Annotated in this window: 229 protein-coding genes, 3 tRNA genes and 1 pseudogene (1 of these 233 cut by a window edge); 132 read left to right on the forward strand and 101 right to left on the reverse strand. The window is 62.0% G+C overall.

What is annotated here, in order from left to right; all coding sequences use genetic code 11:
* Positions 1–46 precede the first annotated feature (46 nt).
* The 8 genes from P0Y65_06025 to P0Y65_06060 all read right to left on the reverse strand — a co-directional run bounded on the left by P0Y65_06025 (position 47) and on the right by P0Y65_06060 (position 7,749).
* Positions 47–2,290, reverse strand: a complete 2,244-nt coding sequence (locus tag P0Y65_06025) for a Wzz/FepE/Etk N-terminal domain-containing protein (protein ID WEK05812.1) — start codon at positions 2,288–2,290, stop codon at positions 47–49.
* A 34-nt stretch (positions 2,291–2,324) separates the two neighbouring features.
* Positions 2,325–3,215, reverse strand: a complete 891-nt coding sequence (locus P0Y65_06030) for a glycosyltransferase family 2 protein (GenBank protein ID WEK05813.1) — start codon at positions 3,213–3,215, stop codon at positions 2,325–2,327.
* Positions 3,216–3,219: 4 nt separating this feature from the next.
* The gene (locus tag P0Y65_06035; protein WEK05814.1) at positions 3,220–4,212 is read right to left on the reverse strand and encodes a glycosyltransferase family 2 protein; all 993 of its coding nucleotides are present in this window, start codon (positions 4,210–4,212) and stop codon (positions 3,220–3,222) included.
* Complete coding sequence (locus P0Y65_06040; protein ID WEK05815.1) at positions 4,209–5,360, reverse strand: glycosyl transferase family 1; 1,152 nt, start codon at positions 5,358–5,360, stop codon at positions 4,209–4,211. The genes P0Y65_06035 and P0Y65_06040 overlap by 4 nt, the downstream gene beginning before the upstream one ends.
* A 149-nt stretch (positions 5,361–5,509) precedes the next feature.
* Positions 5,510–6,010 carry a GAF domain-containing protein gene (locus P0Y65_06045; GenBank protein ID WEK05816.1) on the reverse strand — a complete coding sequence of 167 codons (501 nt, stop codon included), beginning with the start codon at positions 6,008–6,010 and terminating at the stop codon, positions 5,510–5,512.
* Positions 6,011–6,096: 86 nt separating this feature from the next.
* Positions 6,097–6,750 (reverse strand): acyltransferase, encoded by a 654-nt coding sequence (locus tag P0Y65_06050; GenBank protein WEK05817.1) that lies wholly within the window; start codon positions 6,748–6,750, stop codon positions 6,097–6,099.
* A 237-nt stretch (positions 6,751–6,987) separates the two neighbouring features.
* A tRNA-Gly gene (locus P0Y65_06055) sits at positions 6,988–7,061 on the reverse strand.
* A 100-nt stretch (positions 7,062–7,161) separates the two neighbouring features.
* Positions 7,162–7,749 (reverse strand): HupE/UreJ family protein, encoded by a 588-nt coding sequence (locus P0Y65_06060; protein WEK05818.1) that lies wholly within the window; start codon positions 7,747–7,749, stop codon positions 7,162–7,164.
* 172 nt (positions 7,750–7,921) lie between these two features.
* On the opposite strand from P0Y65_06060, the gene P0Y65_06065 reads away from it, so the two are divergent.
* On the forward strand, positions 7,922–8,314 hold the full coding sequence (locus P0Y65_06065; GenBank protein WEK05819.1) for an MAPEG family protein: 393 nt from the start codon (positions 7,922–7,924) through the stop codon (positions 8,312–8,314).
* A gap of 57 nt (positions 8,315–8,371) precedes the next feature.
* Positions 8,372–8,447 (forward strand) — tRNA-Trp (locus tag P0Y65_06070).
* A 237-nt stretch (positions 8,448–8,684) separates the two neighbouring features.
* On the opposite strand, the gene P0Y65_06075 is transcribed toward P0Y65_06070, so the two are convergent.
* Positions 8,685–8,855, reverse strand: coding sequence for a hypothetical protein (locus P0Y65_06075; protein ID WEK05820.1), 171 nt, complete (start codon positions 8,853–8,855; stop codon positions 8,685–8,687).
* A gap of 453 nt (positions 8,856–9,308) precedes the next feature.
* Positions 9,309–9,512 (reverse strand): hypothetical protein, encoded by a 204-nt coding sequence (locus P0Y65_06080; protein WEK05821.1) that lies wholly within the window; start codon positions 9,510–9,512, stop codon positions 9,309–9,311.
* Between the two features lie 296 nt (positions 9,513–9,808).
* Here P0Y65_06080 and P0Y65_06085 point away from each other — a divergent pair, with 296 nt between their 5' ends.
* On the forward strand, positions 9,809–10,480 hold the full coding sequence (locus P0Y65_06085; GenBank protein ID WEK06740.1) for a porin family protein: 672 nt from the start codon (positions 9,809–9,811) through the stop codon (positions 10,478–10,480).
* Between the two features lie 70 nt (positions 10,481–10,550).
* Here P0Y65_06085 and P0Y65_06090 read toward each other — a convergent pair whose 3' ends face one another.
* Positions 10,551–10,895 carry a PilZ domain-containing protein gene (locus P0Y65_06090; GenBank protein ID WEK05822.1) on the reverse strand — a complete coding sequence of 115 codons (345 nt, stop codon included), beginning with the start codon at positions 10,893–10,895 and terminating at the stop codon, positions 10,551–10,553.
* A 245-nt stretch (positions 10,896–11,140) separates the two neighbouring features.
* On the reverse strand, positions 11,141–11,422 hold the full coding sequence (locus P0Y65_06095; GenBank protein ID WEK05823.1) for a hypothetical protein: 282 nt from the start codon (positions 11,420–11,422) through the stop codon (positions 11,141–11,143).
* A 251-nt stretch (positions 11,423–11,673) separates the two neighbouring features.
* Between P0Y65_06095 and secE the strand changes: the two genes are divergently transcribed.
* From secE to P0Y65_06145, 10 genes are all read left to right on the forward strand, one after another.
* Positions 11,674–11,871 carry a preprotein translocase subunit SecE gene (gene secE / locus P0Y65_06100; GenBank protein ID WEK06741.1) on the forward strand — a complete coding sequence of 66 codons (198 nt, stop codon included), beginning with the start codon at positions 11,674–11,676 and terminating at the stop codon, positions 11,869–11,871.
* 37 nt (positions 11,872–11,908) lie between these two features.
* Positions 11,909–12,439, forward strand: coding sequence for a transcription termination/antitermination protein NusG (gene nusG, locus P0Y65_06105; protein WEK05824.1), 531 nt, complete (start codon positions 11,909–11,911; stop codon positions 12,437–12,439).
* 184 nt (positions 12,440–12,623) lie between these two features.
* Positions 12,624–13,052 (forward strand): 50S ribosomal protein L11, encoded by a 429-nt coding sequence (gene rplK, locus P0Y65_06110; protein WEK05825.1) that lies wholly within the window; start codon positions 12,624–12,626, stop codon positions 13,050–13,052.
* 3 nt (positions 13,053–13,055) lie between these two features.
* On the forward strand, positions 13,056–13,742 hold the full coding sequence (gene rplA, locus P0Y65_06115; GenBank protein WEK05826.1) for a 50S ribosomal protein L1: 687 nt from the start codon (positions 13,056–13,058) through the stop codon (positions 13,740–13,742).
* A 332-nt stretch (positions 13,743–14,074) separates the two neighbouring features.
* Complete coding sequence (gene rplJ / locus P0Y65_06120) at positions 14,075–14,596, forward strand: 50S ribosomal protein L10 (GenBank protein ID WEK05827.1); 522 nt, start codon at positions 14,075–14,077, stop codon at positions 14,594–14,596.
* Positions 14,597–14,665: 69 nt separating this feature from the next.
* Positions 14,666–15,040, forward strand: a complete 375-nt coding sequence (rplL, locus tag P0Y65_06125; GenBank protein ID WEK05828.1) for a 50S ribosomal protein L7/L12 — start codon at positions 14,666–14,668, stop codon at positions 15,038–15,040.
* Between the two features lie 349 nt (positions 15,041–15,389).
* Complete coding sequence (gene rpoB / locus P0Y65_06130; GenBank protein ID WEK05829.1) at positions 15,390–19,532, forward strand: DNA-directed RNA polymerase subunit beta; 4,143 nt, start codon at positions 15,390–15,392, stop codon at positions 19,530–19,532.
* A 77-nt stretch (positions 19,533–19,609) separates the two neighbouring features.
* Positions 19,610–23,794: a DNA-directed RNA polymerase subunit beta' gene (gene rpoC / locus P0Y65_06135; GenBank protein WEK05830.1), complete on the forward strand. Its 4,185-nt coding sequence runs from the start codon at positions 19,610–19,612 to the stop codon at positions 23,792–23,794.
* Positions 23,795–23,953: 159 nt separating this feature from the next.
* Entirely contained in the window at positions 23,954–25,273 is a 1,320-nt protein-coding gene (locus tag P0Y65_06140) for an esterase-like activity of phytase family protein (GenBank protein ID WEK05831.1), read from the forward strand.
* Positions 25,274–25,327: 54 nt separating this feature from the next.
* Positions 25,328–26,401, forward strand: coding sequence for an esterase-like activity of phytase family protein (locus tag P0Y65_06145; protein WEK05832.1), 1,074 nt, complete (start codon positions 25,328–25,330; stop codon positions 26,399–26,401).
* A gap of 72 nt (positions 26,402–26,473) precedes the next feature.
* Here P0Y65_06145 and P0Y65_06150 read toward each other — a convergent pair whose 3' ends face one another.
* On the reverse strand, positions 26,474–26,941 hold the full coding sequence (locus P0Y65_06150) for a YbjN domain-containing protein (protein WEK05833.1): 468 nt from the start codon (positions 26,939–26,941) through the stop codon (positions 26,474–26,476).
* Positions 26,942–27,175: 234 nt separating this feature from the next.
* On the opposite strand from P0Y65_06150, the gene P0Y65_06155 reads away from it, so the two are divergent.
* From P0Y65_06155 to P0Y65_06315, 33 genes are all read left to right on the forward strand, one after another.
* Positions 27,176–28,744 (forward strand): methyl-accepting chemotaxis protein, encoded by a 1,569-nt coding sequence (locus P0Y65_06155; GenBank protein WEK05834.1) that lies wholly within the window; start codon positions 27,176–27,178, stop codon positions 28,742–28,744.
* Positions 28,745–29,189: 445 nt separating this feature from the next.
* Positions 29,190–29,561: a 30S ribosomal protein S12 gene (gene rpsL, locus P0Y65_06160; protein ID WEK05835.1), complete on the forward strand. Its 372-nt coding sequence runs from the start codon at positions 29,190–29,192 to the stop codon at positions 29,559–29,561.
* Between the two features lie 12 nt (positions 29,562–29,573).
* Positions 29,574–30,044: a 30S ribosomal protein S7 gene (rpsG, locus tag P0Y65_06165; protein WEK05836.1), complete on the forward strand. Its 471-nt coding sequence runs from the start codon at positions 29,574–29,576 to the stop codon at positions 30,042–30,044.
* Positions 30,045–30,056: 12 nt separating this feature from the next.
* Complete coding sequence (fusA, locus tag P0Y65_06170; protein WEK05837.1) at positions 30,057–32,147, forward strand: elongation factor G; 2,091 nt, start codon at positions 30,057–30,059, stop codon at positions 32,145–32,147.
* A gap of 71 nt (positions 32,148–32,218) precedes the next feature.
* Positions 32,219–33,409: an elongation factor Tu gene (gene tuf / locus P0Y65_06175; protein ID WEK05838.1), complete on the forward strand. Its 1,191-nt coding sequence runs from the start codon at positions 32,219–32,221 to the stop codon at positions 33,407–33,409.
* A 69-nt stretch (positions 33,410–33,478) separates the two neighbouring features.
* Positions 33,479–33,787 carry a 30S ribosomal protein S10 gene (rpsJ, locus tag P0Y65_06180; GenBank protein WEK05839.1) on the forward strand — a complete coding sequence of 103 codons (309 nt, stop codon included), beginning with the start codon at positions 33,479–33,481 and terminating at the stop codon, positions 33,785–33,787.
* A gap of 86 nt (positions 33,788–33,873) precedes the next feature.
* Positions 33,874–34,575, forward strand: a complete 702-nt coding sequence (rplC, locus tag P0Y65_06185; protein WEK05840.1) for a 50S ribosomal protein L3 — start codon at positions 33,874–33,876, stop codon at positions 34,573–34,575.
* Positions 34,576–35,196, forward strand: a complete 621-nt coding sequence (gene rplD / locus P0Y65_06190; protein WEK05841.1) for a 50S ribosomal protein L4 — start codon at positions 34,576–34,578, stop codon at positions 35,194–35,196. It begins immediately after the preceding gene.
* Positions 35,193–35,486, forward strand: coding sequence for a 50S ribosomal protein L23 (locus P0Y65_06195; protein ID WEK05842.1), 294 nt, complete (start codon positions 35,193–35,195; stop codon positions 35,484–35,486). The genes rplD and P0Y65_06195 overlap by 4 nt, the downstream gene beginning before the upstream one ends.
* 18 nt (positions 35,487–35,504) lie before the next feature.
* Positions 35,505–36,344 (forward strand): 50S ribosomal protein L2, encoded by an 840-nt coding sequence (rplB, locus tag P0Y65_06200; GenBank protein WEK05843.1) that lies wholly within the window; start codon positions 35,505–35,507, stop codon positions 36,342–36,344.
* A 3-nt stretch (positions 36,345–36,347) separates the two neighbouring features.
* A complete protein-coding gene (rpsS, locus tag P0Y65_06205) occupies positions 36,348–36,626 on the forward strand; it encodes a 30S ribosomal protein S19 (protein ID WEK05844.1) in 279 nt (92 codons plus the stop codon).
* Position 36,627: 1 nt separating this feature from the next.
* Positions 36,628–37,008 (forward strand): 50S ribosomal protein L22, encoded by a 381-nt coding sequence (rplV, locus tag P0Y65_06210; GenBank protein ID WEK05845.1) that lies wholly within the window; start codon positions 36,628–36,630, stop codon positions 37,006–37,008.
* Positions 37,008–37,748, forward strand: coding sequence for a 30S ribosomal protein S3 (rpsC, locus tag P0Y65_06215; GenBank protein WEK05846.1), 741 nt, complete (start codon positions 37,008–37,010; stop codon positions 37,746–37,748). Before rplV ends, rpsC begins: the two co-directional genes overlap by 1 nt.
* Before the next feature lie 15 nt (positions 37,749–37,763).
* On the forward strand, positions 37,764–38,177 hold the full coding sequence (gene rplP, locus P0Y65_06220) for a 50S ribosomal protein L16 (protein WEK05847.1): 414 nt from the start codon (positions 37,764–37,766) through the stop codon (positions 38,175–38,177).
* 11 nt (positions 38,178–38,188) lie between these two features.
* Positions 38,189–38,383, forward strand: a complete 195-nt coding sequence (gene rpmC, locus P0Y65_06225) for a 50S ribosomal protein L29 (protein WEK05848.1) — start codon at positions 38,189–38,191, stop codon at positions 38,381–38,383.
* A 12-nt stretch (positions 38,384–38,395) separates the two neighbouring features.
* The gene (gene rpsQ / locus P0Y65_06230) at positions 38,396–38,650 is read left to right on the forward strand and encodes a 30S ribosomal protein S17 (protein WEK05849.1); all 255 of its coding nucleotides are present in this window, start codon (positions 38,396–38,398) and stop codon (positions 38,648–38,650) included.
* A complete protein-coding gene (rplN, locus tag P0Y65_06235) occupies positions 38,647–39,015 on the forward strand; it encodes a 50S ribosomal protein L14 (GenBank protein WEK05850.1) in 369 nt (122 codons plus the stop codon). The genes rpsQ and rplN overlap by 4 nt, the downstream gene beginning before the upstream one ends.
* Entirely contained in the window at positions 39,015–39,326 is a 312-nt protein-coding gene (gene rplX / locus P0Y65_06240; GenBank protein WEK05851.1) for a 50S ribosomal protein L24, read from the forward strand. The genes rplN and rplX overlap by 1 nt, the downstream gene beginning before the upstream one ends.
* A complete protein-coding gene (gene rplE, locus P0Y65_06245; protein WEK05852.1) occupies positions 39,319–39,876 on the forward strand; it encodes a 50S ribosomal protein L5 in 558 nt (185 codons plus the stop codon). The genes rplX and rplE overlap by 8 nt, the downstream gene beginning before the upstream one ends.
* A gap of 30 nt (positions 39,877–39,906) precedes the next feature.
* The gene (gene rpsN, locus P0Y65_06250) at positions 39,907–40,212 is read left to right on the forward strand and encodes a 30S ribosomal protein S14 (GenBank protein ID WEK05853.1); all 306 of its coding nucleotides are present in this window, start codon (positions 39,907–39,909) and stop codon (positions 40,210–40,212) included.
* Between the two features lie 12 nt (positions 40,213–40,224).
* Complete coding sequence (gene rpsH / locus P0Y65_06255) at positions 40,225–40,623, forward strand: 30S ribosomal protein S8 (protein ID WEK05854.1); 399 nt, start codon at positions 40,225–40,227, stop codon at positions 40,621–40,623.
* A gap of 52 nt (positions 40,624–40,675) precedes the next feature.
* On the forward strand, positions 40,676–41,209 hold the full coding sequence (gene rplF, locus P0Y65_06260) for a 50S ribosomal protein L6 (GenBank protein ID WEK05855.1): 534 nt from the start codon (positions 40,676–40,678) through the stop codon (positions 41,207–41,209).
* A 12-nt stretch (positions 41,210–41,221) separates the two neighbouring features.
* On the forward strand, positions 41,222–41,584 hold the full coding sequence (rplR, locus tag P0Y65_06265; protein WEK05856.1) for a 50S ribosomal protein L18: 363 nt from the start codon (positions 41,222–41,224) through the stop codon (positions 41,582–41,584).
* A gap of 23 nt (positions 41,585–41,607) precedes the next feature.
* The gene (gene rpsE, locus P0Y65_06270) at positions 41,608–42,141 is read left to right on the forward strand and encodes a 30S ribosomal protein S5 (GenBank protein ID WEK05857.1); all 534 of its coding nucleotides are present in this window, start codon (positions 41,608–41,610) and stop codon (positions 42,139–42,141) included.
* A 13-nt stretch (positions 42,142–42,154) separates the two neighbouring features.
* Positions 42,155–42,343, forward strand: a complete 189-nt coding sequence (gene rpmD, locus P0Y65_06275) for a 50S ribosomal protein L30 (GenBank protein ID WEK05858.1) — start codon at positions 42,155–42,157, stop codon at positions 42,341–42,343.
* A gap of 16 nt (positions 42,344–42,359) precedes the next feature.
* The gene (gene rplO, locus P0Y65_06280; protein ID WEK05859.1) at positions 42,360–42,860 is read left to right on the forward strand and encodes a 50S ribosomal protein L15; all 501 of its coding nucleotides are present in this window, start codon (positions 42,360–42,362) and stop codon (positions 42,858–42,860) included.
* Positions 42,861–43,084: 224 nt separating this feature from the next.
* On the forward strand, positions 43,085–44,425 hold the full coding sequence (gene secY, locus P0Y65_06285) for a preprotein translocase subunit SecY (protein WEK05860.1): 1,341 nt from the start codon (positions 43,085–43,087) through the stop codon (positions 44,423–44,425).
* Positions 44,422–44,985 (forward strand): adenylate kinase, encoded by a 564-nt coding sequence (locus P0Y65_06290; protein ID WEK05861.1) that lies wholly within the window; start codon positions 44,422–44,424, stop codon positions 44,983–44,985. The genes secY and P0Y65_06290 overlap by 4 nt, the downstream gene beginning before the upstream one ends.
* 173 nt (positions 44,986–45,158) lie before the next feature.
* Positions 45,159–45,527, forward strand: coding sequence for a 30S ribosomal protein S13 (gene rpsM / locus P0Y65_06295; protein WEK05862.1), 369 nt, complete (start codon positions 45,159–45,161; stop codon positions 45,525–45,527).
* An 82-nt stretch (positions 45,528–45,609) separates the two neighbouring features.
* Positions 45,610–46,002: a 30S ribosomal protein S11 gene (gene rpsK, locus P0Y65_06300; protein WEK05863.1), complete on the forward strand. Its 393-nt coding sequence runs from the start codon at positions 45,610–45,612 to the stop codon at positions 46,000–46,002.
* Between the two features lie 100 nt (positions 46,003–46,102).
* Positions 46,103–47,128, forward strand: a complete 1,026-nt coding sequence (locus tag P0Y65_06305) for a DNA-directed RNA polymerase subunit alpha (protein WEK06742.1) — start codon at positions 46,103–46,105, stop codon at positions 47,126–47,128.
* A gap of 34 nt (positions 47,129–47,162) precedes the next feature.
* On the forward strand, positions 47,163–47,588 hold the full coding sequence (rplQ, locus tag P0Y65_06310) for a 50S ribosomal protein L17 (GenBank protein ID WEK05864.1): 426 nt from the start codon (positions 47,163–47,165) through the stop codon (positions 47,586–47,588).
* A gap of 291 nt (positions 47,589–47,879) precedes the next feature.
* Entirely contained in the window at positions 47,880–48,317 is a 438-nt protein-coding gene (locus P0Y65_06315; GenBank protein WEK05865.1) for a VOC family protein, read from the forward strand.
* Positions 48,318–48,320: 3 nt separating this feature from the next.
* On the opposite strand, the gene P0Y65_06320 is transcribed toward P0Y65_06315, so the two are convergent.
* A complete protein-coding gene (locus P0Y65_06320; protein WEK05866.1) occupies positions 48,321–48,857 on the reverse strand; it encodes an AAA family ATPase in 537 nt (178 codons plus the stop codon).
* Positions 48,858–48,977: 120 nt separating this feature from the next.
* The gene (locus P0Y65_06325) at positions 48,978–50,159 is read right to left on the reverse strand and encodes a hypothetical protein (GenBank protein ID WEK05867.1); all 1,182 of its coding nucleotides are present in this window, start codon (positions 50,157–50,159) and stop codon (positions 48,978–48,980) included.
* A 299-nt stretch (positions 50,160–50,458) separates the two neighbouring features.
* Between P0Y65_06325 and P0Y65_06330 the strand changes: the two genes are divergently transcribed.
* From P0Y65_06330 to P0Y65_06355, 6 genes are all read left to right on the forward strand, one after another.
* Positions 50,459–51,928 carry a DegQ family serine endoprotease gene (locus P0Y65_06330; GenBank protein ID WEK05868.1) on the forward strand — a complete coding sequence of 490 codons (1,470 nt, stop codon included), beginning with the start codon at positions 50,459–50,461 and terminating at the stop codon, positions 51,926–51,928.
* A 163-nt stretch (positions 51,929–52,091) separates the two neighbouring features.
* Positions 52,092–53,405: a replication-associated recombination protein A gene (locus tag P0Y65_06335; GenBank protein WEK05869.1), complete on the forward strand. Its 1,314-nt coding sequence runs from the start codon at positions 52,092–52,094 to the stop codon at positions 53,403–53,405.
* A complete protein-coding gene (gene crcB / locus P0Y65_06340; GenBank protein WEK05870.1) occupies positions 53,406–53,786 on the forward strand; it encodes a fluoride efflux transporter CrcB in 381 nt (126 codons plus the stop codon).
* A complete protein-coding gene (locus P0Y65_06345) occupies positions 53,783–54,769 on the forward strand; it encodes an RluA family pseudouridine synthase (GenBank protein WEK05871.1) in 987 nt (328 codons plus the stop codon). The genes crcB and P0Y65_06345 overlap by 4 nt, the downstream gene beginning before the upstream one ends.
* A complete protein-coding gene (locus tag P0Y65_06350; GenBank protein WEK05872.1) occupies positions 54,766–55,428 on the forward strand; it encodes an HAD-IA family hydrolase in 663 nt (220 codons plus the stop codon). The genes P0Y65_06345 and P0Y65_06350 overlap by 4 nt, the downstream gene beginning before the upstream one ends.
* Positions 55,429–55,437: 9 nt before the next feature.
* On the forward strand, positions 55,438–56,214 hold the full coding sequence (locus tag P0Y65_06355) for an ATPase (GenBank protein ID WEK05873.1): 777 nt from the start codon (positions 55,438–55,440) through the stop codon (positions 56,212–56,214).
* 7 nt (positions 56,215–56,221) lie between these two features.
* Here the strand turns inward: P0Y65_06355 and folK are convergent, their stop codons facing one another.
* The 4 genes from folK to P0Y65_06375 form a co-directional block, all read right to left on the reverse strand.
* Positions 56,222–56,671, reverse strand: coding sequence for a 2-amino-4-hydroxy-6-hydroxymethyldihydropteridine diphosphokinase (gene folK, locus P0Y65_06360; GenBank protein WEK05874.1), 450 nt, complete (start codon positions 56,669–56,671; stop codon positions 56,222–56,224).
* Complete coding sequence (gene folB / locus P0Y65_06365) at positions 56,668–57,054, reverse strand: dihydroneopterin aldolase (GenBank protein ID WEK05875.1); 387 nt, start codon at positions 57,052–57,054, stop codon at positions 56,668–56,670. The genes folK and folB overlap by 4 nt, the downstream gene beginning before the upstream one ends.
* On the reverse strand, positions 57,051–57,902 hold the full coding sequence (gene folP / locus P0Y65_06370) for a dihydropteroate synthase (GenBank protein WEK05876.1): 852 nt from the start codon (positions 57,900–57,902) through the stop codon (positions 57,051–57,053). Before folP ends, folB begins: the two co-directional genes overlap by 4 nt.
* 84 nt (positions 57,903–57,986) lie before the next feature.
* Positions 57,987–59,750, reverse strand: coding sequence for an SLC13 family permease (locus tag P0Y65_06375; protein ID WEK05877.1), 1,764 nt, complete (start codon positions 59,748–59,750; stop codon positions 57,987–57,989).
* A gap of 558 nt (positions 59,751–60,308) precedes the next feature.
* Here P0Y65_06375 and P0Y65_06380 point away from each other — a divergent pair.
* A complete protein-coding gene (locus P0Y65_06380) occupies positions 60,309–60,965 on the forward strand; it encodes a ferritin-like domain-containing protein (protein WEK05878.1) in 657 nt (218 codons plus the stop codon).
* 12 nt (positions 60,966–60,977) lie between these two features.
* Positions 60,978–61,634 (forward strand): ferritin-like domain-containing protein, encoded by a 657-nt coding sequence (locus P0Y65_06385; protein WEK05879.1) that lies wholly within the window; start codon positions 60,978–60,980, stop codon positions 61,632–61,634.
* A 60-nt stretch (positions 61,635–61,694) separates the two neighbouring features.
* Here P0Y65_06385 and P0Y65_06390 read toward each other — a convergent pair whose 3' ends face one another.
* The 3 genes from P0Y65_06390 to P0Y65_06400 form a co-directional block, all read right to left on the reverse strand.
* The gene (locus P0Y65_06390) at positions 61,695–61,871 is read right to left on the reverse strand and encodes a hypothetical protein (GenBank protein ID WEK05880.1); all 177 of its coding nucleotides are present in this window, start codon (positions 61,869–61,871) and stop codon (positions 61,695–61,697) included.
* Positions 61,872–61,944: 73 nt separating this feature from the next.
* Positions 61,945–62,505, reverse strand: coding sequence for a GNAT family N-acetyltransferase (locus P0Y65_06395; GenBank protein WEK05881.1), 561 nt, complete (start codon positions 62,503–62,505; stop codon positions 61,945–61,947).
* 123 nt (positions 62,506–62,628) lie between these two features.
* Positions 62,629–63,486, reverse strand: a complete 858-nt coding sequence (locus P0Y65_06400; GenBank protein WEK05882.1) for an AraC family transcriptional regulator — start codon at positions 63,484–63,486, stop codon at positions 62,629–62,631.
* A gap of 132 nt (positions 63,487–63,618) precedes the next feature.
* Between P0Y65_06400 and P0Y65_06405 the strand changes: the two genes are divergently transcribed.
* Positions 63,619–64,557: a phytanoyl-CoA dioxygenase family protein gene (locus P0Y65_06405; protein WEK05883.1), complete on the forward strand. Its 939-nt coding sequence runs from the start codon at positions 63,619–63,621 to the stop codon at positions 64,555–64,557.
* Positions 64,558–64,575: 18 nt separating this feature from the next.
* Here P0Y65_06405 and cysW read toward each other — a convergent pair whose 3' ends face one another.
* The 4 genes from cysW to rimO all read right to left on the reverse strand — a co-directional run bounded on the left by cysW (position 64,576) and on the right by rimO (position 69,053).
* Positions 64,576–65,391 carry a sulfate ABC transporter permease subunit CysW gene (gene cysW / locus P0Y65_06410; protein ID WEK05884.1) on the reverse strand — a complete coding sequence of 272 codons (816 nt, stop codon included), beginning with the start codon at positions 65,389–65,391 and terminating at the stop codon, positions 64,576–64,578.
* Complete coding sequence (cysT, locus tag P0Y65_06415) at positions 65,391–66,242, reverse strand: sulfate ABC transporter permease subunit CysT (protein WEK05885.1); 852 nt, start codon at positions 66,240–66,242, stop codon at positions 65,391–65,393. Before cysT ends, cysW begins: the two co-directional genes overlap by 1 nt.
* Before the next feature lie 119 nt (positions 66,243–66,361).
* The gene (locus P0Y65_06420; protein WEK05886.1) at positions 66,362–67,345 is read right to left on the reverse strand and encodes a sulfate ABC transporter substrate-binding protein; all 984 of its coding nucleotides are present in this window, start codon (positions 67,343–67,345) and stop codon (positions 66,362–66,364) included.
* A gap of 376 nt (positions 67,346–67,721) precedes the next feature.
* Positions 67,722–69,053, reverse strand: a complete 1,332-nt coding sequence (rimO, locus tag P0Y65_06425) for a 30S ribosomal protein S12 methylthiotransferase RimO (GenBank protein WEK05887.1) — start codon at positions 69,051–69,053, stop codon at positions 67,722–67,724.
* A gap of 258 nt (positions 69,054–69,311) precedes the next feature.
* On the opposite strand from rimO, the gene P0Y65_06430 reads away from it, so the two are divergent.
* On the forward strand, positions 69,312–69,686 hold the full coding sequence (locus tag P0Y65_06430) for a DoxX family protein (protein WEK05888.1): 375 nt from the start codon (positions 69,312–69,314) through the stop codon (positions 69,684–69,686).
* Between the two features lie 74 nt (positions 69,687–69,760).
* Here P0Y65_06430 and P0Y65_06435 read toward each other — a convergent pair whose 3' ends face one another.
* Positions 69,761–70,312, reverse strand: coding sequence for a DUF4282 domain-containing protein (locus P0Y65_06435; GenBank protein ID WEK05889.1), 552 nt, complete (start codon positions 70,310–70,312; stop codon positions 69,761–69,763).
* A 27-nt stretch (positions 70,313–70,339) separates the two neighbouring features.
* Positions 70,340–71,098 (reverse strand): lipoyl(octanoyl) transferase LipB, encoded by a 759-nt coding sequence (lipB, locus tag P0Y65_06440; protein ID WEK05890.1) that lies wholly within the window; start codon positions 71,096–71,098, stop codon positions 70,340–70,342.
* 79 nt (positions 71,099–71,177) lie between these two features.
* Between lipB and P0Y65_06445 the strand changes: the two genes are divergently transcribed.
* The 3 genes from P0Y65_06445 (at position 71,178) to P0Y65_06455 (ending at position 72,450) form a co-directional block, all read left to right on the forward strand.
* Complete coding sequence (locus tag P0Y65_06445; protein ID WEK05891.1) at positions 71,178–71,411, forward strand: FliM/FliN family flagellar motor switch protein; 234 nt, start codon at positions 71,178–71,180, stop codon at positions 71,409–71,411.
* A gap of 205 nt (positions 71,412–71,616) precedes the next feature.
* Positions 71,617–71,703 (forward strand) — tRNA-Leu (locus P0Y65_06450).
* Between the two features lie 117 nt (positions 71,704–71,820).
* Positions 71,821–72,450 carry an FMN-binding negative transcriptional regulator gene (locus P0Y65_06455; GenBank protein WEK05892.1) on the forward strand — a complete coding sequence of 210 codons (630 nt, stop codon included), beginning with the start codon at positions 71,821–71,823 and terminating at the stop codon, positions 72,448–72,450.
* 51 nt (positions 72,451–72,501) lie between these two features.
* On the opposite strand, the gene P0Y65_06460 is transcribed toward P0Y65_06455, so the two are convergent.
* The gene (locus P0Y65_06460) at positions 72,502–72,684 is read right to left on the reverse strand and encodes a hypothetical protein (protein WEK05893.1); all 183 of its coding nucleotides are present in this window, start codon (positions 72,682–72,684) and stop codon (positions 72,502–72,504) included.
* A gap of 91 nt (positions 72,685–72,775) precedes the next feature.
* Positions 72,776–73,147 carry an MmcQ/YjbR family DNA-binding protein gene (locus tag P0Y65_06465; protein ID WEK05894.1) on the reverse strand — a complete coding sequence of 124 codons (372 nt, stop codon included), beginning with the start codon at positions 73,145–73,147 and terminating at the stop codon, positions 72,776–72,778.
* Between the two features lie 102 nt (positions 73,148–73,249).
* Between P0Y65_06465 and mgtE the strand changes: the two genes are divergently transcribed.
* From mgtE to P0Y65_06480, 3 genes are all read left to right on the forward strand, one after another.
* Entirely contained in the window at positions 73,250–74,665 is a 1,416-nt protein-coding gene (gene mgtE / locus P0Y65_06470; GenBank protein ID WEK05895.1) for a magnesium transporter, read from the forward strand.
* A gap of 376 nt (positions 74,666–75,041) precedes the next feature.
* Positions 75,042–75,719, forward strand: coding sequence for a glutathione S-transferase family protein (locus P0Y65_06475; GenBank protein ID WEK05896.1), 678 nt, complete (start codon positions 75,042–75,044; stop codon positions 75,717–75,719).
* Positions 75,716–76,141, forward strand: coding sequence for a DUF1489 domain-containing protein (locus P0Y65_06480; GenBank protein WEK05897.1), 426 nt, complete (start codon positions 75,716–75,718; stop codon positions 76,139–76,141). The genes P0Y65_06475 and P0Y65_06480 overlap by 4 nt, the downstream gene beginning before the upstream one ends.
* Here the strand turns inward: P0Y65_06480 and P0Y65_06485 are convergent.
* Positions 76,138–77,319 (reverse strand): GGDEF domain-containing protein, encoded by a 1,182-nt coding sequence (locus tag P0Y65_06485; protein ID WEK05898.1) that lies wholly within the window; start codon positions 77,317–77,319, stop codon positions 76,138–76,140. The genes P0Y65_06480 and P0Y65_06485 overlap by 4 nt on opposite strands.
* 164 nt (positions 77,320–77,483) lie before the next feature.
* On the opposite strand from P0Y65_06485, the gene P0Y65_06490 reads away from it, so the two are divergent.
* Entirely contained in the window at positions 77,484–77,909 is a 426-nt protein-coding gene (locus P0Y65_06490; protein WEK05899.1) for a nitroreductase/quinone reductase family protein, read from the forward strand.
* A 1-nt stretch (position 77,910) separates the two neighbouring features.
* Here P0Y65_06490 and P0Y65_06495 read toward each other — a convergent pair whose 3' ends face one another.
* Entirely contained in the window at positions 77,911–78,690 is a 780-nt protein-coding gene (locus P0Y65_06495; protein WEK05900.1) for a murein L,D-transpeptidase, read from the reverse strand.
* Positions 78,691–78,837: 147 nt separating this feature from the next.
* On the opposite strand from P0Y65_06495, the gene P0Y65_06500 reads away from it, so the two are divergent.
* From P0Y65_06500 to P0Y65_06515, 4 genes are all read left to right on the forward strand, one after another.
* Entirely contained in the window at positions 78,838–79,557 is a 720-nt protein-coding gene (locus P0Y65_06500) for a VWA domain-containing protein (GenBank protein WEK05901.1), read from the forward strand.
* Entirely contained in the window at positions 79,554–80,249 is a 696-nt protein-coding gene (locus P0Y65_06505; protein ID WEK05902.1) for a DnaJ domain-containing protein, read from the forward strand. The genes P0Y65_06500 and P0Y65_06505 overlap by 4 nt, the downstream gene beginning before the upstream one ends.
* Positions 80,250–80,344: 95 nt before the next feature.
* Positions 80,345–81,184, forward strand: a complete 840-nt coding sequence (locus P0Y65_06510) for a division plane positioning ATPase MipZ (protein WEK05903.1) — start codon at positions 80,345–80,347, stop codon at positions 81,182–81,184.
* 101 nt (positions 81,185–81,285) lie between these two features.
* Positions 81,286–82,122, forward strand: coding sequence for a division plane positioning ATPase MipZ (locus P0Y65_06515; protein ID WEK05904.1), 837 nt, complete (start codon positions 81,286–81,288; stop codon positions 82,120–82,122).
* 12 nt (positions 82,123–82,134) lie between these two features.
* Here the strand turns inward: P0Y65_06515 and P0Y65_06520 are convergent, their stop codons facing one another.
* Both P0Y65_06520 and P0Y65_06525 read right to left on the reverse strand, forming a co-directional pair.
* Entirely contained in the window at positions 82,135–82,404 is a 270-nt protein-coding gene (locus tag P0Y65_06520; protein WEK05905.1) for a hypothetical protein, read from the reverse strand.
* 188 nt (positions 82,405–82,592) lie between these two features.
* Positions 82,593–84,176 (reverse strand): SPOR domain-containing protein, encoded by a 1,584-nt coding sequence (locus P0Y65_06525; protein WEK05906.1) that lies wholly within the window; start codon positions 84,174–84,176, stop codon positions 82,593–82,595.
* Between the two features lie 403 nt (positions 84,177–84,579).
* Here P0Y65_06525 and clpS point away from each other — a divergent pair, with 403 nt between their 5' ends.
* The 4 genes from clpS to P0Y65_06545 all read left to right on the forward strand — a co-directional run bounded on the left by clpS (position 84,580) and on the right by P0Y65_06545 (position 88,390).
* Complete coding sequence (clpS, locus tag P0Y65_06530; GenBank protein WEK06743.1) at positions 84,580–84,927, forward strand: ATP-dependent Clp protease adapter ClpS; 348 nt, start codon at positions 84,580–84,582, stop codon at positions 84,925–84,927.
* 9 nt (positions 84,928–84,936) lie between these two features.
* Complete coding sequence (gene clpA, locus P0Y65_06535) at positions 84,937–87,276, forward strand: ATP-dependent Clp protease ATP-binding subunit ClpA (GenBank protein WEK05907.1); 2,340 nt, start codon at positions 84,937–84,939, stop codon at positions 87,274–87,276.
* A 305-nt stretch (positions 87,277–87,581) separates the two neighbouring features.
* Positions 87,582–87,803 (forward strand): DUF2798 domain-containing protein, encoded by a 222-nt coding sequence (locus P0Y65_06540; protein WEK05908.1) that lies wholly within the window; start codon positions 87,582–87,584, stop codon positions 87,801–87,803.
* 98 nt (positions 87,804–87,901) lie between these two features.
* On the forward strand, positions 87,902–88,390 hold the full coding sequence (locus P0Y65_06545) for a copper chaperone PCu(A)C (protein WEK05909.1): 489 nt from the start codon (positions 87,902–87,904) through the stop codon (positions 88,388–88,390).
* Between the two features lie 87 nt (positions 88,391–88,477).
* On the opposite strand, the gene P0Y65_06550 is transcribed toward P0Y65_06545, so the two are convergent.
* From P0Y65_06550 to P0Y65_06570, 5 genes are all read right to left on the reverse strand, one after another.
* Positions 88,478–89,725, reverse strand: a complete 1,248-nt coding sequence (locus tag P0Y65_06550; GenBank protein ID WEK05910.1) for an ABC transporter permease — start codon at positions 89,723–89,725, stop codon at positions 88,478–88,480.
* Positions 89,722–90,399, reverse strand: coding sequence for an ATP-binding cassette domain-containing protein (locus tag P0Y65_06555; GenBank protein ID WEK05911.1), 678 nt, complete (start codon positions 90,397–90,399; stop codon positions 89,722–89,724). Before P0Y65_06555 ends, P0Y65_06550 begins: the two co-directional genes overlap by 4 nt.
* A gap of 9 nt (positions 90,400–90,408) precedes the next feature.
* On the reverse strand, positions 90,409–90,840 hold the full coding sequence (locus tag P0Y65_06560; protein WEK05912.1) for a hypothetical protein: 432 nt from the start codon (positions 90,838–90,840) through the stop codon (positions 90,409–90,411).
* Positions 90,841–90,967: 127 nt separating this feature from the next.
* Positions 90,968–92,443, reverse strand: coding sequence for an alkaline phosphatase (locus P0Y65_06565; GenBank protein WEK05913.1), 1,476 nt, complete (start codon positions 92,441–92,443; stop codon positions 90,968–90,970).
* 226 nt (positions 92,444–92,669) lie between these two features.
* Positions 92,670–93,158 carry a hypothetical protein gene (locus P0Y65_06570; GenBank protein WEK05914.1) on the reverse strand — a complete coding sequence of 163 codons (489 nt, stop codon included), beginning with the start codon at positions 93,156–93,158 and terminating at the stop codon, positions 92,670–92,672.
* Between the two features lie 384 nt (positions 93,159–93,542).
* Here P0Y65_06570 and dnaE point away from each other — a divergent pair, with 384 nt between their 5' ends.
* From dnaE to P0Y65_06645, 15 genes are all read left to right on the forward strand, one after another.
* Positions 93,543–97,004 (forward strand): DNA polymerase III subunit alpha, encoded by a 3,462-nt coding sequence (gene dnaE, locus P0Y65_06575; GenBank protein ID WEK05915.1) that lies wholly within the window; start codon positions 93,543–93,545, stop codon positions 97,002–97,004.
* Positions 97,005–97,195: 191 nt separating this feature from the next.
* The gene (locus tag P0Y65_06580; protein ID WEK05916.1) at positions 97,196–97,942 is read left to right on the forward strand and encodes an NYN domain-containing protein; all 747 of its coding nucleotides are present in this window, start codon (positions 97,196–97,198) and stop codon (positions 97,940–97,942) included.
* 653 nt (positions 97,943–98,595) lie between these two features.
* Positions 98,596–99,114, forward strand: a complete 519-nt coding sequence (locus tag P0Y65_06585; protein WEK05917.1) for a GNAT family N-acetyltransferase — start codon at positions 98,596–98,598, stop codon at positions 99,112–99,114.
* Between the two features lie 186 nt (positions 99,115–99,300).
* Positions 99,301–100,074 carry a 30S ribosomal protein S2 gene (rpsB, locus tag P0Y65_06590; GenBank protein WEK05918.1) on the forward strand — a complete coding sequence of 258 codons (774 nt, stop codon included), beginning with the start codon at positions 99,301–99,303 and terminating at the stop codon, positions 100,072–100,074.
* Between the two features lie 73 nt (positions 100,075–100,147).
* Complete coding sequence (gene tsf / locus P0Y65_06595) at positions 100,148–101,080, forward strand: translation elongation factor Ts (GenBank protein ID WEK05919.1); 933 nt, start codon at positions 100,148–100,150, stop codon at positions 101,078–101,080.
* Positions 101,081–101,276: 196 nt separating this feature from the next.
* Positions 101,277–102,002 carry a UMP kinase gene (gene pyrH / locus P0Y65_06600; GenBank protein WEK06744.1) on the forward strand — a complete coding sequence of 242 codons (726 nt, stop codon included), beginning with the start codon at positions 101,277–101,279 and terminating at the stop codon, positions 102,000–102,002.
* Between the two features lie 18 nt (positions 102,003–102,020).
* Complete coding sequence (gene frr / locus P0Y65_06605; protein ID WEK05920.1) at positions 102,021–102,572, forward strand: ribosome recycling factor; 552 nt, start codon at positions 102,021–102,023, stop codon at positions 102,570–102,572.
* 29 nt (positions 102,573–102,601) lie between these two features.
* Positions 102,602–103,360, forward strand: a complete 759-nt coding sequence (locus P0Y65_06610; protein WEK05921.1) for an isoprenyl transferase — start codon at positions 102,602–102,604, stop codon at positions 103,358–103,360.
* The gene (locus tag P0Y65_06615; protein ID WEK05922.1) at positions 103,357–104,229 is read left to right on the forward strand and encodes a phosphatidate cytidylyltransferase; all 873 of its coding nucleotides are present in this window, start codon (positions 103,357–103,359) and stop codon (positions 104,227–104,229) included. The genes P0Y65_06610 and P0Y65_06615 overlap by 4 nt, the downstream gene beginning before the upstream one ends.
* Positions 104,230–104,260: 31 nt before the next feature.
* Positions 104,261–105,397 carry an RIP metalloprotease RseP gene (rseP, locus tag P0Y65_06620; GenBank protein WEK05923.1) on the forward strand — a complete coding sequence of 379 codons (1,137 nt, stop codon included), beginning with the start codon at positions 104,261–104,263 and terminating at the stop codon, positions 105,395–105,397.
* Positions 105,398–105,581: 184 nt separating this feature from the next.
* Positions 105,582–107,708, forward strand: a complete 2,127-nt coding sequence (gene bamA / locus P0Y65_06625; GenBank protein WEK05924.1) for an outer membrane protein assembly factor BamA — start codon at positions 105,582–105,584, stop codon at positions 107,706–107,708.
* A gap of 72 nt (positions 107,709–107,780) precedes the next feature.
* Positions 107,781–108,809 carry a UDP-3-O-(3-hydroxymyristoyl)glucosamine N-acyltransferase gene (gene lpxD / locus P0Y65_06630; protein ID WEK05925.1) on the forward strand — a complete coding sequence of 343 codons (1,029 nt, stop codon included), beginning with the start codon at positions 107,781–107,783 and terminating at the stop codon, positions 108,807–108,809.
* A complete protein-coding gene (fabZ, locus tag P0Y65_06635; GenBank protein WEK05926.1) occupies positions 108,806–109,282 on the forward strand; it encodes a 3-hydroxyacyl-ACP dehydratase FabZ in 477 nt (158 codons plus the stop codon). Before lpxD ends, fabZ begins: the two co-directional genes overlap by 4 nt.
* Positions 109,279–110,094 (forward strand): acyl-ACP--UDP-N-acetylglucosamine O-acyltransferase, encoded by an 816-nt coding sequence (gene lpxA, locus P0Y65_06640; protein ID WEK05927.1) that lies wholly within the window; start codon positions 109,279–109,281, stop codon positions 110,092–110,094. Before fabZ ends, lpxA begins: the two co-directional genes overlap by 4 nt.
* A complete protein-coding gene (locus P0Y65_06645; GenBank protein WEK05928.1) occupies positions 110,091–111,239 on the forward strand; it encodes a lipid-A-disaccharide synthase in 1,149 nt (382 codons plus the stop codon). The genes lpxA and P0Y65_06645 overlap by 4 nt, the downstream gene beginning before the upstream one ends.
* Here P0Y65_06645 and gltA read toward each other — a convergent pair.
* Both gltA and gltX read right to left on the reverse strand, forming a co-directional pair.
* Complete coding sequence (gltA, locus tag P0Y65_06650) at positions 111,215–112,504, reverse strand: citrate synthase (protein ID WEK05929.1); 1,290 nt, start codon at positions 112,502–112,504, stop codon at positions 111,215–111,217. The two genes, P0Y65_06645 and gltA, sit on opposite strands and share 25 nt — an antisense overlap.
* A 147-nt stretch (positions 112,505–112,651) precedes the next feature.
* Positions 112,652–114,073 carry a glutamate--tRNA ligase gene (gene gltX, locus P0Y65_06655; GenBank protein WEK06745.1) on the reverse strand — a complete coding sequence of 474 codons (1,422 nt, stop codon included), beginning with the start codon at positions 114,071–114,073 and terminating at the stop codon, positions 112,652–112,654.
* A gap of 218 nt (positions 114,074–114,291) precedes the next feature.
* Here gltX and P0Y65_06660 point away from each other — a divergent pair, with 218 nt between their 5' ends.
* Entirely contained in the window at positions 114,292–116,262 is a 1,971-nt protein-coding gene (locus P0Y65_06660) for a ComEC/Rec2 family competence protein (protein ID WEK05930.1), read from the forward strand.
* On the opposite strand, the gene P0Y65_06665 is transcribed toward P0Y65_06660, so the two are convergent.
* The 4 genes from P0Y65_06665 to P0Y65_06680 are packed head-to-tail and all read right to left on the reverse strand — an operon-like array spanning position 116,231 to position 120,618.
* Positions 116,231–118,189: a beta-galactosidase gene (locus tag P0Y65_06665; GenBank protein ID WEK05931.1), complete on the reverse strand. Its 1,959-nt coding sequence runs from the start codon at positions 118,187–118,189 to the stop codon at positions 116,231–116,233. The genes P0Y65_06660 and P0Y65_06665 overlap by 32 nt on opposite strands.
* Before the next feature lie 11 nt (positions 118,190–118,200).
* Complete coding sequence (locus tag P0Y65_06670; GenBank protein ID WEK05932.1) at positions 118,201–119,079, reverse strand: SMP-30/gluconolactonase/LRE family protein; 879 nt, start codon at positions 119,077–119,079, stop codon at positions 118,201–118,203.
* The gene (locus P0Y65_06675; GenBank protein ID WEK05933.1) at positions 119,076–119,687 is read right to left on the reverse strand and encodes a 2-dehydro-3-deoxy-6-phosphogalactonate aldolase; all 612 of its coding nucleotides are present in this window, start codon (positions 119,685–119,687) and stop codon (positions 119,076–119,078) included. The genes P0Y65_06670 and P0Y65_06675 overlap by 4 nt, the downstream gene beginning before the upstream one ends.
* A gap of 13 nt (positions 119,688–119,700) precedes the next feature.
* Positions 119,701–120,618, reverse strand: a complete 918-nt coding sequence (locus P0Y65_06680; protein ID WEK05934.1) for a 2-dehydro-3-deoxygalactonokinase — start codon at positions 120,616–120,618, stop codon at positions 119,701–119,703.
* A 287-nt stretch (positions 120,619–120,905) separates the two neighbouring features.
* On the opposite strand from P0Y65_06680, the gene P0Y65_06685 reads away from it, so the two are divergent.
* Both P0Y65_06685 and P0Y65_06690 read left to right on the forward strand, forming a co-directional pair.
* Entirely contained in the window at positions 120,906–122,714 is a 1,809-nt protein-coding gene (locus tag P0Y65_06685) for a dihydroxy-acid dehydratase family protein (GenBank protein WEK05935.1), read from the forward strand.
* A gap of 65 nt (positions 122,715–122,779) precedes the next feature.
* Complete coding sequence (locus P0Y65_06690) at positions 122,780–123,145, forward strand: GFA family protein (protein ID WEK05936.1); 366 nt, start codon at positions 122,780–122,782, stop codon at positions 123,143–123,145.
* A gap of 96 nt (positions 123,146–123,241) precedes the next feature.
* On the opposite strand, the gene P0Y65_06695 is transcribed toward P0Y65_06690, so the two are convergent.
* From P0Y65_06695 to P0Y65_06735, 9 genes are all read right to left on the reverse strand, one after another.
* Positions 123,242–123,448, reverse strand: a complete 207-nt coding sequence (locus tag P0Y65_06695) for a cold-shock protein (protein ID WEK06746.1) — start codon at positions 123,446–123,448, stop codon at positions 123,242–123,244.
* A gap of 380 nt (positions 123,449–123,828) precedes the next feature.
* Positions 123,829–124,545 carry a transcriptional repressor LexA gene (lexA, locus tag P0Y65_06700; protein ID WEK05937.1) on the reverse strand — a complete coding sequence of 239 codons (717 nt, stop codon included), beginning with the start codon at positions 124,543–124,545 and terminating at the stop codon, positions 123,829–123,831.
* Between the two features lie 107 nt (positions 124,546–124,652).
* Positions 124,653–125,855, reverse strand: coding sequence for a molybdopterin molybdotransferase MoeA (locus P0Y65_06705; GenBank protein WEK05938.1), 1,203 nt, complete (start codon positions 125,853–125,855; stop codon positions 124,653–124,655).
* On the reverse strand, positions 125,852–126,328 hold the full coding sequence (gene moaC / locus P0Y65_06710; protein ID WEK05939.1) for a cyclic pyranopterin monophosphate synthase MoaC: 477 nt from the start codon (positions 126,326–126,328) through the stop codon (positions 125,852–125,854). Before moaC ends, P0Y65_06705 begins: the two co-directional genes overlap by 4 nt.
* On the reverse strand, positions 126,328–127,140 hold the full coding sequence (gene trpC / locus P0Y65_06715) for an indole-3-glycerol phosphate synthase TrpC (protein WEK05940.1): 813 nt from the start codon (positions 127,138–127,140) through the stop codon (positions 126,328–126,330). The genes moaC and trpC overlap by 1 nt, the downstream gene beginning before the upstream one ends.
* Entirely contained in the window at positions 127,137–128,156 is a 1,020-nt protein-coding gene (trpD, locus tag P0Y65_06720) for an anthranilate phosphoribosyltransferase (protein WEK05941.1), read from the reverse strand. The genes trpC and trpD overlap by 4 nt, the downstream gene beginning before the upstream one ends.
* The gene (locus P0Y65_06725) at positions 128,156–128,755 is read right to left on the reverse strand and encodes an aminodeoxychorismate/anthranilate synthase component II (protein WEK05942.1); all 600 of its coding nucleotides are present in this window, start codon (positions 128,753–128,755) and stop codon (positions 128,156–128,158) included. The genes trpD and P0Y65_06725 overlap by 1 nt, the downstream gene beginning before the upstream one ends.
* 81 nt (positions 128,756–128,836) lie before the next feature.
* A complete protein-coding gene (gene trpE / locus P0Y65_06730) occupies positions 128,837–130,345 on the reverse strand; it encodes an anthranilate synthase component I (protein ID WEK05943.1) in 1,509 nt (502 codons plus the stop codon).
* Positions 130,346–130,383: 38 nt separating this feature from the next.
* Positions 130,384–132,261 carry a peptidylprolyl isomerase gene (locus P0Y65_06735; protein ID WEK05944.1) on the reverse strand — a complete coding sequence of 626 codons (1,878 nt, stop codon included), beginning with the start codon at positions 132,259–132,261 and terminating at the stop codon, positions 130,384–130,386.
* A 125-nt stretch (positions 132,262–132,386) separates the two neighbouring features.
* Between P0Y65_06735 and tpiA the strand changes: the two genes are divergently transcribed.
* From tpiA to P0Y65_06765, 6 genes are all read left to right on the forward strand, one after another.
* Positions 132,387–133,142, forward strand: coding sequence for a triose-phosphate isomerase (tpiA, locus tag P0Y65_06740; GenBank protein WEK05945.1), 756 nt, complete (start codon positions 132,387–132,389; stop codon positions 133,140–133,142).
* A 110-nt stretch (positions 133,143–133,252) separates the two neighbouring features.
* Positions 133,253–133,786, forward strand: a complete 534-nt coding sequence (secG, locus tag P0Y65_06745) for a preprotein translocase subunit SecG (GenBank protein ID WEK05946.1) — start codon at positions 133,253–133,255, stop codon at positions 133,784–133,786.
* A 109-nt stretch (positions 133,787–133,895) separates the two neighbouring features.
* Positions 133,896–135,524, forward strand: a complete 1,629-nt coding sequence (locus tag P0Y65_06750) for a CTP synthase (protein ID WEK05947.1) — start codon at positions 133,896–133,898, stop codon at positions 135,522–135,524.
* Between the two features lie 11 nt (positions 135,525–135,535).
* Positions 135,536–136,066, forward strand: coding sequence for a hypothetical protein (locus P0Y65_06755; protein WEK05948.1), 531 nt, complete (start codon positions 135,536–135,538; stop codon positions 136,064–136,066).
* A 2-nt stretch (positions 136,067–136,068) separates the two neighbouring features.
* A complete protein-coding gene (locus P0Y65_06760; protein ID WEK05949.1) occupies positions 136,069–136,245 on the forward strand; it encodes a DUF4169 family protein in 177 nt (58 codons plus the stop codon).
* Positions 136,246–136,396: 151 nt separating this feature from the next.
* Positions 136,397–137,464 carry a Gfo/Idh/MocA family oxidoreductase gene (locus P0Y65_06765; GenBank protein WEK05950.1) on the forward strand — a complete coding sequence of 356 codons (1,068 nt, stop codon included), beginning with the start codon at positions 136,397–136,399 and terminating at the stop codon, positions 137,462–137,464.
* Between the two features lie 116 nt (positions 137,465–137,580).
* Here the strand turns inward: P0Y65_06765 and P0Y65_06770 are convergent, their stop codons facing one another.
* A complete protein-coding gene (locus P0Y65_06770; protein ID WEK05951.1) occupies positions 137,581–138,600 on the reverse strand; it encodes a serine hydrolase in 1,020 nt (339 codons plus the stop codon).
* Positions 138,601–138,793: 193 nt separating this feature from the next.
* On the opposite strand from P0Y65_06770, the gene P0Y65_06775 reads away from it, so the two are divergent.
* Entirely contained in the window at positions 138,794–140,083 is a 1,290-nt protein-coding gene (locus P0Y65_06775) for an MFS transporter (GenBank protein WEK05952.1), read from the forward strand.
* Between the two features lie 141 nt (positions 140,084–140,224).
* Entirely contained in the window at positions 140,225–141,502 is a 1,278-nt protein-coding gene (gene eno / locus P0Y65_06780) for a phosphopyruvate hydratase (protein ID WEK05953.1), read from the forward strand.
* 54 nt (positions 141,503–141,556) lie between these two features.
* On the opposite strand, the gene P0Y65_06785 is transcribed toward eno, so the two are convergent.
* The 3 genes from P0Y65_06785 to P0Y65_06795 all read right to left on the reverse strand — a co-directional run bounded on the left by P0Y65_06785 (position 141,557) and on the right by P0Y65_06795 (position 143,719).
* Positions 141,557–141,967 carry a type II toxin-antitoxin system HicB family antitoxin gene (locus P0Y65_06785; protein WEK05954.1) on the reverse strand — a complete coding sequence of 137 codons (411 nt, stop codon included), beginning with the start codon at positions 141,965–141,967 and terminating at the stop codon, positions 141,557–141,559.
* 10 nt (positions 141,968–141,977) lie between these two features.
* The gene (locus tag P0Y65_06790) at positions 141,978–142,166 is read right to left on the reverse strand and encodes a type II toxin-antitoxin system HicA family toxin (GenBank protein WEK05955.1); all 189 of its coding nucleotides are present in this window, start codon (positions 142,164–142,166) and stop codon (positions 141,978–141,980) included.
* Between the two features lie 77 nt (positions 142,167–142,243).
* Positions 142,244–143,719, reverse strand: a complete 1,476-nt coding sequence (locus P0Y65_06795) for an AMP nucleosidase (protein WEK05956.1) — start codon at positions 143,717–143,719, stop codon at positions 142,244–142,246.
* Positions 143,720–144,311: 592 nt separating this feature from the next.
* Here P0Y65_06795 and P0Y65_06800 point away from each other — a divergent pair.
* Complete coding sequence (locus tag P0Y65_06800; protein ID WEK05957.1) at positions 144,312–144,851, forward strand: SMI1/KNR4 family protein; 540 nt, start codon at positions 144,312–144,314, stop codon at positions 144,849–144,851.
* Between the two features lie 154 nt (positions 144,852–145,005).
* Here the strand turns inward: P0Y65_06800 and P0Y65_06805 are convergent, their stop codons facing one another.
* The 3 genes from P0Y65_06805 to P0Y65_06815 all read right to left on the reverse strand — a co-directional run bounded on the left by P0Y65_06805 (position 145,006) and on the right by P0Y65_06815 (position 146,568).
* On the reverse strand, positions 145,006–145,314 hold the full coding sequence (locus P0Y65_06805) for a hypothetical protein (protein ID WEK05958.1): 309 nt from the start codon (positions 145,312–145,314) through the stop codon (positions 145,006–145,008).
* 145 nt (positions 145,315–145,459) lie between these two features.
* Positions 145,460–146,239, reverse strand: a complete 780-nt coding sequence (locus tag P0Y65_06810) for an SDR family oxidoreductase (GenBank protein ID WEK05959.1) — start codon at positions 146,237–146,239, stop codon at positions 145,460–145,462.
* Complete coding sequence (locus tag P0Y65_06815) at positions 146,236–146,568, reverse strand: nuclear transport factor 2 family protein (protein WEK05960.1); 333 nt, start codon at positions 146,566–146,568, stop codon at positions 146,236–146,238. Before P0Y65_06815 ends, P0Y65_06810 begins: the two co-directional genes overlap by 4 nt.
* A gap of 135 nt (positions 146,569–146,703) precedes the next feature.
* Here P0Y65_06815 and P0Y65_06820 point away from each other — a divergent pair, with 135 nt between their 5' ends.
* Positions 146,704–147,618, forward strand: coding sequence for a LysR substrate-binding domain-containing protein (locus P0Y65_06820; protein ID WEK05961.1), 915 nt, complete (start codon positions 146,704–146,706; stop codon positions 147,616–147,618).
* 211 nt (positions 147,619–147,829) lie between these two features.
* Here P0Y65_06820 and P0Y65_06825 read toward each other — a convergent pair whose 3' ends face one another.
* Entirely contained in the window at positions 147,830–148,522 is a 693-nt protein-coding gene (locus tag P0Y65_06825) for a hypothetical protein (protein WEK05962.1), read from the reverse strand.
* A gap of 11 nt (positions 148,523–148,533) precedes the next feature.
* Positions 148,534–149,034, reverse strand: a complete 501-nt coding sequence (locus tag P0Y65_06830; protein ID WEK05963.1) for an RNA polymerase sigma factor — start codon at positions 149,032–149,034, stop codon at positions 148,534–148,536.
* Between the two features lie 123 nt (positions 149,035–149,157).
* Here P0Y65_06830 and P0Y65_06835 point away from each other — a divergent pair, with 123 nt between their 5' ends.
* Entirely contained in the window at positions 149,158–150,495 is a 1,338-nt protein-coding gene (locus tag P0Y65_06835; protein WEK05964.1) for a S8 family serine peptidase, read from the forward strand.
* A 63-nt stretch (positions 150,496–150,558) separates the two neighbouring features.
* Here the strand turns inward: P0Y65_06835 and P0Y65_06840 are convergent, their stop codons facing one another.
* Positions 150,559–151,263: a hypothetical protein gene (locus tag P0Y65_06840; GenBank protein WEK05965.1), complete on the reverse strand. Its 705-nt coding sequence runs from the start codon at positions 151,261–151,263 to the stop codon at positions 150,559–150,561.
* A 315-nt stretch (positions 151,264–151,578) separates the two neighbouring features.
* A complete protein-coding gene (locus tag P0Y65_06845) occupies positions 151,579–151,836 on the reverse strand; it encodes a hypothetical protein (protein ID WEK05966.1) in 258 nt (85 codons plus the stop codon).
* A gap of 47 nt (positions 151,837–151,883) precedes the next feature.
* Between P0Y65_06845 and P0Y65_06850 the strand changes: the two genes are divergently transcribed.
* Positions 151,884–152,225, forward strand: a complete 342-nt coding sequence (locus P0Y65_06850; protein WEK05967.1) for a hypothetical protein — start codon at positions 151,884–151,886, stop codon at positions 152,223–152,225.
* A 34-nt stretch (positions 152,226–152,259) separates the two neighbouring features.
* On the opposite strand, the gene P0Y65_06855 is transcribed toward P0Y65_06850, so the two are convergent.
* The 13 genes from P0Y65_06855 to P0Y65_06915 form a co-directional block, all read right to left on the reverse strand.
* A complete protein-coding gene (locus P0Y65_06855; protein ID WEK05968.1) occupies positions 152,260–152,859 on the reverse strand; it encodes a histidine phosphatase family protein in 600 nt (199 codons plus the stop codon).
* Positions 152,856–153,899, reverse strand: coding sequence for an ABC transporter ATP-binding protein (locus tag P0Y65_06860; protein WEK05969.1), 1,044 nt, complete (start codon positions 153,897–153,899; stop codon positions 152,856–152,858). The genes P0Y65_06855 and P0Y65_06860 overlap by 4 nt, the downstream gene beginning before the upstream one ends.
* Positions 153,900–153,908: 9 nt before the next feature.
* Positions 153,909–155,645, reverse strand: coding sequence for an iron ABC transporter permease (locus P0Y65_06865; protein ID WEK05970.1), 1,737 nt, complete (start codon positions 155,643–155,645; stop codon positions 153,909–153,911).
* Between the two features lie 61 nt (positions 155,646–155,706).
* Positions 155,707–156,819: an ABC transporter substrate-binding protein gene (locus tag P0Y65_06870; GenBank protein ID WEK05971.1), complete on the reverse strand. Its 1,113-nt coding sequence runs from the start codon at positions 156,817–156,819 to the stop codon at positions 155,707–155,709.
* A gap of 80 nt (positions 156,820–156,899) precedes the next feature.
* Entirely contained in the window at positions 156,900–157,736 is an 837-nt protein-coding gene (locus tag P0Y65_06875; GenBank protein ID WEK05972.1) for a MurR/RpiR family transcriptional regulator, read from the reverse strand.
* Between the two features lie 217 nt (positions 157,737–157,953).
* Positions 157,954–158,850: a biopolymer transporter Tol gene (locus P0Y65_06880; GenBank protein ID WEK05973.1), complete on the reverse strand. Its 897-nt coding sequence runs from the start codon at positions 158,848–158,850 to the stop codon at positions 157,954–157,956.
* Positions 158,851–158,885: 35 nt separating this feature from the next.
* Positions 158,886–159,014: a hypothetical protein gene (locus tag P0Y65_06885; GenBank protein ID WEK05974.1), complete on the reverse strand. Its 129-nt coding sequence runs from the start codon at positions 159,012–159,014 to the stop codon at positions 158,886–158,888.
* 79 nt (positions 159,015–159,093) lie between these two features.
* On the reverse strand, positions 159,094–159,852 hold the full coding sequence (locus P0Y65_06890) for a sugar phosphate isomerase/epimerase (GenBank protein WEK05975.1): 759 nt from the start codon (positions 159,850–159,852) through the stop codon (positions 159,094–159,096).
* 21 nt (positions 159,853–159,873) lie between these two features.
* Positions 159,874–160,353, reverse strand: a complete 480-nt coding sequence (locus P0Y65_06895) for a VOC family protein (protein WEK05976.1) — start codon at positions 160,351–160,353, stop codon at positions 159,874–159,876.
* A 68-nt stretch (positions 160,354–160,421) separates the two neighbouring features.
* A complete protein-coding gene (locus P0Y65_06900; GenBank protein WEK05977.1) occupies positions 160,422–161,669 on the reverse strand; it encodes an ABC transporter substrate-binding protein in 1,248 nt (415 codons plus the stop codon).
* Between the two features lie 25 nt (positions 161,670–161,694).
* Positions 161,695–162,789 (reverse strand): ABC transporter ATP-binding protein, encoded by a 1,095-nt coding sequence (locus tag P0Y65_06905; GenBank protein WEK05978.1) that lies wholly within the window; start codon positions 162,787–162,789, stop codon positions 161,695–161,697.
* A gap of 5 nt (positions 162,790–162,794) precedes the next feature.
* A complete protein-coding gene (locus P0Y65_06910; protein ID WEK05979.1) occupies positions 162,795–163,727 on the reverse strand; it encodes a carbohydrate ABC transporter permease in 933 nt (310 codons plus the stop codon).
* A complete protein-coding gene (locus tag P0Y65_06915; protein WEK05980.1) occupies positions 163,724–164,617 on the reverse strand; it encodes a sugar ABC transporter permease in 894 nt (297 codons plus the stop codon). Before P0Y65_06915 ends, P0Y65_06910 begins: the two co-directional genes overlap by 4 nt.
* Positions 164,618–164,810: 193 nt before the next feature.
* Here P0Y65_06915 and P0Y65_06920 point away from each other — a divergent pair, with 193 nt between their 5' ends.
* The 3 genes from P0Y65_06920 (at position 164,811) to P0Y65_06930 (ending at position 167,360) form a co-directional block, all read left to right on the forward strand.
* On the forward strand, positions 164,811–165,623 hold the full coding sequence (locus P0Y65_06920) for an aldo/keto reductase (GenBank protein ID WEK05981.1): 813 nt from the start codon (positions 164,811–164,813) through the stop codon (positions 165,621–165,623).
* A gap of 151 nt (positions 165,624–165,774) precedes the next feature.
* Complete coding sequence (locus P0Y65_06925; protein WEK05982.1) at positions 165,775–166,218, forward strand: VOC family protein; 444 nt, start codon at positions 165,775–165,777, stop codon at positions 166,216–166,218.
* Between the two features lie 119 nt (positions 166,219–166,337).
* Entirely contained in the window at positions 166,338–167,360 is a 1,023-nt protein-coding gene (locus P0Y65_06930; GenBank protein ID WEK05983.1) for a LacI family DNA-binding transcriptional regulator, read from the forward strand.
* A 415-nt stretch (positions 167,361–167,775) separates the two neighbouring features.
* On the opposite strand, the gene ugpC is transcribed toward P0Y65_06930, so the two are convergent.
* The 6 genes from ugpC to P0Y65_06960 all read right to left on the reverse strand — a co-directional run bounded on the left by ugpC (position 167,776) and on the right by P0Y65_06960 (position 173,898).
* Positions 167,776–168,858, reverse strand: coding sequence for a sn-glycerol-3-phosphate ABC transporter ATP-binding protein UgpC (gene ugpC, locus P0Y65_06935; protein WEK05984.1), 1,083 nt, complete (start codon positions 168,856–168,858; stop codon positions 167,776–167,778).
* A complete protein-coding gene (locus P0Y65_06940) occupies positions 168,855–169,682 on the reverse strand; it encodes a carbohydrate ABC transporter permease (protein ID WEK05985.1) in 828 nt (275 codons plus the stop codon). The genes ugpC and P0Y65_06940 overlap by 4 nt, the downstream gene beginning before the upstream one ends.
* Entirely contained in the window at positions 169,679–170,581 is a 903-nt protein-coding gene (locus P0Y65_06945; GenBank protein ID WEK05986.1) for a sugar ABC transporter permease, read from the reverse strand. The genes P0Y65_06940 and P0Y65_06945 overlap by 4 nt, the downstream gene beginning before the upstream one ends.
* 68 nt (positions 170,582–170,649) lie before the next feature.
* Positions 170,650–171,876: a sugar ABC transporter substrate-binding protein gene (locus P0Y65_06950; protein ID WEK05987.1), complete on the reverse strand. Its 1,227-nt coding sequence runs from the start codon at positions 171,874–171,876 to the stop codon at positions 170,650–170,652.
* A 74-nt stretch (positions 171,877–171,950) separates the two neighbouring features.
* On the reverse strand, positions 171,951–172,853 hold the full coding sequence (locus P0Y65_06955) for a sugar phosphate isomerase/epimerase (protein ID WEK05988.1): 903 nt from the start codon (positions 172,851–172,853) through the stop codon (positions 171,951–171,953).
* A gap of 10 nt (positions 172,854–172,863) precedes the next feature.
* Entirely contained in the window at positions 172,864–173,898 is a 1,035-nt protein-coding gene (locus tag P0Y65_06960; protein ID WEK05989.1) for a Gfo/Idh/MocA family oxidoreductase, read from the reverse strand.
* Between the two features lie 162 nt (positions 173,899–174,060).
* Between P0Y65_06960 and P0Y65_06965 the strand changes: the two genes are divergently transcribed.
* Entirely contained in the window at positions 174,061–175,095 is a 1,035-nt protein-coding gene (locus P0Y65_06965) for a LacI family DNA-binding transcriptional regulator (protein WEK05990.1), read from the forward strand.
* A 599-nt stretch (positions 175,096–175,694) separates the two neighbouring features.
* On the opposite strand, the gene P0Y65_06970 is transcribed toward P0Y65_06965, so the two are convergent.
* Genes P0Y65_06970 through P0Y65_07005 form a run of 8 tightly spaced genes read right to left on the reverse strand, consistent with a single transcriptional unit; the run spans position 175,695 to position 183,514 of the window.
* Entirely contained in the window at positions 175,695–176,192 is a 498-nt protein-coding gene (locus tag P0Y65_06970) for a flavin reductase family protein (GenBank protein ID WEK05991.1), read from the reverse strand.
* Positions 176,192–176,785 (reverse strand): alkylhydroperoxidase domain protein, encoded by a 594-nt coding sequence (locus tag P0Y65_06975; protein ID WEK05992.1) that lies wholly within the window; start codon positions 176,783–176,785, stop codon positions 176,192–176,194. The genes P0Y65_06970 and P0Y65_06975 overlap by 1 nt, the downstream gene beginning before the upstream one ends.
* Positions 176,786–176,794: 9 nt before the next feature.
* Complete coding sequence (locus P0Y65_06980) at positions 176,795–177,436, reverse strand: CMD domain protein (GenBank protein ID WEK05993.1); 642 nt, start codon at positions 177,434–177,436, stop codon at positions 176,795–176,797.
* 12 nt (positions 177,437–177,448) lie between these two features.
* Complete coding sequence (locus P0Y65_06985) at positions 177,449–178,471, reverse strand: putative FMN-dependent luciferase-like monooxygenase (GenBank protein WEK05994.1); 1,023 nt, start codon at positions 178,469–178,471, stop codon at positions 177,449–177,451.
* Positions 178,468–180,114, reverse strand: coding sequence for an ABC transporter ATP-binding protein (locus tag P0Y65_06990; GenBank protein ID WEK06747.1), 1,647 nt, complete (start codon positions 180,112–180,114; stop codon positions 178,468–178,470). The genes P0Y65_06985 and P0Y65_06990 overlap by 4 nt, the downstream gene beginning before the upstream one ends.
* Before the next feature lie 2 nt (positions 180,115–180,116).
* Positions 180,117–180,956, reverse strand: coding sequence for an ABC transporter permease (locus P0Y65_06995; protein ID WEK05995.1), 840 nt, complete (start codon positions 180,954–180,956; stop codon positions 180,117–180,119).
* On the reverse strand, positions 180,953–181,897 hold the full coding sequence (locus P0Y65_07000) for an ABC transporter permease (GenBank protein ID WEK05996.1): 945 nt from the start codon (positions 181,895–181,897) through the stop codon (positions 180,953–180,955). The genes P0Y65_06995 and P0Y65_07000 overlap by 4 nt, the downstream gene beginning before the upstream one ends.
* Positions 181,898–181,957: 60 nt before the next feature.
* A complete protein-coding gene (locus P0Y65_07005; protein ID WEK06748.1) occupies positions 181,958–183,514 on the reverse strand; it encodes a TIGR04028 family ABC transporter substrate-binding protein in 1,557 nt (518 codons plus the stop codon).
* A 449-nt stretch (positions 183,515–183,963) separates the two neighbouring features.
* Here P0Y65_07005 and folD point away from each other — a divergent pair, with 449 nt between their 5' ends.
* From folD to P0Y65_07020, 3 genes are all read left to right on the forward strand, one after another.
* Positions 183,964–184,866 carry a bifunctional methylenetetrahydrofolate dehydrogenase/methenyltetrahydrofolate cyclohydrolase FolD gene (gene folD / locus P0Y65_07010; GenBank protein WEK05997.1) on the forward strand — a complete coding sequence of 301 codons (903 nt, stop codon included), beginning with the start codon at positions 183,964–183,966 and terminating at the stop codon, positions 184,864–184,866.
* Positions 184,863–185,411 carry a DUF1643 domain-containing protein gene (locus P0Y65_07015; GenBank protein WEK05998.1) on the forward strand — a complete coding sequence of 183 codons (549 nt, stop codon included), beginning with the start codon at positions 184,863–184,865 and terminating at the stop codon, positions 185,409–185,411. The genes folD and P0Y65_07015 overlap by 4 nt, the downstream gene beginning before the upstream one ends.
* 183 nt (positions 185,412–185,594) lie before the next feature.
* Positions 185,595–186,221 (forward strand): hypothetical protein, encoded by a 627-nt coding sequence (locus P0Y65_07020; protein WEK05999.1) that lies wholly within the window; start codon positions 185,595–185,597, stop codon positions 186,219–186,221.
* Between the two features lie 29 nt (positions 186,222–186,250).
* On the opposite strand, the gene P0Y65_07025 is transcribed toward P0Y65_07020, so the two are convergent.
* Both P0Y65_07025 and metH read right to left on the reverse strand, forming a co-directional pair.
* Positions 186,251–186,598, reverse strand: a complete 348-nt coding sequence (locus P0Y65_07025; protein ID WEK06000.1) for a hypothetical protein — start codon at positions 186,596–186,598, stop codon at positions 186,251–186,253.
* 144 nt (positions 186,599–186,742) lie between these two features.
* Positions 186,743–190,495: a methionine synthase gene (metH, locus tag P0Y65_07030; GenBank protein WEK06001.1), complete on the reverse strand. Its 3,753-nt coding sequence runs from the start codon at positions 190,493–190,495 to the stop codon at positions 186,743–186,745.
* Positions 190,496–190,801: 306 nt separating this feature from the next.
* Here metH and P0Y65_07035 point away from each other — a divergent pair, with 306 nt between their 5' ends.
* From P0Y65_07035 to P0Y65_07065, 7 genes and pseudogenes are all read left to right on the forward strand, one after another.
* Positions 190,802–191,839, forward strand: a complete 1,038-nt coding sequence (locus P0Y65_07035) for a septal ring lytic transglycosylase RlpA family protein (protein ID WEK06002.1) — start codon at positions 190,802–190,804, stop codon at positions 191,837–191,839.
* 38 nt (positions 191,840–191,877) lie between these two features.
* Positions 191,878–193,023, forward strand: a complete 1,146-nt coding sequence (locus tag P0Y65_07040; GenBank protein ID WEK06003.1) for a D-alanyl-D-alanine carboxypeptidase — start codon at positions 191,878–191,880, stop codon at positions 193,021–193,023.
* A gap of 159 nt (positions 193,024–193,182) precedes the next feature.
* Positions 193,183–193,863: a dTMP kinase gene (gene tmk / locus P0Y65_07045; protein ID WEK06004.1), complete on the forward strand. Its 681-nt coding sequence runs from the start codon at positions 193,183–193,185 to the stop codon at positions 193,861–193,863.
* The gene (locus P0Y65_07050; protein WEK06005.1) at positions 193,860–194,882 is read left to right on the forward strand and encodes an AAA family ATPase; all 1,023 of its coding nucleotides are present in this window, start codon (positions 193,860–193,862) and stop codon (positions 194,880–194,882) included. Before tmk ends, P0Y65_07050 begins: the two co-directional genes overlap by 4 nt.
* Positions 194,879–196,432, forward strand: a pseudogene (gene metG, locus P0Y65_07055) (methionine--tRNA ligase). Before P0Y65_07050 ends, metG begins: the two are co-directional and overlap by 4 nt.
* Positions 196,433–196,435: 3 nt before the next feature.
* Positions 196,436–197,215 carry a TatD family hydrolase gene (locus P0Y65_07060; protein ID WEK06006.1) on the forward strand — a complete coding sequence of 260 codons (780 nt, stop codon included), beginning with the start codon at positions 196,436–196,438 and terminating at the stop codon, positions 197,213–197,215.
* A gap of 3 nt (positions 197,216–197,218) precedes the next feature.
* Positions 197,219–198,055, forward strand: a complete 837-nt coding sequence (locus P0Y65_07065; GenBank protein ID WEK06007.1) for an MBL fold metallo-hydrolase — start codon at positions 197,219–197,221, stop codon at positions 198,053–198,055.
* On the opposite strand, the gene P0Y65_07070 is transcribed toward P0Y65_07065, so the two are convergent.
* Both P0Y65_07070 and rnr read right to left on the reverse strand, forming a co-directional pair.
* On the reverse strand, positions 198,052–198,450 hold the full coding sequence (locus P0Y65_07070; GenBank protein WEK06008.1) for a DUF983 domain-containing protein: 399 nt from the start codon (positions 198,448–198,450) through the stop codon (positions 198,052–198,054). The two genes, P0Y65_07065 and P0Y65_07070, sit on opposite strands and share 4 nt — an antisense overlap.
* Before the next feature lie 2 nt (positions 198,451–198,452).
* Positions 198,453–200,663 carry a ribonuclease R gene (gene rnr / locus P0Y65_07075; GenBank protein WEK06009.1) on the reverse strand — a complete coding sequence of 737 codons (2,211 nt, stop codon included), beginning with the start codon at positions 200,661–200,663 and terminating at the stop codon, positions 198,453–198,455.
* A 164-nt stretch (positions 200,664–200,827) separates the two neighbouring features.
* On the opposite strand from rnr, the gene P0Y65_07080 reads away from it, so the two are divergent.
* From P0Y65_07080 to P0Y65_07125, 10 genes are all read left to right on the forward strand, one after another.
* Positions 200,828–201,871, forward strand: a complete 1,044-nt coding sequence (locus P0Y65_07080) for a dipeptidase (GenBank protein ID WEK06010.1) — start codon at positions 200,828–200,830, stop codon at positions 201,869–201,871.
* Positions 201,872–201,907: 36 nt separating this feature from the next.
* Positions 201,908–202,312, forward strand: coding sequence for a nuclear transport factor 2 family protein (locus tag P0Y65_07085; protein WEK06011.1), 405 nt, complete (start codon positions 201,908–201,910; stop codon positions 202,310–202,312).
* A gap of 496 nt (positions 202,313–202,808) precedes the next feature.
* On the forward strand, positions 202,809–204,740 hold the full coding sequence (locus tag P0Y65_07090; protein WEK06012.1) for an ABC transporter substrate-binding protein: 1,932 nt from the start codon (positions 202,809–202,811) through the stop codon (positions 204,738–204,740).
* A 79-nt stretch (positions 204,741–204,819) separates the two neighbouring features.
* Positions 204,820–206,928, forward strand: coding sequence for a family 10 glycosylhydrolase (locus P0Y65_07095; GenBank protein ID WEK06013.1), 2,109 nt, complete (start codon positions 204,820–204,822; stop codon positions 206,926–206,928).
* Between the two features lie 22 nt (positions 206,929–206,950).
* Positions 206,951–207,937, forward strand: coding sequence for an ABC transporter permease (locus P0Y65_07100; GenBank protein WEK06014.1), 987 nt, complete (start codon positions 206,951–206,953; stop codon positions 207,935–207,937).
* On the forward strand, positions 207,937–209,112 hold the full coding sequence (locus P0Y65_07105) for an ABC transporter permease (GenBank protein WEK06015.1): 1,176 nt from the start codon (positions 207,937–207,939) through the stop codon (positions 209,110–209,112). Before P0Y65_07100 ends, P0Y65_07105 begins: the two co-directional genes overlap by 1 nt.
* A gap of 4 nt (positions 209,113–209,116) precedes the next feature.
* Entirely contained in the window at positions 209,117–210,850 is a 1,734-nt protein-coding gene (locus tag P0Y65_07110) for an ABC transporter ATP-binding protein (GenBank protein ID WEK06016.1), read from the forward strand.
* An 11-nt stretch (positions 210,851–210,861) separates the two neighbouring features.
* Positions 210,862–211,647, forward strand: coding sequence for a hydroxypyruvate isomerase (gene hyi / locus P0Y65_07115; protein WEK06017.1), 786 nt, complete (start codon positions 210,862–210,864; stop codon positions 211,645–211,647).
* A 3-nt stretch (positions 211,648–211,650) separates the two neighbouring features.
* Positions 211,651–212,526: a 2-hydroxy-3-oxopropionate reductase gene (locus P0Y65_07120; GenBank protein ID WEK06018.1), complete on the forward strand. Its 876-nt coding sequence runs from the start codon at positions 211,651–211,653 to the stop codon at positions 212,524–212,526.
* A 73-nt stretch (positions 212,527–212,599) separates the two neighbouring features.
* Positions 212,600–214,702: a beta-galactosidase gene (locus P0Y65_07125; GenBank protein WEK06019.1), complete on the forward strand. Its 2,103-nt coding sequence runs from the start codon at positions 212,600–212,602 to the stop codon at positions 214,700–214,702.
* Between the two features lie 51 nt (positions 214,703–214,753).
* Here P0Y65_07125 and P0Y65_07130 read toward each other — a convergent pair whose 3' ends face one another.
* Together P0Y65_07130 and P0Y65_07135 are read right to left on the reverse strand one after the other, a co-directional pair.
* Positions 214,754–215,221: an FCD domain-containing protein gene (locus tag P0Y65_07130; protein WEK06020.1), complete on the reverse strand. Its 468-nt coding sequence runs from the start codon at positions 215,219–215,221 to the stop codon at positions 214,754–214,756.
* A 95-nt stretch (positions 215,222–215,316) separates the two neighbouring features.
* The gene (locus tag P0Y65_07135; GenBank protein ID WEK06021.1) at positions 215,317–216,054 is read right to left on the reverse strand and encodes a FadR/GntR family transcriptional regulator; all 738 of its coding nucleotides are present in this window, start codon (positions 216,052–216,054) and stop codon (positions 215,317–215,319) included.
* A 117-nt stretch (positions 216,055–216,171) separates the two neighbouring features.
* On the opposite strand from P0Y65_07135, the gene P0Y65_07140 reads away from it, so the two are divergent.
* The 3 genes from P0Y65_07140 to P0Y65_07150 all read left to right on the forward strand — a co-directional run bounded on the left by P0Y65_07140 (position 216,172) and on the right by P0Y65_07150 (position 219,954).
* On the forward strand, positions 216,172–217,053 hold the full coding sequence (locus P0Y65_07140) for a DMT family transporter (protein ID WEK06022.1): 882 nt from the start codon (positions 216,172–216,174) through the stop codon (positions 217,051–217,053).
* A 73-nt stretch (positions 217,054–217,126) separates the two neighbouring features.
* Positions 217,127–219,181 (forward strand): family 10 glycosylhydrolase, encoded by a 2,055-nt coding sequence (locus tag P0Y65_07145; protein WEK06023.1) that lies wholly within the window; start codon positions 217,127–217,129, stop codon positions 219,179–219,181.
* 26 nt (positions 219,182–219,207) lie between these two features.
* Entirely contained in the window at positions 219,208–219,954 is a 747-nt protein-coding gene (locus P0Y65_07150) for a hypothetical protein (protein WEK06024.1), read from the forward strand.
* Positions 219,955–220,147: 193 nt separating this feature from the next.
* On the opposite strand, the gene P0Y65_07155 is transcribed toward P0Y65_07150, so the two are convergent.
* The 3 genes from P0Y65_07155 to P0Y65_07165 form a co-directional block, all read right to left on the reverse strand.
* Positions 220,148–223,405: a TonB-dependent receptor gene (locus P0Y65_07155; GenBank protein ID WEK06025.1), complete on the reverse strand. Its 3,258-nt coding sequence runs from the start codon at positions 223,403–223,405 to the stop codon at positions 220,148–220,150.
* 231 nt (positions 223,406–223,636) lie between these two features.
* Complete coding sequence (locus P0Y65_07160; protein ID WEK06026.1) at positions 223,637–224,569, reverse strand: FecR family protein; 933 nt, start codon at positions 224,567–224,569, stop codon at positions 223,637–223,639.
* A 105-nt stretch (positions 224,570–224,674) separates the two neighbouring features.
* The gene (locus tag P0Y65_07165; GenBank protein WEK06027.1) at positions 224,675–225,217 is read right to left on the reverse strand and encodes an RNA polymerase sigma factor; all 543 of its coding nucleotides are present in this window, start codon (positions 225,215–225,217) and stop codon (positions 224,675–224,677) included.
* 310 nt (positions 225,218–225,527) lie between these two features.
* On the opposite strand from P0Y65_07165, the gene P0Y65_07170 reads away from it, so the two are divergent.
* The 4 genes from P0Y65_07170 to P0Y65_07185 form a co-directional block, all read left to right on the forward strand.
* Positions 225,528–226,160, forward strand: a complete 633-nt coding sequence (locus P0Y65_07170) for a biliverdin-producing heme oxygenase (GenBank protein ID WEK06028.1) — start codon at positions 225,528–225,530, stop codon at positions 226,158–226,160.
* A gap of 155 nt (positions 226,161–226,315) precedes the next feature.
* Positions 226,316–227,197, forward strand: coding sequence for a tonB-system energizer ExbB (gene exbB / locus P0Y65_07175; protein ID WEK06029.1), 882 nt, complete (start codon positions 226,316–226,318; stop codon positions 227,195–227,197).
* Complete coding sequence (exbD, locus tag P0Y65_07180) at positions 227,197–227,646, forward strand: TonB system transport protein ExbD (GenBank protein WEK06030.1); 450 nt, start codon at positions 227,197–227,199, stop codon at positions 227,644–227,646. Before exbB ends, exbD begins: the two co-directional genes overlap by 1 nt.
* Before the next feature lie 2 nt (positions 227,647–227,648).
* Positions 227,649–227,677: the 5' portion of an energy transducer TonB gene (locus P0Y65_07185; protein ID WEK06031.1), read on the forward strand. 964 nt of this gene lie beyond the right edge of the window; only the first 29 of its 993 coding nucleotides appear in the window; it begins with the start codon at positions 227,649–227,651; its stop codon lies off the right edge, out of view.

Raw genomic sequence — 227,677 nt, forward strand, 5'->3', positions numbered from 1 at the left:
GGTTTCCCGGGTGGCCTTTTTGCTGGGCGGTCCTTGGTGGCAACGCCTAGTTGGGCGTCGCGTCCACCACATGGGGCAGGGACTTCTGGTCGCGATAGGCGAAGTGTTCCAGGCCGCCCATGTCGGTAAACTTGGGCAGGGCGCCGAGGTCGACCTTGTTGAGCACGACGCCAGTGATGTGATCGGCCAGCTCGGGCTCACGTTCCAGCACGCTGCGCAGCAGGCGGCGAGGGGTGCGGCCCCATTCGGTGACGAGTACGCTGGCGTCAGTAAAGGGCAGGACTGAAAGCGCATCAATATCCGGACCGAGCGGGGGCAGGTCGATGATGACATAGTCGAATTGGCCGCGGGCCTCGGCCAGCACGCGCTGCATGGCAATGCTGGAGAGATCGCCACCGCCGGCTTCGGGCGCGGCGGCCGAAAGCGTCACCATGCCGGTTTCGTGGTCGGCCACGGCTGCCTGGCGCCAGTCGCCCTGCTGGGAAGGGAGGATGCGTTGCGGCATGCCGGGACGGCCGCCGTTGACGTCGCCGTCGATCAGCAGCACCCGCGAGCCGATTGCGGTCAGCATCTCGGCCAGCGAAATGGCATAGGTCGACTTGCCCTCATCGGGAAGAATGGACAAGATCCCCACGACGGCCGTGCTACGGTCTGCGATCGGCTGCAACACCAGGCGTGTCGATTTGAGCGTTTCCATGAAGGGCGCGCCCCAGCGACGGCCGATGCGCGAGCCAAGGGCACCGCGTACCAGCGGGCGTATGGCCTTCTGGCGTTCAATGAGCGTGCCGCGGCCATCGATCTGCAGGCGCGGCATATAGCCGAGGAAGCGCAGGCCGAGCTGCTGGCGCACCTGTGCACCGGTGCGGAAACCGCGTTCGCGCAACTCGTTGAGCATGCCCAGAACGGCGCCGAGGAAGCTGCCGGCAATGATGGCGGCAGCCAGGATCACCACAGTGCGCGGGCTGGACGGATCGCTCGGCAGCAGGGCGTCGGTGACGATACGGACCGAGGGAATGGGGAAGCTCTGACGCTGCACGGCTTCCTCGTAGGACGTGAGATAGCTGTTGTAGAGCGCGCGCAGGGCGTCGGAACGCTGCTGCAGCTCGTTGAGGCGCACGGCTTCCTGGCTGACGGCGCCAGCGCTTTGGCCTTCGGCATCGATGTCGGCGCGCATGCCGCTTTCCTGCTGCTGGGCGATGCTGAGCTGGGTCTGATACTGCTGGTTGAGGTTTTGCAGCAGCGCGTAGATGCGGCCGTCGAGAGCGGTCTTCTCGGCACGCAGCGTCACCAGTTGCGGGTGATCGGGACCGTAGGTGGTCTCGATTTCGCCGATGCGACTGGTCAGCGTTGCCACCTGATTGCGCAAGGTCGCCACTTCTGTCGGATCGGTCTGTGAGCCACTGAGCAGGGCGAGATAGTTGGATGCCGATTCCGGCCCGGCCGCGATGACGCTTTCGAGCTGACCGGACAGGGCGCGGAGGCGCGCGGTTTCGGCCTGCGCTTCGGCAAGCTGGGTCGACATGGTCTGGATACGCTGGGTGGTCAGCGTCTGGTCCTGGCCGACGGAAAGGCCGGATTCCTGGCGATATTGCTCGATGGCAAGGCTCGCCTGGCGCTGGCTTTCGCCGATTTCGGCGAGGCGCTGCTGCAACCAGTCGGCCGCGGCACTGGTGGCTTCGAGTTCGGCGTTGAGCTGGTCCTGCACCAGGGCCTGGGCATAGGCGCTGGCAATGCGCTGGGCGAGAGCGGGGTCAGCGGCTTCATAGCCGACACGGATAATCGAGCTGCGGCCCATTCGTTCGACCTGCACATTGGCGCGCAGCATGCCGACCACTTCGTCAAGGCTGGCTTCGAGCTGATCGGGTGCATCACCGCCGCCCAAACCGACCAGGCCCTTGACGCGTTGGCTGAAGGACGGCGGGGGATTGAGGAAGTCCTGATCGGTCATCAGATTTTCCGTTTCCGCCACGGTCTTGGCGACACGGCTGGACCGCAGCACCTCGATCTGGTTGAGCACCTGCGCTTCAAGATCGGTGGCGCTGACGGCCTGGGTCTGGCCGTTCTGGGCGACCTGCTCAAGATTTTTGTCGATCAGCAATTGGCCGGCGGACATATAGCTGCGTGGCGCCAGCGTCAGGTAGAAGATGGCAAGTGCCAGCGCAACGGCGATGCAGAGACCGACGACCAGTGCCTGCCGCCGCAGCAGCGAGAAGATGTGATCCAAGTCGATCGTCTTGAGATCGGATGGCTGGGGCGCCAGGGCCTCCGGGTATCCGGCTTTTTCCAGCATGATCAATACTCCGCTTTGAAAGGATGCGCGCCGTTCACGATGCGCTGGTCTGCCCGTAATGCTCGGCCTGGCGCTGGCCCAGAAGGCCGCCGGCAACACCGATATGGAGGGTGGCGCGCAACCAATTGCGGCGGCGCTTGATGGGCGAGAAGGCTGTTAGCCCGGTCATGAGGCAGCAATAGACTATCTTTGCGGCAACAGGAGGAATGCTGCGCAGACGTGGCCCGGTCAGCAGCATGCCATGGGTCTGGCCGGAGCGAAGGCGTCGCGCCACAAGCCAGGACATGGTGGCCCGCTGCGGCGGAACGGGTTCTTCCACCAGCGCGTCGGGCGCATAGTCGATGGTGCCGCCGAGATCGGTGAGGCGGTAGAAGAAATCGGTGTCCTCGCCGCCCGACTTGCCCAGCTTGAGATCGAAACGCAGTGCGTTGAAGGGCGCGGTCCAGGGGATCAGCACGTTGCAGGTGTAGCCGGTGCGGATTTCGCCCCAGACATGGACGGGCAGGGTCGAGTGGAAGTCGCCGCGCACCATCCAGCCGGGAGCCTCGGGCGCATAAAGGGCCTTCACCGGACCAAGCACTGCCGTCGCCTTGCCGGCTTCTGCTTTGTCCAACAGCGCAAGCAGCCAGCCTTCGGTCACCAGTTCATCGTCGTCGATGAAGGCGATGAAATCGCCCTTGGCAGCATCGAGGCAGGCGTTCCGGGCGATGCAGATATTGGCAGCCGGGGCGTGCAGATATTCGATCGGAAAGGGAAAGTCGCCGGCGAGTGCGATGACGCGGGCCTTGGCGGATGGGGTGTCGTCATTGTCAGCGATGATGACGCGGATCTCGTGGCCGCCTGTCGCGAGATTGGCAACCGAGCGCAGCGTCTCGGCGAGGAAGGGGCGGCGGAAGGTACAGATGCAGATGTCGATTCTGGCCATGAGGTCAGACCACCTTGCGCTGGAAGGGCTGCTGCAACACATGCAGCCAGAAGCCGGATGACCACGCGAAATGCATGATCATTGCCGCCCAGCCCACCAGCGGGGATAGGCTCATGGGCATGCCATATTCGGGATAGTGCTTCTTGGCCGCCTGCATGCCGAGGGTGATGCAGACCACGCCCCAGAAGGCGAGGGGGATGAGGAAGACCCAATGCCAGACCGAAAGCGCTGCCAGCAGCACGACCGGGAGGATGGCCAGCGGCACCATCTGGCGGATGCGTGGGCGCATGCGGTGTTTGAGAATATTGCGGGCGCGTCCGCCGCCATAGCCGAAATACTGGCGGAACAAGCCGGACATGGTCGAGCGCGGATAGTAGGTCATCCCGGTGCGGTCGGTCAGCCAGATGCTATGCCCGGCCTGACGCAGGCGGAAATCGAGTTCGGCATCCTCATTGCAGCGGAAGGTTTCGTCATAGCCTCCGACGGCGCGGAAGGCGTCGACGTGCATCAGCGCGTGATGGCCATGATCGACCGGGCCGGCATGCTTGCCGGTGCGATGTGCCGAGCCGCCCGTGCCGATGGAGGAGTTCTGTGCCGTCGCCACGGCGCGCTGGAACGAGTCGTGGCCAACGGTGGTCATGGGCACAACGACGCTGGCGACATTGCGTTCGTCGGCCTCCGCCACGAGCTGCTGGCAATAGCCGGCCGGATAGGCGCCGTGGGCATCGATGCGGATGAGATAGTCCGCACCGTCACCGAATTCGGCCACGGCCAGATTGATCGCCGCTGACTGGATTCGATGCGGATTGTGCATCAGCGAAATGCGCGGGCCCGATTTTTCGGTAGCGATGTCCTGCGTGCCGTCGGTGCTGCCACCGTCGGCGACGACGATGTGGGCGTCGAGCGCTTCGGCTTCCACCAGTAGCAGGTCGAGCAGGGACCCGAGATGTCTGGCTTCGTTGAGGGTCGGGACGATGATGATTGTGCGGGGGCTCATGCGGCCACCTCCAGCTGATCTTGGGCAAGGGGGCGTCCGGCGAGGCGATCGACCAGCGTCCGGCATTCTTCGGTTTCACAGAGGAAGTGGGATCGGTCCTGCGCGGCAACAGCCTCGGCGAGGATCCGGATGCGCTCCGGCGTCATGGAGTGGAACAGGTCGTGCAAGGTTTGCTGCTCGATATCGGGAATCACCACGCCAATGCCGAGGCGTGTGATGAAGGCAGCAGTTTCCGTGTCGGCCAAAGCGATCGGGATGGCGCCATTGAGGCAGCCTTCGTAGATGCGGTTGGGCAATAGCCAGGACGAATTCTGGCCTTCTTCGAAAAAGTCGATAGCCCAGACGAAATGCACGGCGGAATAAATGTCCGGCAGGTCGTCGGGATAGCAGTAAACGCCCGCGTAGTTGAGATGCGGCGCGGCTTCGGTGGTGGCGTCGAAGTCGGAGAATTCGGTACGGGCCGGGCGGCCGCGAAGCGTAACATCCAGCTTGCCATTTATGCTGCGCGACACAGCGTCCAGCGCCGTAAGCGACTTGTGGCAGCGCAGGGCGCCGAACCAGCCGAGGCGGATAATGTCGGGCTCCTGATCGAGCGCCGGATTGCTGCCGGTGTCCTTGAGGCCAAACACCTTGTTTTCAACCAGGAGCGCGGGGGGCGCGCCATGCAGGTCGAAGTGATTGGCCATGAAGGCGGGAGAGCTGGTCAGCAGCAGGTCGGCGGCACGCATCAGCCGCTGCTCCATACCCCGCATGCCCTTTCCCAGGCCATCCTGCCGCAGCATCAGGCGATGGATGTCGAGGCATTCATAGACGACGCGCGGCGGATCGGGCCACAATGCGCGCAGCCGGTTGGCAATGGCCAGCATTTCAAGATTGCGGGCGACAATGACATCGGGCCGGCTGAACGCCTTGCCCCAGACGCGCGTGGTGTAGCTGGCGCGCGCCGTCGCGAAGACGCGGTGCAGCATGCGGCCGTCATGAGTGATATCGAGCTCGATTGCCGTGTCGAGGCCGAGATCTGGCAAGGTCGCGTCCGAACGGCGGAAGCCAGCGATTTCCACGCTGGCACCCCCGAGTTGGAACATGGCTATCCGGCGCGCTACGGCCGGGTCGGCAAGGTTGAAGACCAGGTAGAGTATCCTGAGCAACAGCGCATCTCCTGTCCCAGCGCGAACCGGCTGGCTTGGGTTGCAGCGAACCCCAAGAGGAAAATGATGCGAAGATGCGGTCAACCATATGAAAGTGACGCTGCAATGCGCGTTGCGCATGCCGTAAAGCAGCCTCAATCTCAGTGGGTTCAGGCGGCCTTCCGATCGCGGAAGGTGAAGACCAGGGCAGCGATGGTCAACAGGCGGGACACTTCGGCGAGCGTTTCCGGTGTCAGCGCACCGGCATCGCCCAGAATGTTCACGGTGCCACGCGTTTCCCCATCAATGATCATGGGCGCCGACAGGTTGCAGGTAAAACCCATGTCGATCAAGACCTGAGCCTCGCCCGGAAGGAAATCGAACATTTCGGTGGGCGAGTTGCAGACGACAGGCCGTTTTTCGCCGAGAATGCGCATGCACCACGGGTCGTCGTCCCTGATGATATCGAAGCCGCCGATGGGAAAGACTTTTGGATCAGACGTGCCAATTCGGTCAGTGCGCGAGCGGTCGGGCAGGATGGCTAGCCAAGTTGCGGTGCGCAGGCCGGGCAGGGCGAGGAACTGGGCCGTGAGCAGAGTAATGAACTCCTGCCGTCCAGCGGCAAGCGCAATGGACAGCCGGTCGGCGAAGGCGGGGTCTAGGATAGGCATGGAGTCTCAAGTAGCAGTTGTCGGTGCGCGGGCAGACAAACAGCATGGTTGTCGGCTTGGCAAGGGTTAGCGCTGAGCCCGCAGCCTCATGGGGCTGCAGTGCTGGGTCGGGTCCCCGGTCTCCTGGCCGATTTGGCCTGCCACGGATGGGGGCCGAACCAGTGCTGCTTGCGCAGCCTCTGCAATTCGGGTTCGAGCGCAGGATCGTGTTCGCCGACACGTTGCTCGATCAGCCCGCGCCAGGGATAGTCCAGGTTTCGCGCCCTCAGCTTCTCGATATAGTCGTCGAGCGAGGCGACGACCTTGGCCGGGCTACCCACGGCAACCGAATTTTCGGGAACGTCGCGGCTGACCACGGCGCCTGCGCCGATGACGGCCCGCGGGCCGATCGAGACGCCCGGCAAGATGATCGTGTGCGCGCCGATGAAAACATCATCGTGGATACGGATCGGGGCCACTGAGTCCAGCTTCGTGCCCAGGGCCAGGTTGATCATGTTCACGCTGCCGTCGTGACAGGTGAAAAACCCTCCGGCGATATGCACATTGTTGCCGATACAGGTGCTGACAGGGTCGGCAAAAAAAGCTGCCGGATTGATCCAATTGCCTTCGCCGAAACTGTGAAAGTTGCCGTGCCGCTTGAGGTATTCGCCCCAGTCCTGGATCGAGGGCGATCCGAACTTGCGCCACAAACGAACGCTCTTGCCCTCGTTCAGCGCGCGGTCCCTGAGTAATCTGATCAAGTACTGTCGCAACTTGAACTCCCTCACTAGGTGTTCTTATTCAAGCGCGGAAACTTATATTGGTCGAGTCTTAATTTATTGACTGACAGAGGATTGGCTTGGCCGGCCGATGTGTTGCGGTATTGTCTTTTGGATTTGGGGCGACTTGCCAGATCGCAAAAATTGCCTGAGAGCCGCCATCGAGTATTGCGCGGAGACTCATGGGCTACGCGGTCAATCGATTGTTTATGAGGGGATTGGAGCGGGTAGCGGGAATCGAACCCGCATATTCAGCTTGGAAGGCTGCTGCTCTACCACTGAGCTATACCCGCAAGGTCGCGAAGCGACGGGAAAGCCAATAGCGCGGTGTGGAGGCCGCTGACAACCCCTCCCGATGCGAGAAAGGCTGTCAGTCCACGGTGTTGTGGCGAGTTAGAGCCAGCCGGCCAGCACGCCGATGCCACCCAGGGCAAAGAGGCCGCCGGCGAGCTGCGCCGCAAGCTTGCCATAGCGGCCAATGATGCGGGCAACGCCGGCGGAGGCGGCAATACCAGCGAGGTGGAGCAGGGCAGTGGCGAGAACGAAGCCGGCAGCATAGGCCAGGCCGCTGGTGTCGCCTGGCATTTCAGAGCCGTGAGCATGGCCGTGAAAGATGGCGAATACGCCAACCAGTGCGGCGGCCAAGGCCACTGGCATCGGGCGACCAAGGGCAGCTGCTGCGCCGATGATGACGCTGGAGAGCGCAATGCCGAGCTCGACAAAAGGCACGTCCACCTGCGCTACACCCAGAGCGAAGCCTGCGACCATCATCGCCACAAAGCTGATTGGCACCACGATCAATGCCCGGCCTCCCAGCACGAAAGCGAAAACGCCGACGGCGACCATGGCCAGCACGTGGTCGATGCCGCCGATCGGGTGCTCCATACCATGGATGAAGCCGACCTCATGACCGACGCCGGTATGGGCAAAGGCCATGGCAGGGGTGAGCAGGAACATGGCCAGGGCCAGAATAAGACGCATCGTCAATCCTTTCGGGGCCGTGGCCCGCGACGTTAAATCGGTGCCCGCCGACGCTTCCTGAATCTCGCGCCTTAGTTATTCGTCGCGAAGGCGCGCTTGTAAATGGTGATCGTATTGGTCCTTTGATGCGTTAGGGACACGGGCAAGTCGCCCGTCATTTGAGGTCTAGGTCATGCTTTTGTTGATTTTTCTGGTGCTTCTCCTGCTGCTGTTTCAGGTGATGCAGCCGGGTCGCTACCTGTCGCTGCAGGTGGGCAATGATGCCCAGATGGGGCCGCGCGACGATCTGCCCGAGCCGAGCCGCGAGCTGGCGCGTTCGCGGCGTGCGCTGGCGAATCTGCAGGAGACCTTGCCGGTTTTTCTAACGCTGGCCGTGCTTTCGCTAGTGCTGGGTGAAGCGGGGTGGCTGTCCATCGTGGGCGGCGCGCTCTATCTGTTTGGGCGCGTGGCGCACTATCCCTGCTACATGAATGCCCTGGCACCGTGGCGATCCATCGCTTTTCTCGTGGCGCTGATCGGTTGTGTGGTGATGGCCATTCCGCTGGTTCCCCATATCTGGAGCTAGAGGTGCAAAGGGGTCTTGCGAAACGCGAGCATTGCCATTAGACGGTAGCTCGCCTGAAGGGGTTTAGCTCAGTTGGTAGAGCATCGGTCTCCAAAACCGAGGGTCGTGGGTTCGAGTCCCCCAGCCCCTGCCAGGCATTTTTCCAACATCGTCGACAGTCCAGCCGGCAGCAAGCATGCTGGACGACTTCTTGCCGTTGTCCGGTGTGGCGCGCGTCGCCCGCTGGAACAGGCTGTGGAAGTCGCAATCTTATCGAACATGGCGGGCATTCGGTAACGCGGCTCCTCGATCAAACGATCGAGGGAGAAGCGTCATGCCGCGCCATTTGATTCTGTATCTCGCCGTTGCGGCCTGGCTGGTCGCGGTCGCACTAGCCTGGCTCGTCTTCGCGTGGAACTTCGCCTAACGGCCAATTGCGCGTGCGGCCATTGCTCAGCACATCGGCCATGCCCAGGAACAAGATCAGCGGAGCGAGGAAGAGCCACATCGCGGCGATGCGCAGGCGCTGCCACGTGGGTGTTGAGGCGTAGTTTGACGGCATGACGACCTCTGGCGTTGTCAGGAACCGGATCGCGCTCCTCGGCGATCTCGTGGGCGTTCCAGGCATTCGCCAGGCTCGAGCGGAACCTGCCATGGCAGGCGGTCGTCCGCCATCTACACCATCAGTTAACCTTACTACTTCAGGTTTGTTTGATTGTTCATTTCTACCGAGTTGAAGATTTCATCTTACCTGAGCGAGCAAAAGCTGATGGCCAGATACAGAACTCCTTCTGTAATTCAACAGGCGCGAAAGGCTATACCGCGCCCTATTGCTTTGATTTCGCTCGCCATTGCGTCCTGGGCTCTGGTGATCTGGGTTGGCTGGCGTATCTGGCTAAGCTTTATCTGACTCACTGGTTTCCGCTATTGCAGAGGCAATTCGGCGAGTGTTGTTTTTGCTGACAAAAAAGCCCCAGCCAAACGGCTGGGGCTGATTGTTGGGCCAACGCCGGCCTTAGTTGTTGGCAATCAGGGCGCCCGCCGCAGCGCCGCCTGCGCCGCCGACGATCGCGCCGCCATAGCCGCCCAGAGCGCCGCCCACCAAGGCACCACCAGCGCCGCCGATGGCCGCGCCGCTGACCGTACGCTGGGTCGATGTGCAGGCCGAGAGGGTGAGGGCCGCCAGCATGACGACGGCAATCGGTGCGAACTTCTTCATTGTCTTCCTCTGTGTTGGTAACGCCCCGAAAGCCTACACGGGCCCGTGATCGAAATGGTTAAGGCCGCTGTGACGTCGGCACCGTCGAATGCGGCACACCTCAAACAAAGCAGTTTGCGCCCAAATACACTGCTCTCATCACGCGTCCGTGATGCAATTTCATGCATTCATTCGGAGTCCGAGTGATGCCAAGGCCACATGTGGGGCAATAATGTGGCGCGCCTGCCATTCTTTAGTGTGTTGAAGATTTATTGCCGATACTTCTCCGGTCGTTACCTTTTGGGGAATCTTTGCATATGAATAAGTTTGTACTTGCCGCTATTGCCGGCGTTCTTTCGACATCGACCGCTTTCTCCGCTGATCTGCTCATTCTCGATCAGCCCGCGGTCACGGCTCAGACCAGTGCCTATGACTGGTCCGGCTTTTATGCCGGCGTGAATCTTGGCTATGGCTGGTCGGAATATGAGCTGGGTGACGTTGCCGGCACAGTTGTGATCGACGATATCGACGGCGTCCTGGGCGGTGCTCAGGTTGGTTACAACCACGATTTCGGCGGCTTTGTGCTCGGCGCTGAAGCCGACTTCCAGTTTTCTGATCTGAGCCGCGAACTCGCAGTTGCCGGTATCGGTAGCTTCGATGTCGGTATCGAATCGTTCGGCACTGTTCGTGCTCGCGCCGGCGTAGCCGTTGACCGCTTCCTCCCTTACGTAACGGGCGGTGTTGCCTGGGCCAATGGTTCGGCAACTGTCGTCGACGCGCTTGCTGGCACCATCCTTGATGAAGACGAGACTTACGTCGGCTACGCCATTGGCGCCGGTCTTGAATACGCCGTCACCGACAACATCACCGTGAAGGGTGAATACCTGTACGCTGACTTCGGCAGCAAGGATTTTGCTGTTGTCGGCGGCACGCTCGATACCGACCTGACCGCCCACGTTGCGCGCGTTGGCCTGAACTACAAGTTCTAGGTTCAGACAGCTCTCCAAAGCAGTCACTGGCCCCGGCACCTCGTGTCGGGGCCTTTTTGTGTCTACGCAGTCAGTGGCCGCGGGGGACTTGCCGGACGGGTTCGTCCTGTACAACGTCAACGATTTGACTCGAGTCAAAGTGGGATTGCTGCTCGTCGGTCATCACGTGCGAAAACTGCACGCCGGCGAACTGGGCCTGGCGCCAAACGACGTGGCAGGGCTCCAGCGAGTGGTTGAACAGCAGGGTGAAGTCATCAGACAGGTCGATCGACTCACAGAGCTCGACCATGGCGCCTGAACGGGACAGATTGACCACCAGAACGTCCTGGCGCACCAGGCCGTCCTGCATTACGGCGGTGGCAGCAATGCGCAAGGCCTCGCGCTTGTGCTGACGTTTTTCGATCCAACTTTTCATGTGCCAAGAGCTAGGCCGCCAGCGCTAATGCAATCTGAATGAAATCGATAGGATTTTAACGTTTCTACGTAGTGGGGAGAACTCTCTCACGAGCCACCGCTTAGTCCTTGTGGGCCGGGAAAAAGCAGACGACCCCGGCCTTGTGCATGAGCCGGGGTCGATGGAGACTGTCTTTGGAGGTCGCAGGGGCAAACCTGCCAAAAGTTAACGCCGCGACGCGCTCTGGGTTCCCAAAAATGGTCAATCTATTCAGCGGCCGCCGGTAACACATCCGTGTGCCGCGCCTTGAGTCGATTGAGCTGGTGGGCGGCGTGGGAGAGCAGGGCGGTGCGTACCTGTTCGGTCGGTACATTTCCGACATCGGCCTTGACCTTGAGGTCGAGAGGGTAGCGAGAAACATTGCCGCGGAAGCTCTCCTCGACGATGACGCGGACAATGCCCGTCACCCGACCAGGAATGGCCTGGTGAGGGCCATAGTAGCGGACTTCGCAGCCCTTGATGTCAAAGCTCGCGCCATTGGAGGACATGTAGAGGCTCCCAACTGCCTTTATATTGTCGCAATTCGATAAAAGGCGATCGCAGAGCTGTCGGCAAGCGCGATTCTCAGCATATTTAATGCATCGTTAACGATTGTGCTCTTGCGAGGCGGTCAGAGAGCGGGGGCAATCTGGCGGCAGCCTGTTGCAATTGGCACGGACTTTCTCTAGATAGCCAACTTCCAGCCGTGCGGGAGTCCTGCGCGGCCTTTGGTTTTGCACCAAAAACTAGAGTAGATTCGCTGATGGCCCGTCCGAACCCGATCCAGTTCCTGCAGCAAGTCCGGCAGGAAACCGCCAAGGTTACCTGGCCGGGTCGGAACGAAGTCCTGATCTCCACGGTCATGGTCCTCGTGCTGGTTATCCTGGCGAGCCTGTTCTTCCTGGCTGCCGATCAGGTTATTTCCTGGCTCGTCGGTCTGATGCTTTCGATCCGCTAGTCGGGTCACAGATTTAATACGGGAGCGGCGACGCTTAATGGCCAAGCGCTGGTACATCGTTCAGGCATACAGCAACTTCGAGCGCAAGGTGGCGGAGGATATCCGTCAGAAGGTCGCACAGAAGAAGCTCGAGCATCTGTTTGAAGACGTGATTGTTCCGACCGAAAAGGTCGTCGAGATCCGTCGCGGCCGCAAGGTCGATGCCGAACGCAAGTTCTTCCCGGGCTATGTGTTGGTGAAGATGGACATGACCGACGAGGCGTTCCATCTGATCAAGAACACGCCCAAGGTCACTGGTTTCCTCGGTTCGGACAACAAGCCGATGCCGATCTCGGAAAAGGAAGCCATGGGCATCCTGCAGCAGGTGCAGGAAGGCGTGGAACATCCCAAGCCTTCCGTCTCGTTCGAAGTGGGCGAGAATGTGCGCGTGTCGGACGGTCCCTTCGCCAGCTTCAATGGCGTGGTGGAAGAAGTCGACGAAGAGCGCGCCCGCCTCAAGGTGGAAGTTTCGATTTTCGGGCGTCCCACTCCGGTGGAGCTCGAATATGGTCAGGTCGAAAAGGTCTGACCGCAGCGTTTTTGGCGTCAGCCAAAAATCGCGACACTGGGCCTCGGCTCGGTGAAATCTGTGGGAGAGGGCGGTTGCTGCCAAGCATCCGGTTAAACCTTGTACCACAGCGTCAAGCGGTCCGCATGACAGCGGGCAGAACGTGGGTTTGCGCAAGCGGACCCACACCAATTGAGAGACGATTATGGCAAAGAAAATCGTTGGCTACGTAAAGCTGCAGGTGCCCGCGGGCTCCGCAACGCCTTCCCCGCCGATCGGCCCAGCACTGGGTCAGCGCGGTCTGAACATCATGGAATTCTGCAAGGCCTTCAATGCTGCCACGCAGGAAATGGAAAAGGGTTCGCCCATTCCAGTCGTGATCACCGCCTATGCCGACAAGAGCTTCACTTTCGAGATGAAGCAGCCGCCGGTCACCTACTTCATCAAGAAGGCCGTCAACCTCAAGTCTGGTTCCAAGCTTCCGGGCAAGGAATCGGCTGGTACGATCACCGTGGCTCAGCTGCGTGATATCGCCGAAAAGAAGATGAAGGATCTCAATGCCGATAACGTCGACGCTGCTGTGTCGATGATTGCTGGCTCTGCCCGTTCCATGGGCATTCAGGTCGAGGGCTGATAGATGGCTGGCAAGAAGATCGTAAAGGCCCGCGAGGGCATCGACCGCAACAAGCTGTACAAGCTTGATGAGGCCGTGAAGATGGTGAAGTCGCGCGCTTCGGCGAAGTTCGACGAAACCATCGAAATCGCCATCAACCTCGGTGTTGATCCGCGTCACGCTGACCAGATGGTCCGTGGCGTCGTGAACCTGCCGAACGGCACGGGCAAGACCGTGCGAGTGGCTGTGTTTGCCAAGGATGCCAAGGCTGACGAAGCCCGCAAGGCTGGCGCAGACATCGTTGGTGCAGAAGACCTGATGGAACAGATCCAGTCTGGCAAGATCGATTTCGATCGTTGCATTGCCACGCCGGACATGATGCCGCTGGTCGGTCGCCTGGGCAAGATCCTGGGCCCGCGCAACCTGATGCCGAACCCCAAGGTCGGCACGGTTACTCCCGATGTCGCCGGTGCCGTCAAGGCAGCCAAGGGCGGCGCCGTTGAATACCGCGTCGAAAAGGCCGGTATCCTGCACGCCGGTGTTGGCAAGGTTTCCTTCTCGGAAGAAGCCCTGCTGCAGAACATCAAGGCCTTCACCGACGCCGTCGTGAAGTCCAAGCCAGCTGGCGCCAAGGGCACCTATGTCAAGAAGGTCGCCGTGTCGTCCACCATGGGCCCTGGCGTCCATGTCGAGCCGGCTTCGGCTCTCTAAGAAACAAAGAATTCCGGGCGGTTTCGGCCGCCCGGATATTCAACTGAAGAGTGTTTAGGCACGCCTAAGTTGAATAAGTCCTGTCCGAGACTGCCGGTGCTGATCAATCTGGGTCAGCTTAATGTCCACCGACGCCAGCATAGATGGGGTGACAACCAAGATTTTCTGCCCAAAGGGCAGGGTGATCGCGGTTCGAACCAGGCCAGTTGCCCTCGTGGCAGCGCGGTTTACAGGCATGTAACCGTTGCTCCTCTTCTTTCTCCGGAGAGTAGGGGGCAGCAATTGGCAATGGCCCGACAGACTTGTTGTCGGGCTTGATGTGGAGACTAGCAGTGGAAAGAGCGGAAAAGCGTGAGCTTGTCGCATCGCTTCAGTCAGCCCTCTCGGGCGCTGGATCGATCGTACTCGCGCAGAACACCGGTCTGACCGTCGCCAATCTGGAGTCGCTTCGCCGCGAGGTGAAGACTGCAGGTGGCTACGTGAAGGTCGCGAAGAACCGTCTTGCCAAGCTTGCTCTTAAAGACACCGACCACGCCGACATTTCGGGCCTGTTTACCGGCCCGATCGTCATCGCCTATGCGGAAGACCCCATGACTGCGCCCAAGATTGCGGCGAAGTTTGCTGAAAAGAACGCAAAGTATGTCGTTCTTGGCGGCGTTATGGGCAAGACCGCGCTTGACGCGAATAACGTCAAGGCGCTGGCGACCATGCCGTCGCTCAACGAACTGCGCGCTACGCTCGCCGGGATGCTCAAGCAGCCCGCGACCCGTATCGCGTCGGTCATCGTTGCGCCGGCTGGTGGTATCGCGCGCGTGTTGGCCGCTCACGCGGAAAAGAGCAACGAAGCAGCGTAACCCCATGGCCTCAAATTTTGAAATTTGCGGCCGGTTTGAACTGAACACCTGAAAAGAGAGATTTATCAAATGGCTGATCTCGCCAAGATCGTAGACGACCTGTCTGCCCTGACCGTTCTGGAAGCTTCCGAACTGTCGAAGCTGCTGGAAGAAAAGTGGGGCGTTTCCGCCGCCGCTCCGGTTGCTGTTGCTGCTGCTGGTGGTGGCGCTGCCGCTCCGGCTGCTGAAGAAAAGACCGAATTTGACGTTGTTCTCGCCTCGTTCGGCGACAACAAGATCAACGTCATCAAGGAAGTTCGTGCGATCACCGGCCTGGGCCTGGGCGAAGCCAAGGCTCTCGTTGAGTCCGCTCCCAAGGCGATCAAGGAAGGCGTGTCGAAGGCTGAAGCCGAAGACATCAAGACCAAGCTGGAAGCAGCTGGCGCCAAGGTCGAACTCAAGTAATTTCGACTTTACGTCTTGTAATTTGTGGGGTGGCGCTATATGTGCCATCCCACATTCTCGTTTTCACGGGATGATTCGCCGGGCCGAGTGGATAGGCTCCTGGCGGCAATTTGCGGAATATATGACGAATTTGATGTCTGAGGCACGCTGACGTCCGTTGCCCTATGATCCGATGGATCATGGGGTGTTTGGCGTTTTCGGCCTTCCTGTCCTTGGCTGGGGCAGGGTTGACGTCATCAAGCCACGCTAACTGCCTAACCCAGGGCACATATCCCGAGTTCCGACGGCTGATAGTCGGAGTTTTGGATATCTGCCTCCGAGACAATCGCTAAAAGAAACAGGAGCTTTCATGGCTACCACGTTCAACGGCCGCCGCAAGGTTCGCAAGTCCTTCGGTTCCATTCGCGAAGTCACGGAGATGCCCAACCTGATCGAGGTCCAGAAGGCCTCCTATGATCAGTTCCTCCTCGTCGACGAGCCCAAGGGTGGCCGTCCCGATGAAGGGCTTCAGTCCGTGTTCCGTTCGGTCTTCCCGATCACCGACTTTTCGAACACCGCTTCGCTCGAATTCGTGAAATACGAATTCGAACAGCCCAAGTATGACATCGACGAGTGCCGTGCGCGCGACATCACCTTCGCTGCCCCGCTCAAGGTCACGCTGCGGTTGATCGTGTTCGAAGTGGACGAAGAAACCGGCGCCCGTTCGGTCAAGGACATCAAGGAGCAGGACGTCTACATGGGCGACATGCCCTTCATGACGTCGAACGGCACCTTCATCGTCAATGGCACCGAGCGCGTCATCGTCTCGCAGATGCACCGTTCGCCGGGCGTGTTCTTCGACCACGACAAGGGCAAGACCCATTCGTCTGGCAAGCTGCTGTTTGCCGGCCGTATCATCCCGTATCGTGGTAGCTGGCTCGACATCGAGTTCGACGCCAAGGACGTGGTCTATGCGCGTATCGATCGTCGCCGCAAGATTCCGGTGACCTCGCTGCTCAAGGCGCTTGGCATGGATGCCGAGGAAATCCTCGACACCTATTACACCAAGCTGACCTTCGAAAAGACGGCGACCGGCTGGCAGAAGCCATACGACGCCGAGAAGATGAAGAATGCCAAGCCGAGCCATGACCTGATCGACGCCAAGACCGGCGACGTCGTGCATGAGGCTGGCAAGAAGCTCTCGGCCCGCCAGGCCAAGAAGCTTGCCGAAAACGGCCTGACGCACCTGCTGGCGGTCAATGAAGACCTCTATGGCATGTATGTCGCCGAAGACCTGATCAGCATGAAGACCGGTGAGGTCTACATGGAAGCAGGCGACGAGATCGACGAAAAGACCCTGACCAAGCTGCTTGATCTGGGCTTTGACGAGCTGCCGATCCTCGACATCGACCACATCACCATTGGCGCCTACCTGCGCAACACGCTGGCCGTGGACAAGAATGAGTCGCGTGAAGACGCGCTGTTCGACATCTACCGCGTGATGCGTCCCGGTGAGCCGCCGACCGTCGATACGGCCGAAGCCATGTTCCAGTCGCTCTTCTTCGACAGCGAGCGCTATGACCTGTCGGCCGTTGGTCGCGTCAAGATGAACATGCGCCTCGAGCTCGATGCGCCTGACACCATGCGTACCCTGCGCAAGGAAGATATCGTGGAAGTCGTCCGCACGCTGGTCGACCTGCGCGATGGTCGTGGCGAAATCGACGACATCGACAACCTCGGCAACCGTCGCGTTCGCTCGGTTGGCGAACTCATGGAAAACTCCTATCGCCTTGGCCTGCTCCGCATGGAGCGCGCCATCAAGGAGCGCATGAGCTCGGTGGAAATCGACACCGTGATGCCGCAGGACCTGATCAACGCCAAGCCGGCTGCTGCCGCCGTGCGTGAATTCTTCGGCTCCTCGCAGCTGTCGCAGTTCATGGATCAGACCAATCCGCTGTCGGAAATCACCCACAAGCGTCGTCTCTCGGCGCTTGGGCCGGGTGGTCTGACCCGCGAACGTGCCGGCTTTGAAGTCCGCGACGTGCATCCGACCCACTATGGTCGTATCTGCCCGATCGAGACGCCGGAAGGCCCGAATATCGGTCTGATCAACTCGCTGTCGACCTTCGCCCGCGTCAACAAGTACGGTTTCATCGAGACCCCGTACCGCAAGATCGTGGACGGCAAGCTGACCACCGACGTCGTCTATCTCTCCGCCATGGAAGAGGCCAAGCACTACGTCGCGCAGGCCAACGTCGAGTTCAATGCCGACGGCACGCTGACCCATGACCTCGTCGTGGCTCGCCATGCCGGCGACAACGGCCTGACGCCCAAGGAAAACGTCGACCTTATGGACGTTTCCCCCAAGCAGATGGTGTCGGTTGCGGCATCGCTGATCCCGTTCCTCGAAAACGACGACGCCAACCGTGCTCTCATGGGCTCGAACATGCAGCGTCAGGCTGTGCCGCTGCTGCGCGCTCATGCGCCCTTCGTCGGTACCGGCATGGAAGCTGTCGTGGCGCGTGACTCGGGCGCCGCCATCGTCGCCAAGCGCAAGGGCATCGTCGATCAGGTGGACGCCACCCGTATCGTTATTCGCGCAACGGAAGAAACCGATGCTTCGAAGTCGGGCGTCGACATCTACAACCTGATGAAGTTCCAGCGTTCGAACCAGTCGACCTGCATCAACCAGCGTCCGCTGGTCGTGGTGGGTGACCATGTCAACCAGGGCGACATCATCGCCGACGGTCCGTCAACCGAACTGGGTGATCTGGCCCTGGGCCGCAACGTGCTCGTCGCGTTCATGCCCTGGAACGGCTACAACTTCGAAGACTCCATCCTGCTCAGCGAAAAGATCGCCATGCAGGACGTCTTCACCTCGATCCATATCGAGGAATATGAAGTGATGGCCCGCGACACCAAGCTTGGTCCGGAAGAAATCACGCGCGACATTCCGAACGTGTCGGAAGAAGCGCTGAAGAACCTCGACGAAGCGGGTATCGTGCACATCGGTGCCGAAGTTGCTCCCGGCGACATCCTGGTCGGCAAGATCACCCCCAAGGGCGAAAGCCCGATGACGCCGGAAGAAAAGCTCCTCCGCGCCATCTTCGGTGAAAAGGCCTCGGACGTTCGTGATACCTCGCTCCGCGTTCCGCCGGGCGATGCTGGTACTGTCGTTGAAGTGCGCGTGTTCAATCGCCACGGCATCGACAAGGACGAGCGCGCCATGGCTATCGAGCGCGAAGAAATCGAACGTCTCGCCAAGGACCGTGACGACGAACAGTCGATCCTCGACCGTAACGTCTATGCACGTCTGAAGGAAATGCTGTTCGGCAAGGCCGCCACGGCTGGCCCGAAGGGTTATGTCGTCGGCACCAAGCTGAATGACCAGATGTTCGAAGCCCAGCCGCGTTCGAAGTGGTGGCAGTTTGCCGTCGACGACGACAAGGTGATGGCCGAGATGGAAGCCCTTCATGCGCAGTATGAAGAGAGCCGCCGTCTGCTTGAGCAGCGCTTCATCGACAAGGTGGACAAGCTGCAGCGCGGTGACGAACTTCCGCCGGGCGTGATGAAGATGGTCAAGGTCTTCATCGCAACCAAGCGCAAGATCCAGCCGGGCGACAAGATGGCCGGCCGTCACGGTAACAAGGGCGTCGTGTCCCGCATCGTTCCCGTGGAAGACATGCCGTATCTCGAAGATGGTACGTCGGTCGACATCGTGCTGAACCCGCTGGGCGTGCCGTCGCGCATGAACGTGGGCCAGATCCTCGAGACGCACCTGGGCTGGGCTTGCGCCGGCATGGGCAAGAAGATCGACGAGATGGTCCGCATCTACCAGCAGAAGGGTGACCTCAAGCCGCTCCGTGCGGAAGTGGGTTCGCTGTTTGCCGGTGACGAGTCGATTACCGATCTGGACGACGATGGCCTCATCCGCCTCGGCGAACACCTTTCCAAGGGCGTGTCGATCGCGACCCCGGTGTTCGACGGTGCCAAGGAAGCCGATATCGTCGAGATGCTGGAACGTGCAGGTCTCAAGGGCTCTGGCCAGTCGACCGTCTTTGACGGCCGTTCGGGCGAGCAGTTCGACCGTCAGGTGACCGTGGGCTATATCTATATGCTCAAGCTCGACCACCTGGTGGACAACAAGATCCACGCCCGTTCGATCGGTCCTTACTCGCTGGTCACCCAGCAGCCGCTCGGCGGCAAGGCCCAGTTCGGCGGTCAGCGTTTCGGCGAGATGGAAGTGTGGGCTCTCGAAGCCTATGGCGCGGCTTACACGCTCCAGGAAATGCTCACCATCAAGTCGGACGACGTTGCTGGTCGTACCAAGGTCTACGAAGCCATCGTTCGCGGCGACGACACGTTCGAAGCGGGCATCCCCGAGAGCTTCAACGTTCTGGTCAAGGAAATCCGTTCGCTCGGTCTCAATGTCGAACTCGACATGCGCGAGATCGAGGGCGACGGCTCCCAGGCCGAAGCGGAGCTCGCACCTCCTCAGGAAGCGGCGGAATAATCCGGCACTTCCTACCCCCATTCACTTCCCGAGGGAGCAGGCGCAAGCCCGCTCCTGACGGAAAGAGGAGAGAATTGATGAATCATCATTCCCACGTCATGGATCCGTTCAACCCGGCGGTTCCGGTCCAGACTTTCGACCAGATGAAGATCTCCATTGCGAGCCCTGAGAAGATTCTCAGCTGGTCCTATGGCGAGATCAAGAAGCCAGAAACCATCAACTATCGTACGTTCAAGCCCGAACGCGATGGTCTGTTCTGCGCGCGCATCTTTGGCCCCGTGAAGGACTATGAGTGCCTGTGCGGCAAGTACAAGCGCATGAAGTTCAAGGGCGTCATCTGCGAAAAGTGCGGTGTGGAAGTCACCCTGAGCCGCGTTCGTCGCGAGCGCATGGGCCATATCGAACTGGCCGCTCCGGTTGCCCATATCTGGTTCCTGAAGTCCCTGCCGTCCCGTATCGCGCTGCTGCTCGATATGACGCTGAAAGACATCGAACGCATTCTCTACTTCGAGAACTATGTCGTTCTGGACGCCGGCCTCACGCCCTTCACCACGCATGAGTTGCTGACCGAAGAGCAGTATCTCGATGCCCAGGACGAGTATGGTGCCGACAGCTTCACCGCCAAGATCGGCGCCGAAGCCATTCGCGATATCCTGCTCGCCCTCGATCTCGAAAAGATCGCGGGCGACCTGCGCGTCGAAATCGCCGAGTCGACCACCGAGCTGAAGCCGAAGAAGCTGGCCAAGCGCCTCAAGATCGTCGAGCAGTTCATCGTCTCGGGCAACAAGCCCGAGTGGATGATCATGACCGTGATCCCCGTGATCCCGCCGGAACTGCGTCCGCTGGTTCCGCTGGATGGCGGCCGCTTTGCCACGTCCGATCTCAACGACCTCTATCGTCGTGTGATCAACCGTAACAACCGCCTGAAGCGCCTGATCGAGCTCCGTGCCCCGGACATCATCATCCGCAACGAAAAGCGCATGCTGCAGGAAGCTGTGGACGCGCTGTTCGACAACGGCCGCCGTGGCCGCACCATCACCGGTGCCAACAAGCGTCCGCTGAAGTCGCTGTCCGACATGCTCAAGGGCAAGCAGGGCCGCTTCCGCCAGAACCTGCTCGGCAAGCGCGTCGACTATTCGGGTCGTTCGGTCATCACCGTGGGTCCGAACCTGAAGCTGCACCAGTGCGGTCTTCCCAAAAAGATGGCGCTCGAGCTGTTCAAGCCCTTCATCTATTCGCGTCTTGAAGCCAAGGGCTTCTCGTCGACGGTGAAGCAGGCCAAGAAGCTGGTCGAGAAGGAAAAGCCCGAAGTCTGGGATATCCTCGACGAAGTGATCCGCGAGCACCCGGTTCTGCTGAACCGCGCTCCGACGCTGCACCGTCTTGGCATCCAGGCTTTCGAGCCCATGCTGATCGAAGGCAAGGCAATCCGTCTGCATCCGCTTGTCTGCTCGGCCTTCAACGCTGACTTCGACGGTGACCAGATGGCCGTGCACGTTCCGCTGTCGCTCGAAGCGCAGCTGGAAGCACGCGTGCTGATGATGTCCACCAACAACATTCTGCACCCCGCCAATGGTCAGCCGATCATCGTGCCGTCGCAGGACATTGTTCTGGGCCTCTACTACCTGTCGCTGATGAACGACAACGAGCCGGGCGAAGGCATGGCCTTCTCGTCCTATGCCGAGCTCGAACACGCGCTCGACAGCAAGATCGTCACGCTGCACACCAAGATTAAGGGCCGCGTCGTCGATTGGGACGAAAATGGCAACCAGACGACCCAGATCGTGGAAACGACTCCGGGCCGCATGCTGATCGGCCAGATCCTGCCCAAGCATCCGGCTGTGCCGTTCTCGACGGCCAACCAGCTGATGACCAAGAAGATGATCTCCAAGATGATCGACACCGTGTATCGCGGTTGCGGCCAGAAGGAGACGGTCATTTTCTGTGACCGCGTCATGCAGCTCGGTTTCAAGAACGCCTGTGACGCCGGCATCTCGTTCGGCAAGGACGACATGGTTATCCCGGCTTCCAAGTACACGATCGTGGAAGCCGCGCGTAAGCAGGTCGAAGAGTTCGAACAGCAGTACAATGACGGCCTGATCACTCAGGGCGAAAAGTACAACAAGGTGGTCGACGCCTGGGCCAAGTGCGGTGACAAGGTCGCCGAAGAGATGATGGACGCGATCCGCAAGGTGCAGATCGACGAAGAGACCGGCCGTCAGAAGCCGATCAACTCGGTCTACATGATGTCGCACTCTGGTGCCCGCGGTTCGCCGGCCCAGATGAAGCAGCTTGCCGGCATGCGTGGCCTGATGGCCCGTCCTGACGGCTCGATCATCGAGACCCCGATCACGGCTAACTTCAAGGAAGGCCTGAACGTTCTCGAGTACTTCAACTCCACCCACGGTGCCCGCAAGGGTCTCGCGGATACGGCGCTGAAGACTGCAAACTCGGGTTACCTGACCCGTCGTCTCGTCGACGTGGCGCAGGACGCGATCATCGTGTCGACCGATTGCGGTACCGAGCGTGGCCTGACCATGGAACCGATCGTCGATGCCGGCCAGATCGTGGCCTCCATCGGCCAGCGCGTTCTGGGCCGTACGGCAGCCGACGACATCTTCCATCCGCTGTCTGGCGACCTGATCGCTGCCAAGGGCACGCTGCTGGAAGAAAAGCATGTCGACGTCATCGAGGAAGCCCGGATCCAGTCGATCCGTATCCGCTCCCCGCTGACTTGCGACATGCGCCAGGGCACCTGCGCGGCCTGCTATGGCCGTGATCTTGCTCGCGGTACTCCCGTGAACATGGGTGAAGCTGTGGGCGTTATCGCCGCACAGTCGATCGGTGAACCCGGTACCCAGCTCACCATGCGCACGTTCCACATTGGTGGCACGGCACAGGTGGTCGACTCCTCGTTCCTCGAGTCCGGCGCGGAAGGCACGATTGCCATCCGTAACCCGAGCCTCGCCAAGGTCGAGGGCGGCAAGCTGGTCGTCATGGCCCGTAACGTCTCGCTCGCCATTCTCGATGCCGACGGCAAGGAACGCGCCACCCACAAGGTGACCTATGGTTCCAAGCTGCTGGTCAAGGAAGGTGATGCGGTTCGCCGTGGTCAGCGTCTGGCTGAATGGGATCCCTACACCCGTCCGGTGCTGGCCGAAGTCGAAGGCGAAGTGGTCTTCGAGGACATGGTCGATGGTGCTTCGGTTGCGGAAAACACCGACGAGGCGACCGGCTTCACCAAGCGCGTTGTCATCGACTGGCGCACCAACCAGCGTGGCGAGGGCCTCAAGCCCGCACTCGCCATTGCCCGTGGCGGTGCCGTGCAGAAGGTGGAACGTGGTGGCGACGCCCGTTACCTGCTCTCCGTCGACGCGGTTATCGCCGTCGAGCCGGGCGAAAAGGTTTCGCCGGGTGACGTCCTGGCCCGTATTCCGCTGGAATCGGCCAAGACCAAGGACATCACCGGCGGTCTGCCGCGTGTGGCCGAGCTGTTCGAAGCCCGTCGTCCGAAGGACCACGCCATCATCGCCGAGATCGATGGCACGATCCGCTTCGGCCGCGACTACAAGAACAAGCGTCGCGTCATCATCGAGCCTCATGAAGAGGGTGGCGATCCGGTCGAATACCTGATCCCGAAGGGCAAGCCCTTCCACCTGCAGGAAGGTGACGCTATCGAAAAGGGTGAATACATCCTCGACGGTAACCCGGCACCGCATGACATTCTGGCGATCAAGGGCGTGGAAGAGCTTGCTCGTTACCTCGTCAATGAAATCCAGGAGGTCTATCGCCTGCAGGGCGTGCTGATCAACGACAAGCACATCGAGGTGATCGTTCGCCAGATGCTGCAGAAGGTCGAGATCGTGGATCCAGGTGATACGGGCATGCTCAAGGACGAGCAGCTCGACAAGCTGGACTTCGACGAGCTCAACGACGCCCTGGTTGCCGAAGGCAAGAAGCCGGCAACGGCGAACCCGGTTCTGCTGGGTATCACCAAGGCCTCGCTGCAGACCCGTTCGTTCATCTCGGCTGCCTCGTTCCAAGAAACCACCCGCGTCCTCACGGAAGCGGCAATTTCCGGCAAGGCCGACCTGCTCGAAGGCCTCAAGGAAAACGTCATCGTCGGCCGCCTGATCCCGGCCGGTACCGGTGCCGGTATCTCCTCGGCCAAGCTGATCGCGACCAAGCGCGACGACCTGATCCTCGACGAGCGTCGCCGCCAGGCGAACACCGTCAAGATCGCCGCGCCTGCCGCCGAATAAGCGACAGTCACAAAGCTGAATTGAGGGAAGGGGGCCGAAAGGTCCCCTTTCTTTTTGCGCTGTTGGTGGTTTGGAGTGTCACCGCCAATTCACGCGGCTGTGATGGGGACGACATGGCAGGGCTTTAGGGGAGGGCGGTCAGTTACTCTGGAGACTTACATGTCGCTCAAAGCCCTTCTCGCCGGCGCAGGCCTTGCCGCTCTCGCCACTGCTGCCTTTGCCCAGGACAATGCTGCGTCCGGTCCGGTCGCCTTCGATGCCACGCTCAAGGCCCATGCCGAATTGCCGGCGCAGACTTTTGTGCCCGCACCGGCCGATGCGCCCTATGGGCTGCAGATGTCGGGCCGCTTCACCTCGGGCAAGCGCGTCGAGACGCCTTATGGCTGGGCAAATCCGGCTTCGGGCATTGCCATGCCGTTCCCCGGCCAGCCGGTGCAAGGCATGAGCGGCGTGCGTTCGCTGGGCGATGACCGCTTTGTCTTCCTCACCGACAACGGCTTTGGCAACAAGGCGAACTCCTCCGACGCCATGCTGATGTTCAACTTCATGAAGATGGACTGGGAGAACGGCAAGGTCGGCCTCGAACGCACCGTGTTTCTTTCCGATCCGAACCGCGTCGTGCCATTCCCGATCGTCACCGAACATAGCGAAAGCCGCTACCTGACGGGCGCTGATTTCGACCCGGAAAGCATTCAGCCGGTGGGCGATCACTTCTGGATCGGCGATGAATTCGGCCCATGGTTGATCGAGGTCGATGCGACAGGCGTCGTGTTGCAGGTCGTGGCCACCAATCCGGGCGGCGTGGAGTACAAGTCGCCGGACAACCAGTTCGTCTCGACCCCGGCTGGCGGCGCGACAGTGACCGGCGTCAATACCGGCCGCTCGGGCGGCTATGAGGGCATGGCGCAGTCGATGGACGGCAAGACGCTCTATCCGCTGCTGGAAAAGCCCTTCTATGACGAAGAGGCCGGTGCGCTTGAACTCATCGGCGAGCAGCCGGTGATCCGCATGTTGGAATTCAATGTCGCCGACGCCAGCTGGTCGGACACGGTGCGCTACTATCCGCTTGACGATGCCGGTCATGCCATTGGCGACTTCAACATCTTCGAGGGCACGCGCGGCCTGATCATCGAGCGCGACAATGGCGAGGGTGATGATGGCCGCGAGGGTGCTGCTGCCTTCAAGCGCATCTATCTGGTCGATCTCGAACGTGCTGACGAGAACGGCGTGCTGGAGAAAATCGCCTATATCGACCTGATGAATATCCAGGACCCTGAAGGAATTGCGCCGCGTGGTTCCAAGGATGGCGTATTCACCTTCCCCTTCGTGACCATCGAGGACGTCGACCTGGTCGATGCGACCACGATCGTGGTTGCCAATGACAATAACTATCCCGGTTCCACCGGTCGCGAAGCCGGCCGGGCCGATGACAATGAATATATCCTGCTCGACGTGGCCGACTTCCTCAAGGCCGAGTGATCTTTGACCGGCGCCGGGGCTTCGCTCCGGCGCTTCCTTTTTGGGAGATTGCAGATGTTTAAGTCTATTGCGCTGGCTGCGGCGGCGCTGGTTTTCGTCCCTCCTGCCATGGCGCAGGAGCTCAAGGTGGACCTGCTCGGCTCGATCACGCTGCCGACGGGCCTCAAGCTCAATGGCGTCGAGTTTGGCGGTATTTCGGGCCTCGACTACGATCCGGTCCAGGACCTGTACTACGCCATTTCCGATGACAGGTCGCAGAAGGCGCCGGCACGCTTTTACACGCTGCGCTTGCCGATGGATGCGGAAGGTCTGCATGCCGTTGACGTGGTCAGCACTGTGTTGCTGCGCGATGCGGCCGGCAATGTATTCGCAGAAGGGGCGATCGACCCGGAGTCCATCCGTTATAACCCGCTGAAGCGCAGCATTTTCTGGTCGACGGAAAATGATGCATCGGGCAATCCGGCTGTCTACGAAAGCCTGACGGATGGGACATTCCTCCGCGCCTTCGCCGTGCCGGAGCACTATAATCCCGATGGCCAGGAGACGGCGGGCATCTTCGGTAACCTCGGTTTCGAGAGCCTGACGGTTTCGGCTGACGGCGCCAACCTGCTGACGGCAACGGAAAATGCGCTGATCCAGGATGGCGGCAAGGCAACGCTGGACGCGGGCAGCAAGGCGCGCATCATGGCCTTCGACATTGTCTCTGGTGCCCCGACAGCGGAATATCTCTACGAGACCGACGTCATCCACGCCAAGGCGACGGCCGAGCCGCCGTACAATGACAATGGCATAAGCGAAATGCTGCAGTTCGATGATGAGCACCTGCTGGTGGTCGAGCGGAGCTTTGCGGCTGGGTTGGGCAACCAGATCTCCTTCTATCTGACAGCGCTGGATTCTTCCGCCGACGTCACCGGCCAGGCGACGATGGAAGAGGGTGTCGAACCACTTGGCAAGACGCTCGCTTTTGTCATCAAGGAAGGCGATTTTGGGCTGGATATCGACAATGTCGAATCCGTCACCTTCGGTCCCGAGATCGATGGCAGGAAGACGCTGGTGATCGCGTCAGACAATAATTTCAACGCCAATGGGCAGTTCACCCAGTTCGTGGCTTTCACGTTGACCGAATAGGCAAACGGAAAGGGGGCCATTGGCCCCCTTTTTTCTGGCCAGCATGCTGGACGACTTCTTGCCGGATGGCTGTCAGTAGCCGATGTGGGCGGAAAATTCGTCGACGACCTGGCTCCACAGCGCTATCTGGGAGGCGAGATAGTCAGCGGTCACGCCCTTGACGAGGTCGAGGTCCATTTCGACGGCGGCGTCGCCGACATCATCGAGATAGGCGCGACTGAAGCGCTTGTCGCGGTTCCAGGTGTTGATGGCCTCAAGGTCCGGCCTGGCGGAAAAGCCTGCGTAGAAGTTGAGATCCTCGCAATCGGCGCTGGCGGTGCAGTTGCGGAAGTAGATCTGGTAGCGCGTGTCACCGGCGAGGCCATCGATGACCGGATCGCCCTGGTTGCAGTGCGACAGAGTGGCGGCGCCCAGCGTCTTGGCGGCGGTCAGGATCTCATCCTCATTGGCGCCGGTCAGCAGGTCCTGCGCCTGTGCGGTCACGATGCTGGTCAGGGCGAGGCCTGCGGCGAGCAACAGAGATTTTGCCTTGCTTGTCATGATGATCCTCACAGCGGAAACGGCAAAACCATATCGGTTGAGCGTTGACGGGTAAACCTCGGCCACGAAAAGGAAGTTTCCGCTTTCCTGCAGGTTCCGAAGTGGTGCGACGCGCCGCCGCATCGCAAGTATTCGCCATGTGGAAATTGCGGCAGAACTTATTAACCGGCGTCGATAATTTTGTGTGTGGGGAGAGGTTTAGGGTCTGATGCAGGCCTCAGTTGGAAAAACGACATGATCGCCATTCAGGAAAAATTCAAGTCGTGGCAGGGCCAGGACCGGGCATTGGGTGATCAGGTTCATGCGCGCCTCGACAAACATCTCGAGGCGATCCTGCTTAAGGCCTATCAGGGCATCGATCCGACGCTGACCGTGGTGCCCGCATCCGTCCTTGATACCGAGAGGCGCAAGTTTGCCTGCGTGACGCGGGGCGAGTTCTCGGAGACCTTCTTCGACGAGCAGCAGAAGATCATCGCCAATATCAGTGGCCAGACCGACTTCGTCGATTATCTGATGGCGGGCTATGTGCCCTATGCGACTGGACTGATCACCACCCTGATGAAGGAGAGCAAGTGGCCCGACCGGCAGCGGGACGCGCTGATGGCGAGCCTGATCCGCTCCATCTTCTCGGAGACGACGGTTGTCGTGCATTTCTATTTCTCCGAGCTCACCAAGATCGCAGAGGCCGAGCGTGGCGCAGCCGAGGCCGAGCGGCTCAGCGCCGAAGCCGAGCGTGCCCGGGGGGCGGCAGAAGACAAGAAGTCGATCGAGGTCTTGAGCGCGGCGCTGGCGGCACTGGCGGCCGGTGACATGACCACTCGCATCGGCGACGAGATGCCCGAGAAGGCCGATGCGCTGCGCCATAATTTCAATGATGCCGCCGAAGGGTTGGAACGACTGATCTCGCGGGTGACCGAGAGCGCCGACACGATCCGCACGGGTACAAGCGAGATCTCATCCGCCTCGACGGACCTGTCGCAAAGAACCGAGCAGCAGGCCGCCAGCATCGAGGAAATCTCGGCGACGCTGACCCAGTTGACGCAGACGGTGTCCAGCACGGCCGTGGCGGCGCGGGAGATGCGCGATTCCGTGGCGGCGACCCGAGAAGACGCTTCCCAATCGGGCCAGGTGATGGGGCAGGCCGAACAGGCCATGGCCGCGATCGAGACGTCGTCGCGCCAGATCGAGCGCATCATCGGCGTGATCGAAGAGATTGCCTTCCAGACAAACCTGCTCGCCCTCAACGCCAGTGTCGAGGCGGCGCGGGCCGGCGAGGCGGGCAAGGGCTTTGCCGTGGTGGCCACCGAGGTGCGCAGCCTTGCCAAGCGTTCGGCGGAAGCTTCCAAGGAAATCCAGACCCTGATCACCAGTTCGGGTCAGCAGGTGGCGATGGGCGTCAAGCTGGTGGCCGAGACGGTTACGGCCCAGGAACGCATGGAAACGCAGATCGTGGCCATCGACGACATCGTTGGCCAGATCGCCCGGTCCGCGCAGGAACAGGCCCAGGGCCTCAGCCAGATCAATATGGCCGTGTCGCAGATGGATGAGTTTACCCAGCAGAATGCGGCAATGGTGGAGCAAGCGACTGCCGCCAGCATGAGCCTCGAGGATCAGACCGATAGTCTTGCCCAGTTCGTGCGCAAATTCCGGGTCGCGTCTGATGCCCACGCAGCTGAACGGGCGCGCGCCAAGTCATCGACGTCGCGCGCGCCAGTCGTACAAATGCGTGTGACAAGCAATATGGGTGCGGCTGCAAGCAAGGCAAAGGCCGACCCGATCAGCGCCGACTGGAACGAGTTCTGATCTAGTCCATATCTGCGGGCAGGGCATGGATCGATATCTTGCCCTGTCATTCACTTTCGCAAAAGCATGGCAAGTCTATGCATGGCTCCGTCGCGGTTTTTTCACGAAAGAATCCTTGACGGCTGGGCGAGTCGGCTCTAAACAGCGCCTACCTAAGCGGTCGGTCGTGAATGTCACACCGGGTCCCTGCCACCTAGCGCGGGAATCCAGGACACTCAAACACACTGTCTGGTATCTAGACGAAGCAAATCCTTGTGCGCATGACTGCCTGCTTTTGTGGGTGGTCCAATGCAATTAGGGCGCCGCCGTAACCTTTTGGGTGACGGAGAGCGCCGTTTTGGTTTGCTTTGCCTGGGGCAGGGCGCTAATACCGCCTCGCTTAAACACCTGGAGCCCAAAAGGGCGACAGACCGCAATTGAATTTTTGGACGATGGAAAGAGCGCAATGCCCACCATTAATCAGCTGATCCGCAAACCACGCGCCAGCAAGCCAAAGCGGAACAAGGTTCCGGCCATGGAAGCGAACCCGCAGAAGCGCGGCGTTTGCTCTCGCGTTTATACGACGACTCCGAAGAAGCCGAACTCGGCTCTCCGCAAGGTTGCCAAGGTTCGCCTGACCAACCAGCGCGAAGTCATTTCGTACATCCCTGGCGAAGGCCATAACCTGCAGGAGCACTCCGTGGTCCTGATCCGTGGCGGCCGCGTGCGCGACCTTCCCGGTGTTCGTTATCACGTGCTCCGCGGTGTTCTCGACACGCAGAGCGTCAAGGACCGCAAGCAGCGCCGTTCGAAGTACGGCGCGAAGCGTCCGAAGTAAGGAGATCGAGATATGTCCCGTCGTCACCGCGCAGAAAAACGCGACGTTCTCCCTGACGCCAAGTATGGCGATCTCGTCCTGACCAAGTTCATGAACTCGCTCATGAAGGACGGCAAGAAGTCGGCTGCCGAAGGCATCGTCTATGGTGCATTCGACATCGTTGAAGCCAAGGTCAAGCAGAACCCGGTCGAGGTGTTCCACACCGCGCTCGAAAACATCCGCCCGTCCGTTGAAGTTCGTTCGCGCCGCGTTGGCGGTGCTACGTACCAGGTTCCGGTCGAAGTCCGCACCGATCGTCAGCAGGCCCTGGCCATTCGCTGGCTGATCGAATCCGCCCGCAAGCGCGGCGAGAACACCATGCGTGAACGCCTGTCGGGCGAGCTCATGGATGCTCTCAATGGCCGCGGCCAGGCCGTCAAGAAGCGCGAAGATACGCACCGTATGGCTGATGCCAACCGTGCCTTCTCGCACTATCGCTGGTAGCAGGAGCGCCTCATGGCACGCGATTTTCCAATTCCGCTGTATCGTAACTTCGGCATCATGGCTCACATCGATGCTGGCAAGACGACCACGACCGAACGCATCCTCTACTACACCGGCAAGTCCCATAAGATCGGCGAAGTCCATGACGGCGCCGCTACCATGGACTGGATGGAGCAGGAGCAGGAACGCGGCATTACGATCACGTCGGCTGCCACCACGACCTTCTGGAAGGGCCGTGACGGTACCCAGCATCGCTTCAACATCATCGACACCCCCGGCCACGTTGACTTCACCATCGAAGTCGAACGTTCGCTGCGCGTGCTCGACGGTGCCGTTGCCCTGCTGGACGCCAACGCCGGCGTCGAGCCCCAGACGGAAACCGTCTGGCGCCAGGCCGACAAGTACAATGTTCCGCGTCTGATCTTTGTGAACAAGATGGACAAGATCGGCGCCGATTTCTATCGCTGCGTCGAGATGATCGGTTCGCGCCTCGGTGCAAAGCCGGTTCCGGTTCAGCTGCCGATCGGTGCCGAGAACGAGTTCAAGGGCATCGTCGATCTGATCGAGATGAACGCACTCGTCTGGCGCAACGAAGAGCTCGGTGCGCAGTGGGACGTTGTCGAGATTCCGGAAGACCTCAAGGCTAACGCCGTGAAGTACCGCGAACAGATGATCGAAGCTGCCGTCGAACTCGACGACGCTGCGATGGAAGCCTATCTGAACGGCGACCTGCCGAACAATGACACCATCCGTCGCCTGCTCCGTCAGGGCACCATCGACACCAAGTTCTTCCTGGTGTTCGCTGGCTCGGCCTTCAAGAACAAGGGCGTGCAGCCCCTGCTCGATGGCGTCATCGACTTCCTGCCGTCGCCCGGCGACGTTCCGGCCATCCAGGGCATCGATGCCCGTACGGAAGAGCCGATCGAACGCCATGCCGACGACAACGAGCCGCTCTCGATGCTGGCATTCAAGATCGCCAACGACCCGCACATGGGTACGCTGACCTTCTGCCGCATCTACTCGGGCAAGCTCGAGCAGGGCATGATGCTCGAGAACACGGTCAAGGAAAAGCGCGAGCGCGTTGGTCGTCTTTTCCAGATGCACGCCAACAGCCGCGAGCAGATCACGGAAGCCTATGCTGGTGACATCGTCGCCATCGTGGGTCTGAAGGACACCACCACTGGTGATACGCTCTGCCCGCAGAACGCTCAGGTCATTCTTGAACGCATGATCTTCCCGGAACCGGTTATCGACATCTCGGTTGAGCCGAAGTCCAAGGCCGACCAGGAAAAGATGGGCCTCGCGCTCAACCGCCTGGCTGCCGAAGATCCGACGTTCCGCGTCAAGACCGACGAAGAGTCCGGCCAGACGATCATTTCGGGCATGGGCGAACTTCACCTCGACATTCTCGTCGATCGCATGAAGCGCGAATTCAAGGTCGAGGCCAATATCGGTCAGCCCCAGGTGGCTTACCGTGAGACGATCACTCGCAAGGCTGACGTGGACTATACCCACAAGAAGCAGTCGGGTGGTTCGGGCCAGTTCGCTCGCGTCAAGCTGACCGTCGAGCCGTCGGAAGTCGGCAAGGGTCTGGAATTCGTCAATGCCGTCGTTGGCGGTTCGGTGCCCAAGGAATATATCCCGGGCGTCGAAAAGGGCGTGAAGTCGGTCATGTCGGCCGGTCCGCTGATCGGGTTCCCGATCGTTGACGTCAAGGTGACCTTGACTGAAGGCGCGTACCACGACGTTGACTCCTCGGTCCTGGCCTTCGAAATCGCTGGTCGTGCTGGCTTCAATGAAGGCCTTCGCAAGGCGGCTCCGAAGATCCTCGAGCCGATCATGAAGGTTGAAGTTGTCACGCCAGAAGACTACATGGGCGACGTCATCGGCGATCTGAATTCGCGTCGTGGTCAGATCCAGGGCACTGAAAGCCGTGGCATCCTCCAGGTCGTGAATGCTTTCGTGCCGCTCGCGAACATGTTCGGCTACGTGAACTCTCTGCGCTCGATGAGCCAGGGTCGTGCACAGTACTCGATGACGTTCGATCACTACGAGCAGGTCCCGCAGGCAGTCGCCGACGAAGTCCAGGCCAAATACGCCTAAGGCCGAGTACGCCTAAACAAGAAACTGAAACGCAAGGTTGGCCGGCTGGCTAACCAATACGGAGAAAAGCAATGGGTAAGGAAAAGTTTTCCCGCTCTAAGCCGCACTGCAACATCGGCACCATCGGTCACGTTGACCATGGCAAGACCTCGCTGACTGCAGCGATCACCAAGGTGCTGGCTGAAACCGGTGGCGCGACCTTCAAGGCGTACGATCAGATTGACGCTGCCCCCGAAGAAAAGGCACGCGGCATCACCATCAACACGGCTCACGTCGAGTACGAGACGGCCAACCGTCACTACGCTCACGTCGATTGCCCTGGCCACGCCGACTATGTGAAGAACATGATCACCGGTGCTGCCCAGATGGACGGCGCGATCTTGGTCGTGTCGGCTGCCGACGGCCCGATGCCCCAGACCCGTGAGCACATCCTGCTCGCCCGTCAGGTTGGCGTGCCGGCTCTGGTCGTGTTCCTGAACAAGTGCGACATGGTCGACGATCCGGAACTGCTCGAACTCGTCGAAATGGAAGTTCGTGAACTTCTGTCCTCGTATGAATTCCCGGGCGACGACATTCCGGTCATCAAGGGTTCGGCTCTCGCCGCCCTCGAAGACAGCGACAAGGCCCTGGGCCATGACGCCGTTCTCGAACTGATGCGCAATGTCGACGAGTACATCCCGCAGCCGGAACGTCCGGTTGACCAGCCGTTCCTGCTCCCGATCGAAGACGTGTTCTCGATCTCGGGCCGCGGCACCGTGGTCACCGGCCGTGTCGAACGCGGTATTGTCAAGGTTGGCGAAGAAGTCGAAATCGTCGGCATCAAGGCAACCCAGAAGACCACCGTCACCGGCGTCGAAATGTTCCGCAAGCTGCTCGACTCGGGCCAGGCTGGCGACAACGTTGGTGCCCTGATCCGTGGTATCGACCGCACTCAGGTTGAGCGCGGCCAGGTTCTCTGCAAGCCCGGTTCCGTGACCCCGCACACCGACTTCACCGCTGAAGTCTATATCCTGACCAAGGAAGAAGGCGGCCGCCACACTCCGTTCTTCGGCAACTACCGTCCGCAGTTCTACTTCCGTACCACGGACGTTACCGGTATCGTGACCCTTCCCGAAGGCACCGAAATGGTGATGCCGGGCGACAACCTGAACATCAACGTTCAGCTGATCGTTCCGATCGCCATGGAAGAGAAGCTCCGCTTCGCTATCCGTGAAGGTGGCCGTACGGTTGGTTCGGGCGTCGTCGCGACGATCCTGAAGTAAGCCTAGTTGACATTTTCGCGGCGCGCGGCTACACGCGCGCCGCGATCCATTTTCGCAGGATTTACAAACATGAACGGTCAGAATATTCGCATTCGCCTGAAGGCGTTTGACCATCGCGTTCTCGACGCTTCGACGCGCGAGATCGTCTCGACGGCCAAGCGTACGGGCGCGCAGGTTCGCGGTCCCATTCCGCTGCCGACGCGAATCGACAAGTTTACCGTCAACCGCTCGCCGCACATCGACAAGAAGGCGCGTGAGCAGTTCGAGATCCGTACCCACAAGCGTCTGCTCGACATTGTGGATCCGACTCCCCAGACGGTTGACGCACTGATGAAGCTCGATCTCGCCGCCGGCGTCGACGTCGAAATCAAGCTCTAATAAACGAACAAAAGTTTCCGCGCTCACCGCTAAAAGGGTCCTCTGAAACCATGACCCGGTGCAGCGCCAAAAAGAAGGTATAACCGATGCGTTCTGGATTGATCGCACAGAAGCTGGGCATGACCCGCATCTTTACAGCGGACGGCTCGCACGTCCCGGTAACGGTGCTGAGCCTGCAGAACTGCCAGGTGGTAGGCCAGCGGACCGCTGATAAGGATGGCTATGTCGCACTGCAGCTTGGCGCTGGCCAGGCGAAGGTGAAGAACACGACCAAGGCAGAGCGCGGCCAGTTCGCCGTTGCCAAGGTCGAGCCCAAGCGCCATGTCGCGGAATTCCGCGTGGACGAAACCAACCTCATCGAGGTCGGCGCCACGCTCCAGGCAGACCATTTCATCGAAGGCCAGCTGGTGGACGTCACCGGTACCTCGATCGGTAAGGGTTTTGCCGGCGGTATGAAGCGCTGGAACTTCGGCGGCCTGCGTGCAACGCACGGCGTGTCGGTGTCGCACCGCTCGATCGGTTCTACCGGTGGCCGTCAGGACCCGGGCAAGACCTTCAAGAACAAGAAGATGCCGGGCCACATGGGCGATCGTCGCATCACCACGCAGAACGTCAAGGTCGTCAAGACCGACGTGGAACGTGGCCTGATCATGATCCAGGGTTCGGTTCCCGGCGCCAAGGGCGCCTGGATCATGGTCAAGGACGCTGTGAAGAAGCCGGCCCCCCAGGGTGCTGCCTTCCCAGGCTCGTTCAAGGCCGCCGCCGAAGTCGCGGGGGAAGGTAAGTAAATGGAACTCAAGGTTACAACCCTCGACGGCAAGGCCGCTGGTTCGATCCAGCTCGCTGACGACGTCTTCGGTCTGGAAGTCCGCCAGGACATCCTGCACCGCATGGTTCGCTACCAGCAGCTCAAGGCGATGGCCGGTACGCACGATGTCAAGCATCGTTCGGAAGGCGTTCGCACCGGCAAGAAGTTCGTGAAGCAGAAGGGCTCGGGCGGCGCTCGCCATGGCGATCGCAAGGCTCCGCAGTTCCGTGGTGGTGGCCGTGCATTCGGTCCGACCCCGCGCAGCCACGCGATCGACCTGCCCAAGAAGGTCCGCGCGCTTGCTCTCAAGCATGCCCTGTCGTCCAAGGCCAAGTCCGGCTCGCTGATCGTCATCGACAGCGTTGCCCAGAAGGAAGCCAAGACTGCAGCCCTGCGCACCACCTTCGGCAAGCTGGAATGGGCTAACGCCCTGATCATCGATGGCGCCGCTGTCGACCAGAACTTCGCTCTGGCCGCTCGCAACATCCCGCATATCGACGTGCTGCCGGTGCAGGGGATCAACGTTGTGTCGATCCTCAAGCGCGACAAGCTCGTCCTGACCAAGGCAGCGCTCGAAGCGCTGGAAGCGAGGTTCGCATGAACAAGCTCAGCGCTTACGACATCGTCCGTAACCCCGTCGTGACTGAAAAGTCGACGATGGCTTCGGAAGCAAACCAGGTCGTTTTCGACGTGGCGATCGATGCCAACAAGACCGAGATCAAGGCTGCCGTCGAGCAGCTCTTCTCGGTCAAGGTCAAGGCAGTGAATACCCTGGTCCGCAAGGGCAAGGTGAAGCGCTTCCGCGGTCACATTGGCACTCGCAACGACGTCAAAAAGGCGATCGTTACCCTCGTCGACGGCCAGTCGATCGATATTTCGACCGGCCTCTAAGGGATAAGAGACAGCAAAATGGCTCTAAAAACTTACAACCCCACCTCCGAAGGCCGTCGTCAGCTCGTTACGACTGATCGCTCGGAACTCTGGAAGGGCGCCCCGGTCAAGACCCTCACTGAAGGTCTGTCCAAGTCCGGTGGCCGTAACAACCGTGGTCGCATTACGTCGTACCATCGTGGTGGCGGTCACAAGCGCACCTACCGCATGATCGACTTCAAGCGCGTCAAGTTCGACGTGACCGGTACGATCGAACGCCTGGAATATGATCCGAACCGTACGGCTTGGATCGCTCTGGTGAAGTACGAAGACGGCGAACTCGCCTATATCGTCGCTCCGCAGCGCCTGTCGGCTGGCGACAAGGTCATCTCGTCGATGAACACTGTCGACGTGAAGCCGGGCAATGCCATGCCGCTCGAGCGCATGCCGGTCGGTACCATCGTCCACAATATCGAGCTGAAGCCCCGCAAGGGCGGCCAGGTCGCCCGTTCGGCTGGTGCCTATGCCCAGTATGTCGGTCGTGACCAGGGTTGGGCGATCCTTCGCCTCAACTCCGGCGAACAGCGCCGCGTCCATGGTTCGTGCCTCGCCACCGTTGGTGCCGTGTCGAACCAGGACCACTCGAACACTTCGCTCGGCAAGGCCGGTCGTTCGCGCTGGCTGGGCCGCAAGCCCGTCAACCGCGGTGTGACCATGAACCCGGTCGATCACCCGCATGGTGGTGGTGAAGGCCGTACCTCTGGTGGCCGTCATCCGGTTACGCCGTGGGGCAAGCCGACCAAGGGTAAGAAGACCCGCAGCAACAAGGCAACGGACAAGTTCATCGTTCGCAGCCGTCACGTGAAGAAGGGCAGGTAAGCGATGACCCGTTCAATCTGGAAGGGGCCGTTTGTCGACGGCTACATGCTCAAGAAGGCCGAGAAGGCCCTCGCGTCTGGCCGCAATGATGTGGTCAAGATCTGGAGCCGCCGCTCGACCATCCTGCCGCAGTTCGTTGGTATCACCTTCGGTGTCCACAACGGTCAGAAGCATGTTCCGGTCAGCGTTACCGAAGACATGATCGGTCACAAGTTCGGCGAATTCGCACCGACCCGTACGTATTACGGTCATGCGGCCGACAAGAAGGCCAAGAGGAAGTAAGATGGGCAAGCCAAAAACCCAGCGCGCTCTCAAGGACAACGAGGCCAAGGCTGTGCTGCGCATGCTGCGCATCAGCCCGCAGAAGCTCAACCTTCTGGCCCAGCTGATCCGCGGCAAGAAGGTCGAGAAGGCTCTGGCCGAACTCGAGTTCAGCCACAAGCGCATTTCCGGCCAGGTCAAGAAGGTGCTCGAGAGCGCCATTGCCAACGCCGAAAACAACCATGGCCTCGACACCGACGCTCTCGTCGTTGCTGAAGCATTTGTTGGTAATTCGCTTGTAATGAAGCGTTTCACCGCACGTGGTCGCGGTCGTTCTTCGCGCATCGAAAAGCCGTTCGCGCATCTGACGATCATCGTCCGGCAAGTTGAGGAGGCCGCATAATGGGCCAGAAGATCAATCCAATCGGCTTCCGTCTCGGCATCAACCGTACGTGGGACAGCCGCTGGTTCGCCAACAAGGGCGAATACGGCACGCTGCTCCAGGAAGACCTCAAGATCCGCACGATGCTGCTGGAGGACCTCAAGGCCGCCGCAGTCTCCAAGATCGTCATCGAGCGTCCGCACCGCAAGTGCCGCGTGTCGATCCACACTGCCCGTCCGGGCATCGTGATCGGCAAGAAGGGCGCTGACATCGACAAGATCCGCGCCAAGGTGAAGAAGTTCACCGACAGCGAAGTGCACATCAACATCGTTGAAGTGCGCAAGCCGGAAACCGATGCGACGCTGGTTGCCCAGGGCATTGCCCAGCAGCTGGAACGCCGCGTGGCTTTCCGCCGTGCCATGAAGCGCGCCGTGCAGACGGCGATCCGCATGGGCGCCGGTGGCATCCGCGTGAACGTTGGTGGCCGTCTCGGCGGTGCCGACATCGCTCGTACCGAATGGTACCGCGAAGGCCGCGTGCCGCTGCATACGCTGCGTGCCGACATCGACTATGGTACTGCAGAAGCCGCGACCACCTACGGCATCATCGGTATCAAGGTCTGGGTCTTCAAGGGTGAAGTCCTCGAGCACGATCCCACTGCCCATGAGCGTCGCGCCACTGAAGGTGCCGATCAGGGTGGCGTGCGCGCCGAACGCGAGCCCCGCCGTGACCGCGGCGATCGCGACCGCGAACGCGCATAAGAAGGTTAGTTCATTATGCTGCAACCTAAGAAGACCAAGTTCCGCAAGGCCCACAAGGGCCGTATCCATGGCGTTGCCAAGGGCGGTACCGACCTGGCTTTCGGCCAGTATGCCCTCAAGGCAACCGAGCCCGAGCGCGTGACTGCTCGCCAGATCGAAGCGGCCCGCCGCGCGATCACCCGCGAAATGAAGCGCCAGGGCCGTGTGTGGATCCGTATTTTCCCGGACGTGCCGGTTTCCAAGAAGCCGACCGAAGTGCGTATGGGTAAGGGCAAGGGCTCGGTTGAATACTGGGCTGCCCGCGTCAAGCCGGGCCGCATCGTATTCGAAATCGACGGCGTCCCCGAGGACGTTGCCAAGGAAGCCCTGCGCCTCGGCGCGATGAAGCTTCCGATCATGACGCGGGTTGTTACCCGCATTGCCGACTAAGGACGATGAGCATGAAATCCAGTGATGTGCGGAGCAAGACCGCAGACGAACTGAAGGATCAGCTCGTCGACCTCAAGAAAGAACAGTTCAACCTGCGTTTCCAGCGTGCTACCCAGCAGCTCGAAAAGCCGGCCCAGGTGAAGAAGGTCCGCCGCGATATCGCGCGGATCAAGACGATCCTCGGCGAAAAGAACGCAGCGAAGTAAGGAGCCGCGACCATGCCAAAGCGCGTTTTGCAGGGGACTGTTGTCTCCGACGCCAATGATAAGACGGTCGTGGTGCGCGTTGAGCGCCGCTTCACGCACCCGGTGATGAAGAAGACTGTTCGCCGTTCCAAGAAGTACCACGCCCACGACGAAGCCAATGTGGCCAAGATCGGGCAGGTTGTCTGGATCGAAGAATGTGCGCCGATCTCGAAGAACAAGCGCTGGACGCTGGTTCAGAGCGCGGCTTCGGAAGGTGTTTCGCCATGATCCAGATGCAGTCCAATCTCGACGTGGCCGATAACTCCGGCGCCAAGCGCGTCATGTGCATCAAGGTACTGGGCGGTTCGCACCGCAAGTATGCTTCGGTTGGCGACGTCATCGTCGTCTCCGTCAAGGATGCCATTCCGCGCGGTCGTGTGAAGAAGGGCCAGGTCATGAAGGCCGTGGTCGTTCGCACCGCGTTCGACATCCGTCGTCCCGATGGCACCGTCATCCGTTTCGACAAGAACGCCGCGGTTCTGATCAACAATCAGAAAGAGCCGATCGGCACCCGTATCTTCGGACCGGTTCCGCGCGAACTCCGCGCCAAGAACCACATGAAGATCATTTCGCTCGCTCCCGAGGTGCTGTAATGGCCGCCAAGATCAAGAAGGGCGACAAGGTTGTCGTCCTGGCTGGCAAGGACAAGGGCAAGACCGGTCAGGTCCTGTCTGTCATCCCAACCGAAACCAAGGCACTGGTCCAGGGTATTAACCTGGTGAAGCGCCACACCAAGCAGACCGCGTCGACCGATGCCGGCATCTTCACCAAGGAAGCGCCGATCCACCTGTCGAACCTCGCGATCGCCGACAAGGATGGCAAGCCCAGCCGCGTCGGTTTCCAGATCAAGGACGGCGTGAAGACGCGCGTCGCCAAGTCGACCGGAGATTCGATCGATGGCTGAGACAGCTTACGTTCCGCGTCTTCGTACCGAATACGAAGGCAATATCCGCAAGGCCCTGCAGGAGCAGTTCTCTTACAAGAACGTCATGCAGCTGCCGAAGCTGGAAAAGATTGTCCTCAACATGGGCGTTGGCGAAGCCGTCAACGACACCAAGAAGGTCAAGTCGGCTGCTGCCGAGATGGAAAAGATCGCTGGCCAGAAGCCGATCATCACTTACGCCCGTAAGTCGATCGCTGGTTTCAAGGTTCGCGAGCAGATGCCGCTGGGCGTCAAGGTTACCCTTCGTGGTACTCGTATGTACGAGTTTCTTGACCGTCTCGTGAACATTGCGCTCCCGCGCGTTCGCGATTTCCGCGGCTTGAACCCGAATTCCTTCGACGGCCGTGGCAATTATGCTATGGGCATCAAGGAACACATCGTTTTCCCCGAAATCAACTATGATCAGATCGATCAGGTTTGGGGCATGGACATCGTGGTCGCAACGACCGCCAAGTCCGATGATGAAGCTCGGGCTCTGCTCAAGGCATTCAACTTCCCCTTCCGCCAGTAAGCGGACAGGGAAGGGATAAAGGATCAGGATATGGCAAAGACCAGCTCCATCGTTAAGAACAACAAGCGCGCAGCGCTGGCCAAGCAGTATGCTGGCAAGCGCGCCGCTCTCAAGGCACAGACCAAGGATCAGTCGATCCCGGCCGACGAACGCTTCGCAGCCCAGCTCAAGCTGGCCGAGCTGCCGCGCAACTCGGCAAAGGTGCGTGTGCGCAACCGCTGTGAAGTTTCGGGTCGTCCCCGTGGCTTCTACCGCAAGCTGAAGCTGAGCCGTATCGCTCTGCGCCAGCTTGGCAACCTGGGCCAGATCCCGGGTCTCGTGAAGTCGAGCTGGTAAGGAGAAACCAAGATGAGCTTTTCCGATCCCATCGGCGACATGCTGACCCGTATCCGCAACGCCCAGGAGCGTCGCAAGAATTCCGTCTCGACGCCGGCTTCGACCCTTCGTGGTCGTGTGCTGGACGTTCTCCAGTCCGAGGGTTTCATCCGCGGCTATTCGGAGACCAAGTTCGAGAACGGTGCTTCCGAGTACGAAATCGAACTCAAGTACTCGGATAACGAAGGCGTCATCCGCACGATCGAGCGCGTTTCGCGTCCCGGCCGTCGCGTCTATGCCTCCGTCAAGAATATTCCTCAGGTTGCCAATGGCCTCGGTGTTTCGATCCTCTCCACCCCCAAGGGTGTGATGGCCGACCACGAAGCCAAGGCTGCCAACGTTGGTGGCGAGGTACTCTGCCGCGTGTTCTAAGGCCATTGGCCTTGGATCCGCGGTAAGACGATTACTCAAGGATTGAATTAGAATGTCACGTACTGGCAAGAAACCGGTTGCACCGGTCAGCGGTGTGAACGTTACGATCAATGGTCGTACCGTTACCGCAAAGGGCCCGAAGGGCGAGTTGAGCATCGACCTGGTCGATGTCGTTAAGGTTGAGCAGACCGAAGAGGGTCTGGTGGTTTCGCCCACCAGCGACACTCGTTTTGCTCGCGCCGCCTGGGGCACCACCCGCGCGCTGCTGCAGAACATCGTTACTGGCGTTTCGGCCGGCTTCGAGAAGAAGCTGGCGATCCAGGGCGTTGGTTATCGCGCTGCGATGCAGGGCAAGGACATCAAGCTGTCGCTTGGTTTCAGCCACGAAGTGATCTATCAGGCCCCTGCGGGCATCACGCTTGCCGTGCCGGCCCCGACGGAAATCGTCGTGACCGGTGCTGACAAGCAGCAGGTCGGCCAGGTTGCGGCGAACATTCGCGCATGGCGCAAGCCCGAGCCCTACAAGGGCAAGGGTGTGCGTTACCTGGGCGAACAGGTCTTCCGCAAAGAAGGCAAGAAGAAGTAAGGAGCGCCTGCAATGGCTATCAGTGCAAAAGGTGCGGACCGCCGCAAGGCTCGTGTTCGCAAGGCGCTCAAGGCTCGTGCCTTCGGTCGTCCCCGTCTGTCGGTTTTCCGTTCGGACAAGAATATCTACGCCCAAATCATCGACGACGCGACTGGCCGTACGCTGGCTGCCGCTTCGACGCTCGACAAGGACGTCAAGGCAAACGGCAAGAGCGGCTCGACTGCCGAAGCCGCTGCTGCAATCGGCAAGCTGATCGCCGAGCGCGGTGCCAAGGCCGGCGTTGCTGAAGTGATCTTCGATCGTGGCGCTTACATCTATCATGGCCGTGTAAAGGCCCTTGCAGACGCTGCCCGTGAGGGCGGCCTGCAGTTCTAGGCACGGACAAGGAAAGAAACATTATGAGCAGAGACGTTCAAGAACGCGAAAGCGAATTCGTCGATCGCCTGGTCCACATCAACCGCGTGGCCAAGGTGGTCAAGGGCGGCCGTCGCTTCGGTTTTGCTGCGCTGGTCGTCGTTGGTGACCAGAAGGGTCGCGTTGGTTTCGGTCACGGCAAGGCCCGTGAAGTTCCAGAAGCCATCCGCAAGGCTACCGAGCAGGCCAAGCGCCAGATGATCCGCGTGCCGCTGCGCGACGCGCGCACGCTGCACCACGACGTTGCTGGCCGCCACGGCGCCGGCAAGGTGATCCTTCGTGCAGCCGTTCCGGGTACCGGCATCATCGCCGGTGGTCCGATGCGCGCCGTGTTCGAAACGCTTGGCATCAACGATATCGTTGCCAAGTCGCAGGGCACTGCCAATCCGTACAACATGGTGCGGGCCACCTTCGATGCGCTGAAGCGCGTCGATAGCCCTCGCTCGGTTGCTTCCCGCCGTGGCCTCAAGGTTTCGGAACTCCAGGCTCGCCGCGGCGAGACTGCAGTCGAAGCTTGATCGGAGATAGATCATGGCTGACAAGAAAACCCTCACCGTCAAGCAGATCGGCTCGCCGATCCGTCGTGACAAGGTTCAGCGCGCGACCCTCATCGGTCTCGGGCTGAACAAGATGAACAAAGAGCGCGAACTGATTGATACGCCCGAAGTCCGTGGCATGATCAACAAGGTCCCGCACCTCGTCCGCGTCGTCGGCGAATAAGAGAGAAGGCGGACAAATGACTCGTTTGAACGAACTTCGCGACAATCCCGGCGCCAACAAGGTCCGTATCCGCGTTGGTCGCGGCATCGGTTCCGGCAAGGGCAAGACCGGTGGTCGTGGCGGCAAGGGCCAGACTGCACGCTCGGGCGTTGCGATCAACGGCTTCGAAGGCGGCCAGATGCCCCTTCACATGCGTATGCCAAAGCGTGGCTTCAACGCGCTCAATCCCAAGGATTGGAATGAAGTCCGCATTGACCGCATCCAGAACTACATCGACTCCGGCAAGCTCGACGCCAAGGGCGTGATCGATGCAGCAGCGCTCGTCGCTGCCGGCGTGATCCGTCGTCCCCGTGATGGCGTCCGCCTGATCGGCGCCGAAGGCTTCACCGCCAAGAAGGTCTCCTTCAAGGTGAACTACGCAACCAAGGGTGCCGCTGCGGCCATCGAGGCTGCTGGTGGTTCGGTGGAAGTGATCCCGGCCAAGGAAACTTGGAAGAAGACGCCGTACGCCGGCTAATTCGGTTCGAATATTGCGCATCCGGCCAATGGCCGGATGCGCCTTTTGGTTTGTTGCGTTAGGGGCTCAGATGCATACGCTCCCGAAGCGCTCCGAGCGCACCTGGCCTTGAAGCCATAGATCATTTCGCCAAGGCGGCGAAATTGCTCTAAGCCTTTTTTTTGAAGCGTTTTCGAACCGCAAAAGTGAAGCACTTTTGCTGAAAGCGCTCTGGGGAGCGATACATGGCGTCCGCAGCCGAACAGCTGGCACGTAATCTCAATTTCTCGACCTTTTCCAAGGCGAAAGCCCTGCAGCAGCGCATCTGGTTCACACTGGGCGCGCTGCTTGTCTATCGTCTGGGTACGTTCATTCCTGTCCCGGGTATCGATCCCGATGCCTTCCGTGCGACGTTTGAACAAAGCCAGCAGGGCATTATCGGCATGTTCAACATGTTCGCCGGCGGTGCCGTCGAGCGCATGGCGATCTTTGCCCTCAACCTGATCCCCTATATTACCGCGTCCATCGTGGTGCAGGTGATCTCCACCGCTTCTCCGCGCCTCGAGGCGATGAAGAAAGAGGGTGGTGAGGCCGGTCGTCGCAAGATGAACCAGTACACGCGCTATCTGGCGGTCGTGTTCTGCGCCGTGCAGGCCTATGGCATTGCCGTGGGCCTTGAAGCGAGCCAGGGCGTCGTGCTGAACCCGGGCTGGTTCTTCCGCATCTCGACCGTGATCACCCTGGTGGGTGGCACGATGTTCCTGATGTGGCTGGGCGAGCAGATCACTGCGCGCGGTGTCGGTAACGGCATTTCGCTGATCATCTTTGCCGGTATCGTGGCCAATCTACCCACGACAATTGCGCAGACGCTTGAGCTCAGCCGTACGGGCGCCATTCCGGGCATTGCCGGCTTCGGCATGATCATCCTGTCGCTGGTTGTCATTGCCGGTATCGTGTTCTTCGAACGCGCCCAGCGCCGGCTGCTGATCCAGTATCCAAAGCGCCAGGTCGGCAACAAGATGTTCCAGGGCGACAGCTCGCATCTGCCGCTCAAGCTGAATACTGCCGGTGTTATCCCGGTGATCTTCGGTTCGTCACTGCTGCTGCTGCCGGCCACCATTGCGTCGTTTGCGGCGCAGGGGAATGCTCCGGCATGGCTGACGACGGTTACGGCGCTCCTGGGCCGTGGCCAGCCGCTCTATCTGGCTATGTTTGCCTTCTTCATCATCTTCTTCGCCTTCTTCTACACGGCGATCGTGTTCAATCCGCAGGAAACCGCGGATAACCTGAAGCGCTCCGGTGGTTTCATCCCGGGTATCCGTCCGGGTGAGCGCACTGCGCAGCACATCGATTACGTTCTGACTCGCATTACTGTGATCGGTGCTATCTACCTGACGGTCGTGGCGCTGATTCCGGAAGTCCTGTTCAGCCAGATGGCCATCAGCCAGTTCATCGGCGGCACCTCGCTGCTGATCATGGTGACGGTCACGCTGGATACGGTCAGCCAGATCCAGAGCCATCTGATCGCCCAGCAATATGAGGGGCTCGTCAAGAAGTCCCGTCTAGGAGGAGGCAAGCGCCGATGAGGTTGATACTGCTCGGACCCCCGGGGGCGGGGAAGGGGACCCAGGCCAAGATTCTGCTCGAGGCCTATGGCATTCCGCAGCTGTCGACCGGCGACATTCTCCGTTCGGCCATCGCAGACAAGACACCCCTTGGCCTTGCGGCCAAGGAAGTCATGGACCGCGGTGACCTGGTTTCGAACGATATCGTCAATGGTATCGTCTCGGAGCGGCTCGATGCCGAAGACTGCAAGAACGGTTTCATCCTCGATGGCTTTCCACGGACGATCGTCCAGGCGGAAGCCCTCGACCAGATGCTGGCGGACAAGGGCATGCAGCTCGATGCCGTCATCGAGATGACGGCGGATGCAGACACCCTGGTGTCGCGCGTCGTCAACCGGGCCAAGGAAAGCAATCGTCCGGATGACAATCCGGAAGTGATCCGCAAGCGGCTCGACGTCTACAAGAACGACACGGCGCCGCTGGTGGACTACTACCGCCAGCAGGGCCTGGTGAAGACCGTAGACGGCATGGAACCCGTCGATCAGGTGACTGCAGCCATCAAGGCTGCAATCGCTCACTGAATAGGGGACAGGTTTCACGGTTGACTCCGTGGAATCTAATCCTTAAAGAACCGCGTCAGTCTCATGGATTATTGGGCTGGATTCGGTTTTCCACGAAGTGGGGGTCGAATTCGGTCCCTTGTTGTTTAAGGGCGCCAGCCGTGATGGTTCGCGCTGAATGAAGGAGAGCAGACGTGGCACGTATTGCTGGCGTCAATATCCCGACTAATAAGCGCGTCGTTATCGCGCTGCAGTATATCCACGGGATCGGCGACAAGTTCGCCGAGGATATCTGCGCCAAGGTTGGCATTCCGGCAGAGCGCCGTGTGAACGAGCTCACTGACGCGGAAGTCATCCAGATCCGTGAAGCCATCGACCGCGACTACGTCGTGGAAGGCGATCTTCGTCGTAACGTTGCGATGAACATCAAGCGCCTGATGGATCTCGGCAACTACCGTGGCCTGCGTCACCGTCGTGGCCTTCCGGTCCGCGGTCAGCGCACCCACACCAATGCCCGCACCCGCAAGGGCCCGGCAAAGCCAATCGCTGGCAAGAAGAAGTAAGAACCCGTTTCATCGGGTTCTTCGATGTAGCTGCCGGGGCCAGATGGCTAACGGCAGCGCTGATATCGTTTAGAGGAATACAATGGCTAAAGCTGAAGTCGCACGCGTTCGTCGTAAAGAGCGCAAGAATATCACCTCGGGCGTTGCCCACGTGAACGCCTCGTTCAACAACACCATGATCACCATCGCCGACATGCAGGGCAACACGATTTCGTGGTCCTCGTCGGGCGTGATGGGTTTCAAGGGCTCGCGCAAGTCGACCCCCTATGCTGCCCAGGTTGCTGCTGAAGATGCTGCCAAGAAGGCGCAGGAACACGGCATGAAGACCCTGGAAGTGGAAGTTCGTGGTCCGGGTTCGGGTCGTGAATCGGCACTCCGTGCGCTGCAGGCTGCTGGTTTCAACGTCACCTCGATCCGTGACGTGACCTCGATCCCGCACAATGGCTGCCGCCCGCGCAAGCGGCGCCGCGTCTAATCTAGACCGATTGAAGAGCTCCCGGCCGATTGAATGGGCCGGGAGTCTTATTGCGTTTGCGGCGGAGCGGCTCGGGCTGGAGCCGCGATTTTGAAAGGACATAACCGTGACGATCCAGAGGAACTGGCAAGAACTGATCAAGCCGACCAAGCTGGAGATTGTTTCGGGCAGCGACAACGCGCGCGTGGCATCGGTAGTAGCCGAGCCGCTTGAGCGCGGTTACGGGCTTACCCTTGGTAACGCCCTGCGTCGCGTGCTGCTGTCGTCGCTCCAGGGCGCGGCAGTTACCGCAATCCAGATTGACGGCATTCTGCATGAATTCTCCTCGCTTCCGGGCGTGCGTGAAGACATCACCGATCTCGTCCTCAACGTGAAGGAAATCGCGTTGAAGATGGGCGGCGAAGGCCCCAAGCGCCTGAACCTGAGCAAGCAGGGTCCAGGTGCAGTGACCGCCGGCGACATCAAGGTCACCGGCGACATCGAAGTGCTGAACCCCGAGCTGGTGATCTGCCATCTCGACGACGGCGCCGAGATCAACATCGAATTCACCGTCGACACTGGCAAGGGCTATGTCGCTGCCGACAAGAACCGTCCCGAAGATGCACCGATCGGCTATATCCCGGTCGACTCGCTGTTTTCGCCGGTTCGCCGCGTTAGCTACAAGGTCGATGCCACCCGTGCGGGTGAAAGCCTCGACAAGGACAAGCTGACCCTGCAGATCGAGACCAATGGCGCCGTGTCGCCGGAAGATGCCGTGGCCTATGCCGCTCGCATCCTCCAGGACCAGCTGTCGGTCTTTGTGAACTTCGAAGAGCCCAGCAAGGAAAAGGCACAGGATGCCGTTCCCGAACTGGCCTTCAACCCGGCTCTGCTCAAGAAGGTCGACGAACTCGAACTTTCGGTCCGCTCGGCCAATTGCCTGAAGAACGACAACATCGTCTACATCGGCGACCTTATCCAGAAGACGGAAGCCGAGATGCTGCGGACGCCGAACTTCGGCCGCAAGTCGCTCAATGAAATCAAGGAAGTCCTGGCACAGATGGGGCTTCATCTCGGGATGGACGTGGCCAATTGGCCGCCCGAGAATATCGATGACCTCGCCAAGCGCTACGAAGATCACTACTGATCCGGCGCCGCCAAAGACTTTTAGGAGATAACCCATGCGCCACGGTAATTCCGGCCGCAAGCTCAGCCGAACCGCCTCGCACCGCAAGGCAATGTTCGCCAATATGTCCGCCGCGCTGATCAAGCACGAGCAGATCGTTACCACGCTTCCCAAGGCCAAGGACCTGCGTCCGATCGTCGAGAAGCTGATCACCCTCGGCAAGCGCGGCGACCTGCACGCTCGTCGTCAGGCGATCGCCCAGATGCGCGACGAAACCCAGGTTGCCAAGCTCTTCGCAGTGCTTGGCCCGCGCTACAAGGAACGCCAGGGCGGATATATCCGCATCATGAAGGCTGGCTTCCGCTACGGCGACAACGCCCCGATGGCCGTGATCGAGTTCGTCGATCGCGACGTCAACGCCAAGGGCCAGGACTCCGGTCCGGTCCAGGTGCGCGAAGACGACGAATACGAAGCCGCATAAGCTCGTATTGATCGCCAGACTTTTGAAGCGGCTCCGGGTAACCCCGGGGCCGTTTTGCTTTGTCTGGATGGTGTCGAGGGGTTTTCGTGTGCTTAGATCTCTCCTCATACGCGATGTCACCCCGGCCTTGAGCCGGGGCCCATCTCGAGATCTCGTGACGGCCGCGAGGTGGTTGCAGCAATCACAGCGACCTTGCGGTTGGGGAGCCATCTCAGGATGGGTCCCGGCTCAAGGCCGGGATGACATCGGGAGTGTGGCGCCCGCACTGAAGGAACCGGGAAAGGACTTAGCATGGCCGTCAAGCGCATGGACAATGTCGGGATCGTGGTGGAAGACCTCGATGCGACGATAGAATTCTTCGTCGAGTTGGGCCTCGAACTGGTCGGTCGTTCGAAGATCGAAGGCGGCTGGTCCGGCAAGGTCACCGGCCTGCACGGCCAGCAGGTCGAGATCGCCATGATGCGCACGCCGGACGGGCACAGCCAGCTCGAACTTTCCCGGTTCCTGGCGCCTGCGGTCGTCGAGGATCACCGCAGGGCCCCGGTGAACGCCCTTGGGTATCTCCGCGTCATGTTTGCCGTGGATGATCTAGACGCTGTGCTGGAGCGGCTCTATACGCGCGGCGCGACGCTGGTGGACGAGGTCGTCAACTATCAGGACGTCTACAGGCTCTGCTATATCCGCGGGCCGGAGGGCATTCTCATCGGCCTCGCCGAGGAACTGGCTTGAAGATCAGCGACGATCGAGGCCCCAGGCCCCGTAAAGTTGCTGCAGCTCGGCCTGATTTCGACAGGTGACCACGGGCAGGCCGGTCTGGCGAGCGACCTGCTCATATTTGCCCTGATGGCGGGTCTTCCAGATCCAGCGGATCATTTCCCATTTCACGCCGTCCTGGCCGCTCGCAAGACCGCCGAGCCGCCGCTGCTGGAACAGGCTGCGGTAGAAATAACGGCGGTAGCGCCTGAGCAGATGATCGTCGATGACCACGATGCCGGTCGCGCGGGCGTAGCGCTGCGCCATGAGGCGGGAATAGTTGCCATCCATGACCCAGGCGTCATCCCTGATCGCGGCGTCGTGCAGCGCCTGGAAGGCTTCTTCGCTGCGCGGGATCCAATTGCCATGCTCTTCGTGGCTGAAGCGGTCGAGATGGACGGGCGGAATGTCCAGCTTGCGCGCAATGGCATCGGCCAGCGTGGATTTGCCGGCATTGCTGGGGCCATTGATCATGATGCGGCAGCCGAAGTCGGCCAGAGGCGGGATGGGAGGCATTTTCAGTTCCGATATCGATCGGGGTGGAAAAGGCTGATGGTGACACTCTAGGGCAATTCGCCCAAAAAACAAAAATCCCCGCCGAAGCGGGGATTTCGATTGTAACGGTCGCGCTACCGATTATTCCGGCTGCTGGTCCTTGCCGGTATAGGCTTCGTCAACCCAGAACTGGTCGCGACGGTCGAAGCCGTTGAAGGGGGTCAGCGTTGCCTGGGTATAGGCGCCCATCAGGCCGAATTCGATCCAGTCGTCCTCGTCGATATCGGCGGGCAGGGTGAAGACCTGGGGCAGCACGTCATAGCTGTCGCAGGTGGGGCCCCACATGGTGAATTCGCTGAACTCCTGGTCATTGTCATGCAGGCGCGGACCGCGCCAGACGCGGACCGGCGGGGTGAAGTGCATGAATTTGACTTCATTGAGCGCACCATAGGCGCCGTCATTGACATAGACCGACTGGCCACCGCGCTGGTGCTTCACACGCAGCAGCAGCGAGGTCGACGAGGTGACGAGGGCGCGGCCGGGCTCGATGATCAGCTCAGGGCGGTTCTTGTCGCCGAAATGGTCGGAAACGGCCGTGGAGATGGTCTCGAAGAAATAGTCCATCGGCGGCGCTTCGCTGGTCGGGTAGGGGGCCGGATAGCCGCCGCCGATATTGAGGCGTTTCAGCTCGATGCCGCTTTCGGCAACGATGCGCGAGGCGGCCGCGATGTGGCGCTCATAGGCATAGGCGTCTTCACACTGGCTACCGACATGGAAGCAGAGGCTGGGCGTATAGCCCATGGTTTCGACGGCGGTGACGATTTCGGCCGCGCCCTGTTCCATGACGCCAAACTTGATGCCGAAGTCATAGGACTTCAGCGCCTTGCCGGCCTTGAAGCGGGTGGTGACTTCCACATCCTTGCTGGGCGAGACCACGGCTGCAAGCTGGTCGAGCTGCTGGGGGTGGTCGATGGTGAAGCTGCGAACGCCGAACTCTTCATAGGCACGAGCGATTTCGCGCTTGTTCTTGATCGGGTTGTTATAGTGCATCACCGCGCCCGGCGCATGGTCGCGCACCAGTTCCATTTCGGTGTTGGAGGCCACGTCGAAGGCTTTCAGACCCTCGCGGTGCAGCTGGGCGATCACATGGGGCGAGGGGTTGCACTTGACGGCATAAGTGAGCAGCCCGTCAAAGCCCTTCTTGAAGACCTTCGTGGCCTTGTGAAGCTCGCGTTCGGAGAACAGGAAAGCCGGAAAATCCGGCGCTTCGGCCGCAATGAGGGCAGAGGTGTTCGGGTAAACGTGCTTCGGCTCGGTGGTCATCGACGACTGGCCTTTCGGGCTGGGAGATGGGTGGAAAGAAGCGCTGCATATAGGGCCGTGTGACCCCCGGCGCAAACGATTATTTGGATGCAAATTGCGACCGTCAGATGACGGTGCAAAGCGATGAGAAAGCCTTGGCTTGCCTAGGTTAATCCAGTGCCAATGCAGACAGTTCCATTGCCCGTTCCAGTGCCGGCGGCAAACAGCTACGTGACCCTACCGATCGGTAATGAAATTGCCACGGTCGTGCCAGAATCCGGGCGCCTGCCTCTGCACCAGTTTCGCATGGAGTTATCGACATGACATTGCGCGCATGGCTTTTCGCTGGTTCGGCCATTGCCGTCCTCGCGATTGGCGGCACATTGGCCTTTTCGCCCTGGAACGCGCCCAGTGTGGCGCAGGTGGCCGTGGCGCCGCCGGTTGCGCCAGCCCAGACGCTGGCGGTGCCGCAGAGCGATGCGCAGGTGAAGCTGAGCTTTGCGCCCGTGGTCAAGGCCGTGGCGCCCTCGGTGGTCAATGTCTATGCGACGCGCATCGAGCAGCGCCAGACCTCGCCCTTTGCCAATGATCCGTTCTTCTCGCGCTTCTTTGGCGAGGGGCAGTTCCAGAGCCGGCCGCGGGAAAGCCGGTCGCTGGGCTCGGGCGTCGTGGTCGATGCGGGCGGGGTGATCCTCACCAATCGTCACGTCATCGAAGGGGCCACCGATGTGCGCATTGCGCTGAGCGACGGGCGGGAATTTGCCGTCGACGTGGTGATCGAGGATGCCCAGACAGACCTCGCCGTGCTGCGCGTGCGCGATCCGGGCGAGACGACTTTCCCGGCCATAACCTTTGCCGACAGCGATGCGCTGCTGGTCGGCGATCTGGTGCTGGCCATCGGCAACCCCTTTGGCGTCGGCCAGACGGTGACCAGCGGTATCGTTTCGGCCCTGGCGCGGACGGGTGTCGAAAGCTCGGACTATGAATTCTTCATACAGACCGACGCGGCGATCAATCCGGGCAATTCCGGTGGGGCGCTGGTCGATCTCAATGGCAATCTGGTCGGCATCAATACCGCCATCTATTCGCAGACCGGCGGCTCGGTCGGCATCGGCTTTGCCATTCCGGCCAATATGGCGCGGCTGGTGGCCGAGGCGGGTGTCAGTGGCAGCGAGATCGTGCGGCCATGGTTCGGCGCCAAGCTGCAGGCGGTCAATTCCGATATCGCCGCGAGCCTTGGCATGGCGGCGCCGCATGGGGCGCTGATTGCCGAACTGGCGCCGGACGGTCCGGCCGCTCGGGCTGGCTTTGCGGCTGGTGACGTCATCCTCTCCGTCGATGGCGTCGCCGTGGACGATCCCAGCGCCTTCAACTTCCGCCTCGCCACCAAGCCCGTGGGGCAGGTGACGACGCTCGAACGGCTGCGCGGCGGCACGACGGAGCAGGTGCAGTTCAATGTGGAAGCCGCGCCAACCGTGGGCGACGACATGCTGGCCACCATCACCGGTAGCTCCCGCTTTACCGGTACCAGCGTGCGACAGCTCGATCCGGCGCTCGCCGAGTCCAAGAACCTGCCCTATGACGCCAGGGGCGTGATCGTCACCGCCGTCGAAGCCGGCTCGCCCGCCGAACAGATGGGCATGCGGGTGGATGACGTGATCCTCTCGCTCAATGATCAGGCCATGGACACAGCGAAAGCCTTTTCCGACACGGCCAGCCAAAGGGCGCGGACCTGGCAGATCATCCTGCAGCGGGATGGACGGGTGAGCCGGAGCATTGTTTCTGGATAGTGCCACGCCCTCGTGGTTCGAGGCTCGGCAAGAGCCTCGCACCTCACCATGAGGGCCACTGAAAACCTGAAGTATCAACAGACCTCATGGTGAGGTGGGAGCGAAGCGACCCTCGAACCACGAGGGCGTGGCAGGATGTTTCGCAATCGTCTAAAACCCCTCCATGTCCGATCTCTTCGCCGCCGACCCTTCCGACACCGACAAGGCCCGCCCGCTCGCCGACCAGTTGCGTCCGCGGAGCCTCGACGAGGTCATCGGCCAGACCCATCTGCTGGGGCCCGATGGCACGCTCCGCCGCATGATCACCTCTGGCCGGCTGGGCTCACTGATCCTCTGGGGCCCGCCGGGCACGGGCAAGACCACGGTGGCGCGGCTGCTGGCCGAGCAGATTGACGTGCAGTTCGTGCAGATCTCGGCAATCTTTTCGGGCGTCGCCGAGCTCAAGAAGGTGTTCGAGAAGGCACGCTTCGAGCGCCTCTCCGGCCACCGCACGCTGCTCTTCGTCGACGAAATCCACCGCTTCAACCGCGCGCAGCAGGACAGTTTCCTGCCGGTGATGGAAGACGGGACCATCATTCTCGTTGGCGCGACGACAGAAAATCCGAGCTTCGAGCTCAATGCCGCTCTGATGTCGCGCAGTCAGGTGCTGCGTTTCGAGTCGCTGGCGCGCGAAGATCTCGAATTGCTGCTGCAGCGGGCCGAAGACCTGGTGGGCGAAAAGCTGCCACTGACCGAGGAGGCGCGCGAAACGCTGCTCGGGCTCGCCGATGGCGATGGCCGGGCGCTGCTGGGTCTGGTGGAAGAAATCCTCGCCTCGGCGCGGCAGGACGAGACGCTCGATGCCAGCGCCCTGCTGACCGTCGTGCAACGCCGCGCGCCGATCTACGACAAGGCGCAGGACGGTCACTACAATCTCATCTCCGCGCTGCACAAGACTATCCGCGGCTCGGACCCCGATGCGGCGCTCTACTATTTCGCCCGCATGCTGGTGGCGGGCGAGGATCCGCTCTTTCTCGCCCGGCGGTTGATCCGCATGGCGTCCGAAGATATCGGCGAGGCCGATCCGCAGGCGCTGCCCATGGCCGTGGCAGCGCGCGACGCCTATCAAATGCTGGGTTCTCCCGAGGGCGAACTGGCGCTGGCCCAGGTTGTCGTGCACCTGGCGCTCGCGCCGAAATCCAACGCCGTCTACACCGCTTTCAAGGCCGCCATGGTGGTGGCCAGGGAGACCGGCTCACCCATGCCGCCCATGGTCATCCTCAATGCGCCGACCAAGCTGATGAAGGGTTCTGGCTATGGCGATGGCTATATCTATGACCACGATACGCCCGAGGCGTTTTCCGGCCAGGAGTATTTCCCCGAAAAGCTGGGCCGGCAGAAGTTCTATGAGCCGGTCGAACGCGGCTTCGAGCGGGACCTGAAGAAGCGCATCGACTATTTCGAACGGCTGCGCGCTGCCAAGCGGGGCGAAGAATAGATGTATCCCTTCCTTCTTGTTGGCGCCGGCGGCGCACTGGGCGCCATGGCGCGCTACGGCACCGGTGTGCTGGTCGGCCGGCTCTGGCCGATGTCCTTCCCGCTCGCGACGCTGCTTATCAACATCATCGGCGCCTTCGCCATGGGCCTGTTCGTCGGGCTGATGGCCCGCCTGCTGCCCACCTGGCAGGAGGATGCGCGATTGTTCGTGGCCGTCGGGATTCTGGGCGGTTTCACCACCTTCTCCTCCTTTTCGCTCGATGCGATCGTGCTGATGGAGCGGGGAGAATGGCTTTCGGCGGGGGCCTATGTGCTGTTGTCGGTTGTGCTCTGCCTCTTTGGGCTTTATCTCGGCCTTTTGGTGACCCGAGGCGTGGCATGAGTGGCGTACAACAGCGGCAGGTAAACGACGACGAAGACGGCATGCGTCTCGATCGCTGGTTCGCCACCCATTTCCCCCAGCTTGGCTTTGGCCGGCTGCAGAAACTGATCCGCAATGGCGAGGTCAAGGTCGACAAGGCCAAGGTCACCACCAGCACGCGCGTGCAGGCCGGGCAGACCGTGCGCATTCCGCCGATCGACGATGCCGACGTGGTGCGGGCCCCCAAGCTCAACGAGGCCGATGCCCGCTTCCTCAAGGATCTGATCCTTTATGAAGACGAGGACATCTATGTCTTCAACAAGCCGCATGGCCTGGCCGTGCAGGGCGGCAGCGGGCAGAGCCGGCATCTCGACGGCATGCTGAAGAGCCTGCCCAACAAGAAGGGCGAAGCGCCGCGCCTGGTGCATCGTCTCGATCGCGATACGTCGGGCTGTCTCGTCGTGGCCAAGACCAAGGCGGCGGCCAGCCATTTCGGCAATGTGTTTCGCTCGCGCTCGGCGCGGAAGATCTACTGGGCCATTGTTGCCGGCAATCCGCATCCGCAGCAGGGCGAAATCTCCTGCTTCCTCGCCCGCCAGAGCACGGACGATGGCGAGCAGATGGTCGTGGTGCGCAATGGCGCGCCGGGCGCCCAGCATTCGCAGAGCTATTATTCGACCACCGATACGGCTAGCCGCAAGTTTGCCTGGGTGACGCTGAAGCCGGTGACCGGCCGCACGCACCAGCTGCGCGTGCACATGGCGCAGCTCGGCACGCCGATCATCGGTGACCCGCGCTATTTCAACATCGAGAACTGGCAGGGCGCGCCGGGGCTTGCCGAGGGCCTGCATCTGCACGCCCGCCGCATCGCCATTCCGCTGCGCGGGGGCAAGCGCCTCGACATTTCTGCGCCGCTGCCGCCGCATATGCGGGCGAGCTTCGAGACGCTGGGTTTTGATCCCGATCGCTATGACGTCAGCACCGACCCCGAGGACGGCGCATGAAGCTCGTCGTCTTCGACATGGATGGCACGCTGATCGACACGCAGGCGCTGATCACCGAGCATATGGCGACCACTTTCGCCGGCGCCGGCCTGACGCCGCCGACCCCTGCGCAGTCGCGCCGGGTCATCGGCCTGTCCCTGCCGATCGCGCTGGCCCGGCTGGCCCATAGCGATGATGCCGTGCTGATCGACAAGCTGGTCAATGATTACAAGGCGCATTACCGCGCCTCGCTGCTTGATGGCGAAAGCCGGGAAGGGCTGTTTCCTGGCGCGCTGGATGCCCTCAATACCCTCAAGGCGCAGGGCGATGTCGTCCTCGGCATTGCCACGGGCAAGGGGCTCAGTGGCGTGCATCGCATTCTCGAACTGCATGGCCTGACCGATCATTTCGTCACGCTGCAGACGCCGGATCACAATCCCTCCAAGCCACATCCCGGCATGCTGGAAACGGCGATGCGCGAGACCGGCGCTTCACCGGCCGAGACCGTGATGATCGGCGACACGACCTTCGATATCGAAATGGGCGTCGCCGCCAAGACCCGCACCATCGGCGTCACCTGGGGCTATCACGAGCCGCGCGAACTGATTGCCGTCGGCGCCGACACCATGATCGATCGCTATGACCAGCTGGTCGGCGCGATCGGCAAACTTCTGGACTGAGGCCTTTCCATGCGCGACCAGCTCGAAGACATTCAGCAGCATCTCAACGATGGCTACGGCCGGGCGCAGCAGCTCGACAAGGTCGAACTGCCCAAGCGCTTCTACAAGGATGTCGCTGCAGGGCCGACGGACGAGGGTTTCGTCGTGACGCTGGACGGTCGCCAGACCCGCACACCGGGCAAGGTGGCCGTGTCGGTGCCTGCCGCCGCCATCGCCACGGCCATGGCCGAGGAATGGTCGGCGCAGGGCGAGTTCATCGATGCCACCACCATGCCCATGGTGCGGCTGGTCAATTCCGCCGTCGAGAGTGGCGAGGCAATGGTCCCGGCGTTCCGCGACGAGGTGGTCAAATTCGCCGCCAATGACCTGTTGCTCTATCGGGCTGATGCGCCGCAGGAACTGGTTTCCGAGCAGGAAATCATCTGGGACAATGCCCTCGAAACCCTGGCGCGTTACTTCGGCGTCGGTTTTGCGCCCACCACAGGTATCATCCATCGAGCACAGCCGCAGGCGACGCTGGATCGGCTGGCCGAGTCGCTGGATGGCGAAAATCTGCTAACCTTGACGGCGCTTGTGTCGATTACCGGCCTTACCGGTTCAGGACTTTTGGCCATTGGCCTGCTGCACAAGCTGTTTTCACCCGAACTGGTTTGGAAGTCCGCCCATGTTGACGAAGACTACCAGATCAGCCAGTGGGGCCAGGACGAGGAAGCCGCGGAGCGCCGGGTCAAGCGCAAGGTCGAATTCGACACCGCCGTCTTCGTCATCGACGCGCTTCGCGCCTGATTCACACCTAGTGCGTTCTGGCGGTCCCTGATGTTAGCAGTCTGCTAACATCAGGGGCGATTTCGGCCAGGGGTGTTAGCACGAAGTCACGCTCGTGGGCGTGGGGGTGCGGCAGGGTCAGGCGCGGGGTGTTCATCTCGATCTGGTCGTAGGCGATGATGTCGATATCGATCACCCGCGGACCCCAGACTTCGACGCGGACGCGGCCCATTTCCAGCTCGATGGCCTGCAGAATATCGAGCAGCTCCAGCGGTTTGAGCGTGGTCTCGATCTCGATCGCCAGATTGGCGAAGTCGGGCTGATCAAGCTTGCCCCAGGGCTTTGTGATCATCAGGCTGGACTGCCTAGTCACCCGGATCTCTTCCGCAGCGTCAATTTTCTCTACGGCAGCAAGCACTTGTGCCGCCGGATCGGCGCCGATATTTGCGCCGAGGCTGAGCCAGGCCATTGAGGTCATTGGATTTTCCGCTGGCGATGCAGTTCAATCGCTGCCTCGCCGCGCACCATGGCAATGGGCGCCTCGGGTTTGCGCACCCGGACCACGATCCAGGTCACGTCAGCGAAGGCGTCAAAGATCGCGTCCACGATATTTTGTGCAACGGCCTCAATGAGATGCATGCGCCTTCCCTCGAAGGCGGCTTTCACCACGTCATAGACATCGGCATAGGACACCGTACCGTTGATGCTGTCCGTCGAAGCGGCGCGGCTGAGGTCGAGGCCACATTCAAGATCGATGAAGAATCGCTGGCCAAGCGCGTTTTCCTCGCGCATGACGCCGTGATAGCCGTAAAAACCGAGGTCCCTGAGGATGATACGGTCGCCCGTGAACGCTTGCGTCATGCGCTAATTCCTTCTTCCGGCGGACCATATAGCACGGCTTGGGCAACACGAAGCGCATCGCGGTTGGCGTGGACGTCATGGACGCGGAAGATGTGACCGCCATTCTGGTAGGCGAGGACATTGGTGGCGATGGTACCGGCCAGGCGCTCCGAGGGTTCATTGCCCAAGAGCCTGCCAATCATGGATTTTCTCGACGTACCGATGAGGATCGGCAGGTCGTCCAAGCATGCTTGACGACTTCTTGTGATGAGTTGGTAATTTTCCGCCAGCGTCTTCCCGAAGCCAAATCCCGGGTCCAAAATCAGCTGACTTATCCCCGCCTCCCGGGCCCGTGCGATACTGCGTTCGAAGTAAGAACGCATGTCGTCGAGGAGGGGAATTTGGGTGTCACGATCTTTCTGCCAATGCATGGCGATGACAGGCGCCTGGTGGAGGGCGGCGATCTCGGCCATTTCGGCAGCGCCCTGCAGGCCATGAACATCGTTGATGATCGACGCCCCGGCCTGGATGGCCTGGTCGGCGACAAGAGGCTTGTAGGTGTCGATCGAGAGCGGTGTCGTGATGCCGGCAGCAATCAGGGCGTCGATGACCGGCATGACGCGGTCGAGCTCTTCCTGGACGCCGACCGGGGCAGAGCCAGGCCGCGTGCTCTCGCCACCGATATCGATGATGTCGGCGCCTTCGGCGATCATTTCACGGGCGTGGGCGAGGGCGCTTTCGACCAGATTGTGCTGGCCGCCGTCGGAGAAGCTGTCCGGGGTGACGTTGAGAATGCCCATGACCAGCGGTGTTTCGCCGAGGATCAGCGGCGCGCGGCCGGGCAGGGTGATGGTGTGACGCGTATGCATGGGGCGGTTCTAGCCCCTTCACGCCGTTCAGGCATAGCCCTCATGGCGTTCCAGCCACTGGAGCGGTTTTGCCCTGCGGGCTGGTTAGAAGGGCCAGACGATCATCAATACTGGAACGGCGACCAGAACCACGAGCAGGGACAGCGGGGCACCGAGACGCCAGTAATCGCCGAATTTATAGCCGCCGGGGCCCATGACCAGCGTGTTGCACTGGTGGCCGATGGGGGTGAGGAAATCGCAGCCAGCGCCGATGGCCACGGCGAGGAGAAAGGCCTCCGGGGCGTAGCCGAGGTCGGTGGCAAAGGTTGCTGCGATAGGCGCCATGACCAGGACAGTGGCGGCATTGTTGAGGAAGGGTGTGACGGCCATGGCGGCGACGAGGATAAGCGCGAGGGCGCCCCATCCCGGCATGGTGCTGGCGGTGGCCGAAAGCCAGCTGGCGATGAGTTCGGTGCCGCCCGTCGCACGCAACGAATCCGAAACGGGGATCAGGCAGGCCAGCATGACGAGGATGGGGGCATCGAGCCGGTTGTAGACGTCGCGCAGGGGGATGGAGCGGGACAGAACCATGGCGGCTGCGGCGGCAAAGAAGGCCGGCGCGACCGGGACCACACCAAAGGCTGTGGCAGCCATGGCGACGAGCAGAATGCCGAGTGGAATGAGGCCATTGCGGACGCTGCCGAGGCGCAGGCCACGCTCGACCAGCGGAAGGCAGTCCCATTCACGCAGGACTTCGGGCAATTGCTTGAGGTCACCCTGAAGCAGGATGACGTCGCCATTCTGGAAGCGGATTTCGCCCAGGCGTTCGGTGAAGCGCTGCTCGCGGCGGCTGACGGCGAGAAGGTTGACGCCAGTGCGATCGAAGAGGGAGAGCTGCTTGGCCGTGGCGCCGATCAGGCCCGAGCTTTCGCCGATGACCGCTTCGATGGTGCCGAGGTCCTCCACACTGGCGCCGCTGCGGCGGTCAGAAAAGACCAAGCCGGACTGCGATACCATGTTGTCGAGGCCTTCGGCGGAGCCCTCCACCTGCAGGATATCGCCGGCGCGCAGCTTGGCATCGGGCAGGGGCGTGCGCTTCTGGCCGTTGGCGCCCTGGATGCGGATGATCATGGCCTGGCCATCGGCATTGCGCTGAATCTCCGACACCGTCTTGCCGACGGCAGAAGATTCATCCGTTACGCGAGCTTCGGTTGTGTAGTTCTTGATTTCGATGGCTTTATCGAGACCGGTTTCTTCGCGACGGCGCTCGGGAAGCAGGCGGTAGCAGAGGGCGAGGAAGATGACGCCGACCACAGAAAGCGCGAGGCCGGTGGGCGTGTAGTCGAACATGGTGAAAGCCTCACCGGTCATCTCCTCGCGGACGCGCGAAACGATGATATTGGGCGAGGTACCGATCTGGGTCATCAGCCCGCCCAGCAGCGAAGCGAAGGACATGGGCATGAGGAAAAGCGATGGTGATACGCCAGACTTGCGGGCCATCTGGAAGGCGATGGGCATCATGATGGCCAGCGCGCCGATATTCTTGACGAAGGCGCTGAGTATGGTGACGATCACAACCAGCAGGATCAGTTGCGCACGAGGCGAAGCAATGTTGGGGGCATAGCGGCGGACCGCCACTTCCATGATGCCGGAATGGGAAACGGCCGCGCTGACCACCAGGGCTGCGCCGACGATGATGACGATGTCGTCGGCAAAGCCGGTGAAGGCCTCGGCGGGCGGGACGACGCCCACGGCCAGCGCCGCGAGCAGGGCGCCGACGGCCACCAGATCATAGCGCCAGCGCCCCCAGACAAAGGCCACCATCATGAGGCCGATGATGGAGAAGGCGAGGATCTGGGGAAGTGTCATGGTAACTCCGGGAGGCGCAGCCTAACGAAGAACAGCGCCAAGCCGATCCGGCAAGAGTGGAAATTATTGTGGCGATGGGATTTTGCGGGGAACTAGCTACAGCGGGAGCCGGTGACCGAACTGATGCCGGAAGCACTGACCAAGCTGTTTGTCGCCTCGATCCAAGAGATGCTGAACGTTTGGGTCAGATGTTAAGGTTGCTTTGACATCGCGCTAGCCGTCCTGAACAGGCTTGGCTGGCTGGCTGGCTCGCAATCGGTTCGATGCCATCTGCTCTGATCAGGTCGAGCACTTTGGGGAGCAATACTCAATTCCCCTTTTGAGGCGGAATCCATAATGGGAATGAAGATCTATCTCACTGGTATTTCCTGCCTCCACTGCGGCAGAAGCAATGACTATTTTCGGCGGGCGGTAGCAATTGTTCCTTACGGGTTCGCGTGAACGGCGCAGTGTGAAATAGGTTCACGCATTGGCGAAAAAGATAGATTGATGAAATCCGAAACTTGATCGTTAGGGGCCCGTAGCTGCTTGAGAACGCAGCAAATGGAGACTTCGATCATGAACGTGTCGTCCCGCCTGTCACGGCGCAACCTGCTGAAGTGGACCGGCGCTGCCGGGACCATTGCAGTTGCCGGTTCTCTCCTCCCCAATTTTGGCATTTCAGCAGCTCTGGGTGCTGAGCTGGGTGATGGTGATATCGGTGTACTCAACTACGCCTATGCACTCGAACAGCTTGAAGCAGCGTTCTATACCCAGGTACTCGATACGCCTTTCGGTGAGATGCAGGTGAACGATCAACGCATCCTCACCCAGATCCGCGACCATGAAATCGCCCATCGAGATTTCCTGAAAAAGGCCTTGGGCGGCAATGCCATCCCTGGCCTTGAGGTTGACTTCTCAGCCGTCGACTTCTCCAGCCGCCGCAGCGTTTTGACCACGGCCGACGTATTCGAGAACCTCGGCGTTGCTGCCTACAATGGCGCCGGCCAGCTCATTTCCAACCCGGACTATCTGGTCGCTGCCGGTTCGATCGTATCGATTGAGGCCCGCCATGCGGCGGCGATTGCCGATTTGCTCAAGCCCTTCAGCGCCGAAGCTGCCGGGCGCGGCAACGTCGACCACCAGGGCCTCGACGGTGCCCTGCTGCCGTCAGAGGTCCTCAAGGCCGCCGCGCCATTCATCGCGACGCCCGTCACCGCTGCAACCCTGCCATAAGGAGAGACGATCATGACACAACAAGAGACCATTCTCTCCGCCATCGAGCCGGAACTGGCCGACACTATCGTTCAGGGTCGCCGCGACGTCTTCACCAAATACGCCAAGGCCGCCGGCATCATGACCAGCGCCCCGCTGGTGCTGGCGCTGGCCTCCAACCAGGCCTTTGGTCAGTCCATGCCGCAGGTCATCGTCGACACGCTCAACTTCGCACTGACGCTGGAATATCTCGAAGCTGCTTTCTATAATCAGGGCAACAAGTCCGGTGTCATACCCTCCGAGTATCGCACGGTGTTCCGCACGATCGGTCAACACGAAAACGCGCACGTCAAGCTGCTCAAGGGCGTTCTGGGTTCGGCGGCTGTGGCTGCACCTGGCGTCGACTTCACCGCTGGCGGCAAATACGCTGATGTATGGGAAAACTTCGATACCTTCCTTACCCTCAGCCAGACTTTCGAGGACCTGGGCGTAGCTGCCTATAAGGGCCAGGCCGGCAATCTGATGGGTTCGCGTGAGGTTCTGACAGTCGCCCTGCAGATTCACTCGGTTGAGGCGCGCCACGCATCTGAAGTTCGCCGCATCGGCCTCAAATTTGGCTGGGACGGCGGGTTCGACAAGCCCATGAGCAAGAGTGCTGTGCTGGCAGCAGCAACGCCCTTCCTCGCCTAGTCGGACAAGAGCGGTCTTTCGACCGCTCTATCGGTATCAAATGAAAAGCCCGGAACGTTTTCACGTTCCGGGCAAGTTTTGTGCAGATGGGGCGATCTGCAGGTTTTTACGGATGCCTTGAGCATCCCGGCACGCATAACGGGCCAGGTCTTCCCTAGGTTGCGGCGTCATGCGGCCAAGGTTGTGGGTTGTTGCGAGGATGGCGTCTTTATCCGAAATGGGTTCAGTATCGGCCAAGCGAAGCCACCGTTGAATACGTCCCCCGGGAAGAGAATTTGTCATCAGAAGCGGGCGCCTCAGTTTCACCAGGCTACGGCTGCAATCGCTTGGCAAGCCAGATGTCGGGCTTGCCCAATCCATTTGCGTCAGGGATGAAGCCGACGACGGTGAAACCGCACTTTTTGTAGAAGGCAAGCGGGTGCTTCCGGTCGGGGAGTGGCGCGAGATTGCGAAGCATGGACGCCGTGTCGGAATAGAGGTCTGCGGCGAAAGCGGTGGTGCCGCCGAAATCGTCATCGCTGCCAAGGTATAGGGCGAGCACGCTGGCGGCGCGCGCCTTGTCTTCGACGGCCCAGATCAAACGCCTGCCAATGCCCTGTCCCTGATATCGCGGCGCGACGACCAGCGGGTGAAGCTCCCAGGCATGAGAATAGCTGGCAATGGCGCCTGTCCAGCCACAGACAACATCGTTCTCGATCGCAGCGAGGCCGGTCCACTCCGGGTTGGCAAGGAGGCTGTTGATCTCGTCGTGGGCCTCACTGATGGTTTTCCAGGCGGACGGGACGTGACAAAGCGCTGCAACAAGCGTTTCGGCAGCGGTTTCGTGCTGAGAAAGGCTTAGGTCGGAAAATGGAACGATCCTGATCGTCATGGTCGGCTCCAGCGTTCAAATGATCAGTGGTATGGCGGATTTCCAAGCCTTGATTGCGTTGGCCTTCGGGCATCACGTCAGATGGCGCCCTTGCGGATTAGTCAATGCCTCCGGACGGTCGGGTCAGGCCGCGAAGGCCTTGCGGTAAGCGCGTGGCGTCGTGCCTTTCAGCGTCTTGAACTGGCGGTTGAAATTGGCCAGCGAGTCATAGCCGACCGCGCCTGCGATCTGGCCAATGGGCATGGTGTCGGAGGAGAGCAGGGCGCAGGCGCGACCGATGCGCAGGCGGATCAGATATTGGCTGACGGTCTGGCGGGTGTGGCGCAGGAAGGTGCGATGCAGGCCCGATGGGCTGAGCGCGGCAATATTGGCCAATTCGGCAATGGCAACCGGGCCTGAAAAATTGGCGTGGATATGGTCGAGCACACGGTCGATGCGGCCGCGGTTGGTCGAGGCCGGCGCTAGCTCGGGTGCCGTGGCCGAGAGCACGCTGGAATGGCGGTCGCCGGCAAGGGTGCTGAGGATAGAAACAAGGCCGAGGAAGCGTTCGACGGGCGGCAGGGTGAAGAGCTGTTCAACGGCTGGACGGACAGCGCTGGCGGCAGCGTCGGAGAATTTGATGCCATTGGCGGCGCGAGCCAGCAGGATTGCCACCGGCCGCAGTTCGGCATTGGCGGTCAGACGCTCGGCCCATTCAGGCAGGAACCACATGACGAGGGCGTTATGCGGGCGGGAGGCGTCGGGTCGGTCAAGCGAATGCCAGGTGTGGGGCAGGTAGGGACCGATCAGGACGAGGTCGCCAGGCTCGTAGCGGCCGATGTGATCGCCGATGAAGCGCTGGCCGGACGAGTTCAGCGTGAGGGTCAGCTCAAACTCGGGGTGGTGGTGCCAATGGAACGGAATGCCGTCGTCGAGCTGGCGGTCGAGCGTGGCCCAGGAGGCGTCATCGTCTGGCGTCAGGTGCTCGAGATAGGACTTCATATGGCGATCCAATCGATCTCTACGCCAGAATAGTATCAATAATTGCTGGCGCGCGGCAAGAAGCGCGCCGGCCTTTGCGCTAGCCTCATTTCCATCAGCAGGCCCCATAGGGGAAAATCATGGGAGAGAGACATGCAGCCAGCCACGAAACGCGACAGCCATCCGACCACACAGGTGGTGACCACCCAGCTCAAGGATATCGTCAAGACTTTGCCGCTGCGGGTGCTGAGCCCGGAAGACTGGGAGCATTGGGTAACCAGAGGCTATGTGATTGTGCGTGGTGCGGTACCGCCGGAAAATGTGGAGCGGCTCAAGGGCTTGCTCTGGGAATTTGACGAAAAGAATCCGGCTGATCCGAGCACCTGGTATGCGCCGCAGCGGCGCGACCACAAGATGAAGGAGCTCAACGGCACAGGCATGGTGGAGATCTACAACCACCAGTATCTGTGGGACAATCGGATGGAGCCCCGCGTCTATGACGCCTTTGTCGATATCTGGGATATCGAGGAATTGTGGACCAGCATCGACCGGGCCAATCTCAATGTGCCCAAGAAGGTGCATGGCAATCCCAATGGCTTCATCCACTGGGACAGCGATACTTCGCTCGATCCGCTGCCGATCGGCGTCCAGGGCGTGTTGAGCCTGGTCAAGCAGGATGGCGATGTCGGCGGGTTCCAGTGCATTCCCGAGCTGTTTTACGACTTCGACAATTGGGTGAAGACGCAGCCGGCGGATCGCGACCCGATGCATCCCGATACCACCGGGCTCAAGATCACCAATATCGAGATGGAGCCGGGCGACCTGATGATCTTCAACACGCTGCTGGCGCATGGCGTCCGGCCGAACCATTCCGCGGACCGGGTGCGGATGGTACAGTATATTTCCATGTATCCGGCGGACGAGGCCAATGTGGCCGAGCGGACGGAGCGGATCCGGCTATGGCGCGAACTCGACCATCCGCAGCGCGACGCTTTTCCAGGCGATCCGCGTGACTGGGAGAAGAAGCATGCCAAGACGGCGGAGCTGACCGAGCTTGGCGAGAAGCTGCTGGGTCTCAAGAGCTGGGGCTAGGGTCCTGTGGGCGGCTGGTCAGCGCCAGCCGCCCCTGGATTCCAGCGTGGATTTCAGCACCAGGGTGAGCACGGCCATCAGGGCGAGCGTGGATGCGGCGGCAAAGGAGCCGGTGACGTTGAAATCGTTGAAGAGCTGGCTGATCTGCAGGGGCAGGGTGTTGGTCTGGCCGCGGATGGAGCCGGAGACGACGGAGACTGCGCCGAATTCGCCCATGACGCGGGCATTGGTGAGGATGGCGCCATAAAGGATCGCCCAGCGGATATTGGGCAGGGTGACGTGGAAGAACATCTGCCAGCCATTGGCGCCGAGCGATAGGGCCGCTTCCTCGTCTTCGGTGCCCTGCTGCTGCATCAGCGGGATCAGTTCGCGGGCAACGAAGGGTGCGGTGACGAAGAGGCTGACAAGGAATATCGCCCAGACGGTGAACATGAGCTGGATGCCGGCGCCCTGCAGCGCTGGGCCAATCAGGCCCTGGCCGCCGTAGAGGAAGAGATAGACCGTACCGGCGACGATCGGACTGACGGCGGCGGGCAGTTCGATCAGGGTGATCAGCACCTGGCGGCCGGGGAAGCGAAAGCGGGTGACCAGCCAGGCGATGCAGATGCCGACCACGATGTTGATCGGGACGACGACCACGGAGGTCAAGACCGTGAGGCCGATGGCGTGGAGCGTGGTGGGTTCAAGGATATTGGCAAGATAGGTGCCGACGCCCTCGCGCAGGGCGAAGGTGAAGATCACGGCCAGTGGCACGACGAGCAGGAGTGCCGCGAAAAGGAAGGCGAGGGCGATGAGGGTGATTTCGGCCCGGGAGCGGGCGGCGGCCGTGGTCATCAGCGGCTCCTGTCAGCGTAGCGGACCTGCCAGGCTTGCAGGGCATTGGTCAGCAGCAGGGTGATGAAGGCGGCCAGCAACAAGACGAAGGCGAGGGCGGCGGCGCCTTCGTAGTTGTATTCATCGAGGCGGATGAAGATCAGCAGCGAAACGATTTCGGTGAGGCCGGGCAGGTTGCCGGCGATGAAGACCACCGCGCCGAATTCGCCCAGCGAACGGGCAAAAGAGAGCACGCAGCCAGCCATGAAGGCGGGGAGGATGGTCGGCCAGATGACGCGGGCAAAGGTCTGCCATGCGGTTGCGCCAAGGGTCTGTGCAGCTTCCTCGAGTTCGCCCTGCATTTCCTCGAGCACGGGCTGGACGGTGCGGACGACGAAGGGAATGGAGGTGAAGGTCATGGCGACGATGATGCCGGCCTGGGTGTAGTTGACCTTTAAGCCATTGGGCTCAAGCAGTTGGCCATACCAGCCGGTGGGGGCAAAGAGCGTGACCAGCACCAGGCCGGCAACGGCGGTGGGCAGAGCGAAGGGCAGGTCGACGAGAGCGTCGAGAATTCGCTTGCCGGGGAAGCTGTAGCGCGTCAGCACCCAGGCAAGCAGCAGGCCGAGGGCGCCGTTGAAGATGGTGGCGACGAGGGCCGAGCTGAAGGTGATGCGATAGGCGGCCAGCGAGCGGTTGGAGGCGACGATGCGCCAGAATTCTTCAAAGCCCATGCCGCCGACCTTAAGCAGCATGGCCAGCAGCGGCAGGGCGATGATGACCGTGAGATAGAGCATGGAGACGCCCAGCGTCAGCCCGAAGCCGGGCAGCAGGTGTTTGCCGGGTTTTTTCGCCATTGAAGCCAGTCTCATGCAATGTCATTCCCGCGAAAGCGGGAATCCCCCCTTTTCGGCAAGGGAGATTCCCGCTTTCGCGGGAATGACGTGTTGGAAAGCCGCCTCCCTAGTCAGGGGAGGCGCAAGTTTGGGTCCTACTGATTGAGGAAAACCTTGTCGAGCAGGCCGCCGTCGGCGAAGTGTTCTTCGGCGACCTTGTCCCAGCCGCCGAAGGCGTCTTCGACGGTCACAAGGCGGATGTCCTGGAAGGTCTCGGCGTGGGCGGCGAGAACGGTTTCGTCATAGGGGCGGTGGAAGTTGGCGGCAGCCACTTCCTGGCCTTCCGGGGTGAAGAGGAAATCGAGATAGGCCTTGGCGATGTCGCGGCTGCCGCGGGCATCGACGACCTTGTCGACCACGGCCACCGGGAATTCGGAGAGGAAGCTGACCGAGGGGATGACGCCGTCATAGAGGTCTTCGCCGAGCTGCTTCTGCACGCCGAGCACTTCGGCCTCGAAGGTCACCAGCACGTCGCCAAGCTGGCGCTCGGTGAAGGCGGTAGTGGCGGCGCGGCCGCCAGTCTCGAAGACCGGCACGTTGTTCAGCAGGCGGGTCAGGAAGTCCTCGATCTGGGCTTCGTCGCCGGCATATTCCTCGACCGCCCAGGCGCGGGCAGCAAGATAGGTGTAGCGGCCGTTGCCCGAGGTCTTGGGGTTGGGAATGATGACCTGAACGCCTTCTTCAGCCAGATCGCCCCAGTCGCTGATGCCCTTGGGATTGCCCTCGCGGACGAGGAAGGCCGGGAAGGAATAGAAGGGCGCGGCATTGTTGGGGAAGTCGGATGCCCAGTCGTCGGAGACGAAGCCGCCATCAACGAGGCGGGCGATGTCCGTCACCTGGTTGAAGGTCACGACGTCGGCGGCGAGGCCTTCCAGCACGGCGCGGGCCTGGGCCGAGGAGCCGGCATGGGACTGGTTGATGGTGATGGTCGCGCCGCTTTCGGCATAGGCGGCGTTTTCGGCCTCGAAAAGCTCGCGGGCGATGTCATAGGAGGCGTTGAGGATGTCGGTGGGCTGGGCGAAGACAGGGCTGGTGCCGAGAGCAACGGCGGCAATGGCGGTGACGAAAAGCTTGTTCATTATGACGCTGCAATCCAACGGGTGATGAGGTTGGCGTCGAAATGAGGGCAGGTTGGTGCCGCGGTAAAGCGCCAAAGCGCTGTTCCGGATGAGTAATTTACGCTGGGGCAGGGTGAGGCAATGGCGTTGCGCCGGAGGGCAGGGCTGAGGGATTTTGTTTCGGGCGCTGGTGGCACGCCCTCGTGGTTCGAGGCTCGCGAAAAACTCGCACCTCACCATGAGGGCTACTGGTAACTCGATGCATCAACAGCCCTCATGGTGAGGTGGGAGCGCAGCGACCCTCGAACCACGAGGGCGTGGCGTGATCCCAAAAGCAAAAGGCGCCGCTTGCGCGACGCCTTGCAAAATTGAGTACGGAAAACCAGCCAAGCCGTTCTTAGTTCAGCGACTTTACCGGTTCGGCGAAGAGATCATATTCGTCGCTGTCGGTGACCAGAACGTCGACCATGTCGCCGATCTTGATGCCGGTGGCATTGTTGACCACGACCTGACCGTCGATTTCGGGTGCGTCCCACTTGGAGCGGGCGATGGCCTTGTTGCTCTCGGGCTGGACGTCATCGACCAGCACCTGGATGGTGCGGCCGACCTTCTTGGCGAGCTGGCCGGCGGAGACGTTTTGCGCCACTTCCATCAGGCGTTCCCAGCGATCCTGGGCGACGTCGTCGGGGACAATGCCTTCCAGCTCATTGGCCGGGGCGCCGGTTACGGGCTCATACTTGAAGCAGCCGGCGCGATCGATCTCGGCCTCCTCGATAAAATCGAGCATCATCTCGAAATCATCTTCGGTCTCGCCGGGGAAGCCGACGATGAAGTTGGAGCGGACGGTCAGGTCGGGGACCTGGCTCTTCCAGTCCAGAATCCGGTTGAGCGTCTTTTCCTGATGGGCCGGGCGGCGCATGGCCTTCAGCACTTTCGGGGAAGCGTGCTGGAAGGGAATGTCGAGATAGGGCAGGACGAGGCCATCGGCCATCAGTTCCATGATCTGGTCGACATGGGGATAGGGGTAAACATAGTGCAGGCGCACCCAGGCGCCGAACTGGCCCAGTTCCTTGGCAAGGTCATAGAACTTCGCCTTGATCGGACGGCCGCGGTAATTGCTCTCGGCATACTTGATGTCGAGGCCATAGGCCGAAGTATCCTGGGAAATGACCAGCAGTTCCTTGGCGCCCGAGCGGACGAGGCCCTCGGCTTCGGCGAGAATGCCGCCGGCGGGGCGCGAGGCGAGATCGCCACGAATCTGGGGGATGATGCAGAAGGAGCAGCGGTTGTTGCAGCCCTCGGAAATCTTGAGATAGGCATAGTGGCGCGGCGTGAGCTTGAGGCTTTGCTCTGGCACCAGGTCAACGAATTTGTTGGGGACCGGTGGCAGGTGGCTGTGCACCGCCGAGACCACGTCCTCGTATTGATGCGGGCCGGTGATGGCCAGCACATTGGGATGGGTCTCGCGTATCATCGATTCTTCGACGCCGAGGCACCCCGTGACGATGACGCGGCCATTCTCGTTGAGGGCTTCGCCGATGGCTTCGAGCGATTCCTGCTTGGCGGAATCGAGGAAGCCACAGGTGTTGACGAGGACGATGTCGGCGCCGGCATAGTCGCGGCTGAACGAATAGCCCTGCGAACGCAGCGTGGACATGATGCGTTCGCTATCGACGAGGGCTTTCGGGCAGCCGAGGCTGACGAGGCCAATTTTTGGCGCTTGGCTCATGTGAGCGAGAATTCCAATGTTGGATTTGTTGGGCGCGTCATACAGAAAGATCGACGGTTACGCAATGATACCGTCCCCCGCACAATGCGGGGCTGACCTGCTGATTCCGGCGAACACATAGGCTTGAATGTTCATTTCAGTGAACAGTGCGTCCGTGATCAGGACGGTTCTGGCTTGCAACTCTTTGCTTTAGTGCGGTTTATCGTCAATTGCGCCCGTTTGGGGTGGCGCAGCGTCCCCATGCTCAAAGGAGCAAACATGTTCGACCGTCTCTCCGCCTACGCGCCGCAGGCCCTCGCCGTGCTGCGCATCGTTACCGCCGTGCTGTTCCTGGCCCATGGCATCCAGAAGGTGCTGGGTTTCCCCGAAGGCATGCTGCCGCCGGTTGGCAGCATTTTCTGGTTTGCCGGCGTCATCGAAATCGTCACTGGCGTGCTGATCGCCATCGGTTTCTTCACCCGTCCGGCCGCATTCCTTGCCTCGGGCACCATGGCCGTCGCCTACTTCATGGCCCATGCCCCTTCGAGCGCTCTCCCTGTCGCCAATGGTGGTGATGCGGCAATCCTGTTCTGTTTCGTCTTCCTGTATCTGGTGTTTGCCGGTCCGGGCGCCTGGAGCGTCAACAAGCAGTAAGCTGCCTGCCGCAATGAAAGAGGCCGCCGTGACACAAGTCGCGGCGGCCTTTTTGTTTGAGCTTGCAGAACCCGTCAGGTGACGTTCTTGGGCGGTGGCGTGCGCTTGGCGGTGCGACGCGGCTTGGCGAAGACTTCGCCCGAGGTCGTGGCTGGCGCGCGGGGGGCATCGGGGGTGGTCGGCGCTACCGGGGTGGGGGAGACATAGGGCGCGGGCTCGGTGGCCGGGGTGATATATTCGTCGGCCTCGGCATAATCGGCGTCGTCGCCCTCTTCGGCGAGGTCGCGGATGGCGTCGCGGACTTCGTCGAGCAGACTGGCCGAGAAGCGGGTGCGATTGACCGTGTCGCCGGTCTGCTCATGGGTCTTGAACCAGACCAGCAGCGCTTCGCAGGCAATGCGCAGGCCGACGAAGCTCAAGAGGCCGAACACCAGAATTTCGAGCAGGCCCCAGAGGCCGTTGCCGAAACCGAAGCCGAAGCTCCAGAACAGATGACTGACAGCCCAGAGCAGGATGGCGGCGAGGCCGAGCGCGTAAAGGATGGGCACAAGTTTCGGCGACAGGATCGCGTCGAGCTTGAACAGGGTCTGCCTCGTAAACAGGCGCTTCAGGTCATCCAGGGTCATCTTGGCCTCCGAGGCTCGATTTTGTCGTTACGCAACTTGGCCATGCGGGGCGTGGCTGACAAGACTTTCCTCGCCCGCCGCAACGGTCGGTCCGAAACGCTTCTCGAAAGCGGCGCGCAGCACAGAATCGACTTCGGCCATGGAGAGCAATTGCCCCAGGTCTTCGAAACTGGTGACGCCCTGGTCGGTGATGCCACAGGGGACGATGCCGTCGTAATGGGAGAGGTCGGGCGCGACGTTCAGCGAAATACCGTGGAAGGTCACCCATTTGGAGACGCGGACGCCGATGGCGGCGATCTTGTCTTCCTTGAGCACGCCCTTGTCCGGGCGCTTGACCCAGACGCCGATGCGACCATCGCGGCGCTCGCCGGTGATATTGTGCGCGGCCAGGGTATCGATGACCCAGCCTTCGAGGCCTTGGACGAGGCAGCGGATATCGCGGCCGCGCCGGGTCAGGTCGAGCATGACATAGGCCACGCGCTGGCCGGGGCCGTGATAGGTATATTGCCCGCCGCGCCCGGCGTCATAGACCGGAAAACGGTCCGACAGCAGATCCTCGGCCACCGCGGAGGTGCCAGCGGTATAGAGGGGCGGATGTTCGAGCAGCCAGATGGCTTCCTCGGCCTCACCGGCGGCAATGGCTGCGGCGCGGGCCTTCATCGCGTCCAGCGCCACGGGGTAGGGCACGGGGTCGGATGAAATGACCCATTGCACGGGCCGACCGTCATTGCGTGCCAGTTTGTTACTGGTTTCGCAGGTTTCGTCGCCTGAAATTAACGCTTCCATAACCATGACTGCCAGACAATTGGGGTAACAGAGTCAGCGGGCGCTTCGTGTGGCCCGCCGCGGGGTTTCGTATCTAAGTATGAGCACACTAGACAATATTGAAGTGGACATCACGGTCGAGCTTGGTGCGACGACCCTGCCGATCCACCATCTGCTGCGCCTGGGGCGCGGTGCTGTCATCGAGCTCGATGCCACGGAAAACGATCCGCTCAACATCTACGCCAATTCCACCCTGATTGCCCATGGCGAAGTCAGCGTCGAAGATGGCCATCTCCGCGTGATGGTGTCCGAAAAGATCTTCCGCAGGGGGTAGGCGCACCCGATGTGGTGCGACAGCCCTCTATCAAATCCGCCACGTCTCGGCTGCCCGAGGCGGCGAAGAGTGACCCCGGGACGTCAATTCGATGACAGTTTCCAACAGGTGGTTTGAAAATCTCGATTTAGGCGCTTGAGGTTATGAAAGACCTTTGCTACATCCCCACTCGCTTCGACCCAACGGGTTGAGGCGCTACCAGAATGCGGTCGTGGCGGAATTGGTAGACGCGCAGCGTTGAGGTCGCTGTGCCCGAAAGGGCGTGGAAGTTCGAGTCTTCTCGACCGCACCAATCATCTCCGGATGATACGAAAAGAGCCTTCCTTCGGGAGGGCTTTTTTGTTTTTGGGCCTTGAGTCCAAGGCCTTGCCGGACAAATCTGCTGCCATTGGTGCAATGGAGCGTTGCCATGTATCTGCCCGAGCATTTCAGGGAAGTGGATTCGTCCGAGATCGCGGCTGTCATGGCGGCGGCGCCGCTGGGCTGCGTCGTGGCGCAGACAGCGGAGGGGCTGATCGCCAATCACTTGCCGCTGCTCGCCGACAAGCATGGCGTGCTGATCGGGCATGTGGCGCTGGCCAATGACATGCACCGGCTTATCGCGGACGAGCAGGAGGTGCTGGTGATCTTCCGTGGCGCCGATGGCTATGTCTCGCCCAATTTCTACCCGAGCAAGCAGGAGCATCACCGCCATGTGCCGACCTGGAATTACCAGGTGGTGCATGTCTATGGCGCCATCACCTTCCAGCACGAGGAACGGGCCAAGCGGGCGGCTGTCGGCCTGTTGACGCGTGAGCGCGAGCGGCAGCTCAATGGCGACAAGGCCTGGCGCATGGCCGATGCGCCGGCCGACTATATGAGCGACATGCTGGAAAAGATCGTCGCCTTCGATATCCAGGTGACGCGCATCATCGCCAAATCCAAGCTGAGCCAGAATCGGGAAACCGCCGACTTCGAAGGCGCGGTCGACGGTATTCGCGGCTATGGCAATGAAGCGCTGGCGACCAGCATGGCGCGCAGGGCCGTGGAGCGCGAATAGAATTGCCCAAACGAAAGGGCCACCCGGTGGGTGGCCCTTGGTGTTTCTGCCTTAGCTGGCGGGCGCGACTGGCGCTGGTTCGGCCGGAGCGGCTGGTGCCGGGGTGGTCGCGGGCGCTGCAGGGGCTGCATCAGCGGGTGGGGTGGCGCCACCAGCCGGCGGGGCATCACCGCCGCAGGCAGCAAGGGCGAGAGCCGCAGCAATGGCAAGCGGAGCGAGCAAAGTCTTCGACATGGGATCTCCTTTGGATTCTATCTCTGTTTGATCTTGGTCTTCACAACGCCGAGAGCTAAGCCGTGCTTTGGGGCGAAGATGGGGCTGAAATTCAGTCATCCTGCGACGTTTGCATCGGCTTTTGCCCTGACAGCGCTTTGGGCGCCTTGTGCCGCCACCCATCTTCGAGGCGCAAAGAAAGCTCCTCGTCACTGATCCGGTCGAGCCGGATCAACACGGCGGCGTGACCGATATAATGCTCGGTCTCGAAATAGGTTTCGGGCGAGATTTCCATCAGCAGGGTTTTTTGCTCGGGCGGGCAGAGCAGGACCAGCACATCGGGCTCGCGCAGCCGGACGAAGCTTTTGTCCTTCACCTTGAGCGCTGGCGTGCCATAGCTGGTGGAGCGGGAGAGGCCGGGCAGGGCGCGCGCCTCAGCCAGCTTTTCGATGCGGGTGAAGGCCCGGTCGAGGTCATCGGACATTTATCATAACCCCCTCATTTACGATCGACACAGTCTGGCGGATCGCCATGTGATTGGCTACAGCTTGGCCTGCCCCCAAATTCTGACCCACAAGGGCCCCCAATGAGCACAGATCCAGAGATGACCCCCGACCTCGAGGCCGGGATCGACAGCAATGCGTTCCGCGACAGCGAAGACCGCATCAGTCCGCTCTGGCTTGAACGCTTGCGCGCCTATTTGGCTGCCGGGCGCGACGATGATGTCGCGACCGTCGTCGAGCCCTTGCATGCCGCCGACCTGGGCGACGTGCTGGAATCGCTCGATCCGGACGAACGCCTGCATCTGGTGCGCCTGCTGGGCGATCGCTTCGACTATTCGGCGCTGACCGAGGTCGATGAATCGGTCCGCATGGAGATCATGGACGAGATCCCCAATGCGGACATTGCCCGCGGCGTGGCCCAGCTCGACAGCGACGACGCTGTGGCGATCCTCGAGGATCTCGAGCAGGAGGACCGGGACGAAGTCCTGGCCAAGCTGCCGACCTTCGAGCGGCTGAGCCTCAAGCGCAGTCTCGATTTTCCCGAAGATTCCGCCGGGCGGCGGATGCAGACCGATTTCATCGCCATCCCGCCGTTCTGGACGGTGGGGCAGACGATCGACTATCTGCGCAGCGAAAAGGACCTGCCCGACGAGTTCTACCAGATCTATGTGGTGGATGCGTCCTATCAGGTGCTGGGCACCATTCCGCTCGACAAGTTCCTGCGGGCCAAGCGCGTCACGTCCATCGAAGCGCTGATGAATACCAACCTCGTGCTGGTCGATGCCAACGAAGACCAGGAAGAAGCCGCGCGCGACTTCGAGCGCTATGACCTTGTCGAAGTGGGCGTGGTGGACGAGAGCAAGCGCCTCGTCGGCGTTCTGACCATCGACGATATCGTCGACGTCATCCACGAAGAGGCCGACGAGGATATCAAGCTGCTGGCCGGCGTGGGCGACGAGGATATTTCCGACTCGACCTTCGATACGGTACGCAGCCGCGTGCCGTGGCTGGTGATAAACCTCTTCACTGCGGTGGCCGTGTCCTTTGTCATCGGCCTGTTCGATGCGACCATCGAACAGATGGTGGCGCTGGCGGTGCTGATGCCGATCGTGGCGTCGATGGGCGGCAATGCCGGGACGCAGACCATGACGGTGACGGTGCGCGCGCTGGCGATGCGCGAGTTGGACGGGCGGCGCCTGCGGCGGCTGGTCACCCGAGAAATGGTCGTGGGCATGGCCAATGGCGCTATCTTTGCCGTGCTGATCGGGCTCGTCACCTGGGTGCGCTTCAACAATCTGCAGCTGGGCTGCGTCATCGCGCTGGCCATGATCATCAACCTGATCGTTGCGGGCACGGCGGGCATCCTGATCCCGGTGATGCTGGACAAGTTTAAGGCCGATCCGGCGATCGCTTCGGCGGTTTTCGTGACGACGATCACTGACGTGGTCGGATTTTTTGCCTTCCTGGGCATCGCTGGCCTCTGGTTCGGCCTGTTCTAAACCTTGTCTAAAATGCGAGGAATACTGCTGATTGCGGCTTAACCGTCACCGTCTCGTGGCTGTGGAGTGTGGCAACTTTGTCGATTGCAAAGCATTTATGACGCAGTTAACGATTTGCTACCGGGCGCTGCAAGCGGGCAAAGCGACCAGCTCCGGAGTGAACGGCTGACAAGGAGCGAACATGCGTAGTCAACCGAAGAACGTCGCGAATATGTGGCGTGCCGCAAGCTGGACACTGGTTTGCCTGTTGTCCATGGGATTGGTTTTCTCCGTTATTGCAGGCGTCTGAATCGACGCCTAGGTTATTCACTGACAGCAATTTGGAAGGGCGCCCCAAGCCACTGCGGGCGCCCTTCCTTTTCTGAATGGGGCAAAGATGAAGCTGCTGATCGGCAATCGCAATTATTCCACCTGGTCGCTGCGGCCCTGGCTGGTGCTGAAGCATTTCGATATTCCCTTCGAGGACGAAGTGCTGCAGCTCTCGGGCGAGGGTTGGCGCGAAAATCTTGCGGCGCGCTCACCGACCGGCAAGGTGCCGGTTCTGCTTGATGATGATCTGGTTGTGCCGGAAACCATCGCCATCATCGAATATCTGGCGGACAGCTTCCCCGAGAAGGCGATCTGGCCGGCCGACCGCAAGCAACGGGCGCTGGCGCGGGCGGCGGCAGCGGAAATGCATTCGGCCTTCGGCTCGCTGCGCAGCCATGCGCCGATGAACCTGCGGGCTGCGCATCCGGGCAAGGTCAGCGTGGATTCGGTGGCCAGGGACCTGCACCGGCTGGAAACGCTCTGGGGTGGGCTGCTGAGCGTTTCGGGTGGGCCATTCCTCTTCGGCGCCTTCACGGCAGCCGACGCGATGTTTGCGCCAGTGGCGACGCGTATCCGCACCTACGCGCTGCCGGTGTCCGACCTTGCCTCCGCCTATGTGGAGGCTATCTATGCGCTGCCGGCCTTCCAGGACTGGCTGAAGCTGGCGCTGCACGAGCCGTGGATCGTTGATGACGACGAGATCGATGTCATCCAGGGCCGCGTCAAACCGGGAACTCTTGCATGATCCATATGATCAAGCTCTGCGTCGGCGTCTCGAGCCTCGAAGAGCTGGAAAGCTATCGCAACGAGCGCGCTCATTGGTGGGACGCCGACTATGGCGAAGACGTGCATGTGCATCGCACCCGCATGATGCCCAAGCGCCGGGAGGAGATGGAAGGCCTCTCGTCGATCTACTGGGTGATTGCCGGGCAGGTCGTGTGCCGCCAGCCGATCGTCAGACTGGCCAAGTTCACCAATGACGAGGGAATCGACTATTGCGATATCATCATGTCCCCGGACATGGTGCGCACGGTGCCCTATCCCAAGCGCCCGTTCCAGGGCTGGCGTTATCTGCAGCCCAAGGATGCGCCGCCCGACCTGGGCGCCAACGAGAATGCGGAATCGCTGGCGCTGGCTGCAGATCTCGCCAAGCTGGGCCTGATCTAGGCCGAAGGCTTGCGCACAATGGGTGATGCGCTGCCCAGGCCCGTATCATGGGTAACGACGCGGTTACGGCCGCCATGCTTGGCAGCGTAGAGCGCGTCGTCGGCGCGGCGCATGGTAGCTTCGAAACTGTCGGATAGGCCCAGGCCCAGCGCCATGCCGGCGCTGACCGTGCCATGGAAGGCGCCTGCCGGACCCTGGACAAGCTCCAACGCAAAACTGGCGCGGATGGCCTCGGCCAGTGCCAGGGCGCGGGCGCCATCGGTCAGCGGCCAGATGACGATGAATTCCTCACCACCGATGCGCGCGGCCGAGGCGCCGGGAGGCGTTTGCTGACGCAGCAGGTTGGCAAAGCGCTTCAGCGCCTCGTCACCGGCAGCGTGGCCGTGACGGTCATTGATCAACTTGAAATGGTCGAGGTCGAAGATGACGGCCGCGGTGGTCGTTTCCATGTTGTTCGAGGCAAAACGTTCGAACACGGCGCGGCGGTTGAGGAGGCCCGTCAGGTCGTCGGTATTGGCCGCGTGCTGGTGCCGGCGGGCGACGCGGGCCTGGTTGAGGGCGAGCGACAGGGCGCCGATGCCAGTGAGGCCGATCAGCCCGACGATGGAATTGAGATCCTCGGCCCAGCCGCTCGGGGGCGCCGTCAGCACCAGCGGGCCCTTGAGGTAGATTACCAGCGCGCAGGGGATGAAGGAGAGGGCGGTGAGGCTGTAGAGGCCGACGATGCCGCCGACCCAGAGCGGGGCCTCATCGCGACCGTCCCAGAACTTTTTGGCGGTGGTGGCGAGTACGGTGGCGTTTGCAAGGTTGCCGATCATGGCGCCGAGGGCGTCGAAACCCATGATGAAAGGCACGGTGATGGCGGTAGCGACGAGGCTCCCCACCAGCGTCACGCGGCCTTGCGGCATGTGCTTTTCGGTGAAGACGCAGCCGGCGCCATAGAAGATCACGAAGCTGCCGGTCAGCAGCATGTTGGAGATCCACAGCAGCAGGTAGATGCTGGTGACGGCGTAGATGGAGAAGCCGGCAAAGGCGAGAACCATGACCGCGGCGCCAGTGGCCCACATCAGGATGAACCGTTCGCTGCGCGCCGATAGCCAGGTGACGAACAGCGTCGTGGCGAGGGCGAAAGCGGCAAAACCGAGCGCCAGCAGCAGCGAGGTCTGATCCACGAACATGGTGGGGCTCATCATCTGAATAAGTATGATCGAGGCTTAGACCAAGCAGGTGATGAAAACCTTACCTGATGGGCAACAGATAGAGCAAAACGAATACGTCGGCAGGCCTTGTTCGTGGTCACCTGCCTGCCTAGCTTACATCCAGCAAACAGAGAGGCTGCACCGTGAGCGATTTCAACGACAAGGTCATTGCAGATTTCAGGTCGAGCGGCGGCAAGCCGGGTGGATATTTCAAGAACGCCCCGGTGCTGCTGCTGCATTCGATCGGGGCCAGGTCGGGTCTTGAACGCACGCAGCCGCTGATGTTCCTGCCCGAGGGCGATGATGCCTGGTTCGTCTTTGCCTCGTTCGGCGGCGGCCCCAAGGATCCGGCATGGTTCCACAATGTGGTGGCCAACCCCGATTTCGACATTTCCGTCGGTGACGGCTCCACCATTTCCCGATTGCCGGTGCATGCACGCGTGCTGGATGGGGGCGAACGCGACAGCGTCTATGCCAGGCAGGCCAAGCTCTTCCCGCAATTTGCCGAATACAAGGAAAAGACCAGCCGTGACGTGATCCCGGTGATCGAGCTCAGCCGGCGCAACTAGCCTAGAGGGCGGCCATGGTCGAGTAGGAGGCCATGGGGCAGGCGCCGTTCGGATCGAGCGGCGCCGTGCGCGGGTCATTGAGGTTGAAGACGTAACGCTGCTGGCAGACGTCCCAGCTCGGCAGTTGCTTGGTCTGGTCGAAGGCGTCGGTACCGACCCTGAGGTCGCGCCAGAAGGCGACATGCGGGCTCGACGCGTGGCGGGCGAAGTTTTCTTCGGTCATGCGGAAGGGCAGCAGCTGGAGCTGCACGCTGGCATTGCTGCCACGGAAGCTGTCGCGGACCATGGCGTAGATTTCCTTGATGCCCTCGTCGGTCATGGCAAAGCAGCCGACGGAGAGACAGTCGCCGTGGATCATCAGGTAGGACCCGGTGCGGTTGAGCGCCGCGTCGAACTTGTTGGGGAAGCCGACATTGAAGGACAGGTGATAGGACGACTTCGGGTTCAGCAGGGCCGGGGTGACGTCATAGAAGCCCTCGGGCGACTGGTAGTCGCCTTCCTTGATCTTGGGACCCAGCGTGCCGGACCATTTGCAGATCGGATAGGTTTTCAGCAGGGCAAACTGGCCGGAGCGGGTGCGCTTCCAGACCTCGAGCTCAGAGCTTTCCTTGAAGACGCGGATCATCATCGGCTCGGACGGTGACGAGCCGATCTGGGCCATGCGGTCGACGAGTTCCTTAGAGATTGGCACGTTGCCGCGGTTGTCGCCGATGAAGGCGCAGCCGGCGAGGGCGACGACTGCAAGCGTGAGCGCGATGGCGCGCAGGGCGTTGGCGAGCATGGGACAGGTCCATAAAAGTTTAGCGCACCATGAAACCTGGTGGTTACCGTCGGGTGAATCCTACGAAGTTGTGAGCAGCTATCCTCACCGCCAAGGATGACGCCAGTGTCACTTGCCGTTGCCGCACCGCGCCCACATATTGCACCCATGGCGGATAAAGACCCAGCAGCACGACAGACCAGCAACCTGCCCGACAAGGGCAAGGTCAGCGGCGACATCGCCGCATTTGTCAAAAAGGTCGGTGTCATGGCACGGCCCAATGCGGCGCAGGACGGGCGGCTGCTGTTCGCGCTGGACGCGACGATGAGCCGGCAGCCGACCTGGGATCTGGCCTGTTCGCTGCAGGCGGAGATGTTCCGCGCCATCCCCAAGCCAAGCGCCCTGCAGGTGCAATTGCTGTATTTCCGCGGCTTTGGCGAATGCCGGGCCAGCAAATGGGTGGTGGATGGCGATGCGCTGGCGCGCCTGATGAGCGGCATCGATTGCCGCGGCGGGCATACCCAGATCGCCAAGGTGTTTGCCCATGCGCGGACCGAGCATGCCAAGCGGCGGATCAATGCCGTGGTCTATGTCGGCGATGCCATCGAGGAGAATGTCGACGAGCTGGCGGAGAAAGCCGGGCAGTTGGGACTTCTGGGCCTGCCGTTGTTCGTCTTTCAGGAAGGGCGGGACGCCAAGGTTGAGGCGGGGTTCCGCGAGTTTGCGCGGCTGACCAAGGGCGCCTATGCGCGGTTTGATGCCTCTGCCCCACAGGAGCTGGCGGCGCTGCTCAAGGCGGTGGCGGCCTTTGCCAGCGGCGGGCGCGATCTGATGAAGCTGCAGGGCAGCGGGCAGGCCCAGGCGCTGCTGGCGCAATTGCCCAAATGACATGGCTTTTCATTGGCGGCTTCGTGCTGCTCGCCGGTTTTGCTGCTTATAATTACCTCCGCGGGGTGGATCGGGCTTTGCTGCGGCGCGGTCTGCGCTGGCTGGTGGGTGGTTTTGGCATGCTGGCAGCGGTGGGCTTGCTGTTTGCCCGTCGCTTCGACATCGCAATCTTTGTCGGAGCGGGTGCCTTTTCGGTGCTGCGGACGGGACGGCTGGGGCCGATCTCCTTTGACGGGCCGGGCATGGATGCAGGCAGTGTCTCCAAGGTGCAGAGCTACCGCTTTGCCATGGAGCTCGATCACGACACCGGCGCGGTGACCGGCCGGGTGCTCAATGGCTCTTTCGCGGGCATGGACCTGATGGACCTCGGGGAAGCGGAAACGCGAATCCTTCTGGCCGAGGTCGAAGGCGATGCGGATAGTCTCAGCCTCTTCGAAAGCTGGCTGGATGCCAATCGGAGTGGCTGGCGTGAATATTTTTCGGAACAGAATTCAGGGGAGGCGCCGCGGCAGAGTTCGGGTGATCCCATGGCCGAGGCCTATGAAGTGCTGGGTCTCAAACCCGGTGCCAGCGATGCGGAAATCCGCGCCGCACATCGGGAATTGATGAAGGCGGTACACCCCGACCATGGCGGATCGAGCTATCTCGCCGCGCGCATCAACGAGGCGCGTGACAGGTTGCTGGGCGATTAACTTCACTTAACAAAGCATTGCGATTAACCGCCTGTTAACCGTGAGGGCCGCTCTTAGCAGCCAATGGTGCAAGCACTGATTTCAGGGGGGCGGCAATGCGTGATGGTGCGCATGTCATCGTAGTGGGCAATGAGAAGGGCGGGTCGGGCAAGTCGACCACCGCCTTCCATCTGGCTGTCTATCTGCTTTACGCCGGCTATCGCGTGGCGACGGTCGACGTGGACAGCCGTCAGCAGACGCTGACGCATTATGTGCGCAACCGCCGTACCCATGTCCAGGAAACCGGCCGCAAGCTGCCCAATCCGCTGCACTACCACCTGCCGGCCGCCTGGGGCGACTCGCAGAAGGAAAACCAGCAGGCCGAGTTCGACATGTTCCGCCGCTCGGTCGGCGAGGTCGAAAACAAGGTCGACTACCTGATCATCGATACGCCCGGCTTCGATACCAACCTGACGCGTCTGGCGCATTCGCTGGCCGATACGCTGGTGACGCCGATCAATGATTCCATGATCGACATCAATGTGCTGGCCCGGATCGATGCCGAGACCGGCCTGCCGATCGAAACCAGCCACTACGCCCGCCTCGTGCAGCGTGCACGGTCCGAACGTCTGGCCATCGGCGGCGAGACCATCGACTGGGTGCTGGTGCGCAATCGCATGTCCATGCTGGGCTCGCGCAATGCACGGCAGGTGCATGCCACGCTCGAAGGCGTTGCGACCCGCTTCGGCTGCCGCATTGCCGATGGCATTGCCGAGCGCGTGATCTTCCGTTCTTTGTTTCCCACGGGGATGACCGTGTTCGATCCGCTCGATGACGAGGTGGACTCGGCGTCGGTATCCCATGTCAGCGCGCGGCAGGAATATCGCAATCTGGTGGCGACGCTGAACTTGCCGCTAGCCGAGCATGAGCGCGAGCCGATGCGGCTTTCTGCCTGAGGTGGCGGCGTTAAGCGTAACTGAAAATTCACCATGACGGGCCTTGCCAGAATGAGGCGAAGCCACGAAATTCCGGCGGTCAGGAATCCGCTGGGGGCACCATGGCGCGAGACGGCGTTCATGTCATCGTGGTCGGCAATGAGAAGGGTGGGTCTGGCAAGTCCACGACCGCTTTCCACCTTGCCGTGTTCCTGCTCTACGAAGGCTACAAGGTCGCGACGCTGGATGTAGACAGCCGCCAGCAGACGATGACGCATTATGTGCGCAATCGCCGCGAGTGGGCCCGCACCCGGGATCTTACCATCCCGCATCCGACGCATTTCCACCTGCCGCTGCTGCGCGGCGATTCCGCCAAGGAAAACCATCGCGTCGAATTCGACCTGTTCCGCCAGGCGGTGGGGGAGGTGGAGCATGACGCGGATTTCCTCGTCGTCGATACGCCCGGCTTCGACACCAACCTCACACGCCTCGCGCATTCGCTGGCCGATACGCTGGTGACGCCGGTCAATGACAGCCTGATCGATCTCAATGTGATTGCGCAGTTTGATCCCGCCACGGGCGAACCGCGCGAGATGAGCCACTATTCGCGGCTGGTGCAGCGGGCACGGTCCGAACGCATGGCGGTGGACGGCCAGTCGATCGACTGGGTGCTGGTGCGCAATCGCATTTCCATGCTGTCGTCGCGCAATATGCGGCAGGTGCAGACCATGCTCGAGCGGGCGGCGGCGCGACTGGGTTGCCGGGTGGCCGATGGCATTGCCGAGCGGGTGATTTTCCGCTCGCTGTTTCCCACCGGGATGACGGTCTTTGATCCGCTGGATCAGGAATTGCTCGGGGGCGTGCCCTCGATGTCGCATATGAGCGCGCGGCAGGAATATCGCAGCCTGGTTGCGGCCCTGCATCTGCCGACGCGCGAGCTCGCTACCACCGCCGAGTGAACCAACCTGCCGTCAGTCGTGGCCGAAAGACATGCGGATTGCCCGGGCGCCACCGGGCGCAAAGACGTCGATATCGATGCGGACAGGCTCCTGCACCATGCGACGCGTGCGCGAAGACAGGGCCAATACCGTTCCCAGCAGCTCTCCGACAGAGCGGCGGCGTGGCATGAAGCGCTGGGTAATACCGGCCAGCGCGCGATTGCGGGCGGCCATATCGTCCGATGACAGGCTCGACTTGCCGACAAAATTTGCCAGCTCGACGAGAGCAGTACGTTCGCTCATTGGGCTACTCCAAACACAGGCACCAATTTGCTTCCCCGGTGAGCGGCACTTTTTACGGGCGCCGTCTCGGATTTTCGTCACAACTCAATACGCGAGTTGCGTAGTCGTCGGCACGAAGGTCGTCTCTAGTGGGTCGCGTTTCCGAACCGCAAACCGGCGGCCACTTTTGCTGGAAACGCTCCTTGGTCTTAGCTTTGCATCGCCAGGCAGCTCATGTCCTGCTGCTTGAGCTGGTTGCACATGGCCGTTGCGTCGTCGCGGTCGCCGAAGCCGACGAAGCGGGCGCGGAAGAAGGTCTGGCCGTTCTTTTCGAAGCGTTCCACATAGGAGCGGAAATCACCGAGGTTGCCGACCTTGCCGGCCGCGCTGGAGAGCATGGAACGGGCGCTGTCCTCGGAGGGACCGGCGCCGATCTGCACGACCCAGCCACCCGGCGGGACGTCGGCGGCAGCAGTCTGCACCGAACCCGACGTCATCAGGTCAACCGGCTGCTGGGCCTGGTCACCACCGACATTGGCCGGCGGCGGCTGGAAGCCGAGCGGAGCCGACGGCGCGGTCTGGCCGAGGGCGGAGGGCGGTGCGCCCAGGTTGTAGCTTTCGGAGAGCCAGGCGCCGATGATGTCCTGGCTCGGATAGGCCGGCTGCGGCGCCTGCGAGGGCGCGGCCAGCGTATTGGCGGCCTGGACGGCGTCCTGCTGGTTGAGATCGGCCGGAATGGGCGCAGGCTGCGGCGCGGTGCTGGCGACGGCAACCGGCATAGGCTGTGCCTGGGCGCCATTGGCGGCCACGAGCTGCGCCAGGCGGAAGCCGGGCAGGGGCATGGGCACGACAAAGACCGGACCGGCTGCCGGCGCGGATTGGGCGACGGCGACCTGGACATTGCCCTGACGGCCCGGGATCGGCACTTGGGCGACGTAATTGCCGCTGCGGCCCTTGGGCAGGTAGGAGGCAACCAGTTCGCGCACCTTCTGGTCGCGGGAGCCGGCGGAATTGAAGCCGAAGGCGATGATGACGATGTGGCGGCCATCCTTGCGGGCGGCGGTCATCAGGTTGGAGCCGGCAGCATTGATATAGCCGGTCTTGATGCCGTCGACGGCGCCCATGTAACCGAGCACGCGGTTATGGTTGCCATAGGTCGACTTGCCGTAGGAGAAGCTCGTGGTCTGGAAGAATTCGTAATAGTTGGGGAAGTGCTGGTAGATGGCGATGGCGAGGATCGCCTGGTCGCGGACCGTGGTGGTCTGGCCGCCGTCGGGCAGGCCCGAGGCATTGCGATAGGTGGTGTTGCGCATGCCCATGGCGCGGGCCGTGGCCGTCATGCGTTCGGCGAACTTTTCTTCCGAGCCGGAAATGTGCTCGGCGATGACGCGGGCCATGTCATTGGCCGACAGGGTCACCAGCGACTTGATGGCGTCTTCCACGGTGATCTCGGCACCGGCGCGCAGGCCGAGCTTGGTCGGCACGGCAGCGGCCGCATGGCGCGAGACGGTCATCTTGGTGGATAGCTTGAGGTTGCCGGCGCTCAATTCCTGGAACAGGACGTAGAGCGTCATCACCTTGGCGACGGAAGCGGGATAGCGCTTGCTGTCGGCATTTTCTTCGTAGAGCACCTGGTTCGACTTGGCGTCGACCACGATGCCGGCATATTTGCGCAGGTTCTCGATCGCGTGCGCCGGTGCCGCCATATGGGCGGTAACCGCCAGGGCAACGACACATGCGGCAAATGCGCGGATCAACACGACGCGCCATGGGGTTTTCGCCTGGGAAGCCACCCGGTACTCCAACTTTTTTACACCGGACACTTCTGCGTCCGTACGCACTCAACAATGGATGACCCGTGCGAGCCCCATCGCCCGGTCGATCCTTCAATTCGGGAGAGAATACGTGTTCGCCGTTACCATTCGGTAAAATGCGAAGGATTTTGGCGAGGGTGTGGAAGCCGGGTCACGGATGAGTGAGAGAAGGCCGGGAAGCCCGTCGGAGGGCCATTTTTGGCCTGTCACAAAAACGAGAAGCTTTACCCCTTAACACTCACCGCTTTTTGCCTACATAATGGTCCTCACCATGCTGCTTCGTTTTCCTCACGACATATGTCCTGCCATGCATATGAATGACCTCCTCGCTTTGACCGAAGAGGCCCCAGTCGCCCTGCGCCTGGTGCCTGTGCCCGCCCGTATGGGGCCAAAGGAGGATGACCCCGGCAAGGGCAGCGGAGGGGACAAGGGCGGCACCGAGAGCGGGACCATCACCCGGACCCGGCCGAAAACCAAACGCCCGAGCCTTTATCGGGTGCTTCTGCTCAACGACGATTACACGCCGATGGAATTCGTCGTTCTGGTCTTGCAGGACGTCTTCAACAAATCGCGTGAAGAAGCCATGCAGATCATGCTGCACGTTCACCAGAAGGGGGTGGGTGAATGCGGCGTATATCCATACGAAGTGGCCGAGACCAAGGTTACCCGCGTCATGGATACGGCACGCAAGAACCAGCATCCGCTGCAATGCGTGATGGAAAAGCAATAGGAACATCATATGCCCTCATTTTCCCGCGGACTGGAAAAGGCTCTGCATCAGGCGATGAACCTGGCGCGTGAGCGCAACCATGAGTTCGCTACGCTCGAACATCTGCTGCTGGCCCTGACCGAGGATCGCGAGACCATCGCCGTCCTCACCGGCTGCGATGTCGACATCGACGCGCTGAAAAGCGACCTCGAAGATTTCATCAATGAAGAGCTGGACAGCCTGATCGTGGCCAATGGCCAGGATGCACGGCCGACTGCCGCCTTCCAGCGCGTCATCCAGCGCGCGGTGATCCATGTGCAATCGTCCGGTCGCGAAGAGGTTACGGGAGCCAATGTGCTCGTCGCCATCTTTGCCGAGCGCGAGAGCCACGCTGCCTATTTCCTCGAACAGCAGGACATGAGCCGGCTGGACGCGGTCAATTTCATCAGCCACGGCATTACCAAGTCGGGCCCCAATGAGGAGCGCAAGGTGCGCGGTTCGGAAGAGGGCGAAGGCAATAATGAAGGCGGTCCCGAGGCGAAGAAGACCTCGGCCCTTGCCGATTTCTGCGTCAACCTCAACGAGAAGGCGCGCGCCGGTAAGATCGACCCGCTGATCGGCCGCGACAGCGAGCTGCGCCGCACCATCCAGGTGCTGTGCCGCCGCTCGAAGAACAATCCGCTCTATGTCGGTGATGCCGGCGTCGGCAAGACGGCGATTGCCGAAGGTCTGGCACGCAAGATCATCGAAGGCGACGTGCCCGAAGTGCTCAAGGAAGCGGTGATCTATTCGCTCGACATGGGTTCGCTCTTGGCCGGCACGCGCTATCGCGGTGATTTCGAGGAACGCCTCAAGGCCGTGATGAAGGAGCTCGAAAAGCTCCCCAATTCGGTGCTGTTCATCGACGAGATCCACACCATGATCGGTGCGGGTGCCACCTCGGGCGGCGCCCTCGATGCGTCCAACCTGCTCAAGCCGGCTCTGGCGAGCGGCGCGATCCGCTGCATCGGCTCGACGACCTACAAGGAATATCGTCAGTTCTTTGAGAAGGATCGCGCCCTGGTGCGTCGCTTCCAGAAGATCGACGTCAACGAGCCTTCGGTTCCTGACGCGATCGAGATCGTGAAGGGTCTTCGCCCCTATTTCGAGGACTTTCACAAGATCAAGTATACCGACGACGCCCTCAAGGCCGCCGTCGAGCTTTCGGCCCGTTACATCAACGACCGCAAGCTGCCGGACAAGGCGATCGACGTGCTCGACGAGACGGGCGCCAGCCAGATGCTGGTGACCGAGGACAAGCGCAAGAAGATCATCGACGTCGAAGACATCGAGGCGACCATCGCCACGATCGCGCGCATTCCGCCAAAGTCGGTCTCCAAGTCGGATGCTGAACTGCTGTCGAGCCTCGAGACGAGCCTCAAGACCGTGGTGTTCGGCCAGGATGGGGCGATCACCGCGCTCTCGTCGGCAATCAAGCTGGCCCGTGCCGGGTTGCGCGAGCCGGAAAAGCCGATTGGCTCTTACCTGTTCACCGGCCCGACCGGCGTCGGCAAGACCGAAGTCGCCAAGCAACTCGCCGACACGCTTGGCGTGGAACTGCTGCGCTTCGACATGTCGGAATATATGGAACGTCACACCGTCAGTCGCCTGATCGGTGCCCCTCCGGGCTATGTCGGCTTTGACCAGGGTGGCCTGCTCACCGATGGCGTGGATCAGCATCCGCACTGCGTGGTGCTGCTCGACGAAATCGAGAAGGCGCATCCCGATCTCTACAACATCCTGTTGCAGGTGATGGATCACGGCAAGCTGACGGATCACAACGGCAAGTCGGTCGACTTCCGCAATGTGATCCTGATCATGACCTCCAATGTGGGTGCTTCCGAGCTGGCCCGTTCGCCGATCGGCTTTGGCCGCAAGCGCGAGCAGGGCGACGACGAAGAGGCGATCAACCGCACCTTCACGCCGGAATTCCGCAATCGTCTCGACGCGATCATCTCCTTTGCCCCGCTGCCGCGCGAAGTCGTGCGTCGCGTGGTCGAGAAGTTCGTTCTTCAGCTGGAAGGCCAGCTGGCCGAGCGCGGTGTCACCATCGTGCTGCAGCCGGAGGCCGCCGACTGGCTGGCTGAACGCGGCTATGACGAACGCATGGGTGCGCGGCCGCTGGGTCGCGTCATCCAGGAGCACATCAAGAAGCCGCTGGCTGACCAGGTGCTGTTCGGCGAGCTCGTCAATGGCGGCACGGTGACCGTGGCCGTGGTGGGCGAGGGCAATGAAGCCAAGCTCGAGCTGATCGCGGTACCGCCGCGCCCGGCCAAGCCAAAGGCCCTGCCCAAGCCGAAGAAGCCCAAGGCGACCGCAGAAAAGAACTAGAAGCATTTTCAGCAAAAGTGGCCGCCGGTTTTGCGGTTCGAAAATGCGACTTCAAAGTCAAAAGGCCCGGAGCGATCCGGGCCTTTTCGTTTGGGGCAGCATGTTGGCCATGCGGTTTCGGCAATTGACCGGTTCGGCGGCCTGTCCTATCTCATTGCTGTCGAAATGAAGCTGCCGGTTGGTATCCCGGCCTCGCTCCCGCGAGATCTCGGCGCGCAAGCGTCCCATCGGCATCACACCCTTGAATAGGCGTGGTGTTGGCATGGGATGGTCTCTGCCAGCGTCCGACCGTTGGAGATATCGACTTGCCTCTCAAAACCAGAATCGTCATGCAGGTGCTCATCAGTTTCATGATGGCCTTCCTGATGTCGGGCATCATGGGCCTCATCCATGGTGACCTACAATTCCTGCCGCATTGGCCGCTGACCTTCATCATCGCTTGGCCGATTGCCTTCATTCTCAGCCAAGGCGTGGGCCCGATCGCGGTGAAACTGGCTTTCATGCTGGCGCCGCCGGCACGCGGCTAGTACGAAACCAGGGCCGGGAGCATTCCCTGCCTTTTTGTCATGGCGCTGTCACACCCAGTGGCTAGATCGGTAATGTTACACCATTACGGAGCCTGCCGATGATCCGCCAATCCATTCTCCTCGCGCTGCTGGCGCTGTCCTTTGCCATGCCGACTGTCGCGCAGGATCACGACCATAACCACGAGGCCAGCGAAGGCGATCTGACGATTGTCCATCCCTGGGCCCGCGCGGCGTCGGCCGGTGGTGAAACCATGGTGTTCTTCGAGATCGAGAATGCCGGGGCAGCGGTCGAGCTGACCGGCGCCGAGGCAGACATCGCGACCAGCATTGAGCTGGTCGGCGCGGCACTGGGCGCTGATGCCAATCAGACGGTTCAGCCGGTCGGTGCCGTTTCCATCGCCACGGGCGATTTCGTGCTGGAGCCGAGCGGCCTGGGCTTCCTGCTCACCGGCTTGACCCAGGAGCTGGTGCAGGGTGAGGAATTCGAGCTGGAGGTCGAATTTTCCGACGGCACGCATATCCATGCCCATGTCGAGATCGAAGCGGCCGACGCCACCCAGCATAGCCACGCCGGCCACTCGCACTGAAATCACGGATCCGGCGAAGGGGCGTAGCTTCCTGACTTCGCCGGATCTCTGGTGGGGGAGTCGCGCAAGCGGCTCCCTTTTTGGTTTCTATCTGAGGCCTTCGACAACCGGACGACGGTAGATCAGCAGCGCGGGCAGGGTGGCGAGGCAGAGGCCAAGCGCCACCAGAATGCCGACCAGCCCATATTCGCGCATGCCGATCTCGGCGCGCATGGAGACGCCGGTCTGCTGCGCCAGCAGTTCCGACACCACGGCGGCAAAGCCCCAGCCTAGGACCAGCCCGACGACGGCGCCGGTGACGATCAACGCTGTCACATAGACCCATACGGTGGCAAAGATGAAGCCGCGGCCGGCGCCCAGCGCCCGCAACACGGCGAACTGTTGCCGCTGCAGGTCGAGAATGGCGACGATCCCCGCCAGGATCGCCGCGATCACCAGTGCCTGCGCCGCCAGTGTCAGCGCGCTCATGATGGCCGTGGCATTGCCGAGCAGGGCGTAGAGCTCCACAAGAACTTCTGCCGGAAAGAAGGCCGTCGACTGCGGCGTGCGATAGGCACCGCGCAGGCCATAAGCGGCCGCCACATCGCTCGGCTTGACCACGACCGCCGGCAGACCGGGCAGGGCATCGGGGTCGAAGGGGGGGCCGATATGGGTGTCCTCCGGCAGGTGGCCATTGCCCATGCCATGCGCCAGCCAGTTATACTCGATCGGCACGACCACGGCCCGGTCCCAGGGCGTGCCGGTCGGCTGCATGCGCCCGACGACCGTCAGGTGCGGATGGTCATGCTCGCCCGCGACCACGCCACCCGATTCCAGCGCATCGGCTGCATCGTCGGCATCGGCCCCGCCGCCGCCACCATGGCCGTGCGACACTTCCAGCTCGTCGCCAATCCGGTGTGGCGACAGCGCGCCGACCACGGCCTCCTCGACATCGGCGAAGACCCGACCCTCGGCGAGGCCACCCGACAAGTGATCGACGAAGTCGGCAGTGGTGCCGACCACTGGCGCATTGTCGATGCTGTCGCCGAAACCGATCGGAGCGACGAAATCGGCCTGTTCTTCCTCGAACAGGTGGCGGGTAATGGCCGGGTCGAGCAGTTCCACAGCCGTTGGGTCGAGATAGACCGTCGAGAACAGCACTTCATTGTGGCTACCCGGTGCGGCGACGATCAGGTCGAATTTGTCGGCGGCCCGGGCGCTGCCGACGCGCAGCGCGCGCTCCTGGGCGGAGATGGCAATGCCCAGCGCCACGGCCAGGGCAACGATGACGGCAAAGAGCACGGCCGTGAAGCGGTTGCGTCTTAGCGAGGCGAAGGCGATCGGAAAAGGGTTCATGCCGAAACTCCGATCGACACCGTGCGCCCATGGTCGAGCTGCACCACGCTGTCGGCCACGGCGCGCAGCGCCGGATCGTGCGTGGCGACCAAGACTGTGCGGCCCTCGTTCTTGGCCAGTTTGCGTAACGTCGTGATGACCGTTTCGCCGGAGACAGCGTCGAGGCTGGCCGTGGGTTCATCGGCAAAGATCACCTGCGGATCGCTGATCAGCGCCCGGGCAATCGCCACGCGCTGCTGCTGGCCGCGCGACAGCAGCGAAGTCTTGGCCCGGTTGAGCGGCACCTCCAGCTGCTCCAGCAGGTCCCTGGCGCGGTTGCGCGCTGTCGCTGCCGAGAAGCGATCGAACCACAGCGGCACCAGCACATTGTCGAGCGGGGTCAGCTCTTCGATGAGGTGGAAATTCTGGAAGATGAAGCCGGCCTTCTGGCGCCGCCAGCGGTCACGGCGACCCTCGCTCAGGCTGGCGATATTTTCGTCCTGCCAGAACACGCTGCCCGCATCGGGTCGTAGCAGTCCCGACAGCAGATAGAGCAGCGTGCTTTTGCCTGAACCCGAGGGTCCGGCCAATACGGTCAGCGAACCGGGCGCCACGGCAAGCTGGGGCAGGTCGATAATGCCTTCACCCGAAAAGGCGAGGCGCAGGCCGGAAGCGGCCAGTGGCAGTCCCGGCATGTGGCTTACTCAGAGGCGGGTATAGGTGGTGTCGAGCAGGCGGACCTTGCTGACAAAGCCGGTGGGCCCGTCGGTCTTGATGCCTGTGTCGAAGGTGCCGGTGACACGGATCAGGTTGGAAAAGCGGGTGAATTCCATGTCGCCCGCGAAATAGGAGAGCACGATGTCGTTGGGCCAATCCTGCGAGTCATCGCAGAAGGGACAGGTCGCCATCGGTGTCTTGGTCAGCACGAAGAAATTGATCTCGGGCTTCAGCGGCGGCGCCATATAGCCGATCATTTCGATCTGCTGGCCCTGCAGGGCTATCGCCTGTTCCGACAGATCCTTGCCGCGCGAATACATGTCGCGGAAGCGCAGGGACGGCGTATCGGCAAAGGCCGGAGTGATCTGGCTGAACAGGGGCGCTGCGGCAAGGCCGCCGAGAAACATGCGTCTATCCATGACAAATATCCTTTCGTCCTGCCGCTCAAAATAATCCTGTCACCCCTCATTGGATGTGACAATCACGGCTTCTTGAAATGGTCAGGCCGCCGGCAGGAAAGCCGGCGGCCGTCTTTAAGCTCAAAGCTTATTCGGCAGCGTTCAGCTCAAGCGCCTTGGCCATGACGTGATAGATCATGTTCTGCTCGATGACGCCGTCGAACAGATAGGCCTGCGGACCCTGGGCGAAAATGGCGATGTCGTCGCCGGCATGGGTTTCCGAACCCAGCGGGATCAGCGCCTGCTGCAGGAAGTCGATGTCGGTGGTGTCGACATCGGTCAGGTCGGCGCGGGCTTCGTCGACCGTGGCGCCGGGGCCGTTCTGGTAGCCGAGGATCGTATAGGGCTTGCCATCATCGGCTTCGCCGGCAATGCCGAGAATGTCGGTGTCGCGGGTCGGGTAGCCGGCGATCGAGAACACGTGGCTGTGGTCAGCGGTGATCAGGATCAGGGTTTCTTCGGGGTTCACGGCGTCATAGGCAGCCTGCACGGCTTCCGAGACGGCGATGGCGTCCTTGAGGGCGCGGGCAGCATTGCCGGCGTGGTGGGCGTGATCGACACGGCCGCCTTCGACCATCAGCACGAAGCCGTCTTCGTTCTTCTCGAGGATTTCGATCGCCTTGGTGGTCATCTCGGCAATCGACGGTTCGCCGCCGGCATCGGTGGCGCGGTCGGCTTCATACTGCATGTGAGAGCCGTTGAAGAGGCCTAGAACCTTGGTCGTTTCGGCAGTCAGGCCGTCAAAGCCTTCCTGGTTCCAGACATAGGTGCCGTCGGCATATTTTTCCTGCCATTCAGCGACGAGATCGCGTTCCTTGCGCGAGCCCATCTTGGTCTCGTCTTCCGGATCGGCCTGGCTGTCGAGCATGAAGTTGGAGCGGCCACCGCCGAACACGACTTCGAAGCCATCACCGAACGACCAGTCAACCAGCTGGCTGGCGATATCGGCGCAAACGCCAACGGCATCTTCGGGCAGGTTGGTATCGGCTTCCCAGTCGCGGCCCACGGTGTGAGCATAGGTGGCAGCCGGAGTGGCATGGGTGATGCGGGCGGTCGAGACGACACCGGTGGCGAGACCAGCTTCTTCAGCCTGCTCGAAGATCGACATGGTGGTCGAACCGGCCTGAGTGGAGCAATCTTCCAGCACGGCGGTCTGGTCGACGCCGATGGTGCCATTGAGGGCCTTCACGCCCGAGGTGATGGCGGTCGCGGTCGGAGCCGAGTCGGCGACGATCGAGTCGTGAGTATAGGTCTTTACCAGCGCCGTGTGCGGCAGCAGGGTTTCGAAGGCGAGGGTGTGGGTCGCGCCATCGACGCCGGCCAGTTGGCCTTCGTGGATGCGGGCAGCGGTGATGGTGGGGATGGACATGCCATCGACCACGAACATGATGACGTTCTTGGCCTTGCCGGTGTTCGGCTGGATGGCTTCGCGGGCGGCCAGCTGTTCCTGGGCGAGAAGGAAGTAGCTGTCATCGGCCTGCGGCAGGGTCGATTGGGCAAAGGCGGGAGCCGTGAGGGCGATCACGGAAACGCCTGCCACAAGGGCACGGGCGAGAGAGGTCATGGTAGCTTCCTGAATTTCGGTAACGGGGCCTTGAGAGGACGGCGGGCGGACCGTAGGAAGGGGTCGTGACGATCGCGTTGCAGTCAGATGACGGTTCCATGACAATGCCGCGCCCGTCTGTCGCAGGGCTTGGCGTTGCGTTGGGTAGCTGCAAGGTTACGCATTTGACGGGCCACAAAAAAGGCCGGGATCGCTCCCGGCCGATGGCTTTGTGTCGCAGTAGGGACTAGCGCGATTTCCATGCGCTGAAGCCGGCGGTGAAGGCGGCCAGCAGCATGAAGAGGATGCCGACATTGGGGCCGATGCTGATGGCATTGGCTGCACCGAGCTGCGCCATGGCCGCATTGACCTCGCTGAGCTGGCCGGCGACCGGGTTGAACCAGAGGCCGACGATGATGGCCAGCAGGGCCGTCACGACCGAAACGCCGGCGAGGATCAGGCGATAGGGTGCCAGCTGGACGACGAACCAGGACGCAACGGCCAGCGCAAAGGCGAGCAGCACCAGCCAGGCAGACCAGCCCGCAGCCTGAAAGCCAGTCAGCGTGCCGGACTGATTCATGCCCATGCCGAGATTGGTGGTGACGGTAACGAAGGGAATGATCAGCGCCAGCAACGCAATGACGCCGGCCAGAATGGTCTGCGCCTGGGTACTGCTGCGCAGCGTGGCGACCAATTGCTTGAGATCGATCTGCTGAACCTGTTTGGAATCGGACATCCATGAGCCTCCTAAATAAACTGGATCTGGCTATCACGGCGCCGTGAGCCTGTCCAAGCACTCCCGGCGAGGCGGCATCGTCCCGGTAACCGCTCGGGAACCTTTCCTAACCAATTGCTAACCAAGTGACCCCAATCCCCGTTGTTCCCATTCCTCACACTGGACAGGAACAAACAAGCAACATATAAGAACATTATAGCAACACGGGAGATGCAGATGCTCACTTTCCTCAAGGACTTCGCCGCATTCGTCACGCTGGGGGCCTTCACCATCGGCTCGCTCACCTGGATGGATGTCATCACCAAGCTGGTGTGACACGCAAGCGCTGTGGATTGCGCCTCAGGTGATTTGAGGATCGCCCGGCGCCGGTGGTAAGGGTCTGATATGAGCGGTCCAGGTTTTATCCATCTTCACGTCCATTCGGCCTTCTCGCTTCTGGAAGGCGCCATCCAGCTCGAGACCATTCTCAAGCTCGCTGCCGCCGACAATCAGCCGGCGCTTGGCCTTGCCGATACCGGCAATCTGTTCGGGGCACTGGAATTTTCCGAGAAGGCGACCAAGAAGGGCATCCAGCCGCTGATCAGCGTGGAACTGCCCGTCGATTTCGCCTCCACCGAAGAGCGACTCAATGAGCGCGGCTTCGTGGCCTGGTCGGGCAAGTCCAGCATCGTACTGACCGCCCAGACCGCCGAGGGCTTTGCCAATCTGTCGACCCTGGTGTCGCGCGCCTATCTCGAAGGCGAGGACGGCATGAGCCGGGTCAAGCCGGACTGGATGACCCGGGAATCGCTGGCCGGCGTCATCTGTCTCAGCGGTGGGCCCGAGGGCGCCATCGACATGGCCTTCGCCCAGGGGCAGGACGCAAATGCGCTGCGCCGGCTCGACCGGCTGGCCGAGGTGTTCGGCGACCGCTTCTATATCGAGCTGCAGCGCCACGGCCGGGCGCAGGAAGCCAGTGTCGAGCCGCGGCTGATCGACTATGCCTATCGCAAGGGCATTCCGCTGGTGGCCACCAACGAGCCTTTTTTCAAGACGCCCAAGGAATTCGAGGCGCATGATGCGCTGCTGGCCATTGCCGGCGGCACGGTGCTGGCCCAGACCGAGCGGCGCAAGCTCAACGATCAGTATTATTTCAAGACCCGTGCCGAAATGGTGGAGCTGTTCTCGGACCTGCCCGAGGCGCTGGAGTCAACCATCGAGATTGCGCGCCGCGTCAGTTTCCGGCCACGCACCCGCGGGCCGATCCTGCCCAAGTTTGCCGCCGATCCCAATGCGCCCGAAGATGTCGTGGTCGCCGCCGAAGCGCAGGCCCTGCGCAAGATCTCGGAGGAGGGGCTCGACAGGCGCCTCGCGAGCAGCGGAATTGCGCCGGGCAAGACCGAGCAGGAATATCGCGATCGCCTGGCCTTCGAGCTGGACGTCATCGAGAAGATGAAATTCCCCGGCTATTTCCTGATCGTGGCCGACTTCATCCAGTGGGGCAAGGCGCAGGGCATTCCGGTGGGGCCGGGCCGCGGTTCGGGCGCCGGATCGCTCGTCGCCTATGCCACCACCATCACCGACCTCGATCCGCTGCGCTACAACCTGCTGTTCGAGCGCTTCCTCAATCCCGAACGTATCTCGATGCCGGACTTCGACATCGACTTCTGCCAGGATCGCCGCGAAGAGGTGATCCACTACGTCCAGGACAAGTATGGCGCCAGCCAGGTGGCGCAGATCATCACCTTTGGAACGCTGCAGGCCCGCGCCGTGCTGCGCGACGTCGGTCGCGTGCTGCAGATGCCATATGGGCAGGTGGACCGTCTGTGCAAGCTGGTGCCGGCCAATCCGGCCGACCCTTGGTCGATCCCGCGCACCATGGCCGAATTGCCGGCCTTCAAGCAGATGGTGGATGACGACGAGACCGTTGCCCAGTTGGTGGAAATCGCCTCGGCGCTGGAAGGCCTGTTCCGCCACGCCTCGACCCACGCCGCCGGTATCGTCATTGGCGACCGGCCGCTGCAGGAGCTGATCCCGCTCTATCGCGATCCGCGCTCCGACATGCCGGTGACGCAGTATAATCTCAAGTGGGTCGAGCCGGCGGGCCTCGTCAAGTTCGACTTCCTCGGCCTCAAGACGCTGACCACCATTCGCTATGCGGTGGACATGGTCAACGCGGTGCGCGAAGGCGAGCCGCTCGATATCGACGCCATTTCGATCGACGATGCCGATACCTACAAGCTCTATGCCCAGGGCGACACCTACGGCATCTTCCAGTTTGAATCCTCGGGCATGCGCCGGGCGCTGATGGAGCTCAAGCCCGACCGGATCGAAGATCTCATCGCCATGAACGCGCTCTATCGGCCTGGCCCGATGGACAATATCCCGAGCTTCATCGACCGCAAGCATGGCCGCGAGGATGTGGCCTATCCCCATCCGACGCTGTCGACCGTGCTCGACGAGACCTATGGCATCATCGTCTACCAGGAGCAGGTGATGCAGATCGCCCAGCTGCTCTCGGGCTATTCGCTGGGCGAAGCCGACATGCTGCGCCGCGCCATGGGCAAGAAGGACAAGGCGGAGATGGACCGCCAGCGCATCCGCTTCCGCGAGGGCTCGGCCAGCCAGGGCGTCAAGGAAAAGCTGGCCGACCAGATTTTCGACCTGCTGGCAAAATTCGCCAACTACGGCTTCAACAAGAGCCACGCCGCGGCCTATGCCTGGGTCTCCTATCAGACGGCCTATCTCAAGAAGCATCATCCGCATGAGTTCTATGCGGCCTCGATGACGCTCGACATGGCCCAGACCGACAAGCTCTCCGACTTCCGCCGCGAGGCGGGCAAGAAGGGCATCGAGGTCGTACCGCCCTGCGTCAATGCTTCCGAGGTGGTGTTTGCAGTGAAGGAGCGGCGCATCCATTACGGCCTGTCGGCGGTCAAGGGCGTCGGCCGCGCCATGGCCGAGCATATCGTCGAAGTGCGCGGCAGCACCCCGTTCAAGGACCTGGGCGATTTTGCCCGCCGCGTCGATCCGAAGGTGCTCAACAAGCGCACGCTCGAGACCATGGTCAACGCCGGCGCCTTCGATTCCCTGGTGCCGCGCCGCGAAGTGGCCTTCGCCGCCATGGAAGCGGTGATCGGCATGGCCCAGTCGCTGACCTCGGAACGCAACGAGGGCCAGTGGAACATGTTCGACACGGGTGAGCCCGAGCCCTTGCGCATGCCCGCAGGCGTTGCTGCCTGGACGACGACCGAGCGCGCCGATCGCGAGCTGTCGGCCATTGGCTTCCACCTTTCGGCGCATCCGCTCGATGCCTATTCGGACCTGTTCGAAAAGCTGCGCGTGCAGCGCTGGGGCGATTTCGAGCGTGCCGTCAAGGATGGCGCCTCGGCCGGGCGTCTCGCCGGCACGATCAGCGGGCGACAGGACCGGCGCACCAAGAAGGGCACGCCGATGATGATCCTCACGTTGAGCGATCAGACCGGCACGTTCGAGCTCATCGCCTTTTCCGAGCAGATCAACGAGTTCGGCGCCATCCTCACGCCCGGCAAGTCGGTGATCCTCCAGGTCGGCGCCGACGAACGTCCCGACGGCATCAGCCTGCGCCTGCTGTCGGCGCAAAAGCTCGACGGCATCGAAGACACGATCGAGCGGCGCCTCACCATCTATGCCGCCGACGCCAAGGCGCTCGGCTCGATCAACGCCCAGCTCAAGCGGGGCGGGGAGGGCAAGGTCAATTTTGTCGTCATCCGCGATGCGGGCGCACGCGAATATGAAGTCGAACTGCCCGGTTCCTACCGCCTCACCGCCGAAGTTGCCGGTGGCATCAAGGCGCTGGACGGTGTCACCCACGCCGAGTTCGTCTGACTTCGAGGTGGCGGCGCTGCCGACAAATCGCTCCGGTGGAGCAATTTGAACCGAGAAGGCCATGAGGCCTGTGGCCGAATGGCACGGCCGTCCCGCAGGGCCAATCGCGTCTTTTTACCCTTTGGACACCAGCGGCGAACTTGCCGCTGGGCGATCCGCTTGCCGCATGCATCTCATCAGCGATCTGGTGAATGCGGGGCAACGTCGTGGCGAGTTTACTCTCTAGTCTGGCCGTTCTCATCGATGCGGAGAACATTTCTGCCGATTTGATCGACGGCGTTTTCGATACCGTTGCCAGACATGGCAGGCCGGGAACGCGGCGTGCCTATGCCGATTGGGGAGCGTCCGGAATGTCTGGCTGGAAAGCCAGCGTCAACCGGCATGCGCTGCGGACTGTGCATCAATTCAGCCATGTCTCCGGCAAGAATGTTTCCGATATGGCGCTGGTCGTTGATGCCATGGATCTGCTGCATGCGCGGGAGCACGATGGTTTTTGCATCGTCTCCAGTGATAGTGATTTTTCCGGCCTGGCCATCCGCATCCGTCAGGAGGGCCTCAGGGTCATTGGCATAGGCGAGGCCAAGACCCCCGATGCCTTCAGGTTAGCATGCGACGTGTTTGCTCAGCTTGGGGAGGTCAGGCAGGGCAAGGCGACGAGGACCGTAAAGCCTGTCTCTAGTGTTAGTCCAATGCCGAACAAGGCGGCTCTCGGCGCGCCTGGACGCCAGGCGCTTATCGATGCCATCGATGAAACGGCCGGCCCGGACGGCTGGGTAGACCTGGCATCGCTTGGGAATTTTCTGAGGAATCAGGGCAAGATCGAGCCGCGCAAGCATGCTGCTTCTCTATCCAAATTGCTGCGCGCATCGGGCATAGCCGAAGTCTCGGACGTGGTTGTTGGTCGTGGCACTTCACAGCGTGCCAGGCTGAAGGCCTAGAGACATCAGGCTTGCAGCGCGGCGCTGGACGGCAACCTGCCTTGCACGTGCCGATCCCAATCCCAATCCCAATCCCAATCCCCCCATTTCAGACTGCAGGTTTCTTGCATCTCCTCAGTGACTTACAATTATTTTCGCGCGACTTTTCCTCACCCCCTCCCGCCTGCCGCATACTACCCCTCGTTCCCGCCGTCACACACGCGGTGCCGACGAAGCATCGGGCGGGGATGAACTGGCAGCCGGGGTCGCCCGGCACCTGCGTACTGCTGACCACCGGCGCCCTAGTAGCGCCGCTCGATGCAGGCATGGGAAAAACCGGATCGTGGGAAGCGGCTCTAGCCTCTTCATTAAAAACATATTGGGGGCCTCGCGGCCCCCGAGGTGAAAAGCCGCTTCCCGCACCGTGCACCGCGACGCCAATTGGCCGAACGGCTTCTAGTCGTGCCGGAAAGGCAAAATCGCTCCAGTGGAGCGATTTCAGACAAGAAGGCCATGAGGGCTATGTCCGAATGGCGGGCTCACGCCCAGAGGGACCACCTGCACGTCGGATTGACGACCCGAAGGTCAGGTGGTCCCGAGGGCGGTGCAAGCCTCAAGGTTCATTGCCGGTAACCGATGCGTTATGCTTTGCCGCTGCAGCCTTGGAGGACAAGATGGTCACGATCGTGGAAACGAGCGCCCGCGCCGATATGGACGATGCCCGCCGGCTGATGCGCGCCTTCGTGGCGTGGGCGCAGGAGTTGAGTGTCGAGGACCGGCACATGATCGACCGCTATTTCGATCCCGCCGCCTTCGATGCGGAGCTGGAAAACCTGCCGGGGAAATATGCGCCGCCCGATGGCCGGCTGCTGCTAGCGCGGGAGGGAGAGGTGGCGGTCGGCTGCGTCGCCCTGCGACCGCTGGAACCGGGCGTCTGCGAGATGAAGCGGATGTTCGTCGAACCGGCCTTTCATGGCCGAGGCATTGGCCTCGCGCTCGCCACCCGCCTGATCGAGCTGGCGCGGGACAGTGATCATCGCATCATGCGGCTCGATACAAGCCGTCACCAGGCGCCGGCGATTGCGCTCTATCAGAAGCTGGGCTTCCGTCGCATCCCGGCCTATTATCCGCCGCCGGCCGGTTCCGAGGGCTTCCTGCTGTTCTTCGAGAAGGACCTCACACAGGCTGATTGAGGCCGGTGCCCGCAGGTCGCTTGCCTTTCTGCCCCTCATCGCCTATATCGCCCCTGCGTTTGACTGCGTGTCAGCGCGATTTCACACATGGGGCAGGCGTTTCGAGCAATCGAAATACCATCCGGTGGCGGGAGACCGTCGCAAGGCCTCGTGGCGGCATCAACCGGTAAACTTAGGAGCAGCCAGATGGCTCTGCCCGAATTCTCTATGCGTCAACTGCTTGAAGCAGGCGTTCACTTTGGTCACCAGAAGCACCGCTGGAACCCCAAGATGGAGCGCTATATTTTCGGCGTTCGCAACGACATCCACATTCTCGATCTGAGCCAGACCGTGCCGGCCCTGAGCCGCGCGCTGCAGCTCGTGTCCGACACCGTTGCCGATGGCGGCCGCGTGCTCTTCGTTGGCACCAAGCGTCAGGCGGCTCCGCTGGTGGCTGACGCTGCCAAGCAGTCGGCTCAGTACTATGTCAACTCGCGTTGGCTGGGCGGCACGCTGACCAACTGGCAGACGATCTCGAACTCGATCTCGCGCCTGCGCGAACTCGAATCGATGAGCGAAGACGACCTGGCGCTCCGCACCAAGAAGGAACGCCTGATGATGTCCCGCGAACAGGAACGCCTTGAGCGCGACCTGGGCGGCATCAAGGACATGGGCAACCTGCCGTCGCTTCTGTTCGTCATCGACACCAACAAGGAAGCCAATGCGATCAAGGAAGCCCGTCGTCTGGGTATCCCGGTCGTGGCCATCGTCGACACCAATTGCGATCCCGACACGGTCGACTACGCAATCCCGGGCAATGACGACGCGTCGCGCGCTCTCGAACTCTATGTCTCGCTGATCTCGCGTGCTGCCATCGACGGCATCGGCCGTTCGTCCTCGGCTCTGGGTGCCGACATCGGCGCCTCCGACCGCGCACCGGCTGAAGACCTGCCGGCTGCCGACGAAGCCGCTGCAAGCTAAATCCGTCACACGGATTTCGTTCTGAACTGAAACCATGCGGCCCCGTATAGAGGGGCCGCCGAAAGGTATTATCATGGTTGAAATTACTGCAGGCCTGGTCAAGCAGCTCCGCGACTCGACCGGCGTCGGGATGATGGATTGCAAGAAGGCCCTGGCCGAGACCAATGGCGACATGGAAGCAGCGGTCGACTGGCTGCGCACCCGTGGCCTCGCCAAGGCTGCCAAGAAGGCTGACCGCGTTGCTGCCGAAGGTCTGGTTGGCGTTGCCACTGCCGGCACCAAGGCTGCTGTTGTCGAAGTGAACTCTGAAACCGACTTCGTTGCCCGCAACGAGCAGTTCCAGAATATCGTTTCGGCCATTGCCAAGCTGTCGCTCGATGCCGATGGCGATGTCGTCAAGCTCGGAGAAATGCCGTTCCCCGGCACCGGCCATTCGGTTTCGGCCGAACTGACCGAAGCCATCGCCAAGATCGGCGAGAACATGAACCTGCGTCGCACGGAAGCCGTTTCGGTCTCCGACGGCGTTGTCGAAAGCTATGTCCACAATGCCGTCAAGGCTGGCCTGGGCAAGATCGGCATCCTGGTTGCTCTCGAATCGACCGGCGACAAGGCAGCGCTCTCGGCTCTCGGCCGTCAGCTGGCCATGCATATCGCTGCGACCAATCCGCTGGCGATCGACCCCGAAGAACTCGACCAGGCCGTGGTTGCCCGCGAACGCGCGATCATCCTCGAGCAGGTCAAGGAATCCGGCAAGTCGGCAGAAATCGCCGAGAAGATGGTCGATGGCCGCATGCGCAAGTACTTCGAAGAAGTCACGCTGCTGGCCCAGACCTTCGTGATCGACGGCGAGACCAAGGTCCGCGATGCGATCAAGAATGCCGAGAAGGACGTTGGCGCCCCGATCAAGCTGACCAAGTTCGTGCGCTATGCGCTCGGCGAGGGCATTGAAAAGGTCGAAACCGACTTCGCTGCCGAAGTCGCGGCCACGGCCGGCGTCAAGGCCTAAGTCTTCTAAAATTGTCGCAGGCGGACCCACGGGCCCGCCTGCTGCTCTCCCGCCTTTATTTGGCCGGGATCGAGCGCAAAACCCTGCCGTCGCTTTTCCATTGGTGTGACGCCTTCTGTTGAGGGCGATTTTGCCATAGGGTTCACCGGGTGTTTCCGGATTCGGAGCCCCGCATTGATTTGTCCAGTAAAGGGGTCTGCCGATGGCACCTGCCTATAAACGCATTCTCCTCAAGGTTTCGGGCGAAGCGCTTTCGGGCGATCAGCAGTTCGGCATCCAGCCAGAATTTTTGGGCGGCGTCGCCCAGCAGATCGCCGAAGTCGCCAATTCGGGCGTCCAGGTCGCCATCGTCACCGGTGGTGGCAATATCTTCCGCGGCATGGCCGTGGCCGCCAATGGCGGCGATCGAGTCACCGCCGACATGATGGGCACCCTGGGCACCGTGATCAATGCGCTGGCCCTGGCTGGCGCGCTGACCACGGCAGGCGTCAAGGCCAAGGTGTTCAGCGCCACGACCATGCCCTCCGTCGCCGACACCTATACCGCCCGGGCCGCCAAGGCGGCGCTGGACGATGGCTATGTGGTGGTGCTGGGTGGCGGTATCGGCAATCCATTTTTCACCACCGACACGGCGGCCGCGCTGCGGGCGATCGAGCTCGAATGCGACATCGTGCTCAAGGGCACCAATGTCGACGGCGTCTATTCGGCGGACCCGAAAAAGGATCCGGCGGCAACCCGCTACGAGCAGATCAGCCATGACGATGTGATCAGTCAGAACCTGCGGGTGATGGATACTGCCGCCTTCGCACTTGCCCGCGACAATAACATGCCGATAATCGTGTATTCGCTGGACGACAAGGAAGGTCTTTCTGGTGTATTGGCCGGACGTGTCCGCAGTACACGCGTCGGCATGCCGCTTTAGCCTAAAAGGACGACCAGAATGGCCTATGATCTCGCAGACCTCAAAACCCGCATGCAGAAGTCGATTTCTTCGCTGCGCGACGAACTTGCTGGTTTGCGGACCGGACGTGCCAGCGCGAGCCTGCTCGAGCCGGTGACCGTTGAAGCCTATGGTTCGCGCATGCCGCTCAACCAGGTCGCAACCGTGACTGTGCCCGAGGCGCGCATGCTCTCCGTCCAGGTCTGGGATCGCAGCATGGCCAATGCCGTGGAAAAGGCGATCCGTGATAGTGGCCTGGGCCTCAACCCGATGGGCGAGGGCCAGATCATCCGTGTGCCGCTGCCCGAGCTTAACGAGCAGCGCCGCAAGGAACTGGCCAAGGTCGCGCACAACTATGCCGAGGCTGCCCGTGTCGCCGTGCGCCACATCCGCCGCGATGGCATGGATGATCTTAAGAAGGCGCAAAAGGACGGTCTGAGCGAGGATGATGCCCGCGTACAGTCCGATCTCGTGCAGAAGGCGACCGATGCTGCCGTCACCGAAATCGACCAGGTCGTTGCCGCCAAAGAAGCGGAAATCATGCAGGTCTAAGGCGGCTGCAGCGCGCCGGGAGGGCGTGGATGTCCATTGATCCAGCCATGAATGTCGAGGTTGCGCAGCGCCCGCGTCTGCGCATTCCAACCCATCTTGGTGTCATCATGGATGGCAATGGCCGCTGGGCGAAAGCCCGCGGCAAGCGCCGGACCGAGGGCCATATCGAGGGCGTCAAGTCGCTGCGCAACCTGGTTGAGCTCTGCATCAACTATGGCGTGGCGCATCTGACGGTGTTCAGTTTCTCCTCGGAAAACTGGACGCGGCCCAAGGACGAGATTTCGTTCATCTTCAATTTGCTGCGGCGCTTTGTTGCATCGGACCTGCAACGGCTGATCCGCAACAATGTGAAAGTGCGCATTATCGGCAGCCGGCAGGGGCTGGAGCCGAGCCTGATCCGGCTGATCGACGATGTCGAAGCCAAGACGCAGGCCAATACCGGCCTCGTGCTGATCGTGGCCTTTAATTATGGCGGCAAGGCCGAGATCGCTGATGCGACACGACACCTAGCGCGTGAAGTTGCGGCGGGCCGGCTGTCGCCGGAAGATATCACCGAGGACTCCATCGCCGGCGCGCTTTATACGGCGGGCCTGCCCGATGCGGACCTGATCATCCGTACCAGTGGCGAGCAACGCATTTCCAATTTCCTGCTCTGGCAGGCGGCCTATGCCGAATTCGTCTTCGTCGACGAATATTGGCCTGATTTCAACGAAGCCAGCTTCATCAAGGTGCTGGAGACATTTGCCCAGCGTGACCGGCGTTTCGGCGGTATCGAGGCAAAGCTTTGACCGACCAGCACGGTTCCGCGCCAGAGCCCCAGCCGAAGGCGCGCCGCAGCTGGTCCGATGTCGGGCCACGCCTGATCTCGGCAGCCGTGCTGCTCGCGTTGACCGCCTCGGCGCTTTACATCGGCAGCTATGTCTTCGCCGCGGTCGTCGGCGCCGTGTTCGCCGGCTGCTATCGCGAATGGGAGACCATGGTCACCCGCGCGCCGCTGACGCCGGCCGGCATGGTGCTCATCGGTCTCGTGGCGGCTTCGGGCCTCGTCTATCCAGTCTTCGGTCCATCTGGGACGATCGTCGTGATCGCCCTGGCCTGTGCCATAGCCGTGGGCATGCGCGGGGAGGGGGTGCTGTGGCGCATCCTCGGGCTCTGCATCTACGGCGCCATCATCATTGCGGCCCTGGCCATGCGGGGCGACAGCGTCGCCAGCCTCTCGGCCGGCGTGATCGCCGGGATCTATCTGGGCACCGTGGTCTGGATGACCGATTCCGCGGCCTTCTTCGCCGGTCGGCAGATCGGCGGCGAAAAGCTGGCGCCCGATATCTCGCCCTCAAAGACTTGGTCGGGCGCGGCGGGTGGCCTGGCACTGGGAACCGGGGCAGGGCTGTTGGTCTGGATCCTGGCGACGGATTCGCCCTGGTGGATCGGCTTGCTGCTCTCTGCGACGATCAGCGTGCTGGGCCAGTTGGGCGATCTGAGCGAGAGTGCGGTCAAGCGGCACTTCCGCATCAAGGATAGCGGCGACATCATCCCGGGCCATGGCGGCCTGATGGACCGGCTCGACAGCCTTACATTCGGCATCTTGCTGGTGCTGCTGGTCGGTGCGCTGCATGGCGGTTACGGCGCGGTAGCCGAAGGCCTGCTTTACTGGTAGGGCCGGCGGCGCGCGCCAATCAAGGAATACCATGTTCGATTTCGTCTTCTGGCTGTTGTCCTATGTCGTCCCGTTCCTGGCGGTGCTGACGGTCATCGTCTTCGTGCATGAGATGGGCCACTATCTTGTGGCGCGCTGGAATGGCATTGCCATCCAGGCCTTTTCGATCGGCTTCGGCCGCGAGCTGGTCGGCTGGACCGACAGGCATGGCACGCGCTGGAAGATTTCCGCCGTGCCGCTGGGCGGCTATGTGCGCTTTCTCGGCGACATGAACGAGGCCAGCGTTCCCGATCCGGAGGCGCTCGAAAAGATCGACCCGGCGCTACGTCCGAAACTCTTCGCCAACAAGAATGTCTGGCAGCGGATTTCCGTGGTCGTGGCCGGGCCGCTGGCCAATGTGCTGCTGACCTTCGTCATCCTCTATGCCCTGCTGATGGGCTATGGCCGCTACACCATTCCGCCCATCGTCGGTGACGTCATCGTCGGTTCGGTGGCCGAGGCGGCCGGGCTGCAGTCGGGCGACGTCATCACCTCGGTGGATGGCTATGTCGTGCGCGGCTTCGAAGATTTCCAGCGCATGGTGGCGACCAGCCCCGAGCGTCCGGTAACCGTTGGCATCGAGCGTGATGCCTCGCCGCAGACCATCATCATGACGCCCGAAGCGACCGAGATCGAGGACCGCTTCGGCAATATGCAGCGCATCGGCAGAATCGGCGTGAGCCGCGACGTCGACGAATCCGAAGTCACGCTCTACCGGCCCGGTCCGATCGAGGCGATCGGCATGACGGGCGAGGAAATCCGCTTCATAATCCAGCGCACGGCCGCCTTCCTGGGCGATTTTTTTGTCGGCCGCGGTGACGTCGAACAGCTCGGTGGACCGGTCAAAGTGGCCAAGGTTTCCGGGGAAGTGGCGACCCTGGGCATTGTCGCGCTGATCAATCTTATGGCGCTGCTCTCGCTAAATATCGGGATTTTCAACCTTTTGCCGGTACCCATGCTCGACGGCGGACACCTGATGTACTATCTGGTGGAAGCCGTCAGGGGGCGTCCGCTCAGCATGAAGGTCCAGGAAATCGGCTTCCGTTTCGGATTTGCCCTTGTCCTGGCGCTCATGGTGTTCACGCTCTTTAACGACACGATCTTTGCGCATTTCGGGATTCTGCGGTAACGCGCGGTTAACCTTGGTTCGCAAGGTGTTGCATGAATACAAGGGCACCAAGCATTTGCTAACTGCGTCCGGCCTTGCGGCTTGTGGTTGGTTAAAAAGCAGGTAAAACGGTGCCATGGAGTTAGCTTGGGGGAGCGCTGTGCATGGCGATTCTCCGGGCCTGGTCGCAGAAGGCAATAACAATATGATCCATCCCACCAAGCTGATGCGCGGCGCGGTTCTGGCGCTTGCCATTATGGGTGCAGCACCGCTCGCCGGTTACAGCATCCCAGTTCTTGGCGTTGCGACTGCTCAGGCTCAGGAGCAACTCGTTGCTTCGGTGCTGTTCGAGGGCAACAAGCGTTTCACCGATACCCAGCTGCTGGCGATGGTCGATGTCTCTTCATCGGGCGTCTACACACAGCAGCGCGTCAATTCCGACATCGAGAGCATCCGTCAGGCCTATGACCGCGACGGCTTCCTCAGTGTTTCGGTAGCGGCGCGTACCGAAGCGACCAATGATGGTCGCGTTCGTGTCATTTTCGTTGTCAACGAAGGCAATCGCGCAGGCATTGCGGCGATCAACTTCACTGGCAACAACGCCTTTGGCTCCAACAATCTCAAGAGCAACATGCTCACCAAGGAAACCGGCATTCTCAGCTGGCTTTTCAAGGATGACGGTTATGACGAGCAGAAGATCGCCGTCGACCGCGAACGCATCCGCCTCTACTACGCTAACCGTGGCTATCCGGATGCGCAGGTCAATTCTGTCGGCGAATATGATGCCGCCAAGAATGCCTATTTCATCAACTTCACGATCAATGAAGGTCAGAAGTACGAGTTTGCCAATGTTGGTATCGAAACCAGCATCGACGGCCTGAACACCGATGCCCTCCGCGGCACCGTGCAGACCGGCAAGGGTGGCAATTACTCGGCTGTCGACCTGCAGACCTCGATCGAGGACATGGCTTACGAAGCCAACGTCCAGGGTTACTCCTTCGCCGACGTCCGTGCCCGCCTTGATCGCGATGTGACCAACGGCACCTTCAACGTGACCTACCTGGTCGACGAAGGCGCACGCATCTATGTCGAGCGCATCAATATCTCGGGCAATACCAAGACGCGTGACTTCGTCATCCGTCGTGAGCTGGAGTTCGCCGAAGGCGACCCCTTCAGTCGTGCACTGGTTGTCCGTGGCCGCAAGAACATCGACGCCCTGGGTTACTTCTCTGCCGTCAACGTGACGACGGCGCAGGGTTCGGCTCCGGACAAGGTGATCATCAACGTCAACGTGACTGAAACGTCGACGGGTGAATATGGCGCCACGGCCGGTTACTCGACCACGGACGGCATTCTCGGCGAAGTCTCGCTGACCGAACGCAACTTCCTTGGTCGTGGCCAGTACCTGCGTGCCTCGATCGGTGCCTCGGAATCGGGTCGTACCTTCGACTTCTCCTTCACCGAGCCCCGCTTCATGGGTCTCAAGGTTGCTGCCGGCATCGACGCCTACCACCGCATCAGCGATGAAGGCTCGTCGATCTACTACGGTTCGCAGTCGACGGGTGGCCAGGTTCGCGCCAACATCCCGCTGACCAGCGCTTTGTCTGCCACGCTCTTTGTGGGTGGCGAGCACAAGGAAATCACGGACGAGGAAAGCAACTTCTCCGTCCTGGTTGACGATGGCCAGGAGTTCAACAAGGCGTTCGCCGGCTATACGCTGACCTGGAACAGCCTTGATGACACCAAGTCGCCGACCGAAGGCCTGTTCGCGTCCTTCACGCAGCAGTACATCGGCTGGGACCACAACCTGCTCAAGTCGGAAGCTCGTGCCCGTTACTACGTGCCTCTGATCCAGGATAGCGGCATCGTTGCCAGTGTCCGTGGTCAGGCCGGTATCATCAACGACCTTGGCGATGATGGCGTCCATGCCGTGGAAGCCTTCCGTCCTGGTTCGCAGCTGATCCGTGGCTTCGAAGGTGGTGGCCTTGGCCCGCGTCTGTCGAATGGCGAATACCTTGGTGCCGTCGCCTATGCCGGTATCTCGGGCGAGATCGAGTTCCCGATCCCGGTCCTGCCGGAAAGCTACGGCGTGTCGGGTGCCGTCTGGGCTGATGCCGCGTGGATCGACGATGGTCGCTTCCCTGGCTTCGACTCCAGCCTCGCAACTGTCGATCCTGGCAGTGTCGATGTTCCGATCCGCACGTCGGTTGGTGCCTCGCTGATCTGGGATAGCCCGTTCGGCCCGCTGCGTGGCGACTTCGCCCACGTGCTCGACAAGTCGTCCTCGGACCGCACCCAGGTGTTCCAGATCACCATGTCGTCCTTGTTCTAATCGCTTCGGCGTGAGACAGTTCATTGAGCCGCGGGCGGCAAGCACCGCGGCTCAATTTTTTTGAGTACTCGAATGGTCGACACCCGTTTCCATCCCTTTGCCGGCCCCTTTTCGATCTCCAGCATCCTTTCTGCGCTCAAGCGCGATGACCTGCTGGCCGGGTTGAGCGGGGCAGAGCTTTCCATCTCGGGCGCCTGCGAGCTCGATATGGCAGGCCCCGGCGAAATCGGCCTTGCGGCCCATGCCAATTACATCGAAGAGCTGCGCGCGACCGCTGCCGGCGCCGTTATCGTGCTGCCGGCCCTGCGCGACGCCGTACCGGAAGGCGCCGTGGCGATCGTCACCGACAAGCCGCATCTGCTCTTCGTCGACATCCTTGATCTGCTTTATCCGTCCAACACCCGCTCGGTCCTGGCCGGTGGCCGTGCTGACCTGGGCGCGCCGATTTTCGAGCGTGACGTGGTCACCGGCTCGAATGTGGTGATCGGCGCTGGCGTCGAAATCGGGCGTGGTACGGTGATCGGCGCCAATACCGTCATCGGGGCAGGGGTCACCATCGGGCGCAACAGCACGATCGGGCCCAATGTCACGATCGACTGCGCCCATATCGGCAATGAGGTCACCATTCATTCCGGCGTGCGCATCGGCACGGAAGGCTTCGGCTGGCTTGACCATGGTCGTTCCAACCGCAAGGTGCCCCAGCTCGGCCGCGTGCTGCTGCAGGATCGCGTCGAGGTCGGCGCCAATACCACCATCGACCGTGGCGCCCTTGGCGACACCATGATCGGCGAGGGAACCAAGATCGATAACCTCGTGCAGATCGGGCACAACTGCAAGATTGGCCGCGGTTGCCTGATCGCGGCCATGAGCGGACTGGCTGGTTCAACGACGCTGGAAGACGGCGTGCTGATGGGCGGCAATTCGGCGTCGTCAGGACACCTGACCATTGGCGCGGGCACCGTGGTGCATGCGCGGGGCGCCGTCACCAAGGACTGGCCGCCCGGCAGCAAGCTTGCCGGTGCTCCGGCCGTCGATATAAGAGATCACTGGCGAGAACTCGCCACTTTGCGGAAACTATCCAAAGGGGACAAGCGGGGATGACCGACAGCGCAACAGAGAGCACTGAACTCTCGGCCATGAGCCTGGGCGAAATCTTGCAGAGCCTGCCGCATCGTTATCCGTTCCTGATGATCGACAAGATCGTCGGGATCAACGGCGACGAGTCGGCGGTCGGCATCAAGAACATCACCTATAACGAGCCGATCTTTCAGGGCCATTTTCCTGAAAACCCGATCTTTCCGGGCGTGCTGATCATCGAGGGCATGGCGCAGACCGCCGGCGCCATCGTGATCAAGTTCGAAGCGGGCACGGGCAAGAAGAACATCGTGCTGATGCTGGGCATCGACAAGGCCAAGTTCCGCAAGCCCGCCGTTCCGGGCGACGTGCTCGAATTCCATATTTCCAAGATCCAGCGCCGCCGCAATGTCGGCCGCTACCAGGCCCGGGCCATGGTGGGTGACACGCTGATCGCCGAGGCCGAAATCTCGGCCATGATCGTCGAGGCCAATTCGTGAGCGATACCGTCGTTCATCCTTCGGCCATCGTTGCGCCCGGCGCCCAGCTGGGCAAGGGCGTCAAGATCGGGCCGTATTCCATCGTCGGGGAGAATGTCGTCCTGGGCGACAATGTCGAGCTGATCTCGCATGCCGTCGTCGAGGGCCGCACCAGCATTGGCGCCGATAGCCGGATTTTTCCTTTCGCCTCGGTCGGGCATCAGCCGCAGGACCTGAAATTCCACGGCGAGGCATCGCGCGTCGAGATCGGCGAGCGCTGCACGATCCGTGAATCGGTCACCATCAATCCGGGTACCGAGGGCGGCGGCATGCTGACCAAGATCGGTGACGATTGCCTGCTGATGGCCTGTTCGCATGTCGCCCATGACGCGCGCGTTGGCAATAATGTGGTGCTGGCCAACTATGTCGGCATCGCTGGCCACGCCATCGTCGGTGACCATGTCCGCTTCGGCGGCATCTGCGCCGTGCACCAGTTCGTGCGCATCGGCGAGCATGCCTTCATCGGCGCGCATAGCATGGTCGATGCCGACGTCATTCCCTATGGCCTGGCCGTCGGCAATCGCGCGCGGCTGGCGGGGCTCAATCTCGTCGGCCTCAAGCGCCGCGGCTTCGAGCGGGAATCGATCCATCGCCTGCGCGCGGCCTATCGGCAGATCTTTGCCAGCGAAGGCACCCTGCGCGAACGCGTCGAGGATGCGGCCGAGCTGTTCAAGGGTGACCGGCTGGTGCAGGACGTGGTGGCCTTTATTGCCGCCGCATCGGACCGCCCGATCCTTCTGCCGCGCAGCGTAGACCTCGAAGACAGCCAATGAGCGAGCCGGACCGGCTCAGGCTGTTCATCCTGGCCGGTGAGCCTTCGGGCGACCGCATTGCCGCCGATCTGATCCGTCGCCTCAAGGCGCGAGTGCATCTGGGTTTCATCGGCGTCGGTGGGCAGGAGATGCAGGCCGAGGGTCTGAAGTCGCTGTTTCCGATGAGCGATCTCGCCGTCATGGGCATCACCGACGTGCTGATGCGCCTGCCGCTGCTGTTGTGGCGCGTCGAGCAGACGGCTCGGACGATCCGCAAGGCCAATCCGGACATCGTCGTCCTCGTCGACTCGCAGGACTTTTCCAAGCTGGTCGCCAAGCGGGCCAAAAAGCTCGGCCACAAGGGCAAGCTGATTCTTTATGTGGCGCCCACTGTCTGGGCCCGCGCACCGCAGCGCGCCGCCAGGCTCAAGCCGCTGTTCGAGGAAGTACTCGCGGTGCTGCCCTTCGAGCCCGCCGTCATGACCGAACTCGGCGGTCCGCAAACCCACTATGTCGGCCATCCGGCCCTCGGCGAGCGCATTGTTCGCGACTCGTCCGATCGTGGCCCGCTGGTCCTGCTGCCCGGCAGCCGCGATGGAGAGTTGCGCCGGCATCTGCCGTTGTTCCGTCAGGTCGTAGAGCAGATCGGCACTCATCCGGCCGTTGATGGCGTGGTCATCCCGACGCTTTCGGCCCTCAAACCCCGCATCGAGCGCGAGACGGCCGACTGGCCCGTGCCGGTCACCGTCGTTGCCGATCGCGCGGCGCGGGGCGAGCTTTACCGCTATGCCCTGATGGCGCTCGCCGTCTCGGGCACGGCGACGCTTGAACTGGCGCTGGCCCAGGTGCCCATGGTCGTCAGCTATGTGCTCGATGGTCCCCAGGCCAAGGCCTATGACAAGCTCGGCCGTCCGCCGGTCTCGCTGCCCAATATCATCCTCGACCGTCCCCTGGTGCAGGAACTGGTGCAGTCAGCGCCCGATGCCGCTGCCCTGACCGCCGCGGTGCGTGAACTGCTGGACAGTAAAAAAGCCCGCCAGGACCAGATAGTGGCCTTTGGCGAGCTTGGTGACTTGATGGAGCAGGGGGCCGAAGGCCATCCCCGTCAGGACCCGGCGGACCGGGTCCTTTCTCATTGGGATCAGCGGACGCTGATCGGCTCGTAGTCGCGGGCCGGCGATCCATCATAAAGCTGGCGCGGGCGACCGATCTTCTTCTGCGGATCGGCGATCATTTCCTTCCACTGACTGATCCAGCCAACGGTGCGGGCGACCGAGAACAGCACGGTGAACATCGAGGTCGGGAACCCGATCGCCTCGAGGATGATGCCCGAGTAGAAGTCGACGTTCGGATAGAGCTTGCGCTCGACGAAGTAGGGGTCTTCCAGGGCAATCTTTTCGAGTTCCTGCGCAACCTGCAGCGTCGGATTGTTGTGCACGCCGAGCAGGTCGAGCACTTCCTTGGCCGTCTGCTGCATCACGGTCGCGCGCGGGTCGAAGTTCTTGTAGACGCGGTGACCAAAGCCCATCAGCTTGAAGCTGTCGGACTTGTCCTTGGCGCGGGCGATATACTCGGGAATGCGGTCGACGGTGCCGATTTCCTTGAGCATGTTGAGCGCTGCTTCATTGGCGCCGCCATGGGCCGGGCCCCAGAGGCAGGCAACGCCGGCTGCGATACAGGCAAAGGGATTGGCGTCGGAGGAACCGGCCAGGCGCACGGTCGAGGTCGACGCGTTCTGCTCGTGATCGGCATGCAGGGTGAAGATCAGGTCCATCGCCTTGGCGATGGTCGGGTTCACCTTGTAGTTTTCGGCCGGAACCGAGAAGCACATGTGCAGGAAGTTCGACGCGTAATCGAGATCATTGCGCGGATAGACGAAGGGCTGGCCGACCGAATATTTGTAGGCCATGGCGGCGATCGTCGGCATCTTGGCGATCATGCGGATCGAGGCGATCTCGCGCTGCTGGGAATCGGTGATGTCAGTCGAGTCATGGTAGAAGGCAGCCATGGCGCCGACGACGCCGGTCATGATGGCCATCGGATGCGCATCGCGGCGGAAGCCACGATAGAAATAATGCATCTGCTCATGCACCATGGTGTGGCGCGTCACCAGTTCCTCGAACTCGGCCAGCTGGGTCTTGTTCGGCAGCTCGCCGTAGAGCAGCAGGTAGCAGACTTCGATATAGGTGCTCTTTTCGGAGAGCTGTTCGATCGGATAGCCGCGATACAGCAGCTCGCCCTTGTCGCCATCGATATAGGTGATCGCGCTCTCGCAAGCAGCCGTCGAAGTGAAGCCAGGGTCATAGGTGAACATGCCGGTCTTGGCATAGAGCGATCGGATGTCGATCACATCCGGACCAACGGAACCCGACAGCACGGGAAGTTCGTGCGTCTGGTCCCCGATGACGAGTTTGGCGACTTTTTCGGTCATTGAGCTCTCCTCGGAGGCCCCTTTCCTGACGGCGAAAATGCGGTCGGCGGGGCGAAATATTGGGCAGTTACAGCTGCTTTGGACAGGTATCGCTTTTACCCGCCCGAAGCAACCAATGGGTAAGCAAGGCTTACCCTCCGAATGGCACTAGACAGTGCCGGTCTGATCGTCGAGGCGGGCCATTGCTTCGTCGCGGCCGATCAGCACCATAACCTCAAAAATGCCCGGCGAAACAGTGCGTCCGGTGAGGGCCGCGCGCAGGGGCTGGGCCAGCTTGCCCAGCTTCAATCCCTTGGCTTCTGCCAGGGTGCGCATGGCGCCATCGATGGCCGGGACGGTCCACTCGTTGAGGCCACGCAGGATTTCCGCCATGTCCTTGAGGACAGCGCGGGTTTCGTCGGTCAGCAGGGCCGCCGCAGCGGCATCGATAGCAAGCGGGCGTGACGCGTAGATGAACTGGGCCAGGTCAATCAGTTCCAGCACGGTCTTGGCGCGCGGCTGCAATTCCGGGATGGCGGCCAGTACCGTCGCCTCGTTGGCGCGGAGGCCATCGACATCGGCAGTGCGGCCGACTTCGGCGGCGGTATCGACCATCACCTTGTAGAGATAGTCGGGCTTGGCTTCGCGGATATAATGGCCGTTGATATTCTCGAGCTTGACGAAATCGAAGCGCGCCGCGCCCTTGTTGAGGCCTTCGAGGCTGAACCATTCGACCATCTGGTCGGTCGAGAAGATCTCGTCATCGCCATGGCTCCAGCCGAGGCGAGCGAGATAATTGCGCAGCGCCTCAGGCAGATAGCCCATCTGGCGATAGGCCTCGACGCCCAGCGCGCCATGGCGCTTGGAGAGCTTGGCGCCATCCGGGCCGTGGATCAGCGGGATATGGGCCATCTCGGGCACCGTCCAGCCCATGGCCTGGTAGATAATGATCTGGCGGGCGGCATTGGTCAGGTGGTCGTCGCCGCGGATGATGTGGGTGACGCCCATGTCGTGATCGTCGACGACGACGGCATGCATATAGGTCGGGGTACCGTCCGAGCGCAGAATGATGAAGTCGTCGAGGTTCTCTGTCTTGAACACGACCTTGCCCTGGACGTGGTCGTCGACGACGATATCGCCGCTCAGCGGGGCCTTGATGCGGACCACGGGGGAGACGCCGGCCGGCGCTTCGCTGGGGTCGCGGTCGCGCCAGTAACCGTTGTAGCGCGGGGGTTTACCGGCGGCGCGGGCCTCTTCACGCATCTGGTCGAGCTCGGCGGGCGAGCAGTAGCAGTAGTAGGCGTGGCCCATCTTGACCAGCTCATGGGCGACTTCGGCATGGCGGGCAGCGCGGCCGAACTGGCTAATCGGCTCGCCATCCCAATGCAGGCCGAGCCACTTCAGGCCGTCGACCAAGGCCACGACAGCGGCTTCGGTGGAGCGTTCGCGGTCGGTGTCCTCGATGCGCAGCAGCATCTTGCCGCCCTTGTTCTGAGCGTAAGCCCATGAGAACAAAGCGGTTCTTGCTCCGCCGATATGGAGGTAGCCGGTGGGCGAAGGGGCGAAGCGGGTGACGACCTGGGACATGATACCGGAATGCTTGGAGGATTTTGGAGCCGTGTGTAGCATAGAGCGGCACGAGCGCAAGGGCGGGGGCTGGGGCGGTGCAGGACGCGGAGACACGCGAGCGTGACGCCGGGACGGCAGAGGTCCCGCTGGCGCCGGCTTTTTCTCCGAAGCTTCCGCAGTTTAGTGCTACCCGGACCGTCTCGGGACGCGATGCTGCGACGTCGCGCCGGATCTTTGTATTGCTCCCCTTTGCCATGATCGGCGGCCTTGTTGCCTATGCCTCGCTGCCGGTGGAGCCAGAGACCTGGGCCATGGGGTCGGTTGGCGTGGCGCTGCTGGTGGGCATTGGCCTGCTCTGGCAGACAAGCATGCTGGACGACTTCTTGCTGATTGTGTTTTTCTGGCTGGGCCTCTGCCTGTTGCCGCTGCATGGGGCCTTTTTCGGCACGGAGATGCTGGCGCGTCCCGCCTTCGGAACTTACGAGGCGCGAGTCGACGAGGTGCTGTCGGCCAATGCCGAGGCGCAGCGTGTCGTCATCTCCGGTCTGGTCCCGGTTGCCGATGCGCGGGCCGTGCCGATCGCCAGGGCGCGCCTCGTCGTGCCGGGTGAGACGGCGCTGGCGCCGGGCGATGTGATCCGGGCGAGCATGCGGCTGGCGCCGGTGCCGGGTCCGATCCTGCCGGGCGCCTATGACGGACAGTTCCATTCCTATTTTTCCGGCATTGGCGCCTATGGCAATGTGACCGGGGATTTCGAACTGTTGCGACAGGGCGAGTTCGACCTGACCCGGGCGATGGAGGGCATGCGGTCGGCGATCGGGTTGCGGATCGACGCGGTGCTCGATGCGCACTCGGCGGCGATCGGGCGGGCCATGGTGATGGGCGACCAGAGCGGAATCGATGACGAGACGCGCGACGTCATGGCGGCGGCGGGGCTGGCGCATGTCTATTCGATCTCGGGGTTGCATCTGTCGATCGTCGCAGGCGGGCTCTATTTTCTGCTGCGACTGGGCATGGCGTCGGTCCCGGGCATTGCGCTGCGCTGGCCGATCAAGAAGATCGCGGCGCTGGGCGGCATCCTAGCGGCGGCCTTCTACCTATTGCTGGCGGGTGGGTTCAACAATGTGCCGGCCCTGCGCTCGACCATCATGCTGGGCCTGGTCTTTGGCGCCGTGCTGGCCGGGCGGCGGGCGCTGACCATGCGCAATGTGGCCATTGCCGCGCTGGCGATCATCGTCATTGATCCGGCCAGCGTCTTCCGCGCCAGTTTCCAGCTGTCCTTTGCTGCCGTGGTGGCGCTGATCGGGGTCTACGAAATGCCGCGCAAGCCCTTCGAGGGGGAACGCAGCTGGGGTGGACGGCTCTGGGGCACGATCTGGGCCACGGCGCTGACCAGCTTCATCGCCGGCACGGCGACCCTGCTGTTCTCGGCCTATCACTTCCAGCAGACGGCACCGCTTGGCGTGCTGGGCAATGTGCTGGTGCTGCCGGTGGTGAGCCTTGTCATCATGCCCTTCGCCGTGCTGTCGGTGCTGGCCATGCCATTTGGCGTTGAAGCGCCCTTTGTGGCAGTAATGGGCTGGGGGATCGACCGGATGGTCGACGGTGCCGTTCTGGTCGCCGGCTGGAGCCAGGGTTGGACCGGTAACCCGCTGCTGACGCATTGGGCGTTGGTCATCGGGCTTGCCGCGCTGGCCTGGTTCGCCTTCGTCAACAATTGGTGGCGGCTGGCCGGGCCAGTCGTGGCACTTCCCTTGATCCTGCTTTTCGGGCTGGACCAACGGCCCGATATTCTCGTCGCAGACACGACGCAGGCCGTTGCGCTGCGCCAGGCGGATGGCCATGGCCTGGTCAGTGGCAAGGCCGACAGCTTTGCTGTCGAAGTCTGGAGCGACCATTATCAGGAAGTTTTCGCCGAAGGCTTCGCCGGCGCGCGCTGCGATAGCCTCGGCTGTATTGCGCAGACCGAGCGCTTTTCCGTCGCGGTGATCCGCAATGCGGCGGCCTTTGCCGAAGATTGCGGCTTGCATGATCTGATCATCGCCCGCGTCAGGGCGCCCAGGAGCTGTGTGGGCGGGCAGGTGGTGGACGCCGATGACCTGGCCGCAGGCGGCGTGCACTGGCTGGCATGGGACGAGGCGGCGGCGCGGTTCGAAATCCGCACCGCCATTCCCAATCTCAGCCGGCCGTGGCGAGTTTTGCCACCGTGACGCCGGCAGCGGTCAGCTCGGCCGTGCCCAGCACATAGCCGCTCTCGTCGGTGGCGGGATTGAGCGTCGCCGGGCCGGCACCATAGTTCACATAGACGCGGAAGCCCGCGCGGGTGCGGCAACGGACGCCGGCTGGCAGGTTGATCGTGGGCAGGTCGGCCTCCTCGATCAACTGGTCCACCACGCGCTGGATCAGCGCCTTCGAGCCGCTGGCGCCGAGATAGTAGAGCTTGCCCTGGTTGACCAGCACCGGCCAGCCATCGACATCCTCGATGACCACATTGGCCCGCGTCTCCAGCCGCTCGCGCCAGTGATGGATCGACCCGCTGCCACGCACTTCCACGTCGATGGACGGATCGATGCTGTCCACGCGCATGACCTTGACGTCGAGCAGGTTGCTCGGCAGATCGGGCGCAAGGTTGGCGGGAATGGAAAAATCCTGCGTCTTGGAGCCGGAGCGCGGGCCAATGAGCAGGTGGCCCTCAAAATCGGCGATGGCCGATCGCAGGTCGTCGTTCCAGGCAAAGAGCGCGGGAATGGCAACCACGTCATAGCCGGCAAAGCTTTTCGTGCTGGGCGGCAGGATGTCGATATCGACGCCATGCTTGCGGAAAGCGGCATAGAGCCCGCGGACATGGGCGCTATGGGTGAAACCCTTCGCCTGTGGCTGGATCTGCCAGGCCCATTCGCTCTGATAGTCAAAGACCAGCGCCACGCGCGCCTTGCCGACCATGCCGCTGAGATCGAGTGTCTTGAGTTCCTGCGCCACCTGGCTGGCCTCGTGATAAGCCGGCGCTGGCTCGCGGTCGGGCCGCATCAGGCCGGCATGCATCTGTTCTTGCGCAAAGGGCGCCTGGCGCCAGCGGAAATAGGTGACGACCTCTGCGCCATGGGAGAAAGCCTCCCAGGCCCAGAGGCGGGCCATGCCGGGCAGGGGATCGGGATTGAACTGGGCCCAGTTCACCGGGCCGGGCTGCTGCTCCATGATCCACCAGCGGCCATGGCCGACGGCGCGATAGAGATCGTGGTGGAAGGCGGCATTGTCCGGATCACCCTGGCGCATGTAGAGGTGCTTGGTTTCTTCGGGCTCGTCGCTGACGGCGAGATGGCCGAGCGGATAGGAATCCCAGCTGGCGATGTCGAGCGTCTCGGCCACGTCGTAGTGGTCGAAATCGGTGGTCCGGCTCATGAAATTATGGATGACCGGCAGATCGGGGCGGATCGACTTGAGGATGTCGAACTGCACCCTGTTGAATGCGGCGACCTGATCGGAGGCATAGCGGCGGAAGTCGAGGCCATGGGCCGGCGCGGCTTCGGTCACCAGAAGGTTTGGCAGCTCGACCTGGTCGAAGCGATTGTATTCCATCGACCAGAAGACATTGCCCCAGGCCTGGTTGAGCGCATCGACGGTGTCGTATTTCTGCTGCAGCCAGAGCTGGAAGCCTTCTTTCGCCGCCGGCGAATAGGAATAGGTCGTGTCGTGGCAGCCATATTCGTTGTCGGTCTGCCAGGCGCCCAGCGCCGGATGCTGGCCGACGGCCTCGGCCAGCAGGCGCGTGATGCGGCCAGCTTCCTCGCGATAGGGCAGGTGGCTGAAATCATAGTGGCGGCGCGAGCCAAAGCCCTTGCGCTTGCCGTTGAGATCGACCGCCAGCATGTCGGGATGCTTGTCTACCATCCAGCGCGGCGGGGTCGCCGTCGGCGTGCCGACCACGACCTTGATGCCATGGCGATGGAAGACATCCATGGCGCGGATGATCCAGTCGAAATGCAGCTCGCCCGGCGTCGGCTCGAAGCGCGACCAGGCAAATTCACCGATGCGCACCCAGGCAATGCCGACCTCGGCCATGCGGGCGGCGTCGGCCTCCCACCAGTCCTCGGGCCAATGTTCAGGATAGTAACAGACGCCGAGGCTGGGAGAGATCATGTAACAGGCTTTCAGAGAGCGATACGGGCTTCGGGCTGGCCGGCCACGTCGAGGTCCACGGCGAAGAGACTGCCGGCATGCTTTTCGGCAGCAAGCTGATCTTCGCTGAGGTTCTTGGCGGCGGTGGTGATGAAAAGGGTTTTCAGATCCTTGCCGCCAAAGGCGGGGCAGGTGACCTGGCTCACCGGCACCTGGATCACGCGGTCCACCGAGCCATCGGGTGCATGGCGCACGACGCAGGAGCCGCCCCAGCGGGCGTTCCAGAGATAGCCCTCGCTATCGACCACGGCGCCATCGGGATAGCCGGGGCCATCCGAAACGTCGGCAAATAGCGTCCATTCGCCGATGGGCAGGCCGGTCGCCGGATCGGTCGCGACCTGCATGATCTTTTGGGTCGGCGTATCGGTCCAATAGGCGATCTTGCCATCGGGCGAGAAGCAGGTGGCATTGGGGATCTGGACGGGCGACTTCAGCGTGGTCAGCACGTCATTGCGGAAATGATAGAGCGAGCCCGAGTGTTGGTCCTCATCGGCGCGATCCATGGTGCCGATCCAGAAGGCGCCGGATGGATGCACGCGACTGTCATTGCCGCGGGTATTGGCCCTGTCGGCCTCGATCTCGTTGATGCGGTTCATGCCGCCGGTGGCGATATCGAAATGCTTGAGCCCGGTGTCGGTGACCAGCACCAGCGTGTCATCGTCATGGATGGCGACGGCCGCGACGTTTTCGTTGAACAGCCAGCTGTCGGCGATCTCGCCGTCGGCGGTTACGGCGAAGAGCGTCTGCTCGTTGATGTCGAGGAAGAAGAGCTGCTGGCGGCCGTCATGCCAGACCGGGCCTTCGCCGAGCTGGCACTGCGAATCAAGAAGGAGGCGGGCGGTCTGGCTCATTTGCTCTGCCCCGCATCATAGGCGGCAACAGCCGTGGCGGCGCGCTCGGCCACGTCGGCGGCGGTCATGCCGGGCTTGTAGATGAAGGTGCCCAGGCCAAAGCCGGTGCAGCCGGCGGCAAAATATTCGCTGAAATTATCCGGATTGGCGCCGCCCACGGCATAGACCGGGATTTCGGGCGGCAGCACCGCCTTCATCGCCTTGATGCCCTTGGGGCCCAGCACTTCGGCCGGGAAGAATTTGAGGCCCGTGGCGCCGGCCTTGATGGCGCGGAAGGCGTCGGTGGGGGTGAAGACGCCGGGATAGGACAGCATCTGCAGGCGGACGGTCTCTTCGATGACCTGCTTGTTGGTATCGGGCGAGACGATAAAGGTGCCGCCCGCGTCGGAAACGGCCCAGACCTGCTTCTTGGAGAGCACCGTGCCGGCGCCGATGGCAGCCGCATCGCTCAGCGAATTGGAGGCCAGCGCAATCGAGGTCAGCGCGTCGGGCGAATTGAGCGGCACTTCGATCATGGTGATGCCGGCGGCAATCAGCGCCTGGCAGACGTCGACGGTTTCGGGCGGGGTAATGCCACGCAGGATGGCGATGAGGTGACGGTGTTCCATTGTGAACTCCAAACTATAGGGCAAAGCTGCGCGCGGCCTTGAGGCCGGCGAGCACGATTTCGGTGGCATCTTTGGGCGCGCCGCTGGCGCCGGCCATGGCCAGCACCTGGGCATAGAGCGCGCAAAGCGCAGGCGAGCCGATCAATGGCACGGCACTGGTGCCGATCAGATGACGGTTGCTGCCCACTTCGGTTCCAATGAGCAGCCCCGAAAGATAGCCGGCGCACCAGTCGGGCTGGCGGCCCGAGAGCAGCGAACCGGCGCGGACCTGGAACAGGGTGCCCAGCAATTGCTCGGGATGGGCCAGACCAGCCTCGGCGCCGGCGACAAAACCTTCGGCGCGGCCGGGACCATCGAGCTCGCCGGTGAGCGAATGGCGCAGCACGGAATGGGTCTTCAGCAGTTCGAACATTTCCCCGGTCATGGCGGTGGAGAAATGCTCGATACGCGTGCCCGAAAGCTGGGCCCATTTCGAATGGGTGCCGGGCATGCAGACCATGCCGGAATAGCCCGGATTGAGCGCGGCAAGGCCCAGCAACTGGGTCTCTTCACCGCGCATGACATTGTCTGCGCCGGCCTTTTGGCAGACGCCAGGCAGGATGGCAGCGGTAATGCGAGGGTTACCGGTGTCGGGGCGAACGGCGCCTTCGAGCAGGCCGCGCAGATCGGTCGGCGCTTCGAGATAGGGCGCTTCGAGCCAGCCCTGACGGGCGCCCGCCATGCCGCAGATCAACACGTCCAGCGTACTAGACGTGCCAGTGACGCCATCGAGCAGCTCACCCAGCGCTGCGGGAAATTCTTCGCGTGTCAGCTTGCCCATGCCCTTGGGCGAGGACTTTTCGAACAGCACCGAACCATCGGCGGCCATGCCCCAGCCGCGGAGGTTCGAGGTCCCCCAGTCAACCGCAACCCAGTCTACACTCGTCGTCACAAATATCCCCTCACGCGGCTGCTTCGTCGCGGCGCGACCCTAATGGCTCGCTGTTGTTTCAGCCAGTCCGATTCTGCAGTCCGTGCCAGCCATACCTGTCGGCAAAGCGGTTGTCCGGTCCCCTCGTTTGGTAAGATTTCTGCGGCTTTGGGGCGGTCGAGCGTGGCAAATTGACCACGCTTTCCATTTGTATGATTTTTTGTGCGGAAGGGCATTCACATGGGCGATAGCCATGTTAGAACGAGTCCAACGTGGACGCGTGTCCGCGACGACAAGAGGAACATCACATGACGGCAGGTAACGCCGGTTCGGCCCCCAAGAAGCTGCGTTCGCGCGCTTGGTTCGACAATCCGGACAACCCGGACATGACTGCGCTCTATCTCGAGCGCTACATGAATTTTGGTGTGTCGCGCGAAGAGCTGCAGTCGAACAAGCCGATCATCGGCATTGCCCAGACCGGCTCGGACCTCAGCCCCTGCAACCGTCATCATATCGTGCTCGCCGAGCGCGTGCGCGAAGGCATCCGCGAGGCGGGCGGCATTGCCATCGAGTTCCCGGTGCATCCGATTCAGGAAACCGGCAAGCGCCCGACGGCGGGCCTCGACCGGAACCTCGCCTATCTCGGTCTCGTCGAAGTGCTTTACGGCTATCCGCTGGATGGCGTGGTGCTGACCATTGGTTGCGACAAGACCACGCCGGCCATGCTGATGGGTGCGGCAACGGTCAATATTCCGGCCATCGCGCTGTCGGTTGGGCCGATGCTCAATGGCTGGCACAAGGGCGAGCGCACCGGTTCGGGCACGATCGTCTGGAAGGCGCGCCAGATGATGGCAGCCGGCGAGATCGACTATGCCCAGTTCATCGAACTGGTGGCCTCCTCGGCGCCGTCGACCGGTTATTGCAACACCATGGGCACGGCCACCACGATGAATTCGCTGGCCGAGTCGCTGGGCATGCAGCTGCCGGGTTCGGCCGCCATTCCGGCGCCCTATCGCGATCGCCAGGAAATGGCCTATCGCACCGGCAAGCGCATCGTCGACATGGTGCATGAGGACCTCAAGCCCTCCGACATCCTGACCAAGGACAATTTCATCAACACGATCGTCGTCAACTCGGCGATCGGTGGCTCGACCAATGCGCCGATCCATATCCAGGCCATCGCCAAGCATATCGGCGTCGAGCTGGAACTGCAGGATTTCCAGACCCACGGCCACAAGGTGCCGCTGCTGGTGAACCTGCAGCCGGCGGGCGAATATCTGGGTGAGGATTATTACCATGCCGGCGGCGTGCCGGCGGTGGTCAACGAGCTGATGAGCCAGGGCCTGATCCGCGAGAACGCACCCACCGTCAACGGCAAGTCGATCGGTGAGAATTGCCGCAATACGACGATCCAGGACGACAAGGTCATCCGCCGTTTCGACAATCCGCTCAAGACCGATGCGGGCTTCCTCGTGCTGCGCGGCAACCTCTTCGACAATGCGATCATGAAGACCAGCGTGATCTCCTCGGAATTCCGCGATCGCTATCTCAACAACCCCGAGAGCCCCGGTGCCTTCGAGGGCAAGGCGGTGGTGTTCGACGGGCCGGAGGACTATCACCACCGGATCGACGATCCGTCGCTCGATATCGACGAGAACACGCTGCTGTTCATGCGCGGCGCGGGCCCGATCGGCTATCCAGGCGCGGCGGAAGTGGTGAACATGCGGCCGCCGGCCTATCTGATCAAGAAAGGCGTGCACGCGCTGGCCTGTATCGGCGATGGCCGCCAGTCGGGCACCTCGGGTTCGCCTTCCATCCTCAATGCTTCTCCGGAAGCGGCGGCGGGCGGCAATCTGGCCATCCTGCAAACGGGCGACCGGGTGCGGATCGACCTCAACAAGGGCCAGGCCAATATCCTGGTCTCGGACGAGGAAATCGCCACCCGCCGCACGGCATTGGAAGCCTCGGGCGGCTACAAGTTCCCCAAGCACCAGACGCCATGGCAGGAAATCCAGCGCGGCCTCGTTGGCCAGCTGGGCGACGGCGCCATTCTCAAGCCCGCCGAGAAGTATCAGCGCATCGCCCAGACCGAAGGCCTGCCGCGCGACAATCACTGATCTCATGCGTTACCACTATCGGGGCCCGCCAGTTGGCGGGCCCTTTTCGTTTTGGAGGACGGAATTTGAGCGAAAAGCCGATAGCGAGCTGCCATTGCGGGCGGGTGACGATCACCCTGCCCAGGGCGCCCGAGGTGGTGGTGGAATGCAATTGCAGCCTGTGCCGGCGCTATGGCGTGCTGTGGACCTATTTCGAGGACAGTGAGCTCGGCGGTCTGCCATCGGCGGGCGAGACGCAGACCTATGCCTGGAATGGCAAGCATGTGGATTTCCACCGCTGCAGCAGTTGCGGCTGCGTGACCCATTGGGCACCGCGGGCCGCCTCGCGCCATACGATCGGCATCAATGCGCGGCTACTCGATCCCGAACTGGTTGCAGCGGCACGGCTGCGCCACAAGGATGGGGCCGGCTCGGGCAAGTATCTCGACTAGATCGAGGCAACACAGACAACAAAAAACCACCGCGACGGATCGCGGTGGTTTCTCGGCGAGCGGCGTCGAAACGCGCTCGCTTCAGTCCTGATGCTACTAGAGCAGGGTCAGGTTGGTTGCCGATTCCTTGCCGTCACGGCCGGTTTCGACTTCATAGGTCACCTTGTCGTTCTCGTAGAGGCCCTGCAGGCCCGAACGCTGAACGGCGGAGATGTGGACGAAGGCATCCTTGCCGCCGTTGTCGGGCGAAATGAAGCCGTAGCCCTTGGTGGTGTTGAAGAATTTGACGGTGCCGTTGATCAGGGACATGTGTATTTCCTTTGCTCATATTCGAGCGGTTATCCATTGGCACAATGCCAAGGGGACATAACGTTCGCATGATAGAGCAGGAGCCACAGACCGGAGAACCGGCAGCAGGCAGCCGACTTAGGCTGAAAACGTATGGGATATATGTGGCACGGAACGAAGGCCTAGGCAAGGTCTTGCACGACAATGACTTTTGCAGACGTATTCAGGGCAAGTAAGCTGAAGGCGAAGACTGCGGCGCTGCTGCAGATCTGCAGCGCCGACTGGTCAAGCAGCAGTCATACTCGGCCATCAGCCGATAACGAACAGACGATGTGGCCGCACCCGATAGAAAAAGCCCGGCCACATGATGTGGGGCCGGGCTTGTCAAGTGAGTTTCAGTACTTCCGCAGCAGGCCGACCAGGCGCCCCTGGACCTTGACGCGGTCGGGCGGGAAGATGCGGGTTTCGTAGGCCGGATTGGCCGCTTCCAGCGCCACGGTATTGCCCTTGCGGCGCAGCCGCTTGAGGGTGGCTTCCTCGTCGTCGACCAAAGCCACGATGATCTCGCCGGTGGAGGCCTGTTCCTGCTTCTTGATGAGGACGGTGTCGCCATCGAAAATGCCGGCATCGATCATCGAGTCACCACGCACCTCGAGCGCATAATGCTCACCGGCGCCGAGCATTTCGGGCGGCACGAGAATGGTGTGGGAATGGGTCTGGATCGCCTCGATCGGCGTACCGGCAGCGATGCGGCCCATGACGGGGATCGAGACCGGGCGAACATAATCTTCGTTCTGGGTGGTGACGCGCGAGGGCGGCGAGGCCACCTTGCCCAGATTGCCTTCGATGACCGACGGCTCGAAGCGCGCCTTGCGGCCGCCGAGCGAGGGGTTCATCGAATCCGGGAGCTTGACCACTTCAAGCGCGCGGGCCCGGTTGGGCAGGCGGCGAATGAAGCCGCGTTCCTCGAGCGCGGTAATCAGGCGATGGATGCCCGACTTGGACGCGAGATCAAGCGCATCCTTCATTTCATCGAAGCTGGGTGGGATGCCGCTTTCCTTCATCCGCTCGTGGATGAACATCAGCAACTCGTGTTGTTTGCGCGTGAGCATGGACCCCTCGGGGACAGAATCGGAACGTAGGCAGAACGAAGATAGCTGTTCTAGTTATGTTCTGCAATATCCCCGCGCAAAGAGAGAGATAGGCCTGATCTATACTGTCAGAAGCCGTCAAGCGGGATGGCGTCGACCACGGTGCCGGCTGGCTGGCCCGGGTCGTGCTCGGGCTGGACGATCAGCATGTCCGCCGTCGCCAGCGACGACGTATGGCCGCTGTCGGTCTGGGAAATCGGCTGCAGCTGGAGGCCATCCTTGGTCTGGATCAGATGGGCACGCATGAAATGACGGCGGGCCGTGTTGGGCGGTGTCGGGCCGGCAAGCGGCAGGCGCCAGAGGGCGGGTTCGGGAAAGCCGACCCATTGGCGCAGGGCCGGGCGGATGAAGACCATGGCGGTCACCATGGCCGAAACGGGATTGCCGGGCAGGCCAAACACCAGCGTCTTGCCGCGCGTGCCGAACATCAGCGGCTTGCCGGGGCGCATGTTGATGCGCCAGAAATCGAGCGTCACGCCCATCTCGAGCAGGAGTTCCTGGACGATATCGTGGTCGCCGACGCTGGCGCCACCGGTGGTGATGACGATGTCCGGCTCGCCAGCAAAGATTTCCTGCAGCTTGCCGCGCAGGTCCTCGCGCGTGTCGCGGGCAATGCCGTGGTCGGTGACCGTCTCGGCATAGGGCATCAGCAGGGGGCGCAGCCCGAAACTGTTGGACGCGACGATCTGGTCCGGACCGAGCGCCGCGCCGGGCAGCACCAGTTCGTCGCCGGTAGCCAAAAGCGCAATGCGCGGGCGCTTGGCTACCTGCAGGGTTGCGGCGTTACCGGCGGCGGCCACGGCGAGCTGCATGGGCGCGAGCCGCGTGCCCGCTTCGATGAGAACCTGGCCTCTGGCAAAATCATTGCCGCGCGGCCTGACGCTGTGGCCGAGACGGGCAGGGGCAGTGAAAGAGATGAAATCGCCGTCGGCGACGGCCTCTTCCTGCATGATGACGGTATCGGCGCCTTCCGGCAGCGGCGCGCCGGTGAAGATGCGGACGGCTTGGCCGGAGCCGACAGTGCCATAATAGCCAGCGCCGGCCTGGGACATGCCGACGAGTTTGAGCTTGTGGCCCTCCACCACATCGGCGGCGCGCATGGCATAGCCGTCCATGGCGCTGGCATGGAAGGGGGGCTGATCATGCGTGGCAGTGACGGGCGTCAGCAGCACGCGGCCGGCGGCCTCCGACAGCGCGACGGTTTCTGCGACCGGGGCCGGAACACGGTTCAGGATCGCCGCTATGGCGTCTTCGACGGGGAGTAGGTTCATGAGCGGGTGAAATCGCCGGACTTGCCGCCCGATTTTTCCAGCACGGCAATATCGGTGATGGTCATGGCGCGGTCGATCGCCTTGGCCATGTCGTAGAGCGTGAGTGCTGCCGTCGAGGCGGCGACCAGCGCTTCCATTTCGACGCCGGTCTGGCCGGTGGTTTCCGCCGTCGCCTCGATCAGGATCGCAGTCTCGCCGTCGCCCTCGATGCCCACGCTGACCTTGGTCAGCGGGATCGGGTGGCACAGCGGAATGAGCTCGGAGGTTTTCTTGGCGGCCATGATGCCGGCCACCCGGGCAACGGCCAGGGCGTCGCCCTTCTTGAGGCCGCCGCCGAGAATGGTGGCAATGGTATCGGCTTGCCCGAGGATTCGCGCCTGCGCCACGGCGCGGCGACGTGTAACCGCCTTGTCACCGATATCGACGATATGGGCTTCGCCCCGTTCGTTGAGATGAGTGAGTTTTTCAGCCATCAGCGGGCAATGGCCGGTTCGCCCTGCAGCAGGGCACGGGTCGCGGCTTCCACATCGGCCTGACGCATCAGCGACTCGCCGACGAGGAAAGTGCCGATCTGGGCGCGCTGCTCGAGCATGCGAACATGGTCGTGGTTGACGATGCCGCTTTCGCTGACCAGCAGGATATTGCGGGGCAGCCCGACGGCGAGGTTCACCGAGGTTTCGAGCGTCGTTTCGAAAGTGCGCAGGTTGCGATTGTTGATGCCGATGAATTCGGCGCCCAGCGCCAGGGCGCGGTCGAGCTCGAGCTGGTCGTGCACTTCCACCAGCGCATCCATGCCCCATTCCTCGGCGGCATCGAGCAGGTAGCGCGCGACATCATCGCCCACAGCGGCGAGAATGACCAAGATGCAATCGGCACCCCAGGCGCGGGCCTCGGCGACCTGATAGGTCTCGAACAGAAAATCCTTGCGCAGCACCGGCAGCCTGGTCGCTGCGCGCGCCTCGATGAGATAGCTGGGAGAGCCCTGAAAGCTGGGACGGTCGGTGAGCACGGACAGGCAGGCGGCGCCGGCCATTTCATAAGAGCGAGCGATTTCGGCCGGGTTGAAGTCGGCGCGGATCAGGCCCTTGGAGGGGCTGGCCTTTTTCACCTCGGCAATGAGGGCAAACTTGCCCGCGGCGCGCTTGGCCCTGATCGACTTGATGAAGCCGCGCGGCGCGGGCTGGTCATGGGCCTGGGCGACCACTTCGGCCCAGGGGCGCATGGCCTTGGCGGCGGCGATTTCCTCGCGCTTATAGGCTTCGATCTGCTTGAGGATATCGGTCATTTCTCTCGTCCGTTCGATACCGCCACGAGGCGGGCGAGTGTCTGTTTGGCCTTGCCGGCGTCGAGCGTGTCGCGCGCCAGGGCAATGCCATCTTCGATCGTGGTGACCTTGTCGGCCACCAGCAGGGCTGCGCCGGCATTGAGCAGCACGGTGTCACGATAGGCGCCGGGGGCACCGTCGAACAAGGCCACGATGGCCGCAGCATTGTCAGCCGGTTCACCGCCAAGCAGGTCGCTGGGATCGGTGAGCTTGAGGCCGACCTGTTCGGGATGCAGTTCAAAGCTGCGCAGGTCACCCCCGGCGATCTGGGCGACGAAATTGGGGCCGGAGGTGGAAAGTTCGTCGAGGCCTTCGCTGGAATGGACGACCCAGGCCTTGATGGCGCGATTAGCAAGAAGAGCGGCCGCAACCGGCTCGACCCATTGCTGGGAATAGACGCCCAACAGATAGCGGCGCACGCCGGCCGGATTGGACTGCGGTCCAAGCAGGTTGAACAGCGTCCGCACGCCAAGTTCGGCGCGGGCGGGGCCAACGTGGCGCATGGCCGGATGGTGGCTGGGCGCGAACATGAAGCCGATACCGGCCCCGGCAATGGTTGCCGCGATCTCGTCGGGCGTCAGGTCGAGCTTGACGCCAAGGGCTTCGAGCGCCTGCGAGGAGCCAGATTTCGAGGAGAGCGCCTTGTTGCCATGCTTGGCGACCGGTACGCCGGCGGCTGCGACGAGGATCGCCGTGGCCGTGGATATATTGAGGCTGCCGACGCCGTCGCCGCCCGTGCCGACGATGTCGATGGCGTCGTCGGGCGCGGTGACCGGCACCATCTGCTCGCGCAGGATCGAGACGGCCGCGGCGATCTCGCCAACGCTCTCGCCCTTGATGCGCATGCCCATCAGGAAGGCACCAATCTGGCTGGCGGTCGCTTCACCGGCCATGATGATGCGCATCACCGAGCGCATTTCCTCGCCGGTCAGGTCACGATTGTCGGCGATCTTGTTGAGGGCCTGCTTGATGTCCATCACGCAGCCTTCCGTGCGTTGAAGTCGCGGGCGATGTTGAGGAAGTTCTGCAGCAATGCATGGCCGTTTTCGCTGGCAATGCTCTCGGGGTGGAACTGCACGCCGTGCAGCGGCAGGCTCTTGTGCTGCATGCCCATGATCAGGCCATCGTCGGTCGAGGCTGTGATTTCCAGCACGTCGGGGAGGGTATCCTCCTTGACGATCAGGCTGTGATAACGCGTTGCCTCGAAATGATTGTTGAGGCCGCGAAACAGCCCCTTGCCGGTGTGGTTGATCTTGCTGGTTTTGCCATGCACGAGATGGGGTGCGCGGATCACATCCCCGCCCATGGCCTGGCCGATGGCCTGATGGCCGAGGCAGACGCCCAGGATTGGCGTCGTCGCCGCAAAGCGCTCGATCAGACCAAGGCAGATGCCGGCTTCGTTGGGCGTGGCCGGGCCGGGCGAGAGCAGCACGGCTTCGGGGGCCATGGCGGCGACCTCGTCGAGCGTGATCTTGTCATTGCGCACGACGGTGATGTCGGCGCCCAGTTCGCCCAGGAAATGGACGAGATTGTAGGTAAAGCTGTCGTAATTATCGATGACGAGCGTGCGGGTCATATCTGGCTCCAGCGCGGCTAGGGGACGGTTCAGGCGATCAGAACCAGGTCCGCCATCGATGCTGATTGGTCGTCTGCGCCGTCATTGCCCGATCCTTGCCTCGCCGGCATAGCGTAACGCTTCCTCGGCGGCGCTGAAAAGGGCGCGGGCCTTGTTTTCGCATTCCATCTGTTCGAGCTCGGGTACAGAGTCGGCGACGATGCCGGCGCCGGCCTGGGCATAGAGCTTGCCGTCCTTGACGATGGCGGTGCGCAGCACGATGCAGGTATCCATCGTGCCGTCGGCACCGAAATAGCCGACGCAGCCGCCATAGATGCCGCGGCGGGAATGTTCGAGCTCGTCGATGATCTCCATGGCGCGCACTTTCGGAGCGCCCGAGACCGTGCCGGCCGGGAAGCCGGCCGAGAGGGCATCGACAAAGTCAAATTTCGGGTCGAGCACGCCCACGACATTGGAGACGATGTGCATGACGTGTGAATAATATTCGAGGAAGAACTTGTCGGTGACCTTCACCGTGCCGGTCCTGGCAACGCGGCCGACGTCGTTGCGCCCGAGGTCGAGCAGCATCAGGTGCTCGGCCAGTTCCTTGGGATCGGCCAAAAGCTCCGCCGCCAGTTCCTGGTCGCGGGTGGGCGTTGCGCCGCGCTTGCGGGTGCCGGCGATGGGGCGGATGGTCACCTCGCCATCCTGCACGCGCACAAGAATTTCCGGGCTTGATCCGGCAACGGCGAAGTCACCGAAATCGAGGAAATACATGTAGGGGCTGGGATTGGTGCGGCGCAGGGCCCGATAGAGCGCGGTCGGGGGCAGGGTGAAATCGGCCTCGAAACGCTGGCTCAGGACGACCTGGAAGATGTCGCCGGCGGTGATGTAGTCCTTCGCCTTGGCCACCATGGCGAAATAGTCGTCGCGCGAAGTGTTGCTCTTGATGTCGATTTTTTCGAGATCGGGCAGCGGTGGGGTGATCGGCATGGCCTGGCTGAGCCGGGCAATGGCGTCGTCGATGCGGGATTCGGCGGCTTCATAGGCCTGGCGGGCGGAAACGCCGTCGCGCACATAGACGGGCGCCGTGAGATAGAGCTCGTCCTTGAGCGTGTCGAAGATGGCAAGGAGGGAGGGGCGCATCAGCACGGCTTCGGGCGTTTGCAGATGATCCGGATTGCTGTCGGGCAGCACTTCCATGTAGCGGACCATTTCATAGCCGAGATAGCCATAGATGCCGGCCGACTGCGGCGGCAGGCCGGCGGGGACCTCGATCTTGCTGTCGGCAACAAGCTGGCGCAGGGCGTCGAGCGGCAGGTCGGGCAGGGGCTCGAACGTGCTGTCGTCGATCTGGGCCGAGCGGTTGATGCTGGCCTGGCCGGCCTCGACCTTGAGGATCACATCGGGCTGGGTGCCGATGATGGAATAGCGGCCGCGCACCGAAGCGTCCTGCACCGATTCGAGCAGATAGGTGTTTTTCCGGCCCGCTGCCAGCTTGAGATAGGTGCCGATCGGCGTTTCGAGGTCGGCCACGATGCGACGCCAGACGATTCCGGACTTTCCGGCATCATATTGCTCGGCAAAGCGCGGAAAGAAGTCGTCGCCCATCGTTGTCGTGTCCAGGTTGGAGGTGGTCCGGTGTCGCTTTACTGGACGACGCCGGAATTGAGAGCCAGCGCCTGATCGAGCGCCTGCTGGTTGATCCGCAGGCCCGCATCGTCGCGCACGGCGGTGATGAAGTCACCATAGAGCCCGACGCGCGCCTCGTTTTCGAGACTGTCATTGGCGGCCTGGGCCAGCGGGCCCTCCGCAGCGGTAAGGTCGGTGACGGCAAAGACCACGAAGTCGCCGCTCTGGCTAACCGCCGAGCCGTGATGGTCGGCCGGGCCGGCAAAGGCGGCGGAGGCGACCGCGGCGTCCACGGTACCATCTTCCGAGCCAAAACGCGGGAAGGCCGAGGAGATCTGCGGGAAGACATTGAGCGAGGCCGCGACATCGACGATGGATTCGCCGGCATCCATGCGGGACACGGCCTCAGCCTGTGCTGCCATGATGGCATTGTTGGTGCGCTCTTCCACCATGGCCGTGGTCAGGGTGTCACGGACCTCGTCCAGCGTCTGGTCGCGGGCCGGCTCGATGGCATTGAGGTCGAACCAGAGGTTGCCATTGCCGGCCAGCTGGATCGCCGGGGTCAGCGCGCCTTCGATGGCCTTGAAGATGGCCTGGGCGACGCGCGGCTGGTCTTCCGGAGTGAGGTCGGGAATGACGGTCAGCTGCTGGCCGCCGCTGGTGACGTCGGCTTCGTAGAGGTCGAGGTTGAAGCGCTCGGCAATCTCGGTCAGCGGACGGAAGGCAGCGCGCAGTTCTTCGATCTGGTCCTGCACTTCGGCCAGCTCGGTGCGGGCCTGGGCCAGGGCCAGGTTTTCGGCGATCTGTTCGCTGGCTTCTTCGAGGGTCTGCGTACCGCCACCTTCGATTGCCGAGACATGGACGACGCGCTTGCCGCCAATACCATCAATGATGGTGAAGGCGCCCTGTTCGAGACCAAAGGCGGCCGTGGCCAGAGCGGCATCGGTGATGCCGGACTGGGGCAGGGTGCCCAGATCAGTCGGGGTCAGGCCAGCGTCGGCGACGAGGGTTTCAAACGGCGTGCCTGCGGTCTGGCCAGCCTCGAAGGCCGTGACCTGCTCGGCATTGAGCGGGACCTGCTGGATGGTGCGGCGTTCAGCTTCGCCCAGACTGCCCTTGGTGCGCTCGTATTCGGCGGCGATGGCGTCGTCGCTGATGGTCTTGGTTGCCGCGAGGTCAGCCGTCGACAGGCGCAGCATCTGCACCTTGCGCGTCTCGACCGTGCGATATTCGGCCTGATGCTCGGTCAGATAGGCAGCGAGCTCTTCCTCGGTCGGGGCGGCCGGGGTCTCGATATTGGTTTCGTTGAGCGTGAAATATTCGATCGTGCGCTGATCGGCCGAGTAGCGGTTGATCAGGCTCGATGCCGTGGCCGGCAGTTCGGTATCGCCGAAGAGGCTGAGGATCAGCTGCTGGCGCTTGGCCGCATCGCCCTGCATCTCGAAATATTCGGCTTCCGTCAGGCCGCTGAACTGCAGCGTCTGGCTGAAGCTCGAGGCGTCGAACGTGCCCAGCGCGTTCTGAAAGGACGGATCCTCGCGGAGCATTTCGGCCAGCTTGGCCTCGGAAACGCCCAGACCAAAGCTGTTGGCAACCTGGTCGAGCGCGGCGTCCTGCGCCAGCGACAGCAGCACTTGGCCCTGAATCTGCTGGGCAACCGGATCGCCGGGCAGGGGCATGGAGCCCATCTGCTGGGCAACCTGGTTGAGCTGACCCTGATAGGCGCGCAGGAAGGTGCGGGAATTGATTTCCTCGTTGCCGACTCGCGCTACGGTATTGCTGCCCAGATCGGTGATGACATTGTTGATGCCAAAGCCGGCGATACCCACGAGCAGGAAGCCGCCCATGATCTTACCGGGCCAGGATTTTGCAAAAGCACGCAAACTATCGAGCATCTGAGACGTTCCAGTTGGGCAACACGAGGCTTTACCGCAATAGCGGGAGGGCACTAGTAATCCATTTTGACAGCCGGGGTTAGGGCAAACCTGCCCACGGTGCAAGAGGCATGCAGGAGCAAAGAGTGACAACGACCATTACGCCGCTGATCGCAGGGAACTGGAAAATGAACGGCCTGCGCGGCTCGATCGACGAGCTGAACGAGCTTGCGGGCATGCTCACGACCGGTGAAGCGCCGCGCGCCGTGGTGGTGATCTGCCCGCCCGCCACGATTCTGCACATGGTCGCCTCCAATGGCGCGACGAGCGGTATTCTGGCCGGTGGTCAGGATTGTCACAGCCAGGCATCGGGCGCCCATACCGGCGATCTCTCGGCCTCCATGCTGGCCGATGCCGGCGCACAATATGTCATCGTCGGCCATTCCGAGCGCCGGGCCAACCATGCCGAAACCGATGATCAGGTGCGCGCCAAGGCGGAAGCGGCCATCGGCGCCGGCCTCAAACCGATCATCTGCGTGGGCGAAACCGAAGCCGAGCGCGATGCCGGCACCGCCGAATCCGTCGTCGCCACCCAGCTGGCCGGCTCGATTCCCGACGCGGCGGAACAACATGAAGTGATCATTGCCTATGAACCGGTCTGGGCCATCGGTACCGGCCGCACGCCGAGCAATGACGATATTGCCACGATGCACGATTCCATCCGTCGCAAGCTGGTCGAGCGCTTCGGCGACAAGGGGACGACATTGCGCATTCTTTATGGTGGTTCGCTGAAACCGCAGAACGCGCGCGAAATCCTGGCGGTGGAAAACGTCAATGGCGGCCTCGTCGGCGGCGCCAGCCTCTTGGCAAAGGACTTCTACACCATTATCTCCGCCGTGTAATTTGCACGACGCCGCCTCTGGCTGGCCGGAAATTCCGGCTGGCCCTTGGCTTTGAAGTGTGAGGCGTGTATGACGCGCCATCTTTTAATAGACCAATAGACTGAGACAGAATGGCAAACGTCCTGATTGTGGCCTATCTGCTGATCGTCCTGGCGCTGATTGCGGTGATCCTGCTGCAGCGCTCCGAGGGCGGCGCGCTGGGCATTGGCGGTGGCGGCGGCGGCGGTTTCATGACTGCGCGCGGCTCGGCAAACCTGCTGACCCGGACCACGGCCATTCTGGCGACCCTGTTCTTCGCCACCGCTATTGGCCTGACCATTCTCTCCGAACTCGATCGCGGCTCCTCGGGCATTCTCGAGCGTGCAGCAGCCGGCCAGGAAGGCGAAGCGCCGTCCAGCGTGCTCGATGCGCTCAACCAGCTCGGCAGCGGCGCGACAACGTCTGACCTTCCCGTTCCCGCTTCCGATCCGGTCGCCCCTGCTGGCGCCGATCCGGTGACCGAGGACGTGGTGCCGGCTCCAGCCGCCGAGGCTGCGCCCGCCGCAGAAACCAATTCGACTCCTGAAGCGAGCGGCGACCTGCCGGTCCCCGAGGCTCCCGCCACGGCACCGGCTGAAACGCCCGCCGCTCCGGCGACGAACTAAACGCCGCAAGGCGAAGCAAAGAGGGGGATGGCAACATCCCCTTCTTCTTTTGTGCAGAGCACATTGCGGGCTCTGCGAATCGACGTTGATGTGATTAAGGTGAACGCCCATGGCTCGGTACGTATTCATCACCGGAGGCGTGGTCTCCTCATTGGGTAAAGGTTTGGCATCGGCAGCTATTGGCGCCGTGCTGCAAGCGCGCGGCTACAAGGTCCGCCTGCGCAAGCTCGACCCCTATCTCAACATTGATCCGGGCACGATGTCGCCCACCCAGCACGGCGAAGTCTTCGTCACCGATGACGGTGCCGAGACCGATCTCGATCTGGGGCACTACGAGCGCTTCACGGGGCGTGCGGCCACCAAGGCCGACAATATCACCACCGGGCGCATCTATTCGGACATCCTCGCCAAGGAACGCCGCGGCGAATATCTGGGCGCCACCGTCCAGGTCATTCCCCACGTCACCGACGCGATCAAGAATTTCGTCATCGACGGCAATGAAGACTTCGACTTCGTGCTGGTCGAGATCGGCGGCACGGTTGGCGATATCGAGGGCTTGCCGTTCTTCGAAGCCATCCGCCAGTTGGGCAATGACCTGCCGCGTGGCGACACCTGCTATCTGCATCTGACGCTGATGCCCTATATTCCCTCGGCCGGCGAGCTCAAGACCAAGCCGACCCAGCATTCGGTCAAGGAACTGCGTTCTATCGGCATCGCGCCCGACGTGCTGCTGGTGCGTTGCGATCGCCCGATTCCTGCGGGCGAGAAGAAGAAGCTCAGCCTCTTCTGTAACGTGCGCGAAAGCGCCGTGATCCAGGGCCTTGATGTCGCGTCGATCTATGACGTGCCGCTGGCCTATCATAAGGAAGGCCTCGACAGCGAAATTCTCGCGGCCTTCGGCATCAAGGACGCCCCGGAGCCGGATCTGTCGCCATGGCAGGATGTTTCCGCGCGCCTCCACAATCCCGAGGGCGAGGTCAATATTGCCATCGTCGGCAAATATACCGGCCTCAAGGACGCCTATAAGTCGCTCTCCGAAGCGCTGACCCATGGCGGCATTGCCAACAAGGTCAAGGTCAACCTGCAGTGGATTGATTCCGAAGTCTTCGAGCGCGACGATCCGGCACCCTATCTCGAGCATGTGCACGGCATCCTGGTCCCTGGGGGGTTCGGTGAACGCGGCGCGCAGGGCAAGATCGAGGCGGCGCGCTTTGCCCGCACCAAGGACGTGCCCTATTTCGGCATCTGCTTTGGCATGCAGATGGCCTGCGTCGAAGCAGCCCGCAACACGGCCGGTATCAAGAATGCCTCCTCGACCGAATTCGGCCCCACCAAGGATGCCGTCGTCGGCATGATGACCGAATGGGTCAAGGGCAATGATACCGAGACCCGTGGCAAGGAAGGCGACATGGGCGGCACGCTCCGCCTCGGCGCCTATCCGGCCCAACTGACCCGAGGCTCGCGCGTTGCCGACATCTATGGCAGTACCCGCATTTCCGAGCGTCATCGTCACCGCTACGAAGTCAACATGGACTATCGCAAGCTCCTCGAGAAGAACGGCCTGCTGTTTTCGGGCGTCTCGCCCGATGGCAAGCTGCCCGAAATCGTCGAGCGCACCGATCATCCGTGGTTTATCGGCGTGCAGTTCCACCCGGAACTGAAGTCCAAGCCATTTGAGCCCCATCCGCTTTTCACCAGCTTCATTTCGGCCGCGATGGAGCAAAGCCGTCTCGTTTAGGAGTTTTCAGCATGCGTCAGGTTTTCTCGCTCGTCCTCGCTTCCACCGCGCTGGCCCTTCTGGCCGGCCCAAGTCTGGCCAAGGACAAAGCGGAAGGCCTCGACCTGACGCCGCTGCTGGATGGTTTCGTGCAGGGCTGTGATTTCAGCGAGCCGCTTTACGATCTCATCGCGAGCCTGCGTCCGACGACCAGGGATGGCGGCACGCTGGCCGTCCCGGAAGGCTATGCCGATGTCGTCGGCGAACCAACCCATGAGGGTGATGGCGAAGGCGCCCAAATCTATCACCTGCCGCTGCCGGGCCAGTGGCATGGGCAGCCGGTGGTGGGTATCGACTTCGTCAACCAGGACGACGCCGGCATGTTCGTTGCCGCGGTGCGCTTTGTCGGCGACGAAAGCGCTGTCACCGCGCAGTTCGACCCACTGGTCGAACAGTCACAGGCCATGCTCGACGAGGAAGAGATGTCGGTCGATTTCGGCCATGTCGTCCTGCTCGACAACGACCAGGGCGTGATGCGCCTGATATGTAATCTCAGCACCTGATCATGGCCGAGATCCTCTCGCTCTCGAAGGCCCGTAAAGCCAAGGCCCGCGCGTCCAGGGATGCGCAGGCCGAGCAGAACCGGATCAGCTTCGGGCGAACCAAGGCGGAAAAGCAGCAGCAGACCGCCGAAAAAGCCCTGGTCGACCGCAAGATCGACGGCCACAAGCGCGACGAGTAGTTTCCGCGCAACCCTTTGGACATCCAAGACTTATCGCTAGGCCAATGTTTGCCTGGAGACGCGCGAGCGCTCCAGGTCATGTCTTGTCGCGCTTTCGAACCGCAAGGTGGTGTGCACTCTTGCCCGAAGCGCCCTAGCGAAAGGAATTGCCATGCGTCTTCTCATGCTCGGAACCGGGGGAATGGCCCGCTTGCACGTCAAGGGGTTCAATGACGTCCCGGGCGTCGAGATCGTCGCGGCAGTCGATACCGATGCCGAAAAGCTCGCTGAATTCCTCGCATTGCATGGCATTCCGCGTGGCTTTGCCACGCTGGACGAGGCCCTGGCCTGGGGCGAGTTCGATGCCGTGACCAATATCACGCCCGACCGGGTGCATTATCCCACCACGATGCAGCTGCTCGACGCGGGCAAGCATGTGTTCTGCGAGAAGCCGCTGGCAACCGATCACGCCAAGGCACTGGAAATGACCGAGAAGGCGGAGGCTCTGGGCCTCGCCAACATGGTCAACCTGACCTATCGCAATGTGCCGCAGCTGCAGAAGGCGCATGAGCTGATCAAGGCGGGCGCGATCGGCAAGGTCAAGCATATCGAGGCAAGCTATCTGCAGAGCTGGCTGATCTCGAAGGCCTGGGGCGACTGGCGGGCGTCCCCGACCTGGCTCTGGCGGCTGAGCACCAAGCATGGCTCCAATGGCGTCCTGGGCGATGTCGGTATCCACATTCTCGATTTCGCCTCCTATGCCGCCGGCTGCGACTACAAGACGGCGTTCTTCCGCTTGCAGACTTTCGACAAGGCCGAAAACCATCGCATCGGCGAATATGACCTCGATGCCAACGACACCTTCGTGATGACCGCGGAGATGGACAATGGCGCCATGGCGGCCATTCACGCCACGCGCTGGGGTACTGGCCATCTCAATGACCTGCGCCTGCGCATCTATGGCGAACAGGGGGCTGTGGAGGTGACCGATACCAGTCACGTGCCAAAGCTCATGACCTGCTTGGGCGATGACGTGGAAGCGGCGAAGTGGACGGAAGTGGCTGCCGAGCCGACACCGACCAATTACGCGCGCTTCGCCGAAGCGGTCCGCACGGGCGTCAACCAGGAGCCCAGCTTCCGCCATGCGGCGGACCTGCAGAAGATCATCGACTTGGCCGCGGTCACCGAACGCGACCGCACGGAACATGCGGCCACGGGTCGGGCGCAAAAGCTGGGTTAGGAAGACTACCACACCCACCGGCCGTCATCCTCGGGCTTGACCCGAGGAGACTGAACTTGATCGATGCGCCGAAAGTGTAGAGCCCTCGGGTCAAGCCCGAGGGTGACGCGCGATGTTCACTCCGCCGCGGCCGAGGCGACGGCCTCTTCCCTCACCGCACCGATGATCTCGCCCAGAAGCGCATGCAGCGCGTCGCGATGGCCGTTGGCGGCGGAGGGCGAATTCTCGTCCGAAGTCATCACCACGCTGAGCTCGAGACTGGGCACGATATAGAGCATCTGCCCGCCATAGCCCCAGGCATAGCGCACATCCTCGCCGCCGATATTGCGCAGGAACCAGCCATAACCATAGCCATCGCCTGTGAAGCGTGACTTGGTGCGTTCGGTCCAGGACTGGTCGATCCAGTCCTGCGAAAGAATGCGTTCGCCGTCGGCATTGAGGCCGTCATTGCGATAGACCTCGCCAAAGGCCAGCAGCGAGCGCGGGCTCATCGCCATCTGGTTGCCGCCGAGATAGATGCCCTGAGGATCGCGCTCCCAGCCGCCGATGTGGAAGTCGTCCACTGGCTCGAACCAGTCATGCGCATTGGCCAGCGCGCTTTCCCCGGTCGCTTCGGTGAGGATTGCGGAGAGCAGGTGGCTGGAGCCGGTGGAATAGAGCATCGCTCCGCCAGGATCGGTTTCGAAATCCTGCGCCAGCGCGTTGCGCACCCAATTGGCGCTCGCGACCCAGCGGCCGTAGTTGGGACCCGAGGTCGGCGCGAGGCCCGCCTGCATGGAGAGCAGATTGCCCACGGTGATTTCGTTCAGTCGGGGGTCGGCGTCGTCGGGAAAGTCATCGGCGAGGAAATCGGCGATGGGCTGGTCGACACTTTCGATCTCGCCGCGGTCTATGGCCATGCCGATCAGGGCGGAGATGACGGTTTTGGAGGCGGATTTGATATTGGTCGGATCATCCACCGAATTGCCGCCATAGCCGCGCTCGGCGACGATTTCCCCGTCCAGCGAGACCATCACCGCTTCCAGCGGTTCGAGCTCGGCGGCCTGGTCGAGAATGGATGTCAGATCAAGCGTCTGCGCCGAAGCGGGCAGGGTGGCGAGAAGGGCGGCGGCGATGAGGAGGGGGCGAGTCAGCATGGCTTCTGTCTTGGCACAACTTGCGGCAAAATCATGTGCATCGTGTCAGACATGTCCCACAGTCGCGTGAACAGGCTCTTGCCATGAGGCGTACCATGCGGTACGCCCACGCCAACGATTGGTTCTGGCGCGAATTTGGGGATGGAGGCGCGCCACGAGCCTCTGGCCCCAGACTTGACACCCCGGACTTCAAATGACCATCGCAACTGATACCGCCACGGTTCCACCCGTCGGCAATTCCGCCCGCCGCGTGCTGGCGGCGAGCATGATCGGCACGACGATCGAGTTCTTCGATTTCTACATCTACGCCACCGCGGCCGTGATCGTGTTCCCGCATCTCTTCTTCCCGGCAGGCGATGACGCTTCGGCGCTGCTGCAGTCGCTGGCGACCTTTGCCATCGCCTTCATGGCCCGCCCGGTGGGCGCCGCCATCTTCGGCCATTTCGGCGACAAGATCGGCCGCAAGGCGACGCTGGTTGCGGCGCTGCTGACCATGGGCATTTCCACCGTGCTGATCGGCGCGCTGCCGACCTATGCGCAGATCGGCGTGTGGGCGCCGCTGCTGCTGGCGCTGTGCCGTCTCGGCCAGGGCCTGGGCCTTGGCGGTGAATGGGGCGGCGCCGTGCTGCTCGCCACCGAAAACGCCCCCGAGGGAAAGCGTGCCTGGTATGGCATGTTCCCCCAGCTGGGTGCGCCGGTCGGTTTCTTCTTTGCCACCACCATTTTCCTCGTGCTGGCGCATTTCCTGGGCGATGATGCCTTCATGAGCTGGGGCTGGCGCGTGCCGTTCCTCGCCAGCGCCTTCCTCGTGATCTTTGGCCTCTTCATCCGTCTCAAGATCACCGAGACGCCCGAATTCGCCAAGGCGATCGAAAAGGCCGAGCGCGTCGAAGTGCCGTTCTTTGACGTCTTCAAGTCGCACAAGCTGAGCCTGCTGCTCGGCACCATGGCGGCGCTGGCGACCTTCGTGCTGTTCTACATCATGACCGTGTTCTCGCTGAGCTATGGCACAGGAACGCTCGGCTATAGCCGCGAAGAGTTCCTGATCCTGCAGATGGTGGGCGTGCTGTTCTTTGGTGCCTTCATTCCGATCGCTGCAGTGCTTGCCGACAAGTTCGGCATGCGCAAGGTTATGGTGGGCGTTTCGATCGGCATTGGCGTCTTTGGCCTGATCCTCGCGCCGCTGCTGGGTGCCGGCAATATCTTTGGCGTGCTGGGCTTCCTCTGCATCGGCTTTGCGCTGATGGGCATGACCTATGGCCCGCTGGGCACGGCGCTTGCCGCGCCTTTTCCCACCGCCGTGCGCTATACCGGCGCCTCGCTGACCTTCAACCTCGGCGGCATCTTCGGCGCCAGCTTTGCGCCCTATATCGCCACCTACCTGGCCAGCACCTATGGCCTGCACACGGTTGGCTACTACATGATCATCGCCGCCGTGCTGACGCTTGTCGCCTTCGGACTGATCCGCCAGACCTCGGACTGAGCCTTACAGGCTTCCATCCAGAAGGGCCGCGCTTGTCGCGGCCCTTTTGCATTTTTTTGGCCATGCCCTCTTTTCCTTGTCACAAGGCAAGTCTAGGAGTGGCGCACGCAACGACATTACCCACCGGGGGAAGGGCTTTCCATGTCTTCAATCATCCACGTTTCCGGCCGCCAGATCTACGACAGCCGCGGCAATCCCACGGTCGAAGTCGATGTGGTGCTGGACGATGGCAGCTTCGGCCGCGCCGCCGTTCCCTCAGGCGCCTCCACCGGCGCGCATGAAGCGGTCGAGCTGCGCGATGGCGGCAAGAAGTACAATGGCAAGGGTGTGACCCAGGCCGTCGAGAACATCAATACCGCGATCTTCGATGAAATCCAGGGCATGGATGCCCTCGACCAGCTGGCTGTCGACCAGGCCATGATCGAACTCGATGGCACGCCCAACAAGTCCAAGCTCGGCGCGAACGCCATCCTCGGCGTGTCGCTGGCCGTGGCCAAGGCCGCTGCCGAGTCGAGCGAGCTGCCCTTCTACCGCTATATCGGCGGCCCCAACGCCCATGTCCTGCCCGTGCCGATGATGAACATCATCAATGGTGGCGAGCATGCCGACAACCCGATCGACATGCAGGAATTCATGATCCTGCCCGCGGGTGCCGAAAACCTGGCCGACGCCGTCCGCATCGGATCGGAAATCTTCCATACCCTCAAGAAGGGTCTGTCGTCCGAAGGCCACAACACCAATGTCGGTGACGAAGGCGGTTTCGCCCCCAACCTCAAGTCGGCCGATGAAGCCCTCGGCTACATCATGCGTTCCATTGAAAAGGCCGGCTACCGTCCGGGCGAGGATGTGTTCCTCGGCCTCGATTGCGCCTCGACCGAATACTACAAGAACGGCAAATACGAGATGGTCGGCGAGGGCAAGTCGCTCTCCTCTGACGACAACGTCCGCTTCCTCGAAGACCTGGCCAATCGCTTCCCGATCATCACCATCGAAGACGGCATGGCCGAAGACGACTGGGACGGCTGGAAGGCCCTGACCGATGCCATCGGCAAGAAGGTCCAGTTGGTCGGCGACGATCTCTTCGTCACCAATTCCGAACGCCTGCGTTCGGGCATCAAGATGGGCGTCGCCAACTCAATCCTCGTCAAGGTCAACCAGATCGGCTCGCTCAGCGAAACGCTCAACGCCGTCGATACTGCGCACCGCGCCGGCTATACCTCGGTCATGTCGCACCGCTCGGGCGAAACCGAGGATTCGACCATTGCCGACCTCGCCGTCGCTCTTAACTGCGGCCAGATCAAGACCGGCTCGCTAAGCCGTTCCGACCGTATCGCCAAGTACAACCAGCTGATCCGCATCGAGGAACAGCTCGGCGAAAGCGCCAAGTATGCCGGCTACTCGGTGGTCAAGGGCCGCTAAGCCTCGGCAGCGCGAAAATGAAAAAGCCCGGCAGCGATGTCGGGCTTTTTTGTTTCAGGCAGACCGCTTGAGCTTGTCGCGCGCTGCAGCGGCAAGGAAGGCTGAGCGGGTTATCCCGAGGTGGGCAGCTTCGCTGTCGATGGACTGCAACAGTCCTGCATCAAGCGAAAGATTGGCGCGTACCGATCGGCCACTTTCGAAATAAAGGGGAATGGTCGCGATCATGCCACCTGTTCCCAATCCGTATTCATTCGACTTCAGCAACTGGGCATAGCTGCGAGGCTCGGGAACGTCCTGACCGTCGCCCACCATATCGGTTACCCATTCCGACAGTGCGTCCGTTGCATTGGCGACGACCTCTTCTTCCGTCACGCCCATGGCGGTGCAGCCGAGGGCGTCCGGGAAGTAGGCTCCATACAACTCTTCTGTCTCATCATAGTCGATGACAGCGATGTAGCGGGACATATTGGTTCTCCTACTTCGTCCAGCCTGCAATCCTGGCGATTGATTGTGCCACGCCGGGTGTCAAAGTGCGATGCCGGGGCACTAAGATGAAGGGATGGTCAGGCTTGCGAAACTTGGCGTGCTTGGTTCCGCCGGCCTCTTCCCAGCCTTCGCGAAGCAGCCGAGCAACGATCTTGCCGGTATTGGTTTCGTGCTGCATGCGCAAAGCACTCCATGCGCACAATATTGCGCATGGAACCTATATCATCAAGTGGTGATGCGCAAAATAATGCGCATTCATTGAAACGCCGTCTCCGCGAAGCTGCGCAGTTTGCGCGAGTGCAGCCGCTCCGCCGGCTGGTCGCGCAGGATCTCCATCGCCCGTAAACCGATCTGCAGATGCCGGTTGACCTGCGTGCGATAAAAATCCGAGGCCATGCCGGGGAGCTTCAGCTCGCCATGCAGCGGCTTGTCGGAAACGCAGAGCAGGGTCCCATAGGGCACCCTGAAGCGGAAGCCGTTTGCCGCGATAGTCGCCGATTCCATGTCCAGCGCCACGGCGCGCGACTGGCTGAGCTGTCGAGTGATTTCCGTCTGGTCGCGTAGCTCCCAGTTGCGGTTGTCAAAGCTCGCCACCGTGCCGGTGCGCATGATCTTCTTGGTCTCGACGCCTTCGGTATCGGTGATCTCATGCACCGCCTGTTCCAGCGCCACCTGGATTTCGGCCAGTGCGGGAATCGGCACCGACAGCGGAAGGTCGGCATCGAGCACGTGGTCCTCGCGCACATAGGCATGGGCCAGCACATAGTCGCCCAGTTCCTGAGAGTTGCGCAGGCCGGCACAATGGCCCAGCATGATCCAGGCATGCGGGCGCAACACGGCGATATGGTCGGTGATCGTCTTGGCGTTGGACGGGCCGACGCCGATATTGACCATGGTGATCCCGCGACCACGATCCGCCGTCAGATGATAGGCCGGCATCTGCGGCGCACGCACCGGCGCCGTGCCGGCGACAGTGCCGCCGCGCAGCGCATTGTCGGTGACCACATTGCCCGGCTCGATGAAGCTCTCATAATGGGGGTGCCCGTCAGCCATATACTGCTTGGCCACGCGGCAGAACTCGTCGATGTAGAAGGCGTAATTGGTGAAGATCACGAAATTCTGGAAATGGCTGGGATCGGTGCCCGAATAGTGGCTCAGCCGGAACAGCGAATAGTCGACGCGTGGCGCGGTGAAGGCCGATAGCGGGTAGGGGCCGCCCTTGGGGGGCACGAAAGTGCCATTGGCGATTTCGTCGTCGGTGTTGCCGAGGTCAGGCGCATCGAACATGTCGCGCAGCGGAATGTTGAGCGCGTTCAGCGCCTCGCCGTCGATTCTTTCATTGGGCCGTACGGCAAAATGCAGCGGGATCGGCGTATCCGATTCGGTGATGTCGATGGTGCCGCCGTGGTTTTTCAGGATGACGGTGAACTGCTCCTGGAAATAGGTGCGGAACAGTTCGGGCGCGGTTACCGTGGTGCGATAAAGCCCTGGGGTGTGCAGGAAGCCATAGGGGAGGGTGCTCTCGGTCTTGGAATAGCTGGTGGACCGCACTTCCACCTGCGGATAGCAGGCGCGCACACGGCCCTCTGGCACCACGCCCTTGGCCAGGGCGTCGAGATGGCTGCGGATGAAGCCGGTATTGCGATGATAGAGCTCAGCCAGATACTCCCAGGCCTTTTCCGGATCGGTAAAGCTCTGCTTGTCGAGGCGGGGTGGGCTGATCGTGGTCATCTGTGCTCTTTCATCTCGCGGCCCCGGATTGAGCCGTCGTCTTCATTGGGTTAGCGCTGCATTGGGCTGAAGCGTCTATCGTCATCAAATGACAGCTTAGCGGCGCAGCATCAACAAAGCGCTGACGTCCGTCATGAATCTCACTTCGGTGTGAGCGCTACTTTTCTCGCCGCAATTGGCCACCATCTCTTGTGCAAGTTCACTGGCACGGCAAGCGACCCATGCAAACCGGTGAGCGAGGAGCATTGCGCAGGGCCGCTTGTCCCCCAAGCCCTCAACAGCGCGGCCGGCCGATGTTCTACAGGTCCGTAGTGGCGAAAGCCGCTGCGGACCTTTTGTTTGTTGGGCAGCAGGCCAGTCCGTTGCCGACCGCGTTGGGATCGATCAGCGAAGCACGCCGCCGCGTTCAAAGTGGACTTGGTTTTGACCTTCAACGTACCGCAGTTATCGCCGCCCACCTTGTAGGCTGGTCACCAGATCCAGAACCGAGCCAGCGTCATAGGATTATGATTGATTGCAGGATATCGTCGAATGGCGGGCGCCTTCCTGCCTATGCAGACCGGTAGACCGACTATAGCGTGGTGAGAATTCAATGACGCAACGATGGATCAAGCGGCTTCAGACTGGAAGGGCAAACGAGCAGGTGGTCGAAGCCATCGAAGCCTGGGAGCATTCAAGCGGCATGCGCCTGCCGAATGACTACCGCGCCTTCATGACGCGATATAACGGCGGTCGCGTCTATCCGCTCATGTTCAGGCATACAGCGCGAGAGCCGGGCGATGAGCCAAATCCGACAGAGCATTTCCTCGATCCCCTCAACGACTGGCACCGCGTCGTGACCTGGCGCGAGGAACTTGGCGACAGGCTCCCTATGGAAAGCCTCGTCATCGGCCGGGATCCTGGCCTGATCGAACTTGTCCTGTCGCTTCGGCCGCACGATCATGGCCATGTCTATAGCTGGGTGCGTAATCATGGCGGCACCTGGTCGTCCCCCGAAAATGACTATCTCTGCCTGCAGGCCCCCTCCTTCCGGACCTTCGTCGAAAGTCTCTATGAGGACGAAGACGGCGACGGCCACGACTATTGGGACATGCAGTCCGGCGAACCGGAAGCATGCCGGCTGGATTTCTAGAGGCGACCGACAGAGGGGCCTCTATCCCTGAAATCTATCTCGGAGCCGCCAATCCGACCACCACCCCGATGGCGTCGGGCCAGCTGACCCCATCCCGGCCATTCAACGTTGGCGCCAATGAGCCCAAAAGCGGCCGTCTCATCCAGGCTGGGCCCTAGTCGTTGGATGTGACGCTGACATCGAGTTCTCCGCCTATCTGCACCGTCTCGGTTTGCTTGTCGAAAACGCAGATGATGGCTGCCACCCTTCCGGACGCGCCGGTCCCTGTGACAATGGCCAGGCCATAATTCTCGCTACCGAAGGGATCTACGATGGCCTGCGGGTTTTCGAATGTTCCTTCGGCGGCGGCGACACAGCTCTCTTCAACTTTCGCAACGAATTCTGCCCAGGCGTCTCCGGATGCGGCGAAGGCCGGCAGAGCACCCAAAAGAACGATCGCGACCGCGGCCATGTATTTCGTCATGCGATTTTCCCTCAGTTTGGTAATGCCAACTACGCAGAGTCAGGTGGCAAAATGGAGACGGTGCGCAGACAAGATGGGCACATATAAATCTGTGCCCACCCTTGTGCGTTGATGTCGGAAGTCGACGATTGCGTACGTCGGACACTCAGGTGGTCGGAACGGTGCCGCCGTCGATCACATGCTCCGTGCCGGTGATGGAAGACGCTCGATCCGATGCAAGAAATGCTATCAAATCGGCAACTTCCTGCGGCTTGGCTGGCCGTCCCAGTGGTATGCCGCCCAGCGAATCCATGATGACCTGCACCGCTGCGTCGTAGTCGATCCCCGCCTGCTCGGCGATGCGGAGCGCAAGACCATTCTGTCCTGGATCTGCAATCCAGCCAGGAGACACGCGCACCACGCGCACGCCCTTCGCGGACACCTCCTTGGAGATGCTCTTGCTGTAGGTGTTGAGCGCTGCCTTGGCCGATGCATAGCCAGTCGTAGCCTCAGGCAGGGGCAGGCGGTTCTGGATCGAGGTGACGTGGATAACAACACCCTTGCCTTGAGCGATCATGGCGGGGATCAACGCCCGATCGAGCCTGACTGCCGGGAAGAAGTTGAGATTGAACTCCTTGTCCCATTCTTCGTCGTTGAGCGCGGCGAAGCCACCCGAAGGCGACGACGACCCGCCAAGGACATTGACCAGGATATCGATTCCGCCCAGTTCGCGGTGCACCGCGTCGACGACGGCTCGAACGCCGGCATTCGTGGTTAGGTCTGCCTCAACGAATGCTGCCCCGGTGAAGTTGGTTGGCTTGGTGCGGGCGGTGGTCAACACACGCGCGCCCAGCTCTTGGAAAAGCGCTACTGTTGCAGCGCCGGCGCCCATGGTGCCGCCGGTGATCAGTGCCCGGCGGCCCTCCAGTGTGAGAAACGGTGTCATACCGTGATTTCCAGCTCGGCAATCTTGTCGCCAGAGAGGATGAAGAAATACCGGAGGTCGATCGGGCTACCGGGGAACTCCCCGGACACATGCGCTGTCACCAGCGTCTTGCCGTTCTCTTTGGTGATGAAGAACGGCTCGGTAACGGTCGGCCCGAACTTGTTCGAATAGTCGACCTTCCATTGGCGGATGGCAGCATGCCCCATTAGGTCCTCACCAGCATCTTTGATGATGGCATTTTCAGTGAAGACAGCGGCCAGTTCGTCCGGGCCGCCGTCGCGTTCGGCGGTGAAGTAAGCCTCGATGCTTGAGGGCAATTTGATGGTCATTTGGGTATCTCCAGATTTTGCAGCCTTGCCGACTGCGGGCCCGTCTCCGTTGGATCCGGTATCTGGAATTTAGTCCTCGACCATTCCGTCGATAAGCGACATAAATAGGAATGTGGAGTTGCGGAAACAGGGATAATGGCCCGGGATTTGCTTTCTGAATTGGACGCGGTTCTCAGCATCGCTCGGCAAGGCTCGTTTCGCGCCGCAGCGCTTGATCTTGGCCTGTCCACGACCAGCCTGAGCAATGCCATAGCCAAGCTCGAACTTCGCCTTGGCATCCGCCTGTTCAACCGCACGACACGAAGCGTTGCCCTGACCGATGCTGGGAGGGTTTTCGTCGAGCGGATTGGGCCCGCGATGACGGATATCCATGACGCCGTTCTTGGGGCTCAATCCTTGCAAGAAACACCGAGCGGGACGTTGCGCATCAATGCGTTCGCATCAGCTGCCCGCGAGGTTATGGAGCCGCTCATACTCCCTTTTCTTCGACGCTATCCGCTGGTGCACATCGATTTGGTCACCGAGGGGAAGCTGGTGGATATCGTCGCCAGCGGTTTCGATATCGGGCTAAGGCCCGTCAATCTGGTCCCTACCGACATGATCGCGCTGACCCTTGGACGGGAGCGTCAAAATGTCGTGGTCGCGTCACCCGCTTTCGTGCGCAGCCATGGCAAACCTATCGTCCCTGCGGACCTTTATCGGTTCAAGTGCATCCGAGCCCGCTTGCCGAACAACGCAATGTTGCGATGGCGTTTTGAACGAGAGGGTGAGGCGGTTCAGATTGACGTGCAGGGCGCTATTACGCTCGACGAGTCCAGCCTGGTCCGGATTGCTGCGCAGGATGGCATCGGACTTGGCTATGTCATGGCAGCCGACGTGCGGGACGACATAGCATCCGGGCGACTGGTGCAAGTGCTGGAAGATTGGACACCGGCGCTCCCCCCGCTGGCGTTTTATTATCCAGGCAGGAAGAATCCGCCTGCCGCGTTCGCGGCATTCCTACAGGCAGCGAGAGAGTTTGCTTCCGGTCCCGCCTACAGCATCGCTTGAAGACTGATTTTACTGGCGAACTGTTGGATGGCAGTTGGTGGACAAAGCGCTGGAGAAGTCAGCTACTTCGCTTTCCACCCGAAAGGTGCCGGGCCGTTATCGACCCCATCACGGTCGTTCAGATCGCGAACGAGGCTGCCCGAAAGCCGCCATCCTCGCCGGATCGCTAGAGATGGACGTTCTCGCCCCAACCGACCTTCAAGAAATCCACCTATCGGCCAATCAGGCCAAGAACGGTGCGCTCTTCGGCATCCAGCAAGGGAGCGCTGGCGCCGATCTCGGCGAGATATGCATCGAGTGCGGCAAGGCCCGATGCCGTCTGATAGCCCTCCGCCGTGCCATTGGCCACGACCATGCTGACCTGCCACTCTGACTGTGCGCGGCAGGCGACCATCACATAGCCCGGCACTTCGAATTCGCGGCAGAGCCTGCCTTCGCTGTCGGTGAAGCTGGCGACGGCATGCAACACGCGTCCATCCTCCAACGCTTGGTCAGCGCCCGAAGGCACGCTGTCGAGCGCTGCCTGCAGCTGGCTCTGTTCGACCCCGCCCCAGGACGGGTCGGAGGACGGCCGCAGCATGGGCGCCGCGACCACCACCGCTGCGACGCAGGCAGCAACACCGGCCACCGGAAACAGCCAGGCCAGGCTGATCTGCCGGTCCCAAAGCGGCTTGCGCGCCTTGCGAGCAATCATCGCCCGCACCGAGGCCTCAAGCTCGGCCGGCACCGGCTCCAGCAGGGGCGCAAAGCCCTCGCGGGCGAGACTTGCGCCATCGACCAGCTGCTCCAGCCGCTCAGCCAGCGCCGCATCCTGTTCCACGGCCTCTGCCACGGTCGAAAACAGCGGTTCGTCCAGCATGCCATCGGCAAAAGCCATCAGCGTTTCGTCGGAATATTCCGTCATGGCCTGATCCTTCATAGCAACTGCCCCGCTTCCAGGCCGACATCCTCGGCCAGCTTGCGACGAGCCCGGGCCAGCCGGCTCATCACCGTGCCGATCGGCAGATCGAGCACTTCGGCCGCGTCGCGGTAGCTGAGGTCTTCGACGCAGACCAGCAGCAGCAATTCGCGCTGCTCGACAGGCAGCCGGCCGATGGCCTCGAGCGTCTTGCCCAGCACCAGCCGGTTCTCCGGTATGCGCGCCCCGTCAAAGGCGCCGAGATCGCTGTGCTCGACAATGTCGATCTCTTCACCGCGTGTCTTCTGGCGCCGCAGCCGGTCGATCCAGCCATTGCGCAGGATGCGGAACATCCACGCCTCGAAGGAGACGTCGAGAGTCTGCCGCGGACTGGCCAAGGCCTTTTCGCAGGCCATCTGGACAAGGTCGTCTGCGGTATCGGCCACCTTGCACAGCGCAAGCGCATAGCGCCGCAGGCGCGGTAACAGGGGAACAAGGCTCGATCCGATTGTGCTCATGCAGGCTAAGACGCGCCGGGTTGAAATCTATTCCCCGAGCTGTCGCATTTTTTTCTCCGACGTGGAATATCTTGATCCATCAGGCGTCTATCATGGCGAACCCCGACAGTATCGGAGACCCGCTTGCTCCCGCTTTCCTCCATTTCCCTGCGCTCGGCACTGCTTGCCCTCGGCCTTGTCGTCCTGCCACCGCTGGTCCTGGCGCCCTATCTCGCCATGCCGGTCATGGCGCAGGAGGATGACGATGACGACGACGATGGTGGCGACGACGATGACGATGATGGCGACGGCGGCAGCTGGGGCGGTAGCGACGACGATGATGATGACAGCGATGACGACGCTGTCTGGACCGGTGGCTATATCCTCCGCCCCCGTGCCCAGGCACCCGCGCCGGTTGTCATTCCGCGCCCTGATCAGGCCGATGACCAGATCGTCGTGCAGCGCTTGAGCGCCGACGACCGCGCGACCCTGCTGGGTCAGGGCTATTTGCTTTTGGCCGAAAGCCGCGATCGGCTCCTGCTGCAATTGCCCGACCACCTGAATGTCGACGAGGCCCTGTCCCTGCTGCGCGAGACCGCGCCAGCGGCCCTCGCTGCCCCCAACAGCTACTATCGCAGTCAGGCCGTGCCAATGGAATGCGAGGGCGCGCTTTGCGCCCATTGGGAGGCGGTCAACTGGCCGCCGGTGACGGCCGATCCGCTCTGTCGCTTCGAACCTCATATCGGGGTGATCGACACGGGAGTGAACCAGGATCACGCCATGCTCACCAATGCCCGGCTCAGCCTCGAGACCATTGGCAGCGCGGGTGCCGAGCCTTCCGAGCACAAGCATGGTACCGCCGTCGTCGCCATGTTCGTCGGCGCCGCCGGGGATCGTGTTCCAGGTCTTGCCCCGGCAGCGCAACTGCTGGTGGTCGATCCCTTCGGCATGGTGGATGGCGATGAGCGCAGCGACGTCTTCTCGCTGGTCTCGGCGCTGGATCGTCTGGTGGAGGCCAAGGTCGATGTGGCAAGCCTCAGCCTCGCCGGTCCAGACAATCCGCTGCTCGCGGAAGCCGTGGCGCGCCTCCAGACTGCCGGCATTCCAATCGTCGCCGCGGTGGGCAATGCCGGACCGCGTGCAGCCCCGCTTTACCCGGCCGCCTATCCCGAGGTCGTGGCGGTGACCGCCGTTGATATCAGCGACAATATCTATCGGCGGGCAATCCACGGTGATCATGTCCTCTTGGCCGCGCCCGGCGTCGAGATCGCGACGGCGGCGTCGATCTCCGGCGTCCGTCCGCAGACCGGCACGAGCTTTGCCGTGCCCTTCGTCACCACAGCAGTGGCGGCCGCCATGGCCGGAGACGTCCCGGTGGACGAGGCGATCGACGCGCTGATCCAGACCAGTCGCGACCTCGGCGAGGCCGGCCGCGACCCGGTATTCGGCTGGGGGATGGTGCAGATCCCGTCGCCCTGCTGAGCATTTTGCCACTCTCGCGTTTTAGAATCGCGAGAGTGGCAGCCACTTTCGCTGAAAACGCTCCTAGCGGGCGGCGCGAGCAACCTTGCGATACCAGCCCGGACTGGCCAGCGTGTTGCGGAACACCTTGCGGCGCTCCTCGCCTTCCTGCGTGGTCTCGCTGCCGATCTCCATTTCGAGTTCGGTGCCGGCGCGCTCAAAGGGGATGACCTGAACCATGGGTGTGCCCTTTTCGAGCTCATGCAGCCCGTCGGGCCCATGGGCGAAGAAGGGGAAATGGATCGGCGCGGTATAGGTATCGGTATCGACGATCCCCGCAACCGGCTCGAACACGGGATTGGCGCGGTTGAGCAGGGGCACAAACAGGCAGCTCCAGCCCTTGGGCGTGCGGATCGACCAGTAATTGTGGAACTTGCACGGTGGTTGACCGGATTTGGGATGGCCGGCCACCTGATGGCTGCCGTGATTGCTGACCATCACCTTGTCGAAATCCCAGCCCGCCGTCACCGACTGGCCACCGTCCTTGATGTCGAGCCGCACGGTCGCGGCCAGCGGGATGACATAGCCGGTCATCATCGCGTCGAGAAACGGCATGCAGCGCTTGACCGTCAAGCCCGTATCATCATGCGCCCGCTTGTTCGGATCGACCGCCGGCAGCTTGCGGAACCAGTCCGGCAGGTGCGTCTTGGCGGGAACGGGTGGCGCAATCACGCCCTCGTCCTCGGGGGCGCAGAGAAAACGGATCATGGGCTTGGACCGGGCGAACATTTTGGCTCCTCGATTTCAACTATTGAGGGCAAGACGTCTGGCGTCGCCAAATATTCCCACGCGAGAAAAACAAAAATCTTTGGAATAGATCCGCGGCCCGGGCGTCTTTCTGCTCGGAGCCAGTCGAGCTCCCAAGCTGAAAAGGAGATATCCGATGGGCAAGTCCATCACGATAACAACCCTCGCCGTTGCCGGCCTCATGGCCGCCAATGCACCGTCCCAGGCCTATCAGGTCGAAAGCCCCCAACCATCGCTTGCCGTGACCTCGGCCAATGAAATGGTCGCCGACTCACGCCGCTCGGGCCTCGTCTACGACTATCGCAACGGCAGTTGGAGCGATGGCGGCAGCTCGAGCAATTCCAACTCGAACTCGAACTCCAATTCGAGCAGTAATTCCTCGTCCAACTCCAACTCGAATTCGTCCTCCAATTCGAATTCGAACTCCTCGTCCAACTCGAGCTCCAACAGCTCCTCGAATTCCTCGAGCAATTCGTCTTCGAACTCCTCCAGCAACTCCTCGTCAAACTCGTCGAGCAATTCCTCGTCGAATTCATCCTCGAACTCGTCGTCCAATTCGTCCGACGACGACGATTGATCTGGTCAAACCAAGGAGCTGAACCATGAAGATGCCCATCAAGGCCATGAGCCTTACTCTAGCCCTGCTGCTCGGAACGACCAGTCTGGGCCTCGCCGCCAGCGTCGAAACACTCGATGCCAAGCCTGTCGCCCAGGACACCGGCACTGTGCTGGTCGCCGATGACGACGACTTCCGCCCCTTCTGGTGGCGCAATGCTGGTTCGACCTGGCAGGGCGGTGGCTGGGACGACGATGATGACGATGACGACGATCACGATGATCGTTGGGACGACGACCACGACGACGATCGTTGGGACGACGATGACGACGACGATCGTTGGGACGACGATGACGACGACGACTGGGATGATGATGACGACGATTGATCATCCCCGGCATTCGCGTCCCTGACGCGAATGCCTAGTCCGGCGCATCCAGCACCGGCGCCGCGCCGGTGACATTGAACGCTTCGAGCCGCGCCATGCCATTGGGAAAGGCCAGAATGGTGAGACTGGCCGGTCCGACCGGAATGATCCGCGCCGGTTCGAGCCCCAGCGCGTGATCGAGCGCCGCCCTGATCACCCCGCCGTGGCAGACCAGCAGCGCCGTCTGCTCGGTGCGCTGCAGGGCGCGCATCATGGCGGCGCCGATACGGGCTCGCATGTCGCACCACAATTCGCCTTCGGGCGGCGCATAGGTGCCTGCGCGCCAGGCCAGGTAATTGGCCTCTTCCCGCGCCTTGATCCCGGCAATGGCCTGTCCGGTCCAAACGCCCACGCTATGCTCGCGCAGCCCCGGTTCCCGTTCGGCCTCGGGATAGCCCAGCAGGGCTGCCGTCTCCACGGCGCGGACAAGATCCGAGGTCAGCACAAAATCGGGTCGCCAGGAGGCCAGCAGCGGCGCGAGTGCCCTTGCTTGGTCCTGTCCCTTGGGCGACAGGCTGATATCGGCCTGACCCTGCAGGCGGCGCACCGCATTCCATTCGCTTTCGCCATGCCGGACGAGCAGGAGCCGCTTCACGAGACGCGCCCTCCCTTGTCATCGAACAGCGCCGACGGCGCGTCCGGCAGCTGGAAATAAAGCGTCTCGCCCAGCGGCCCGTGCCCGTCGGCAATGGCGGTGAGGCGCTGGCCGCTCTGCGTTACGCCGGTGACCAGGCGACGCCCGGCCATGGGCACGACTTCGGCCAGCGTGGTCTCGACGCGACGCGGCCCGGGTTCGCGCAGAATGGCAAATTCCTCGGCCCGCACCATGGCGCGGCCGGAGTGACCGCCAAGGGTCTGATCATCCATGGTCCCGAACCATTTGCCCGCCTCCACCGGAATCAGATTGGCCGGCGGCGTGCCGACAAAGCCGGCGACGAAAGCCGAGGCCGGATTTGTGAGAAGGTTCTCCGGCGTATCGAATTGCTCGATCCGCCCATGGTTGAGCACTGCGACATGTGTCGCCATGGTCATGGCTTCCACCTGGTCATGCGTCACATAGACCGAGGTGGCGCCGGTGGCGCGGTGAAGCTTGAGCAGTTCGAAGCGCATCTCGACGCGCAGGGTGGCATCGAGATTGGACAGCGGCTCGTCGAACAGCATGATCGGAGGCCGGGGCGCGATCATGCGGGCCAGCGCCACGCGCTGCTGCTGCCCGCCGGAAATCTCTCCGGGATAACGATTGGCCAAGGCCGAGATGCCCAGCATGTCCATGGAAGAAGCGATCGCCGCCTTGCGCTCCTCAGCAGTGCGTTTGGCGATCTTGAGCGGCCAGTCGATATTGCCCAAAACCGTCATATGCGGCCAGAGCGCATAGGACTGAAAGACCAGCCCCGCGCCGCGTTCCGACGGCGGCAGGAAGCTGGCGCTGGCACCATCGGCGACCAGTTTCTCGCCAAAGCGGATCTGGCCCGAGGTCGGCTGGTCGAGGCCGGCCAGCATGCGCAGCATGGTGCTCTTGCCGCAGCCCGATGGCCCCAGCAGCACGAGAAACGCCCCCTGCGGCACGGAGAAGCTGACGCTGTCCACGGCCATACTGCCGGAAAAGCTCTTGCTGACATGATCAAGCGAAATCACGGTTGGACCTCAAGCGAAGGAGTGTTTGCGACGACCGCGCAGCAGCGAAGCCGCGCCGGTGGCCAGCATGGAAATGACCAGGATGATGATGGTCACGGCATTGGCGAACTGGTGGAAACCGTCCGAGGCATAGCTGTAGGACAGCACGGCCAGCAGCGGCGAACTGGGCGTATAGAGCAGCACGGTAATCGCCAGGTCCCCGATGACATTGACGAAGGCGATGAGCAGCCCTGCCGCAAGGCCTCGCGCCGCCAGTGGCGCGGTGATGGCGCCGAGGCGGCGGAAGAAGCCGGCTCCGGTCATCCGCGCTGCCTCGTCTATATCGCCCGAGATTTGGGCCACCGTGGCCCGCCCGGTCTGCACCGCGAAAGGCAGCATGGCCGCCGTCAGCGCCAGGCCCAGCAATAGCGGCGTGCCATAAAGCGCCGGGAAGGGACCGATCGGCGCACCGTAAAGCGCGATATAGGCCGCCGCAAAGGCAATGCCGGGCAGCAGCATGGGTAGAAAACTCAGCTGCGAGACCAGATTGCTCAGAACCGGCACTTTCTGGCGGGTCAGCGCCACGGCGATCAGCACGCCGATGATATTGGCCACCAGCGCCACGCAAAGTCCAAGCACCAGTGTCGTGCTCAGCGCCGTGAAGAGATGCGGATTGCGCAGGATTCCGGCCTGACCACGGGCGAATTGCGCGCTGGCCTCGCCGATCCAGTAGTGCAGCGTCCAGTCGGAAAACAGTTTCAGCGAGGACGGCGCAAGGCTTGCCGCAATCAGCAGGATGATGGGCACGATGGTCGTCGCCAGACAGATCAGCCAGGCCAGCATGGTCAGCGGCAGGCGGGCACCGCCCAGCGCGAAGCGGCGTGGCCGTGCGCCCTTGCCGGTGATGGTGGCAAAGCTCTTGCGGCCGTTGAGCACGCGATTGCCCAGGCCCAAAAAGAGCGCCGAAATACCGATGAGAAGAATGGCCAGCACATAGCCGCGCTCGGCCTGGCCGATCTCGATCATGCCGAAGAGGCGTGTGGAAAGGGTCTGCATGCGCACCGGCAGGCCGAGCAGGGCCGGCGCGGCGAAATTGGACACGGCGCCGGCAAAGCTCAGCGAGGCGCCGGCAATCAGGGCGGGACTGACCAGCGGCAGCACGATGCCGAACAGCACGCGCCTGCGCGACGCCCCGCTCATTTGCGCTGCCTCGATCAGGTCGCCGTTGACGGTGGCGAGTGCTGCCGCGATCACCGTGAAGGCCAGGGCATAATAGTGGGCGATCAGCACCACGATGGTGGGCGTCATGCCCCAGCTCAGCCAATCGGGCACGGCGAACCCCATGCCCTCCAGCAATCCGCCGCCGCCCCCGACACGGCCATTGCGAAACAGGCTGCCCCAGGCCAGCGACGTGGCAAAGCTGGGAATCATGAACGGGAGAGTGGCCATGAAGCCGATCAAGGCCCGGCCCGGGACATCGGTCATCACCACCAGCCAGGCGAGGAACCCGCCTAGCAGCACGCAGCCGGAGGCGACGCAGACACCGATGATCAGCGTATTGAGCGTCGGCTCAAGGAAGAGATTCTCTGTCAGCCGGCTGGCCAACACATCCATCCAGGCGCTGCCGCCATTGGCCGTGGGCTGGAAGGTGTCGATGAAAATGGTCAGCAAAGGCGCCGTCACCAGGATGGCGAGCACCAGCACCATGACCCAGGTCAGGCCCTGGCCGGAGATCAGATTGCCGAGGCGGCGGAGAGTAGCAGGCATTGGGGGCTCCAATGGAAACGGGCGGCGCGACCGCCGCCCGTTCGGAACATGCAGGCGGGGACTAGAGCAGCGTCAGGATGAAATCGGCCACTTCGGCGCGGATCTCGGCCGTTGCTGCCGGGTCGATCTGCCAGCCGGTAAAGTCCGCCAGCGGAATGGCATCGGGATGCGGCGTGATATCGGTGCGGGTTGCCCAGTCGCCGGCCACATAGAAAGGTGCAAAGGCGGGGCCGCCGGTTTCGCTCTCGTCACCCATCATGAAGTCGACGGCAAGACGTGCCGCCGCCGGATTGGCCGTATTCGGATTGAGCGCGAGCAGGGCCGGGAAGACGATGCCATTGGAGGGTGCGACCTCATTGGCGACCTGCAGCGCCCAGCCTTCGTCTTCATTGTCCCGGCGATCGGAATAGGAGGTAAAGCCGATCGGCGGATTGTCCTGGCCGAGCGCGCCGATGGCCGCATTGACGTCATCGGTCGAACCGACCAGCACCAGGTCATTGGCGAAGAGATCGGCGATAAACTGCTGCCCGGCATTCTCGATGCCCTCGTCGAGTTCGATCGCCGAACCGAAGGCGGCTTCATAGGCCGTTGCCATCTCGTCGGACTTGAGGACCACTTCTGTCATCAGGTCGAGATAATCGCCGCGCTGCAGCGGATCGACCATGATCACCTTGCCGGCCCACTCGGGCTTGGTCAGGTCCCAGAGATTGCTGACCGGCGCGCCATCGGGATGGGCTTCCTCATTATACATCAGCACCTTGGTCGACAGGCGCTGGGCCAGCAACGGGGTTTTGAACTTGTCGTCGACCAGCTCGGCCATGCGCGGCGGCACGTAGGGCGCCACCAACTCGTCGGCAACAAGGTCGGTCAGCACGACCGGGGCGTCGGACATGTAGAAGACGTCGGCGCCAGCCACGCCGGCCTGGGCTTCGCTGCGGATACGCGCGATCTGCTCGGTCGAGGAAATGTCGAAGGTGACCATGTCGATACCCGGATAGGCAGCCTCAAAAGCCTCTTCCACCCGGCCGATACGGCTGGTGAAGGCATAGACGGTGACCTGGCCCTCTTCCTGCGCCTGCGCGAGCAGCTCGGCGGCGGTGAGGCTATCCAGGTCCTGGGCGAAAGCTGTCGTCGACAGCAAGGCGATCGTGGTGGCGGCGAGAGTAAGACGCATGACGGCTCCTGCGGGTTGGCCATGGTCGATGTAGAGTGTTCTTGCTACAGTTTTGTGACGCGCAAGTTTACTTGCAAAAATCACTCGAACTTTGCAATGAGCTCGCCCAGCCGATCCAGCGCTGCCATGGCCGTATCACCGCGCAGGCTTGCAAGAGCAAGGATTGTCGCATTGCAGATGGCCATGGGCACGGTCAACGTCTGGAAACTGTCGGGCATGCCGGCCCGCGGCGCCGAAAGCAATATATCCGGCCTTGGCGTCAGCGACGGTCCCGTCGTGCCCGAAATCACGACGGTGGCGGCTCCTGCAGCAGCCGCGACCTCCATCAGTTTTGCATAATCCGGCGGCTGCCGACGGAAGGCGAAGAGCAGCAGGGCGTCGCGCGGCCCAAGCGTCAGCACCTGTTCGGCAAGGTCGCGACGATTGCCATCGAGGCGATTGCTGACGATACCCAGCCGCCGTAACCGTCGCTCCATCAGTTCGGACAGCGCACTGGCATTGCCATGGCCATAGATGAACACCCGGTCGCGATTGAGTGCCTCGGCTGCGGTCAGGATTCGCGCGTCACTGACATGATCTGTCAGCGCTGTCAGCGCAGCGATCTCGCTTGCAACGAGCAGCGGCAGGAAACCCTGCATGCGGGCGTCGTTCAGCGTCGCCGAAATGCGCTCGGCTGGCGCCGCATCCCGCAGATATTCCTGGCGCAGCGCGTCGCGAAAGCCGGCATAGGAGGCAAAGCCAAGCTTTTTGGCGAGGCGCGACGTCGTCGCCTCATGCACGCCGATCCGGGCAGCAAATTCATTGGACGTCCCGATCGCCACCTCGCGCGGCGCAGTCAGAAGGGCCGAAACCAGCTTTTGCTCGGTCGAGGTCAGGCTATCGGCAACGCCTTGGATCCGCTCGACCATACTCGGCATAGACTTGGAACTCGACATAAATCCTCACCGGCTCGCCGACCGTTCCGAGGTAGCCCTGCATTGGCCGTAAATCAAGGGAAGCACCAAATGGATTGCCGAACGTTCGCTCCAAAGACCTGCCTGTCGGCTTTCCACCCCAAATTGCCCTGAAGGACGGAGTATGTTTTCCGCATACGCTTCACTTGCCAGAGGACGGACAATAGCGGGGTGCGGCGCTCTAGGCCGGGGCCGCAGGATAGGAAACGAAGGCCAGGCGCTGGCTGTCTGGTGCCCATGAATTAACGTTGATTGTACCCTGGCCGCCAAAGAACACGGCAAGGTCGCGTTGTCCTCCTCCATCGGGCGACATCAGCCGCAGAATGACATGTTTGTCGGGCGGATGCCCGATCGTCTCCTCGGGATAGCTCAGGAAGGCCACGTGTTGCCCGTCGGGCGACAGGTGCGGGAACCAGTTGACCCGGCTGTCGAATGTCAACTGCTCGACGCCGCTGCCATCCGCCTGCATGCGGAAGATTTGTGCATGGCCGGGTTTTTCAGCCGCAAGCTCGGAGTTGAAATAGATCCAGCGGCCGTCAGGGGAATATTCCGGCCCGTCATTGGGAACGGTGACCCGGGTGAGCCTTCTGTCGGACCCGCCGGCGGCGGGGATGGTGAAGATGTTGACCATGCGCTCGCCCTCCGGCTGTTCGACCGCGACATAGGCCAGTGTCAGCCCATCGGGCGAAATGCCGTGCAAATAATAGTGGTGCGGCGTCGTATGGTCGTTCGACACCTTGCGTGGCGTACCACCAGCGAAGGGCACGGCGTAGAGATGGCCATTGTCGGAGCTGACATAGATCGTCTCTCCGTCAGGCGACAGGACATGGTCGTTGTTGAGGTCATCGAGCCCCGGCGTCGGGATATGCTCGGGCGTGCCGCCTTCGGGATTGATGCGAAACAGCTGGCCACCAGCGTTGAACACCAGCCATTGGCCGTCGGGTGACCAGTTGGGCGCTTCGATCACCTCCGCGGCGGTCAAGACGGTGCGGCGATTGCCATTAAGGTCGATGATCTCGAGCACGGCCTGCTGGCCCGGGGAAAGCCTGCGGCCACGGCGGGGAAATGAAAAGCTCATCGGCAGGTCCAGTCGTTCGTAAAAGGGAGCATGGCTCAGGTTCCCGCATCATCAAGCCGGTCCCGGAAATCGTTGAGGCCGGCATCCACCGAAGAGGGCGCGTCGATCCATTCCTGCATGGCGGCACCGGTTGCCGGATCGCGTGCGGGAATGGGCAGCATCATGATGCGCTTTGCCGCAGCCCGGAAGCGAGAGCGAGCGTTTGCTGTTCTGCGGCCAGGCTGTCCAGCGTCGGCACCTTGATCATAGCCCCAACGCCTTCAGGTGATCGATCGATCGGCGCGCGAAACGCTGCCATTCGCTGGGGTTGTCATGTTCGGTCACGATGTGATCGGCCTTCGTGGCGCGGAACAGGGGAACGAGCGCGGCCCAGTCGATGATGCCGTCGCCGGTAGCGGTCCAGCCGTCATCGCCCTGGGTGCCGAGCGGCGCCGTGTCCTTGGTCTGGATGGCGACGATGCGATCGGCGAAGCGCTGCAGTTCGGCGGCCGGATCGGCGCCGGCGCGGACGATCCAGCCGCAGTCGATCTCGAATTTCACCGCGTCGCCGCCCGCTTCGAAAATATGATCGATCGGGCGAGTGCCGTCGGGCAGGGCAATGAATTCGAAGTCGTGATTGTGCCAGGCGACCGAAAGGCCGTGCTGTCCTGCCACCTCTGCACCCTTGGCCAGTTTCTCGCCCAGGCCGCGCCAGTAGGGGGCCGTGGGCTGGCGTTCCTCGACGATTACATAGGGCGGAATGAGATAGGTCGCCCCGAGGGTCTGGGCAATTTCGACAAAGCGCTGCGGCTCGTCCACGAGGCCGGCCAGCGGCATGTGGAAACCCAGGCACCTGAGGCCGGCATCGTCGAGGGCGCGCCGGAACGCCTGTGCATCCTGCTCATAGGCGGGCAGCCATGGCTCGATCGCGTCATAACCCATAGCCTTGAGCTTGGGGAACTGGTCGAACAGCGGCGGGAAATTGCGCGATGAATAGAGCTGGTAGGCGATGGGATAAGGCATGTCTGTGGCCGAGCCGCAGCCTTACGGCTGCGCTTCCTTGTCCTTGTCGAATTCGAGCAGCTCGACCATGACGCCCAGTTGCGGGACGGTGTCATAGTAGGCGTAGCGACCATGCGAGCCGTCGAATTCGCCGCGCTGCAACAGCCGGTGGCCCTTGCCTTCGAGATAGGCATTGCGCCTGGTCAGGTTCCGCGTGCGGAAGGCGATGTGGTGGCAGCCTGGCCCCTTTTCTTCGAGGAGATCCCGCCAAGCGCTCTTTTCCGGCCCCGGCTCGAGGAATTCGACATCGATATTGCCGAACTTGAACATGCGGATCTTGCAGCCCACGGAAGCGGGCATGCCATTGTAGATGGCCATGGCCTCTTCGGGCTCGGCCGCCTTGCCCAGCGAAGGCATCGGCTTGCCGGTCAGATCGGCGAACCACTGCGCGGATTTGTCGACATCGTCGGTGACGAAGCAGATTTGCATCACTTCGTCTTCATCAAGCAGGCGCTTGTCCATTGTGCTGGTCCATTCGGTTGGGGGTGGTCGGCGGCCCGGAGGTCGCCGACCCGGGGAGGGACTTCGTGTCAGCCAAGAATGGTGTCGTAATTGTCCTTCATCTCGGCGATGGCATCTTCAACGCTCATGTTCGGATCGCTCCAGAAGTTGAAGACGACGTTCCAGATCGAATCCTGCCAATCGGCATCGGCGGTATTGTGCGGGTTCTGCACCTGCTGGGCCGGGTCTTCGAGAATGCGCAGCACCTCGGTCGAACAGGCGTCAAGGCTTTCCGCAGGCGCATCGAGGCGGACCGGGGTCGAACCCTTCGCAGCAGCGAACTTGGCCTGTTCGGCCGGATCGAGCACAACCGAGGCGAAGTCGAGTTCGGCTGTCTTGACGTCATCGGCCGTGCCGCCGAGAAGCCCCCAGGCATCGACGGTCACGACCACCGCCTGCGCGCCGGGAATTTCGATACAGCCAAAGTCGGTGCCGGCGACCTTCTTGGCGCCGAGCCATTCACCCTTCATCCAGTCGCCATGGATCTGCATCAGGGCCTTGCCGGTGATGACCTCGTTGGTGGTCTCGTTCCAGGGTCGATTCTGCGCTTCCGGACCGGCTTCATTGGCAAACAGCCGCAGGGTTTCGAGAGCTTTGGCAAAGCCCGGATCGTCGAGCGCGGTCGGGTCAACCTCTTCGCCATAGATTTTCCTGTAGACCTCTGGACCGGCAACGGCTGCGACCAGCGCATGGGTCAGATAGCCGACCTGGAAAGGCTGGCTGCCGACGGCAAGCGGGGCATAGCCGGCGTCGCGGATCTTCTGGAAGTCCGCGAACATGGCATCCATCGAATCCCAGGCTGCGGGATCGACACCGGCGGCCTTGGCCACTTCCATATTGTAGTAGAGCATGCCGTCGATATGGAGCGCCTGCGGCACCTTGACGATCTCGCCATCGACCGAGATGGAGGCCGCAACGGCGGCGGGCAGCTTGTCGACAATGGCATTGTCCTCGAACCATTGCGTCAGCGGGAAGCCCAGGCCCATGCCGGCAATGTCGCGATAGACGCCGGGATTGGATTCCATGAAGACATGGGGTGGCTGTCCGCCGGTGATCAGGCTCATCAGGTTGACGTTGGAGCCGGTGTCGTGGGGAATGGCGATATCGGTCCAGGTATGGCCCTTGGCTTCAAGACCGGCCTTGATGACGTTGAGGGCGGCGATTTCCGGCGGCGCGGACCAGCTATGGTAGATGACCAGGTCAGTTGCCATGGCACCGAACGAAGCGGTGCTGAGCATGAAGCCAGCGACAATACCGGCTAGTCTCTTGGTAGACATCGTTCTCTCTCCCTTGTCGTTTTCGTTACATTCTCTGCCCGGTTCGGGCGTCGAACAGGTTGGCCTTGCCCTTAAGGTAGTTGACGGCCATGGACTGGCCGGGAACCAGGCGTGTGGCTGTGTCTGGCTCGACGCGCAGGGCAAGCAAATCGTCTTCGAAGCGGAAATAGGCGCTGGCATCGGGTCCGGTACGCTCGGCATATTGCAGCGGCACCGTGAAGCTGGCGGCCACCGGACCGCCGGCGGTCAGTGTGAAATGCTCCGGACGGAGGCCCGCGATGACCTCGGCTCCATCTGCCGGCGGCCCGACGAAGGGATAGTCGGAAACATCGAGCCTGACGCCCGAGGCAAACACCGCTTCGACCTTGCCTGTCGCGACCACGAGCCTGGCCTTGCGCAAGTTCATGGCAGGCGAGCCGATGAAGCCGGCGACAAACAGATTGGCCGGACGCTCGTAGATTTCATCGGGCGTGCCGAACTGCTGGATGACGCCGCCATTCATGACCGCGATCTTGGTTGCCATGGTCATGGCTTCGATCTGGTCATGGGTGACATAGACGATGGTTGACTTGAGCTGGTCATGCAGTTTCTTGATCTCGAGCCGCATCTCTGTGCGCAGCTTGGCGTCCAGATTGCTGAGCGGTTCGTCGAACAGGAAGACGCCGACATTTTTCACGAGAGCGCGTCCGATGGCGACACGCTGGCGCTGGCCGCCCGAGAGCTGGCCGGGCTTGCGATGGAGCAGCGGCTCGATCTGCAGCAGCTTCGCCGCCCAGGCGATGCGCTTTTCGATCTCCTCGCGCGGCAGCTTGCTGGCCGATAGGCCGAACTTGAGATTTCCGTGGACCGTCTTTGTCGGATAGAGCGCATAGCTCTGGAACACCATGGCGAGACCGCGATCCTTAGGGTCGAGGTCGGTGACGTCACGGTCGCCGATCATGATGCGGCCATCGGTGACGTCGAGCAGGCCGGCGAGCAGGTTGAGCAGCGTGGTCTTGCCGCAACCCGAGGGGCCCAGCAGCACCAGGAAATCGCCGTCGTCGATAGAGAGGTTGAGATCGTCCAGAACCTTGAGCAGGCCGTAGGTCTTGGTGATGTGCTCGAAACTTACGCTGGGCATTCGGGTCAACCCTTGATGGCGCCGGCGGTAATGCCCTGGACGAAGAGCTTGCCGACGAAGAAATAAATGACGAGCGGGGGAATGGCGGTGAGCAGGGCCGCCGCCATATTGTCGTTGTAGCGAACGGTGCCGGTCGAGATGGTGATGAGATTGGCCAGGTTTACCGTCATCGGCTGGCCGCCGAGGCCGCCAAAGGTCACGCCGATCAGGTAGTCATTCCAGATCGAGGTGATCTGCAGGATCAGCACGACGATCAGGATATTGCCGCTCATGGGCAGGATGATCTCGAAGAAGATCTTCCAGAACGAGCCGCTGTCCATCACCGCCGCGCTCATGATCTCCTGCGGGATATCCTTGTAGTAATTGCGGAAGATCAGCGTCAGCACCGGCATGGCCAGCACGGCGTGGATGATGGCGACGCCCCAGATGCTGCCATAGACCTTAAGCGTCGCCGTCATCGAGATCAGCGGGAACATGATGATCTGGAAAGGCACGAAGGCGCAGATGAAGAGCACGAAAAGGAAGGGGCCCGCCCATCTGACGTTCCACAATGCCAGCGCATAGCCGGTGACGATCGACAGACCGATCGACAGCGCCAGCGAGGGGATGAGGATATAGACCGAGTTCCAGAACCCGACCTTGAGGCCCTCGCAGCGCGTGCCCGAGCAGGCGGTGTTCCAGGCGTGGTCCCAGGCTTCCAGCGTCCACACATTGGGCAGCGCGAACATGGCGCCCTCGCGGATCTGATCCATGGTCTTGAACGATGTGGTGATCACCACATAGAGCGGCACGCAGAAGAACAGGGCGCAGACGGAGAGGAAGACGATGACGGCGATCGAGCGGCCGGTGATGGCCTTCTTCTTGCGCGGAAAATAGGGGGCGGTGCGGACGGCGACTTCGGCACCGAGCGATTTCTGGCTGACGGTCAGATCGGTCATGCGCGGGCTCCCGAACGGCGCTGTTGCCAGGCGGTGAGCAGCACCAGCGGCAGGAAGATCACGGCAGTGATCAGCAGCATCAGCACGGCGGCGGCCGAGGCAAAGCCGAGATTGCCCTTGGCCGACAGCGCCTGGATGGTGAAATAGGCCGGCACATAGGTCGATTGACCCGGCCCGCCATTGGTCATGGCGACGATCACGTCATAGGCCTTGATTACCCCGAGCGAGAGCAGGATGGCGCAGGTGACGAAGGTGAATTTCATCATCGGAATGATGATTTCCGTATAGAGCCGGAAGAGGCCTACGCCATCGAGCCGCGCGGCGCTCCAGATCTCGGAATTGATGGATTTGAGCCCGGCCAGCATCAGCGCCATGTAAAAGCCCGCGCTCTGCCAGACCGAGGCGAGAATGACGCCATACATGGCGGTTTCCGGCCGGGCCAGCCAGCTGGCATTGACCCAGGTGAGGCCGATGGAGTGGATGAAATGTTCGACCCCCAGTTCGGGATTGAACATCCAGCGCCAGGCCGCGCCGGTGACGATCAGCGAGATGGCCAGGGGATAGAGAAACACCGTGCGAAAGATGCTTTCGCCGCGCTTTTCGCGGTCGATCATGGCGGCGAGAATGAAGCCGAAAACGATGGCCAGCGCGCTGCCGAGGCCAAGCACGATGAGGTTCTGCAGCGAGATCAGCCAGGCGTCGTCGTTGAACAGGCGCTGGTATTGCCGGCCCCATTCGGACCAGTCGATCTCATATTCCGGCAGGCGCCGGCTGCGCGTCAGCGACAGGTAGACTGTCCACAGAATGGCGCCAATGAAGGCAACCAGAGTCACCAGTCCAGCCGGCACCAGGGCCAGTTGGGGCGACCATCGGCTCCACCGAAAGGTCATGCTCGTCCTCCCTTGAGCATCGCGGCGGATTGTTCCGCTCTGTCGATGCGTCAGCTCTTGCAAGCAGTATTATCGTTAAACTAGGATCGGACAAAACGATCCGTCAATAGTATTTCGGCGTGAACCATGCTGGTTTTGATCGGGCAGCAATACCGTCGGATCGGAAACATCTAAGGGGTGAGGGGGGAAATATATGAAAAATCAGTATGATATACCGGTGATGGGCTTCGGTACCTATGGCCGAACGGGCAATGCTGGTGTGGAGGCCATGAGCGTGGCGCTCGAAGTGGGCTATCGACATCTCGATACCGCCCAAGATTACGGGACCGAAAGTGAGGTCGGGCAGGCGGTGCGCCGCTCCGGCCTGCCGCGTTCCGACGTCTTCGTAACGACCAAGATCCAGACAGGCAATCTCGATGCTGGCGCGCTGGTGCCCTCGCTGCACCGAAGTCTCGATACGCTGCAGCTTGATCAGCTCGATCTGACGCTGATCCATTGGCCTTCACCCAACAATGCCGTCCCCTTGCCGGTCTATATCGAACAGCTCGCCGAGGCGCATGCTCTGGGTCTGACGCAACTCATCGGCGTCTCGAACTTCACCATCGCCATGCTGCGTGAGGCGCAAGCCCTGCTGGGCGAGTTGCCCATCGCCAACAATCAGGTCGAGCTCAATCCGCTGCTGCAAAACAAGAAGCTCGCAAGCTTCTGTAAGAGCCAAGGAATTTCCGTCACCTGCTACCTGCCGATCGCCCGAGGCATCCTGGGGGAGGTGCCCGAAATTGCCGAGATCGCTGCGCGCCACCAGGCGACACCGGAGCAGGTGGCCTTGGCCTTCGAATTGGCCAAGGGGTATATTGCCATTCCCACCTCGGGCAAGGCCGAGCGCATCCGCAGCAATTTCGAGGCGACCGGGCTGACCCTGACCGAGCCCGAAATGCGCGTCATCGAGGGCGTCGATCGAGGGCAGCGGGTGATTGACCCGGATTGGGGCCCCGATTGGGACTGACAGCGTTTCGCTGTTGACAGCCTCGCATTCGCGGATTTAGCTAATCGTATTAACGTTCCTACAAAACACCCTGCATCCATGCCGGGGTGCTCTGCATGCCTTGCCGCTGCGGACGGGAATATTCATTGCCGCAATGTCGGCGGGAGGAAACATGAAGGGCATCACCAGTCTCGGGCACATCGCGATCAACGTGATCGACCTCGAAAAGTCGCTCGACTACTATGTCAACAAGCTGGGCTTTCCCGAAATGCTGCGCCTCAAGCGCGACGATGGCGAAACCTGGCTCGTTTATCTGCGCATCACCGACGAGCAGTATCTCGAGATCTTCCCCGGCGCCGAAAACGATCGCGCACCGGCAAGCTGGCACACCAATGGGATGACCCATATGTGCTGGACGATCGATGATCTCGACGCCACCTGCGATCGCATCAAGGCGGCGGGTATCACGCTGCTCAGCGAGCCCAAGCCCGGCCTCGACGGGAATCGGCAGGCCTGGCTCGAGGATCCCGATGGCAATCGCATCGAACTGATGGAAATGCATCCCGACTGCCTGCAGTATCAGGCGATCCGACGCCTTCATGCAGAAGGCGTCTAGTGCGGCCTTTGATCTAGTGTCTATTCTCGCCCATGGTTTTGGTTTTCTGCTATCGACTTGGTGCATGCGCATCTTGGGGGACAAACCTCCCGCGACCGGCGTTTCGGTAGGTTGAAATCATGGGCAAACCCATCGTCCGCTTGAAGGACATTGCCGACAAGACAGGATTCTCGGTCAACACGGTGTCATTGGCGCTGCGGCAGAGCCCGCGCATTCCCGAAGACACTACCGTCCTCATCCGGGAGGCGGCGGAGGCGCTCAACTACCTTCCCAATCATGTCGCCAAGTCGCTGGTCAGTCGCGAGACCAAGACCATCGGCCTCGTGTTGACCGACATCACCAACCCGGCGCTAACCCAAGTGGCGCAGGCGGTCGAAACTGTTCTGTCTGAACGTGGCTATTCGACCCTGTTCGCGACATCGAACAACGATCTTGAAGAGGAAAAGCGGGTCATCGAGATGTTCCGCTCGCGCCAGGTCGACGGCATGCTGATTTATCCGCGCAGCCATCGCGAGCTCGAACATATCCGAAGGCTCCGTCAGCGCGGCTATCCGGTTGTGCTGCTCGTAGCTGATCCCGACGCGGGGATTGATGCCGTCTGCATCGACGAGCGCCGTGGCGCCTATCGCGCGGTGCGGCACCTTATCGATATCGGCCATAGCCGCATTGGCATCATCGACACCTCCAATCCCAAGGGAAATCTCGAAAAGCGCGATGGCTACAACCAGGCGCATGAGGAGGCAGGGATGGTGGTCGATGCCGAACTGCTGGCCGATCCGCAGGGCAACTCCGTGATCCGGGGCTATTGGGCCATGGACCGGTTGATGAGCCTGCCGGTGCGGCCGACGGCAGTCTTTGCGTCCAATGATTCCCTGGCCATCGGCGCATTGCGCTGGACGCAAAAAAACGGTCTGCGCGTGCCCGCTGATGTGGCCATCATGGGTTTTGACAACATCGAATTTGCCGAACACGCGGCGACGCCCATCTCGTCGGTCAAATACGAGGTCGACATGGTGACCGAGCTGGCGGTGGAGCGGCTGCTGCAGTTGATCGCCGCACCCGACGGCCTGCCCGAGCCGCGCGTTACCATGATCGACCCCGAACTGATCGTGCGCGACAGCACGGCGGGCAGGGGAGACTGATCAGGCTGTTGAACAGGTACGCTGCCGCTTTAGCTTCAGTCGACCCCATTGCGGTCGCTAACTATTAGACTTCTCCAAGTACTAATGGCGGAGATTGCAAGAAGTATATGGAGGTGCCCAGCTGGAATGCGTTGTGGTCTGGCTGTTTTATACTTTACCGAGCGAACGCATCAATAGGTCCAAAGGTTGGGAGTCTTGGTCTCGCCTGAACATGCGCGTCAGGTTTAGGTGGCGACACATGACTGAACTTCAAAATCCTCATAGACCTATAGATGATCAAGACGTGCTCACGCTTCAGGGCTGGGCGAACTGTTACTCGCCCTTCTGTAGCCGCCATTCCACAAAGCCACCCCGATGGACGTCCGTCGTTAGAAATATTCAAACCGCGCCGCGCTACTGCAGCTAAAGACAAACCTTAGTCATGAGTATTCCTCGGTATCGCTTGCTCAGTCTGCGGATCAAATAGGTGGATATGTTCGGGTGCGACGTGGACGGCGATCATATCGCCGGAGCGAACGTCGGTCCGACGCGTCTCGACCAGGGTCAGCTCAGGTTTTGTATCGGTCGCCACATAGGTCATCGATCCGGTCGATTCCACGACTCCGACGCTGAGATGCAGGGTGGGGTCGCGATCGGTGACGACCAGGTGTTCGGGGCGCAGGCCAACAATCACCTTGCGACCCGGTGCGAGGTGGCGCTGCAGTGGCAGGGTCGGATCGCCTTCCAGCTCGAGCTGTACGGTCTGGCCGTCGGCTGCGATCACGCCCGGCACGAAGTTCATCGCCGGTGAACCGATGAAGCCGGCGACGAACTTGCTGACCGGGCTGTCATAGAGTTCGAGCGGGCTGCCCTGCTGTTCGATGACGCCATCGCGCATGACGACGACATGGTCCGCCATGGTCATGGCCTCGATCTGGTCGTGGGTGACATAGACCGAGGTTGCTCCGAGGCGGTCATGCAGGGCGCGGATTTCCTTGCGCATGTGGACGCGCAGCGCGGCGTCGAGGTTGGACAGGGGTTCGTCGAAGAGGAAGGCTTTTGGATTGCGGATGATGGCGCGGCCCATGGCAACGCGCTGGCGCTGGCCGCCCGAGAGTTCGCGCGGATAGCGCTTGAGAAGGGCCGAAAGACCGGTAGTGGCGGCGACTTCGGCGGCCTTCTGACGGGCCTCGGCCTTGCCGACGCCATGCAGGCGGAGCGAATAGGTGAGGTTTTCTTCCACGGTCATGTGCGGATAGAGCGCGTAGGACTGGAACACCATCGCGACGTCGCGCTTGCGCGGTGGCACGCCGGTCATCACCTGGCCGGCAATCCTGAGTGTGCCGGAGGTGATGGTCTCGAGCCCGGCAATGGAGCGGAGCAGGGTGGACTTGCCACAGCCGGAGGGGCCGACCAGGGCGACGAAACTGCCCTTCTCGATGGAGAGGCTGACATTCTTGAGGGCGTGGAAGATGCCGTAATGCTTGTCGATATTGCTGAGCTCGATCTGTGCACTCATTTGAGGGCTCCCGAGGTGAGGCCGGAGACGATGCGGCGCTGCAGAAGGACGAAGACGGCCAGGATCGGGGTCACGTAGATCGCCGAATAGGCCATGATGGAGTTCCAGTCAGTGGAATTGGGGCCGAGGAAGCCCGAGAGCCCAACGCTGGCGGGCTGGAGCGCCGTGTCCTGGATGATCGACTTGGAATAGATATACTCGCCAAACGAGCTCATGAAGGTGAGGATGGCGCAGACCAGGATGCCGTTGCGGGCCAATGGCAGGACGATGGAGAAGAAGGCGCCGACGCGCGAATTGCCATCGACCAGCGCTGCCTCTTCCAGTTCGCGCGGCACGCTCATGAAGGTGGCGCGGACCAGCACGACGAAGAAGGGCATGGACTTGGCGGCGGCGGCCAGAACCACCGCCGTGCGCGGATAGTTCAGCAGGCCCATCTGGTTGAAGCCGACAAACAGCGGCGTGATCATCACCGATGCCGGCAGGACCTGCAGCATGAGGATGAGGAAGAGGCCGAAGTCGATCCAGGCACTCCGGTAGCGGGCCAGCACATAGGCGCATCCGGTGCCCAGGATCACCGTTATGGCGGTGACGCCCGAGGCGATGACCACGGAATTCCAGAGGAATGTGCCCATGGTCCGCCGTGTCCAGACGGCGGGGTAGACGCTGGGGTCGGGCGCCATGGGCCAGAAGGTGGGCGGATTGGCGAAGATTTCCGAGCCCGACTTGAGGCTGGTCACATACATCCAGTACAGCGGAAAGAGATAGACGGCGGCGAGGGCAAGCGCGAGGCCGAGCAGCAGCCAGGGAACATAGGGCCGGGTCATCCGCGCACCTCATGGCGGGTGGAGCGCACATAGACGACCGAGGCAAAGAGCACGAGCACGAACATCATCACCGAAATCGTGGCGCCCTTGGCGAAGTCGTAGAGCTGGAAGCTCATCTGCCAGGCCCAGTAGCCGGCGACCGTCGAAGTGTTGGCAGGGCCGCCTTCGGTCAACGCGGGGAAAAGATCGAACTGCTGCAAGGTGCCGATGAGGCCAAGCGAAAGGACGGCGCCGATGGTCGAGCGCATCATGGGCAGGGTGATGGTCCAAAAGCGCTGGAAGGCATTGGCGCCATCGAGTTCGGCAGCTTCATAGAGGTCGCGCGGAATGGCGGCGAGTCCGACCGAGAGCAGCAGCATGTTGAAGGCGAGGCCTAACCAGATATTGGCGATGACCACGGACCAGAGGGCGAAATTGGGATCCGACTTCCAGAACACCGTGGCCTGGATCAGGCCGAGCGACTTGAGGATGGCGTTGAAGACGCCGAAGTCACCGGCCAGGATCCAGCTCCAGATGGCGCCAACGACGAGGCCGGGCATGACCCAGGAGACGAGGAACAGGCCGCGTATGGTGGAGGCTCCGGGAAAATTCTGGGCGAAGAAGATGGCCAGGGCAAAGCCGATGACGAACTGGCCGGCCATGGAGGCAAAGACGAAGATCAGCGTGTTTTTCGTCACCAGCCAGAATTCGGGCTGGGCGACCACGGCGACATAATTGGCAAAGCCGGCGAAGGGGCGGAGCAGGGAGCCCAGGGTGAACATGTCCACCTGCTGGAAGCTCATCAGCACATTATAGACCAGCGGCAAGCCGGCCAGCGCCAGAAGGAAGAGCATGGCCGCGCCGACGAGGATCAGGTCGAAGCCGATGCCGTCACGCAGGCTGCCAAGAAATCGGGACATAGAACCTCCACGCGGGAATGAATATGACCGGCCGGATTGCTCCGGCCGGCCCAGGTCAGGGAGGTCGATTATCCCGTGATACCCTTGATGGTGGCCTGTGCCTGGTCGAGCGCCTGCTGAGCCGGCACCTGGCCGGTCAGCACCTGCTGCATGGCGTCATAGATGGCCTTGGAAATCTTCTGCCATTCCGGATGCGGGCCGCGCGGCTGGGCATATTTGAGCTGTTCCTGGAAGACCTTGAGCGCAGCGTCCTTCAGCGGCACGCCGGTTTCGGGCAGGGCAATGTCGTTGCGGGCGGGAATGCTCGAAAACTCGGGGAACATGCGCTCGTCCTGGCTGATGTAGAATTCCAGGACCTTGAAGGCTTCGTCGGGATGCTTGGTGGTGGCAAAGATACCCCAGTTGAAGCCGCCGAGCGCCGAGGAGCGTTCGCCCCCTTCGGTCTGGGTCGGCAACAGGGCGACGCCCCAGTCGAACTTGGCGTCGGTCGCCATGCGGTTGAGTTCCCAAGGGCCTGAAATGGCCATGGCGGCATTGCCCGAATTGAAGGTGCCGGTGGAATCCCACTGGCCAAGGCTCAGCACGTCCTGGCTGGCAGACTTGGCGTCGATGATGGCCTTCCAGTCCTCGATGGCTTCTACCGCGCCGGGGACGTTGACATTGTCGTAATTGCCGCCTGCCATCTGGATCCAGGGCAGATACTGGAAGGTGCCCTCTTCGCCGGCACGGGCAGAGAAGGTGATGCCATAGGTGTTGGTGGATGGATCGGTCAGCTTGGCAGCCGTGTCGACCAGTTCGCTCCAGGTCTGGGGCGGCTCGGCAATGCCGGCCTTGGCGAAAAGGTCCTTGTTGTAGAACAGGGCGATGGTATCGGTATATTTGGGCAGGCCGAAGAGCTTGCCATCCCAGCTCACGGAATTCAGCGGGCCTTCGTAATAGACGCTGGTGTCGATGATGTCGGAGGCAGCGGCGCGCTCGGTGATGTCGAGGAAGGCGCCGCGCGACGAGAAGAGCGCGAAGTCGGGGTTGTCGAGCGAGATGATATCGGGGGCCTGGCCAGTGGCGAAGGCGCGCAGGGCTTCATTGACCAGATCGTCGAAGGGGACGATGCGATAGTCGATCTGAATGTCGGTGTTCTGTTCGTTGAACTCCTTGCTCAGCGTGTCGGCGATGCCGGGGGCGTTTGCGCCGTCGATCGACCAGACCTTGATGACGGTCTGGGCGAAGGCAGGCGCGGCCATGCCCATTGCACCAAATGCGATACCGGCCATCAGGCCGAGATGTGTCAGCTTCATCGTCGTTCCTCCCAGATGCAGTCTTGCTGCTTGCTTCAAGCCGCGCGGCGCCCCTCCTGGCCCCGTTTGGCGCACTAGCCGGCAGCGGCGACGTAGTCGCCACCCCGGCAATCCTTGAGATAGTTGAGCGCGCGGACCTGGCCCGTCATTTCGAGGTCGCCGCGGTAGACCGGATCATGCCAGCCTTCGATGTCGACGGACCCGGCGTAGCCGGCCAGGCGCAATTCGGAGATGACGTCGGTCCAATTGCTGTCGCCAAAGCCCGGCGTGCGCATGAAGACGAACTTTTCCTTGCCGAAAATGCCGTGTTCCTTGATCACTTCCCAGCGGATGGTGGCATCCTTGCCGTGCACATGGAAGAATTTGTGCGCCCATTTGCGGATCTGGGGCAGGGGATCGATCAGGTAGACGAGCTGGTGGCAGGGCTCCCATTCGAGGCCGATATTGTCATCGGGCGTCTCGTTGAAGATCAGCTCCCAGGCGTCGGGATTGTGGGCGATGTTCCAGTCGCCGCTTTGCCAATTGCCGTCCATGGCGCAGTTCTCGAAGGCGATCTTGACGCCCTTGTCGGCGGCGCGTTTCGCTAGTTCCGACCAGACCTTGCGGTATTGCGGCAGGCTATCGGTCAGCGGCTTGTTGCGAATGCGGCCGGTGAAGCCGGCAATGGTATTGGCGCCGAAATGGTGGGCATTGTCGATACAGTCCTTCCAGCCCTGCAGGGTCTGACGGTCCATTTCCTGGTCCTCGAGCGGATTGCCGAACATGCCGATGGTGGAAATGGTGATGTCGCGGTTACCGATGGCCTCGAGGCTGCGCTTTCCCAGCTCGGCGAGATCCTGGCCATTGGTGGTCTGCCAGAAGAAGGGTTCGAAGCTTTCAAAGCCCAGGTCGGCAATGGCCGCGATGTTTTCGGCGCCCTTGCCGGCGGTAGCCTGGATCATGGTGCCGATGCGGATGGATTTGGCGGGGTTGCTCACTGAAAATTCCCTAGGCTGAAATGGCGACGCGCTGGCGGGTTCGGGCGCTTTCGATTGCGGCGAACACCATGGCCAGGCTCTTGATATTGTCGGTGCTGGTGGTTTCGGGCAGCCGGCCCTGCTCGATGGCCGAGAGGAATTCGGCGATGACGCTGGCATGGCCATGGGTCTGGTCGAGGTCGGCGGGGGCAGGCACCTCCACCGAAACGGCGTCGCGCAGCAGGCCCGGGCCGTCGACGGCGACGCGCGCGTCGAAGCCATCGCCGCCATCCCACAGCAGCGTGCCCCTGGTGCCGATGATCCGCCAGGCACTTTCCCAGCTGGTATTGGCGCCCTCGGCGCTCCAGCTGCCGCGGTAGTTGAAGACCACGCCCTGATCGAATTCAAAAATCGCATTGGCCGCAGCGCCATGGGCGTACCAGGAGCCCTTGGGGTTGGTCTCAAGGCAATAGACCGCCTTGGGCGCGACGCCAGCCATGAAGCGCGCGGCATCGAGCGTGTGGATGGCCATGTCGAGCAGCAGCACGTTTTCCATCTGCTCGCGGAAGCCGCCAAAATGGGCGCCGATGAAGAAATCGCAGTGCAGCGCCGTCAGTTCACCCAGTTCGCCGCTCTCGATGAGGCGACGGATGCGGCGCACGCCCGCGATGAAGCGGCGGTTCTGCACCACGGCATGGATGCGCCCGACGGCAGCGGCCCTGGCGATGAGCTGCTGGCCGGCTTCGAGCGTTGCCGCCATCGGTTTTTCGCTGAGCACGTGGCAGCCGTGGCCGAGCGCGGTCTCTACCACGCCTTGCCGCGCGGCTGGAATGACCACGTCGAACAGCAGGTCGGGCCTGGTCTGGGCCAGCACGGCGTCGAGGTCGGTGCCGATCACGGCATGGGTCAGGCCGAATTCGGCGGCGCGCGCTTCGGCCGTGGGGCGGTCGAGATCGACCAGCCCGACAATGTTGACGCGACCGGCCAGCAACGGATGGTCGGCCAGTGCCGACAGCCACCCTCTGGACATAGCTCCGCAACCCGCAAGAACGGCCGAAAAAACCAAGTGAGATCCTCCGAGGGCTACGATCCGCGCCGTCTTCTGCGGCGGTCGAATGGCATGTCCCGTAAACGTTTACGACGCTATATTCGGGAGGCGATCTGTGTCAATGCACTTTCGTAAACGTTTCTGGCGGCGCTCGTCCGCGTGGGGAAAAGAACCGAAAAAATGAAGGGTATCAGACGCTTAGCCAAAGATCTCGATATCTCTATCGGGACGGTATCGCGGGCCCTCAATGGAAAACCGGATGTCAACGAGAAGACCCGCCAGCGGGTTTTCGAGGCGGCGACGGCGATGGGCTATGTGCCCAATCAGGCGGGCAGGGCCCTGCGCAAGGGCTCCACGGGCGTCGTCGGCTTCATGATGCAGACCGGTTCGGAGATCACCGGCGAAGGCGATGTGTTCTTCATGAGCGTGTTTGATGGCGTGCAGACGGTCTTCGCACGGCACAAGCTCGACCTCGTTGCCTTGCTCTGTTCTTCGGAAGAAGACCCCGATGCCTATCTGCAGCGCGTGGTGGCGCGGGGTTTTGCCGACGCGCTGATCATTTCGGCGACCAAGCGGCACGATCATCGCATCGACTATCTGGCGGAGCGGAATATTCCGTTCATCGCGCTGGGGCGCAGCCTGACCGACGCGGGCCAGCCGTGGCTCGATCTCGATTTTGAAGGCATGGCACGGGTGGGCGTCGACCGGCTGGTGGCCAAGGGGCATCGTCGCATCGGCGTATTTTCGACCGACGACGACTCAAACCTGGGCTTTGTGTTTCGTGAGAGCTATCGCGAAGCGCTGGCGGCGCATGGCATTGAATTTGATCCATCGATGATCTTCATGGCGCATCCCAACGAGCGCGGCGGCCACGAGATCGCCGAGCGCATCGCCGCCCTGCCGCCCGAACAGCGGCCTACGGGTTTTATTCTGACCAATGAAGTTATGTCGGTCGGGCTCTATCGTGGGCTATATGACTCGGGCCTGCAGCCGGGCAGGGATTTTGCGGTGATCGGCCGGGACAGCCCGCATGCGCACTATCTAAGCCCCAAGCTGACCTGCTTTACACTGTCGCTGAGGGACCTCGGCATCCAGTTGGCCGAGGCGCTGCTGGCCACCATGCCAGCCTATTCGGATCAATATCCGCTGGGCACTGTCCGCAGGATTATTCCGTTAGATCTCGTTGAAGGTCAGAGTGACGGACCGGCAACTTAACAGGTACAGCCACGGTGCGGTCTGAACTGACCGGGATATCAAGTGCACGGTGACTTCGACAAGCGGGTCCTCTCTCTGACGCGGATCGCTCGCATACTCGGGTTGTAGGCTGGCTGTTTCTAACGGCACCCATATGCCAAACTGGAAGCCCAGTGCGTCAGCAACACCCTTGAACGCTATCGCACCCGTACCTACCAAATGGCCGCTTTTGACAGTTGATTGGCCAAGATCAGACTGCCTGCTCTCCACCCCGACGCCGCCGGTATCCTGGCGCCCGAGCCAGCGGTCTGGTGCCCACCCCATCTCTGCCGTTCCAAGGTCAGCAACAGGTCCCCGAAAGCCGCGGTTCTTGGCATGCTCGCTGAATGAAAGACGGCGGCCAGTACTAGATAGGCAGTTTTTTCTGCACAACATCTCGTCGGCCGGTTTGGCATATGTGCAATGTCACGCGCCATCGCGCGGCCCAACGTATGTCGTCCACCTCAGCAGATTGCCAACCAGCGCTGCGCAGCATGAAGTGCAGTGGTGGCAACGTCTACCGCCTGCGTTCCTGCGGACTCTATCCGTGCAAATGATATGAACTACGCAAGACCGTTCAATTACCCAAACTTTCGGTTCCAATGCACAAGCGGTTGTCCATTCCTCGTATCCGACCAGGCGACGCGACCGATCGTCAGCACATGGTCGTGCCGCTCGATCATCTCTTCCACCACGCAACCCATATTGGCTAAAGCCCCCTCAAGCGCATGGCCGGTGCCGGACATGGGCAGCCAGCTGCCGGATTCGAATCGCCGCGCTCCGTCCAGCCCGCTCCGCCCGGCGAAGTTCTCGGCAATATGCTCCTGTGCCGATGAAAGAAAACTCACCGAAAATTCCCCGCTGCGACGGATCAGATCCAGCGTCGAGGACTGCTGGTTGATCGAGACGAGCAGGCGCGGCGGCTCGACAGATAGCGAGATGACCGAAGTGGCGGTGAAGCCACTCCGGTCCATTTCAGTCGATGCTGTCACCACACTCACGCCCGCAGCGAGCTGGCGCATGACGAGCCGGAAATCGGGCACCTGCTGCCCGGTCTCGACTGGAAGACGATCCAGCATCAGGCCGCCTTGGCCGGGACCGGCTCACCCAGCGACAGCATCAGCCGATTGGCCCAGTTGAAGAAGGCCGAGGCCGAGATGACGTCGGTGATCTCGAAATCATCGAGCCCCGCCGCGCGAAGCCGCGCAATCTCGTCCGGCCCAAAATCGACAGGCGTGTCGGTCAGCGCGACTGCCGCCGCCGTTACCGCATTCCAGCGCTCGCCGAGATCGGCCCCGATCCCCTCGTCGAGTAGGCGCTGCACGTCGTCGCGGCGCTTGGAATGGGTCGAGGCAAAGCGCGAATGCACCGAGGCGCAGAAGATGCAGCCATTGTGCCGGGACGTCGCCGTTGCCGATAGCTCGCGCTCGGCGCGCGGCAGCCCGCCATTGGGATTGTAGAAGATATCCTTGTCGGCCCTGGTGCGCGCTTCGAGCACTTCGGGGTCATGCGCCAGAAGCATGAAATAGGGTGACTTGGAGCGCGAGGCGTCGACCAAGCCGGTCCAGTGGCGGTCGGTCAGATCGCTCTCGGCCAGCGGCTCGAGCCAGGGCGCCCAGCCCAGTTCGTCCTGGGTGAAGACATTGGGCAGATCGGATTGTGTATTGGACATGGGATGACCTCAGGCAATGGCGGAAGCGGGAGCGACCTTGGGCAAGCGCGGGGCAGTGACGTCGGTGGCGGCCAATGTGCTCAGCCCTTCGACAATGCGCGTCTGGAAGGCCAGATAGGCAACAAGTTGGGAAATGGTCACGACGCCCGCCGTGCTCCAGCCAGCATTGATCAAGCCATGCAGCGCCTCGCGGCTGGCATCGCGCGGCCGGAACACCAGGAGATGGGCATGTTCGAGAGCCACCCTCAGCCGCAGGCCAAGATGGGTGCGATTGGCTGGGGCCACGGCATAGAGCGGGCCCTGCTTGTTTTCCGACGCAAGCGGCCCGGCCGGATAGGTGCCATAGGGCCCTTCGGTCGTACCCCGCTCGATTTCCTCATTGATCAGCGCGGCCACCGCCACGCCGCCCTCGCTGGTCGACAACAGATGCGCATAGTGATCGGCCAAAACGATCTGGCCATGGAGGCCGGTGACGAAGCTGGCGATGGCTAGGCGTTCGACAAGGCTCACTTCATTGGTATCGCGCGGCGCAAACAGCGCGTCATAGGCCTTCTGGATATTTTCGCGGGCCACTTCGCGATGGCGCCGCAACTGGTCGAGATGCGAGCCGGGCGTGATGGACAGGACCTGATCAATAAGATCGTGGGACATGATGCTTCCTTGTTAGCTTGCAATGGCGATGGAGGGGGCGCTGCGCCAGCCGAGTGCCGGCGCAACCTGGGTGGTGGTGAGTTCTAACGAACGCAGGATCAGTTCATGCGGCGGATCGATTGAGTGAACCTGGAACGAGATGTCCGTCACCCGATCGAGCACGGGGTCCGATGCCAGGCTTTCGATCACCGCAGTGGCATTCCCGACATGACTATCGGTGAGCGCGATCAGGTCGCTGAGCGAAGACGGCCCGCCAATCCCGGCTGCTGCGGCGATTTTTTCACCAAAACCGCGCAGACCTTGGTCGGCCCATTCCAGCGCCTTGGCCTGTTCATCGGCAACGAACAGCGTGCGCGAGGCCAGGATGCGCGGCTCGACACCGGCCGGCAGGTTTTCGAGATAGGCGTCGATTATGGGCTGCTGCAGATCGGCGAGGCTTGCATCCGGCTTGTCCTTGCTGCGCGGCTGGGTGCGTGACAGCATCAGGCCATCGCCGGCCTGCCCGGCCCGCACGCCGCCTTCCACCGAGAATGTCGCCTGCCAGATCCGGTCCAGCAGCGCCTTGCCCTCAGGATACAGCCGATTGCCGCCGCCCACCTCTTCGCCGGCAAAGGCCTTGCGCAGCAGCGTCAGGTTGGCGCCATTGATCGGCCCGCGCTGCGCGCTGTCGAGGCCGAAGGCGGTAAAGGATTCCGGTGTGCCGCCGCTGCCAATGCCGATTTCCACGCGGCCATTGCTGAGCAGGTCCAGCACGACCGCATCTTCGGCAACGCGCAATGGCAGTTCCAGCGGCAGGGTGATAATGCCGGTGCCGAGACGAATGGATTTCGTCCTGGCGGCAACATGAGTCAGGAAGACCAGCGGCGAGGGCAGCCCGCCTTCGTCGCGGTGGAAATGGTGCTGTGCCACCCAGGCTGCATCGAAGCCGAGCTTTTCGGCATGGACGATCTGTTCGGTGGCGAGGCGATAGCGCTCGGCGGGCGACACGTCATCGAGCAGGCGGGTGAAAAAGCCCAGGCGTTTGGTTCTGGTCATTCGGCAGCTCCGGCAAATTCGAGTTTTTTGGACTGCGCCAGCGCCCGGCCGGGGATGGCTGCCAGCAAAGCGCGGGTGTAATCGGTTCGGGGACGGGTGAAGACCTCGGAGACAGGCCCGGTCTCGACCGCCTTGCCGCCCTGCATCACCGTCACGGTATGGGCGATCTGGCGGACGACGGAGAGGTCATGGGTGACGAAGAGATAGGTGAGGCCCAGTTGGTCCTGCAGGTCACCGAGGAGTTTGAGGATCTGCGCCTGCACCGTGACATCGAGCGCCGAGACCGCCTCGTCGAGCACGAGAAAGCGTGGCTCGAGGATCAGCGCGCGGGCAATGGCGACACGCTGGCGCTGGCCGCCCGACAGGGCTCGCGGATTGCGGCTCAGAACGTCGGCGGGCAGGCCAACCTTATCGATCAGCGCCGCGGCACGCTCGTCACGGGCCTTGCGCGACAGGCTGCCGAAATTGCGCAGGGGTTCGCCGACAATGTCGATGATGGTCTGGCGCGGATCGAGCGAAGCGAACGGGTTCTGATAGACCAGCTGCACATTGCGCCGGAATGCGCGCCTGGCGTCGCCGACCAGATCGGTCGCCTCGACACCATGGATGACGATGCTGCCCGAGGTCGGCTTTTGCAGCCCGACAATGGCGCGCGCCGTCGTCGTCTTGCCCGAGCCCGATTCCCCGACCAGCGCATGGGTCGTGCCCGGCGCGATGGAGAAGGACACATCGTCCACGGCCACAAGGTGCCGGTTGCCAACCGAAAACACCTGCCGCAGGCCTTCGACCGTCACGGCCGGCTCGCTTGCCTTGGGCAGGGGCTTGAAGCTGGCCGGCGCCAATGAAGGCGCATCGGCCAGCAATTGCCTCGCGTAGTCGCTGGTCGGCGCCGCCAGCAGCGCCCGTGTCACGCCCTGTTCCTGCACCTCGCCCTGGCGCAGCACGACAATCCGGTCGGCCCGGTCCGCCGCCACGCCCAGGTCATGGGTCACCAGCAGCACCGATGTGCCTGATTCCGCACGCAGCTCGTCGATCAGGTCGAGAATGCGATGCTGCACCGTCACGTCCAGCGCGCTGGTCGGTTCGTCGGCAATGATCAAGGCCGGCTTCAGCGCCACCGCAATGGCGATCAGCACGCGCTGCTTCATGCCACCGGACAGTTCATGCGGATACTGATTGTAGCGCAGTTCGGGCTCGCTCAGGCCCACGCGGCTCAGGAGCTCGATTACCCGCTGTCGCCGCGCCTTGCGATCGCGCCAGCCGTGCAGGAACAGGATTTCCTCGACCTGCCGACCGATCGTCTGCACTGGATTAAGCGAGGTGCCCGGATCCTGCGGGATGAGGCTCACCACTTTGCCGCGAATGGCATCGAAGCGGCGTGGCGACCAGGAACTGAGCTCGGCCTGGTTGAGGCGGATGCTGCCGCTATCGATCCGGCCATTGTCCGGTAGAAGGCCGATGACCGCCTGCGCCGTGGTCGTCTTGCCCGAGCCGGATTCCCCGACCAGCGCGACGACTTCGCCGGCTCCAACCGAAAAGGACACCGACTGGACCACCTGGCGCCAGCCGTCATCGAGGACATAGGAAATGCCTAGGTCCTGAACCTCAAGCACAGGCGTCAGGGCATGGGGAAAGGCGAGCATGTTCATGACGATCTCCGCAGCGATTGGCTGATGCGATTGGCGGCAAGCACGACGAGGATGACCGCAAGGCCGGGGAAAGTGGTGAGCCACCAGGCCGAGGTTAGATATTTGCGGCCCTCGGAAATCAGCAGGCCCCATTCGGGCGTCGGCGGCGGCGCGCCATAGCCGAGGAACCCCAGCGTCGAGATAGCCAGGATTGCTGTGCCAAATTGCAGCGCCGCAAAGGCTATGACCGTGCCCAGCGAATTGGGCAGAACATGGCGCCACAGCACGGCGGCAAAGCGCCCGCCGCTGCCGAAGGCGGCCTCGACATAATCGGCCCGCCGCACCCGGATCACTTCCGATCGCATCAGTCGGGCAAAGCCGGCCACGGTGGTGACACCGACTGCCGCCGCGACATTTATGGTGCCAAAGCCCAGGATGATGATGATCGAGAGCTGCAGCAGCAGACCCGGCACCGACAGCAGCACATCGACCAGCCGCATGATGACCGTGTCGACCCGGCCGCCGGTCGAACCCGCAATCAGCCCCAGCGCCGTGCCACCGATAAAGCCGACCGTCACGGCGACAATCGCCCCGGACAGCGAATTGATCGCGCCGTAGATGATGCGGGCCAGCACATCGCGGCCGATTTCGTCAGTGCCGAACCAATGGCTGGCATCAGGCGCCCGCAACTGGTTGCCCGCAATGCCCATCGTGCCGCTATGGGGCGTGAAGAGACCCGGCGCCACGGCGAAGGCCACCGCGAGGGCAATCACAGCCCAGGACAGAACCAGCGTCACATCGACCCGGCGCAACCAGCGGGCCTCGGGCCTTGCGGTAAAGAGATCGAGCGTCGTCATGCACTGGCCTCCAGCTTGCGATTGAGTCGCGGATCGATCAGCGGTGCGACGAGGTCCACCACGAGGTTGATAAGGACAAAGCCAAGCGCGGCGAGAATGACGATGGCCTGCAAGACCGCCGTATCCTGATTGCTGACCGCCTGTTCGGTGATGCGTCCCAGCCCGTTGATGCCGAACACGGTTTCGGTCACCACGGCCCCGGCCAGCAATTCGCCGAATAGCAGGCCGGCAATGGTCAGCACCGGCAGCAGCGCATTGCGCAGCACATGCCGCCACAACACGCCTTTGCGCGTCGCCCCCTTGGCCCGCGCCACCGAAACGAAGGGCTGTGCCTCGACTTCATCAAGGCTGCGGATCAGGATTTGCGCCAAAGGCGCCGCGATCGGCAGGGCCAAGGTCAGCACCGGCAGCACCAGCGACTGGAACAGGTTCGGGTTGATGATCGGCACCAGCCGCAGCTGGAACGAGAAAATCTGGATCAGCATGATGCCAAGCCAGAACACCGGAACCGAGATCATGAGGGCTGGAAGTGTGGCCAGCAAATTGCGCAGCCAGCGGAACGGCGCCAGGGTCGCAGCGAACGACAAGAAAAACGCCAGAAGTATCGCAGCAAGAAGCCCGAGTGCCGCGAGGCGCAGTGTTGGCGGCAGGTTGACAGCCAAGAGCGTATTGACCGGCACGCCGGCCTGGACCGAGTAGCCGAAGCTCCCCTGCAGGAAATTCCAAAGCGTATTGCCGTATTGCGCCCAGAGCGGTGCATCGGCGCCGTAGAGCAGGCGGATTTCCGCGATCTGCTCGGCACTCAGCCCCATTTCCGGGTTCTGGTACTTGATCAGGATGGCATCGCCCGGCAGCGCCTGCAGCAGCAGGAAGCTCGCGGTGAAAGCCAGCAGCAACACGACCAGCGCCTGCCCGATCCGGTTTGCTATGGATGTCATCAAACCTCTCCAACCAAAGGAAATTCTGGAGGCGCCCTGCAGGGGCAGGGCGCCTGGTTCAGGTCAGCGCGGCGCTAGCCAGGTATTGTAAAAGCTCGGGCGGGCCACGGCGTCGAAGCTGATGCCGTTGACATAGGGAGCCCCGGCAAAAACCTGCGGCTCCTCAAAGATCGGGATCACATAGGCCTGGTCGAGCAGATAGACCTGCGCCTCGCCGGTCAGCTCCAGCCGCTTGGCAGTGTCCGGCTCGGAGGCAATCGCCAGCAGCAGCTCGTTAAGCGCGGCATCTTCCCATGTCGCGCCGGTATTGAGCCCGCCCTTCTGCAGCAGGGCATCGCGATTGGTCGGATAGAAGTTGGACTTGATCACGTCAGGATCGGCCCGGCCCACCATAGCCGATACGACCGGAGTCTTCAGCGGATCGAGCCGGTCGACCGCCGCGCTGCCGGCATCGCCGGCCAGCACGTTGAGCTTGACGCCCACCTGCGCCCATTGCTGGCTGAGCAGCTGGAAGGTGGCGCGGCTCTGCGGCTGCGGCAGCGATTCATAGACGCTGAGCTCAAGCTTCTGGCCGTCCTTTTCGCGAATGCCATCGGCACCAACGACCCAACCGGCTTCGTCCAGCAGCGCCTTGGCGCGATCCGGGTCGAAGGCGAGCTTGTCATGGAGGTCGACATAGCCGAGCGCGGTGGCAGCGATCACCGAGGTAGCCGCCGGATAGTGCGAGGAGAAAATAGTTTCGACGATCTCCTTGGTATTGGTCGCGGCGGTCAGCGCCTGGCGCACCTTGAGGTCGGCGACCAGCGGGTTTTCCGGCCGGAACACGGCGTTGTTGTTGACGCCACGCGTCGAAGCCGAGTGGATCAGATAGCCCTGCGCTTCAACCTGCGGCTCGTCATAGGCCTGGATTTGGCGAATGAAATCGGCCTGTCCGGCCAAGAGCGCGCCAATGCGCACGCTGTCTTCCGGCGTCACAATATACTGGATCGCATCGAGATAGGCCCGGCCCTGATGCTCGAGGCTGGCGGGCCCCCAGGCGTAGTCCTCGCGGACTTTCAGGTTGAGACTCTGGCCCAGCACTTCGCCTTCGACGACGAAGGCACCCGAACCGATGATCTTGGTCGCGTCACCCAGTTCGTTATAGGGCAGGGCGAGCACGCTCGGCGCTACCAGCCCCGAGCCGATCACCGACGTCGCCTGCAAGAAGCCCGGCGCCGGGGCCTTGAAGCTGAACTTGACGGTCAGCGGATCCACGACCTCGCTGCTCTCGTAATTGTTGATGGCCTCGGCCACCGGATAGCCGAGTTCCTTGTCGCCCAGACCGAAAATATCAAAATTCTTCGCCACAGCTTCGGCGTCGAGCGCCGTGCCATCCGAGAAGGTCACGCCCTCGCGCAGCTTGAACGTATATTCGGTGGCGTCCTCGTTGATCTCCCAGCTCTCTGCGATCCAGGGCTCGATCGCGAGCGTCTCCGGATTCTGCCAGGTCAGCTTGTCGGTGATCTGATTGAGAATGCCGCTATTGGGGTAAAAACCACCGGCCGGGGGATAGAGATTGGTATGGGGTTGCTGCTCCAAATAGATCAGCGTGCCGCCCTGTACCGGCCCTTCCTGCGCCATCACGGCCAGCGTCGAGACAGAAGCCAGCAACGCGCTGGCGAACAATACCTGGCCGAATTTTTTCCCTGACCGGGTCGTCAAAATCATTCCATTGCCCTTTCCAGAACCCGCTTGAGCGGGCTTCAAACTGGGAAAAGCCTACGAGCTTTGGCGAACAAGACAACAATGTCTACCGAATTGGTCGTCTATTATCGGTGCATATTGCGGGTGATGTTTTCCAGATTTCATCCATCGGTTAGAATTCTGGATGTTCGGGCGACGCTGCCGCAGCCACCGTGCCGAACCAGCTGCAGGGCTTGCCGACGTCTGTTTTCGCAGTTCTAGGGGAACAACCGGACGGTCAGCATCCCACCCCATCCTGTACAACCGTCCTGCTGCCAAAATCATGGACGGATCACCCGCCATCGCTTATGTCACCGGCATCACCACATCAGCAGATCGGGGCCGACATGACCGCAAAAATCATCGACGGAAAGAGCTTTGCCGAGGGGCTGCGCAGCCGCGTGGCCGGCCATGTGGAGCGGCTCAGGAGCCAGCATGGCATTACGCCGGGCCTCGCCGTGGTGATTGTCGGGCATGATCCGGCCAGCCAGGTCTATGTGACCAACAAGGCGAAACAGACTGCCGAAGTCGGCATGGAATCCTTCAAATACGAATTGGCAGAGGACACCAGCGAAGCCGAACTGCTCGAGCTGGTGAAGCGCCTCAATGCCGATGATCGCGTGCACGGCATCCTGGTGCAGATGCCCGTGCCAAAACATATCGATCCGATCTCGGTAATCGAGGCCATCGATCCGGCCAAGGATGTCGACTGCTTTACCCCGGCCAATGTCGGCAAGGTGCAGATCGGCCTGCCGGGCCCCGTCTCCTGCACGCCGCTGGGCTGTCTGATGCTGCTGCGCGACCAGCTTGGCTCGCTGTCGGGCCTCAATGCGGTGATCATCGGTCGCTCCAACCTCGTCGGCAAGCCGATGATGCAGCTGCTCATCCACGAGAACTGCACCGTCACTGTCGCCCATTCCAAGACCCGCGATCTGGCCGATGTCGTGCGTAAGGCCGATATCGTCGTGGCCGCCGTTGGCCGGCCAGAGATGATCAAGGGCGACTGGATCAAGCCGGGCGCCACCGTGATCGACGTCGGCATCAACCGCGTGCCGGCGCCGGAAAAAGGCGAGGGCAAGACGCGCCTGGTTGGCGACGTCGCCTATGCCGAAGCCGCTGAAGTCGCTGGCGCCATCACGCCGGTCCCGGGCGGCGTCGGGCCGATGACCATTGCCTGCCTCCTGGCCAATACGGTCACCACGGCCTCGCTGATCAATGGCCTCGTGGCGCCGAGCGATCTCACCGCATGAGCGTCGACAGTCACGATCCAGGCGGCAAGGTCCGCCTGGCGCTGATGCCGGGCGTCAAGGGCGATGCCAGCTTCAGCAAGGACGGAAAATATCGTCAGCTGATGCGGCGTTGGGCGGGCGAGAGCTTTCCCGAGCGCTATATCCTCTTCATCGGCATGAACCCCTCCACCGCCGATGCCACGGTCAATGATCCGACCTGCGCGCGTGAATGGACCTTCGCCAATCGTGAGGGCTATACGGCCATGGTCAAGGCCAATGTCGGCGACTATCGCGCCACCGATCCCAAGATGCTGCTCGCACCGGGCGTGGTGGCCGTGTCCGGCGACAATATCCCGGCCATCCGCACGGCGGCAGCGGGCGCCGATTTCGTTGTCCTCTGCCACGGCAAGCTCAACAAGGCGCTGGCGCCGGCGGGGCGCGAACTGGTGACTGCACTCAAAAGTGATGGTGTCGATCTTTGGTGCTTCGGCACCAATGGCGACGGCTCGCCCAAGCATCCGCTCTATTTGCGCGCCGACACGCCGCTGGTGCGCTTTCAGCCCTAGCCGGCTGCTATGCACCTGACAGGTAGCCATAAAACCGCGGGTTTGTTACAGCATTGTCACAGGGATTCTGCGTGTGACGGCTGGAAACGCTGTGGCGTTGTCTCCTGCCATCATGTCGCCCGGTTAGTGTCTTTTTAGGAGAAACCGTCCTATCTGGATCGACCGGATTGTTGGGGTAGTTTGTTGAAGCTTCGTTCTTTTCTCGCCATTGCCGCCCTGACTGCAACCGTGGCCTCCGCCCATGGCCAGGATCAGTTCAGCACGCCTCAGACCACCACGCCCTGGTGGCTTGAGGATAGCAATGTCTTCGTCTTCGGCGGGCTGTTCAGCACGGAATCGGTCGGCGAGACCTTCAACTTCATCGGCACCGACTATACCGACGCCTATATCCTGGGCGGTGGCGTGCAGACATTTGTCTACGGCCAGGACGACGGGCTCAAGCTCGGCATCGAAGCCGGCGCCTCGCTGCGCAAGGGGCCCGATGTGTCGGGCGAAGTCTGGGCCGGTGCGGTGATCCGCGCCGATGGATTCATCCACACCGATCGTTTCAAGGTTTCGGCCAGCGTCACGGGCGGGTTCTCGGCCACCACGGCGCCGCTCGATGTGGAAGTCGTGCGTGAACTGTCGCGCGGCGACGGCGACAGCAGCGTCCTCTTCTACATGGCGCCCGAGCTGAGCCTGTCCTTCGACTCCAATCCCAATGTGGAAATCTTCTACCGCCTGCAGCATCGCTCGGGCGGCTGGGAAACCCTGGGCGGCATGGGCGAAGGCTCCAACGCCAATACCGTGGGCCTGCGCTACCACTTCTAGCGCGCATTCAGCGATCTAGCGGCAAACCTTCAACCGGCGAGATAAAACAGCCGCGCAACCGTATGGTCGCGCAGCGCCTGTGCCGGCAGCCGTCCGGTCAGTGCATCCACGACACGTGACGTGTCGGTTACCGCCGAAGCATCCACTACCACCTTGCTGAAACTCGGCCGCAGGCCTTGCCTCGCGCCTTCAAGCAGATTGAACAGCTGCGCCCGCACATCGAGCTGTGCCGCGCAGGCGACGCAGGCTGTACCATCGGCATGGCCATGACCAGTATTGGCCGGCAGGCGGAGCAGGGCGGTATCGCCGTCCAGCGGCACGAGTTTGCCGGGCTCGGTGATGAGGGTGACGGGGATGGGATTGAGCTTTGTGTTCAAGAGGATACCCCCACCTAACCTCCCCCTGATAGGGGGAGGGACAGATCCAGCTTGGGGCACCATCTCGCCAAACCCACCCCGCAGTCCCTCCCCCTTTTCAGGGGGAGGTTAGGTGGGGGTACCCCGCAAAAACTCTTCTTCGCCTCACTCCGCCGCCACGATAGCCGGACCCGGAATGTAGTTCAGGATCGGCCCCAGCCAGCGTTCCACTTCCGCCACAGCCATGTTCTTGCGCTCGGCATAGTCCACCACCTGATCGCGCTCCACCTTGGCTACGCCGAAGTAATAGGCATTCGGATGGCTGAAATAGAGCCCCGAGACCGACGAGCCCGGCCACATGGCATAGCTTTCCGTCAGCGTCACGCCGGCGTTTTTCTCCGCATCGAGCAGGCGGAACAGCGTGGTCTTTTCCGTATGGTCGGGCTGGGCCGGATAGCCCGGCGCCGGGCGAATGCCCTGGTAGGGTTCGCCGACCAGCTCGTCGGGCCCGAAGGTCTCGTCGGCGCCATAGCCCCAATATTGCTTGCGCACGACCTGGTGCATCTGCTCCGCATAGGCTTCGGCAAAGCGGTCAGCCAGAGCCTTGACCAGAATGGACGAGTAATCGTCATTCTGCGCATCGAACTTTTCCGCGATCGCCACTTCCTCGAGACCCGCCGTCACCACGAAGGCACCCAGATAATCGGGCGTGCCCAAGGGTGCCACGAAATCACTCAGCGCCATATGCGCCTTGCCATCGCGCTTGCCCAGCTGCTGGCGCAGCGTGAACAGCGTTGCCAGTTCTTCCTCACGGCCCTCGGTGCTGAACAGGCGAATGTCATCGCCCACGGCGTTTGCCGGCCAGAAACCGACCACGCCGCGCGGATTGAACCACTTTTCATCGATGATCTGCTTGAGCATCTTCTGGGCGTCGGCCCAGAGCTGGCGCGCGGCCTCGCCCTGACGCTCGTCTTCAAGGATCGCCGGATAGCGCCCCTTGAGCTCCCAGGTCTGGAAGAAGGGCGTCCAGTCGATGTATTTTGCCAGTTCCGCAAGATCGACATTGTCGAACACCTTCGTGCCGAGGAAGGTCGGCTTGGGCGGCGTGTAACCGCTCCAGTCGGGCTTGAAGCTATTGGCCCGGGCTTCCGCCAGTGGCACGCGCTTCTTTTCGAGCTCGGCCCGTTCGTGCGCCGCTGCCGCCTTGGCATATTCGGCGCGGATATCTTCAATGAAGCTGACCTTGTTGTCCTTGGACAGCAGGTTCCCCACCACGCCCACGGCACGGCTGGCGTCATGCACATGCACCGCCTGGCCGGCATTGTAGCGCGGATGGATCTTCACCGCCGTATGCACGCGGCTGGTCGTCGCGCCGCCGATCAGCAGCGGAATATCGAATCCCTCGCGCTCCATCTCGGCCGCCACATGCACCATTTCGTCGAGCGACGGCGTGATCAGCCCCGAGAGACCGATGATGTCGACATTCTCGGTCTTGGCGACTTCAAGAATCTTGGCCGTCGGCACCATGACGCCGAGATCGATGATCTCGTAATTGTTGCAACTCAGCACGACGCCGACGATGTTCTTGCCGATATCGTGCACGTCGCCCTTGACCGTCGCCATCAGCACCTTGCCGGCGCTCTGGCGGCCGGTGGCATTGCCGTCGGCATTCTTCTCGGCTTCCATATAGGGCAGGAGATGGGCCACGGCCTGTTTCATCACCCGGGCGGATTTGACCACCTGCGGCAGGAACATTTTTCCCGAGCCGAACAGGTCACCCACCACCGACATGCCGCTCATCAACGGCCCTTCGATCACATGCAGCGGCCGTGGCAGCTTCAGCCGCGCTTCCTCGGTATCGGCATCGATATATTCGGTAATGCCATTGACCAGCGCATGGGCAATCCGCTCTTCCACGGACTTCTCGCGCCAGCTCAGATCCTTGCCGGCCGCTTCCTTGCCGGCCGTGCCGCGATAGCGCTCCGCCAGCGCCAAGAGGCGATCGGTCGCTTCCGGGTTACGGTTGAGGATCACATCCTCGCAGGCGTCGCGCAGTTCCGGATCGATACTCTCATAGACCGCCAGCTGCCCGGCATTGACGATGCCCATGTCCATGCCATTCTGGATGGCATAATACAGAAACACCGCATGCATGGCCTCGCGCACCGGCTCATTGCCACGGAACGAGAAGCTCAGGTTCGAGATGCCGCCCGAGATGTGGACATGGGGCAGGGTGGCGACGATTTCCTTGGTCGCCCCAATGAAATCATTGCCGTAATTATTGTGCTCCTCGATGCCCGTCGCCACCGCGAAGACATTCGGATCGAAGACGATATCCTCGGGCGGGAAGCCGACCTTCTCCGTGAGCAGCTTGTAGGCGCGCGTGCAGATTTCCACCTTGCGTTCCTGCGTGTCGGCCTGGCCCTTTTCGTCAAAGGCCATCACCACGACCGCGGCGCCATAGGCGCGCACGAGGCGGGCGTGATGGAGGAACTGCTCCTCGCCTTCCTTCATCGAGATGGAATTGACCAGCGCCTTGCCCTGCACGCATTTGAGACCGGCCTCGATCACGTCCCATTTGGACGAGTCGATCATCAGCGGCACCTTGGCGATATCTGGTTCGGCGGCGAGCAGGTTGAGGAAGTCGATCATCACCTGCTTACTGTCGATCAGGCCCTCATCCATATTGATGTCGATGACCTGCGCGCCATTGGCCACCTGGTCACGCGCAACATCGAGCGCAGCGGTATAGTCGCCCGCCGTGATCAGCTTGCGGAAGCGGGCGGAGCCCGTGACATTGGTGCGCTCGCCGACATTGACGAAGGGAATGTCCTTGGTCAGCGTGAAGGGTTCCAGACCCGCCAGCCGCAGAAAGGGCGTCGCCTCTGGCACCACGCGGGGTGGGTACTTGCTGACCGCGCCGGCAATGGCGGCGATATGGTCCGGCGTCGAACCGCAGCAGCCGCCGACGATGTTGAGATGCCGCGCCTGCGCAAGCCTTCCACCTGCTCGCCATAACTCCGGGCTTTCGTCATACTGGCCGAATGGCGTTGGGCAGGCCGGCATTCGGATAGGCGCAGAGATGCGTGTCGGCACATCGCTGCAGTTCGCGCAGATGCGCGCGCATGGCATTGGCGCCGAGCGCGCAGTTGAGCCCGATCGGTAAGCGGCTTGAGCATGGCGCACCGAATACCAGAAGGCTGTCGGCGTCTGGCCCGAGAGAGTGCGGCCGGAAAGATCGGTGATCGTGCCCGAAATCATGATCGGCACGTCGATGCCGCGCTCCTCGAACAGCCGCTGGGCGGCAAAAATGCCGGCCTTGGTGTTGAGCGTATCGGTGATGGTCTCAAACAGCAGCAGGTCCGCGCCGGCATCGACCAGGCCGCGAATGGCCTCGCCATAGGCGTCCACCAGTTGATCGAAGGTGATCGAGCGGAAGCCGGGGCTCGTCACGTCCGTGGACATGGACGAGGTCTTGTTGGTCGGCCCGATTGCGCCAGCCACGAAACGGCGGCGACCGTCGGTCTGCTCGGCACGCAAGGCTGCGCGACGCGCCACCACCACGCCCTGATAGTTGATGTCATAGACCGCGCTCTCGCAAGCATAGTCCGCCTGCGCCACCCAGGTGGCCGAGAAGGTGTTGGTCTCGGCGATATCGGCACCAGCCATGAAATACTGGTAGTGGATATCCTCGATGATCTGCGGCTCCGTGATCACCAGCAGGTCATTGTTGCCCTGCAGCGGCATGGTCCAGTCCTTGAACCGGTCGCCCCGGAAATTTTCCTCAGTCAGTTTCTGGCGCTGGATCATGGTGCCCATGGCGCCGTCCAGAATCAGGATGCGCTCCTGCGCAGCCTTGGTCAGCGCAGCGCGGACCTCGTTCCAGTCGGGAATATGGGCGTCATTGACTTGGCTCATCGCCATCTACCTTGAACTTCGGGGTCTGTCAGAGGACATAAAGATATCTTTATGTCTGCAAACGCGCAACTTCAAACTGGCCTTCGGCAAAATTGCGCCGGTGGGCAATTTATGTTTGAACGCCATGAGGCCTATGGCCGAATGGCCGTGCGTTCAACCCGCACTAGCATCAAATGCCTGTCGCTGCGCTAAGACTTCATTGTCTTTAACCGGACCGAAACCAGATTTCGCTAGCATACGCGCGGGTGCATTCCGATCGCGTTATGATCGGCACTCATTTTGTGACTAGCGTAAGAGTAGCATACCGTGACGACGATCCACTGGCGTAAAGCCATCCGCCTTGTCGCCCTGGCATCCCTGATTGCCCCCATGATTGCCGCCTGTTCCGGTGGCGGCCTGGGCGCAACGGTCAAGCGCTCCGCCTTCACATCCTCCGAATTTGGCGTCTCCTCGTCGCCGCGCGTGACTTCTCATCCCAATCCGCCCAAGGGCGGTGGTCGCTATCAGGTCGGCAAGCCCTATACCGTGCGCGGCAAGGTCTATACGCCAGCCGAGCAGCCCGGTTACGTCGCCACTGGTGGCGCCTCCTGGTATGGCTCCGATTTCCATGGTCGCCGCACCGCCAATGGCGAAATCTTCTCGGCCAATGCCATCACCGGCGCGCATCCCACGCTGCCGCTGCCGAGCTATGTCCGTGTCACCAACGAAGCAAACGGCCGTTCGGTGATCGTACGCGTCAATGACCGCGGGCCCTATATGTCCGGCCGCATCATGGATCTCAGCTATCGCGCCGCCACCATGCTCGGCTATGTCAATGCCGGCTCAACCCAGATCAAGGCCGAGTATGTCGGCCCGGCGCCGCTCGAAGGCGACGACACCCGCCAGCTGGTCGCCTCCTATTCCGGCCCGGCCTATCAGAGCGAAACCCAGTTCGCCTACAACGATGGCACCAACAGTCTCGCCGATATGGCGGGCAATTTCTTCGGCAGCATTTTCTCCTACGCCGACACGACACCAGAGCAGGCCGATGCCAATATCGGCACGGCCTTTGCCGCCGTGAATGCCGTCGGCACGGCCTCGCCGGATCTGGAGGATTGGGCCCAGTCCATGTCCGCCGACGCGCGCACCGTCGACATCACGCTCGGCAGCTTTGCCAGCTATGACAATGCCGTCGCCATGTCGGAACAGTTCGCCATCCTGGGCGCCGTCAGCGAAGAGCCGGTCACCGTCAACGGCCGCAACGAAACCCAGCTGTCCCTGACCTGGCTCAAGCCCGGTGTATCACGCAATGATGTAGTCGAGATGGCTCGCGGCCTAGGCCTCAACGACATAAGACTCAATTAGGCTGAAGCACGGGCGGAAAGCCCGCGAGGGGGAATGCAATGCGTATCTGGCAGGTATTGGCGACGGTGCTGGCACTGACGTCTCCCGCTCTGGCCCAGGCGCAGTTCGAAACCCAGGCGAAATTCGCCATCCTCATGGACGAGGAATCCGGCACGGTCATCTTCCAGAAGGATGCTGACCTGCCGATGGAGCCGGCCAGCATGGCCAAGCTCATGACCATCGCCGTGGTCTTTCATGAAATCCGCGACGGCCGCGTCAAAATGGGCGACGAATTCTTCGTCTCCGAACACGCCTGGCGCACCGGCGGCGCCTCCTCGGGCGGTTCCACCATGTTCGCCGATCTCAATTCATTGATCTCGGTGGAAAATCTCGTCCGTTCCGTCATCATCCAGTCGGGCAATGACGCAGCCATCATTCTCGCCGAGGGCATTGCCGGCTCGGAAGGCAGCTTCGCTGCCATGATGAACGAGCTGGCCGAGGAAATCGGCCTGACCGATTCCCATTTCACCAATCCCACCGGCCTGCCGGATCCGGACATGCATGTCACGGCACGTGACCTCGCCGATCTCGGGCGCTACCTGATCGGCGAATTCCCGCAATATTACCACTACTTCTCCGAGCCCGAGATGGAGTGGAACGGCATCAACCAGCCCAATCGCAATTCGCTGGTCGAAATGGGCATCGGCGTCGATGGCCTCAAGACCGGTCATACCGAAGCTGCCGGTTACGGGTCGGTTATCTCCACCGACCAGGGCGGGCGGCGCCTGATTGCCGTGGTGCATGGCCTCACCTCCATGTCGCAGCGCACCGAAGAGGGCCGCAAACTCATCACCTGGGGAGCGCGCGCCTTCGAACGCGTCTCGGCCTATGCTGATGGCGCCGTGGTCGCCCATGCCAATGTCTATGGCGGCGTCGAGGGTAGCGTCGGCCTCGTCGGCCAGGGCGAGATCGCTCTCTACCTGCCACGCGGTTCCCGCCGTTGCCTCTCGGCTTCGGTCTCCTATACTGGTCCGCTTATGCCGCCGGTCATGCAGGGTGACGAGGTCGCCGAACTGCGCGTCTTCTGCGACGACCAATTGGTGCAGGTCGCGCCGCTGTTTGCCGCTGAAACCGTGACCGAGGGCGACATCGTCCGCAAGGCAACCGATGCCCTCAAGCAACTGGCGCTGGGCTGGATTCCCTGAAGCAAGCTTTGCCCAGCCACGACGTCATTCCCGCGGAAGCGGGAATCTCCTTTGCCGGTGTGAAGAGGGATTCCCGCTTTCGCGGGAATGACGCGGTGAGAAATTGCTGCAGCTTGGCCAAGTCTAGCCGCATATCCTTGACTCATATATGTAACCCCAATGCTCGATGCGTCCAAACAGCGAGCCGCGCGCTTCATCACCTTCGAGGGTGGTGAGGGCGTCGGCAAATCCACCCAGATCAAGCGCCTGCAGCAAAAACTGCAGGAGAGCGGGATCGAGGTCGTCCGTACCCGCGAGCCCGGTGGCACGCCCAAGGCCGAAGCCATCCGTTCCTTCATCCTGCAGGGGCGCTCGGAGAAGTGGGGCCCCGGTGCCGAAGCCGTGCTGTTTGCCGCGGCCCGCTATGACCACGTCACCCAGCTGATCGCGCCCAACCTGCGCAATGGCGTCTGGGTGCTCTCCGATCGCTTCCACGATTCTACCCGCGCCTATCAGGGCCTGACGGGCGGCGTCGATGACAAGCTGATCGAAGGGCTGGAAAGCATGGCGCTCGACGGCAATACGCCCGACCTCACCATCGTTCTCGACATGGATCCCGAAGACGCCTTCAAGCGCGTCGCCGAGCGCGCCATCGAGGACGGGCTGCAGCAGACCGGCGATCGCTTCGAAAAGGAAGAGCTCGACTGGCACAAGAAGCTGCGCGACGGCTTTCTGGCCATTGCCAAAGCCAATCCGGAGCGTTGCACGGTCCTTTCCGCCGCCCAGAGCGAAGATGCCCTCGAAACTGCCATCTGGCAGACCGTCAGCCAGCGCTTTCCCGAGCTGGGCGTTCAGGCGTGAACGATCCCGATGCACTTGATGAGGTTCTGCCGCCCGAGCGCCGCCAGCAGGCGCGTGGCCACGACAAGGTGCGCGGGCCCATCCTGCAGCAGCTTGCCGAACGCCGCCTGCCGGGCGCCATCCTGCTGCATGGACCGCAGGGCATTGGCAAGGCGACCTTCGCCTTCGAACTGGCGGCCGCCATCCTGACCGAGACAGGCGACGAGGACGGTCACCGCGTCGAAGAGCAGATTGCGGCCATGTCGCATCCCAATCTTTTCCTGCTGCGCCGCCGTCTCAAGGATGCCAAGGGCTATTACACCGTCATCCGCGTCGAAGACGTGCGCGAGCTGCGCGATAGCCTGCATCACACGCGGGGCAGGGCCGGGCACCGCGTCGCCATCATCGACTCGATCGACGACTGCAATCCCTCTGCCGCCAATGCGCTGCTGAAGACGCTCGAAGAGCCGCCGGCCGATACGATCTTCCTGCTCATTTCGCATCGCCCCGGCCAGCTGCTGCCCACCATCAAGTCGCGCTGCCACAACCTGGCCCTGCGCCCTGTTAGCGCCGATGACGTGCGTGGCGTCCTGCTCGACCATGATCCCAGTCTCGGACAGCTCGAAGTCGACCGCGCCATTGGGCTGGCTTCCGGCCGCCCACGCCGCGCCTTCGAGACCCTGGCTTTGGACGCCGATTCCGCGCTGGGCGCGCTGCAATCCTGGCTCGCCAATCCGGCCCGGCATCCGGCCGCCATTTCCATCGGCCTCGCCGAAACCCTGGGCGCCGATCGGCAGAGTACCGAACTGACCTTTGCCCGCGAAATGCTCGACGACTGGATGGCAGACGAGGCCCGCACTGCCGCAATGCAGCCGGGCGCCCGCATGCGCCTTGCCTCTGCCAACGAGCTATGGGACAAGGCACACGCCCTCTTCGCCGAGGCTGACAGCATAAGTCTCGATATGAAACAGACGCTCGTCGCCATTTTCGACGCGATCAGGAAGCATGTTGCCCTGTTTGTTTCGCCAGAGTCCCCATGACCACCAAGCCGTTCTACGTCACGACCGCGATTTCCTACCCCAACGGCGCGCCCCATATCGGCCACGCCTATGAGATGATCGCGACCGACGCCATCGCGCGCTTCAAGCGGCTCGACGGCCGACGACGTCTTTTCCTCACCGGCACGGACGAGCACGGCTCAAGATGGTGCAGACCGCCGCCGCGCAGGGCTTACGCCGCGTGAGCTGGCGCGACAAGAACTGCGGCCGCTTCAAGCGCCATGGACGAGTGCTCGGGTCTCCTTCGACCGCTTCATCCGCACCACCGATGCCGATCATCTACCCGTCGAGCCAGGAGCTCTGGCGGCGGATGCAGGCCAATGGCGACATCTATCTCGCCAACTACAGGGCTGGTACTCGGTGCGCGACGAGGCCTATTTCGACGAGCGAGGACGGACACTCAGCCCGACGGCACGCGCCTGGCGCCCGACCGGCGCCGCCGGTCGAATGGGTCGAGGAGGAGAGCTATTTCTTCCGCCTCTCTGCCTATCAGGACAGAGCTCCTCGACGCTCTACGAGGCCAGTCCGGATTTCATCGCGCCCAGGAGACGCCGCAACGAGGTCATCTCCTTCGTGAAGGGCGGGCTGCAGGACCTCTCCATCAGCCGCACCACCTTCGACTGGGGCATGCCCGTCCCGGGCGACCCGAAGGCCACGTCATGTATGTCTGGGTCGACGCGCTGACCAACTACATCACCGGTGTCGGCTTCCCCGACGAGGCCAGCGAACTGTTCAAGAAGTTCTGGCCGGCGGACCTGCATGTCATCGGCAAGGACATCATCCGCTTCCACACGGTCTACTGGCCCGCATTCCTGATGAGCGCCGGCATCGAGGTGCAGCACCGCGTCTTCGCCCATGGCTTCCTCACCGTCGACGGCCAGAAGATGTAGCAAGTCGCTGGGCAATGTCATCGACCCGTTTGAGCTCGTGGACCAGTTCGGCGCCGATGCCGTGCGCTATTTCTTCCTGCGCGAGGTCTCCTTCGGCAATGATGGCGACTATTCCAACGAAAAGCTGACCAATCGGCGCTCAACGCCGATCTCGCCAACAACCTGGGCAATCTGGCGCAGCGTTCCTTATCGATGATCAACAAGAACTGCGAAGCGAAGGTCCCAACGCCCGGTGCGCTGACCGAAGCTGACGAAGCCATCATCGCCGAGGTCACTGCCGCGCTCGAAGCCGCGCAGAAGGCCATGGACGAACAGCTTGTCCACGAAGCGACCGGCGCGCTGGTTGCGGCCCTCAGCTCGGCCAACAACTATTTCGCCGGTCAGGAACCCTGGGCGCTGAAAAAGACCGATCCCGAGCGCATGGCGACCGTCCTCTACGTCACCGCCGACACGGTCCGCCGCCTGACCATCCCCATGTTGGCCTTCGTGCCTGCCTCGGCATCGCGGCTGCTTGACCAGTTGGCAGTTCCGGACAACCTCAGGACCCTGTCTGCTGCGCTCGATGCTAACAGTCTGCTAACCAATAGTGACCTGCCAGTACCGCAAGGCGTCTTCGCGCGTATCGAAAAACCGGTGGCCTAGACCATGCTGATCGACAGCCATTGCCACCTCGACTTCGAGGCGCTTGCCAATGACATAGACGGCGTCATGGCCCGCGCCGCGGCCGCCGATGTCACTGGCATGGTTACAATTTCCACAGCTGTGGAGAAGTTTTCCACCTATGCCGCGCTGGCGGAACGTTACCCGAACGTCTGGTGCTCGGTCGGCACGCATCCCCATCACGCCGACCAGGAACTGCATATCACGACGGATGAACTTGTCCGCCTAAGTGCCCATCCCCGTTGCGTTGCCATCGGTGAAGCCGGGCTCGACTACTTTTACGACAACGCCCCGAAAGAGGCGCAAAAAACGGGTCTCCTCCGTCACATAGCCGCCGCGCGGATCACCGGTCTTCCCCTGGTTATCCACAGCCGCAAGTGCGACGACGACATGGCGGAGATATTGAAGGCAGAATCCGCCAACGGCGCCTTCCCATTCCTCCTGCATTGCTTCACCGCAGGTCCCGACCTGGCTCGCACCGCACTCGACCTGGGTGGTTACATTTCTTTTTCCGGCATCATCACCTTCCGCAATGCCGAAGAGATCCGCGACGTCGCGAAATTCGTTCCGGCTGACAGATATTTGGTCGAAACCGACGCACCCTATCTCGCCCCGATCCCGCATCGCGGTGAGAGCAACGAACCCAGTTTCGTCCGCCACACGGCTGAAAAAGTCGCCGAAGTCCGCGGCATCAGCCTCGAACAGCTCGGTGCCGAAACGACAGCCAATTTCGCCCGCCTGTTTTCCAAGACCGGGTTGGCTTGACCCATGCCGGCAGCCCAAAGGATCGTCGCGACCATCCTGGGCTGCGGTTCATCCGGCGGCGTGCCGCGCATCGGCAATGCCTGGGGCGTCTGCGATCCCGACGAACCTAGAAACCGCCGCCGTCGTTGCGCGCTTTTAATTGAGGCCTGGGGCGACGATAGCAGCGAGCCGACCCGCGTGCTGATCGATACCGGCCCCGACTTGCGCGAACAATTGCTCGATGCCCGCGTCGATCGCGTCGAGGCGGTGCTCTATACCCACGCCCATGCCGACCACTTCCACGGCATCGACGACCTGCGCGTGCTGGCGCTGCACAATCGCAAGCGCGTGGATGTCTATTTCACCGAAGAAACCGGCGTACGTATCCGCGAGGCCTTCGGCTATTGCTTCGTCACCCCGCCCGGCAGCGACTATCCACCCATCCTCAATGCCCATGAAATCACGGCCGGTCAGACACTTATGGTCGATGGTCCGGGGGGCACAATCGAGCTCATCGCCTTCGAGCAGGAGCACGGCAACATTACCTCCCTCGGTTTCAGGGTGAAAGATTTTGCCTATTCGGTAGACCTGTCCGGCTTCCCGGAAGCGTCACTGCCCGCCATTTCCGGGCTGGAACTTTGGGTCGTCGACGCGTTGCGGCCGACGCCGCATCCGAGCCACCTGAGCCTGCCCGAAACCCTGGACTGGATCGCCCGCATGGCGCCGCGCCAGGCGGTGCTCAGCGACATGCATATCGATCTCGATTATGCCACGACCGATGCAGAAACGCCGGCGCATGTAACGCCGGCGTTCGATGGCATGCAGATTGATGTCGTCAGCGGCGAAATCCTCAACCGCTAATCGCCTCTATGCGGCGCCCCAAAGCCATACATGCGGTTGGCCCATTGCAAACCGACGATGGCACCCTTGATGGAGGGCAACATGAGCAGCGGCAATACGATAGCCAGCGGAATCATCGTCACTACATAGGTCATCGGCTGGACATGATAGGTCATGTCCATGTGCAGCATCAGGAAGACAATGATGTGCCCGACAATGGTGATGGCGATATAGGGCGGCAGGTCGTCGGCGCGGTGATGGTTGAGTTCCTCGCCGCAGACGTCGCACTGGTCGGCGACCTTGAGATAGGCGCGGAACATCTTGCCCTTGCCGCAGTGCGGACATTTGCAGAGCGTGCCACGCCACATCGCCTGGCCGACACTGCGTTCTTCGAGAAGCTGGGTTTGCGGGGCCATGCTTACCTCTTTCTCCGGCCCTTGGGACCGAAACTCCTAGATGGGCGCTTGCCCGACCGTCTGCCAGATGACGGATTGCCGCGCGTCCCTTCCGACAAGAGTTCGAAACGCAGAGCACCCGCAACTGGCGCCGCCTCAAGAAGCCGAACGGTTACGCGATCGCCCAGCGCGAAGGTCTCGCCCGTGCGATCGCCCACCATGGCCTGCTTTTCCTCGACATAGCGATAGTAGTCCTCGCCCAGGGTCGAGGCCGGGATGAAGCCATCGGCGCCAGTTTCAAGCAGGCGGACGAAGAGGCCTGAACGGGTGACGCCCGAAATGCGGCCCTCGAAACGCGCGCCGATCTTGGTGGCAAGAAATTGCGCCAGCAGGCGATCGGCGGTTTCGCGCTCGGCCAGCATGGCGCGGCGTTCGGTGGTGGAAATATGCTGGGCGATGCCGGCCAGCCGCAGGCCCTCGTTTTCGCTCAGCCCGTCATTGCCCATGCCCAGCGCCGAAACCAGCGCCCGGTGCACGATCAGATCGGCATAGCGCCGGATCGGCGAGGTGAAATGGGCATAGCGGTCGAGGTTAAGGCCAAAGTGGCCGTAGTTCTCCGCCGAATATTCCGCCTGCGCCTGGCTGCGCAGCACCATTTCCGACACCTGTTCCACATTGCCCGCCTTGCGGGCCTGGCTAAGGATGCCATTGAAGTCGGAAGCGCGGACAGAGTCGGATTTCTTGACCGAGATTTCCAGCGAGCCAAGGAAGTCGCGCAGCGCCTGCAGCTTTTCCGAACTCGGCTCGTCATGCACGCGATAGAGCAGGGGCGAGCGCTTCTGCTCGAGCGTTTCGGCCGCGGCAACGTTGGCCGCGATCATCATTTCCTCGATCAGCCGATGCGCATCGAGCCGCTCGGGAATGCGGATGTCCTTCACCAGGCCCTTATAGTCGAGAACGATCTTGCGCTCGGGCAGGTCGAGATCTAGGGGGCCACGCTTGTCGCGGGCCGACGCCATGGCGTCATAGGCGGCGTAGAGCGGCCGCAGGATCGCATCGAGGATGGGGCCGGTCTTGTCGTCAGCCTGGCCGTCGATGGCCGCCTGTGCCTGCTGATAGCTGAGCTTGGCGGCAGAACGCATCAGCACGCGATGGAAGCTGTGGCTGCGTTTCTTGCCATCAGCGCCCATGACCATGCGGACGGCCAGCGCTGCACGCGCCTCGCCTTCCTTGAGCGAACACAGTTCGTTGGAGATGCGCTCGGGCAGCATGGGGACGACGCGGTCGGGGAAATAGACCGAATTGCCGCGCAGATAGGCCTCGCGGTCCAGCGCCGTGCCCGGCTGCACATAGGCGGCGACATCGGCAATGGCGACATAGACGACATGACCGCCCGGGTTCGCCGGGTCTTCGTCGGCCTGCGCATAGACGGCGTCGTCATGGTCCTTGGCATCGAAGGGGTCGATGGTGATGAGCGGCAGATCGCGCCAGTCCTCGCGGCCCTTGAGCGTAGCTTCCTTCGCCTCTTCGGCCTCGCGCGTCACAGAGGCGGGGAAGCGGTAGGGGATTTCGAGATTATGGATGGCGATAAGGCTGACCGCGCCTTCCGACAATGGATTGCCGATGACGGCAGTCACCTTGGCGCGCGGGATCATCAGCCGGCCGGAGAGCTTGACCTCCACTTCGACCAGGTCGCCATCCTTGGCATCCAGCAGGTCGCCGAGCGGAATGCGCATTTCCTTCTGCTTGCGATCGACCGGAATGAGGCGGGCACCATCATCGTCCATGCGAACGATCCCGATCTGGCCGCGGCGCGGCTTGTCGAGGATCTTCATCGCCTTGGCGGTATAGAGCGGGACCTCGTCATCGCCGGCGTCGATACGGGCGAGGATACGATCACCCGGCGCCGGCACGACGCGGGCATCACGGCCGCTGAGCACGATGACGCGCGGCTTGTCGCCCTCTTCCTCGTTCCACTGCGCTGGATAGGCATGTAGATCATCGGGATCGGCGTCACTCGGGATATCGAGCACGGTCACATGGGGCAGGGCGGCCGTGCGGCGCAGCGCCTTGCGGGTGCGCGTGATCACGCCGTCGCCCTCAAGCTCGGCCAGCATGGCCTTGAACGGCCGCCGCATGTCGCCGCGAATGCCGAAGACTTTCGCCAGATCGCGCTTGCCCTTGATATCGCTCTGTTGGGCCAGCGCCTCGAGCAATTGTTCGCGCGTCGGCAATTCCGTGGCGCGCGGCTGGGACGGCCGGCGCGGGCCGGACGTGTTTCTTGGTTTTGTTGGTTTTTTGGTTGTCATGTTGATCGATATGTAGGGGAACAGCCGCGGTTTGCCAAATCTGCCTCAAAGAGGCTGATATTGGCCTCACAACTGAAAGCGATTCCCTGATGACCATTCCCTTCTTCGACGGCCACAACGACACCCTGCTGCGCCTGCTGGATGCGCCGGCCGTCGACAAGGAGAAACTGTTTGTCGAGGGCGATGGCACGGGCCATATCGACCTGCCGCGCGCCAAGGCCTCCGGCATGGCGGGTGGCTTCTTCGCCATGTTCCCGCCGCCGCTGAAGAGCAATCTTGCCGCCGTGTCCGGCAGTCCAAGCCTCAGCCCCAACCTGCCGCCCGAACTGGCCATAGCGGACGCCTTGGCCTCCACCAATGGCATGGCCTCCATCATGTTCCGGCTGGAGCGCCAGGGCGCGCTGGCCGTCTGCACGAGCGCAGCGGATATCCGGGCGGCCATGCAGCAGCAAAAGCTCGCCGCGATCTTCCATATCGAGGGTGCCGAAGCCATCGACACTGATTTCCGCTCGCTCGACGTGCTCTATGCCGCCGGCCTGCGCTCGATCGGCATCACCTGGAGCCGCGCCAATGCCTTCGGTACCGGCGTGCCCTTCCGCCACAATGTCGACCCTGATATCGGCCCCGGCCTCAGCGATGCCGGCAAGGAACTGGTCCGTGCCTGCAACCAGCTGGGCGTAATGATTGATCTCAGCCATCTCAACGCCGCCGGTTTCCGCGATGTCGCGGCGATCAGCAGCGATCCGCTGGTGGCAACCCATTCCAACGTCCATGCGATCTGTCCGCATGCCCGTAATCTTACCGACTGGCAGCTGTCGGCAATCCGTGAAAGCAAAGGCATGGTGGGGCTCAATTTTGCCACCGGATTTCTGCGGCCGGACGGGCAGTTCAAGGCAGATACCGAGCTGGAACTGATGGTTCGCCACCTGGACGCGCTGGTCGAAGCTCTGGGCGAGGACGGCGTCGCGCTGGGCAGTGATTTCGACGGAGCGCAGGTCCCTGCCGTCATTGGTGACGTCACCGGCGTTCCAAAATTGTTGCAGGCCCTGCTCGACAGGGGTTATGGCGAAGAGCTCGTGCGCAAGATCGCGCTTGAGAATTGGCTGGCCATGGTGGAGCGAACCATCGGCTAGCGTCTGGTTTCACCGGCATGGAGTAAGGGACGCAAAATGCCATCGCGCGAGAGTTTCCCGGATTTCCTCAAGCGCCGCGCCAAGGCGTCCGAGGACTTCCTGAACGGCGACTTTGCGGCCATGCTGGCCATGACATCGCAAGAAGATCCGTCAACCTTCTTCCCGCGTTCCGGAATTGCGGTGTCCGGGGCGCAGAGGGTCAATGATGTGCATCGACAGACAGCGCGCGAATTCGTGCCTGGCGGCAGTGCGCAAGTCGAAATCCTCCAGTCGGGCAGCGATGTGGAAATGGGGTTCTGGGCGGGCATTGTCCGAGCCCAGGCCGTGTTGAAAGGCCAGAGCGCACCGGTATCCGTCAACCTGCGGATTACCGAAGTGTTCCGGCGAAACGAGCAGGGTTGGAAGCTGGTCCACCGCCACGCGGACGAATTCAAAGCCTGAGACGGTGCTATCGGCACGGCCATCCGAGACGGCCATTAGAACTGGTTTGCCGGAGGCGGAACGATACGGGCGTTGATCAGCGCTGCAGGGTTCCAGGCGCCCGGTCGCGGACGCATAGCGCACCTTAGTAGTTGCCATGCTGCCTGTTGAACCCGCGACATGAGCAGCCGGAGGCAAAAAGCGCTGACATCTGACCAGATTCATAGCGCGTCACTGGGGCATAAAATCAGACAGCGCTTGACGAATAGTACAAGTCAAAATTGTCCGTCGAAGCGCGTGTCGGTTTAAATACTTGTCTATAAAGGTAAAATTCCAGACCGCTGAGTTTTCTGGACAACCATGCGCGTGATCAGCACGGTTAAAATAACAACATTGACAAGATTGGTACAGGCGCTAACCTGCCTGGACAAGCGCTGGTCGACCGCCTTGAGGAGGGTAGCAGACCAACGGTAGTGGCGGTTGGTATGCCGCGTCACGTCGCTTCGGAGGAAAGTCGATGAACGGGATTAGCAGAAGAGCTTTCATGGCTGCATCGGCAGCCCTTACCGGAGCGGTGATGTTGCCGCGCTGGAGCATGGCGCAGGAGACGCCGGAATCGGCCTTCCTGCAGGCTGAGGTCGATGCCGGCAACCTGCCGCCGGTGGCCGAGCGCCTGCCGGCCAATCCGCTGGTCATCACCCCGCTCGAACAGCCCGGCACGCAGGGCGGTGACTGGCGCCACGCCCTCGTGGGCGGCGGCTCGCTCTCCATGCTGGTACGCTACCAGGGCTACGAGCCGTTGGTGCGCTTTGATCCAGAGTGGAGCGGCATCATCGAGAACACCGCCGAAAGCTACGAGATCAACGCCGACGCCACCGAATACACCATCAAGCTGCGTGAAGGCCACAAGTGGTCTGACGGCCAGCCCTATACAACGGCTGATATCCAGTTCTGGTATGACGCCTATTTTACCGACGAGGAAACCAACCTTGGCGCCCAGACCTTCCTCGAAGTGGAGGGCGTCAAGGGTGAGTTGGAGGTGATCGACGAGACCACCTTCAAGCTCAAGTTTGGCGGCCCCAATGGCTTCCTACTGCAGCAACTGGCCTGGGCGCAGAACGACCAACTGACCCGCACGCCCAAGCATTACCTCGAAAAATTCCATATCCGTTACAATCCGGATGCCGATACCCTAGCCAAGGAACAGGGCATGGAAAGCTGGATTGCCCTGTTCCAGCGCGAGATCGGCTTCCAGGACGACAATACATTCTTCCAGAACGCCAATCGCCCGACGCTCAACGCCTGGGTGTTCACCACCGGCGCACCGGGCCAGAACACCGAACAGGCGATTGCCACCCGCAATCCCTATTATTTCAAGGTCGATACTGCCGGCACCCAGCTGCCCTACTTTGACCGCGTCGTCTATCAGATGGTTGCCGATCCCGAGGTCCTGCTGCTCAAGACCCTGCAGGGCGAGATCGACATGATGGACCAGTATATTGCGACGCCCGCCAACCGGCCGACCCTCTATGACGGCATGACCACGGGCAACTACGCTTTCTATACGCTGCGCGAGACGGCGGCCAATGTCATGGCCTTCCAGCTCAACCTCAACCATGTCGACGAAACCAAGCGGGCGCTGTTCAACCAGATCGAGTTCCGCCAAGCGCTGTCGCTGGCCGTCGACCGGCAGGCGCTGATCGATGCGGTGTTCATCGGGCAGGGCGTGCCGGCGCAACCGTCCATCATTGAGACCGATCCGCTCTACAACGAGCAACTGGCCAAGCAGTTTACCGAGTTCGATCCCGATACTGCCAACACCATGCTCGATGCCATTGCGCCCGACCGTGACGGCGACGGCTATCGCCTCGATGCCGAAGGGCGGCGCATTGCCATCATCTTCGAGATTGACCAGACCCGCACGACATTCCTCGACATCTTCCAGCTGGCCATTCCGATGTTCCAGGCGGTGGGCATCGACGTGCAGATGCGCACCATGGATCGTTCGCTTTGGGAAGAACGCGTACGGCGCGGGCGTGAATATGACGCCACAGCGCACCAGTTCGGCGCCAATTCCGGCATAGCCGCCATGCTCGATGCGCGCTTCTACGTACCCACAAACAGCAACTGCTTCTACGCCCCGGGCTGGTCGCTCTATTACAACCAGCCCGACAACCCGGCCGCCATCGAGCCGCCAGAGCCGGTCAAGGCGCAGCAGGAGCTCTATCGCGATCTTGCCGGCACGGCCGACCCGGCCCGGCAGAACGAGATCATGGCGGAGATCCTGCAGAATGCAGCCGATCTGTTCTTTACCTTCGGCGTCAGCTGGCCAGCCGACGGCTACGGCATCGTCAAGAACGAGATGGTCAATGTGATGGACCTGATGCCAAACTCGTTTGGCTGGCCCACGCCCGGACCCGCACGACCCGAGCAGTTCTTCAAGGCCTAGGGCCTGCCTCGACTATCCAGAGTCACAGACGCCGACCGCATGGCCGGCGTCCCAGTAAACTCATGCCGAGATTGCCATCATGCTGCACACCGACCTCAAGCGCTCCGACAACCTGCGGACCCCCGACTGGTACAAGTCCGCGACCCGATGGACCCAGCTGACGCTGGTGGATGACGACCCGATCCGCTTCGATCCCGACTTCTGGATCGACGTGTTCAAGCGCACCCATTCCAATGCGACCTGTCTCAGCGCTGGCGGCTACATGGCCTTCTATCCCAGCAAGATCGAACACCACTATGTCAGCAAGTTCCTCGGCGACACCGACCCATTCGGACGGCTGGTGGATGGCGCCCGCGAGCTCGGCATGCATGTCATGGCCCGCGTCGATCCCCATGCAATCCACCAGGATGCCGCCGACGCCCATCCCGAATGGGTGATGGTCGACAAGGACGGCAACAAGGTGCGCCACTGGGCCTTTCCTGACGTCTGGGTCACCTGCGCCTATTCGGACTACAACTTCAAGTTCATGCCCGAGGTGCTGCGCGAGATCACCACCAACTACGATATCGACGCCATTTTCGCCAATCGCTGGCAGGGCCACGGCATCTGCTATTGCGATAGCTGCAAGACCAATTTCAGAGCAGCATCCGGCCTCGACATTCCGGTGACGCGCAGCTTGGATGATCCGCCCTGGATGGCGTGGAATGACTGGCGCCGGCAATTGCTGACCCGCCTCGTCGTCGAATGGGATGCGGTGATGAAGGCGATCAAGCCGCATTCGAGCTTCATTCCCAACATGGGCGGCGTTTCGCTGATGGACTTCGACATGGAGGTCATCAAGAAGTACTGCCCCTTCCTCTGCGTCGATGACCAGGGCCGGCGCGGCACTGAGCCGGTCTGGATGTCCGGCCGCAATGGCAAGCGCATGCGCGCGACTTTTCCCGACCGCCCCTCCATCCTGATTACCTCCATCGGTCCCGAAGAGGTCTATCGCTGGAAGGACAGCGTGACGCTCGGGCCCGAGATCGAGGCCTGGACCAATAGCGGTACGGCACAGGGCATGCTGCCCTGGTTTACCAAGTTCAACGGCGTTGTCCCCGACCAGCGCTGGGTCCAGCCGGTGATCGACAGCTTCACCCTGCAGGAAAAGCTAGAACCGCTCTCCAGCTCGACCACGCCGCATGCCGAGATCGCCATCCTCGATCCGGCCACCACGCTGCGCCACCAGGACATGTGGAGCCGCAAGGAAGCGGAAAACCACGAGCTGGGCTTTTATCATGCCCTGGTCGAGGCGCGACTGCCCTTCGAACTGGTGTCCGACGCCATGATGACGCCGGAACGCCTTGATGCCTTCAAGGTGTTGATCCTCTGCAACTCCACCTGTCTCTCCGACGAACAGGCCAAGATGCTGAAGGCCTATGTCGCCCGCGGTGGTTCGCTGGTCGTTGCGTATGAAACCGGCACCAGGCAGGCCGACAATGCGCCGCGAAAAACGCCGGTTCTGGCTGACCTGCTTGGCTACTCCGTCACCGTTCCGGCCCGTGGTCCTGTCAACAACACCTATGTCTCGATCAGCGGTGATCACCCGATCAACCGCGGTTTCGACGGCGCCGCGCGCATCATCGGTGGCACCCATGTCATCGGCGTCGAGGCCGTGGCCGACGCCGAGCAGCCCTTCCTCTTCGTGCCGGACTTCCCCGACCTGCCGATGGAAGAAGTCTATCCACGCCAGGACCCGCAAGGTGCCGCCATCATCGCGCGCCAGCACCAGGGCGGCGGCCGCACGGTCTATATTCCCTGGAACATCGGCGCCACCTTCTGGCAGGTTCTGGCCGGCGACCACGGCAAGCTGATCGGCAATTGCGTGCATTGGGCGCTGGGCAAGCGTTCTGATGTCGAAATCGAGGGCAGGGGTGTCGTTGATCTCGGCCTGCGCCAGGGTCTCGACAGCACGGTGTTGCTGATCAACAACCTGACCAATCCGATGATGATGAAGGGACCGATCCGCGAGGTCTATCCGATTGGCCCGCTCACCGTTTCCATCGCCATGCCGCAGGGCCGCACCGTTGATCAGGTCCGCCTGGGCTCAACCGGCGAACGTATCGAGCACCAGATCGCCGAGGGCCGCGTGCGCGTGACGCTGGGCGAGCTGGCGACCCTTGACGCAATCCAGGTCGACTGGAGCTGACCGGCCGATAGGAGGCAAAGCGATGCCGCAATATATTCTCAAGCGCATCCTCTACATGATCCCGACGCTGTTCGGCCTGTCCCTGATCGCCTTCATGATCATCCAGCTGCCGCCCGGCGACTATGTCACCTCGATGATCTCGTCGATGCAGGACTCCGGAGCCAATGTCGATCCGCGCCAGGTCGAGCGCCTGCGCGAGATCTATGGCTTCAACGATCCGATCTGGCTGCAATATCTCAAGTGGATCGGCGGCATCCTGTTCCGCGGCGACTTCGGCTATTCCTTTGAATGGAACCGCCCGGTTTCCGAGCTGATCTGGGAGCGCATGGGCTCGACCCTGGCCATCTCGCTGGCCTCGCTGCTGTTCGTCTGGGCCGTGGCCTTGCCGATTGGAATCTACTCGGCGGTGCGCCGGCACTCGATCGGCGACTATGTCTTCACCTTCATCGGCTTCATCGGCCTTGCCGTGCCCAACTTCATCCTGGCGCTGACGCTGATGTATATGAGCTATCGCTATTTCGGGCAGAGCGTGGGCGGGCTGTTCTCGCCGCAATATGTCGATGCAGCCTGGAGCTGGGGCAAGTTCGTCGACCTGCTGCAGCACCTGTGGATCCCGATCATCGTCATCGGTACCTCCGGCACGGCAGCGATGATCCGCGTGCTGCGCGCCAATCTCAGCGACGAATTGCGCAAGCCCTATGTGATCACCGCCAAGGCCAAGGGCCTGCCCGAGCACAAGGTGGTGCTGAAGTATCCTGTGCGCATCGCCCTCAATCCCTTCGTCTCGGCAATCGGCTGGGTGCTGCCCGAACTGGTCTCTGGCGTCACCATCACTGCCATCGTGCTCAATCTGCCAACGGCTGGGCCGCTGCTGCTGCGCGCCCTGATCAGCCAGGACATGTATCTGGCCGGCAGCTTCATTCTCCTCATGGGCGTGCTCACCCTTGTCGGCATGCTGGTCTCGGACCTGCTGCTCGCCCTCCTTGATCCTCGAATCCGGTTCACCTGATGACAGTCCATACGTTCATTGACGGCGTTCCCGAAACCGGGCCCTCCGTCACCTCGCTCAAGCCCACCCATGACAGCGGCAAGGCCGCCGTTGCCGGCCAGTGGACGCTGATCTGGTACAAGTTCGTCCGCAACAAGCTGGCATTGGTCTCGGGCTGCGTGATCATCGTCATGGCGCTGATCGGCGTCTTCGCCGAATTCCTGGCGCCGGCGCTGCCCGACACCTCCAAGCCGCAGTTCACCAATGCACCGCCCCAACAGTTGCGCTTCTTCGTCACCAATGAGGACGGCTCCACCAGCTTCCAGCTCCATGTCACCGGCTATACGATGGAAGTCGACCAGGCCTCGCTGCGCCGCACCTATGTGCCCGATGAAAGTGTCGTTGTGCCGGTGGGCTTTTTCGTCAAGGGCCCGGCCTACAAGATGTGGGGCTTCATCCCTGCCGACCGCCACCTGCTCGGGCCGCTGAAATCCACCGACACGATGTATCTGCTTGGCACCGACCGGCTGGGCCGCGACCTGATGAGCCGGCTGATCTATGGCACGCGCATTTCCATGTCGATCGGCCTGATCGGTGTCGTCATCAGCCTCTGCCTCGGTGTCACCCTGGGTTCGCTGGCCGGCTTTTATGGTGGCGTCGTTGATACCGTCATCGCCCGCATCATCGAGGTGATTTCCTCGATGCCCACCATTCCGCTCTGGCTGGGCCTGGCGGCGGCCATCCCACTGACCTGGTCACCGTTGACAGTCTATTTCGTCATCACCCTCATCGTCTCGCTGTTTGGCTGGACCGGACTGGCCCGAGAGGTGCGCGGACGCTTCTTTGCCCTGCGCGGCGAGGATTTCGTTACCGCCGCCAAGCTCGACGGCTCCAGCGAACGCCGCGTCATCTTCCGCCACATCCTGCCATCGCTGACCAGCCATATCCTGGCCGTGGTGACCCTCGCACTGCCGACGATGATCGTTGCGGAAACCGCGCTGAGCTTTCTCGGCATCGGCCTCAAGGCACCCATCGTATCCTGGGGCGTGCTGCTGCAGGAAGCCCAGAACGTGCGCACCATCGCCAACGCGCCCTGGCAGCTCGTCTGGCCCGCCGGCGCGGTGGTGATCACCGTGCTTGCCTACAACTTCCTCGGGGACGGCATGCGCGACGCCGCTGATCCCTATGAAAGCTGACCTGATGACCAAACCCGGCCCCGAAGTCACCGGCCAGACCCCTGCGGACGACGTAGTTCTCAGCGTTGAAAATCTGAGCCTTGATTTCAAGCTGCGCACCGAAGTGCTGCACGCGGCGCGCAACATCAGCTTCAAGCTGCGCCGTGGCAAGACGCTGTGCCTCGTCGGCGAAAGCGGCTCCGGCAAGAGTGTCACCGCCCGTGCCCTGATGCGCATCATCGACAGCAATGGCGTCATCGCCAATGGCCGCATCCTGCTTGATGACGCCAGGGGCGCCATCGACATCGCCCAGCTCGACGAGCGCAGCAAGGCGCTGCTCTCTATTCGCGGTGGCCGCATTGGTCTGATCTTCCAGGAACCGATGAGCTCGCTCTCGCCGGTGCACACCATCGGTTCGCAGATCATCGAAGCGCTGCGCCTGCATCGCAAGATGAACAAGGCCGAGGCGCGAGCAGAAACCATCGAACTGCTGCGCCAGGTCGAAATCCCCAATCCCGACAAGATGATCGACCGTTATGCCTTCGAGTTTTCCGGCGGCATGCGCCAGCGCGCCATGATCGCCATGGCTCTTGCGGCAAATCCGGAAATCCTCATCGCCGACGAGCCGACCACGGCGCTCGACGTCACCACCCAGGCCGAGATCCTCGACCTGGTCAAGCGCCTGCAGGTCAGCCGCGGCATGGCCATGCTGCTGATCACCCATGACATGGGCATCGTGGCCGAGGTCGCCGATGAGGTGGCGGTGATGCACTATGGGCAGATCGTCGAATTCGGCAGCGTCGACGACATTTTCCACGATCCCAAGCACAACTATACGCAGCGCCTGCTCAATGCCACCGTCAAGCTCGAGCAGAACCGCCGCTCGGTGCAGCGCGACGTCGTAGTCCCTGAGGCGTCGAAAGTAATCCTTTCGGCCCGCAATCTCAGCAAGGTGTATGGCGCCTCGACCGCCTGGTTCGGTGGCAACAGCTATGCCATCAAGGCGGTGGATGACGTCAGCTTTGACCTCCATGCCGGGGAAAACCTCGGTATCGTCGGCGAAAGCGGCTCCGGCAAGACCACCGTCGGCCGCATGCTGCTCCGCATCATCGAGCCAACCTCCGGCACCGTCACGTTCGATGGCGAGAACGGCCCGCTGGACGTTACCAGCCTTTCCAAGCGGGAACTGCGCGACTTCCATCGCCAGGTGCGGCTGGTGTTCCAGGACCCTTTCGCGTCACTCAATCCGCGCATGACCGTGCGCGACATCGTCGGCGACCCGCTCAAGGTCACCCGGCACATGTCGGGCAAGGCGCTCGACGAGCGGGTCTGCGAGTTGCTGACCCTCGTGGGCCTCGATCCATCGACGCGTGAACGCTATCCGCACGCCTTTTCGGGCGGCCAGCGCCAGCGCATCGGCATCGCCCGCTCGCTCGCCCTCGACCCCAAGGTGATCATTGCCGACGAGGCCACGGCCGCGCTCGACGTCTCGATCCGCTCGCAGGTGCTCGACCTGCTGCTCGATATCCAGAAGCGGCTGGGCCTCAGCTTTGTCTTCATCTCGCACGACATTTCCGTGGTCCGCTATTTCTGCGACCGCGTCGGTGTCATGCATCGCGGCAAACTGGTCGAAATCGGTCCCACCGAAGCGATCTGCACCACGCCCCAACAGGCCTATACCCAGAGCCTGATCTCGGCTGTCCCCAACCCCGATCCCCGCAACAAGCGCATGCTGCACCGCACGCGTTTCAAGGATTGAAGGATTATCCCTTGCCCAAGTTTGCTGCCAATCTCTCGTTTCTCTACCAGGACCAGCCGTTTCTCGACCGCTTCGCCCAGGCGGCCGAGGACGGGTTCGGAGCGGTGGAATATGTTTCGCCCTATGAGTTCGACAAGACCGAAGTCGCCAGTGCGCTCAAGCTCGCCGGCATTGCCCAGGCGCTGTTCAATCTCCCGCCCGGCAATTGGGGCGCCGGCGAGCGCGGCATCGGCTGCCTGCCCAATCGCGTGGAGGAATTCCGCCGCGGCGTCGATACCGCCATCGACTATGCCAGAGCGCTCGACTGCAAGACCGTCAATTGCCTTGCTGGCCTCGCGCCGGCCGGGGCCGATGCCGAAACGCTCGACCGGACGCTGATCGACAATCTCAACTATGCCGCGCCGCGCCTCGCCGATGCCGGCATTGCCCTCGTCATCGAACCGATCAACCGGCGGGACATGCCAACCTTCCACCTTGCCACGACCGATCACGCCGAACGGATCATGGCCGGGGTCAGCTCCGACAATCTCAAGATCCAGTATGATTTCTACCATATGCAGATCATGCAGGGCGACCTCGTGCCGACCTTCGAGCGCCTGCAGGATCGCATTGGCCACGTGCAGATCGCCGACAATCCCGGCCGCAACGAGCCGGGCACCGGCGAGATCAACTATCCCTATATTTTCTCCGCTCTCGATCGGCTGGGTTACACCGGCTGGGTGGGTTGCGAATACAAACCCAGCGCCGGCACTTCCGAAGGCCTCGGCTGGATGAACCCTTACCGCAAGGAGCGCTAGGCCATGAAAATAGGCTTTATCGGACTGGGCGTCATGGGACGCCCCATGGCAGGCCACTTGATCGCCGCCGGCCACGACGTCACCATCAACCGGGTCAAGCCGGTGTCGCAGCATCTGGTGGACCAGGGCGGCAAAGCCGCCGCCACCGCCCGGGAGGCGGTTACGGATGCCGAGGTGGTCATCCTCATGCTTCCCGACACGCCCGATGTCGACGACATGCTGTTTGGCAAGGACGGTATTGCCGAGGCGCTGGCGCCGGGCGCCTTGGTCATCGACATGAGCTCCATCTCCCCAGTGGCCACCAAGCGCTTTGCCGAACAGGTCAGGGCAGGGGGCGGCGACTATCTCGATGCGCCCGTGTCGGGCGGCGAGGTCGGCGCCAAGAATGCCGCGCTGACCATCATGGTCGGTGGCAGCGAGGCAGCGTTCGACCGTGCCATGCCGCTGTTCCAGCTGATGGGCAAGAACATCAACCGCGTCGGCGAAGTGGGCGATGGCCAGACGGCCAAGGTCGCCAACCAGATCATCGTCGGCCTCACCATCGAGGCAGTGGCCGAGGCGCTGCTGTTTGCCAAAAAGGCCGGTGCCGATCCGATGAAGGTGCGCGAGGCGCTGATGGGTGGCTTTGCCGCCTCCCGCATTCTCGAAGTGCATGGCGACCGCATGAACAAGCGGACCTTTGATCCCGGCTTCCGCATCAAGCTGCATCGCAAGGACCTGGCGCTGGCGCTCGATGCCGCGCGCAGCCTCGAACTGGCCCTGCCCAATACCGCCGCCACGGCACAGCTGATGTCGGCCGCCATGGCTCAGGGCGATGGCGACAAGGACCATTCGGGCCTGATCCGCACGCTCGAAACCCTGTCAGCCGCCAGCGGCTGACCGTCTCAAACTGCCGTGCCGTTGATGGCGCAGGAGGCGCCATGCGCTCTCATTTTGTCTGGAGGAACCCATAATGCCGCTCGATAGATTGCCGAAGGTGCCCTATGGCGCCGTCTATTTCCGCAAGTCCAACCCGCCCAAGGAGGATTGGGAGCGCGACTATGGGATTGCCGCCGAGGACGGCCTCAATGTCTTCCGCCACTGGTTCATGTGGTCGGCCATCGAGCGGAAGCCGGGCGTCTATGACTGGGAGGACTTCGACCGCCAGCTCGACCTCGCCGCCAGGAACGGCATCCTGACCATCATTGCCGAGCTGACCCAGACCACGCCGGACTGGGCCTATCGCGCTTATCCGCATGCCCGCCAGATCACGGCCGACGGCGCTTTCCTTCCGCCGATCATGCATCCGAGCTGCGCCACCGGTGGCGGCGCCCACAATGGCGGCGGCTCGGGCTCGCTGACCTTCAACTGCCCGGAAGTGCGTGACGCGGCCGGTGCTTTCCTCACCGCCATGGCCAAGCGCTACAAGGGTCATCCGGCGCTGCTCGGCTATGACGTCTGGAACGAGGTCAACTACTCGGCTGACGTCGACTTTTCCGAATATATGAAGACCGACTTCCGGCTTTGGCTCAAGGACAAGTATGGCGATCTCGAAGCGCTGAGCCAGGCCTGGTACCGCTATTCCTATGCCGAATGGGACGACATCGAGCCGCCGCGGGTCGTTTCGCCCTATCCGGAAAATCTCGACTGGCTCGAGTTCAAGCGCCAGAACTACTACGGCCAGATGCAGTGGAAAATTGACACCATCCGCGCCGTCGATCCGGATTGCCTGATGGCAGCGCATGGCGTGGCCGGCGCCATCCAGCACATGATAGCCAATGGCAGCGACGACTGGCTGGCCGCATCCAAGGTCGAGCTTTACGGTATGACCTGGGTGCCGAGCCGTCGCGGCTTCAAGCCCTGGCAGAATTTCTTCGGCCCCGACCTTACCCGCTCCGCCGCCCGCGGCAAGAAATGGTGGCACGCCGAACGTCCCGCCGGCCCGCTCTGGCTGCAGCCGCAGGTGCTGGGCCATGACAAGGAAGACGGCCGGGTGATGGAGCCCGAAGATCTGCGCATGCTGACCATGACGTCCTTCTCGGCCGGCGCCAGCGGGGTGATGAACCTGCGCTATCGGCCGTTGCTCGACGGGCCGCTGTTTGGCGCCTTTGGCGCCTATGGCATGGATGGAAGTCGGACCGCGCGGTCGGACATGCAGAGTGCAATCGGCAAATGGGCCAATAGCGCCGAACAGCAGCCGCTGTTCGAGGCCAAGCCGGTGCAGGGCGATATCGGCATCCTGGTAATTCCCGAAGCGCAGGCCTGGGACTATCTGCTCAACCACAAGCACAAGCCGGACAGCTATCAGCACGCCATGTTCGGCGCCTATCAGGGCTTTTTCGACAATGGCATCCAGGCCGACTGGGTGCATATCGAGGATATTGCCAAGTACAGGTTGCTCTATGCGCCCTATCCGATCTCGATGCAGTCCGAGACAGCCACGGCCATCGCCAAGTGGGTCGAGACGGGAGGTACGCTGATTTCGGAAGCCACGCCCGGCTATTTCGGCGATCGCGGCAAGGTGGGCACCGTCCAGCCGAACAACGGCCTCGACAAGGTATTTGGCGTTCGCGAGCAGGAGGTCGAATTCATGCCCGACCTCGGCGACCGGATCAGCTTCACCTTCGCCGGCCAAATCGTTCGCGGCGGCGGGTTCCTGCAGTCCTATACGCTCGATGGCGCGAGGGAACTGGGCCGCTTTGCCGATGGCCGCCTGGCAGTCGCCGAGCACAGTCATGGCGCGGGCAGGACGCTTTTGGTTGGCACCCATCCGGGCATTGGCTATTTCCAGAAGGGCGAAGCCGCCGGCAAGGCTTACTTTGCTAATGTGTTGGCCTGGGCCGGCGTCAAGCAGCGCGTCACCATTTCCGACAATCGCCTGCAGGCCCGCCTGCACGAAGCCGGTGGCCGCAAGACGCTGTGGCTGCTCAATCCTTTGCGCGAAGCGGTGACAGTGGATGTTTCCGTCGATGGCACGCCGGCCAATGCCGGCAAGGCTTTCTGGGGCGCCATGTCTGACACCGGCAAGGTCGAAATCCCGCCGCGCGACGTGGTGGTGGTTGAACTGGCCAGCTAGTGAAAAGGGGCGGCCCGGAGGTCGCCCCTTTTTCATTCAAGCCAGGAAAATCTAGTGGGCCGTCGTCGCGTCCCAATGGCTGGTCGACTTGCGACAGGCCAGAAGATGGAAGCGCATGCAATCTCGGGCGCGCTCGGCATCCCCATCGATGATCGCCTCATAGACAGCGCGATGCTGCTCATTGATGGCCGCCATCTTTTCGGCCGTGCGCAGACCGGAAGTGGTCCTCGCCAGCAGCATGCCGCCAAAGATGTTTTCGCGGACTGCCGAAATGGCACTGACATAATAGTCATTGTGCGAGGCGCGGGCGACGCAGAGATGGAAGTCGAAATCTTCGGTCAGCCCGGGATCGCAGGTGACATCGATGGTCTCGAGCTTGCGCACCACATCCGCGAGGCGGATCAGGTCGTCTGCATTGCGGGAGCGCGCTGCAGCCGCCGCAGCCTCGCCCTCGATGCCGATGCGAAACTCGAAACAATACCGGCCTGACGTTGGCCAATCGGTCGTATTCAGGATCATGACGCTGCTCCTCTTCAGGCGTCGTGACGAAACTCCCACAGCTTTCACCATTTCCATCTGGAATGGTAGCCTGCAATTTGCGTCGCGCGGTTTTGTTACCCTTTAAACATTCTGGCGCTGGCCCATTGCAGGTGCTCTTTCATCGCCTTGCGTGCCCCGCGGTCGTCGCGGCGTTGAATGGCAGCATGGACTGCCTCGTGCTGTTCCATCACGCTGTCGCGGAAGGCCGGGCTGTCACCGGAAAAATTCCAGATCAGGCTCATGCCCATCAGCATCTGCTCGCGTAGCGAGGTCAGCGAATTGATGAAAAACGGATTGCCCGTCGCCTCGGCCACCGCCAGGTGGAAGGCGAAGTCGTCGCCCGGCCGTTCGGCGAGACTTTTCTTTTCGCCAAAGCGGTCCAGCGCAGCAGCGATCGCAACCAGTTGCGCATCGGTACGGTTGAGTGCTGCCGCAGCGGCGATCTCGCCTTCCATGCCTTCGCGGAAGGCGGCAAAGGCGGTGATGTCGGCAAAGCTGGCTATGGCGGGGAAGGGGACCTGCATGGGCGCCACATCTGGCGCGTCCATCGGCTCCATGACAAAACTGCCCGAGCCCTGGCGCGACTGGATCAGTCCGGCATCGCGCAGCTTGGCCAGCGCCTGCCGGATCACCGGACGCGACATGCCGAAGCGGCGCGCCAGTTCGGTTTCCGAGGGCAGGCGGGATCGCGGTGACCAGCTGCCATCCTGAATCAGGGCCCGCATCTGGTTATGGGCAATTTCCGCAAGTCGTTGCCCCTGCTCCATAACGTAGGGCGGGCGCTCCTCGATCGCCATGTCTTTGACTTCCATACCGGTTGAGCCAACTCACTGTGAGCAATCTACAACGCTTCGGTTACAAGTGACAACAGGTTGTTTGTTCTGTGAAACTTGTTAGACAAATACGCACCGGTGAGGGGAGCGATGGACTTGCAGGCAGTTGACCGCGACTGGACCAATTTTCGGTCCGTGCTCTTCGTGCTCAGCGCCATTGTGATCTTCTCGCTGATTTTCACCTCGGGTCGCTTTGCAGGAGAGCTGGCCTCGTCCTTCCAGATCATGTTCCTCCGTTACGCCGGTGGCTTCGTCACCGTGCTCGGCCTGTCCGCCAGCCAGCCGCAAAGTTTCCAGTCGCTGCAGAGCAAACACCGGCTCAGTCAGGCGCTGCGTGCGCTGGTGGGTGGACTTGGCGGCGCGGCTATCATCTTTGGCAACACTTACATGCCGCTGGTCGATGCCAATGCCATCAGCCAGCTCAGCGGCGTCTTCATGCTGGCGCTCGGTATCATCATCTTCCGTGAACGCCTGCGGTCGATCCACATCGCCGGCTCGCTCGTCTGCATCCTGGGCGCGGCAGTCGTCGTTGCCGCCCGTGGCGCCTTTACCACCTTTGACGCCAATTATCTGGTGCCGGCTTCCGTGGTGATCATCGGCGCTCTACTGCTGGCTTTGGAGGGCATTTTCATCAAAATCCTGACCCTGGCCGACCGCCCGCTGGTGACGCTCGCCCATGCCAATTTCTTCGGCATGCTGCTCCTGCTGATCCCAGCCGTGTTGACCTGGAAATCCACCGGCCCGGTCAACGCGGTGCTGCTCTGCCTCGGCCCGCTCGCCATTCTCGGGCAGTATTGCAATATCCGCGGCTATACCTCCGCCAGCGTTAGCCTGCTGGCGCCCATCGGCTATGCCTCGCTGATCTTTGCGGCCGTCTGGGGCTGGGTGTTCTTCATGGAGCTGCCCACGGCCGGCGTGATCCTGGGCGGCGTCCTGATCGCCATCGGCGGCACCACACTGGCACTTTCCCGTCGCTAGACGCAGTTCTTCCTTGACAAGCTTGGCAAGTAAATTGTCAACTTTGACAAATCAGGTGGAGGAGATTGTGGTGATGGACGGAGCGATAGAGCAGGGCGAAACGACAAGCAGGTGGTGGATCGACGAACCGGTCCGCATGGCGCTGTTCCTGTACAACCAGTATCAGGCGCCAGTCGATACCGACGCCTTCGTGCAAAAGCTGGTGGACCTTCATGTCAATGCCGTGGTCCTGCCCACAGCCGGCATTGCCGCCTTCTATCCCACGGAAGTCCCCTTCCACGTCCGCGCTCCGTCGCTGCCCGAAGGCCGCGACGTGGTCGGCGAGATCGTCGAAAAGGCTCATGCCAGAGGCATTCGTGTCGTTGGCCGCTTCGAATGGACGGTCAACCAGGACAAGGCGCTGATCGAAGCCCATCCCGACTGGGTGCAGCGCGATCCCGCGGGCAATTCCCCGCTGTGGAACGACACGCATCTGATGTGCGTCAACGGCGGCTATATGCAGGAGCATATCTTCAAGATCATGGACGAGGCGCTGACGCGCTTCCCGCTCGACGGCATGTTCTTCAACTATGGCGGCGGCCAGCGCAACGCCTTCGGCCCCTGCCAATGCGCCAATTGCCAGCGCCTCTACAGCGACAAATACGGCAAGGACCTGCCGACCACGCCCAATGCCGAATATCTCGACTTCATGAATGACTGCGCGGCAAAACTCGCCGCTCGCATCAAGGCCTTCGCCAAAGCCAAGAACCCGTTGATCAACTACATGGTCGGCCGCGAGGCCGATTCCACCAATTCGGAAACCCACGGCGCCCCGATTGCCGAAGCCCATGCCTTCTGGCTCTATGATGCCAGCGAAACGGTCAATCGCTACCGCGCTGCTTATCCCGACCGCATGGCGTTCAACAATGACTCGGCCTTTCTCGACGGCCGCTGGCGCTATGCCCATCGCTCCGCGCCGGAGGGCGAAATCCGCGCCTTCCAGAACATGGCCAATGGTGCCGGCCCCTATCTCTTCGTCAATGGCAACCACGAGCAGTTCGATCGCAACGCGGAAAAGGGTGCGTTGCCGGCCTTCAGTTTCCACCGCAACAACGCCGATCTCTATGTCCGTCAGGAAAACGCCGCGCGCGTACTGTTGCTCGACGTCCCGGGCCCAACGCTCGCCCAGGTGCTGTTCCGCTACGGGGAAGGCGGCGCGGCCGAAGGGCGGCCGCCCGGCAATGGCGGCTTCGGCTATCGCGACAGCAAGGAGCTGGGCAGCGGCGGCGAAAACAGCAACACGGCCATGTCGGGCTTTTTCCGCCTCCTGACCGAAAACCACATTCCCTTCGTGCTGTCCAAGGATCTGAGCTGGATCGACAGCGACCCCGGCCGCTATGATCTCGTCGTCTCCAGCAAGGGCGCGCCGAAGGAGTTGGACCGCTATCTGCGCCAGGGCGGCCGCGTGCTGGCCTCCGGCGCCACGAGGCCGGAGCTTGAACTACCGCCCATGGTCAAGCTGTGGAACCGCAAGGAAACCCTCGCCGCTTATTGGCGCGTGCGCGACCACGGCCTGCTGCCCAATCTCGGCGATGCCGACCTGATGTTCTTTTACAGCGACTACCTCGAGCTCGAAGCGCGCGGCGTCTCGCCCCTGACCTTCGTGCCGCCCACCAAGGTCAATCCGATGGAAATGGTCGGCGAGGGCCTGCATGACACCGACAAGCCGGGCCTGCATCTGCTCGACTACGGAGAGGGCCGCCTGGCCTATATTCCCTGGGACCTCGGTGACCTCTATTATCGCGCCAGCGCCGCCCACCATACCACGCTGTTCAGCGACGTGATCGACCACCTGTTGCCCGAAGGGCGGCAGCTGCGCAGCAATGCCCATCCCATGGTGCAGATCACGCTGCAGCAGCAGGCAGCGGAAAACCGCACGCTGGTGCATTTCGTCAACCTCTCTGGCGCGGCACAGGTAGCCTATCACCCGGCCATTCCAATGAGCGGCATCGCGGTGGAGGTGCAGGGCGCCTTCACCTCGGCGCAGATGGCCAGCACCCGCCGCTACCTGCCGATCCGGGGCGACGAGGGCTTTACTGCCTTCACCCTGCCGCAGCTCGATACCTATGACGTGGTCATCCTGCGATGAGCGGCCCCACAACCGGAGACCTGACCATGACGCTCAATACCACCGAAGACCTGGCTGCCGCCCTGATCGCGGCCCACGATGGCGGCCCGCTCATCGACAGCGTTCCGGCCCATCTGCGGCCCGTGGACATGCCGGCCGTCGTGGCCCTGCAGGACATGATCGTCGACCGCATCGGCGCCGTCGGCGGCTGGAAGGTGATGGCCGGCGGCACCGGCGAGCCGCTCTGTGCGCCAATCCCGACCAACCGCTACTTCGCCGACGGCGAGACTATCGATGCGGCGCGGCACCGGCTGGTGCTGGTCGAGCTGGAAATAGGGGTGAAACTGGGCCAAGACCTCGCCGCCGATGCGGATCTGGCCGCAGTGGAAGCGGCAATCGCTTCTATCCATCCGACGCTGGAACTGATCGGCTCGCCCTTCGTCGATCGCGATGCGGTGGATTTCAACACCAAGTTGGCCGACCTGCAGAGCAATGGCTGCGTGGTCGTTGGCCAGGCAATGGAAGGTTTGGCCAAGAACGCCTTCAGCACGCTAATGGCCGAACTGACTTTCGACGGCACGGTGGCAACGACCGCCGGAGGCGGCGCATCGTGGCAGGCAATTCTTGAGGCTCTGCGCTGGCTCGCCTCACATAGTGCATCGCGCGGCCTGCAACTGCGCCAAGGTCAGGTGATCATCACCGGCTCACGGGTCATCGCGCCAATAGGGCAGGCCAGGTTGATCCAAGGGCAGTTGGGTCTCGAGGGCACTGTAGCCGCCAGGATTCAGAGCTAGAGGCACTGTCGGCAACATGGCCCTCTTTCGGAGTGGCTCGGAGCGGACGGTTTGCCTATCAGTCATGCACCGTATCCAAGCCGCATACCGTGTCGTGAGTTGCCGACACATGGCGTTGCAGATTGCTTAAACGCCGCCGCGGGTTGACCGGGGCGGCGTTCGTCAGTTGGTTCACTATCAGGTGCACCGCCCGCTAAAAGCGATAGTTCATGCCGATCTTGACCTGGTCCGTCTTGAACAATCCACCCGTTGTGGTGGTCTGTCCCGGCATGGTGCCGCCATAGCTGCCGCCCGAGAGAGTGGTGAAACTGTACTCGCCCTTGATCGACAGGTTGTCCGAGACGGCGTATTCGACACCGGCACCGAGGGTCCAGCCCGAGGCACTATCCTGGCTGATCATGCGATTGTCAGCGATGACACGACCCATGCTGGTGCCGGCCACGGTAACGCCCCCCTTGCCATAGACCAAGAAGCGGTCGGCGCTGAAACCGGCGCGGGCACTGAGGCTGGCAAGCCAGTCGATGCTGCCGTCGAAATAAGTGTCACGCGAGGTCATGGCGCTGAATTCGGTGCCGCCCCAGGAGACTTCGCCTTCGACGCCGAGGACGAAATTGCTGGAGAGCTGGTAGTTGGCGCCGCCTTGCAGGCCAATGCCGACACCGTCGATGTCACCGAGGTAGAAGTTGCGGTCTTCGACCATGGTCGCGCCAACATAGCGCTTGAAGTCGAGGGCTTCGGCATTGCCATTCAATTGCGCGCCGTGGATGCCGGCATAAAAGCCGGTCCAGTCGACATCGTTGGTCGCCGTTGCGGTGATTGGTGCCAGCGCATCGGCCCAGGCTTCCCCTCCACCACTGGAGGGCGAGAACTCGCCGACCACGCCGAGCTTGATGGTGCGGCCGGGCGAGGGCAGCAGCGCCAGGTTGAGTGGATCGACATAGTAGAGGTCCGTGACATTCTCGATGCCGAAGGTCAGCGTGGCATAGTCGGTGAGCTCGTAACGGCCGAACACGTCGAGCACCGTATAGGGCTCCCACGGAATGGCGGCGATGAAGGGGCTGGCGCCGGACTGGGTCGGCTGGGCGCCAGCGGCGCGCGGACCGATATGGGTCAGCCGGCCGCCCAGGGTCAGGCGATCCTCGAGGAATTTCTGGCTCAGCGTCAGGCTGGCCGTATACTCCGGCGGGATTTGATTGGTGGCATAGTCTGCAGCCAGCGAGCTGTTCATGCAGGTCGCCGCGGTCCGGCAGAATTCGACATTGTTGTAATAGGTGCCGTTCAGGTCGGCCGAAAAGCCGCCATTGTCATAGCTGGCCGACATTTCGAAGCCGGAAAACCGTGCCTGATCGATATTGTCGATCACCATGAAATTCTGCAGGTATGGCGTACCGCCATAGATCGGGTGCGGCGCGAGGCGCTGTTCCCAAGCCCGGCTGATATAGTCGTCGGTCGTGTTGTTGAAATAGGCAAATTTCAACCCTGCCGTGTCACCGGAAAACAGCAAGTCGTCGCGCTGCAGATTGACACCCGCCTCGAAATTATTCGCGGTTTCCGGGGTCAGTCCGGGTGCAATCAACGTGGCAAAGCCACCCACGGATTCAAACAGCGACGGCAGGCGCGCCGCATTGCTGTAGGTGCCGAACAGTTGCACACCCTCAATCGGCGTAACAGCAAGACCGGCATTGAAATCCACGGCGTTGGCTGACTGGATCGGTGTCGTATTGGCAGCCGTGTTGTTCTGCGCCTCGTAGCTGTGATAGCGCGTGCCGGCGGTCAGCTCGAGCCAGTCAGTGGGGTTGAGCTTGGCGTTGATGAAGACGCTGCTTTCCTCGCGTGAGCCATTGCGCGGTTGTATGGCGCTCGCCGGCGCATCCTTGGAAGGCGCCGTGTCCTCGCTGCGGTAGGATCCGCCGTACTGCAGGGCGAGATCACCGCCAAACACTGAGAAGCGCGACGTGTTGGAGACATCGGTTCCGTAGCTCTTGGCCCATTTTTCGGCAAAGTTCGTGCTGCCGTCGCTGAGCGCACTGCTTTCGACCAGCGAGGTGCCCCAGGTATTCCACTGAAAGTCGATCAGGTCATTGTCGGGATTGTAGCCATAGCGTGCTGTGACACTGTCGACCGCCGTATGCGACGGCTGCCCCTGCTGGCGCGAACTGAGATTTGTGATGAAGCCCATGGGATAGGTTTCGCCATAGCGGCTTTCATAGCGCGAGAAACCCAGCTCCAGCACATGCTCGTCATTGAAGCGGAAGGTCGTCTTGAGCAGGCCGGAAGTCGTGTCCTGCGAAGTATTGAGGACCTCTTCACCCGGCAGGTAAGCGGTGAGGCCGGGCTCATAGAAGGTCATGCCGTCGCAATAGCCGGCATAGAGGGCGCAGAGGGAATGTGGTGCCGACGGCTGCGGCGCATAGGGCCCGTTGGTGCCGGCGTGGTAGTTGCCCAGACGGCGGCGGGAAAAGCCCGCCACGAAGTCGAAAACCTCGGTCTTGCTGCCGAACAGCACGCTGGAGGAGCCGCCCGTCATTGCGAACGGTCCCGGATTCTCCACCTGGCCCCGAGACATGCCGAGGCCGTCGAACGGCTCCAACAGGTTCATCGTGCCATTGGCCGCGACCGGGCTGGTGTTGCTGCTGCCTTCCACCTTGAGACGGATGCCAAAGCTCTCGCCTGCGGGCACAATATCGTCGGCGGTGACGGTCCTCATGTTCACCGAGCCGCCGATCGCGCCAGCCGCGCCGGGCGCCGAACTCGGGCCCTTCTCGATGCTGATGCCGCTGATGAAATCGGGATCGATGAAGCTGCGATTGGCGATGCCCTGGTAGCCGCGGTAGACGGCCGTCGAATTCTGCGCCCCGTCGATGCTCACCGGCACGCGGCTCATGCCCTGCATGCCGCGGATATTGACGTCGAGGCCACCGCTGTTGCGGCTTTCGCCTGACAGCACGCCCGGTGCGCTCTTGAGGATATCGGAGGGGGTGGTGCCGGCGAAATTCTGCAGTGTTTCGGCCGAAATGGCGCTGACCGATCCCGGTGTCAGGTAAACGCTTTCCGGTGAGCCATCCCAGCCGATGCCCGAATTGGTTGCCCAGGCGGTTACGTTGACCTCACCCAGAACGATCGATCCATCGGTACCTTCGACGACTGCCGCCGGATCGGTGATCGTTACCGTATTGCTGCTGGTGAAGCGATAGGTCAGGCCGCTGCCAGCCAGCAATTGGCTCAGCGCTGCCTCGGCCGAGAAGCTGCCATTGAGCCCCGGGCTGGTCTTTCCGGCAACCAGGATCGATGGAAACAGCAGGCGCAATCCGGCATTTTCGGCGAAACTGGTGAGGGCTGAGCCGAGATCCTGCGGCGCAATTGAATAGCTCGATGCCTCGCCTGGCTGCTGCTGTTGGGCGCTGGCGGTGACGTTTGCACTGGCCAGTGCCAGAATGGCGACCGTGCCCAATAACCACTGGCGTGTTGCGCCTTTTCTCAGACGCGCCCCACGCCCCTTGTCTGCCCCATACATTGCCGCTTCTACCCTATGTTCTAACTATGCAGTGGTGAGCAGCGTCCGGCAGGTGCCAGGTTGAACGCTCCTCTAGGGTTAAGACGACGGACACGTCACGACCTTGTAAGTGGTCGGTCAGAAAATATGATTATTTTGATCAGTATTTTTGGTAGCCGGTTTTTGCGGTCACCGAAGGATGGTGACGAAAGGCATTTCGTTGACGGAAACCGGCAGCGTTTCCGCAATGGCCTGCAGGACCGCGCCGGGATCGGAAAGATCGAATACACCGGTAATGGCAAGCGACTCGATTTCCGGGTTGAGGATGAGAATGGGTTCGGACCTGTGGCGACGCAGTTCCGCGATGACGCTGGCCAGCGGTCGGTCGTTGAACACGAGCTTGCCGCGGCGCCAGGCAATGGCCGCCTGCGCATCGACCTCGCGAGCCGGCTGGACGCCCCGTCCGGTGCCATAATCAGTTTGCTGGTTGATGGCGACGCGGGTGGAGCCATCGTGACTGGCTTCCGAAACGGCCACGGTGCCTTCCAGCACCGTAACGACGACGCCATCGGTCCGCATGTCGATATCGAACACTGTGCCGAGGGCACGGGTTTCACCGCCTGCTGCCGTGACGACAAAGGGACGTCCCGGGTCATGCGCAACCGTGAAGACTGCCTGACCCTCGCCAAGGGTCAGGTGCCGGCGGTTGACGCTGAAATCGACGGTGAGACTGGTCAGGCTGTTCATGAGAACCACAGAGCCGTCGGCCAGCTCTACCGTCAGGCGCTCGCCGACCCCGGTGACGTGATCAGCCAGAAGCCCACGCATCATGCCCATGGAGTAAGCAAAGAGGCCTGCCAATGTCAGCGCGGTGCCGCCCAGTGCCGCACGGCGGGTCAGGTTGCGGCGCCGCCTGCGGGTGGCTTCGTCCTGGGCACTGCCCACCAGGCCGATGCCGTGCCAGATAGCCTCGGCCTCCTGGGCGGCCAGCTCATGGTCGACGCTGGTGTTGCGCCACAGATCAAATGCTGTCTCGTCTGCAGCGTTTGCGCTGCCAGACTGCAATCGCACGATCCAGTCGATTGCTTCATCGCTGAGCCCTACATCGGCAGGCTTGTGCATTCTCATGCCCGACATCGCTACGATTTCCAGTCATTGAGTGTGGCTGGCATACAATGGCCATCAAGATTGAGACGATGCGGAGAGGCGGATCTTGCCATGGCCACGCTAGATTTCTTCGGTTCCGTCGATGCGGCGGAAGTGATCGCGGCAATGACGAAGCGCTTGCGCCAGATATTTGGCGACCATGCTTGTCGACATCTGCATCCGCGTCGCGATCTCCGCATGGGTCAATCCCTCGCTGCGGCTCATTAGCAGGGCCATGCGCGCCTTGCGTGGCAATTCTGCTAGAGCGAGCGCAAGTTGGCGCAACTGGTCCCGATCGATGATGATCGTCTCGGGCGAGGGCGCGGTGTCGGCGATGGCCTTCATCAGCGTCTCATCGCTGATGAACCGCCGGGCATGCCGGGATTCGCGGCGCAACATGTCGACGGCGATATTGCCTGCGACGCGCAGGATGAAGGCCTTGCGATCATGGACGACATAGGCGCCGCCCTGCATCCGGTCCAATCGTATCCAGGTTTCCTGCAACGCATCTTCAGCAAGGTCTTGGGAGCGCGTTCGATAAGTCAGGGCTTTGCGCAGGCTGGTCCAGTGCTCGAGATAGCTCGCGATCAGGTGCTTGCGCGTGTCAGGCGTCTCTGCAGTCACGGCGATACCGCCGGTGACAGATTGAAACGCATGGGATTGCCGCAGATTTGTAGCGCTGGATCAGCCGGATAGTTCGTTTTCAAGGTGCAGGTCCAATAAAGTATCCTCAAACTATCATGTTTTAGCAATAAGGCGAGTCACCGCCGGACAGGTTGGGATGGCGCAAGGTTTCGCAGTGATTTTGACACGTTCTGGCAGGCCGCGCCGGGGGCACATTGAACAATATTGGCAATTCCGGGTGAAAACTTGCCGCGCTCGTTCGTCTAAGCATTAGGGCCGTGCGGCTCACAAGCAGACAAGGGGCAAGAACATGTCGGTCGCGATCGACGAGAAAATCCAACAGCATGGTTCTACCAAGGACGAGGAGTCCAGCCTTTGGACGAGGCTCAAGTCCGGCACACGCGACACGCATGGACGGCTCGACAACCGCATCATGGAGGGGCGCCCATTCGAGAGCGTCGAGCGCTACGGCGACTTCGTGCTGATGCAGCACGACTTTCACATGCTGGTCAGCCCGCTCTACCAGCATGAGGAACTCGCACCGCTGCTGCCCGATCTGAAAATCCGCGACCGCATCAGCAAGATCGAGCAGGATCTCTTCGATCTTGACCGAGCGGTTCCGGTCCGTGAGACGCCGCACGTCTATCAGGTCGATGTCCCGACATCGCTCGGCTGGCTCTATGTCGCCGAGGGTTCCAATCTGGGCGCGGCCTTCCTGCTGAAATCCGCGCAAAAGCTCGGTCTCTCCGATCAGCATGGCGCACGCCACCTCGGGGGCGCGCCGGAAGGCCGTGGCCTGCACTGGAAGAAGTTCACGGCCGCGCTCGATGCGATCGCCTTGACCGCAGAGCAGGAAGCCAGGGTCATCGCCGGTGCCAATGAAGCTTTTTCGACCGTGCTTGGCCTGGTCGAAAAACGCCTGTTCGCTCGTGGGGCGGACTGAGGCGGACGTTGTCGGCAAGCCAGCCAGGGCGAAAGTCCAAGCCAGCCAGCCGATGCGTCAAACCTGCAAGGGCTTGATCCTGTCACGGCCCGGGTCGCTGCCCGACCGCTGAACCCCACAGCCTCACGACATCCAGCCCCCTGGAAAGCTGAACCATGCGCCATTGCCGCCAGATAATCGCCCTGACATTTGCTTTGGGTCTCGTTTTTCCCGCTGTGGCCCAGGTCCAGCCACCCGCTCCGGCTGCCCCGGTGACGTCTGAAGCGCCCGAAGCAACAACATCCGCGCCGAAGACTGAGCCAGCGGCCATAGTACCAGTGCCGGCCGCAACCCCCGTGACAACGCTGCCCCATAATCTGTCACCCTGGGGCATGTTCCTGGCCGCCGACTATGTGGTCAAGGCGGTGATGATCGGTCTGGCTCTGGCATCGCTGACCACCTGGATCGTCTGGTGCGCCAAGACGCTGGAATTGATGGGCGCCAAGCGACGGGCTCGGTTGGTCCTGCGCGCCATCACCTCGGCCCGCACCCTTGCCGAAGCGACCGCGGCGCTGGAGCACCGGCGCGGTGTCGGTGTGCTTCTGGTCAAGGCGGCGGGTGAAGAGGTTCTGCTCTCGCTGGCGGCGCTCGACCACGCCGGCGGAACCGGTCTCAAGGAGCGCGTAGCGTCTCGACTGTCGCGGATTTCGGCCGCGGCTGGACGGCGCATTTCGCGTGGCACCGGCATTCTGGCCAGCGTCGGCTCGGTGTCGCCCTTCATCGGCCTCTTCGGCACGGTCTGGGGTATCATGAATGCCTTCATCGGCATTTCCGAAGCCCAGACCACCAATCTTGCCATCGTTGCGCCGGGCATTGCCGAGGCTCTGCTCGCAACCGCCATCGGCCTAGTGGCGGCCATCCCCGCCGTCATCATCTACAATGGCTTTTCGCGATCCATCGCCGGTTATCGGCAATTGCTGGCCGATGCCGCCCAGGGGGTGGAGCGCCTGGTGAGCCGCGATATCGATTTTCGCAGCGTGCCGGCGGAGCAGGCCTGATGGCGGGCGGTATCCGCGAGGGCCAGGACGGTGAGGACGATCTTACCGAAGCCCACGAGATCAATGTCACGCCCTTCATCGACGTGATGCTGGTCCTGCTGATCATCTTCATGGTCGCGGCACCGCTGGCGACGGTCGATGTCAATGTCGACCTGCCGGCCTCGACTGCCGAGCCGCAACCCAGACCCGACGAGCTGCTCTATCTGACGCTGCAGTCGGACCTTGCCATGACGCTGGGCAATGACTTGGTCGACAGGAATGATCTGGGCGCGGCCCTGGAACGCGCCACCGAGGGGGATATGGAGGCGCGGATCTTCCTGCGCGCCGACCAGACGGTGGCGTATGGCGCCCTGATGGACGTGATGAATCTGTTGCGCGACGCCGGCTATCTGCGCATCGCGCTGGTCGGCCTGGAGGGCGCTGCTTCCCGGCCGGCCGGGGAGCCCTGAGCATGCCGCCCGTAAAACGCCTCGCCGAGAC

The organism is Candidatus Devosia phytovorans (genome assembly GCA_029202405.1).
In the GTDB taxonomy this organism is placed as follows: domain Bacteria; phylum Pseudomonadota; class Alphaproteobacteria; order Rhizobiales; family Devosiaceae; genus Devosia; species Devosia phytovorans.

Coding starts and splice junctions, on each gene's coding strand:
- P0Y65_06025 (WEK05812.1), bottom strand. CDS start 2,290: ATGCTGGAAAAAGCCGGATACCCGGAGGCCCTGGCGCCCCAGCCATCC.
- P0Y65_06030 (WEK05813.1), bottom strand. CDS start 3,215: ATGGCCAGAATCGACATCTGCATCTGTACCTTCCGCCGCCCCTTCCTC.
- P0Y65_06035 (WEK05814.1), bottom strand. CDS start 4,212: ATGAGCCCCCGCACAATCATCATCGTCCCGACCCTCAACGAAGCCAGA.
- P0Y65_06045 (WEK05816.1), bottom strand. CDS start 6,010: ATGCCTATCCTAGACCCCGCCTTCGCCGACCGGCTGTCCATTGCGCTT.
- P0Y65_06060 (WEK05818.1), bottom strand. CDS start 7,749: ATGCGTCTTATTCTGGCCCTGGCCATGTTCCTGCTCACCCCTGCCATG.
- P0Y65_06065 (WEK05819.1), top strand. CDS start 7,922: ATGCTTTTGTTGATTTTTCTGGTGCTTCTCCTGCTGCTGTTTCAGGTG.
- P0Y65_06075 (WEK05820.1), bottom strand. CDS start 8,855: ATGCCGTCAAACTACGCCTCAACACCCACGTGGCAGCGCCTGCGCATC.
- P0Y65_06080 (WEK05821.1), bottom strand. CDS start 9,512: ATGAAGAAGTTCGCACCGATTGCCGTCGTCATGCTGGCGGCCCTCACC.
- P0Y65_06085 (WEK06740.1), top strand. CDS start 9,809: ATGAATAAGTTTGTACTTGCCGCTATTGCCGGCGTTCTTTCGACATCG.
- P0Y65_06090 (WEK05822.1), bottom strand. CDS start 10,895: ATGAAAAGTTGGATCGAAAAACGTCAGCACAAGCGCGAGGCCTTGCGC.
- P0Y65_06095 (WEK05823.1), bottom strand. CDS start 11,422: ATGTCCTCCAATGGCGCGAGCTTTGACATCAAGGGCTGCGAAGTCCGC.
- nusG (WEK05824.1), top strand. CDS start 11,909: ATGGCCAAGCGCTGGTACATCGTTCAGGCATACAGCAACTTCGAGCGC.
- rplK (WEK05825.1), top strand. CDS start 12,624: ATGGCAAAGAAAATCGTTGGCTACGTAAAGCTGCAGGTGCCCGCGGGC.
- rplA (WEK05826.1), top strand. CDS start 13,056: ATGGCTGGCAAGAAGATCGTAAAGGCCCGCGAGGGCATCGACCGCAAC.
- rplL (WEK05828.1), top strand. CDS start 14,666: ATGGCTGATCTCGCCAAGATCGTAGACGACCTGTCTGCCCTGACCGTT.
- rpoB (WEK05829.1), top strand. CDS start 15,390: ATGGCTACCACGTTCAACGGCCGCCGCAAGGTTCGCAAGTCCTTCGGT.
- rpoC (WEK05830.1), top strand. CDS start 19,610: ATGAATCATCATTCCCACGTCATGGATCCGTTCAACCCGGCGGTTCCG.
- P0Y65_06140 (WEK05831.1), top strand. CDS start 23,954: ATGTCGCTCAAAGCCCTTCTCGCCGGCGCAGGCCTTGCCGCTCTCGCC.
- P0Y65_06145 (WEK05832.1), top strand. CDS start 25,328: ATGTTTAAGTCTATTGCGCTGGCTGCGGCGGCGCTGGTTTTCGTCCCT.
- P0Y65_06150 (WEK05833.1), bottom strand. CDS start 26,941: ATGACAAGCAAGGCAAAATCTCTGTTGCTCGCCGCAGGCCTCGCCCTG.
- P0Y65_06155 (WEK05834.1), top strand. CDS start 27,176: ATGATCGCCATTCAGGAAAAATTCAAGTCGTGGCAGGGCCAGGACCGG.
- rpsL (WEK05835.1), top strand. CDS start 29,190: ATGCCCACCATTAATCAGCTGATCCGCAAACCACGCGCCAGCAAGCCA.
- rpsG (WEK05836.1), top strand. CDS start 29,574: ATGTCCCGTCGTCACCGCGCAGAAAAACGCGACGTTCTCCCTGACGCC.
- fusA (WEK05837.1), top strand. CDS start 30,057: ATGGCACGCGATTTTCCAATTCCGCTGTATCGTAACTTCGGCATCATG.
- tuf (WEK05838.1), top strand. CDS start 32,219: ATGGGTAAGGAAAAGTTTTCCCGCTCTAAGCCGCACTGCAACATCGGC.
- rpsJ (WEK05839.1), top strand. CDS start 33,479: ATGAACGGTCAGAATATTCGCATTCGCCTGAAGGCGTTTGACCATCGC.
- rplC (WEK05840.1), top strand. CDS start 33,874: ATGCGTTCTGGATTGATCGCACAGAAGCTGGGCATGACCCGCATCTTT.
- rplD (WEK05841.1), top strand. CDS start 34,576: ATGGAACTCAAGGTTACAACCCTCGACGGCAAGGCCGCTGGTTCGATC.
- P0Y65_06195 (WEK05842.1), top strand. CDS start 35,193: ATGAACAAGCTCAGCGCTTACGACATCGTCCGTAACCCCGTCGTGACT.
- rplB (WEK05843.1), top strand. CDS start 35,505: ATGGCTCTAAAAACTTACAACCCCACCTCCGAAGGCCGTCGTCAGCTC.
- rpsS (WEK05844.1), top strand. CDS start 36,348: ATGACCCGTTCAATCTGGAAGGGGCCGTTTGTCGACGGCTACATGCTC.
- rplV (WEK05845.1), top strand. CDS start 36,628: ATGGGCAAGCCAAAAACCCAGCGCGCTCTCAAGGACAACGAGGCCAAG.
- rpsC (WEK05846.1), top strand. CDS start 37,008: ATGGGCCAGAAGATCAATCCAATCGGCTTCCGTCTCGGCATCAACCGT.
- rplP (WEK05847.1), top strand. CDS start 37,764: ATGCTGCAACCTAAGAAGACCAAGTTCCGCAAGGCCCACAAGGGCCGT.
- rpmC (WEK05848.1), top strand. CDS start 38,189: ATGAAATCCAGTGATGTGCGGAGCAAGACCGCAGACGAACTGAAGGAT.
- rpsQ (WEK05849.1), top strand. CDS start 38,396: ATGCCAAAGCGCGTTTTGCAGGGGACTGTTGTCTCCGACGCCAATGAT.
- rplN (WEK05850.1), top strand. CDS start 38,647: ATGATCCAGATGCAGTCCAATCTCGACGTGGCCGATAACTCCGGCGCC.
- rplX (WEK05851.1), top strand. CDS start 39,015: ATGGCCGCCAAGATCAAGAAGGGCGACAAGGTTGTCGTCCTGGCTGGC.
- rplE (WEK05852.1), top strand. CDS start 39,319: ATGGCTGAGACAGCTTACGTTCCGCGTCTTCGTACCGAATACGAAGGC.
- rpsN (WEK05853.1), top strand. CDS start 39,907: ATGGCAAAGACCAGCTCCATCGTTAAGAACAACAAGCGCGCAGCGCTG.
- rpsH (WEK05854.1), top strand. CDS start 40,225: ATGAGCTTTTCCGATCCCATCGGCGACATGCTGACCCGTATCCGCAAC.
- rplF (WEK05855.1), top strand. CDS start 40,676: ATGTCACGTACTGGCAAGAAACCGGTTGCACCGGTCAGCGGTGTGAAC.
- rplR (WEK05856.1), top strand. CDS start 41,222: ATGGCTATCAGTGCAAAAGGTGCGGACCGCCGCAAGGCTCGTGTTCGC.
- rpsE (WEK05857.1), top strand. CDS start 41,608: ATGAGCAGAGACGTTCAAGAACGCGAAAGCGAATTCGTCGATCGCCTG.
- rpmD (WEK05858.1), top strand. CDS start 42,155: ATGGCTGACAAGAAAACCCTCACCGTCAAGCAGATCGGCTCGCCGATC.
- rplO (WEK05859.1), top strand. CDS start 42,360: ATGACTCGTTTGAACGAACTTCGCGACAATCCCGGCGCCAACAAGGTC.
- secY (WEK05860.1), top strand. CDS start 43,085: ATGGCGTCCGCAGCCGAACAGCTGGCACGTAATCTCAATTTCTCGACC.
- P0Y65_06290 (WEK05861.1), top strand. CDS start 44,422: ATGAGGTTGATACTGCTCGGACCCCCGGGGGCGGGGAAGGGGACCCAG.
- rpsK (WEK05863.1), top strand. CDS start 45,610: ATGGCTAAAGCTGAAGTCGCACGCGTTCGTCGTAAAGAGCGCAAGAAT.
- rplQ (WEK05864.1), top strand. CDS start 47,163: ATGCGCCACGGTAATTCCGGCCGCAAGCTCAGCCGAACCGCCTCGCAC.
- P0Y65_06315 (WEK05865.1), top strand. CDS start 47,880: ATGGCCGTCAAGCGCATGGACAATGTCGGGATCGTGGTGGAAGACCTC.
- P0Y65_06320 (WEK05866.1), bottom strand. CDS start 48,857: ATGCCTCCCATCCCGCCTCTGGCCGACTTCGGCTGCCGCATCATGATC.
- P0Y65_06325 (WEK05867.1), bottom strand. CDS start 50,159: ATGACCACCGAGCCGAAGCACGTTTACCCGAACACCTCTGCCCTCATT.
- P0Y65_06330 (WEK05868.1), top strand. CDS start 50,459: ATGACATTGCGCGCATGGCTTTTCGCTGGTTCGGCCATTGCCGTCCTC.
- P0Y65_06335 (WEK05869.1), top strand. CDS start 52,092: ATGTCCGATCTCTTCGCCGCCGACCCTTCCGACACCGACAAGGCCCGC.
- crcB (WEK05870.1), top strand. CDS start 53,406: ATGTATCCCTTCCTTCTTGTTGGCGCCGGCGGCGCACTGGGCGCCATG.
- P0Y65_06345 (WEK05871.1), top strand. CDS start 53,783: ATGAGTGGCGTACAACAGCGGCAGGTAAACGACGACGAAGACGGCATG.
- P0Y65_06350 (WEK05872.1), top strand. CDS start 54,766: ATGAAGCTCGTCGTCTTCGACATGGATGGCACGCTGATCGACACGCAG.
- P0Y65_06355 (WEK05873.1), top strand. CDS start 55,438: ATGCGCGACCAGCTCGAAGACATTCAGCAGCATCTCAACGATGGCTAC.
- folK (WEK05874.1), bottom strand. CDS start 56,671: ATGACCTCAATGGCCTGGCTCAGCCTCGGCGCAAATATCGGCGCCGAT.
- folB (WEK05875.1), bottom strand. CDS start 57,054: ATGACGCAAGCGTTCACGGGCGACCGTATCATCCTCAGGGACCTCGGT.
- folP (WEK05876.1), bottom strand. CDS start 57,902: ATGCATACGCGTCACACCATCACCCTGCCCGGCCGCGCGCCGCTGATC.
- P0Y65_06375 (WEK05877.1), bottom strand. CDS start 59,750: ATGACACTTCCCCAGATCCTCGCCTTCTCCATCATCGGCCTCATGATG.
- P0Y65_06380 (WEK05878.1), top strand. CDS start 60,309: ATGAACGTGTCGTCCCGCCTGTCACGGCGCAACCTGCTGAAGTGGACC.
- P0Y65_06385 (WEK05879.1), top strand. CDS start 60,978: ATGACACAACAAGAGACCATTCTCTCCGCCATCGAGCCGGAACTGGCC.
- P0Y65_06395 (WEK05881.1), bottom strand. CDS start 62,505: ATGACGATCAGGATCGTTCCATTTTCCGACCTAAGCCTTTCTCAGCAC.
- P0Y65_06400 (WEK05882.1), bottom strand. CDS start 63,486: ATGAAGTCCTATCTCGAGCACCTGACGCCAGACGATGACGCCTCCTGG.
- P0Y65_06405 (WEK05883.1), top strand. CDS start 63,619: ATGCAGCCAGCCACGAAACGCGACAGCCATCCGACCACACAGGTGGTG.
- cysW (WEK05884.1), bottom strand. CDS start 65,391: ATGACCACGGCCGCCGCCCGCTCCCGGGCCGAAATCACCCTCATCGCC.
- cysT (WEK05885.1), bottom strand. CDS start 66,242: ATGAGACTGGCTTCAATGGCGAAAAAACCCGGCAAACACCTGCTGCCC.
- P0Y65_06420 (WEK05886.1), bottom strand. CDS start 67,345: ATGAACAAGCTTTTCGTCACCGCCATTGCCGCCGTTGCTCTCGGCACC.
- rimO (WEK05887.1), bottom strand. CDS start 69,053: ATGAGCCAAGCGCCAAAAATTGGCCTCGTCAGCCTCGGCTGCCCGAAA.
- P0Y65_06430 (WEK05888.1), top strand. CDS start 69,312: ATGTTCGACCGTCTCTCCGCCTACGCGCCGCAGGCCCTCGCCGTGCTG.
- P0Y65_06435 (WEK05889.1), bottom strand. CDS start 70,312: ATGACCCTGGATGACCTGAAGCGCCTGTTTACGAGGCAGACCCTGTTC.
- lipB (WEK05890.1), bottom strand. CDS start 71,098: ATGGAAGCGTTAATTTCAGGCGACGAAACCTGCGAAACCAGTAACAAA.
- P0Y65_06445 (WEK05891.1), top strand. CDS start 71,178: ATGAGCACACTAGACAATATTGAAGTGGACATCACGGTCGAGCTTGGT.
- P0Y65_06455 (WEK05892.1), top strand. CDS start 71,821: ATGTATCTGCCCGAGCATTTCAGGGAAGTGGATTCGTCCGAGATCGCG.
- P0Y65_06460 (WEK05893.1), bottom strand. CDS start 72,684: ATGTCGAAGACTTTGCTCGCTCCGCTTGCCATTGCTGCGGCTCTCGCC.
- P0Y65_06465 (WEK05894.1), bottom strand. CDS start 73,147: ATGTCCGATGACCTCGACCGGGCCTTCACCCGCATCGAAAAGCTGGCT.
- mgtE (WEK05895.1), top strand. CDS start 73,250: ATGAGCACAGATCCAGAGATGACCCCCGACCTCGAGGCCGGGATCGAC.
- P0Y65_06475 (WEK05896.1), top strand. CDS start 75,042: ATGAAGCTGCTGATCGGCAATCGCAATTATTCCACCTGGTCGCTGCGG.
- P0Y65_06480 (WEK05897.1), top strand. CDS start 75,716: ATGATCCATATGATCAAGCTCTGCGTCGGCGTCTCGAGCCTCGAAGAG.
- P0Y65_06485 (WEK05898.1), bottom strand. CDS start 77,319: ATGTTCGTGGATCAGACCTCGCTGCTGCTGGCGCTCGGTTTTGCCGCT.
- P0Y65_06495 (WEK05900.1), bottom strand. CDS start 78,690: ATGCTCGCCAACGCCCTGCGCGCCATCGCGCTCACGCTTGCAGTCGTC.
- P0Y65_06500 (WEK05901.1), top strand. CDS start 78,838: ATGGCGGATAAAGACCCAGCAGCACGACAGACCAGCAACCTGCCCGAC.
- P0Y65_06505 (WEK05902.1), top strand. CDS start 79,554: ATGACATGGCTTTTCATTGGCGGCTTCGTGCTGCTCGCCGGTTTTGCT.
- P0Y65_06510 (WEK05903.1), top strand. CDS start 80,345: ATGCGTGATGGTGCGCATGTCATCGTAGTGGGCAATGAGAAGGGCGGG.
- P0Y65_06515 (WEK05904.1), top strand. CDS start 81,286: ATGGCGCGAGACGGCGTTCATGTCATCGTGGTCGGCAATGAGAAGGGT.
- P0Y65_06520 (WEK05905.1), bottom strand. CDS start 82,404: ATGAGCGAACGTACTGCTCTCGTCGAGCTGGCAAATTTTGTCGGCAAG.
- clpS (WEK06743.1), top strand. CDS start 84,580: ATGGGGCCAAAGGAGGATGACCCCGGCAAGGGCAGCGGAGGGGACAAG.
- clpA (WEK05907.1), top strand. CDS start 84,937: ATGCCCTCATTTTCCCGCGGACTGGAAAAGGCTCTGCATCAGGCGATG.
- P0Y65_06545 (WEK05909.1), top strand. CDS start 87,902: ATGATCCGCCAATCCATTCTCCTCGCGCTGCTGGCGCTGTCCTTTGCC.
- P0Y65_06550 (WEK05910.1), bottom strand. CDS start 89,725: ATGAACCCTTTTCCGATCGCCTTCGCCTCGCTAAGACGCAACCGCTTC.
- P0Y65_06555 (WEK05911.1), bottom strand. CDS start 90,399: ATGCCGGGACTGCCACTGGCCGCTTCCGGCCTGCGCCTCGCCTTTTCG.
- P0Y65_06560 (WEK05912.1), bottom strand. CDS start 90,840: ATGGATAGACGCATGTTTCTCGGCGGCCTTGCCGCAGCGCCCCTGTTC.
- P0Y65_06565 (WEK05913.1), bottom strand. CDS start 92,443: ATGACCTCTCTCGCCCGTGCCCTTGTGGCAGGCGTTTCCGTGATCGCC.
- P0Y65_06570 (WEK05914.1), bottom strand. CDS start 93,158: ATGTCCGATTCCAAACAGGTTCAGCAGATCGATCTCAAGCAATTGGTC.
- dnaE (WEK05915.1), top strand. CDS start 93,543: ATGAGCGGTCCAGGTTTTATCCATCTTCACGTCCATTCGGCCTTCTCG.
- P0Y65_06580 (WEK05916.1), top strand. CDS start 97,196: ATGCGGGGCAACGTCGTGGCGAGTTTACTCTCTAGTCTGGCCGTTCTC.
- P0Y65_06585 (WEK05917.1), top strand. CDS start 98,596: ATGGTCACGATCGTGGAAACGAGCGCCCGCGCCGATATGGACGATGCC.
- rpsB (WEK05918.1), top strand. CDS start 99,301: ATGGCTCTGCCCGAATTCTCTATGCGTCAACTGCTTGAAGCAGGCGTT.
- tsf (WEK05919.1), top strand. CDS start 100,148: ATGGTTGAAATTACTGCAGGCCTGGTCAAGCAGCTCCGCGACTCGACC.
- frr (WEK05920.1), top strand. CDS start 102,021: ATGGCCTATGATCTCGCAGACCTCAAAACCCGCATGCAGAAGTCGATT.
- P0Y65_06610 (WEK05921.1), top strand. CDS start 102,602: ATGTCCATTGATCCAGCCATGAATGTCGAGGTTGCGCAGCGCCCGCGT.
- rseP (WEK05923.1), top strand. CDS start 104,261: ATGTTCGATTTCGTCTTCTGGCTGTTGTCCTATGTCGTCCCGTTCCTG.
- bamA (WEK05924.1), top strand. CDS start 105,582: ATGATCCATCCCACCAAGCTGATGCGCGGCGCGGTTCTGGCGCTTGCC.
- lpxD (WEK05925.1), top strand. CDS start 107,781: ATGGTCGACACCCGTTTCCATCCCTTTGCCGGCCCCTTTTCGATCTCC.
- fabZ (WEK05926.1), top strand. CDS start 108,806: ATGACCGACAGCGCAACAGAGAGCACTGAACTCTCGGCCATGAGCCTG.
- P0Y65_06645 (WEK05928.1), top strand. CDS start 110,091: ATGAGCGAGCCGGACCGGCTCAGGCTGTTCATCCTGGCCGGTGAGCCT.
- gltA (WEK05929.1), bottom strand. CDS start 112,504: ATGACCGAAAAAGTCGCCAAACTCGTCATCGGGGACCAGACGCACGAA.
- P0Y65_06665 (WEK05931.1), bottom strand. CDS start 118,189: ATGATCTCTCCCAGCCTCGGCGTCTGTTACTATCCTGAACATTGGCCC.
- P0Y65_06670 (WEK05932.1), bottom strand. CDS start 119,079: ATGAGCCAGACCGCCCGCCTCCTTCTTGATTCGCAGTGCCAGCTCGGC.
- P0Y65_06675 (WEK05933.1), bottom strand. CDS start 119,687: ATGGAACACCGTCACCTCATCGCCATCCTGCGTGGCATTACCCCGCCC.
- P0Y65_06685 (WEK05935.1), top strand. CDS start 120,906: ATGACGGCAGGTAACGCCGGTTCGGCCCCCAAGAAGCTGCGTTCGCGC.
- lexA (WEK05937.1), bottom strand. CDS start 124,545: ATGCTCACGCGCAAACAACACGAGTTGCTGATGTTCATCCACGAGCGG.
- P0Y65_06705 (WEK05938.1), bottom strand. CDS start 125,855: ATGAACCTACTCCCCGTCGAAGACGCCATAGCGGCGATCCTGAACCGT.
- moaC (WEK05939.1), bottom strand. CDS start 126,328: ATGGCTGAAAAACTCACTCATCTCAACGAACGGGGCGAAGCCCATATC.
- trpC (WEK05940.1), bottom strand. CDS start 127,140: ATGACCGATATCCTCAAGCAGATCGAAGCCTATAAGCGCGAGGAAATC.
- trpD (WEK05941.1), bottom strand. CDS start 128,156: ATGGACATCAAGCAGGCCCTCAACAAGATCGCCGACAATCGTGACCTG.
- P0Y65_06725 (WEK05942.1), bottom strand. CDS start 128,755: ATGACCCGCACGCTCGTCATCGATAATTACGACAGCTTTACCTACAAT.
- trpE (WEK05943.1), bottom strand. CDS start 130,345: ATGGGCGACGACTTCTTTCCGCGCTTTGCCGAGCAATATGATGCCGGA.
- P0Y65_06735 (WEK05944.1), bottom strand. CDS start 132,261: ATGCTCGATAGTTTGCGTGCTTTTGCAAAATCCTGGCCCGGTAAGATC.
- secG (WEK05946.1), top strand. CDS start 133,253: ATGGCAAACGTCCTGATTGTGGCCTATCTGCTGATCGTCCTGGCGCTG.
- P0Y65_06750 (WEK05947.1), top strand. CDS start 133,896: ATGGCTCGGTACGTATTCATCACCGGAGGCGTGGTCTCCTCATTGGGT.
- P0Y65_06755 (WEK05948.1), top strand. CDS start 135,536: ATGCGTCAGGTTTTCTCGCTCGTCCTCGCTTCCACCGCGCTGGCCCTT.
- P0Y65_06760 (WEK05949.1), top strand. CDS start 136,069: ATGGCCGAGATCCTCTCGCTCTCGAAGGCCCGTAAAGCCAAGGCCCGC.
- P0Y65_06765 (WEK05950.1), top strand. CDS start 136,397: ATGCGTCTTCTCATGCTCGGAACCGGGGGAATGGCCCGCTTGCACGTC.
- P0Y65_06770 (WEK05951.1), bottom strand. CDS start 138,600: ATGCTGACTCGCCCCCTCCTCATCGCCGCCGCCCTTCTCGCCACCCTG.
- P0Y65_06775 (WEK05952.1), top strand. CDS start 138,794: ATGACCATCGCAACTGATACCGCCACGGTTCCACCCGTCGGCAATTCC.
- eno (WEK05953.1), top strand. CDS start 140,225: ATGTCTTCAATCATCCACGTTTCCGGCCGCCAGATCTACGACAGCCGC.
- P0Y65_06785 (WEK05954.1), bottom strand. CDS start 141,967: ATGTCCCGCTACATCGCTGTCATCGACTATGATGAGACAGAAGAGTTG.
- P0Y65_06790 (WEK05955.1), bottom strand. CDS start 142,166: ATGCAGCACGAAACCAATACCGGCAAGATCGTTGCTCGGCTGCTTCGC.
- P0Y65_06795 (WEK05956.1), bottom strand. CDS start 143,719: ATGACCACGATCAGCCCACCCCGCCTCGACAAGCAGAGCTTTACCGAT.
- P0Y65_06800 (WEK05957.1), top strand. CDS start 144,312: ATGACGCAACGATGGATCAAGCGGCTTCAGACTGGAAGGGCAAACGAG.
- P0Y65_06805 (WEK05958.1), bottom strand. CDS start 145,314: ATGACGAAATACATGGCCGCGGTCGCGATCGTTCTTTTGGGTGCTCTG.
- P0Y65_06810 (WEK05959.1), bottom strand. CDS start 146,239: ATGACACCGTTTCTCACACTGGAGGGCCGCCGGGCACTGATCACCGGC.
- P0Y65_06815 (WEK05960.1), bottom strand. CDS start 146,568: ATGACCATCAAATTGCCCTCAAGCATCGAGGCTTACTTCACCGCCGAA.
- P0Y65_06820 (WEK05961.1), top strand. CDS start 146,704: ATGGCCCGGGATTTGCTTTCTGAATTGGACGCGGTTCTCAGCATCGCT.
- P0Y65_06825 (WEK05962.1), bottom strand. CDS start 148,522: ATGACGGAATATTCCGACGAAACGCTGATGGCTTTTGCCGATGGCATG.
- P0Y65_06830 (WEK05963.1), bottom strand. CDS start 149,034: ATGAGCACAATCGGATCGAGCCTTGTTCCCCTGTTACCGCGCCTGCGG.
- P0Y65_06840 (WEK05965.1), bottom strand. CDS start 151,263: ATGTTCGCCCGGTCCAAGCCCATGATCCGTTTTCTCTGCGCCCCCGAG.
- P0Y65_06850 (WEK05967.1), top strand. CDS start 151,884: ATGAAGATGCCCATCAAGGCCATGAGCCTTACTCTAGCCCTGCTGCTC.
- P0Y65_06865 (WEK05970.1), bottom strand. CDS start 155,645: ATGCCTGCTACTCTCCGCCGCCTCGGCAATCTGATCTCCGGCCAGGGC.
- P0Y65_06870 (WEK05971.1), bottom strand. CDS start 156,819: ATGCGTCTTACTCTCGCCGCCACCACGATCGCCTTGCTGTCGACGACA.
- P0Y65_06875 (WEK05972.1), bottom strand. CDS start 157,736: ATGCCGAGTATGGTCGAGCGGATCCAAGGCGTTGCCGATAGCCTGACC.
- P0Y65_06880 (WEK05973.1), bottom strand. CDS start 158,850: ATGAGCTTTTCATTTCCCCGCCGTGGCCGCAGGCTTTCCCCGGGCCAG.
- P0Y65_06885 (WEK05974.1), bottom strand. CDS start 159,014: ATGATGCTGCCCATTCCCGCACGCGATCCGGCAACCGGTGCCGCCATG.
- P0Y65_06890 (WEK05975.1), bottom strand. CDS start 159,852: ATGCCTTATCCCATCGCCTACCAGCTCTATTCATCGCGCAATTTCCCG.
- P0Y65_06895 (WEK05976.1), bottom strand. CDS start 160,353: ATGGACAAGCGCCTGCTTGATGAAGACGAAGTGATGCAAATCTGCTTC.
- P0Y65_06900 (WEK05977.1), bottom strand. CDS start 161,669: ATGTCTACCAAGAGACTAGCCGGTATTGTCGCTGGCTTCATGCTCAGC.
- P0Y65_06905 (WEK05978.1), bottom strand. CDS start 162,789: ATGCCCAGCGTAAGTTTCGAGCACATCACCAAGACCTACGGCCTGCTC.
- P0Y65_06910 (WEK05979.1), bottom strand. CDS start 163,727: ATGACCGATCTGACCGTCAGCCAGAAATCGCTCGGTGCCGAAGTCGCC.
- P0Y65_06915 (WEK05980.1), bottom strand. CDS start 164,617: ATGACCTTTCGGTGGAGCCGATGGTCGCCCCAACTGGCCCTGGTGCCG.
- P0Y65_06920 (WEK05981.1), top strand. CDS start 164,811: ATGAAAAATCAGTATGATATACCGGTGATGGGCTTCGGTACCTATGGC.
- P0Y65_06925 (WEK05982.1), top strand. CDS start 165,775: ATGAAGGGCATCACCAGTCTCGGGCACATCGCGATCAACGTGATCGAC.
- P0Y65_06930 (WEK05983.1), top strand. CDS start 166,338: ATGGGCAAACCCATCGTCCGCTTGAAGGACATTGCCGACAAGACAGGA.
- ugpC (WEK05984.1), bottom strand. CDS start 168,858: ATGAGTGCACAGATCGAGCTCAGCAATATCGACAAGCATTACGGCATC.
- P0Y65_06940 (WEK05985.1), bottom strand. CDS start 169,682: ATGACCCGGCCCTATGTTCCCTGGCTGCTGCTCGGCCTCGCGCTTGCC.
- P0Y65_06945 (WEK05986.1), bottom strand. CDS start 170,581: ATGTCCCGATTTCTTGGCAGCCTGCGTGACGGCATCGGCTTCGACCTG.
- P0Y65_06950 (WEK05987.1), bottom strand. CDS start 171,876: ATGAAGCTGACACATCTCGGCCTGATGGCCGGTATCGCATTTGGTGCA.
- P0Y65_06965 (WEK05990.1), top strand. CDS start 174,061: ATGAAGGGTATCAGACGCTTAGCCAAAGATCTCGATATCTCTATCGGG.
- P0Y65_06970 (WEK05991.1), bottom strand. CDS start 176,192: ATGCTGGATCGTCTTCCAGTCGAGACCGGGCAGCAGGTGCCCGATTTC.
- P0Y65_06975 (WEK05992.1), bottom strand. CDS start 176,785: ATGTCCAATACACAATCCGATCTGCCCAATGTCTTCACCCAGGACGAA.
- P0Y65_06980 (WEK05993.1), bottom strand. CDS start 177,436: ATGTCCCACGATCTTATTGATCAGGTCCTGTCCATCACGCCCGGCTCG.
- P0Y65_06985 (WEK05994.1), bottom strand. CDS start 178,471: ATGACCAGAACCAAACGCCTGGGCTTTTTCACCCGCCTGCTCGATGAC.
- P0Y65_06990 (WEK06747.1), bottom strand. CDS start 180,114: ATGCTCGCCTTTCCCCATGCCCTGACGCCTGTGCTTGAGGTTCAGGAC.
- P0Y65_06995 (WEK05995.1), bottom strand. CDS start 180,956: ATGACGACGCTCGATCTCTTTACCGCAAGGCCCGAGGCCCGCTGGTTG.
- P0Y65_07005 (WEK06748.1), bottom strand. CDS start 183,514: ATGGCGCAGGAAGGGCCGGTACAGGGCGGCACGCTGATCTATTTGGAG.
- folD (WEK05997.1), top strand. CDS start 183,964: ATGACCGCAAAAATCATCGACGGAAAGAGCTTTGCCGAGGGGCTGCGC.
- P0Y65_07015 (WEK05998.1), top strand. CDS start 184,863: ATGAGCGTCGACAGTCACGATCCAGGCGGCAAGGTCCGCCTGGCGCTG.
- metH (WEK06001.1), bottom strand. CDS start 190,495: ATGAGCCAAGTCAATGACGCCCATATTCCCGACTGGAACGAGGTCCGC.
- P0Y65_07040 (WEK06003.1), top strand. CDS start 191,878: ATGCGTATCTGGCAGGTATTGGCGACGGTGCTGGCACTGACGTCTCCC.
- tmk (WEK06004.1), top strand. CDS start 193,183: ATGCTCGATGCGTCCAAACAGCGAGCCGCGCGCTTCATCACCTTCGAG.
- P0Y65_07060 (WEK06006.1), top strand. CDS start 196,436: ATGCTGATCGACAGCCATTGCCACCTCGACTTCGAGGCGCTTGCCAAT.
- P0Y65_07065 (WEK06007.1), top strand. CDS start 197,219: ATGCCGGCAGCCCAAAGGATCGTCGCGACCATCCTGGGCTGCGGTTCA.
- P0Y65_07070 (WEK06008.1), bottom strand. CDS start 198,450: ATGGCCCCGCAAACCCAGCTTCTCGAAGAACGCAGTGTCGGCCAGGCG.
- P0Y65_07080 (WEK06010.1), top strand. CDS start 200,828: ATGACCATTCCCTTCTTCGACGGCCACAACGACACCCTGCTGCGCCTG.
- P0Y65_07085 (WEK06011.1), top strand. CDS start 201,908: ATGCCATCGCGCGAGAGTTTCCCGGATTTCCTCAAGCGCCGCGCCAAG.
- P0Y65_07090 (WEK06012.1), top strand. CDS start 202,809: ATGAACGGGATTAGCAGAAGAGCTTTCATGGCTGCATCGGCAGCCCTT.
- P0Y65_07095 (WEK06013.1), top strand. CDS start 204,820: ATGCTGCACACCGACCTCAAGCGCTCCGACAACCTGCGGACCCCCGAC.
- P0Y65_07100 (WEK06014.1), top strand. CDS start 206,951: ATGCCGCAATATATTCTCAAGCGCATCCTCTACATGATCCCGACGCTG.
- P0Y65_07105 (WEK06015.1), top strand. CDS start 207,937: ATGACAGTCCATACGTTCATTGACGGCGTTCCCGAAACCGGGCCCTCC.
- P0Y65_07110 (WEK06016.1), top strand. CDS start 209,117: ATGACCAAACCCGGCCCCGAAGTCACCGGCCAGACCCCTGCGGACGAC.
- P0Y65_07120 (WEK06018.1), top strand. CDS start 211,651: ATGAAAATAGGCTTTATCGGACTGGGCGTCATGGGACGCCCCATGGCA.
- P0Y65_07125 (WEK06019.1), top strand. CDS start 212,600: ATGCCGCTCGATAGATTGCCGAAGGTGCCCTATGGCGCCGTCTATTTC.
- P0Y65_07130 (WEK06020.1), bottom strand. CDS start 215,221: ATGATCCTGAATACGACCGATTGGCCAACGTCAGGCCGGTATTGTTTC.
- P0Y65_07135 (WEK06021.1), bottom strand. CDS start 216,054: ATGGAAGTCAAAGACATGGCGATCGAGGAGCGCCCGCCCTACGTTATG.
- P0Y65_07145 (WEK06023.1), top strand. CDS start 217,127: ATGGACGGAGCGATAGAGCAGGGCGAAACGACAAGCAGGTGGTGGATC.
- P0Y65_07150 (WEK06024.1), top strand. CDS start 219,208: ATGACGCTCAATACCACCGAAGACCTGGCTGCCGCCCTGATCGCGGCC.
- P0Y65_07160 (WEK06026.1), bottom strand. CDS start 224,569: ATGCACAAGCCTGCCGATGTAGGGCTCAGCGATGAAGCAATCGACTGG.
- P0Y65_07170 (WEK06028.1), top strand. CDS start 225,528: ATGTCGGTCGCGATCGACGAGAAAATCCAACAGCATGGTTCTACCAAG.
- exbB (WEK06029.1), top strand. CDS start 226,316: ATGCGCCATTGCCGCCAGATAATCGCCCTGACATTTGCTTTGGGTCTC.
- exbD (WEK06030.1), top strand. CDS start 227,197: ATGGCGGGCGGTATCCGCGAGGGCCAGGACGGTGAGGACGATCTTACC.